Source organism: Ideonella livida, assembly GCF_010499455.1.
GTDB classification, from domain to species: domain Bacteria; phylum Pseudomonadota; class Gammaproteobacteria; order Burkholderiales; family Burkholderiaceae_C; genus Ideonella; species Ideonella livida.
The window spans coordinates 1-230,564 of record NZ_JAAGOH010000005.1 but is presented as its reverse complement, the minus strand read 5'-3'; the positions used below and the strand labels follow the sequence as shown (position 1 = coordinate 230,564).

The 230,564-nt window shown below is 67.8% G+C and carries 193 protein-coding genes and 8 tRNA genes; 116 read left to right on the top strand and 85 right to left on the bottom strand.

All coding sequences use genetic code 11. The annotated features are described in order from the left end of the window. The first annotated feature begins 26 nt into the window (after nt 1-26). From G3A44_RS06580 to G3A44_RS06545, 8 genes are read left to right on the top strand one after another with little or no spacing between them, the layout of a single operon-like run. Complete coding sequence (locus tag G3A44_RS06580; protein WP_310734336.1) at nt 27-17,147, top strand: Ig-like domain-containing protein; 17,121 nt, start codon at nt 27-29, stop codon at nt 17,145-17,147. A gap of 17 nt (nt 17,148-17,164) precedes the next feature. Continuing rightward, nucleotides 17,165-19,228, top strand: coding sequence for a peptidase domain-containing ABC transporter (locus G3A44_RS06575; protein WP_203561313.1), 2,064 nt, complete (start codon nt 17,165-17,167; stop codon nt 19,226-19,228). After that, nucleotides 19,225-20,634 (top strand): HlyD family type I secretion periplasmic adaptor subunit, encoded by a 1,410-nt coding sequence (locus G3A44_RS06570; RefSeq protein WP_163456698.1) that lies wholly within the window; start codon nt 19,225-19,227, stop codon nt 20,632-20,634. The genes G3A44_RS06575 and G3A44_RS06570 overlap by 4 nt, the downstream gene beginning before the upstream one ends. 50 nt (nt 20,635-20,684) lie before the next feature. Further along, complete coding sequence (locus G3A44_RS06565; RefSeq protein ID WP_163456697.1) at nt 20,685-22,103, top strand: TolC family protein; 1,419 nt, start codon at nt 20,685-20,687, stop codon at nt 22,101-22,103. Next, nucleotides 22,100-23,773, top strand: coding sequence for a glycosyltransferase family 4 protein (locus tag G3A44_RS06560; protein WP_163456696.1), 1,674 nt, complete (start codon nt 22,100-22,102; stop codon nt 23,771-23,773). The genes G3A44_RS06565 and G3A44_RS06560 overlap by 4 nt, the downstream gene beginning before the upstream one ends. A gap of 12 nt (nt 23,774-23,785) precedes the next feature. Continuing rightward, the gene (locus tag G3A44_RS06555; protein WP_163456695.1) at nt 23,786-25,048 is read left to right on the top strand and encodes a glycosyltransferase; all 1,263 of its coding nucleotides are present in this window, start codon (nt 23,786-23,788) and stop codon (nt 25,046-25,048) included. A gap of 40 nt (nt 25,049-25,088) precedes the next feature. Then, nucleotides 25,089-26,450: a hypothetical protein gene (locus G3A44_RS06550; RefSeq protein WP_163456694.1), complete on the top strand. Its 1,362-nt coding sequence runs from the start codon at nt 25,089-25,091 to the stop codon at nt 26,448-26,450. A 23-nt stretch (nt 26,451-26,473) separates the two neighbouring features. Beyond that, nucleotides 26,474-26,785, top strand: a complete 312-nt coding sequence (locus G3A44_RS06545; RefSeq protein WP_163456693.1) for a hypothetical protein — start codon at nt 26,474-26,476, stop codon at nt 26,783-26,785. A gap of 528 nt (nt 26,786-27,313) precedes the next feature. Here the strand turns inward: G3A44_RS06545 and G3A44_RS06540 are convergent. Next, entirely contained in the window at nt 27,314-27,466 is a 153-nt protein-coding gene (locus G3A44_RS06540) for a hypothetical protein (RefSeq protein WP_163456530.1), read from the bottom strand. A gap of 38 nt (nt 27,467-27,504) precedes the next feature. Continuing rightward, nucleotides 27,505-28,614 (bottom strand): oxidoreductase, encoded by a 1,110-nt coding sequence (locus G3A44_RS06535; RefSeq protein WP_163456692.1) that lies wholly within the window; start codon nt 28,612-28,614, stop codon nt 27,505-27,507. A 185-nt stretch (nt 28,615-28,799) separates the two neighbouring features. On the opposite strand from G3A44_RS06535, the gene G3A44_RS06530 reads away from it, so the two are divergent. Then, complete coding sequence (locus G3A44_RS06530; protein WP_239061732.1) at nt 28,800-30,890, top strand: M3 family metallopeptidase; 2,091 nt, start codon at nt 28,800-28,802, stop codon at nt 30,888-30,890. A gap of 117 nt (nt 30,891-31,007) precedes the next feature. Here the strand turns inward: G3A44_RS06530 and G3A44_RS06525 are convergent, their stop codons facing one another. Next, entirely contained in the window at nt 31,008-32,639 is a 1,632-nt protein-coding gene (locus G3A44_RS06525; RefSeq protein ID WP_163456691.1) for a DEAD/DEAH box helicase, read from the bottom strand. A 642-nt stretch (nt 32,640-33,281) separates the two neighbouring features. Here G3A44_RS06525 and G3A44_RS06520 point away from each other — a divergent pair. Continuing rightward, entirely contained in the window at nt 33,282-35,633 is a 2,352-nt protein-coding gene (locus G3A44_RS06520; protein WP_163456690.1) for a TonB-dependent receptor plug domain-containing protein, read from the top strand. 46 nt (nt 35,634-35,679) lie between these two features. Continuing rightward, nucleotides 35,680-38,172 carry a sensor histidine kinase gene (locus tag G3A44_RS06515; protein WP_163456689.1) on the top strand — a complete coding sequence of 831 codons (2,493 nt, stop codon included), beginning with the start codon at nt 35,680-35,682 and terminating at the stop codon, nt 38,170-38,172. Between the two features lie 66 nt (nt 38,173-38,238). On the opposite strand, the gene G3A44_RS06510 is transcribed toward G3A44_RS06515, so the two are convergent. Genes G3A44_RS06510 through G3A44_RS06500 form a run of 3 tightly spaced genes read right to left on the bottom strand, consistent with a single transcriptional unit; the run spans nt 38,239 to nt 40,174 of the window. Beyond that, nucleotides 38,239-38,889, bottom strand: a complete 651-nt coding sequence (locus G3A44_RS06510; protein WP_163456688.1) for a LuxR C-terminal-related transcriptional regulator — start codon at nt 38,887-38,889, stop codon at nt 38,239-38,241. Continuing rightward, on the bottom strand, nt 38,886-39,143 hold the full coding sequence (locus G3A44_RS06505; RefSeq protein WP_163456687.1) for an RNA-binding S4 domain-containing protein: 258 nt from the start codon (nt 39,141-39,143) through the stop codon (nt 38,886-38,888). The genes G3A44_RS06510 and G3A44_RS06505 overlap by 4 nt, the downstream gene beginning before the upstream one ends. Beyond that, nucleotides 39,140-40,174 carry an LLM class flavin-dependent oxidoreductase gene (locus G3A44_RS06500; protein WP_163456720.1) on the bottom strand — a complete coding sequence of 345 codons (1,035 nt, stop codon included), beginning with the start codon at nt 40,172-40,174 and terminating at the stop codon, nt 39,140-39,142. Before G3A44_RS06500 ends, G3A44_RS06505 begins: the two co-directional genes overlap by 4 nt. Nucleotides 40,175-40,312: 138 nt before the next feature. Here G3A44_RS06500 and rlmB point away from each other — a divergent pair, with 138 nt between their 5' ends. From rlmB to ligA, 5 genes are all read left to right on the top strand, one after another. Continuing rightward, entirely contained in the window at nt 40,313-41,164 is an 852-nt protein-coding gene (gene rlmB / locus G3A44_RS06495) for a 23S rRNA (guanosine(2251)-2'-O)-methyltransferase RlmB (RefSeq protein WP_163456686.1), read from the top strand. Between the two features lie 47 nt (nt 41,165-41,211). Then, nucleotides 41,212-42,018, top strand: coding sequence for an SIR2 family NAD-dependent protein deacylase (locus G3A44_RS06490; protein ID WP_203561312.1), 807 nt, complete (start codon nt 41,212-41,214; stop codon nt 42,016-42,018). Nucleotides 42,019-42,083: 65 nt separating this feature from the next. Beyond that, a complete protein-coding gene (gene upp / locus G3A44_RS06485) occupies nt 42,084-42,725 on the top strand; it encodes a uracil phosphoribosyltransferase (protein ID WP_163456684.1) in 642 nt (213 codons plus the stop codon). Further along, nucleotides 42,722-43,078 (top strand): hypothetical protein, encoded by a 357-nt coding sequence (locus G3A44_RS06480; RefSeq protein WP_163456683.1) that lies wholly within the window; start codon nt 42,722-42,724, stop codon nt 43,076-43,078. The genes upp and G3A44_RS06480 overlap by 4 nt, the downstream gene beginning before the upstream one ends. 42 nt (nt 43,079-43,120) lie before the next feature. Continuing rightward, complete coding sequence (ligA, locus tag G3A44_RS06475) at nt 43,121-45,223, top strand: NAD-dependent DNA ligase LigA (RefSeq protein WP_163456682.1); 2,103 nt, start codon at nt 43,121-43,123, stop codon at nt 45,221-45,223. A 40-nt stretch (nt 45,224-45,263) separates the two neighbouring features. On the opposite strand, the gene G3A44_RS06470 is transcribed toward ligA, so the two are convergent. Then, on the bottom strand, nt 45,264-46,661 hold the full coding sequence (locus tag G3A44_RS06470) for an N-acetylmuramoyl-L-alanine amidase (protein ID WP_163456681.1): 1,398 nt from the start codon (nt 46,659-46,661) through the stop codon (nt 45,264-45,266). Then, entirely contained in the window at nt 46,658-47,197 is a 540-nt protein-coding gene (gene tsaE / locus G3A44_RS06465; protein ID WP_163456680.1) for a tRNA (adenosine(37)-N6)-threonylcarbamoyltransferase complex ATPase subunit type 1 TsaE, read from the bottom strand. The genes G3A44_RS06470 and tsaE overlap by 4 nt, the downstream gene beginning before the upstream one ends. Here tsaE and queG point away from each other — a divergent pair. Next, nucleotides 47,171-48,331, top strand: coding sequence for a tRNA epoxyqueuosine(34) reductase QueG (gene queG, locus G3A44_RS06460; protein WP_163456679.1), 1,161 nt, complete (start codon nt 47,171-47,173; stop codon nt 48,329-48,331). The two genes, tsaE and queG, sit on opposite strands and share 27 nt — an antisense overlap. A gap of 22 nt (nt 48,332-48,353) precedes the next feature. Here the strand turns inward: queG and G3A44_RS06455 are convergent, their stop codons facing one another. After that, nucleotides 48,354-49,271, bottom strand: coding sequence for an AEC family transporter (locus tag G3A44_RS06455; RefSeq protein WP_163456678.1), 918 nt, complete (start codon nt 49,269-49,271; stop codon nt 48,354-48,356). 119 nt (nt 49,272-49,390) lie between these two features. Between G3A44_RS06455 and G3A44_RS06450 the strand changes: the two genes are divergently transcribed. The 3 genes from G3A44_RS06450 to xerD are packed head-to-tail and all read left to right on the top strand — an operon-like array spanning nt 49,391 to nt 52,089. Continuing rightward, entirely contained in the window at nt 49,391-50,089 is a 699-nt protein-coding gene (locus G3A44_RS06450) for a chalcone isomerase family protein (protein WP_163456677.1), read from the top strand. Nucleotides 50,090-50,132: 43 nt separating this feature from the next. Then, nucleotides 50,133-51,149 (top strand): tripartite tricarboxylate transporter substrate binding protein BugE, encoded by a 1,017-nt coding sequence (locus tag G3A44_RS06445; protein WP_375138635.1) that lies wholly within the window; start codon nt 50,133-50,135, stop codon nt 51,147-51,149. Beyond that, entirely contained in the window at nt 51,142-52,089 is a 948-nt protein-coding gene (xerD, locus tag G3A44_RS06440) for a site-specific tyrosine recombinase XerD (RefSeq protein ID WP_163456676.1), read from the top strand. The genes G3A44_RS06445 and xerD overlap by 8 nt, the downstream gene beginning before the upstream one ends. A 106-nt stretch (nt 52,090-52,195) precedes the next feature. Here xerD and G3A44_RS06435 read toward each other — a convergent pair whose 3' ends face one another. After that, entirely contained in the window at nt 52,196-53,188 is a 993-nt protein-coding gene (locus G3A44_RS06435) for a porin (protein ID WP_163456675.1), read from the bottom strand. 143 nt (nt 53,189-53,331) lie between these two features. Here G3A44_RS06435 and G3A44_RS06430 point away from each other — a divergent pair, with 143 nt between their 5' ends. Continuing rightward, nucleotides 53,332-53,928: a MarC family protein gene (locus G3A44_RS06430; RefSeq protein WP_163456674.1), complete on the top strand. Its 597-nt coding sequence runs from the start codon at nt 53,332-53,334 to the stop codon at nt 53,926-53,928. Nucleotides 53,929-54,101: 173 nt separating this feature from the next. Here the strand turns inward: G3A44_RS06430 and G3A44_RS06425 are convergent, their stop codons facing one another. From G3A44_RS06425 to G3A44_RS06415, 3 genes are all read right to left on the bottom strand, one after another. Further along, complete coding sequence (locus tag G3A44_RS06425; protein ID WP_163456673.1) at nt 54,102-54,854, bottom strand: amino acid ABC transporter permease; 753 nt, start codon at nt 54,852-54,854, stop codon at nt 54,102-54,104. A 42-nt stretch (nt 54,855-54,896) separates the two neighbouring features. After that, nucleotides 54,897-55,763 (bottom strand): basic amino acid ABC transporter substrate-binding protein, encoded by an 867-nt coding sequence (locus G3A44_RS06420; RefSeq protein WP_163456672.1) that lies wholly within the window; start codon nt 55,761-55,763, stop codon nt 54,897-54,899. A gap of 120 nt (nt 55,764-55,883) precedes the next feature. Further along, on the bottom strand, nt 55,884-56,756 hold the full coding sequence (locus G3A44_RS06415; protein WP_163456671.1) for a ferritin-like domain-containing protein: 873 nt from the start codon (nt 56,754-56,756) through the stop codon (nt 55,884-55,886). A gap of 196 nt (nt 56,757-56,952) precedes the next feature. Here G3A44_RS06415 and hslO point away from each other — a divergent pair, with 196 nt between their 5' ends. After that, nucleotides 56,953-57,906, top strand: a complete 954-nt coding sequence (gene hslO, locus G3A44_RS06410) for an Hsp33 family molecular chaperone HslO (protein WP_163456670.1) — start codon at nt 56,953-56,955, stop codon at nt 57,904-57,906. Between the two features lie 24 nt (nt 57,907-57,930). Here the strand turns inward: hslO and G3A44_RS06405 are convergent, their stop codons facing one another. The 10 genes from G3A44_RS06405 to G3A44_RS06360 form a co-directional block, all read right to left on the bottom strand. Next, entirely contained in the window at nt 57,931-58,440 is a 510-nt protein-coding gene (locus tag G3A44_RS06405; protein ID WP_163456669.1) for a hypothetical protein, read from the bottom strand. 92 nt (nt 58,441-58,532) lie between these two features. Then, nucleotides 58,533-58,805, bottom strand: coding sequence for an FtsB family cell division protein (locus G3A44_RS06400; protein WP_163456668.1), 273 nt, complete (start codon nt 58,803-58,805; stop codon nt 58,533-58,535). A 123-nt stretch (nt 58,806-58,928) separates the two neighbouring features. Further along, nucleotides 58,929-60,212 carry a phosphopyruvate hydratase gene (eno, locus tag G3A44_RS06395; RefSeq protein ID WP_163456667.1) on the bottom strand — a complete coding sequence of 428 codons (1,284 nt, stop codon included), beginning with the start codon at nt 60,210-60,212 and terminating at the stop codon, nt 58,929-58,931. Nucleotides 60,213-60,323: 111 nt separating this feature from the next. After that, nucleotides 60,324-60,617 (bottom strand): DUF1330 domain-containing protein, encoded by a 294-nt coding sequence (locus tag G3A44_RS06390; RefSeq protein WP_163456666.1) that lies wholly within the window; start codon nt 60,615-60,617, stop codon nt 60,324-60,326. A gap of 13 nt (nt 60,618-60,630) precedes the next feature. After that, nucleotides 60,631-61,488, bottom strand: a complete 858-nt coding sequence (kdsA, locus tag G3A44_RS06385) for a 3-deoxy-8-phosphooctulonate synthase (RefSeq protein WP_163456665.1) — start codon at nt 61,486-61,488, stop codon at nt 60,631-60,633. Between the two features lie 3 nt (nt 61,489-61,491). Beyond that, the gene (gene pyrG, locus G3A44_RS06380; RefSeq protein ID WP_163456664.1) at nt 61,492-63,150 is read right to left on the bottom strand and encodes a CTP synthase; all 1,659 of its coding nucleotides are present in this window, start codon (nt 63,148-63,150) and stop codon (nt 61,492-61,494) included. A gap of 157 nt (nt 63,151-63,307) precedes the next feature. Then, nucleotides 63,308-64,123 carry an alpha/beta fold hydrolase gene (locus G3A44_RS06375; RefSeq protein ID WP_163456663.1) on the bottom strand — a complete coding sequence of 272 codons (816 nt, stop codon included), beginning with the start codon at nt 64,121-64,123 and terminating at the stop codon, nt 63,308-63,310. Between the two features lie 15 nt (nt 64,124-64,138). After that, the gene (locus tag G3A44_RS06370; protein ID WP_163456662.1) at nt 64,139-64,963 is read right to left on the bottom strand and encodes a proteasome-type protease; all 825 of its coding nucleotides are present in this window, start codon (nt 64,961-64,963) and stop codon (nt 64,139-64,141) included. Between the two features lie 2 nt (nt 64,964-64,965). Beyond that, a complete protein-coding gene (gene mutS, locus G3A44_RS06365) occupies nt 64,966-67,527 on the bottom strand; it encodes a DNA mismatch repair protein MutS (RefSeq protein ID WP_163456718.1) in 2,562 nt (853 codons plus the stop codon). A 142-nt stretch (nt 67,528-67,669) separates the two neighbouring features. Next, nucleotides 67,670-68,704: an inositol monophosphatase family protein gene (locus tag G3A44_RS06360; RefSeq protein WP_163456661.1), complete on the bottom strand. Its 1,035-nt coding sequence runs from the start codon at nt 68,702-68,704 to the stop codon at nt 67,670-67,672. A gap of 298 nt (nt 68,705-69,002) precedes the next feature. Between G3A44_RS06360 and G3A44_RS06355 the strand changes: the two genes are divergently transcribed. Further along, entirely contained in the window at nt 69,003-69,803 is an 801-nt protein-coding gene (locus tag G3A44_RS06355) for an RNA methyltransferase (protein ID WP_163456660.1), read from the top strand. Between the two features lie 55 nt (nt 69,804-69,858). After that, nucleotides 69,859-70,638, top strand: a complete 780-nt coding sequence (cysE, locus tag G3A44_RS06350) for a serine O-acetyltransferase (protein WP_163456659.1) — start codon at nt 69,859-69,861, stop codon at nt 70,636-70,638. A gap of 18 nt (nt 70,639-70,656) precedes the next feature. Here the strand turns inward: cysE and mog are convergent, their stop codons facing one another. Further along, the gene (mog, locus tag G3A44_RS06345; RefSeq protein ID WP_163456658.1) at nt 70,657-71,259 is read right to left on the bottom strand and encodes a molybdopterin adenylyltransferase; all 603 of its coding nucleotides are present in this window, start codon (nt 71,257-71,259) and stop codon (nt 70,657-70,659) included. Continuing rightward, nucleotides 71,249-71,857 carry a ribosome biogenesis factor YjgA gene (yjgA, locus tag G3A44_RS06340; RefSeq protein WP_163456657.1) on the bottom strand — a complete coding sequence of 203 codons (609 nt, stop codon included), beginning with the start codon at nt 71,855-71,857 and terminating at the stop codon, nt 71,249-71,251. The genes mog and yjgA overlap by 11 nt, the downstream gene beginning before the upstream one ends. Before the next feature lie 124 nt (nt 71,858-71,981). Here yjgA and pmbA point away from each other — a divergent pair, with 124 nt between their 5' ends. From pmbA to G3A44_RS06325, 3 genes are all read left to right on the top strand, one after another. Further along, nucleotides 71,982-73,352, top strand: coding sequence for a metalloprotease PmbA (gene pmbA, locus G3A44_RS06335; RefSeq protein WP_163456656.1), 1,371 nt, complete (start codon nt 71,982-71,984; stop codon nt 73,350-73,352). Nucleotides 73,353-73,571: 219 nt separating this feature from the next. Then, a complete protein-coding gene (locus G3A44_RS06330; protein WP_163456655.1) occupies nt 73,572-74,654 on the top strand; it encodes a TRAP transporter substrate-binding protein in 1,083 nt (360 codons plus the stop codon). Nucleotides 74,655-74,796: 142 nt separating this feature from the next. Beyond that, nucleotides 74,797-75,879: a TRAP transporter substrate-binding protein gene (locus tag G3A44_RS06325; RefSeq protein WP_163456654.1), complete on the top strand. Its 1,083-nt coding sequence runs from the start codon at nt 74,797-74,799 to the stop codon at nt 75,877-75,879. A 247-nt stretch (nt 75,880-76,126) separates the two neighbouring features. Here the strand turns inward: G3A44_RS06325 and G3A44_RS06320 are convergent, their stop codons facing one another. From G3A44_RS06320 to lysA, 5 genes are all read right to left on the bottom strand, one after another. Continuing rightward, nucleotides 76,127-77,866, bottom strand: coding sequence for a TRAP transporter large permease (locus G3A44_RS06320; protein WP_310734335.1), 1,740 nt, complete (start codon nt 77,864-77,866; stop codon nt 76,127-76,129). Then, on the bottom strand, nt 77,866-78,459 hold the full coding sequence (locus G3A44_RS06315) for a TRAP transporter small permease subunit (RefSeq protein WP_163456652.1): 594 nt from the start codon (nt 78,457-78,459) through the stop codon (nt 77,866-77,868). The genes G3A44_RS06320 and G3A44_RS06315 overlap by 1 nt, the downstream gene beginning before the upstream one ends. 191 nt (nt 78,460-78,650) lie before the next feature. Continuing rightward, the gene (locus G3A44_RS06310) at nt 78,651-79,001 is read right to left on the bottom strand and encodes a protein tyrosine phosphatase family protein (protein ID WP_163456651.1); all 351 of its coding nucleotides are present in this window, start codon (nt 78,999-79,001) and stop codon (nt 78,651-78,653) included. 59 nt (nt 79,002-79,060) lie between these two features. Next, nucleotides 79,061-79,507, bottom strand: coding sequence for a GatB/YqeY domain-containing protein (locus tag G3A44_RS06305; protein WP_163456650.1), 447 nt, complete (start codon nt 79,505-79,507; stop codon nt 79,061-79,063). A gap of 91 nt (nt 79,508-79,598) precedes the next feature. Continuing rightward, the gene (gene lysA, locus G3A44_RS06300; protein WP_163456717.1) at nt 79,599-80,864 is read right to left on the bottom strand and encodes a diaminopimelate decarboxylase; all 1,266 of its coding nucleotides are present in this window, start codon (nt 80,862-80,864) and stop codon (nt 79,599-79,601) included. Between the two features lie 85 nt (nt 80,865-80,949). On the opposite strand from lysA, the gene G3A44_RS06295 reads away from it, so the two are divergent. Continuing rightward, nucleotides 80,950-81,879 (top strand): LysR family transcriptional regulator, encoded by a 930-nt coding sequence (locus G3A44_RS06295; protein ID WP_163456649.1) that lies wholly within the window; start codon nt 80,950-80,952, stop codon nt 81,877-81,879. 54 nt (nt 81,880-81,933) lie between these two features. On the opposite strand, the gene rpsU is transcribed toward G3A44_RS06295, so the two are convergent. Further along, on the bottom strand, nt 81,934-82,146 hold the full coding sequence (rpsU, locus tag G3A44_RS06290) for a 30S ribosomal protein S21 (RefSeq protein WP_007833691.1): 213 nt from the start codon (nt 82,144-82,146) through the stop codon (nt 81,934-81,936). 264 nt (nt 82,147-82,410) lie between these two features. Here rpsU and G3A44_RS06285 point away from each other — a divergent pair, with 264 nt between their 5' ends. After that, complete coding sequence (locus G3A44_RS06285; RefSeq protein WP_163456648.1) at nt 82,411-83,259, top strand: 3-hydroxybutyryl-CoA dehydrogenase; 849 nt, start codon at nt 82,411-82,413, stop codon at nt 83,257-83,259. A gap of 40 nt (nt 83,260-83,299) precedes the next feature. On the opposite strand, the gene G3A44_RS06280 is transcribed toward G3A44_RS06285, so the two are convergent. Beyond that, a complete protein-coding gene (locus G3A44_RS06280) occupies nt 83,300-85,645 on the bottom strand; it encodes a TonB-dependent receptor (RefSeq protein ID WP_163456647.1) in 2,346 nt (781 codons plus the stop codon). A gap of 106 nt (nt 85,646-85,751) precedes the next feature. Here G3A44_RS06280 and G3A44_RS06275 point away from each other — a divergent pair, with 106 nt between their 5' ends. Both G3A44_RS06275 and G3A44_RS06270 read left to right on the top strand, forming a co-directional pair. Then, the gene (locus tag G3A44_RS06275; protein WP_163456646.1) at nt 85,752-87,380 is read left to right on the top strand and encodes a sensor histidine kinase; all 1,629 of its coding nucleotides are present in this window, start codon (nt 85,752-85,754) and stop codon (nt 87,378-87,380) included. Further along, nucleotides 87,349-88,002, top strand: coding sequence for a response regulator transcription factor (locus tag G3A44_RS06270; protein WP_163456645.1), 654 nt, complete (start codon nt 87,349-87,351; stop codon nt 88,000-88,002). Before G3A44_RS06275 ends, G3A44_RS06270 begins: the two co-directional genes overlap by 32 nt. Nucleotides 88,003-88,087: 85 nt before the next feature. On the opposite strand, the gene G3A44_RS06265 is transcribed toward G3A44_RS06270, so the two are convergent. The 11 genes from G3A44_RS06265 to G3A44_RS06215 form a co-directional block, all read right to left on the bottom strand. Next, nucleotides 88,088-89,101, bottom strand: coding sequence for a hypothetical protein (locus tag G3A44_RS06265; RefSeq protein WP_163456644.1), 1,014 nt, complete (start codon nt 89,099-89,101; stop codon nt 88,088-88,090). 115 nt (nt 89,102-89,216) lie between these two features. Beyond that, on the bottom strand, nt 89,217-90,239 hold the full coding sequence (locus G3A44_RS06260; RefSeq protein WP_310734333.1) for a tripartite tricarboxylate transporter substrate binding protein: 1,023 nt from the start codon (nt 90,237-90,239) through the stop codon (nt 89,217-89,219). A gap of 48 nt (nt 90,240-90,287) precedes the next feature. Continuing rightward, nucleotides 90,288-90,977 (bottom strand): hypothetical protein, encoded by a 690-nt coding sequence (locus tag G3A44_RS06255; RefSeq protein ID WP_163456643.1) that lies wholly within the window; start codon nt 90,975-90,977, stop codon nt 90,288-90,290. An 89-nt stretch (nt 90,978-91,066) separates the two neighbouring features. Then, nucleotides 91,067-91,561, bottom strand: coding sequence for a hypothetical protein (locus tag G3A44_RS06250; protein ID WP_163456642.1), 495 nt, complete (start codon nt 91,559-91,561; stop codon nt 91,067-91,069). A 52-nt stretch (nt 91,562-91,613) separates the two neighbouring features. After that, a complete protein-coding gene (locus G3A44_RS06245; protein WP_163456641.1) occupies nt 91,614-92,219 on the bottom strand; it encodes a hypothetical protein in 606 nt (201 codons plus the stop codon). A gap of 15 nt (nt 92,220-92,234) precedes the next feature. Further along, on the bottom strand, nt 92,235-93,008 hold the full coding sequence (locus tag G3A44_RS06240) for a hypothetical protein (protein WP_239061730.1): 774 nt from the start codon (nt 93,006-93,008) through the stop codon (nt 92,235-92,237). Next, nucleotides 93,005-93,826, bottom strand: a complete 822-nt coding sequence (gene pedC / locus G3A44_RS06235; RefSeq protein WP_163456640.1) for a lanthanide ABC transporter permease protein PedC — start codon at nt 93,824-93,826, stop codon at nt 93,005-93,007. The genes G3A44_RS06240 and pedC overlap by 4 nt, the downstream gene beginning before the upstream one ends. Before the next feature lie 58 nt (nt 93,827-93,884). Beyond that, on the bottom strand, nt 93,885-95,048 hold the full coding sequence (locus G3A44_RS06230; protein ID WP_310734332.1) for a type 1 periplasmic-binding domain-containing protein: 1,164 nt from the start codon (nt 95,046-95,048) through the stop codon (nt 93,885-93,887). Further along, the gene (locus G3A44_RS06225; RefSeq protein ID WP_163456713.1) at nt 95,045-95,989 is read right to left on the bottom strand and encodes a PQQ-dependent catabolism-associated beta-propeller protein; all 945 of its coding nucleotides are present in this window, start codon (nt 95,987-95,989) and stop codon (nt 95,045-95,047) included. The genes G3A44_RS06230 and G3A44_RS06225 overlap by 4 nt, the downstream gene beginning before the upstream one ends. Before the next feature lie 214 nt (nt 95,990-96,203). After that, nucleotides 96,204-96,941 carry a lanthanide ABC transporter ATP-binding protein PedB/LutE gene (pedB, locus tag G3A44_RS06220; RefSeq protein ID WP_310734331.1) on the bottom strand — a complete coding sequence of 246 codons (738 nt, stop codon included), beginning with the start codon at nt 96,939-96,941 and terminating at the stop codon, nt 96,204-96,206. Beyond that, nucleotides 96,938-97,753, bottom strand: a complete 816-nt coding sequence (locus tag G3A44_RS06215) for an MBL fold metallo-hydrolase (protein ID WP_163456639.1) — start codon at nt 97,751-97,753, stop codon at nt 96,938-96,940. The genes pedB and G3A44_RS06215 overlap by 4 nt, the downstream gene beginning before the upstream one ends. Nucleotides 97,754-98,124: 371 nt before the next feature. Between G3A44_RS06215 and G3A44_RS06210 the strand changes: the two genes are divergently transcribed. Continuing rightward, a complete protein-coding gene (locus G3A44_RS06210) occupies nt 98,125-99,102 on the top strand; it encodes a hypothetical protein (protein ID WP_163456638.1) in 978 nt (325 codons plus the stop codon). A 21-nt stretch (nt 99,103-99,123) separates the two neighbouring features. On the opposite strand, the gene G3A44_RS06205 is transcribed toward G3A44_RS06210, so the two are convergent. Next, entirely contained in the window at nt 99,124-101,445 is a 2,322-nt protein-coding gene (locus tag G3A44_RS06205; RefSeq protein ID WP_163456637.1) for a sigma-54-dependent Fis family transcriptional regulator, read from the bottom strand. A gap of 355 nt (nt 101,446-101,800) precedes the next feature. Between G3A44_RS06205 and pedF the strand changes: the two genes are divergently transcribed. Together pedF and G3A44_RS06195 are read left to right on the top strand one after the other, a co-directional pair. Continuing rightward, nucleotides 101,801-102,286, top strand: a complete 486-nt coding sequence (pedF, locus tag G3A44_RS06200) for a cytochrome c-550 PedF (RefSeq protein ID WP_163456636.1) — start codon at nt 101,801-101,803, stop codon at nt 102,284-102,286. After that, nucleotides 102,283-103,137 carry a substrate-binding periplasmic protein gene (locus G3A44_RS06195; RefSeq protein WP_163456635.1) on the top strand — a complete coding sequence of 285 codons (855 nt, stop codon included), beginning with the start codon at nt 102,283-102,285 and terminating at the stop codon, nt 103,135-103,137. Before pedF ends, G3A44_RS06195 begins: the two co-directional genes overlap by 4 nt. Before the next feature lie 71 nt (nt 103,138-103,208). Here the strand turns inward: G3A44_RS06195 and tolA are convergent, their stop codons facing one another. The 10 genes from tolA to ribBA form a co-directional block, all read right to left on the bottom strand. Next, nucleotides 103,209-104,213 carry a cell envelope integrity protein TolA gene (gene tolA, locus G3A44_RS06190; protein ID WP_203561311.1) on the bottom strand — a complete coding sequence of 335 codons (1,005 nt, stop codon included), beginning with the start codon at nt 104,211-104,213 and terminating at the stop codon, nt 103,209-103,211. Between the two features lie 32 nt (nt 104,214-104,245). Next, nucleotides 104,246-104,674 (bottom strand): biopolymer transporter ExbD, encoded by a 429-nt coding sequence (locus G3A44_RS06185; RefSeq protein ID WP_163456633.1) that lies wholly within the window; start codon nt 104,672-104,674, stop codon nt 104,246-104,248. Between the two features lie 12 nt (nt 104,675-104,686). After that, nucleotides 104,687-105,376, bottom strand: a complete 690-nt coding sequence (tolQ, locus tag G3A44_RS06180; protein ID WP_163456632.1) for a protein TolQ — start codon at nt 105,374-105,376, stop codon at nt 104,687-104,689. After that, on the bottom strand, nt 105,373-105,831 hold the full coding sequence (gene ybgC, locus G3A44_RS06175) for a tol-pal system-associated acyl-CoA thioesterase (protein WP_163456631.1): 459 nt from the start codon (nt 105,829-105,831) through the stop codon (nt 105,373-105,375). The genes tolQ and ybgC overlap by 4 nt, the downstream gene beginning before the upstream one ends. An 80-nt stretch (nt 105,832-105,911) precedes the next feature. Further along, nucleotides 105,912-106,352, bottom strand: a complete 441-nt coding sequence (locus tag G3A44_RS06170) for a TssQ family T6SS-associated lipoprotein (RefSeq protein WP_203561310.1) — start codon at nt 106,350-106,352, stop codon at nt 105,912-105,914. 62 nt (nt 106,353-106,414) lie between these two features. Beyond that, nucleotides 106,415-108,043, bottom strand: a complete 1,629-nt coding sequence (locus G3A44_RS06165; protein ID WP_163456630.1) for a serine/threonine-protein kinase — start codon at nt 108,041-108,043, stop codon at nt 106,415-106,417. A 75-nt stretch (nt 108,044-108,118) separates the two neighbouring features. Then, nucleotides 108,119-109,303, bottom strand: coding sequence for a pyridoxal phosphate-dependent aminotransferase (locus G3A44_RS06160; RefSeq protein ID WP_163456629.1), 1,185 nt, complete (start codon nt 109,301-109,303; stop codon nt 108,119-108,121). A gap of 73 nt (nt 109,304-109,376) precedes the next feature. Continuing rightward, entirely contained in the window at nt 109,377-109,865 is a 489-nt protein-coding gene (gene nusB / locus G3A44_RS06155; RefSeq protein ID WP_163456628.1) for a transcription antitermination factor NusB, read from the bottom strand. Beyond that, on the bottom strand, nt 109,862-110,326 hold the full coding sequence (ribH, locus tag G3A44_RS06150; protein ID WP_163456627.1) for a 6,7-dimethyl-8-ribityllumazine synthase: 465 nt from the start codon (nt 110,324-110,326) through the stop codon (nt 109,862-109,864). The genes nusB and ribH overlap by 4 nt, the downstream gene beginning before the upstream one ends. Nucleotides 110,327-110,348: 22 nt before the next feature. Further along, on the bottom strand, nt 110,349-111,446 hold the full coding sequence (ribBA, locus tag G3A44_RS06145) for a bifunctional 3,4-dihydroxy-2-butanone-4-phosphate synthase/GTP cyclohydrolase II (RefSeq protein WP_163456626.1): 1,098 nt from the start codon (nt 111,444-111,446) through the stop codon (nt 110,349-110,351). Nucleotides 111,447-111,541: 95 nt separating this feature from the next. Between ribBA and lgt the strand changes: the two genes are divergently transcribed. The 6 genes from lgt to G3A44_RS06115 all read left to right on the top strand — a co-directional run bounded on the left by lgt (nt 111,542) and on the right by G3A44_RS06115 (nt 115,682). Beyond that, the gene (gene lgt / locus G3A44_RS06140) at nt 111,542-112,360 is read left to right on the top strand and encodes a prolipoprotein diacylglyceryl transferase (protein WP_163456625.1); all 819 of its coding nucleotides are present in this window, start codon (nt 111,542-111,544) and stop codon (nt 112,358-112,360) included. A 3-nt stretch (nt 112,361-112,363) separates the two neighbouring features. Continuing rightward, nucleotides 112,364-113,080, top strand: a complete 717-nt coding sequence (dnaQ, locus tag G3A44_RS06135; RefSeq protein WP_163456624.1) for a DNA polymerase III subunit epsilon — start codon at nt 112,364-112,366, stop codon at nt 113,078-113,080. 57 nt (nt 113,081-113,137) lie between these two features. Further along, nucleotides 113,138-113,212: transfer RNA gene (locus G3A44_RS06130), tRNA-Val, on the top strand. A 67-nt stretch (nt 113,213-113,279) separates the two neighbouring features. Further along, nucleotides 113,280-113,354, top strand: a tRNA-Val gene (locus tag G3A44_RS06125). 167 nt (nt 113,355-113,521) lie between these two features. Continuing rightward, complete coding sequence (locus tag G3A44_RS06120; protein ID WP_163456623.1) at nt 113,522-114,082, top strand: peptide deformylase; 561 nt, start codon at nt 113,522-113,524, stop codon at nt 114,080-114,082. 145 nt (nt 114,083-114,227) lie between these two features. Continuing rightward, on the top strand, nt 114,228-115,682 hold the full coding sequence (locus G3A44_RS06115; RefSeq protein ID WP_163456622.1) for a DUF6600 domain-containing protein: 1,455 nt from the start codon (nt 114,228-114,230) through the stop codon (nt 115,680-115,682). A gap of 39 nt (nt 115,683-115,721) precedes the next feature. Here G3A44_RS06115 and G3A44_RS06110 read toward each other — a convergent pair whose 3' ends face one another. Further along, nucleotides 115,722-116,396 (bottom strand): arylesterase, encoded by a 675-nt coding sequence (locus G3A44_RS06110; protein ID WP_163456621.1) that lies wholly within the window; start codon nt 116,394-116,396, stop codon nt 115,722-115,724. On the opposite strand from G3A44_RS06110, the gene G3A44_RS06105 reads away from it, so the two are divergent. After that, nucleotides 116,395-117,084 carry an ABC transporter ATP-binding protein gene (locus tag G3A44_RS06105; protein WP_163456620.1) on the top strand — a complete coding sequence of 230 codons (690 nt, stop codon included), beginning with the start codon at nt 116,395-116,397 and terminating at the stop codon, nt 117,082-117,084. The two genes, G3A44_RS06110 and G3A44_RS06105, sit on opposite strands and share 2 nt — an antisense overlap. A gap of 110 nt (nt 117,085-117,194) precedes the next feature. Here the strand turns inward: G3A44_RS06105 and G3A44_RS06100 are convergent, their stop codons facing one another. The 5 genes from G3A44_RS06100 to G3A44_RS06080 form a co-directional block, all read right to left on the bottom strand. Next, nucleotides 117,195-117,998, bottom strand: coding sequence for a peptidylprolyl isomerase (locus G3A44_RS06100; protein ID WP_375138633.1), 804 nt, complete (start codon nt 117,996-117,998; stop codon nt 117,195-117,197). A gap of 180 nt (nt 117,999-118,178) precedes the next feature. Further along, complete coding sequence (locus G3A44_RS06095; RefSeq protein WP_163456619.1) at nt 118,179-118,454, bottom strand: BolA family protein; 276 nt, start codon at nt 118,452-118,454, stop codon at nt 118,179-118,181. Then, the gene (locus G3A44_RS06090) at nt 118,451-119,107 is read right to left on the bottom strand and encodes a septation protein A (RefSeq protein ID WP_163456618.1); all 657 of its coding nucleotides are present in this window, start codon (nt 119,105-119,107) and stop codon (nt 118,451-118,453) included. The genes G3A44_RS06095 and G3A44_RS06090 overlap by 4 nt, the downstream gene beginning before the upstream one ends. Next, complete coding sequence (gene msrB / locus G3A44_RS06085) at nt 119,104-119,532, bottom strand: peptide-methionine (R)-S-oxide reductase MsrB (RefSeq protein WP_163456617.1); 429 nt, start codon at nt 119,530-119,532, stop codon at nt 119,104-119,106. The genes G3A44_RS06090 and msrB overlap by 4 nt, the downstream gene beginning before the upstream one ends. A 44-nt stretch (nt 119,533-119,576) precedes the next feature. Then, a complete protein-coding gene (locus tag G3A44_RS06080; protein ID WP_163456616.1) occupies nt 119,577-121,109 on the bottom strand; it encodes a protein adenylyltransferase SelO in 1,533 nt (510 codons plus the stop codon). A 221-nt stretch (nt 121,110-121,330) separates the two neighbouring features. Between G3A44_RS06080 and G3A44_RS06075 the strand changes: the two genes are divergently transcribed. The 6 genes from G3A44_RS06075 (at nt 121,331) to G3A44_RS06050 (ending at nt 128,601) form a co-directional block, all read left to right on the top strand. Then, entirely contained in the window at nt 121,331-122,971 is a 1,641-nt protein-coding gene (locus tag G3A44_RS06075) for a 3-(methylthio)propionyl-CoA ligase (RefSeq protein WP_163456709.1), read from the top strand. A 205-nt stretch (nt 122,972-123,176) separates the two neighbouring features. Continuing rightward, nucleotides 123,177-124,427 carry a branched-chain amino acid ABC transporter substrate-binding protein gene (locus G3A44_RS06070; protein WP_163456615.1) on the top strand — a complete coding sequence of 417 codons (1,251 nt, stop codon included), beginning with the start codon at nt 123,177-123,179 and terminating at the stop codon, nt 124,425-124,427. Between the two features lie 261 nt (nt 124,428-124,688). After that, nucleotides 124,689-125,663, top strand: a complete 975-nt coding sequence (locus G3A44_RS06065) for a branched-chain amino acid ABC transporter permease (RefSeq protein WP_203561315.1) — start codon at nt 124,689-124,691, stop codon at nt 125,661-125,663. Between the two features lie 30 nt (nt 125,664-125,693). Beyond that, nucleotides 125,694-127,001: a branched-chain amino acid ABC transporter permease gene (locus G3A44_RS06060; RefSeq protein ID WP_163456613.1), complete on the top strand. Its 1,308-nt coding sequence runs from the start codon at nt 125,694-125,696 to the stop codon at nt 126,999-127,001. Further along, on the top strand, nt 126,998-127,804 hold the full coding sequence (locus tag G3A44_RS06055) for an ABC transporter ATP-binding protein (RefSeq protein WP_163456612.1): 807 nt from the start codon (nt 126,998-127,000) through the stop codon (nt 127,802-127,804). The genes G3A44_RS06060 and G3A44_RS06055 overlap by 4 nt, the downstream gene beginning before the upstream one ends. 89 nt (nt 127,805-127,893) lie before the next feature. Continuing rightward, nucleotides 127,894-128,601: an ABC transporter ATP-binding protein gene (locus tag G3A44_RS06050; RefSeq protein WP_163456708.1), complete on the top strand. Its 708-nt coding sequence runs from the start codon at nt 127,894-127,896 to the stop codon at nt 128,599-128,601. Nucleotides 128,602-128,680: 79 nt separating this feature from the next. Here G3A44_RS06050 and G3A44_RS06045 read toward each other — a convergent pair whose 3' ends face one another. The 4 genes from G3A44_RS06045 to G3A44_RS06030 all read right to left on the bottom strand — a co-directional run bounded on the left by G3A44_RS06045 (nt 128,681) and on the right by G3A44_RS06030 (nt 132,746). Then, a complete protein-coding gene (locus G3A44_RS06045) occupies nt 128,681-128,920 on the bottom strand; it encodes a hypothetical protein (RefSeq protein WP_163456611.1) in 240 nt (79 codons plus the stop codon). Nucleotides 128,921-129,030: 110 nt separating this feature from the next. Beyond that, the gene (locus G3A44_RS06040) at nt 129,031-129,801 is read right to left on the bottom strand and encodes an arginyltransferase (RefSeq protein WP_163456610.1); all 771 of its coding nucleotides are present in this window, start codon (nt 129,799-129,801) and stop codon (nt 129,031-129,033) included. After that, nucleotides 129,798-130,562, bottom strand: coding sequence for a leucyl/phenylalanyl-tRNA--protein transferase (gene aat, locus G3A44_RS06035; protein ID WP_163456609.1), 765 nt, complete (start codon nt 130,560-130,562; stop codon nt 129,798-129,800). The genes G3A44_RS06040 and aat overlap by 4 nt, the downstream gene beginning before the upstream one ends. A 132-nt stretch (nt 130,563-130,694) precedes the next feature. Further along, entirely contained in the window at nt 130,695-132,746 is a 2,052-nt protein-coding gene (locus G3A44_RS06030; RefSeq protein WP_163456608.1) for a sodium-translocating pyrophosphatase, read from the bottom strand. A gap of 229 nt (nt 132,747-132,975) precedes the next feature. Here G3A44_RS06030 and ppa point away from each other — a divergent pair, with 229 nt between their 5' ends. From ppa to G3A44_RS06015, 3 genes are all read left to right on the top strand, one after another. After that, the gene (gene ppa / locus G3A44_RS06025; protein WP_163456607.1) at nt 132,976-133,518 is read left to right on the top strand and encodes an inorganic diphosphatase; all 543 of its coding nucleotides are present in this window, start codon (nt 132,976-132,978) and stop codon (nt 133,516-133,518) included. Nucleotides 133,519-133,684: 166 nt separating this feature from the next. After that, the gene (locus tag G3A44_RS06020) at nt 133,685-135,388 is read left to right on the top strand and encodes an NAD+ synthase (RefSeq protein WP_163456606.1); all 1,704 of its coding nucleotides are present in this window, start codon (nt 133,685-133,687) and stop codon (nt 135,386-135,388) included. A gap of 44 nt (nt 135,389-135,432) precedes the next feature. Beyond that, on the top strand, nt 135,433-135,771 hold the full coding sequence (locus tag G3A44_RS06015) for a P-II family nitrogen regulator (RefSeq protein WP_163456605.1): 339 nt from the start codon (nt 135,433-135,435) through the stop codon (nt 135,769-135,771). Between the two features lie 146 nt (nt 135,772-135,917). Here G3A44_RS06015 and G3A44_RS06010 read toward each other — a convergent pair whose 3' ends face one another. From G3A44_RS06010 to G3A44_RS05985, 6 genes are all read right to left on the bottom strand, one after another. Next, complete coding sequence (locus G3A44_RS06010) at nt 135,918-136,505, bottom strand: LOG family protein (RefSeq protein ID WP_163456604.1); 588 nt, start codon at nt 136,503-136,505, stop codon at nt 135,918-135,920. Nucleotides 136,506-136,516: 11 nt separating this feature from the next. Beyond that, nucleotides 136,517-136,897 carry a diacylglycerol kinase gene (locus G3A44_RS06005; protein ID WP_163456603.1) on the bottom strand — a complete coding sequence of 127 codons (381 nt, stop codon included), beginning with the start codon at nt 136,895-136,897 and terminating at the stop codon, nt 136,517-136,519. Nucleotides 136,898-137,024: 127 nt separating this feature from the next. Beyond that, nucleotides 137,025-137,537 (bottom strand): RDD family protein, encoded by a 513-nt coding sequence (locus G3A44_RS06000; protein ID WP_163456602.1) that lies wholly within the window; start codon nt 137,535-137,537, stop codon nt 137,025-137,027. Between the two features lie 48 nt (nt 137,538-137,585). Then, nucleotides 137,586-138,365 (bottom strand): DUF3106 domain-containing protein, encoded by a 780-nt coding sequence (locus tag G3A44_RS05995; protein ID WP_163456601.1) that lies wholly within the window; start codon nt 138,363-138,365, stop codon nt 137,586-137,588. 55 nt (nt 138,366-138,420) lie between these two features. Next, the gene (locus G3A44_RS05990) at nt 138,421-138,876 is read right to left on the bottom strand and encodes a DUF3619 family protein (RefSeq protein ID WP_163456600.1); all 456 of its coding nucleotides are present in this window, start codon (nt 138,874-138,876) and stop codon (nt 138,421-138,423) included. Beyond that, nucleotides 138,873-139,436, bottom strand: a complete 564-nt coding sequence (locus G3A44_RS05985) for an RNA polymerase sigma factor (protein ID WP_163456707.1) — start codon at nt 139,434-139,436, stop codon at nt 138,873-138,875. The genes G3A44_RS05990 and G3A44_RS05985 overlap by 4 nt, the downstream gene beginning before the upstream one ends. Nucleotides 139,437-139,694: 258 nt before the next feature. Between G3A44_RS05985 and G3A44_RS05980 the strand changes: the two genes are divergently transcribed. The 6 genes from G3A44_RS05980 (at nt 139,695) to pbpG (ending at nt 147,307) form a co-directional block, all read left to right on the top strand. Continuing rightward, on the top strand, nt 139,695-141,488 hold the full coding sequence (locus G3A44_RS05980; protein WP_163456599.1) for an acetolactate synthase 3 catalytic subunit: 1,794 nt from the start codon (nt 139,695-139,697) through the stop codon (nt 141,486-141,488). Nucleotides 141,489-141,672: 184 nt separating this feature from the next. Continuing rightward, nucleotides 141,673-142,164 (top strand): acetolactate synthase small subunit, encoded by a 492-nt coding sequence (gene ilvN / locus G3A44_RS05975; RefSeq protein ID WP_163456598.1) that lies wholly within the window; start codon nt 141,673-141,675, stop codon nt 142,162-142,164. Nucleotides 142,165-142,229: 65 nt separating this feature from the next. Continuing rightward, on the top strand, nt 142,230-143,246 hold the full coding sequence (ilvC, locus tag G3A44_RS05970) for a ketol-acid reductoisomerase (protein WP_163456597.1): 1,017 nt from the start codon (nt 142,230-142,232) through the stop codon (nt 143,244-143,246). A gap of 126 nt (nt 143,247-143,372) precedes the next feature. Continuing rightward, nucleotides 143,373-144,206, top strand: coding sequence for a CDP-diacylglycerol--serine O-phosphatidyltransferase (gene pssA, locus G3A44_RS05965; protein WP_163456596.1), 834 nt, complete (start codon nt 143,373-143,375; stop codon nt 144,204-144,206). A gap of 368 nt (nt 144,207-144,574) precedes the next feature. Further along, nucleotides 144,575-146,116, top strand: a complete 1,542-nt coding sequence (locus tag G3A44_RS05960; RefSeq protein WP_163456595.1) for a 2-isopropylmalate synthase — start codon at nt 144,575-144,577, stop codon at nt 146,114-146,116. Between the two features lie 132 nt (nt 146,117-146,248). After that, a complete protein-coding gene (gene pbpG, locus G3A44_RS05955; protein WP_163456594.1) occupies nt 146,249-147,307 on the top strand; it encodes a D-alanyl-D-alanine endopeptidase in 1,059 nt (352 codons plus the stop codon). A gap of 105 nt (nt 147,308-147,412) precedes the next feature. Here pbpG and G3A44_RS05950 read toward each other — a convergent pair whose 3' ends face one another. The 4 genes from G3A44_RS05950 to hpnC all read right to left on the bottom strand — a co-directional run bounded on the left by G3A44_RS05950 (nt 147,413) and on the right by hpnC (nt 151,436). Beyond that, nucleotides 147,413-148,186, bottom strand: a complete 774-nt coding sequence (locus G3A44_RS05950) for an IclR family transcriptional regulator (RefSeq protein WP_163456706.1) — start codon at nt 148,184-148,186, stop codon at nt 147,413-147,415. A 172-nt stretch (nt 148,187-148,358) separates the two neighbouring features. Further along, nucleotides 148,359-149,726 (bottom strand): hydroxysqualene dehydroxylase HpnE, encoded by a 1,368-nt coding sequence (gene hpnE / locus G3A44_RS05945; RefSeq protein ID WP_163456593.1) that lies wholly within the window; start codon nt 149,724-149,726, stop codon nt 148,359-148,361. Then, nucleotides 149,710-150,558, bottom strand: coding sequence for a presqualene diphosphate synthase HpnD (gene hpnD, locus G3A44_RS05940; protein WP_163456592.1), 849 nt, complete (start codon nt 150,556-150,558; stop codon nt 149,710-149,712). The genes hpnE and hpnD overlap by 17 nt, the downstream gene beginning before the upstream one ends. Next, nucleotides 150,555-151,436: a squalene synthase HpnC gene (hpnC, locus tag G3A44_RS05935; protein ID WP_163456591.1), complete on the bottom strand. Its 882-nt coding sequence runs from the start codon at nt 151,434-151,436 to the stop codon at nt 150,555-150,557. The genes hpnD and hpnC overlap by 4 nt, the downstream gene beginning before the upstream one ends. 148 nt (nt 151,437-151,584) lie before the next feature. Between hpnC and G3A44_RS05930 the strand changes: the two genes are divergently transcribed. The 12 genes from G3A44_RS05930 (at nt 151,585) to G3A44_RS05875 (ending at nt 162,983) form a co-directional block, all read left to right on the top strand. After that, nucleotides 151,585-152,715 (top strand): efflux RND transporter periplasmic adaptor subunit, encoded by a 1,131-nt coding sequence (locus G3A44_RS05930; protein WP_163456590.1) that lies wholly within the window; start codon nt 151,585-151,587, stop codon nt 152,713-152,715. A gap of 13 nt (nt 152,716-152,728) precedes the next feature. Next, nucleotides 152,729-155,845, top strand: coding sequence for an efflux RND transporter permease subunit (locus tag G3A44_RS05925; RefSeq protein ID WP_163456589.1), 3,117 nt, complete (start codon nt 152,729-152,731; stop codon nt 155,843-155,845). Nucleotides 155,846-156,040: 195 nt separating this feature from the next. Further along, nucleotides 156,041-156,127: transfer RNA gene (locus G3A44_RS05920), tRNA-Leu, on the top strand. Between the two features lie 28 nt (nt 156,128-156,155). Further along, a complete protein-coding gene (gene tig / locus G3A44_RS05915) occupies nt 156,156-157,463 on the top strand; it encodes a trigger factor (protein ID WP_163456588.1) in 1,308 nt (435 codons plus the stop codon). Between the two features lie 162 nt (nt 157,464-157,625). Continuing rightward, entirely contained in the window at nt 157,626-158,234 is a 609-nt protein-coding gene (clpP, locus tag G3A44_RS05910; protein WP_163456587.1) for an ATP-dependent Clp endopeptidase proteolytic subunit ClpP, read from the top strand. 138 nt (nt 158,235-158,372) lie between these two features. Continuing rightward, nucleotides 158,373-159,647, top strand: coding sequence for an ATP-dependent Clp protease ATP-binding subunit ClpX (gene clpX, locus G3A44_RS05905; RefSeq protein WP_163456586.1), 1,275 nt, complete (start codon nt 158,373-158,375; stop codon nt 159,645-159,647). Nucleotides 159,648-159,738: 91 nt separating this feature from the next. After that, nucleotides 159,739-162,162 carry an endopeptidase La gene (lon, locus tag G3A44_RS05900; RefSeq protein WP_163456585.1) on the top strand — a complete coding sequence of 808 codons (2,424 nt, stop codon included), beginning with the start codon at nt 159,739-159,741 and terminating at the stop codon, nt 162,160-162,162. 218 nt (nt 162,163-162,380) lie between these two features. Next, nucleotides 162,381-162,456, top strand: a tRNA-Gly gene (locus G3A44_RS05895). Nucleotides 162,457-162,472: 16 nt separating this feature from the next. Further along, nucleotides 162,473-162,546, top strand: a tRNA-Cys gene (locus tag G3A44_RS05890). Between the two features lie 6 nt (nt 162,547-162,552). After that, nucleotides 162,553-162,628: transfer RNA gene (locus G3A44_RS05885), tRNA-Gly, on the top strand. A gap of 37 nt (nt 162,629-162,665) precedes the next feature. After that, nucleotides 162,666-162,741: transfer RNA gene (locus G3A44_RS05880), tRNA-Gly, on the top strand. Between the two features lie 152 nt (nt 162,742-162,893). After that, nucleotides 162,894-162,983: transfer RNA gene (locus G3A44_RS05875), tRNA-Leu, on the top strand. Between the two features lie 67 nt (nt 162,984-163,050). Here G3A44_RS05875 and murI read toward each other — a convergent pair. Further along, nucleotides 163,051-163,923, bottom strand: coding sequence for a glutamate racemase (gene murI, locus G3A44_RS05870; protein ID WP_163456584.1), 873 nt, complete (start codon nt 163,921-163,923; stop codon nt 163,051-163,053). Nucleotides 163,924-164,112: 189 nt separating this feature from the next. On the opposite strand from murI, the gene G3A44_RS05865 reads away from it, so the two are divergent. The 8 genes from G3A44_RS05865 (at nt 164,113) to zapE (ending at nt 176,360) form a co-directional block, all read left to right on the top strand. Then, nucleotides 164,113-164,862 carry an electron transfer flavoprotein subunit beta/FixA family protein gene (locus G3A44_RS05865; RefSeq protein WP_163456583.1) on the top strand — a complete coding sequence of 250 codons (750 nt, stop codon included), beginning with the start codon at nt 164,113-164,115 and terminating at the stop codon, nt 164,860-164,862. A 1-nt stretch (nt 164,863) separates the two neighbouring features. Further along, nucleotides 164,864-165,796, top strand: a complete 933-nt coding sequence (locus tag G3A44_RS05860) for an electron transfer flavoprotein subunit alpha/FixB family protein (RefSeq protein ID WP_163456582.1) — start codon at nt 164,864-164,866, stop codon at nt 165,794-165,796. A 138-nt stretch (nt 165,797-165,934) separates the two neighbouring features. Continuing rightward, on the top strand, nt 165,935-167,725 hold the full coding sequence (locus G3A44_RS05855; RefSeq protein WP_163456581.1) for an acyl-CoA dehydrogenase: 1,791 nt from the start codon (nt 165,935-165,937) through the stop codon (nt 167,723-167,725). Beyond that, nucleotides 167,725-168,687: an NAD(P)H-dependent flavin oxidoreductase gene (locus tag G3A44_RS05850; protein ID WP_163456580.1), complete on the top strand. Its 963-nt coding sequence runs from the start codon at nt 167,725-167,727 to the stop codon at nt 168,685-168,687. Before G3A44_RS05855 ends, G3A44_RS05850 begins: the two co-directional genes overlap by 1 nt. 703 nt (nt 168,688-169,390) lie before the next feature. After that, on the top strand, nt 169,391-172,246 hold the full coding sequence (locus tag G3A44_RS05845; protein ID WP_163456579.1) for a 2-oxoglutarate dehydrogenase E1 component: 2,856 nt from the start codon (nt 169,391-169,393) through the stop codon (nt 172,244-172,246). 126 nt (nt 172,247-172,372) lie between these two features. Next, nucleotides 172,373-173,620, top strand: coding sequence for a 2-oxoglutarate dehydrogenase complex dihydrolipoyllysine-residue succinyltransferase (gene odhB / locus G3A44_RS05840; RefSeq protein ID WP_163456578.1), 1,248 nt, complete (start codon nt 172,373-172,375; stop codon nt 173,618-173,620). A gap of 81 nt (nt 173,621-173,701) precedes the next feature. Then, on the top strand, nt 173,702-175,129 hold the full coding sequence (lpdA, locus tag G3A44_RS05835) for a dihydrolipoyl dehydrogenase (protein ID WP_163456577.1): 1,428 nt from the start codon (nt 173,702-173,704) through the stop codon (nt 175,127-175,129). A 133-nt stretch (nt 175,130-175,262) separates the two neighbouring features. Next, entirely contained in the window at nt 175,263-176,360 is a 1,098-nt protein-coding gene (zapE, locus tag G3A44_RS05830) for a cell division protein ZapE (protein WP_163456576.1), read from the top strand. Between the two features lie 79 nt (nt 176,361-176,439). Here zapE and G3A44_RS05825 read toward each other — a convergent pair whose 3' ends face one another. Next, the gene (locus G3A44_RS05825) at nt 176,440-177,213 is read right to left on the bottom strand and encodes a PP2C family protein-serine/threonine phosphatase (RefSeq protein ID WP_163456575.1); all 774 of its coding nucleotides are present in this window, start codon (nt 177,211-177,213) and stop codon (nt 176,440-176,442) included. 245 nt (nt 177,214-177,458) lie between these two features. On the opposite strand from G3A44_RS05825, the gene yoaA reads away from it, so the two are divergent. Next, nucleotides 177,459-179,444, top strand: a complete 1,986-nt coding sequence (yoaA, locus tag G3A44_RS05820; RefSeq protein WP_310734329.1) for a DNA repair helicase YoaA — start codon at nt 177,459-177,461, stop codon at nt 179,442-179,444. Nucleotides 179,445-179,484: 40 nt separating this feature from the next. On the opposite strand, the gene G3A44_RS05815 is transcribed toward yoaA, so the two are convergent. Beyond that, entirely contained in the window at nt 179,485-180,294 is an 810-nt protein-coding gene (locus tag G3A44_RS05815; protein WP_163456574.1) for an outer membrane protein assembly factor BamD, read from the bottom strand. 59 nt (nt 180,295-180,353) lie between these two features. Here G3A44_RS05815 and G3A44_RS05810 point away from each other — a divergent pair, with 59 nt between their 5' ends. The 21 genes from G3A44_RS05810 (at nt 180,354) to rnr (ending at nt 204,038) form a co-directional block, all read left to right on the top strand. After that, the gene (locus G3A44_RS05810; protein WP_163456704.1) at nt 180,354-181,376 is read left to right on the top strand and encodes an RluA family pseudouridine synthase; all 1,023 of its coding nucleotides are present in this window, start codon (nt 180,354-180,356) and stop codon (nt 181,374-181,376) included. Between the two features lie 419 nt (nt 181,377-181,795). Further along, nucleotides 181,796-182,440 (top strand): SMC-Scp complex subunit ScpB, encoded by a 645-nt coding sequence (gene scpB / locus G3A44_RS05805; protein WP_163456573.1) that lies wholly within the window; start codon nt 181,796-181,798, stop codon nt 182,438-182,440. Between the two features lie 44 nt (nt 182,441-182,484). Further along, nucleotides 182,485-184,593 (top strand): 23S rRNA pseudouridine(2605) synthase RluB, encoded by a 2,109-nt coding sequence (gene rluB, locus G3A44_RS05800; RefSeq protein ID WP_163456572.1) that lies wholly within the window; start codon nt 182,485-182,487, stop codon nt 184,591-184,593. Between the two features lie 122 nt (nt 184,594-184,715). Next, the gene (ndk, locus tag G3A44_RS05795) at nt 184,716-185,141 is read left to right on the top strand and encodes a nucleoside-diphosphate kinase (protein WP_163456571.1); all 426 of its coding nucleotides are present in this window, start codon (nt 184,716-184,718) and stop codon (nt 185,139-185,141) included. Nucleotides 185,142-185,192: 51 nt separating this feature from the next. After that, entirely contained in the window at nt 185,193-186,344 is a 1,152-nt protein-coding gene (rlmN, locus tag G3A44_RS05790; RefSeq protein ID WP_163456570.1) for a dual-specificity RNA methyltransferase RlmN, read from the top strand. Nucleotides 186,345-186,444: 100 nt separating this feature from the next. Next, nucleotides 186,445-187,224 (top strand): type IV pilus biogenesis/stability protein PilW, encoded by a 780-nt coding sequence (gene pilW, locus G3A44_RS05785; RefSeq protein ID WP_203561307.1) that lies wholly within the window; start codon nt 186,445-186,447, stop codon nt 187,222-187,224. Beyond that, nucleotides 187,217-188,173, top strand: a complete 957-nt coding sequence (locus G3A44_RS05780) for a helix-turn-helix domain-containing protein (RefSeq protein WP_163456568.1) — start codon at nt 187,217-187,219, stop codon at nt 188,171-188,173. The genes pilW and G3A44_RS05780 overlap by 8 nt, the downstream gene beginning before the upstream one ends. A 32-nt stretch (nt 188,174-188,205) precedes the next feature. Further along, nucleotides 188,206-189,465 carry a flavodoxin-dependent (E)-4-hydroxy-3-methylbut-2-enyl-diphosphate synthase gene (gene ispG / locus G3A44_RS05775; RefSeq protein ID WP_163456567.1) on the top strand — a complete coding sequence of 420 codons (1,260 nt, stop codon included), beginning with the start codon at nt 188,206-188,208 and terminating at the stop codon, nt 189,463-189,465. 170 nt (nt 189,466-189,635) lie between these two features. Then, a complete protein-coding gene (gene hisS, locus G3A44_RS05770) occupies nt 189,636-190,922 on the top strand; it encodes a histidine--tRNA ligase (protein ID WP_163456566.1) in 1,287 nt (428 codons plus the stop codon). 67 nt (nt 190,923-190,989) lie between these two features. Continuing rightward, nucleotides 190,990-191,670, top strand: a complete 681-nt coding sequence (locus tag G3A44_RS05765; RefSeq protein WP_163456565.1) for a YfgM family protein — start codon at nt 190,990-190,992, stop codon at nt 191,668-191,670. A gap of 47 nt (nt 191,671-191,717) precedes the next feature. Beyond that, a complete protein-coding gene (locus G3A44_RS05760) occupies nt 191,718-192,794 on the top strand; it encodes an outer membrane protein assembly factor BamB (RefSeq protein WP_310734334.1) in 1,077 nt (358 codons plus the stop codon). A 46-nt stretch (nt 192,795-192,840) separates the two neighbouring features. Beyond that, on the top strand, nt 192,841-194,187 hold the full coding sequence (gene der / locus G3A44_RS05755; RefSeq protein WP_163456563.1) for a ribosome biogenesis GTPase Der: 1,347 nt from the start codon (nt 192,841-192,843) through the stop codon (nt 194,185-194,187). 107 nt (nt 194,188-194,294) lie between these two features. Next, nucleotides 194,295-194,537 (top strand): RNA chaperone Hfq, encoded by a 243-nt coding sequence (gene hfq / locus G3A44_RS05750; protein WP_163456562.1) that lies wholly within the window; start codon nt 194,295-194,297, stop codon nt 194,535-194,537. A gap of 28 nt (nt 194,538-194,565) precedes the next feature. Then, entirely contained in the window at nt 194,566-195,801 is a 1,236-nt protein-coding gene (gene hflX / locus G3A44_RS05745) for a GTPase HflX (RefSeq protein WP_203561305.1), read from the top strand. 43 nt (nt 195,802-195,844) lie between these two features. Beyond that, nucleotides 195,845-197,164 carry an FtsH protease activity modulator HflK gene (hflK, locus tag G3A44_RS05740; protein ID WP_163456561.1) on the top strand — a complete coding sequence of 440 codons (1,320 nt, stop codon included), beginning with the start codon at nt 195,845-195,847 and terminating at the stop codon, nt 197,162-197,164. Nucleotides 197,165-197,177: 13 nt separating this feature from the next. Beyond that, nucleotides 197,178-198,071, top strand: coding sequence for a protease modulator HflC (gene hflC, locus G3A44_RS05735; RefSeq protein ID WP_163456560.1), 894 nt, complete (start codon nt 197,178-197,180; stop codon nt 198,069-198,071). A gap of 27 nt (nt 198,072-198,098) precedes the next feature. Beyond that, entirely contained in the window at nt 198,099-198,281 is a 183-nt protein-coding gene (locus G3A44_RS05730) for a DUF2065 family protein (RefSeq protein WP_163456559.1), read from the top strand. 120 nt (nt 198,282-198,401) lie between these two features. Beyond that, a complete protein-coding gene (locus tag G3A44_RS05725; RefSeq protein WP_163456558.1) occupies nt 198,402-199,562 on the top strand; it encodes an ATP phosphoribosyltransferase regulatory subunit in 1,161 nt (386 codons plus the stop codon). Between the two features lie 41 nt (nt 199,563-199,603). Continuing rightward, nucleotides 199,604-200,998: an adenylosuccinate synthase gene (locus G3A44_RS05720; protein WP_163456557.1), complete on the top strand. Its 1,395-nt coding sequence runs from the start codon at nt 199,604-199,606 to the stop codon at nt 200,996-200,998. 46 nt (nt 200,999-201,044) lie between these two features. Next, nucleotides 201,045-201,566 carry a phosphoribosyltransferase gene (locus G3A44_RS05715; protein WP_163456556.1) on the top strand — a complete coding sequence of 174 codons (522 nt, stop codon included), beginning with the start codon at nt 201,045-201,047 and terminating at the stop codon, nt 201,564-201,566. A 168-nt stretch (nt 201,567-201,734) separates the two neighbouring features. After that, nucleotides 201,735-204,038 (top strand): ribonuclease R, encoded by a 2,304-nt coding sequence (gene rnr, locus G3A44_RS05710; RefSeq protein WP_375138636.1) that lies wholly within the window; start codon nt 201,735-201,737, stop codon nt 204,036-204,038. Between the two features lie 41 nt (nt 204,039-204,079). On the opposite strand, the gene G3A44_RS05705 is transcribed toward rnr, so the two are convergent. Further along, nucleotides 204,080-205,816: an NAD(P)H-hydrate epimerase gene (locus tag G3A44_RS05705; RefSeq protein ID WP_163456555.1), complete on the bottom strand. Its 1,737-nt coding sequence runs from the start codon at nt 205,814-205,816 to the stop codon at nt 204,080-204,082. A gap of 345 nt (nt 205,817-206,161) precedes the next feature. On the opposite strand from G3A44_RS05705, the gene rpsB reads away from it, so the two are divergent. The 16 genes from rpsB to G3A44_RS05625 all read left to right on the top strand — a co-directional run bounded on the left by rpsB (nt 206,162) and on the right by G3A44_RS05625 (nt 221,371). Further along, on the top strand, nt 206,162-206,908 hold the full coding sequence (gene rpsB / locus G3A44_RS05700; protein ID WP_163456554.1) for a 30S ribosomal protein S2: 747 nt from the start codon (nt 206,162-206,164) through the stop codon (nt 206,906-206,908). Nucleotides 206,909-207,028: 120 nt separating this feature from the next. After that, nucleotides 207,029-207,925, top strand: a complete 897-nt coding sequence (gene tsf, locus G3A44_RS05695; protein WP_163456553.1) for a translation elongation factor Ts — start codon at nt 207,029-207,031, stop codon at nt 207,923-207,925. Between the two features lie 83 nt (nt 207,926-208,008). Then, entirely contained in the window at nt 208,009-208,719 is a 711-nt protein-coding gene (gene pyrH / locus G3A44_RS05690) for a UMP kinase (RefSeq protein WP_163456552.1), read from the top strand. A gap of 26 nt (nt 208,720-208,745) precedes the next feature. Next, entirely contained in the window at nt 208,746-209,306 is a 561-nt protein-coding gene (gene frr / locus G3A44_RS05685) for a ribosome recycling factor (protein ID WP_163456551.1), read from the top strand. Nucleotides 209,307-209,475: 169 nt separating this feature from the next. Further along, a complete protein-coding gene (gene uppS / locus G3A44_RS05680; protein ID WP_163456550.1) occupies nt 209,476-210,189 on the top strand; it encodes a polyprenyl diphosphate synthase in 714 nt (237 codons plus the stop codon). Nucleotides 210,190-210,204: 15 nt separating this feature from the next. Further along, nucleotides 210,205-211,044 (top strand): phosphatidate cytidylyltransferase, encoded by an 840-nt coding sequence (locus G3A44_RS05675; RefSeq protein ID WP_163456549.1) that lies wholly within the window; start codon nt 210,205-210,207, stop codon nt 211,042-211,044. Then, nucleotides 211,044-212,240: a 1-deoxy-D-xylulose-5-phosphate reductoisomerase gene (locus G3A44_RS05670; RefSeq protein WP_163456548.1), complete on the top strand. Its 1,197-nt coding sequence runs from the start codon at nt 211,044-211,046 to the stop codon at nt 212,238-212,240. Before G3A44_RS05675 ends, G3A44_RS05670 begins: the two co-directional genes overlap by 1 nt. 5 nt (nt 212,241-212,245) lie before the next feature. Continuing rightward, nucleotides 212,246-213,601, top strand: coding sequence for an RIP metalloprotease RseP (gene rseP / locus G3A44_RS05665; protein ID WP_163456547.1), 1,356 nt, complete (start codon nt 212,246-212,248; stop codon nt 213,599-213,601). 8 nt (nt 213,602-213,609) lie between these two features. Further along, nucleotides 213,610-215,913: an outer membrane protein assembly factor BamA gene (bamA, locus tag G3A44_RS05660; protein ID WP_203561304.1), complete on the top strand. Its 2,304-nt coding sequence runs from the start codon at nt 213,610-213,612 to the stop codon at nt 215,911-215,913. Next, the gene (locus G3A44_RS05655; RefSeq protein ID WP_163456546.1) at nt 215,913-216,419 is read left to right on the top strand and encodes an OmpH/Skp family outer membrane protein; all 507 of its coding nucleotides are present in this window, start codon (nt 215,913-215,915) and stop codon (nt 216,417-216,419) included. The genes bamA and G3A44_RS05655 overlap by 1 nt, the downstream gene beginning before the upstream one ends. Nucleotides 216,420-216,423: 4 nt before the next feature. Then, on the top strand, nt 216,424-217,476 hold the full coding sequence (gene lpxD, locus G3A44_RS05650) for a UDP-3-O-(3-hydroxymyristoyl)glucosamine N-acyltransferase (protein ID WP_310734327.1): 1,053 nt from the start codon (nt 216,424-216,426) through the stop codon (nt 217,474-217,476). Nucleotides 217,477-217,478: 2 nt separating this feature from the next. Then, nucleotides 217,479-217,916: a 3-hydroxyacyl-ACP dehydratase FabZ gene (fabZ, locus tag G3A44_RS05645; RefSeq protein ID WP_375138631.1), complete on the top strand. Its 438-nt coding sequence runs from the start codon at nt 217,479-217,481 to the stop codon at nt 217,914-217,916. A gap of 33 nt (nt 217,917-217,949) precedes the next feature. Beyond that, complete coding sequence (gene lpxA / locus G3A44_RS05640) at nt 217,950-218,804, top strand: acyl-ACP--UDP-N-acetylglucosamine O-acyltransferase (RefSeq protein ID WP_163456543.1); 855 nt, start codon at nt 217,950-217,952, stop codon at nt 218,802-218,804. Next, nucleotides 218,804-219,964 carry a lipid-A-disaccharide synthase gene (gene lpxB, locus G3A44_RS05635; protein ID WP_163456542.1) on the top strand — a complete coding sequence of 387 codons (1,161 nt, stop codon included), beginning with the start codon at nt 218,804-218,806 and terminating at the stop codon, nt 219,962-219,964. Before lpxA ends, lpxB begins: the two co-directional genes overlap by 1 nt. After that, entirely contained in the window at nt 219,936-220,586 is a 651-nt protein-coding gene (gene rnhB, locus G3A44_RS05630; protein ID WP_163456541.1) for a ribonuclease HII, read from the top strand. The genes lpxB and rnhB overlap by 29 nt, the downstream gene beginning before the upstream one ends. Next, a complete protein-coding gene (locus tag G3A44_RS05625) occupies nt 220,583-221,371 on the top strand; it encodes a TrmH family RNA methyltransferase (RefSeq protein WP_163456540.1) in 789 nt (262 codons plus the stop codon). Before rnhB ends, G3A44_RS05625 begins: the two co-directional genes overlap by 4 nt. Before the next feature lie 90 nt (nt 221,372-221,461). Here G3A44_RS05625 and G3A44_RS05620 read toward each other — a convergent pair whose 3' ends face one another. The 4 genes from G3A44_RS05620 to G3A44_RS05605 form a co-directional block, all read right to left on the bottom strand. Continuing rightward, nucleotides 221,462-223,237 (bottom strand): methyl-accepting chemotaxis protein, encoded by a 1,776-nt coding sequence (locus G3A44_RS05620; protein WP_163456539.1) that lies wholly within the window; start codon nt 223,235-223,237, stop codon nt 221,462-221,464. Between the two features lie 200 nt (nt 223,238-223,437). After that, nucleotides 223,438-224,826, bottom strand: coding sequence for a DEAD/DEAH box helicase (locus tag G3A44_RS05615; protein ID WP_163456538.1), 1,389 nt, complete (start codon nt 224,824-224,826; stop codon nt 223,438-223,440). 219 nt (nt 224,827-225,045) lie between these two features. After that, on the bottom strand, nt 225,046-225,540 hold the full coding sequence (locus G3A44_RS05610) for an NUDIX domain-containing protein (protein WP_163456537.1): 495 nt from the start codon (nt 225,538-225,540) through the stop codon (nt 225,046-225,048). Beyond that, complete coding sequence (locus G3A44_RS05605; protein ID WP_163456536.1) at nt 225,533-226,465, bottom strand: ATP-binding protein; 933 nt, start codon at nt 226,463-226,465, stop codon at nt 225,533-225,535. Before G3A44_RS05605 ends, G3A44_RS05610 begins: the two co-directional genes overlap by 8 nt. 123 nt (nt 226,466-226,588) lie before the next feature. On the opposite strand from G3A44_RS05605, the gene G3A44_RS05600 reads away from it, so the two are divergent. Next, entirely contained in the window at nt 226,589-227,374 is a 786-nt protein-coding gene (locus tag G3A44_RS05600; RefSeq protein WP_163456535.1) for an enoyl-CoA hydratase, read from the top strand. A 36-nt stretch (nt 227,375-227,410) separates the two neighbouring features. Here the strand turns inward: G3A44_RS05600 and G3A44_RS05595 are convergent, their stop codons facing one another. Genes G3A44_RS05595 through G3A44_RS05585 form a run of 3 tightly spaced genes read right to left on the bottom strand, consistent with a single transcriptional unit; the run spans nt 227,411 to nt 228,987 of the window. Continuing rightward, a complete protein-coding gene (locus G3A44_RS05595; protein ID WP_163456534.1) occupies nt 227,411-228,091 on the bottom strand; it encodes a hypothetical protein in 681 nt (226 codons plus the stop codon). Next, nucleotides 228,088-228,375 carry a helix-turn-helix domain-containing protein gene (locus G3A44_RS05590; RefSeq protein WP_163456533.1) on the bottom strand — a complete coding sequence of 96 codons (288 nt, stop codon included), beginning with the start codon at nt 228,373-228,375 and terminating at the stop codon, nt 228,088-228,090. The genes G3A44_RS05595 and G3A44_RS05590 overlap by 4 nt, the downstream gene beginning before the upstream one ends. Nucleotides 228,376-228,384: 9 nt before the next feature. Continuing rightward, nucleotides 228,385-228,987 carry a DUF2975 domain-containing protein gene (locus tag G3A44_RS05585; RefSeq protein WP_163456532.1) on the bottom strand — a complete coding sequence of 201 codons (603 nt, stop codon included), beginning with the start codon at nt 228,985-228,987 and terminating at the stop codon, nt 228,385-228,387. A 154-nt stretch (nt 228,988-229,141) separates the two neighbouring features. On the opposite strand from G3A44_RS05585, the gene G3A44_RS05580 reads away from it, so the two are divergent. Beyond that, nucleotides 229,142-230,227: an aldo/keto reductase gene (locus tag G3A44_RS05580; RefSeq protein ID WP_163456700.1), complete on the top strand. Its 1,086-nt coding sequence runs from the start codon at nt 229,142-229,144 to the stop codon at nt 230,225-230,227. Nucleotides 230,228-230,564: the final 337 nt, after the last annotated feature.

The window sequence follows — 230,564 nt, the reverse complement described above, 5'->3', positions numbered from 1 at the left end:
CCACCGGCGGTGCCGGCGACGACACCCTGACGGGTGGTGACGCCAACGACACCGGCGACGACAGCCTGGACGGCGGCGACGGCAACGACAGTGTCTCCGGCGGCCTGGGCGACGACACCCTGGTGGGCGGCGACGCCAACGACCTGGGCAACGACACCCTGGACGGCGGCGACGGCGATGACTCGGTCAGCGGCGGTGGCGGCAACGACACCATCACGGCCGGCACGGGCGACGACACCGTGGACGCCGGTTCCGGTGACGACACCGTAGACGGCGGCACCGGCAATGACGCGGTGACGGCCGGGGAAGGCAACGACTCGGTCGATGCCGGCGCGGGCGACGACACGGTGGAGGCCGGCAGCGGCGACGACACCGTGGCCACCGGCAGCGGTGATGACTCGGTGGACGCGGGCGAGGGCGATGACAGCGTGGACGGCGGAGAAGGCCACGACACCGCCACCGGCGGTGCCGGCGACGACACCCTGACGGGTGGTGACGCCAACGACACCGGCGACGACAGCCTGGACGGCGGCGACGGCAACGACAGTGTCTCCGGCGGCCTGGGCGACGACACCCTGGTGGGCGGCGACGCCAACGACCTGGGCAACGACACCCTGGACGGCGGCGACGGCAACGACATGGTCAGCGGCGGTGGCGGCAACGACACCATCACGGCCGGCACGGGCGACGACACCGTGGACGCCGGTGCGGGCGACGACACCGTGGACGGCGGCACCGGCAATGACGCGGTGACGGCCGGTGAAGGCAACGACTCGGTCGATGCCGGCGCGGGCGACGACACGGTGGAGGCCGGCAGCGGCGACGACACCGTGACCACCGGCAGCGGTGATGACTCGGTGGACGCGGGCGAGGGCGATGACAGCGTGGACGGCGGCGAAGGCCACGACACCGCCACCGGCGGCGGCGGCGACGACACCCTGACGGGTGGCGACGCCAACGACACCGGCGACGACAGCCTGGACGGCGGCGACGGCAACGACAGTGTCTCCGGCGGCCTGGGCGACGACACCCTGGTGGGCGGCGACGCCAACGACCTGGGCGACGACACCCTGGACGGCGGCGACGGCAACGACAGGGTCAGCGGCGGTGGCGGCAACGACACCATCACCGCCGGCACGGGCGACGACACCGTGGACGCCGGCTCCGGTGATGACACGGTGAGCGCCGGTGACGGCAACGACAGCATCACCGCAGGCGCTGGCAACGACAGCGTGAACGGTGGGCAGGGCCATGACACCGCCACCGGCGGCGCGGGCGACGACACCCTGATCGGCGGCGATGCCAACGACACGGGTGACGACAGCCTGGACGGCGGCGTGGGCAATGATTCGCTCAACGGTGGCCAAGGCAACGACACCCTGATCGGCGGCGACGCCAACGACACCGGTGCCGACACCCTGATCGCGGGCGATGGCAATGACTCGGCCAGCGGCGGTGGTGGCAACGACAGCATCGACGCTGGCACGGGCGACGACACGGTGGAGGCCGGTACCGGCGACGACACCGTGAGCGCCGGCGCGGGCCACGACAGCGTGGACGCCGGTGCGGGCGACGACAGCGTGAGCGCGGGCGACGGCGATGACAGCGTGACGGCTGGCGACGGCAACGACACCGTCACCGGCGGCAATGGCCACGACAGCGTGGACGCTGGCACGGGCGATGACTCGGTGGATGCGGGCACCGGTGACGACACCGTGTCCGGTGGTGCCGGCAACGACGTGCTGCAAGGCCGCAGCGGCAACGACAGCCTCTCGGGCGGTACCGGCAACGACAGCCTGGACGGCGGCGAGGGCGCTGACACCCTGGACGGCGGCGCGGGCAGCGACACCCTGGTGGCCGGTGGCGACAACGACGTGCTCGTCTTCGATGCTGCTGACGCCCTGGTGGACGGCGGCGCAGGCAATGACCGACTGATCGTCAACGACAGCGTGGCGGACTTCACCGCGCTGGCGGCGGGCACTGTGGTGGGCATCGAGCAGATCGACATGTCCGGCAACGGCACGTCGAACACCGTGAAGCTGGCTGAAACCGACGTGATCGATTTGGTGGGGGCCACCGGCACCCTGATCGTGCATGGCGACAGCGGCGACAACCTGCGCCTGACCGACTTCTGGACGCTGGACCCCAACGCCAACCAAACGGTGGGTGGCGTGATTTACCTGGGCTACACCTTCAACGGCAAGACCCTGCTGGTCAGCCCGAACGTGCTGGTGGCGGTGGAGCTGACCGGCAGCGCCGGTGACGACACCCTGAGCGGCGGTGCCGGCACCGACAGCATTGACGGTGCGGCGGGCAACGACAGCTTGACCGGCGGCGCCGGCGGCGCCGACACCCTGCGTGGTGGCGACGGCAACGACACGGCCGACGGCGGCAGCGGCGACGACCTGGTGGACGGCGGCGCAGGCGATGACAGCCTGCAAGGCGGCACCGGCGACGACACCCTGAGCGGCGGCACCGGCAGCGACACCCTGGACGGTGGCGCCGGGGCCGACAGCGTGAGCGCCGGCGACGGCGACGATGTGCTGGTCTACGACGCGGCCGACGTGCTGGTGGACGGCGGTGCAGGCAATGACCGCCTGATCGTCACCGACGCCACGCTCGACCTGACCCAGATCGCCGACACCCGCGTGGTGAACCTGGAGCAGATCGACCTGCGTGCCGCCAGCGGTGCCACCGGCGCCAACCTGGTCAAGCTGGCCGAGGCCGACGTGCGTGCCCTGGCGGGCCCCAACGGCACTCTGTGGGTGCACGGTGACGCCGGCGACAGCCTGGCCCTGGCCGACCTGTGGACCCAGGGCAGCACCGTGGTCAACGGCGGTGTGACTTACCAGACCTACACCCGCAATGGCCTGACCCTGAACGTGGCCCAGGCCGTGACCACCTACCTGGATGTCGTGGGCTCGGCCAACAACGACACCCTCAGCGGTGGTGCCGGCAACGACAACGTGGACGGCGCCGCCGGCAACGACTACCTGCAGGGCAATGCCGGTGACGACACCGTCAGCGGCGGCCAGGGCAGCGACACGCTGTACGGCGGCACCGGCCACGACACCCTGGTGGGTGGCGACGGCAACGACACCGGCAACGACTATGCCGATGGCGGCGACGGCAACGACAGCCTGAGCGGCGGTGCCGGCCACGACACCCTGCTGGGTGCCAATGGCAACGACACCGTGCTGGGCGAGGCCGGCCACGACAGCCTGGACGGCGGCAGCGGTGACGACAGCCTGGACGGCGGTGCCGACAACGACACCCTGCAAGGGGCGGCGGGCGCCGACACCCTGCGCGGTGGCGCCGGCAACGACTCCCTGGTGGGCGGCGACCACAGCGATAACAGCGCCGACAGCTTGGACGGCGGTGACGGCAGCGACACCCTCTACGGCGGTGCCGGCAACGACACCGTGCAAGGCGGTGCCGGCAACGACAACGTGCAGGGCGACGACGTGAACGGCTGGTCTAGCACCAGCGACGACACCCTGGACGGCGGCGACGGCGACGACACCGTCAACGGCGGCATGGGCAACGACAGCGTGGCCGGCGGCGCCGGCCACGACAGCGTGCTGGGCGGCAACGGCAACGACACCCTGGACGGCGGTGCCGGCAACGACACCGTCTACGGCGAAGCCGGTGACGACACCCTGGGGGGTGGCGAAGGTGCTGACACCGTGGACGGCGGCGCGGGCAACGACACCCTGAGCGGCGGCGCGGGCAACGACAGCGTGAGCGGCGGCACCGACAACGACGTGGTGGACGGCGGCGCGGGCGACGACACCGTGCTGGGCGGCACCGGCCACGACACCCTGACCGGTGGCGATGCCAACGACACCGGCCACGACAGCTTGGACGGCGGCGACGGCAACGACAGCGTCAGCGGCGGCCTGGGCAACGACACCCTGCTGGGCAACACCGGCGACGACACCCTGGCCGGCGGCGACGGTGCCGACAGCCTGGACGGCGGCACTGGCAATGACAGCCTGGACGGTGGTGCCGGCAACGACACCGCCCTGGGCGGCGCCGGCAACGACACCCTCAGCGGTGGCGACGCCAACGACACCGGCCACGACAGCCTGGACGGCGGCGACGGCAACGACAGCGTCAGCGGCGGCCTGGGCAACGACACCCTGCTGGGCGGCAACCACGACGACACCCTGCAAGGTGGTGACGGCAACGACAGCCTGGACGGTGGCACCGGCAACGACAGCCTGGACGGCGGCGCTGGCAACGACACCGTGCAAGGCGGTGCGGGCAACGACACGGCCGTGGGCGGCACCGGCGACGACTCGGTGGTGGGCGGTGACGGCAACGACACCGGCAACGACAGCGTGGACGGCGGCGACGGCCACGACACCGTGGACGGCGGTGCTGGCCACGACACCGTGCTGGGCGGCGCGGGCCACGACACCCTGCTGGGTGGCGCGGGCAACGACAGCCTGGACGGCGGCACCGGCAACGACAGCCTGAATGGCGGCGACGGCAACGACACCCTGGTGTTTGACGCCGCCGACAGCATCGCCGCCGGCGGTGCGGGCACCGACACCCTGCAGATCCGCAGCGGCACGGTGGACTTCAGCACCTTGGTCAACCCGGTGGTCAGCGATGTGGAAATCATCGACCTCACCGGCAACAGCGCCGCTGCCCTGACGCTCGACTACACCAGCGTGCGCAACCTCTCCAGCACCACCGACACCCTCTACGTGCTGGGCGACTACAACGACACCGTCACCCTGGTGGGCGGCTGGACCCGCGGCAGCGACGTCTTTGAGACGCCCAACACCTACCAGGTCTTCACCATGACCAGCGGCGGTGTCACCGTCACCGTCAAGCTGCAGAACACCATGGGCATCCAGCTGCTGGTGACCGGCACCAGCAGTGACGACGCGCTCAACGGCACCGCCCAGGGCGACCTGATCCGCGGCCTGGCGGGCCACGACACCCTCAGCGGTGGCGACGGCAACGACCAGCTGCGCGGCGGCGCCGGCAACGACGTGCTGGACGGCGGCAACCAAATCGACACGGTGGACTACAGCGAGGACACCGGTGGGGTCACCGCCAGCCTGGCCACCGGCACCGCCACCGACGGCGGCGGCAGCACCGACACCCTGAGCAACGTCGAGAACCTGACCGGCAGCGGCTACGACGACAGCCTGACCGGCGACGGCAGCTTCAACCTGCTGGACGGCGGTGCCGGCCACGACACCCTGGACGGTGGCGACGGCGCCGACACCTTGCTGGGCGGGGCGGGCCACGATTCACTGCTGGCCGGTGCGGGCAATGACGTGCTGACCGGCGGGGGCGGCAACGACACCCTGCAAGGTGGCGCGGGCAACGACACCGCGGACTACAGCGCCGAGACCAGCGCCGTGACCGTGAACCTGGCCACCGGCACCGCCACCGACGGCAGTGGCGGCACCGACACCCTCTCCGGCCTGGAGAGCGTCAAGGGCGGGGCAGGGGACGACCTGATCACCGGCGACAGCGCTGCCAACCGTCTGGAGGGCAGTGCCGGTGCGGACACCCTGGCCGGCGGTGCCGGCAGCGACACCCTGGACGGCGGCGCCGGCAACGACGTGGCCGACTACAGCGCCAACAGCAGCAGCCAGGGCGTGAACGTCAACCTGGGCACCGGCACGGCCAGCGATGGCCAAGGCGGCACCGACACCCTGAGCAACTTTGAGGGCGTGACCGGCGGCGCGGGCAACGACAGCGTGACCGGCAGCAGCGGCAACGACACCCTGGTGGGCAACGCCGGCACCGACAGCCTGGACGGCGGCGCCGGCCACGACAGCCTGAGCGGCGGCAGCGGTGCCGACACCCTGCGCGGCGGCGCCGGCAACGACACCCTGGCCGGTGGCGACGGCACCGACCTGGCCGACTTTGCCGACCAGAGCAGCGGCATGGCCATCAGCCTGGTGACGGGCACGATGAGCATCGGCGGCACGGTCAACGACACCTTGACCGGCATCGAGAACGTGCGCGGCGGCACCGGGGCGGACACCCTCACCGGTGACACCGGCGCCAACGAGCTGTGGGGCGGCGCGTCCACCGACAGCGTGAGCGGCGGCGCTGGCAACGACAGCCTGCGCGGCGGCACGGGCAACGACACCCTGGACGGGGGCGACGGCACCGACACCCTGCTGCTCGACGACATCACCGGTCCGGTGGTGGTCAACCTGGGCAGCACCGCGGTGACGGTGAGCGGCACGGCGGTGGCCGCCGGCACCAGCCGCGGCATGGGCAGCTCGGATGCCGGCACCGACACGCTGAGCAACTTCGAGAACATCGTGGGCTCCGGCGGCGCCGACACCCTGATCGGCAGCGCGGGCGACAACGTCATCGAAGGCGCCATGGGGGCGGACAGCATCCTGGCCGGTGCCGGCAACGACACCGTCTACTTTGACGACTCCGACGCCGCCGCCGACGGCGGCGACGGCACCGACACCCTGGTGGTGGGCTCCTCGGTCAGCACCCTGGACCTGACCCTGACCCGCGACGAGGTCTACACCAACTTCGAAATCCTGGACGTCACGGCCAGCGGCAGCCAGCTCGTCAAGCTGTCTGATGCCGACGTGCGCGCCCTGACCGGCGGCGGCACCAGCGGCACGCTCGTCATCCAGGGCGGCGCGGACGACATCGTCCGCCTGGTGGGCGCCAACTGGCCCACCACCCCCACCAGCACCGAGACCCTCGGCGGCGTCACCTACGACGTCTACGCCTACAGCGTGGCCGGTGGCACCACCACGGTGAAGGTGCAGCAGGGCGTCTCGGTGGGCTACCTGTTCCGCTCCGGCGAGGACGGCGAGCTGACCAACGGCAGCACCGGCGGCGATCAATACGAAGGCAACGGCGGCAACGACACCTTCAACGCCGGTGGCGGCGACGACTACGGCGACAGCGGGGAGGGCGATGACATCGCCAGCGGCGACGCCGGCCACGACACCCTGCTGGGCGGTGCGGGCCAAGACACCCTGGACGGTGGCACCGGCAACGACAGCCTGGAAGGCGGCACGGGCGACGACAGCCTGACCGGCGGCACCGGACACGACACCCTGGACGGCGGCGCCGGCCACGACAGCCTGAACGCCGGCGACGGCTACGACAGCGTGCTGGCCGGTGACGGCCAGGACACCGTCAGCCTGGGGGCCGGCGACGACACCGCCAACGGCGGTGCCGGCAATGACCTGATCGACGCCGGCAGCGGCGACGACGAGGTGGCCGCCGGCATCGGTGACGACACCGTCATCGGCGGCGCCGGCAACGACGTGCTCGACGGCAACTCCGGTGTGGACACCCTGGACTACAGCGCCGACACCAGCGACCTCACGGTCAACCTGATCACCGGCACGGCCAGCTCCACCGACAGCGGCACCGACCAGCTGAGCAACTTCGAGAACATCACCGCCGGCTCGGGCAACGACAGCCTCACCGGCAGTGACGCCGCCAACCGCCTGATCGGTGGCGCCGGCAACGACACCCTGCTGGGCGGCAATGGCGACGACTGGCTGCTGTTCGACGGGGCCGACGCCTCGGTCGACGGCGGCGCCGGCGCCGACGTGCTGGCCATCCAGACCACGGCGCTGGTGGACTTCACCGGCATCGCCGACAACCGCTTCACCGGCATCGAGGCCCTGGACCTGACCGGCAGCGGCAACCAGAACCTCAAGCTGGACCTGGCCGACGTGATGGCCCTGTCCGACACCAGCGACGTGCTCAAGGTCCACGGTGACGCCGGCGACCAGATCACCCTGGTGGGCAACTGGACCACCGCCGGCACCCAGCCGGTGAGCTACGAGGGCGGCGCGACCCAGCAGTACGTCAAGCTGACCCTGGCCGACCCGGCCACGGGCAACACCGTGACCGTGCTGGTGGACCCGGCCATGTCCCTGTCCATCCTGGTCTCGGGCACCTCGGGTGACGACACCCTGAACGGTGGTGGCGGCAACGACACCGTGCAAGGTGGTGGCGGCAACGACACCCTGACCGGCGGGGCCGGCAACGACACCGTGCAGGGCGAGGCGGGTGATGACTACATCACCTACGACGCGGGCGACGCCTCCATCGACGGCGGCACCGGCAACGACACCCTGGGCTTTGCCAGCGACGCCTCCGGCCTGATCCTGGACCTGACCACCACCACCCAGGCGATCTCGGGCATTGAGGTCATCGACATCACCGGCAAGACCACCGCGCCGGCCGGCCACAACACGCTGGTGGTGGACCTGGCCACGGTGCTGGCGCTCTCCACCGAGAGCGACACCCTGACCGTGGCCGGCACCAGCGGCGACACCGTCTACCTGGTGGGCACCTGGAGCGGCCCGACCAGCAGCGGTGGCTACAACGTTTACACCGCCACCGACGGCACCGACACCGCCACCATCCGCATCCCGACGGCGGTGAGCGTGGGCACGGTGATCGACGGCACCAACAACGTGGACACACTGGCGGGCACCGGTGCGGCCGACCTGATCCGTGGCCTGGACGATGCCGACTCCATCGACGGCGGCGCCGGCAACGACATCCTGCGCGGCGGCGCGGGCAACGACACCTTGGTATTTGACGCCAACGACCCCGTCATCGACGGCGGTACCGGCACCGACACCTTGGAAGTCAGCAGTGGCAACCTGGACCTGACCGCGCTGACCAACGGCGTGATCACCAGCATCGAGGTCATCGACCTCAAGCAGGGCGCACCGGCGTCCACGCTGACCCTGAACGCGGCCGACGTGGCCGCGCTCAACGGCGACGCCAGCGTCACCGTGGAGGGCGACGCCAGCGACGCCGTGGCCCTGCAGGGCAACTGGACCCAGGGCGCCACCGCCGGTGGCTACACCACCTACACGCTGGAGGGCAGCACGGTGGTGGTGGATGCGGACATCCCGGTCAGCATCACCTTCACCGGCAGCAGCGTGCGTGACGTCATGCTCTCCGGCGCCGGCCGGCAGCTGCAAGACGGCAGCACCGGCAGCGACAGCCTGGACGGCGGTGAAGGCGCCGACACCCTGCGCGCCGGCACCGGCGACGACACCCTGGTCTACGACGCCGACGACCTGGAAATCAGCGGCGGCACCGGCACCGACACCCTGAAGATCAACGGATCGGGCGTGACGGTGGACCTGACCCAGGTGGCCAACAGCCTCATCACCGGCATCGAGAAGATCGACCTGACCGGCACCGGCGACAACGTGGTGGTGGTCAATGCCGACGACGTGCAGGCCATCTCCAGTGAGACCGACACCCTCATCGTCACCGGCGACGCGGGCGACTCGGTGCGCCTGGCCGGTAGCGGCTGGGAGGCCCGTGGCTCCGAGCTGGTGGCGGGCATCACCTACAACAAGTACGTGGGCACCGCCAGCGACGGCACGCAGGTCACTCTGCTGGCCGGCCTGAAGATCGTCAAGGGCGACCAGCTCATCGGCACCGCCGGTGACGACACCTTGACCGGCTCGGCCGGCAGCGACCAGCTGCTGGGCGGTGACGGCAACGACGTGGTCAACGGCGCAGGCGGCAGCGACCTGATCGACGCGGGCAACGGCGACGACACCGTGCGCTTTGACCTGGCCGACAGCGGCGTGGACGGCGGCGCCGGCAACGACCTGTTGGAGGTGGTGGCCGATGGCCAGTTGATCGACCTGCAGGAGCCGGCCCGCCCGGCCACCGGCGCCCTGCGTCCGGACCTGAGCGGCTTCGAGGTGGTGGACCTGAACACCACCGGCCAGAACCTTGTGGTGCTGGACGAGGCCAGCCTGCGCGAGCTGGCCGGCGCCAACGCCGACACGACACTGGAGATCCGTGGCGACGCCAACGACATCGTCTTCGTCGACGGCACGCTCACCAGCACCCTGACCCTGACCGGCGGCGTGGTGCAAAAGGCCGTGACGGCGGGCACCGCGGGCGATGACACGCTCACCGGCACCAGCGGCCAAGATGCGATCAAGGCCGGTGCGGGCCACGACAGCATCCACGGCGGCGCCGGGGCCGACCTGATCTACGGCGGTGCCGGCAACGACACCATCACCTACGACGCGGCCGACCTGCGCGTGTTCGGGGGCACCGGCACCGACGAGCTGCAGATCACCACCGTGGACGCGGACGGCGGCGCCAGCAACACCAGTGCAGGCACCAACACCGCCACCGGCGACGTGGACCTGACCACCGTGGCCGGCACCGTGGTCGACGGCATCGAGGTGCTCAACCTGCGGGGCAACGGCAACCAGACCGTGCTGCTGGACGAGCCGGCGGTGCTGGCCCTGTCCGACACCGGCCGCATGGTGGTCAAGGGCGACGCGGGCGACGTGCTCAAGCTCTACGGCGGCTGGACGGCCGATGGCCTGGAGAGCGATGCCGACGGCAAGATCTACAACATCTTCAAGAAGGGCGACGCCACCGTCAGCGTGCAGGAGACGGTGACCCTGCAGATCACCAACGAGCTGGGCGCCCAGGTCAAGATGGGCACCACCGGCAACGACGACACCACCGTGCCCACCAACGGCGGCGCCATCACCAACGACGGTGACGACATCCTGCGTGTGGGCAACATGGCCTTCACCGGGGTGGACGGCGGCCGCGGCTACGACAAGGTGTACTTCCAGCTCTCGGGCTACAACAACCAGATCACGCGCATCAACACGCTGCTGCTGTCGCCCACCGCGCTGACCAACATCGAGGAAATCGACCTTACCCGCGACAACACCAGCCTGAGCAGCAGCAACGACACGGCGCTGAGCTATGTGTCCAACAAGCTGATCCTGACCCCGGACAAGCTGCTGGAGATGACCGACGGCGACGGCATCCTGGTCGTCAAGGGAGACATCACCCGCGGCGCCTGGTACGACCCGCTGACCGGCAGCTACCCGACCGAGCTGGTCAACGGCAGCTCCCAGTACATCACCCGCGACTCCATCGACCTGCTGGGCGACTGGGGCGACCTGAGCGGCAACGTCAGCACGGTGGTCTACAACGGCGTGACCTACACGCAGATCGAGGCCCCCAACGGCGCCAAGCTGCTCTACACCCCGGGCATGACGGTGGCCCCGGTCAACCCGACCCCGCAGCTCTCGGCCTTCAGCATTGCCTACGACGACGGTGCCTACCTGGTGGGCTCCGGCATTGACCAGTACGCCGGCTGGCGGGTGGCCAACGCGGGCGACGTGAACAAGGACGGCATCGACGACATCATCGTCAACGCCGCCGGCAAGGCCTATGTGGTGTTCGGCACCGAGTCCATGGCCGGCCAGTTCGACCTGGCCAACCTGGGCAGCCGCGGCTTCACCGTCAGCGGCCTGGGCCAGCCCAACCTGACCACCAGCACGGGCAACTGGAACTATGGGGTGGGCCTGGTCAACATCGGCGACGTCAACGGCGACGGCATCGACGACCTGCTGGGCGTGACCGACACCAACAACGCCCGGGTCGTCTATGGCCGCACCGACTGGACCAACGTCGACCTGACCAACACCAGCACCTTCGTGACCGGTGCCGCCAACGGCTACAGCATCAACTCGCTGGGCCTGAACGACATCTTCACGATGACCACCACCGCGCTGGGTGACGTCAACGGCGACGGCTTTGCCGACTTTGCCCTGGCCGGCGGCAACGCGGGCAGCTACGGCAAGGTGTACGTGATGTTCGGCGGCACCCACAGCGGTGACGTCAACGCCGGCACCATGGGCACCAACAAGGGCTTCTGGATCGGGGGCGACAGCGCCAACATCCAGTACCTGGGCACCGACATCTCGGCGGCCGGCGACGTCAACGGCGACGGCTTTGACGACATCCTGATCGGCGCGCCGGGCTTCAACAACGTGGGCGCCAACGGCCAGGCCGACTACGCCGGCAATGGCTACATCGTGTTCGGCAAGGCCGAGGGCTGGGGCAACACCGTGGCCGTCATCCGTGACGCCACCGCGCCCTGGATCACCGGCTCCGCACCGAGCGACAACGCCACCAACCAGTCCACGGTCGGCGCGATCTACGCCAACTTCAACGAGTCCCTCAAGGCCGGCATCGGTCTGGTCAACCTGTACAACAGCGCCACCGGCCAGCTGGTGGAGTCGTTCAACATGGCCACCGGCCTGGGCACCATGGGCGGCAAGATCGCCATCACCGGCTCGGGCACCGGCACCCAGCTGGTGGTCAACCCGTACAACCCGCTGGCGGCCAACGCCAGCTTCTACCTCACGGTGGACGCGGGGGCGGTGACCGACCTGGCGGGCAATGCCTTCGCCGGCATCAGCAACAGCACGACCTGGAACTTCTCCACCGGCGCGGCCACCGGTGACGTGACGGCGCCCACGCTGTCGAGCACCTTCTCGCTGACCTACAGCAGCTACTACTACGACAACTACTCCGACGGCCGCACCGTCAGCTACACCACCAACGGCACCGCCACCGGCGTGGCGCCCACGCCGGGCATGGTGGGCAGCACCATCTGGGGCGGCTACGCCGACTGGTACTACTACACCTTCAGCTTCAGCGAGGCGCTCAAGCCCTACGGCACGCTCACGGTCAAGAAGGGCTCGGTCACGGTCGAGACCATCAACCTGGCCACGGGCGTGGGCAGCCTGGGCAGCAGCATCGGCTTCACCGGCAGTCCCGCCGGCGCCGACAGCAGCTCCATCCGCCTGAACCTGGGCTACACCCTGCAGGGCTCCACGGGCTACACCTTCGAGTTCAGCGGGCTGCAGGACGGTGCGGGCAACGCGCTGTCGGGCTCCAGCAGCATCGGCTTCACCACCGCCGCCGACACCCGTGGCCCGTTGCTGGTGCAGACCAGCGGCAACAGCACCGCCACCCGGGGCACGCCGTTTGTGGGCCAGACCGGCGTCTCGGTGCAGGACAACCTGGTGTTCACCGCGACCGAGGCCCTCAAGCTTGGCGCCAGCGGTCTCATCGAGATCCGCAACGGCACCAACGCCACCACCTACGCCGGCACCGCGGTGGCCAGCTTCAACGTGGCCAACGCCACCCTGAGCGACGGGGTCTACACCGTCACCAGCAGCAATGGCTGGACCCTGACCCTCAACGGCAAGGTCGTCACCATCGACCCGGCCGGCACCATGGCCTACAACACCACCTACGCGCTCTACACCGCGGCCGGCGCGCTGACCGACCAGTCGGGCAACGACGCCGTGGTGGGCAACTACGACTACTGGTACGGCAACGTCAACGGCACCCGTCCGGACACCTACAACGAGTATTACTTCACCACCGCCAACGGCCTGATCACCTACGCCGGCGGCAATGCGGTGGACCACTCGCTCAAGGTCGGCGTGGCCGAGAACATCACCATCAGCTTTGGCGAGAACGTGGGCGTGGCCAGCGGCATCGCGGCGGGGGCCAAGTTCATCAAGCTCTACAACAGCAGTGGCACGCTGATCGAGAGCTTTGATGCGGTGACCGGCGTGGGCAGCAAGGGCGGCAGCCTGGTCTACAGCGGCAAGAACGTGGTGATCAACCCGGCAGGCGACCTGGCCCAGGCCAGCGGCTACTACCTGACGGTGGACGCCAACGTCATCGCCTCCACCGCCACCCCGGCCACCAAGTACGCCGGTGCCACCAACAGCACCACGCTGTACTTCAGCACCGAGGCCGGCGCCCAGATCGACCCGGGCCAGCGCACCACGGCCGAATGGGCCGGCCAGCAGGTCGAGGCCATCGGCGACTTTGACGGCGACGGCACCACCGACTACGTGATCGGCACCTACCAGCACGTGGCCGATGCCGCGGTCTCTGGCGGCACCGCCTACGGCAAGTTCTATGTGGTGTTCGGCAAGGCGGGCACGCTCAACCCCATCACCACCATCGACCAGCTCAAGGCCGAGGGTCGGGTGGTGGAGCTGTACGGCACCTCGGCCAACCAGCTCACCCGCATCGTGGAGTTCGGCGACGTCAACCACGACGGCTTCGACGACCTGCTGCTGACCGCCGGCGGCCGCAACCCGAACCAGAACAACAACGGCGAGGCCAGCGACGATGGCGACACCGATGCCGGCGCGGCCTTCATCGTGTTCGGCCAGGAGCGCGGCAACTGGGCCAGCAAGGTCAGCGTGACCAACCTGGGCGACCAGGGCCTGGAGATCACCGGCGGCCTGCCGGAGGAGTCCTTCGGCTTCTCCGTGGCGGCGGGTGACTTCAACAACGACGGCACGGTGGACATGGTGTTCGGCATGCCCAACAACCACCGCGACGGCTACGCCTCGGGCGAGGCCTTCGTGATCAACGGCGGTGACTACACCGACTCGTTGATGCAGGTGGGCACCAGCCAGGCCGATGTGGTGGTGGGCGACTACAACGCCAACCGCCTGGCCGGCCAGCAGGGCAACGACACCCTGTACGGCTTGGGCGGCGAGGACATCCTGCGCGGCGGCTCGGGTGACGACGTGCTCTCGGTCTCCGACCTGGACTTCCTCCTGGTGGACGGCGGCACGGGCACCGACACCCTGCAGTTCAAGGGCCACAACATCCACCTGGACATGACGGGCTATGCCGGCGCCAGCCTGCGCAGCTTCGAGAAGATCGACATCACCGGTGACGGGGCCAACAGCCTCATCTTCAACTACCGCGAGGCGATCTACCTGGTGGAGCGCCAGCTGGCGCAGGCCTATGGCCAGTACTACCAGATCACGGTGGACGGCAACGCCGACGACAAGCTCACGCTGGAGGGCCCGTGGGCCCGGGTGGTCAGCGACGCCACCTACACCACCTATGCCCTGGACGGCATCTACGTGAAGGTGGACTCCGACATCCAGACCACGGTGGCCGGCTGGACGGTGCCCTACCTGGGCGCCACGGTGGACCTGATGGGCACCAACTTCCCCAGCACCCTGCGCAAGGACTCCATCACCGGCTTCAGCGGGGTGGAAGGCAACTGGGGCAGCTACCTGGTCAACCTGGGCGACGTGAACCAGGACGGCTTTGCCGACTTTGGCCTGCGCAACCAAGACGTGACCACGACGCAGCTGCACTACACCAGCCGCTGGATCGACTACCCGGACTACTGGGATCCGAACTACTACTGGCTGTCCAGTGCCTCCAGCACCGGGGTGGTCAACGGCGCGGTGACCGTGCTGTACGGCAAGGCCGGCGGCGTGGGTGCGGTGGACGTGTCCAACCTGGGCTCGGGCCTGACCGCCAAGGGCATCACGCTCACCGGCTCGGCCAGCGCCAACGAGCAGTTCGGCTCGGGCTTCGGCAGCGTGGGGGACATCAACGGCGACGGCTTTGCCGACATGCTGGTGGCCGCCCCGACGTCCAGCCGCACCTTCACCTTCGACGAAGGCGGTGCGGTGCCGGGCTCCAGCTCCTCCACCGCCGGCTCCGACTGGAGCAGCGACGGCTGGAGCACGTCCAACGAGGGCCGCACCTACATCTTCCTGGGGGGCAACAGCAACCTGGTCAACCGCAGCGGCGGCAACGCCACCACCACCGCGCTGACCGACAACTTCCTGTCCGACGGTGCCAGCACCGGCCTGCCGGGCTCGGCGTCGGCCGTGCCCAACAACGGCTCGGCCAGCAACGTGGCCAACACCACGTACACCTACACCACCACGGCCACCAAGGCCGACGGCACCTTCATTGGCAGCAGCGGCGCGCAGTTCGGCGCCAACTGGCGGCCGGTGATGGTGGGTGACGTCAACGGCGACGGCTTCGACGACTTCCTGAGCGGCAACACCAACGCCGCCCTGGTCTTCGGCAAGGCCACCGGCTGGACCGGCCTGGACCAGACCCAGGGCTGGACCATGTCCACCGTGGGCAGCTGGAGCGGGGTGGCCTCGGCCGGCGACGTCAACGGTGACGGCTATGCCGACTTCCTGGTGAACAACGGCAACGTCTCCATCGTCTTCGGCAAGGCCGGCACCTGGAACGCCAGCCTCTCGCTGGGCAGCACCACCGCCGGCACCACCGGCGCCCCGGCCGTCACCCGGATCACCGCCGAGAACGGCCAGCCCATCAACACCAACAGCGACGTCAACAGCCTGAACGCCGCCACGATGCGCTCGCTGGGCGACATCAACGGCGACGGCTACGGCGACATCCTGATCGCCGCCAACCACGGCAATGACTACAACGCCAAGGACAACGGTGGGGCCTATGTGGTGTTCGGTGCTGCCAGCGGCTGGGGGGCGGACCTGAGCCTGGCCAACCTGGCGGCCAACGGGCGCGGCTTCCGCATCACCGGCTCGGTGGACTACAACTACGCCGGCTACAACATCACCGCCGCGGGCGACATGAACGGTGACGGACTCAAGGACTTCCTGATCACCGAGTACAACGACGCCGAGGCCGGCAACGGCACCAACACCAGCAGCAACGGCTCCGCCTACCTGATCCTGGGCCGCCAGACGGGCTGGAAGGACATCAGCCTGCTGGAGGTGCAGGACTACGGCATCCAGCTGCTGGACGGCGGGTGGAGCAGCTACGGCTGGAACAGCCTGGGCGACATCGACGGTGACGGTTTTGACGACCTGAGCTACGGCAACACCACCACCGCCACCATCCTCTATGGCAGCGAGGCCTGGTCCACCACCAGCAACGTCGGCGTGCAGCATGTCTCGACCACCACGGGGGCCACGCTGACCGCGCTGCTGGGCGCATCCGTCAGCCCCAACCCCAACGCGGGCATGGACCGGCTGATCGGCAACGCCGGCAACGACACCTTGGTGGGCGATGGTGGCCGCGATGTGCTCATTGGTGGGGCGGGCAGCGACCGGATGGTGGTGGCCGACGCCAACTTCTTCCGTCTGGACGGCGGCACCGGTGTCGATACCGTGGAATTGACGGGGAACATGACCCTCAATTTCACCGGTATCGCCAACAACGCCGTGGCGAACATCGAGGTGTTGAAGCTGGGCACGGGCGACCAGGCCCTGACCCTGTCCGGCGTGGACGTCCTGTCCATGACGGGCGAGGCCAACACCGGCATCGGCAACGCCAACTACCAGAAGGGCAACGTGCTCGTCATCGACAGTACCGCCGGCACCGACAGCGTCACGTTGACCGGCGGCTGGAACACCACCGCGGTCGCCACCGGCGTCACGGTCGACGGCACGGGCTCCTTCTCGGTCTACCAGTACGGGAGCAGCAATGTGTTCGTCCTCATCGACAGCGCCGTCGTGCCCACGGTCGGCTGACCTGAAAGGGTTCCCGCATGGCTGACACCACCTCGGCCGCCAGCGGCGCCGGCGGTGCCGCCGGCCTCCCGGGCCTGCCGCCCGGCGGGCCCGGGACCGCGCCGCCGGGGTCGCCTGCCGGCGCCCCGGCCGCAGGGCTGCGCGCCCTGTGGGCCTGGGTGCGCTTTGTGCTGGCGGTGCGGCCCGAGCCGCAGGAGGGCGGCCCGCGGGCCGCCCCGCTCACCGGCCTGGCGGCCCTGGACGGCACGCCGTCCTCCGGCCAGGACGCGCCCTCGGCCTGGCTGGGGGCGGCGCTGGCGCCGCTGCGGCCGGCCTATCTGCAGGCGCTGCTGCTCTCCCTGGGCATCAGCGTGCTGGGGGTCTTTGCCGCGGTGTTCTCGCTGCAGGTTTATGACCGGGTGATCGCCAAGGGCGGGCTGTCCACCCTGGTGGCCCTGGTGACCGGCATGGTGCTGGCCATCGGGCTGGAGTTCGGCCTGCGCCAGGCCCGCGCGCTGCTCATGCAGCGCCTGGGGGCGCAGGTGGAGGTGGCGCTGGCCCGGGCGGTCTACGAGCGCCTGACCTGCCTGCCCCTGGCGCGGCTAGAGAGCCTGCCCCCCGGCTACTGGCAGACCGTTTTCCGCGACATCGAGCTGGTGCGCACCACCACCACCGGCGCGCCCGCGCTGCTGCTGGTGGACCTGCCGTTCCTGTTGCTCACCCTGGCCCTGGTGGGCCTGATCGCCTGGCCCATGCTGCCGGTGACGCTGCTGACCCTGGCCGGCTTCGGCCTGCTGGCCTGGCGCTCGGAGCGGGTGCTCAAGCCCGGTCACGCCCAGGAGCGCGAGCGCCTGCTCAGCCGCGACCTGCTGCAGGCCGACCTGGCCGCCTCGCGCCTGCACCTCAAGGGCCTGGGCCCGTCGCCTGCGCTGGGCCAGCGCTGGGAGCAGGCCTATGCCCGCTGGATGCAGGACTCGCTGGCCCGCAGCCGCGAGATGGACCATTACCGCGACCTGGCCCAGGGCATGAGCGTGGCCTCCACCGTCATCGGCACCTCCGCCGGCGCGCTGTTCATCCTGCAGCAGCTCATGACCATGGGCGGCCTGATTGCCTGCAACATCCTGGCCGGCAAGCTGGTGCAGCCCATGGTGCAGCTGGTGGGCCAGTGGCGGGTTTACGGCCAGTTCCAGGCCGCCAGCCGTCGACTGGATGAGCTGCTGGGCCATGCGCTGGACCGCGGGCAGGCCGGCGTGGCCCTGCCGCGGCCGCGCGGCACCTTGCTGATGGAGGGCCTGCACTTCCGCTACCCCGGACAGGAGCAGGACCAGATCAGCCGCCTGTCGGGCCAGATCGGCCCGCTGGGGTTGCATGCGGTGGTGGGCGCCAACGGCAGCGGCAAGAGCACCCTGCTCAAGCTGCTGCGCGGCCTGTACCCGCCCTCGGCCGGCCGGGTGCTGATCGACGGCGCCGACCTGCGCCAGTTCGGTCAGCTCGACCTGGCGGGCATGGTGGGCTACCTCTCGCAGCAGCCGCGCCTGGTGGCCGGCAGCATCCGCGACAACATTGCCTTGGGCCTGCCCGGGGCCAGCGATGCCCAGATCGTGGCCGCCGCCCGCCAGGCGGGTGCCTATGAGTTCATCGTGCAGCTGCCCCAGGGCTTTGACACCGATGTGGGGGAGGGGGGGGGCCGCTTCTCCGGCGGCCAGCGCAAGCGCATCGCCATCGCCCAGACCCTCATCGGCGACCCGCCGGTGCTGCTGCTGGACGAGCCCACCTCCGACCTGGACAGCGTGGCCGAGCAGGCCTTTGCCGCCACGCTGCGCCAGCTGGCCCAGGACCACACCGTGATCGTCGTCACCCACAGCCCGGCGCTGCTGACCCAGTGCCAGGGCATTCTGGTGCTGGACCGCGGCAGCCTGGCCGCCGCCGGCCCGGCCCGTGAGCTGCTGCCCCGCCTGGGCCTGGCCACGCCGCGGCCGGCCCCGGCGGGTCCGACCGCTGGCGCGCCATCCGGCACCCCATCGGGCATGCCGGCAGGCCCTGCGTCCGGGGGCACCGTCCGCGCCGCCGGCCCCCAACCCGTTCAGGAGGTGGCCGCATGAGCCCCTTCGCCCACACCGCCCAGGCCGGCGGCCCGGCCCTGCCGGGCGCCCCCGGCCTGCTCTCCGGCGGGGTGCCGGAGCCTGCCTCGGCCCCGGCCCCCACCGTCGGCGAGCGGCCACTCGACGGCCTGCTCGGCCAGGTGGGCACCGCCCGCTGGCGCTGGCGCGACCGCCGCCTGCTGGCTGTGCTGATCGTGCTGCTGGGCTGGTCCACGCTGGCCCAGGTCGACCGCGTGGTGTCCTCCCAGGGCAAGGTGGTGCCGTACGACAAGGTCAAGGTCATCCAGCACCTGGAGGGCGGCCTGGTCAAGCAGCTGGTGGTGCGTGAAGGCCAGACCGTCAAGGCCGGCGACCCACTGATCGAGCTGGACCTGGCCACCACCGGCTTCAACGGGGCGGAGATGAGCACCCGCATGGGCTCTTTCCGCTTTGCCCGCGCCCGGCTGGAGGCCGAAGCCCGGGGCACCGACCAGTTCACGCTCGCCCTCACCGAGCGGGACCCGCAGCTGCAGGCCTCCGCCGGGGCCGAGCAGGCCACCTTCCGGGCCCGGCGCGAGGAGCTGCGCAGCACCCTGGCGGCCATCGACGGCCAGATCGCCCAGGGCCGCCAGCGCGTGGCCGAGCTCAACGCCCGGCTGCAGTCGGCCGAGGCCAGCCTGCGCATCGCCCAGCACGAGCTGGCGCTGTCGGACAACCTGTTCCGCGACAAGCTCGTTTCCGAAATCGAGCACCTGCAGCGCCGCAGCAATGTTGAGCGCCTGAGCGGTGACATCGCCGCCACCCGACAGGCCATTCCCGGCGCCCAGGCCAATGTGGACGAGGCCATGGCCCGCCGCCGTGAGGAGGAGGCCAAGTTCCGCCGTCGCGCCTCCGACGAGCTGGCCGAGCTGGAGCGCAAGATCGCCAGCCTGGGCGAGGAGCTCAACCGCGCCCGCGACCAGGAGCGCCGGGCGGTCATCCGCGCCCCCATCGACGGGGTGGTCAAGAACGTCAAGTTCCAAGCTGCGGGCAACGTCGTCAAGGCCGGCGAGCCCATCATGGAGCTGGTGCCCGACAAGGAGCAGCTGGTCATCGAGCTGCGCCTGAATCCCGCCGACCGCGGCCACCTGCAGGTCGGCCAGAAGGCCCTGGTCAAGATCAGCGCCTACGACTACTACCGCTACGGCGGCCTGGACGGCCAGGTGCAGTCCATCGCCGCCGACACCGACGTCGGCCGCAACGAAGAGCAGTTCTACCGCGTCATCGTCGCCACCGACCGCGCCCACCTGGGCGCCACCGCCGCCGAGATGCCCATCAGCCCGGGCATGACCGGCGAGGTCGACGTGCGCGTGGACAGCAGCTCCGTCCTCTGGGCGCTGCTGCGTCCCATCCTCAAGTTCAAGCAGGAAGCCCTGCGCGAAGTCTGAGCCGACTCCTCCCACCCGAACAGCCCTACGCCCGATCCACAGGAGAAGACATGATCCATTCCCTCAAGAAGCGTCCGGTGGTCCTGGCCGCCCTGCTGGCCACCCTGGCCGCCCCCAGCCTGCAGGCCATGCCGCTGGAGGAGGAGCTGCGCGCCGTGCTCGGCCACCATCCGCTGCTCAAGGCCAACCGCCACGCCATCGAGGCCGCCGGCCTGCGGGTGGAGGCTGCGCAGGCCGCCGCCATGCCGCGCCTGGTCGTCTCGGCCGACGCCGGTCGCGAGGGCATCGTCACCGAGAGCTACAAGCCCGACGCCCAGATGCGCCTGGGCGACAACGGCACCGTGCGTCCGGCCACCGAGAGCGACCTGACCCGCCGACGCGTGGGCCTGAGCCTGGAGCAAAGCCTCTACAACGGTGGCCGCACCACCGCCACCCAGGACCTGGCCGGCACCGACCGCGCGCTGCAGAACGCCAACCTCCAAGCCCTCACCCAGGACGTGCTGCTGGAGGCCCTGACCGCCTACCTGCAGGTCGCGCGCTTTCAAACCCTCATCGGCCTGACCCGCCTCAATGAAGACACCACCCGCCAGCAGCTGGAGCTGGAGACCCGGCGCGCCGCCGGCGGCGGCGGCATCGTGGTGGACGTCATGCAGGCCCGCAGCCGCCTGCAGATCGTCAAGGAGCGCCGCGTGTTCTACGAGCAACAGCTGCGCGACGCCCTGGCCAACTACGAGCAGGCCTTTGGCCACGCCCCCGACCTGGCCCGTTTCCAGGACGTCCAGATCTATGAGGGCGGCCTGCCCGCCAGCCTGCCCGCCGCCCTGGACGCCGGCCTGCAGCAAAGCGCCCGCCTGGCCGCCGCCAAGCTGCAGGTGCAGCGCAGCCAGGGCCAGATCAGCCTGGAGCGCGCCGGCTTCAAGCCCTCGGTGGACCTGGTGCTGGCCCGCAACAACGAGCACAACGTCTCGGCCTCCGCCGCCCGTAACGACTGGTCGGCCGTGGTCCGGCTGAACTGGGCCTTCAACCTGGGCGGCGAGACCTTCCACCGCGAGGCCGCCGCCCTGCGCGACCAGGAGGAGCTGATGGAGCGTGAGGTCTCCACCCGCAACAAGGTGCGCGAGGCCATCCGCATCGCCTGGAACCAGGTGGTCAACGGCAAGGAACGCCTGGAGCTGCTGGAGAGTGCCGCGGGCATTGCCCGCGACGTGATGAACGACCGCAAGCGCCTGCGCGACGCCGGCAAGGAAACCGCGCTGAGTGCCCTGGACGCCGAGGTGGAATACTTCGGCGTGCTGGCCAACAAGGTCAATGCGCAGTACGACGTGCGCATTGGCGCCTACCGCCTCATGGCGGCCGTGGGCAGCCTGACCCCCGCCAACCTGGGGCTCGACGCCGGCGGCCTGCGCCTGCCGGTGCAGCCCCTGGTGGTGGACATGAAGACCCTGACCGGAGAGAGCCCCCGCCCATGAGCCCCAGCCCCCACGCCACCGCCGCCCTCACCTTCAGCAGCGACAGCTACACCACCCGCCGCGCCAAGCTGATGGGCCGGCAGGCGGCTGGCGAGGGGTTTTTGCGCGCCTTTCTGGCCAGCGAAACGGCCGACCGCGTGCAGATGCTGCTGCTGAACGCGCAGGACGCCCCGGCCGCCCGCCAAAGCCTGAAGGACGCCGGCTGGGCCGGCGCGGTGCACACCGTGGCGCCCGAGGCCGTGGGCGAGCTGGCCGCCAGTGGCGTGCTCTACCTGCCCAGCCCCGGCATTGGCGAGCTGGCCTGGCGCCGCGCCCGCGTGGGCGAGCGCGCCTACAGCCTGTGCGGCGTGACTCACACCACCGCCTCACATGCGGTCATGTCGGGCCTGACCGACCTGCTCACCCAGCCCGTGCGGCCCTGGGACGCGCTCATCTGCACCTCCAACGCCGTGCGCGAGACCGCCCGCCGCCTGCTGGAGCAGCAGGCCGACTACCTGCGCTGGCGCCTGGGCGCCACCCGCTTCGAGCTGCCGCAGCTGCCCGTCATCCCCCTGGGCGTGCATGTGGGCGACTACCAGTTCAGCCCCGCGCAGCGTGCCGCCGCCCGTGAATCCCTCGGTGTGGCCGAGGGCGACACCGTGCTGCTCTTCCTGGGCCGCCTGTCCTTCCACGCCAAGGCCCACCCGGCGGCCATGCTGCAGATGATGGAGCGCGCCGCCCGCGCCCGGCCGGGCCGGCGCCTGCACCTCATCCAGTGCGGCTGGTGCGCCAATGAACACATTGAACAGGCCTTTGACGAGGCCCAGCGCGTGCTGGCGCCCCACGTCACCCACCACCGCCTGGACGGGCGCCTGCCCGACGCCCGTCATCAGGCCTGGGCCGCGGCCGATGTGTTCTGCTCACTCTCCGACAACATCCAGGAAACCTTCGGCCTGACGCCCATCGAGGCCATGGCCGCCGGACTGCCGGTGCTGGTGAGCGACTGGGACGGCTACAAGGACACCGTGCGCGACGGCGTGGACGGCTACCGCATCCGCACCCTCACGCCGCCCCCGGGCGACGGCGAGGAGCTGGCGCTGCGCTACGACACCGGCGCCGACAGTTACGACCTCTACTGCGGCAAGAGCTGCGAGCTGGTGGCCGTGGACGTGGACCAGGCCACCCAGCGCCTGCTGGCCCTGCTGGACGACCCCGCCCTGGCCCGCCGCCTGGGCGAGGCCGGTCGGGCCCGCGCCCGCCACGTGTACGACTGGGCCGTGGTCATGGCCCGCTACCGCGAGCTGTGGGCCCGCCTGAACGAAGAACGCCAGCACGCCAGCGACTGGGCCGGCCCGCTGCCCCTGCACACCCCCGTGGACCGGCAGGACCCCTTCACCCTGTTCAGCATGTACCCCACCCAGCACCTGGACGAGACCCTGGCCGTGCGCCTGGCCCGCCCGCTGCCGCTGGCCGAGTACGAGGCCATGCGCGCTCTGGCCTGCCACCGCTTTGCCGGCACCGCCATCCCGCCAGCTGCCAGCGTGGCCCCGCTGCTGGAGCGCCTGGGCAACGGCCAGCCCCAGCGGGTGGGCGCGCTGATCGCGGCGCTGGCCCCGGGCCAGCCCGCCCAGGCCATGACGCTGCGCCGCGCCCTGGTCTGGCTGGCCAAGGCCGGCTGGCTCCTGTGGTGAGGACGGGTGTCCATGGCCTGCATCCTCTTCGTCCACCAGAACTTTCCCGGCCAGTACAAGCACCTGGCCCCGGCGCTGGCCGCCCAGGGCCACACCGTGCATGCCCTGGCGCTGCACGGCCAGGGCCATGCGCCGGCCGGCGTCACCTTGCACCGCTACCGGCTGGGGCGGGGCAGCACCAAGGGCCTGCACCCCTGGGTGGGCGACTACGAGACCAAGGTCATCCGCGCCGAGGCAGCGGCCCGCGCCGCCCTGGCCCTGCGAGAACAAGGCCTGCAGCCGGACCTCATCTGCGTGCACCCCGGCTGGGGGGAGTCGCTGCTGCTGCGCGAGGTTTGGCCCCAGGCCCGGCAACTGCACTACGTGGAGTTCTTCTACGGCGCTGAAGGACAGGATGTGGGTTTTGACCCCGAGTTCGCCGGGGTGGACTTTGACACCCGCTGCCGCCTGGCCATCAAGAACACCAACAACCGCATGAACCTGGCGCTGATGGACTGGGGCCTGAGCCCCACCCACTGGCAGCGCAGCACCGTGCCCGCGCCCGAGCGCGGCCGCATCAGCGTCATCCACGACGGCGTGGACACCGCACGCCTCACCCCCGACCCCGCTGCCCGGCTGCAGATGGCCGACCTGGACGGCCAGCCCGTGGACCTGCGCCGTGGCGACGAAGTGCTCACCTTCGTCAACCGCAACCTGGAACCCTGCCGTGGCTACCACGTCTTCATGCGCGCGCTGCCCGACATCCTGGCCCAGCGCCCCCAGGCCCGTGTGCTCATCATCGGCGGCGACGGCGTCTCCTACGGCGCCGCCCCGGCCGAAGGCAGCCACAAGTCCCGCTACCTGAACGAGGTGGCCGGGCGCCTGGACCACAACCAAGCCCGCCGCCGCGTGCACTTTCTGGGCCGTGTGCCCTACGACACCTACCTCCAGGTCATGCAGCTCAGCCGCGTGCATGTGTACCTGACCTATCCCTTCGTGCTGTCCTGGTCCCTGCTCGAATCCATGTGCCTGGACACCACCGTCATCGCCAGCGACACCGCCCCCCTGCACGAGGTCATCCAGCACGGCGACACCGGCTGGCTGGTCAACTTCTTCGACCCCGCCGCCCTGGCCGACCGCGTGGCCCGCAGCCTGGCCGACCCCACCGCCGACGCCCCCCTGCGCCAACGCGCCCGCGCCCTGGTGCAAGCCCGCTACGACCTGCACCGCGTCTGCCTGCCCCAACAGTTGGCGCTGGTGGACCAGATGCTGGCGGGGGACATCCCGCCGGGGTGAGGGTTGGCGGGGTACGACATGGCCGGCATCATGCTGGGCCATGGATGCCCAGGCTGCTGCCCGCCAACACCCGTCAAGACAGGCGCGAGAGGCGCTGTGGATACGACGGGGGCGGGTGACAACTGCATTTGGCAATGCGTTGGGGGAGAGCATCGCAAGCCAGAGCCAGCCCGAGCTGAACGTGCCGCCGCCGGTCTCGGCCGACGAGAAGGCGGCCATCCTCGGCCTGTTCGCGGATGGGCCAAGAGCAGCGTCGACTGGGCAGGTGTTGAGCCCTGTGTTCGGTCGCACGTTTGCCGAGGACGCGGCGGTTCGCAAGGCGCTGAGCGACCCCGACGGTTTCATGCAGCGCGGTCGTGATGGCGCGCCCTTGTTCGCGGGACCGGCCGTGTTCAGCCCTGACGATGTGATGCGGCGTTGGGAGGTGACGGGCACGAAGCCTGTCTATGACTTCGGCGACCCTCTGGAGTTCGGCGGGGGTGATGGCGACCTCTTGGCCGGCGCTGGTGGTGTACGCCTGATGCGTACCGGGGGCGGCAGCACTCGCACTCCATTCGCGATGAGCGCCAATCGCCGCTCGGCCGAGGTGCTGGACACGCTGAGCAACGCCGACGCCCTGGGCCTGATACCCGAGGCGTACCGCGACATCAAGCAAATCGCGCCGATGCTGGCTGAAGCTGAGCGCATGAATGCGCTGGAGAAGCTTCAAGGTGCGTTGCGTGCACGGCTCGGTCCGCGGGTCATGCCAACACCTCAAGACTTGGGTGCGGTGCGTGGCATCTATGGTGATGGCTCGCAGCGCTTCGACACGGGTGACTTGATTGACCGCTACTCGGATGCGCTGCGCAAGGTCGGCCTTGCGCAGCAAGGCGTCGTCGAGCTGGACTACCGCAACTTCGAAATCAAGGCCATCGGCAATCAGCGGATGACGCCCGAGCAGTACATGGACCAGATTGAAAAGCGGTACCAGAAGGCATTCGCGAGCGCTGTCGCAAATGGCGAGAGGCTGTTCGATGCCGGAAAATTGCCCTATCCAGTCGACAGGCCCAAGCAGCTTCAAGTCGGACTGTTTGCTGATGATGTCGCCAGGAGAGCACGGGTGAGTTACAACCAAGTGCTGGGCGTGCTAGAGGGGCCGGGCCAGGTCATCAGCTTGAACCGCTGGGCATACGACATGACAGGCAGCGGCCAGTATGTGAGGCCAGACGTGTTCATCGACCTTGGCCCTGGCCGCCGGTCTTGGATTGATGGAAAGACCTCGTTGATGGACGCGCAGACCATGACGCACCAGTTCGAGAACTTCTACCGCTACACGGGCTCAACGGCGGGCAAGGTAGCGACGCCTTATGGCGTGGTGCCGATTCATCTGCCAGTTGCGCCCAAAGTGAAGCTCGGAAGGTGAGGCACATGAGAAGCGCAAAGGCTGTGAAGCAGTTCTTCCACACCCTGACTGGATTGCAGGGTGGCATCGGGCTGTACAAGGAGGGTATTGATGAGTTCCTCCTATCTCACGGGTACCCCCGCTACAAAGAGGAGGTCGAGGCCATCCGAGACGGCCTGGAAGACCTCGGGCTGTACGAGGTGGTGCGTGGTGCGATAGACCGCTCCGAGGTGCTCGTGCGCGAGGGCCAGTTCGAAGAGGCTGAGATGCTGGTGCTGGAAGCCAACCGCAAGCTGTCGAAGGCCTCCGGTGTTGATGACGACTTGCGTCGCTTGTACAAGTCCGCCAACGACTGAACAAAAAATTGGGGTCAGGTCTTGCATCCCAACATTCCCCGTAGTTGTCTATCGAACAACAAAGGGCCCCAGCCACCCCACGTCAGCCGCTAAAAGCTGGGGGTGACGCTGGAGCGTCGGGAGACGCTCAGACTTGCGGGCTGTGCGTGCGTGCGAGGGTGCGTGGCGCGGCTTCAGGGCTTGGTGGTTTTGTCCTTGGGCGTCACAAACCCGATGGGCCGCTTCGGTGGATAGGGCGGATTGGGCGGGGTCATCAGCTCGCGCAGGGCATCAAAGACCTGCTTGAGCTGGGTGCGGGTGTTGCGGCTGAAGGTGTCGTGGTGGATGGCCAGCGCCTCGGTCTTTTCTTCGAGTTTGGCCGAGCGCTGGGCCAGATCCTCGCGCAGGCCCGCGGAATGAACCGCCCTGACAATCGCATGGCGTGGTGGGCCGCCCAGCGGCGCCTACCCAATGGGCTTGGTCCAAAGACGGCGGGGCCCAGTCTTCCATCCGTACGCCCCTTTTAAAAATGGTGCCGAGGCCCGGCTTTCACCCCAAAGTGCTTCTTCCCGCCACCCGGCTGGCACGGGCGGCCTTGGCCTGCCGCACCACGGCATGGGTGGCGTCGGCCACGGCGGGCAGGTCTGGGGCGGCGATGGGGTCCATGGCCCCGTCGTCAAACGAGATGAGGTAGCGCGCCATGGCATGGCTCCCGGGGGGGAGGCAGGCGATGCGGGGGTTCAGGTGGGGCGCAGGTCCACCGGCAGCTCGCGGCGTGCTTGGTCGGCCTGCCGTGCCAGGTCCAGCAGCTGCATGACCTGCAGGGCCTCTTGGGCTGGCACGGGGTTGGGGCCTTGGCCGCGCAGTGCGGCGGCGATGCCGGCGTAGTACGCGGGGTAGCGGCCGGCCTGGGTGGGCCAAGGCTGGTGGGTCAGGCGGTCAGGCTGGTCGGGGTGTTGGGCCAGCAGCAGTTCGCCTTGCTCCAGCGTTTGGCCCCAGGCTGCCGGCTGTGCGGGGTCAGGGCGGTGGCCGGCTTTCAGGGCGTCTTCCTGTGGGTCTAACGGCCAGCTGCGCCACGCCCCGTGGGTGCCTTGCAGCTCAAAGCGGGGGCCGGGCAGGGCGCTGAGCATGCTGGCGCCCAGGGCTACCCGCAGGCCGTTGGCGTAACGCAGCTGCACGCTGGCGTGGTCGTCGGCCAGGCCACCCTCGCGCAGGCGGGCGATGTCGGCGCTCAGCGCCTGCGGTGTGCCAAAAAGCTGCAGCGCCTGGTCCAGCAGGTGCGGCATCAGGTCGATGAACAGGCCGCCGCCCGGCACGTCGGCCTCGCGCCAGCGGGCGCGCACGGTGGGGCGGTAGCGGTCAAAGTGCAGGCGGGCGTGGCGCAGCGTGCCCAGCCGGCCGCTGGCCAGCAGCGCCTGTGCGGTGAGGAAATCACCGTCCCAGCGCCGGTTGTGGAACACGCTCAGCAGCTTGCCCTGTTGGCGGGCCAGGGCCAGCAGGGGTTCGGCCTGCCTGGCGTCCAGTGCAAAGGGCTTGTCCACCACCACCGCGCAGCCGGCGCGCAGCGCGGCTTCAGCCAGGGGCACATGGGTGTCGTTGGGCGTGGCCACCACCACCAGGTCCAGGTCGCCGCGGGCCAGCAGGGCAGCGGGCTCGGCATGCACCGTCACCTGCGGGCCCAGGTCGGTCAGCACCTGCGCGGGCTGGCGGCTGGCCACCGCCACCAGCGCCAGGCCAGGGGTGGTGCGCAGCAGTGGCGCATGGAAGGTGCGGCCGGCGTAGCCATAGCCCAGGAGGCCCACGCGCAGGGCGGTGCCGGCGTCCGGCAGGGGGAGGGGGGAGGAAACCATGCCCCTCATTCTCAAGCAGGTCTTGTCCCGGTGGTGACAGGGGGCCGGTGGCATGATGGACCGCCCCCACGGGCGACGCGGCAGCCCATGCAGCCACCGCGTCGGCCGCCGGGCCGGCCGGTGGGCGGGCGCCCGCCGGCGTCATGCCACAAGCTCTTGCCTCATCCCCCAGGAGACACCTGACCATGGGTCATCCCGATGCCGCGCTGACCGCGGCCCTGTCCAGCGCCAACCCGTTGCTGCAACCCACCGCTGCGCCCTACCACCTGCCGGACTTCTCCCGTCTGGAGCCGGCCCACTTTGTGCCGGCGCTCGAACAGGCCATGGCCGACCACCTGCTGGCCCTGGACGCCCTGGCCACACAGGCGGCCGCCCCGGACTTCGACAACACCGTGGCGGCCTTCGACCGGGCCGGTCACGCGCTGGACCGGCTGGACCACTTGCTGGGCCAGCTGGCCGCCGCCACCGCCAGCCCGGCGCTGGATGCGGTGCATGCGCAGATGAGCGGTGCGCTCGCCGCCCACCGTGCCCGGGTGGGGGCGCACGCCGGCGTCTTCCAGCGGCTGGATGCCCTGCATGCCCGGCGCGCAGACCTGGCCCTGGCGCCAGACCAGCGCCGCCTGCTGGAGCGTCTGCACGGCGACTTCCTGCGTGCCGGGGCCCGGCTGCCGCCGGCGGCCCAGGCGCGCTGCGCCGCCCTGTTGCAGGAGGAGGCCGAGCTGGGCGCGCAGTTCGTGCAGAACGTGATGGCCGATGAGGCGTCCTTTGGCCTGGCGCTGCAGGGCGAGGCCGACCTGGCCGGCCTGCCGGCGGCCATCCGTGACGCCACCCGCGCCGCGGCCCAGGAGCGTGGCCTGCCCGAGGGCAGCCACCTGCTGACCCTGGGCCGCTCCCATGTGGAGCCTTTCCTGGCCTTCTCCGACCGGCGCGACCTGCGCGAGCAGGTTTGGCGCGCCTTTGTCGGCCGGGGCGGCGGCCGCGGCACCACCGACAACCGGCCGGTGGCCGCACGCATGCTGGCCTTGCGCCAGGAACTGGCCACGCTGCACGGCCATGCCTGCTATGCGGATTTCGAGCTCACCGGCAACAGCATGGCCGGTTCGGCCCAGTCGGCACAGGACCTGCTGACGGCCATGTGGCAGCGGGCGCTGCCGGCCCTGGCCCGCGAGCAGGCGCTGCTGGAGGCCGCCCGCGCCCAGGCCGGCGACACCGGCCCTTTGCAGCCCTGGGACTGGGCCTACTGGTCCGAGAAGGTCCGCCAACAGCGCTTTGCGGTGGACGAGTCGGCCCTCAAGCCCTACTTCACCTTGCCAGGCATGGTGGCGGCCATGTTCGAGGTGGCGCAGCGGCTGTTCGGCCTGACCCTGGCGCCGCGTCACGACCTGCCGCTGTTGCATCCGGACGTGCAGGCCTGGACGGTGAGTGACCGCCAGGGCCAGGCCATCGGCCTGTTCCTGCTGGACCCCTATGCCCGCGCCGGCAAGCAGTCAGGGGCCTGGATGACCGACTTCCAGCTGCGCTGCGCCAACCGCGGCGTGGACGAGGCGGTGGTGCTCAACACCAGCAACTTCGCCCGGGGGGTTGACGGTCAGCCCTGCCTGCTGTCCTTTGACGACGTGCGCACGCTGTTTCACGAGTTTGGCCATGGCCTGCACGGTCTGCTGTCCCAGGCCCGCTATGCGTCCCAGGCCGGCACCAATGTGCTGCGCGACTGGGTGGAGCTGCCGTCGCAACTGCTGGAGCACTGGGCCAGCGATCCCGAGCTGCTGCGCCGCCATGCCCGCCACTGGCAGACCGGTGAGCCCCTGCCGCTGGCCTTGCTGGAAGGCCTGCAGCGGGCCCGCCATTGGGGTGAGGGCTTCACCCTGACCGCCTACCTGGCCAGCGCCCTGGTGGACATGGCCCTGCACCGCCTGCCCCAGCCCCCGGCAGCCGAGGCCCTGGAGGATTTCGAGCGCGAGCTGCTGCAGGGCCTGGGCATGCCCCCGGTGCTGGCCCCGCGCCACGGTGTGCTGCACTTCCAGCACCTGTTCTCCGGCCCGGGCTATGCCGCCGGCTACTACGTGTACCTGTGGGCCGAGGTGCTGGATGCCGACGCCTTTGAGGCCTTCAAGGAGGCCGGCGACCTCTACCACCCCGAGGTGGCCGAGCGCCTGCACCGGCTGGTCTACGCCAGCGGCGACACCCTGGACCCGCAGCAGGCCTACCGCGAGTTCCGCGGCCGTCTGCCGGCGCTGGAGCCCCTGTTGGCCAAGCGCGGGCTGCTGCCGGCCTGAGCACCACCGCCCGGCCGGGGCTGGGGGGCAGTCGCGCTCCATGACAAAGGCCCCGCCGGCAAGCCGGACGGGGCCTTGTGCTTTCAGGTCCTGCAGGCCCGATGGGCCTGCGCAGACTCAGGCGAACTTGGGACGGCCGGGGCCCTTGCGGAAGGGGGCGCCTTCGCCTTCGCGGCGGGGGGCGCGCTCACCACCACGCTCGCCGCGGTCGGCGAAGTGGGCACGGTCGCGCGGATGGCGGTCGCCAAAGCCGCCGCGGTCGGAGAAGGCCGGACGCTCGCCATGGCCGCGGTCGCGGTGGCCGCCAGCAAAGTCGCCGCCACGGTCGGCAAAGCGCACGTCGCCCCGGAAGGCCGGGCGCTGCTCGCCACCGCCGTGCGGGGCCTGGCCGCGCGGGGCCTCGTCACGGCCGCGGGCCGGGCCGCGGTCAAAGCGCTGGTGGCCGAAGCCGGTGCGCTCGCCGTAGCCTTCGCCACCACGCTCGTTGTGGCGGAAGCCGCCGCGCGGGGCGCCACGGTCACCAAAGCGGGGGGCGCCGCGAGCGGGGCCGCGCGAGGTGCGGGTGGCCAGGTCCGGCACCGGACGGCTGGGCTCCAGGCCTTCCACGGTGCTCACCGGGATCTGCTGGGTGGTGTAGTGCTGGATGCGGCGGATCATCGGCACGTCGCGGCGCTCGGCCAGGGTGACGGCACGGCCCGAGCGGCCGGCGCGGCCGGTGCGGCCGATGCGGTGCACGTAATCCTCGGCCTTGAGCGGCAGGCCGTAGTTGATCACGTGGGTGATGGTCGGCACGTCAATGCCGCGGGCGGCCACGTCGGTGGCCACCAGGATGCGCAGCTGGCGGTTGCGCAGGCCCGAGAGCACGCGGTTGCGGCGGCCTTGCGGCATGCCACCGTGCAGCGAGGCCACGGCGTGGCCCATCTCGGCCAGGCGGTCGGCCAGGGCATCGGCGTCGATCTGGGTGCTGGTGAACACCACGGCCTGATCCACCTCGCGGTCGGTCAGCAGGTGGTCCAGCAGGGCGTGTTTGTGGTCCAGGTCGTCGGCCCACATCAGCTGCTGGGTGATGTTCTCGTGCTTCTCGGTGTGCGCGGCGATTTCGATGCGCTCGACGTCTTCCTTCTGCAGGCGCTGGGCCAGGCGGCCCACTTCACCCGCGAAGGTGGCGCTGGCCATCAGGGTCTGGCGGCCGGCGGGCAGCTTGTCGGCGATGTGCTCGATGTCCTCGATGAAGCCCATGTCCAGCATGCGGTCGGCTTCGTCCAGCACCAGCATCTCGACGTTGTCGAGCACGGCCTTGCCGCTCTCGATGTGGTCGATCAGACGGCCGGGGGTGGCGATCAGGATGTCCAGCGGGCTGCGCAGGGCCTTGATCTGGGCGGGGTAGGGCACGCCGCCGACCACGCTGGTGACCGACAGGAACTGCACGTGGCGGCCATAGTTGGAGGCGGCCTTGGCGACCTGCATCGACAGCTCGCGGGTGGGCACCAGCACCAGGATGCGGGGGCCCTTGACCTCGCCGCGCTTGGGCTTGTTGGCCGGGTCCTTGCGGGCTTCCAGCACGCGCATCAGGGCGGGCAGCACAAAGGCGGCGGTCTTGCCGCTGCCGGTGCTGGAGCACACGCGCAGGTCCTTGCCGGCCAGCGCGGCGGGAATGGCCTGGGCCTGCACGTCGGTGGGGTTCTCGTAGCCGGCGGTGGTGAGCGCGCGGACCAGGGCCTCGTCGAGGCCAATCGTTTCAAAAGTCATGGAATGCAGTCAATGCATGGCACCGCCTGCTGCAGGGCCGGCGGATGCACGGTGGGACAGTCACACATCGCCACCGACAGAAGACACCGCGCACTTGCCGCAGACAAGGGCGCGCGATGCACCGGAAGAAGTTGCAGCCAGAAGCGCCGCGTGACTGCCCGCCCAGATGGAGGGGGGAGGATGCACGCCGCGGCCAGGCCCGGGCCACCGGAACGGTCAGAGGGGATGAACGGATATGCCTGGCTGTGCCAGGCCGCCGGAGCGTCCAGGTGGGAAACCACTTGGCGCCGTGGGGCGGACGTCTGAACTCTGCTGGGTGCGGCCGGGCGGGGTGAGCCGTCAAGGTCGCCAGGTGGGGCGGGCTTGGGACATCAATCCTTGGGGCGCCTTGATGAAGGTCAGACGGGTGACTCAGATAGGCAGCCCGCAATGATAGAAGAAACCCTGAATTTTGTCCAGTTGCCGGTCCATCGGCCATCGTGGGCGCCGCCAGCGGCGGCTCGCCGGTGGCGTGGGAGCCTGGAGGGTGACGCCGCCGAGGCCGACCTGCGCGCCCGCAGGTCTTTGCGGGGGCAGGGAACTTGTGGGCCTCGCCAGGCACGGACAATGTGTCTCCACTTTTCGTCGTGAAACACGGTGTCCATGTCTGGTGAAGCCTTCTTGACGCGCGCGGCCGTTTGCGCCGGTCCCGCCCCCCGGCCCGCCACCCGGCCCGCTACCCGCGCCGGTGCCCGGGTTGCCTGCCTGGCCGGTGCCCTGGCAGTCCTGACGACAGGCGCCGCCAGTGCGGCCCAGCCCGCTGCGGCCGCCCCAGGCGCCGCACCGGCGCCGGCGCCGGCACCGGCACCGGCACCGGCCGCCAGCGCCGCAACGCCAGCGGCTGCGCCCGCCCCGGCGGTCTCGCCCGCCGAGCCGCCTGCGCAGCGTGTGGAGGTGAGCGCCAGGCGGGTGGACGAGGACCGCGAGCGTCGGCAGAGCACAGCGGCCAAGATCATCATCGGGCGCGAGGAGATCGAGCGCTTTGGCGATGCCTCGGTGGGCGAGTTGCTCAAACGCCTGCCGGGGGTGTCGGTCCAGGGCGCGCCGGGCCGCGGCGGTCAGATCCGCATGCGGGGCTTGGGGAGCGGCTACACGCAGATCCTGCTGGATGGCGAGCGGGTGCAGGGGGGGCTGTCCCTCGATGCCATGGATCCCGACCAGATCGAGCGCATCGAGGTGCTGCGTGCCCCCACCGCCGAGACCGGCGCCCGTGCTGTGGCCGGCACCATCAACATCATCACCCGTGGCGGATTCGTCAAGCGGCTCAACGACCTCAAGCTGGCGGTGGGGGGCGACCGCGGCGACCTGCAGCCGCATGTGGCCTGGTCGCGTGACGACCGCCTGGACGAGACGCTGGACTATCACCTGTCCCTGAGCACCGGCTACAACCCGGTGCACGACAGCCGCCACACCCTCACCGAGCAGGTGGACGCGGCGGGTGTGCCGGTGCGCCGCTGGGGCGAGGACCGGGAGAGCTACACCCGCCGCAGCAATGTCCACCTGGGCGGGCGCCTGCGCTGGCAGGCCGGTGAGGGCCGCAGCCTGACCCTCAACCCCATGTGGATCCACACCCAGGGCACGGCCCGCCACGTCACCGAGGTCCCGGCCGAGGACGTGCTGGGCGAGGCGCCCTACCTCTCCAACCTGGAGCGCGGCGACTGGCGCTGGGAGCTGGCCCGCCTGAACGCCCACTGGCGCCAGCCGGTGGGCCCCGGTCGCCTGGAGGTGCGCGCCGGGGCCGGCCGGGCCTCGTTGCACGCCGGGGCCCAGCGCACCGACCTAGCGGCCGACGGTGGCGTGGCGCTGTTTGACGACGCGGCCCGCGCGGTGGAGCACACCCGCAGCCTGAACCTCAAGCATGAGGTGCTGGGGGAGAACGGCCACACCCTGACCTCGGGCGGCGAGTGGGAGGGGGCCCGCCGCATGGAGCGCCGCGCCTCTTCGCTGGAAAGCAGTGCCAGCGTGGGCGGGGTGAGCCTGGACACCGATCTGGACGCCCGCAGCGACCGCTGGGCGCTGTTTGTGCAGGATGAGTTCAAGGCCAGTGCCCAGTGGACCACCCAGCTGGGCCTGCGCTGGGAGGCCATCGAGACCCTGGGCCAGGGGGATGAAGCCGTTCGCCACCGTGCCGACGTCTGGACCCCACTGGCCCACGCCCTGTGGAAGCCCGACCCCCGCAGCCGTGACCAGTGGCGGGTGAGCCTGACGCGCAGCTACCGCTCGCCCAGCCTGCAGCAGCTGGTGGGAAGCACCCAGCTGTCGCGGGGGGAGAACAGCGCCACCAACCCCGACCGCGCCGGCAACCCCCGGCTGAAGCCGGAGCTGGCCCGCGGCCTGGACGTGGCGATGGAGCGTTACCTGGCTGGCGGTGGCATGCTCAGCGCCTCCTTCTTTGTGCGGGAGATCGACGGCTACCTGCGCAACGTGGTGCAGGCCGAGGCGCAGCAGGACGGGACGCAGCGCTGGGTGAGCCGGCCGCGCAACCTGGGTCAGGCGCGCACCCTGGGGGTGGAGCTGGAGGTCAAGGGAAAACTCAGCGAATGGTGGCCTGAGGCCAGCCGGACCGACCTGCGCGCCAACCTCAGCGTCTACCGCTCGCGGGTGGCGCAGGTGCCCGGCCCGCACAACCGGCTGGACCAGCAGCCGGACGGCCAGCTCAACCTGGGGCTGGACCATCGGCTGGAAGCACTGCCGGTGACCGTGGGCGGCAACCTCAACCACACCCCGGGCTACACCACCCGCCTGGCCGAAGACCAGTGGTTGGTGCGCAACCGCAAGACCGTGCTGGACCTGTACGGGCTGTGGACGGTGCGCCCCGACCTGCGTTGGCGCCTGAGCGTGGGCAATGTGGCCGGCATCCCCACCGAGACCACCAGCGTCGCCGGCACCGAGACCACCCTGGGCCGCAGCCCCACCGACCTGAACTGGCGGCTGCAGCTGGAACTCAAACTGTGAACGTCCACCGACACGCCGGTGTCCGGCCTGCCGGGTGGGGGACAGGGTGCTGACGGGGCCGCGGCCTGGTCTGGCCACCGGGCTGGCCCGATGGGCCCTGGCGGCCTGGTGGGCCGTGGTGGGCTGGCTGGGGGCGGCCGCGCTGGCCTGGGCGCAGGCGGTCGGCCCTGCGCCCGTGCCTGACATCGGGCCCCAGGGCTGGCCTTGGCAGGCCAGCCTGCAGGCGGTGGAGGCGGGTGGGGGCGGGTTCGACTCCGGTGCCAACTCCGCCTCCGCCCCGCAGCCGGTGGCGCTGCCGCTGGCCTGGCGGTCCGGCCAGGACGGTCTGCCGTCGCATTGGCGCCTGATCCTGCACTTCGAGCTGCCTGCCGTGCCCACTGTGCTGTGGGCCCTGCGGCTGGACCGCCTGCCGCCTGACCACGACATGCGGCTCAATGGGCAGCCCCTGTCCGGTCGGGGCCTGGGTGAGCAGGATGTGCGCCGCTTCACTGTGCGGCCGCACTGGATCGAGCTGCCTCCCGCGCTGCTGCGTCCCGGGGTCAATGTGCTGACCGTGGAGATTGACCGCCGTCGCAGCGCCGGCGGCATTGACGTGCCGGTGCTGGGGCCGGCCCACCTGCTGCGACCGGCCCTGCTGCGCCACCAGCTCTGGGTGGTTGATGTGCCCCGGGAGCTCAACGTGGTGGCCGCCGGCCTGGCCCTGTTCATGGTGCTGCTGTGGGCGCTGCGGCCCCAGGAGCAGGTGCTGGGCGCCTTTGGCAGCCTGTGGGCCCTGCTGTCGCTGCGCAATCTGGCCTATTACGCCGAGGGCCAGGCCCTGCCCATGCCGGCTTGGCTGAGCGAGTGGCTGTTCTTCCTGGCGCAGTGGGCGGCCGTGGGCCTGCTGCTGACGCTGGCGGCGGTGCTGGCCCACCAGGTGCCGCCCTGGCGGCATCCGCGCTGGCGGGTGGTGCTGCCGTGCCTGCTGGGCGCGGCCGGCCTGCTGGGCGCCTGGCAGGGCATGCCCACGGTGCGGGCCTTGGCCTATCCGGTGTTCATGGCGCTGTCGGCCTGGGCCTTGTGGCGGCTGTGGCGGGCCATGGGACGGGCCAGCCGCCATCGGCGCGCCGGCCTGCTGCTGGCCTATGCCATCGTGGGTCTGACCCTGGTGCACGACTACCTGTTCGCCACCGGCCGCCTGGCGGTGGACGCGGTCTACTGGACCCCTTACGGCACACCAGCGGTGATGCTGGCCACGGCCCTGCTGCTGCTGCGTCGCTTTGTGGGTGCCCTGCGCCAGGCCGAGAGCCTGGGGGCGGTGCTGGAGGCGCGCGTGCGTCAGCGCACCCTGGACCTGGAGGAGGCGGTGGCCGCCCGCAGCCGTTTCGTGGCCGCGGCCAGCCATGACCTGCGCCAGCCGGTGGCCGCCATCACCTTGCTCAGCGGCCTGCTGGCCGAGCAGTGGCGCGCCGGCAAGCCGGCCAACGCGCGGCTGCTGGAGCGGCTGCAGGCGGCGGTCTCGGCACTGGAATCCCTGTTGCAGGGGCTGTTGGACCTCTCGCGTTTCGAGGCCGGCGCGGTGCAGGCCCGGCCCCAGGCCGTGGACTTGCGCGCGCTGGTCGAGCGGGTCGCCCGTACGCTGGAGGCCGATGCCCAGGCCCGTGGACTGCAGTGGCGCCTGCGGGTGCCGCCGGCCTGGGTGTGGGCCGATCCGCTGCTGCTGGAGCAGGTGCTGCGCAACCTGCTGGGCAATGCGGTGCAGTACACCGTCCACGGGGGCGTGCTGCTGGGGGCACGCCCGCTGGCCGGGGGCTGGTGTCTGCAGGTCTGGGACACCGGCTGCGGCATTCCGCTGGCCCAGCAGGCGGCGGTGTTCGAAGCCTTTGTGCAGCTGGACAATCCGGCCCGCCAGCGGGGCCGCGGCATCGGCCTGGGCTTGTCGCTGGTGCAGCGGGCGGCGCGGCTCATGGGGGCCACCGTGCGCCTGCGCTCGGTGCCCGGGCGGGGCAGCTGCTTTTCGCTGTGGTTGCCCCCGGCGCGGCCGGTGCCTGCACCGGGGCCGCGGGCAGGGGCGCAGGAGGCGCCCGGTGCCGACGACGGCGGTGGTGAGGGTTTGGCGCCTGTCGCCAGCCATGCGCCGCTGCCCCCGGTGGCGTCCGGCCCGGCCTTTGCCGTCTGGGTGTTGGAAGACGATGGCCTGCTGCGCGACGCCCTGTGCTGGCAGTTGCGGGCTTGGGGCCTGGCGCCGGTCGGGCTGGACAGCCTAGCGGCCCTGCGTCAGCGCTTGCAGGCCTGCGCGGCCGATCTGTCGGGACCTGACCTGGCGTCTCCCGTCCTGCTGACCGACCACCGGCTGCCCGATGGGGATGCCGCCCGGGCGCGGGCCGCCTTTCTGGCGCGCTGGCCGCAAGGCACGGGCCTGGTGGTGACCGGGGACACCGGCGCCGCGGACCTGCAGGCCCTGTCGGCGCTGGGCTGGCCGGTGCTGCACAAGCCCTTCGGGCCGGACACCCTGCGCCGGGCCCTGGCGCGTGCTGGCGGGTGGAACCCGCCGGCTTGAGGCCGCCGGCCGGCGCCAGGGGGCAGCTGGGGCGGCGGGCGTTGAACCGGCTTGTGGGGGGACGCCTCAGGGCGTCCGGCGCCAGCCTTCGCGGGCGGCCAGCACCACGGCCTGGGTGCGGGTGCGGATGCCCAGGCGGTCAAAGATGGCCTGCACATGGGTCTTGACCGTGGACTCCGAGAGCGCCAGCCGTTGGGCGATGCGCTTGTTGGACCAGCCGGCCACGATGCCTTCCAGCACCTCGGACTGCCGCGGCGTCAGGTCCCAGCTGATGGCGCCCCCCAGGGTGGCGGCGGGCGCATCGGTCAGCATGCCGGCCAGCCCTTCGGGCACGTGGATACCGCCGGCCATCACCTTACGCAGCGCCACCTCCATCTGGTCGAAGTCGGCCCGTTTGGAGATGAAGCCGGCCGCACCATCCTCCAGCGCGGCGGCCATGGTCTCAGGCTGGTCGTGGCCCGAGAGCACGATCACCCGGGCCGGCGAGCCGTGCTCGCCCACGCTGTCGAGCGTGCGGTGCAGGGTGGACAGGCCCCGGCTGTCGGCCAGGCTCAGGTCCAGCAGCACCAGGTCCAGGTCAGGCGTCTGGGCGATCAGGCGCAGGGCGTCGGCCAGGTGGTCGGCATGCAGCAGCGTCACGGCGGGGTGGTGGGCCTCGATCATCATCGTCAGCGCCTCGCGGAACAGCGCATGGTCGTCCACCAGCAGGCATTTCATGCCTGTTCTCCCGCGTCCTCCTGTGCCACCAGGCGCACTTCCTGGCCTTCCAGCAGCACCCGCTGGCCGGGCCGCAGCTTGCAGGTCTTGCGCGTCTCGGTCTGGCCGTCCACCTGCACCAGGCCTTGGGCGATGAGCTGCTTGGCATGGCCGCCACTCTGGGCCAGGGCCAGCACCTTGAGGAGGGCGTCCAGGGTGATGTGGTCGCCCCTGATCCCAAAAGTTAGGGGTTGCGTTGACTTGTCTGCGCTCATTGCCCCATTGTCGCCGCAAGTCCCAGGCCGTCGCGGGCCAGTGCCTGCGCCAGCAGCGTGTAGGAGCGGCGGCGGGCTTCCCGGTCCCAGCACCAGGTGTTGACCACCAGCTCCGACAGGCCGTAGCGCTGGGCCAGCGCCCGCAGCTGGCCGGCCACCTGGGCCGGATCGCCAACGAAGGCCCGGGCCCTCACCGGGGCCAACCGGTCCAGCTCCTCGGCGCTGAAGCCTTCGGCCGCCACCGCCTCGGGTGGCCGCAGCGGGCCCAGCCGGCCGCGGTCGCGGTCCAGGCGCCAGCGCTCACGGCTCAGGGCCAGGTGTCGCGCCTCGTCGGCTGTGGGGGCCACCAGGGCCCACACGCACAGCGTGGCCTGCGGCCGGGCATGCCGGGCGCTGGGCCGCCAGGTCTGGTGGTACAGGGCCATGGCTTCGTCCGCCCCCTGGCCATCCATGAAGAACCAGGCGAAGGCATAGGGCAGGCCCATGGCCGCGGCCAGGCGGGCCCCGTAGTCGGAGCTGCCCAGCACCCACAGCTCGGGTGTGCGTTCGGCCTCCTGGCCCTCGGGCGGACGCGGATGGGCCAGCAGGCCCGCGTGGCGCTGCCCGCCGGTCCAGGCCAACAGGGCCTGGATCTGGGCCGGGAAGTCCTCGGCCCCCGGCGTGGCGTGGGGGTTGAGTGCCCGGGCGGTGCGGCCGTCGCCGCCCGGCGCCCGGCCCACGCCCAGGTCGATCCGTCCCGGGGCCAGCGCGTCCAGCACCCGGAACTGCTCGGCCACCTTGAAGGCCGAGTAGTGCGGCAGCATCACCCCGGCGCTGCCGATGCGCAGGCGCTGGGTGCGGGCGGCGATGGCCGCCATCAGCACCTCGGGGGCCGAGCCCACGATGGTGGGCAGGCCGTGGTGTTCGCTGACCCAGAAACGGTGGTAGCCCAGGGCTTCGGCATGGGTGGCCAGCGCCAGGCTGTCACGCAGGGCCTCATCTTCGCCATGGCCGGTGCGTGCCACCGACTGGTCCAGAACCGACAATCGCAGCTTTTCTTGCATGCGACCAGCATGCCATGCCCGGGTCCGGCGCCTTTTGTGCGGGGACTTGGGCCCATGGCGTACGGGGCCTCGGGGGCCCCTGCGCCTGATTTCACTGCAGCTTTCGGCCCGCCGGGGCCCCACACCATGAGCACTCGTGTCCTGTACGGCTTCCACGCCGTCTTCACCCGCCTGAAGATGGCGCCTGAGACCCTGCTGGAGGTCCACATCGACGCCACCCGTCGCGATGCCCGCATGCGGACCTTTGTCGAGCGGGTCAAGGAGGCCGGCCGGCCCCTGGTCGAGAGCGACGACGCTCGCCTGACCCGCTTCTCCGGCGGGCCGCGCCACCAGGGCGTGGCCGCCAAGGTGGCCCCGCTGCCGGCCCGCTATTCGCTCGACGAAATCATGGAAGAGGTGGAGGCCGCCAAGGCCGACGCCCCCCTGGTGCTGGCGCTGGACGGCGTGACCGATCCGCACAACCTGGGCGCCTGCCTGCGGGTGGCCGATGGCGCCGGAGCACAGGCGGTGATCGCACCCAAGGACCATGCCGCCGGCGTGAACGCCACCGTGGCCAAGGTGGCCTCCGGCGCCGCCGAGTCGGTGCCTTACCTGATGGTGACCAACCTCGCCCGCTCGCTGGGTGAGCTCAAGGAGCGCGGCATCACCGTCATCGGCACCAGCGACGACGCCGAGAAGACCCTCTACGACGTGGACCTGACCGGCCCGGTGGCCCTGGTGCTGGGGGCCGAGGGCGCGGGCATGCGTCCGGTCACCCGCAAAGCCTGCGACCATCTGGTGCGGATCCCCATGTCCGGCGTGGTGGAGAGCCTGAACGTCTCGGTGGCCGCGGCGGTCTGCCTGTACGAGGCCCGCCGCCAGCGCCTGGCGGCCTTGCCCGCGGCAGGGCAGGACCCGGTGGAGGAGGGGGCTGAGGCCCCGGACGCGGCAGGCACCGCCACCGGGGCCACGGCCGACGCCGCCACCGGCGACGCCTGAGGCCCCCGCACGCCGGTGTGCTGCCGTTCCCTCTGTCTGCCATGTCCATGACCCAGCCCCCCCGCGCGTCGGACCCGTCGGCGGCCACCGCCACCCCGGAGGCCGACCTGGCCGAGCTGCGCCACCGCATGGCGCGGGCCTCGCGCTGGGTGGTGCTCAGCGGGGCGGGCATGTCGGCCGAGAGCGGCATTCCCACCTTCCGGGACGCGCAGACCGGGCTCTGGGCGCATCTGGACCCCGAGCAGTTGGCCAGCGAGGCCGGCTACCGGGCCGATCCGGCGCTGGTCTGGGACTGGTACGAGACGCGGCGCGAGGGCGTGCGCCAAGCCCGGCCCAACGCCGGCCACGTCGCCCTGGCCAACTATGCCCACCGTTTTGCCGGTCGGCTGACCGTCATCACGCAGAACGTGGACGATTTGCACCAGCGCGCCGGCAGCCCCGGTGTGCTGCGCCTGCACGGCGACCTGTTGGCCGACCGCTGGCTGGGCCGCTGCGCCCAGCCCAGCTTCAGCGGCCACGGCTGTGAACCGCGCCAGGCCCGGCCGGGGCGGCCACCGCATTGCAGCCGCTGCGGCAACCTGGTGCGACCGGGGGTGGTCTGGTTTGGCGAGCCGCTGCCGGCGACGACCTGGGCACAGGCCGAGGCCGCGGTGGACCAGGCCGAGCTGCTGCTGGTGGTGGGCACCTCGGGGGCGGTGTGGCCGGCTGCCGGCCTGGCCGCCCGGGCGCGTCGCCACGAGGCCTTTGTGGCGGTGCTCAATCCCGCCACCAGCGCCATCGACGACGAGGCCCACCTGCACCTGCGCGGCACGGCCGCCACCCTGCTGCCAGCGCTGCTGGACCCGTTGCGCTGAGCCCCCGCCGTACACTGCCGCCACCAACCATCCCCTGACCGACGATTGCAGGAAGCGAGCGCACGATGCCCGTTGTTGCCGTGTCGCATCCCCTGGTCCGCCACAAGGTGGGCCTGCTGCGGGAAGCCGACATCTCCACCAAGAAATTCCGCGAACTCACCGGCGAGCTGGGCCGCCTGCTGGCCTACGAGGCCACGGCAGACTTCCCCCTGGCCACCACCACCATCCATTGCTGGAGCGGTCCCACCGAGATCGAGCAGATCGCCGGCCGCAAGGTGACGGTGGTGCCCATCCTGCGCGCCGGGCTGGGCATGCTCGACGGCGTGCTGGACATGCTGCCCAACGCCAAGGTGAGCGTGGTGGGCCTGGCCCGCAACCACGAGACGTTGCAGCCCGAGCCCTATTTCGACCGGTTCGTGGGCCAGCTGGGCGAGCGCACGGCGCTGATCATCGACCCGATGCTGGCCACCGGCGGCTCCATGATCTCCACCATCGACATGCTCAAGGCCCGCGGCTGCCGGGACATCCGCGCCCTGGTGCTGGTGGCAGCGCCCGAGGGCATCCGCGCGCTGGAGGCCGCGCACCCGGATGTGCGCTGCTGGACCGCTGCCGTGGACAGCCACCTGGACGAGCAGGGCTACATCATCCCCGGCCTCGGGGATGCTGGCGACAAGATCTTCGGCACCAAGGACGAGCAGACCCGATGAGCCCGAACCCCTTCCGCCGCGTCGGCCGCACCGGCGCCCTCCTGCTGGGCGCGGCCCTGCTGGCCGGCTGCACCCAGGAGCAGCAGAACCAGATCCGGCGCGACATCCAGAACTGGACCGGCACCAACGGGGTGCTGGAGGTCTACGCCGGCGGGCAGGTGGTCAAGCGCTTCCTGAAGATCGACAAGCTCTCCACCGCCCTGGGCACCTCCGACAGCACGCCGCGCAGCTACCGCTACGGTTATGGCGTGCTCGACGAGAACCTCAACGGGCAGGTCGACCCGGGCGAGAAGCGGGTGTATTTCGAGGTTGGCGACTTCAACGCCTACGTGTTCTTCGAAAACCCACGCTGAAGCGCCGACGGTCCGGCGGCACGCTTGCCTACACTGGGCGCCATGTCGTCCCAGCCCGATCTCTTTGCCGCGCCGGCCCTGCCGCCCGCGCTGGCCGAGCAGGCCGCCGCCCTGCGTGCGGCCCTGCATCACCACGCCCACCGCTACTACGTGCTGGACGATCCGGCCATTCCGGATGCCGAGTACGACCGCCTGTTCCAGCAGCTGCAGGCTCTGGAGGCCGAGCACCCCGCGTTGCGCACGACGGATTCGCCCACCCAACGGGTCATCGGCCAGGTGCTCGACGGTTTCACGCCGGTGCGCCATGCCGTGCCCATGCTGAGCATCCGCACGGAGACCGATACCACCGCCGCGGGCGCCCAGGCGTTTGACGAGCGCGTGCGTCGCGAGCTGAAGCTGGAGCCCGAGGCGCCGGCCATCGACTACGCCGCCGAGCTGAAGTTCGACGGCCTGGCCCTCAACCTGCGCTACGAGCATGGCGTGCTGGTGCAGGCCGCCACCCGGGGTGACGGCGAAAGCGGCGAGGACGTGACCCAGAACATCCGCACCATCGGCCAGATCCCGCTGCGCCTGCGGCAGTGCAGTGCCCCGGTGCTGGAGGTGCGGGGTGAGGTCTACATGCGCCGCGACCACTTCGAGCAGCTCAATGAGCGCCAGCGCGCGTTGATCGCCGCCGGGGCCAAGGGGGAGAAGACCTTTGTGAACCCGCGCAACGCCGCTGCTGGTGCGGTGCGGCAGCTGGACCCGGCCATTGCCGCCCAGCGCCCCTTGAGCTTCTTCGCCTACGGTCTGGGCGAGGTGCGGGGCTGGGACGTGCCGGCCACCCACGCCGGCCTGCTGGACGCCTTGGCGGCGCTGGGCCTGCCGGTCTGCGCCCACCGAACGGTGGCTGCCGGGGCAGACGGTCTGAGCGCCTTCCATGCGCAGATGGGGGCGCTGCGCGACACGCTGCCCTTTGACATCGATGGCGTGGTCTACAAGGTCAATGACCGCGCGTTGCAGGAACGCCTGGGCTTCGTCACCCGCGAGCCGCGCTGGGCGGTGGCCCACAAGTACCCGGCCCAGGAGCAGATCACGCGGCTGCTGGACATCGACATCCAGGTCGGCCGCACCGGCAAGCTCACCCCGGTGGCCAAGCTGGAGCCGGTGTTCGTGGGCGGCACCACGGTCAGCAACGCCACCCTGCACAACGAGGACGAGGCCCGCCGCAAGGACGTGCGCGTGGGTGACATGGTGATCGTGCGCCGCGCCGGCGACGTGATCCCCGAGGTGGTAGGCGTGGTGGCCGAGCGACGGCCGCCTGACGCCGGCGAGCCCTTTGACCTCTACAAGCGCCTGGGCGGCCAGTGTCCGGTGTGCGCCAGCCCCATCGAGCGTGAGGAAGGTGAGGTGGACTGGCGCTGCACCGGTGGCCTGACCTGCCCGGCCCAGCGCAAGCAGGCGCTGCTGCACTTTGCCAGCCGCCGCATGATGGACATCGAGGGCCTGGGCGACAAGCTGGTGGAGCAATTGGTGGACGCGGGCATCGTGCGCAGCCTGCCCGATCTCTACAAGCTGGGCTTCACCAGCCTGGCCGCCCTGGAGCGCATGGGCGAGAAGAGCGCACAGAACCTGCTGGCCGGTATCGAGAAGAGCAAGGCCACCACCCTGGGCCGTTTCCTGTTCAGCCTGGGCATCCGCCACGTGGGCGAGGCCACCGCCAAGGACCTGGCGCGCCACTTCGGCACCCTGGACCGCCTGATGGACGCCCGTGAGGAGGAGCTGCTGGAGGTCCATGACGTGGGCCCCATCGTGGCCCGCAGCGTGCGCCATTTCTTCGACCAGCCGCACCACCGTGAGGTGGTGGAGCAACTGCGCGCGGCCGGCGTGCACTGGCCTGACGAAGAGGGCCTGGCCAGCGATGCGCCGCGCCCGTTGCTGGGCAAGGTGCTGGTGCTCACCGGCACCTTGCCCACCCTGGGGCGCGAGGAGGCCAAGGCCCTGATCGAGGCCGCCGGTGGCAAGGTCACCGGCTCGGTGTCCAAGAAGACGAACTGGCTGGTGGCGGGCGAGGAGGCGGGCAGCAAGCTCGACAAGGCCCGCGAGCTGGGCATCACGGTGCTGGACGAGGCGGGGCTGCAGGCCTTGCTGGCCGGCGCGGCGTGAGCCCCTGCCGCGCGATGTCCACCGCGCCCAGGTCGTGGGCTCAGACGGTGCGCTGCCGCGCCAGCGGCGGGTTCTTGGCGAAGTAGCGCTCGATGCCGGTGAACAGCGCGTCAGCCAGCTTGCGCTGGTAGGCGTCGCTGCGCAGCTTGCGCTCCTCCTCCGGGTTGGAGATGAAGGCCGTCTCCACCAGGATCGACGGGATGTCCGGGGCCTTGAGCACCGCGAAACCGGCCTGTTCCACCTCGTTCTTGTGGAGCTTGCCCAGCCGGCCGATCAGGCCCAGCACCTCGTGGCCCACCTTCAGGCTGTCCTTGATCTGGGCGGTGGTGCTCATGTCGAGCAAGGCGCTGAGCACATGCTGGTCGCGGGCGGCCACGTTCACGCCGCCCACCACGTCGGCGGCGTTCTCCTTGTTGGCCAGCCAGCGCGCCGCGGTGCTGGTGGCGCCGCGCTCGCTCAGCGCGAACACGCTGGCGCCCCGTGCCTCGGGGTTCATGAAGGCGTCGGCGTGGATGGAGATGAACAGGTCGGCCTGCACCCGCCGGGCCTTGCGCACCCGCTCGGTCAGTGGCACGAAGAAATCCTCGTCCCGGGTCAGCATGGCCCGCATGCCCGGCTTGGCGTTGATCCGCTCGCGCAGCATCAGCGCGATGGACAGCACCACGTCCTTCTCCTTCAGCCCCGTGGGGCCGATGGCGCCGGGGTCTTCGCCCCCATGGCCGGGGTCCAGGGCAACGATGATCAGGCGATCCAGCCGTGCGCGCGCCCCGGGCCCGGGGGGGGTGGCCGCTGGCGGTGCCGGGGTCTGGCCGGGGCGCGCGGCCTCCGCGGTGACCGGGCCCGGGCCGCTGCCCGGCGCGCTGGCCAGGGGGGGCGCCGGGGCCGCACCCCCCGCGGGCAGGCCCGGGCGCTCTAGCTGCCCGATGAACTCCCCCAGGGCGTCCTGCACGCTGCGTCGGGCCTCCTCCTCGGCCCGCGCCTTGTCGGCCAGGAAGGCCATCAGCGGGTCCACCTCCTGCACCGGGTACAGGTCCAGCACCAGCCGGTGCCGGTAGGCCGCCACCGGCGCCAGGGTGAACTGCTGGGGCTTGACCGGCTGCTTCAGGTCCACCACCAAGCGCACCACGGTGGGCTGGTACTGGCCGATGCGCACCCCGGCGATGTAGGGGTCCGAAGGCTGGATCTTGCCCACCAGCTCCTTGAGCGCCGGTGCCAGCTCCTGCTGCTGCAGGTCCACCACCAGCCGATCCGGGCCGGTGGTCAGAAAGTGCTGGGCCAGCACCGCCTGGTCGGATTCAATTGTCAGGCGCGTGTAGTCCTGCGCCGGCCAGACCCGCACCGAGAACACACCGCCCGCCCGCGCCAGGGCCATCGGCCCCAGGCTGAGCACCAGCCAGCCAGGCGGCGTGGCCGCCAGCATCCACTGGCGTCGCTTCATGCCGGGTTCCCGTCCGCGACGGCCAGCCACTGCAGGCCCTGGGCCGTGAGCACCTCCAGTGCCACCTCCCTCGATTCGTCGTCCTGGGGCGTCAGCACCAGGCGCAGGTCGGGCCCGGGCAGCCAGGGATGGGCTTTGCTGGCCCATTCACTCAGGCACAGGCCCGGCCGGTCGAAGAGCTCGCGCAGGCCCGCGTCTTCCCACTCCCGCGGGTCGCTGAAACGGTAGAAGTCGAAATGCGCCACCTCCAGCGTCCGGCCCTGCGGGCCGCTGAGCTGGTAAGGCTCCACGACGGCGTAGGTCGGGCTCTTGACCCGGCCCTGCACGCCCAGGGCGCGCAGCAGGTGGCGGGTGAAGGTGGTCTTGCCAGCCCCCAGGGGGCCGTCGAGCTCCAGGCGCAGGGCGGCAAGGGCCGGCAGGGCCCATACCCCCCGGGCCAGCGCCTGGGCGCTGGCCTCGCAGGCGGTCTCGTCGGGCCAGCGCCAGAGGCGGGTTTCTAGAATCGGCGGATGGTTCAAGGGCAACAGTCGCTGCATGTGGTCTGGGAGCGCCTGCAGCGGCAGGCTCACAGCTTGGGATTCTCCCAGATCGGGGTCGCCGGGGTCGACCTGTCCTCGGCAGAGCCCGGGCTGCTGGCCTGGCTGGACGCTGGTTTCCACGGCAGCATGGGCTATATGGCGGCCCATGGCCTGCGCCGTGCGCGCCCGGCCGAACTGCTGCCGGGCACGGTGCGCGTGATCACCGCGCGCATGGACTACCTGCCGGCCGGGCTGGACCGCGAGGGTTGGCGCCAGCGCGAGCGTCAGGACCTGGCGCGCCCGGACTGGGCCACCGTTTCGCTCTATGCCCGGGGGCGGGACTACCACAAGGTGCTGCGCCAGCGCCTGCAGAAGCTGGCCGATGCCCTGGCCGCCGAGGTGGGGCCCCTGGGGGCGCGGGTGTTCACCGACTCGGCGCCGGTGCTGGAGGTGGAGCTGGCCCTTCGCAGCCAGCAGGGCTGGCGTGGCAAGCACACCCTGCTGCTCAACCGCCAGGGCGGCTCCATGTTCTTCCTGGGTGAAATCTATGTGGACCTGCCCCTGCCGCTGACCGAGGGCCCCGAACCGGACGATGGGCACTGCGGCCAGTGCAGTGCCTGCCTGCCGGCCTGTCCCACCGGGGCCATCGTGGCGCCTTACCGGCTGGATGCGCGGCGCTGCATCTCCTACCTCACCATCGAGCACGCGGGGCCTATCCCGCTGGCGCTGCGACCCCTGCTGGGCAACCGGGTCTATGGCTGCGATGACTGCCAGCTGGCCTGCCCCTGGAACAAGTTCGCCCAGCCGGCCCTGGTGGCGGACTTCACGCCCCGGCCGGTGTGGGCCGACCGGCGTCTGCCGGTGCTGTGGGCCTGGCGCGAGGCCGACTTCCTGCGCCATACCGAGGGATCGCCGATTCGCCGTATCGGCTTTGCGCGCTGGCGGCGCAACCTGGCGGTGGTCAGCGGCAACGCGCTGGCCGGCTTGGGCGGGCCAGCGGGCGTTCCGGGGGCCGATGGCGCCTTGGCGGATCTGCGCCAGGCGCTGCGACAGGCCTTGGGCCAGGCCCTGGCCGACCTGCATGCTGACGACCCCGACCACGCCCTGGTGGCCGAGCACCTGCAGTGGGCCCTGTCGCAGGGCCTGGACTGAGTCCTGCTCCGCCGTGCGGGGCTCAGCCCATACCGCTGGCCTGCGCCAGCGCCAGGCCGCCGAGTGCCAGGGGCACGCTGAGCATGCCCAGCAGGGTGGACAGGCTCACCAGTCCGGCCACGAAGGCGCCGTGCCCACCCATGCGTGCGGCCAACACATAGGCGCTGGAGGCCGTGGGCAGCGCCGAGAAGGCCACGATGACCATTTGCTGCAGCGGTGGCAGGCCCGCTGCCGTCACCAGTGCGATGGCCAGGGCGGGCAGCAGCAGGTGCCGGATGGCCAGAAAGCCGCTGGCCAGCCCTGGCGCATCCCGCAGTGCGCCCATCTGCAGGCCGGCGCCCACGGCCATCAGGCCCAGCGGCAGGGCAGCGCCGCCCACCCGCGCCAGGGTGGTGGTGAGCAGGTCGGGCATCGGAACCCCCAGCAGGTTGACCGCCAGGCCACTGAGTGTGCCCAGGATGAGCGGATTGCGCGCCAGCTCCCGGCCCAGGTGCTGACCGCCCTGGCGGGCCAGCGGCCACACCGCGGCCACGTTGCACACCGGGACGCAGACCGCAATGAGCACCGCGATGGCCGCCACCCCCTGCACACCGCCCAGCCGCTCGGCCAGGGCCAGACCGACGTAGGAGTTGAAACGGAAGGCGGTCTGCGCCCCGGACGCGTGGGTCAGGGCATCGACTCCGGGCCAACGGCGCAGCAGGTAGGCCATGGCGATGCCGGCGCCAATCACCGCCAGCCCGCAGCCCAGAAAGTTCAGGGCCGTGCCCAGCTGCAGGGGCTGGCGCACAATCGCCACGAACAGCAGGCAGGGGAACAACAGGTAATACACCAGTCGCTCCACGCCCTCCCAGATGGGACGATTCAGCGCGGTGCGACGGCATATCCAGGCGCCCGCCACAATCAACAGGAAATCAGGCAACAACAACAGCACTTGGCTCATGGTCGGCAGTGTGCCAGCCTGGCGGCCTGGGCCCGTGTGCAAGCTCGCCGCCCGCGGTTGCGCCAAGGCCATGCCACGCGTGCCGTTCCACAGGGCCAGCACCGCTCACCCTTCCGTACATGACCGAATCTGCCCGCATGCCCCCCCCACGCCACCGGCCCGCTGCGAACGCCCTCCCGGCGCAGCAGGTGGCCATGTCGCGCCGCCGGGCCAGCTTGGCACTGGCCGGCAGCGGGCTGGCGCTGTGGGTGGGGCTGCCGCATGTGGCCCAGGCCGCTGATCCAGGCCCGGCGCGGCCGATCCGGGCAGAGGGGCATGTGTTTGCGGCCGAACAGCAGGTGGGGAACGAGAGCCTGCAGCTCAACGGGGTGGGTCTGCGTGCCGTGGCCTGGGTCAAAGGCTACGCGGCAGCGCTCTACCTGACGCGCCGCAGCGCTTCGCCCAGCGAGGTGATCGCCCTGCCAGGCGCCAAGCGGCTGCAACTGAGGCTGCTCATGGAGGCGCCGGCCGAAGAGTTCGTCAAGGCGTTTGATAAGGGGGTCTTCCGCAATGCGCCCGCCGAGCGGCATGACAGCCTGCGACCGCGGGTGGCCGCGGTAGACGCCCAGATCCGCGGCCTGGGTACGCTGCGCAAGGGCGATCTGGTGGACCTGGACTTCCAGCCGACCCAGGGCCTGACGCTGCGGCACAACGGCCGGGTACTGGGCGCGCCGGTGCCTGGCGCCGACCTCTACGGGGCGTTGCTGGCCATCTTCATCGGTCCCAAGGCCATCGATCCCGAGATGCGTACCGGCCTGCTGGGTGGCCCGGTGGGCTGAGGGCCCTGCTTCCCAACCTGCCATGCCGCCTCCCTGCTTCCCTATGTCCCCCTTGCACGGCGCCAGCATCCACGCGCCGCAAGCGCAGCGGCTGAGCCGTCGCGCCGTGTCCACCTGGCTGGCGCTGGGGATGGCGGCCCCGCCCGGGCGGGCGCAGGCCTATCCGTCACGGTCGGTGCGGTTGATCGTGCCCTTTGCCACGGGGGGCACCACGGACCTCATCGCCCGGGTGCTGGCCGAACGCATGGCCCCTTTCCTGGGGCAGGCAATCGTGGTCGAGAACCGCTCCGGTGGCGGCGGGGTCGTGGGGGCTACCGAGACCGCACGCGCCCCGGCCGACGGGTACACCCTGGGCATGGCCACCGTCTCCACCACGGCAGCCAATCCGGCGATCAACCCTCGCATTGGCTACCACCCCCTCCACGATTTCACGCCCGTCCTCAACATCGCCGCCACACCCAATGTGCTGGCGGTCCACCCCAGTTTGGGCGTGCAGGACTTCAAGGGCCTGCTGGCGCTGCTGCGCAAGGGCCCCGACCGCTACAGCTACGCCAGTTCGGGTACGGGGGGCATCGGCCACCTGCAGATGGAGCTGCTCAAGAGCCTGGCGGGCGTGAGCATCGCCCATGTGCCTTACCGGGGCGCCGGGCCTGCCCTGCATGACACGGTGGCCGGGCAGGTGCCGATGATTTTTGACAACCTGCCCTCGGCGCTGCCCTTCATCCGCGAAGGGCGCCTGACGCCCCTGGTGTTGGCGTCGGGCGGCCGGCTGCCGCAGCTGCCCGAGGTGCCCACCTTCAAGGAGGTGGGATTGGAGCCGGTCAACCGCATGGCCTTCTACGGGCTTTACGGCCCCAGGGGCCTGGCGCGGGAGGTGGTGGACAAGGTGCATGCGGCGGTGCGCCGGACGGTGGAGCTGCCCGAGGTGCGCCGGCGCATCGAGGACACCGGCTCGGTGTTGGCCCTGAACACACCGGAGCAGTTCGCGGTGCAGATCAAGGCCGAGTACGAGGTCTACCGGCGAGTGGTGCAGGAACAGAAGCTGAGCCTGGATGTCTGAGCCGGTGCAGGCGGCGGTGGCGGGCGTGCTGTCGACCCAAGACCAAGCCCTGCTCGACAGCTGGCTGGACGCTTTGTGGCTGGAGGACGGTTTGGCCGCACCATCCCTGGCGGCCTACCGGGCAGACCTGACGGCCTTGGCGCGCTGGCAAGCGGCCCGCGCCGAGGGCGGGGCCCGGGGCGGCCTGCTGGCCCTGACCGCGCAGGCGCTGCGCGACTTTCTCGACCACCGCTGGCAGTTGGGTGACAAACCCAGCAGCGCCAACCGGCGCGTGGCGGCGCTGCGGCGATTCTTCCGTTGGGCGGTGCGCGAGGGCCTGGTGACCGAGGATCCCAGTCTGCCGTTACAGCGCGCACGCCAGGCACCCCGCGTGCCGGGAACGCTCAGCGAAGCCCAGGTGCTGGCCCTGCTGCAAGCGCCTGACACGGCCACCCCGCTGGGTCTGCGCGACCGGGCCATGCTCGAGCTGATGTACGCCAGCGGACTGCGTGTGACCGAGCTGGTCACCCTCACCCTGTTGCAGGTGGCGCTGGCCGATGGGGTGCTCAAGGTGGCAGGCAAGGGCAGCAAGGAGCGGCTGGTGCCCTTTGGCCAGGAGGCTGCTGAATGGCTGTCGCGCTACCTGACTCAGGCCCGTGCCGAGATCTTGGGGGGGCAGCGCAGTGATGACCTGTTCGTCACCGCCCGTGGGGGGGCCATGACACGGCAGATGGCCTGGGTAATGGTCCGTCGCCATGCGCAGACGAGCGGCATCACGGTGGCCCTCTCACCTCATACGCTGCGGCACGCCTTTGCCACGCACCTGCTCAACCATGGTGCCGACCTGAGGGCGGTGCAATTGCTGCTGGGGCATGCAGATATTTCCACCACCACCATTTATACCCATGTGGCGCGAGAGCGGCTGCGCCAACTGCACCATTTGCACCACCCCAGGGCATAAGGTCCGGTGCCGAATAAAAAAACCCGCGCCGGGTTAACAGCGCGGGTTTTGGTCTGCATCTGCCAATCCAGCGGTCGGAAATCCGACCGCAGATTCAGGCCGAAAATCAGAACGTGAAGATCATGCCAGCGGCGTAGGCGCTCTTGGTCTTGCCCGCGGTGGAGGTGGAGCCCGGGGCGTTCTTGGCCTGGCCGAAATCGACGTAGGCGTAGGTGCCCTTCAGGACTTCGCGGTTGATGAACACTTCGGTGGCCTTGGCGTCGGTGTCGCTGTTCTCGCCGTACAGCAGGCCGACGGTGAAGCCGCCCACCGGAGCGGAGATGCTCAGGCCGTAGCCAGCGCCGCTGCCACCCTTGGCGACGTCGCCGCCGTCGGTGTAGGTCAGGGCAACCTTGGCGGCGCCGAAGTCGTAGGAGCCCGCCACCGACATGAAGTCCTCACCGGCCTTCACGGTCTTGCCTTGGTAGGCGACGGCAGCGGCCACCGGGCCGGCGGCGTAGGTCACGCCCAGGCCAGCGTTGGCCTTGCCGGTGGTGCCGCCGGCTTGGGCCATGGCGTCACCTTCGACTTGCAGGCTGGCCATCACGGTCACGCCGCCCATGTTCGGGGAGATGTACTGGCCCACGCCGATCTGGCGGCCGGGAGCCCACGGGCCCACGCCGGCGTTGCCCCAAGCGGAGGCAGCGTTGGCGGCGCCGTTGGCGTCAAAGCCGATCATGGTCTGGAAAGCCACGCTGTCCTGACGGCCAGCACGGATTTCACCGAAGGAGCCAGAAAGACCGGCCCAGGCTTGGCGGGCGAAGAAGGGGGTGCCGACGTTGCCGGTGCTGTCGATGCCGGCCGATTCCAGCTTGAAGTTGGCCTTGTAGCCAGAGCCCACGTCCATCGAGCCCTTGATGCCGAAGCGGCTGGTGGAGTTGCCGTGGTTGCCGTCACCGCCCGAGTAGAACGAAGCCTTGCCGTCGTTCACCGCCTCGATGCCGGGGTAAATGTCGTTCTTGCCGTAGGACAGGTCGATCAGGCCGTAAACAGCCACTTGAGCCTGGGCGGCACCGGCCAGGGTCAACATCACGGCGGCGGGGATCAAAGCCTTTTTCATGGATTACCTTCGGGTTTCCAGGGTTAACGAGGATTGTCAGTCTAGGCTCGGACAAGAAGAAAGCGAATCAAACTCCTGTCCGAAGTTGCGCAAACGCAACATCGCGTACAGTTGCAACAAACGGGCCAATATCACGCACCACCATGGATCACACCTTTCTTTCCGCCTTTGTCCTGCTCTTGCTGGTGCTGGATCCCCTGGGCAGCCTGCCGATCTTCATCTCGGTGCTGGAAGGCGTGAAACCGGAGCGTCGCAAGGTGGTGGTGATTCGGGAGGCCTGCATCGCCTTTGGCGTGCTGCTGGCGTTCATGCTGGGCGGGCAGGGATTCCTGGCGCTCATGCACCTCTCCGAGCGGTCGCTGGAGGTGGCCGGTGGTGTCATCCTGGCCATCATCGCCATCAAGATGATCTTCTCCGGTGGGTCGGAGGTCTACGGCAGCGAGGGCGGGCGTGAGCCGCTGGTGTTTCCGCTGGCCGTGCCGCTGCTGGCGGGTCCGTCGGCCATGGCCACGGTCCTGCTGCTGGCCTCGCGCCAGCCCGAGCGCCTGACGCACTGGATTGGCGCGCTGGCCCTGGTCATCGTGGTGTGCGCCGTGGCCATGTTGGGGGCGGGACGCATCCGCAAGCTGCTGGGTCAGGCGGTGGTGACCGCGCTGGAAAAACTCATGGGCCTGGTGCTGACCGCCATCGCCGTGGAGATGATCTTGGCAGGCCTCAAGCGCTACTTCCTGGGCCTTTGAGGTCCGGGGCCGGCCGGCTTGACCGGCCGCGTTTTGGCAAGGCCGTGAGGCCGGCCTGCCGCGGTGGTGGGCGGGATTCCGGGCGCCGGTGCGGCCCGCACCGCTGAGGATCCGTGCACACGCCCCTGCAGTCCGTTGCACGGACGAGGCGCTGGCCGGTCCAGGGCGTCGGCTCAGCGGCCGCGCAGGTGGGCGGGCGCCTCCAGGCGCTGCGCCAGGGCCGACAGCAGCAGTGTGAGCGCCAGGTAGAGCACGGAGATGGCCAAGTACGGCTCCCAGTAGCGGGAGTAGGCCCCGGCCACGGTGCGCGCGGCCAGGGCCAATTCGGCCAGGCCGATGGCGGAGACCAGGGACGAGTCCTTGATCAGGGTGACGCCTTCATTGACCAGGGCTGGCACCATGCGCCGGAAGGCCTGGGGCAGGATCACGAAGCGCATCGCCTGTCCGTGGCTCAGCCCCAGGCTCCAGGCGGCCTGGGTCTGACCCAGGTGAATGCTCTGGATGCCGGCGCGAAAGATCTCGGAGATGTAGGCGCCGGCATTGAGCGAGAGCGCCACGGCCCCTGAGAAGAAGGCGCCATGCTCCTGGCGGAAGGTGCGTGCCGCTTCACCCGCCAGCAGCAGGCCATGGTCCGGATGGACCAGGGCCGGCATGACCGCGAAGTGCACCAGCAGGATCTGCACGAACAGCGGCGTGCCGCGGAAGAAGGTCACGTAGACCAGCGTGATCCAGCGGGCCACCTTGAGCAGCACGGCCACTGCCGGCGACTTGGGCCGTGGCGCGTCCCGTGAACTGCTGATGAGGCCCAGCAGGGCGCCCAGCAGCAGGCCGACCGCGATGGCCACCCCGGTGAGTTTCACCGTGGTCCACAGGCCCTCCATGAACAAGGGCCCGTAGCCGGCCAGAATGTCCCAGCGTAGATCCACCGCAGCTTCTCCCCGTCTTCTCTCAGGTCAGCGCCGTGGGGCTCAGTTCGAGGCGGCCGAGGCGGCGGCGGCGGGCGCGGCTGCCGGCGGCTCGACGCCGAAGGTCTTCTTGTAGATCGCGGCGTAGGTGCCGTCGGCCTTGATGGCGGCCAGGCCCTTGTTCACCAGGGCCAGCGCCTCGGCGTTGCCCTTCTTGACGGCCAGGCCGTACTGCTCGGGGGCGAAGGTGCTGTCGGCCACCGTCTTGAACTTGGCGCCCGGGTTGTTGGCCACATAGTGGATGACCACGCCGTTGTCGGCCACCACGGCGTCCACGCCGCCGCTTTCCAGCTCCTTGAGGGCCAGCGGGGTGGATTCGAAGCGCTTGGTGGTGGTGGCGGTCTTGCCCTGGAGCTTGGTCACGACCTCATCGCCCGTGGTGCCGGTCTGCACGCCCACCTTGAGCTTCTTCAGGTCGGCGAACTTGGTGACCTTGGCGCCATCCTTCACCGCGATGAGCTGCACCGCGTCGAAGTAGGGGTCGGAGAAATCCATAGTCTGCTTGCGCTCGTCGGTGATGGTGATCGACGAGATCAGGATGTCGCGGTCGCCCTGGGCCAGCGCGTTGAAGATGCCCTCCCACGGGGTGTTGACGAACTTGACCTTGAAGCCCGCTTTTTCGGCCACGGCGGTCAGCAGGTCGACCGAGAAACCGACGATTTCACCCTTCTCGTTCTGGTACTCGAACGGCGCATAGGCGGCGTCGGTGCCCACGGTGAAGGTCTTGACTTCAGGCACCGGCGCCGCCGAGGCCGGGGCGGAGGCCGCCGGTGCGGGCGGCGGCTCCTGCTTGCCGCAAGCGGCCAGGAGCAGGCCGGCCACCAGGGCGGTGGAGGCCTTGAGGAAGCGTCGGGTGTCGTGTTGAGCCATGGAAGGGTGTCCTCGTGGGGTTGGGGTCAATGGCACCTGGAGGCGTGTCCGGGCCATCGGGTCGCTTGGCAAGATTCGCGCCAACGGCGCCCGCCGGCGTCGCGGCGCCGGCAGCGCGCATCATGCACCGCTTTGGGGGGCTTGGGTTTGACCGGCGGGGGTGGAGGTGCCCTGGCGATCGCCGTGCTGCAAGGCCTCCAGCTCTTCCGCGGTGAAGCCCGCTTGGCGGCGCGCGGGCAGGTTGAAGGGGCCGTGCAGGCGGGGCGCCCGGTGCTGACGGGCCAGCTCCCGGTAGTGCGCCACGGGTTCGAGACCTTGCCGGTCGCACAGCCAGCGGTACCAGCGGTTGCCCACCGCCACATGGCCAATCTCATCGCGCAGGATGACGTCGAGGATGGCCACCGCTGCGGTGTCGCCCGCCTCCCGCAACCGGGCCTGGATGGGGGGCGTGGCGTCCAGGCCGCGCGCTTCCAGGGTGCGCGGCACCAAGGCCATGCGCGCCAGGGCGTCAGCCTGCGTGCGCTCGGCCATCATCCACAGGCCGTCGTGGGCGTCGAAGTCGCCATAGGCGTGCCCCAGCTGCGACAGGTGCTGCTGCAGCAATTGGAAATGGGTGGCCTCTTCGGCGGCCACCCGCAGCCAATCGGCGTAGAAGTCAGGTGGCATGCCGCCAAAGCGCCAGACTGCGTCCAAGGCCAGGTTGATGGCGTTGAATTCGATGTGGCAGATGGCGTGGATGAGGGCGGCGCGCCCGGCCGGCGTGAAGGGGCTGCGCTGTGGCACCTGGGCCGGATGCACCAGGCGCGGCAAGGCCGGCCGGCCGGGCAGACCCGTGGGTGCCTTGCTGACCTGCCAATCCGGATCGGCAGGCTCACCGCCGAGCAGACGCCCGTGCAGTGCTGCCGCCTGGGCGCATTTGCGGTGGGGATCGGCCTCCTGCAAGGCCATCAGGGCGCCTGCCCGCAGCGGCAGGGAGGGGTCGGTAAAATCCATGGTCTGTCTGCTGGCCCTCGGGGCCTGCCAGGTGGTGGCGTGGGTGGCTCCTGCGCCGCGCCTCATGGGGCTGCCGATCTGGGCTGCTCCCGGCGGCGTCGCCGGCCCTGGCGTGTGCCCGGGGTGACGGGCACGTGGCGCCATTGTCCCCTCAAACTTCAAGGCGCCCGACGCGGCGCCGATTTCCCCGCCTGTCATGAGCGAACTCCACAAGTTTCTATTCGATGGTCTGCCGGTCCGCGGCGTGCTGGTTCGACTCACCTCGGACTGGCAGGAACTGCTGGCCCGCCGCCAGGGTGAGCAGGCATTCGATCCCGCGGTCAACCAGCTGCTGGGCCAGATGGCCGCAGCGGTGACCATGATGCAGGCGAGCATCAAGTTCAAGGGTGCTGTGGTGCTGCAGATGATGGGCGATGGGCCGGTGCGCCTGGCGGTGGCCGAGGCCCGTTCCGACCTGAGTTTCCGTGCCACCGCCAAGGTGAGCGCGCCGGTCACCGGGCCCGCCCTGGACCAGCTGCTGAATGTGCGGGGCCAGGGCCGCTGCGCCTTGACGCTGGACCCGGAAGACCGTCAGCCGGGTCAGCAGCCCTACCAAGGGGTGGTGCCGCTGGCCGGTGAGGACGGGCTCGCCCTGACCTCGGTGGCTCAGGCGCTGGAGGCCTACATGCGTCGCTCCGAACAGCTCGACACGCGGCTGGTGCTGGCCGCCAATGCCGAGGTGGCCGCAGGGCTGCTGATCCAGCGCGTGCCGGGCGAAGGGGTGGGCAATCTCGGTCCGCAGGCCCAAGCCGATGGCATGGGGCAGTCGGAGGACTTCAACCGCATCGCGATGCTGGCGGGCTCGCTGACCGAGCAGGAACTGCTCACGCTCGACACCCAGACGCTGCTGCGCCGCCTGTTCTGGGAGGAGACGGTGAGCGTGTTCGAGCCCCAGACGCCGCGCTTTGCCTGCAGCTGCTCGCGTGAGCGCGTGGCCAGCATGCTGCGCTCCCTGGGGCGCGAGGAGGTGGAGTCCGTGCTGGCGGAGCAGGGACAGATCGACGTGGGTTGCGAGCACTGCGGCCAGCACCACCTTTTTGATGCGGTGGACGCTGCGGCGCTGTTTGCGGCACCCGGCTGGGATGGCAGCACCGGCCCGGGCCGGCACTGAGCCCTGTCCCGGCCGCTGGCGGACTCAGACGGCGCGGTCGTCGCGGTACTGTCGCCAGCGTGCCCAGGTGGCCTGCTCCAGGCCGGGCACATCGCAATCACAGTTCCCCCAGGGCGTGAGGCAGCCCGGGTGCTCGCCTGACGCCTGGGCGGCGGCCTGCTGCGGCCCGGTCGCGCCGCTGGCCTGTATCTCCGGGCCTGGGGACGCCGCCTCGGCCCCGGGGGCGCCCGGCCATCCCGGTGACCAGGCGGCCACCACGCTGAAATCCAGTCCTGACGCCAGCAAGGCGGTGCGCCAGCGGTCTTCCAGGTCTCTGGCGCCAGGGGCGGCGGGTTGGGGCAGGGGGCACAGCCACACGCGGGTACGGCTGGCGCGCAGCGACTCGAGCTCGCCAGCGGCCGGCGGACGGTCGATGGTAATCAGCCGCAGTGGACCGTGTTCAGCCGGTCTGCCGGGCGGTTGACGCGACAGGCGCGCCGCGAGGAGCTCCACGGCGCTACCGGGGCACCCCAGAAGCAGCAGGGGTCGGGCCATGGGACGGGGTGGGGGTAAGCAACAGGGTCGCAGGGCACACCGTGGGGCAAGACTCCACGGGGGCGGGGCGGCCGATGGCCCGTGTCGGGCGGTCAGCGCTGGATGAACTGCACCAGCGTTTCGCCGGGTTTGACCATGGCTTGCTGGCCACGGGCCCAATCTTCGACCACCTCAGTGCCTTCCACCAGGTCGGCCAACTCCGCCTGCAGACGCGCGATCTCGGCCCGTTTGGCGGCGTTGGCGGCCTGCGCCTGCTGCTTCTCACGCTCCAGGCTGGCGGCGTTGGCCACGCCGTTGTCGCCCACCCACAGGGCAAAGTGCACACCGGCAAGCAGCAGCAACTGGAGGATGAGGAGCAGGCGCATATGGGGATTGTGCCTGGGTGTCGCGCCGTCGCCCCAAACGGGTGGGTCGGCGGCGCGTCTTCGGAAGGGTCAGGGTCTCCGGCAGGGGACCGGACAGGCGCCGCGGCCGGGCGCCCGTCACGCTCAGCGCAGGTTGTAGAACGCCGCGCGGCCCGGGTACACGGCGACGTCGCCCAGGTCTTCCTCGATGCGCAGCAGCTGGTTGTACTTGGCCATGCGGTCCGAGCGCGACAGCGAGCCGGTCTTGATCTGGCCGGCGTTCAGGCCCACCGCGATGTCGGCGATGGTGCTGTCCTCGGTCTCACCCGAGCGGTGCGACACGACGGCGGTGTAGCCGGCGCGCTTGGCCATCTCGATGGCGGCGAAGGTCTCGCTCAGGGTGCCGATCTGGTTGATCTTGATGAGGATCGAGTTGGCGATGCCCTTTTCGATGCCTTCCTTCAGGATCTTGGTGTTGGTGACGAACAGGTCGTCGCCCACCAGCTGCACCTTCTTGCCCAGGCGCTCGGTCAGGATCTTCCAGCCTTCCCAGTCGCCTTCGTGCATGCCGTCCTCGATCGAGATGATCGGGTACTTGTCGCACCAGGTGGCCAGGATGTCGGTCCACTCGGTGGCGGTCAGGGTCAGGCCCTCGCCCTCCAGGTGGTACTTGCCGTCCTTGTAGAACTCGCTGGCGGCGCAGTCCAGGCCGATGGCGATCTGCTCACCGGCGGTGAAGCCGGCCTTGTCGATCGCCTCGAGGATCAGCTGGATGGCGGCCTCGTGGCTGGGCAGGTTGGGGGCGAAGCCGCCCTCGTCGCCGACGGTGGTGCTCATGCCCTTGGCGTCGACCAGCTTCTTCAGCGCGTGGAAGACCTCGGCGCCGTAGCGCAAGGCTTCGCGGAAGGTCGGGGCGCCCACCGGGATGATCATGAACTCCTGGAGGTCCAGGCTGTTGTTGGCGTGGGCGCCGCCGTTGATGACGTTCATCATCGGCACGGGCAGCTGCACCGCGCCCATGCCGCCGAAGTAGCGGTACAGGGGCAGACCGGATTCCTCGGCGGCGGCACGGGCCACGGCCATCGACACGGCCAGCATGGCGTTGGCGCCCAGGCGGCCCTTGTTGTCGGTGCCGTCCAGGTCGATCAGGGTCTTGTCCAGGAAGGACTGCTCCGAGGCGTCCAGGCCCAGCACGGCCTCGGAGATCTCGGTGTTGATGAAGTTGACGGCCTTGAGCACGCCCTTGCCCAGGTAGCGGCTCTTGTCGCCGTCGCGCAGCTCGATGGCTTCGCGCGAGCCGGTGGACGCGCCCGACGGGACGGCGGCACGGCCCAGGGTGCCGGATTCCAGCAGCACGTCGCATTCGACGGTGGGGTTGCCGCGGCTGTCGAGGATCTCGCGCCCGACGATGTCAACGATCGCACTCATATCTCACTCCGTTGTGTGTGAAAGGTCAGGATCTGGAAAAAGGGGGAAGGTTTGCGCCGCGCAGCATGCCTGAAGCCGGGAACATGGCAGCGTCAGCCTGCTGGGCCCGGGTCAAGTCACGCCCTCGACCAGCACCATGCGCATCACGCCGGCGTGCTCGCGCAGCTGCCGGGCGTGCTGGTAGGTCTGGCTGTTGTAGAAGGCGTGGGCAGCTTCGCTGCTGGCAAAGCGCAGGATGACCAGCCGGCTGGGTTGCCAGGGGCCTTCCAGCACCTCGATGGCGCCGCCACGCACCAGCACCTCGGCCTGGTGCTCCGCGATGGCCCGGCTGCTCCATTCCCGGTAGCGCGCCATCGCTTCGGCATCGGTCACGGTGACGTCGGCGACGATGTAGGCGCTGGGCATCGGAGCGGACGGTTCAGGCGGTGAAGTCGTCTTCCAGCAGGGGCTGGGACTTGACCACCCGATCCAGGGCGACCAGGGTTTCGAGCAGGGCACGCATGCGCTTGAGCGGCACGGCATTGGGGCCGTCGCTCCAGGCCTTGGCCGGATCGGGGTGGGTTTCCATGAACAGGCCCGCCACGCCGGCACCCACGCCGGCACGGGCCAGCACCGGCACCATCTCGCGGGCGCCACCGCTGGCGCCGCCCAGACCCCCCGGCTTTTGCACCGAGTGAGTGACGTCAAAGACCACCGGCGCGCCGGACTTGCGCATCTCGGCCAAGCTGGTCATGTCGGCCACGAGGTTGTTGTAGCCGAAGCTCACGCCCCGCTCGCAGGCCAGGAAGCGGTCAGACGACAAACCGGCCTCCAGCGCGGCGGCGCGGGCCTTGTCGATGACGTTCTTCATGTCCCAAGGTGCCAGGAACTGGCCCTTCTTGATGTTCACCGGCTTGCCCGACTTGGCGACGGCGCGGATGAAATCGGTCTGGCGGCACAGAAAGGCTGGGGTCTGCAGCACGTCGACCACGCTGGCGACTTCGGGCACCTGGGCCTCGTCGTGCACGTCGGTCAGCACCGGCAGGCCGGTCTGGCGGCGCACCTCGTCCAGGACCTGCAGCCCCTTGTCCAGGCCCAGGCCGCGGGCGGTGGTGCCCGAAGAGCGGTTGGCCTTGTCAAAGGAGCCCTTGTAGATCAGGGGGATGCCCAGGGCGTCGCAGGCTTCCTTCAGCTGACCCGCCGTGTCCAGCGAGAGCTGCAGGCCCTCGATGGAGCAGGTGCCGGCGATCAGGAAGAAGGGCTTGTCCAGGCCGACGTCGAAACCGCAGAGCTTCATGGCTCAGCCCTTCTTGCGCAGCGCCTGGTGGTCCAGGGCTGCCTTGATGAAGCTCTTGAACAGCGGGTGGCTGTCCCAGGGCGTGGACTTGAACTCGGGGTGGAATTGCACGCCGACGTACCAGGGGTGGACGTCCTGCGGCAGCTCCACCATCTCGGTCAGCTTCTCGCGCTGGGTGATGGCCGAGATCACCAGACCGGCCTGCTGAAGGCGGTCAAGGTAGTGCTCGTTGGCCTCATAGCGGTGGCGGTGACGCTCGGTCACGACCGGGCCGTAGATGTCATGGGCCAGCGTGCCGGGCTTGACGTCGGAGCTTTGGGCACCCAGGCGCATGGTGCCGCCCAGGTCTGAGCTGGCATCGCGCTTCTGGATGGAGCCGTCGGCGTCCTGCCATTCGTCGATCAGGGCGATGACCTTGTGCGGTGCGTCCGGCTCGAACTCGGTGGAGTTGGCTCCTGCCAAGCCGGCCATGTGGCGGGCGTATTCGATTGTGGCCACCTGCATGCCCAGGCAGATGCCCAGGTAGGGCAGGCGCTGCTCACGGGCGAAGCGGGCCGCCTCGATCTTGCCTTCCACGCCACGCTTGCCGAAGCCGCCGGGCACCAGCACAGCGTCATAGGCGCCCAGCTTCTCGACGGCGCCCGGTTCAGTGAGCGTCTCGGAGTCCACGTACTCGATCTTGACGCGCACATGGTTGTGCAGGCCGGCGTGACGCAGTGCTTCGTTGAGCGACTTGTAGGAGTCCGACAGGTCGGTGTACTTGCCGCACATGGCGATGGTGACCTCGCCCTGCGGGTGGCCCACCTCATGCACCAGGTTGTCCCAGGTCTTGAGGTCGGCGGGGCGGGTGAGCAGCTGCAGCTTCATGCAGATCAGCTCGTCCAGGCCCTGCTCGTGCAACATGCGGGGCACCTTGTAGATGGTGTCCACGTCCCACATGGAGATCACGCCGTGCGGATGCACGTTGGTGAACAGTGAGATCTTCTCGCGCTCGTCGGCCGGCACCGCACGGTCGGCGCGGCACAGCAGCGCGTCGGGCTGGATGCCGATCTCGCGCAGCTTCTGCACCGTGTGCTGGGTGGGCTTGGTCTTGAGCTCGCCGGCCGCCGCGATCCAGGGCACGTAGGTCAGGTGCACGAAGGCGGCGTTGTTCGGGCCGGCCTTCAGGCTGAGCTGACGCACGGCCTCGAGGAAGGGCAGGGACTCGATGTCGCCCACCGTGCCGCCGATCTCGACGATGGCCACGTCCACGGCGTCAGGCGTGCCGATGCCGGCGCCGCGCTTGACGTATTCCTGGATCTCGTTGGTCACGTGCGGGATGACCTGGACGGTCTTGCCCAGGTAGTCGCCGCGGCGCTCCTTCTCCAGCACGGTCTTGTAGATCTGGCCGCTGGTGAAGTTGTTGGCCTTCTTCATCCGCGTGGTGATGAAGCGCTCGTAATGGCCCAGGTCCAGGTCGGTCTCGGCACCGTCATCGGTGACGAAGACTTCGCCGTGCTGGAAGGGGCTCATCGTGCCCGGGTCCACGTTGAGGTACGGGTCCAGCTTGATGAGGGTGACCTTGAGGCCACGCGACTCGAGAATGGCCGCGAGGGAAGCCGACGCGATGCCCTTGCCCAGCGAGGACACCACTCCGCCCGTGACGAAGACAAACTTGGTCATGTCGTTCAGCGCATCTGGCCTCGCCTGCAGGGTGCCGGGGTAGGTGGCCCAAGGCAGAGAGGGGCGTGCGCTGTGGTGGTAAAACGGCATTATATCGACCCGTCCGCGAGAGGCCGGGGGAAGTTGAAGAACGGGGCGCCGGTGCGTGAAGAGGGCCTCAGGCCGCCGGCAGTGGCAGGCCACCCATGCTGGCCAGTTGACTGAGCACCAGGCGGGCCGTGTCGTCTGGGCGCTCCATCGGGTAGAGGTGGGTGCCCTCCAGCCACACGAAGCGCTCGGCCGCCAGTTGTCGCGAGGCGCCCAGTCCCGCCTGGCGGATCTCGCTGGACTGGGTGCCGGCGATGAAGGCCACCGGGCTGCGGGGCGGGTGCCGGCGCAGCAGCGGGCCCAGGTGGTGGGGCAGGGTGTTGTAGATGCGGGTCTCGACCTCGCGCCGGAACCCCAGTCGGATCTGTCCGTCGGCCTCATCGAAGCCGGTGTCCACGTAGTCTTGCAGCACCCGGGGATCCCAGCGGGCGAACATCGGCTTGCTGGCGAAGTGCGCCAGCACGGCCTGGCGGTCGGGCCATTCATGGCGCCGGCGCTGGGAGATCTTGCCCGGGGAAACCCGGCGGATCAGCCCGCTGCGCTTGAACATGTGGACGGTGTGGGCGCGCCAGCCGGTGATCACCGGCGAATCCAGCAGCACCACACCGTGGACCCATTCCGGCCGGCGGCAGGCGGCCAGCAGGCTGAGCAGGCCGCCCAGGGAGTGCCCGACCAGCCAGACCGGCTGCGGGCCGCCTGCCGCCACAAAGTCCAGGAGCTGGTCGCGCAGGCCGCGCCAGTTGCTGGTCACCGGATAGGCCGGATCATGACCGAAGCGCTCGACGGCCTCCACGCGGTAACCGGCCGCGCGCCAGTGCTCGAACAGCACCCGGTAGGTGCCGGCGCCAAAGCCGTTGGCGTGGGAGAAGACGAGGCGGGCTGACATGGGGCCGGTGGAGGGTCAGACGATGCGGTCTTCCGGGCGGACGATCTTGCGCATGGGCTCGTATCGCTCGCTCTGTGCCATGAGCGGATGATCCACCTCGCGGCTGTCCCAGCATGGGTCGTCGATGCCCTCGAAGACCTCGCGCAGCCGTTGGCCCCAGGTGCTGTGGATCATCTGGAAATACGGGTTCTGGTCGTCGATGACGATGACCTTGTCGCTCTGCAGTCGGCCCGATTCGTAGACCAGCAGGTCCAGCGGCAGGCCCACGGAGAGGTTGGACTTGATGGTGGAGTCCATCGACACCAGGGCGCACTTGGCGGCTTCGGCCAGGGGGGTGGTGGGCGTCAGCACCCGGTCGAGGATGGGTTTGCCGTACTTGCTTTCGCCGATCTGGAAGAAGCAGGTTTCGCGGGTGGCCTCGATGAAGTTACCGGCGGAATACACCAGGAACAGCCGGGTGGCCTCGTCGCCGATCTGTCCACCAAAAATCATCGAGCAGTTGAAGTCCACGCCGGCGGCCCGCAGGGCGGGGCCATCCTGCTCGTACACGCGACGCACCGCACTGCCCAGCACGCGGGCAGCGTCGAACATGCTGGTGGCATTCCAGATGGTGATGGGTTCGCCGTCGCCGTTGGGCAGCTTCTCGACCTGCAGGATCTCGCGCACCGACTGGCTGATGCTCAGGTTGCCCGCCGACAGCAGGGTCAGGAAGCGGTCCCCCGGCTTCTCGTAGACCATCATCTTGCGGAAGGTGCTGATGGCGTCCACGCCGGCGTTGGTGCGGCTGTCGGAGAGGAAGACGAGGCCGGCGTTGAGCCGGATGCCGACGCAGTAGGTCATGATCAGGAGGCTTTCTGCAGGGACTTCAGGCGGTAGAGCGCATCGAGCGCCTCCCGCGGGGTGAGCGTATCGGGGTCGATGGCCGCCAGGGCTTCCTCCACCTCGGAAACTGGCGCCGGCGGCGGAGCGGGTGGGGCCGCGAACAGGTCCACCTGGGCCTCGCCGGCCCGGGACTGCGACTCGAGCGCTTCGAGCGTGGCGCGGGCGTGGCGCACCAGCGAGGGCGGCATGCCCGCCAGTCGGGCCACCTGCACCCCGTAGCTGCGGCTGGCCGGGCCCGGCGCGATGGCATGGAGGAAGACGATGTCCTCGCCGCTCTCCACCGCGCCCACATGCACGTTGAGGGCCCGCGCATGGTCGCGCGGGAATTCGGTCAGCTCGAAGTAGTGGGTGGCGAACAGGGTGAAGGCCTTGTTGCGGTCATGCAGGTGACCGGCGATGGCCGCGGCCAGGGCCAGACCGTCGAAGGTGGAGGTGCCGCGGCCGATCTCGTCCATCAGCACCAGGGAATGCTCGGTGGCGCTGTGCAGGATCGCGGCGGCCTCGGTCATCTCCACCATGAAGGTGGACTGCGCGTTGGCCAGGTCGTCGGCGGCGCCGATGCGGGTGTGGATGGCGTCGATCGGGCCCAGGCGGCACTGGCGCGCTGGCACGAAGCTGCCCATGGCTGCCAGCAGCACGATGAGGGCGGTCTGCCGCATCCAGGTGCTCTTGCCGCCCATGTTGGGTCCGGTGACGATGAGCAGCCGGGTGCGCGCGTCCAGGCGGCAGTCGTTGGGCATGAAGTCGCCGGCCCCGGTCTCGGCCAGCCGCGACTGCACCACGGGGTGGCGGCCGGCTTCGATGTCGATGCAGGGGTGGTTGACGAACTCGGGCGCGCACCACTCCAGGCTGTGGGCCCGCTCGGCCAGTGCGGCCAGCGCGTCCAGCGTGGCCAGGGCACGCGCCAGGTGCGCCAGCGGTTGCAGCCAGCCTTGCAGGTGGTCCAGCAGTTGCTCGAAGAGCCACTTTTCCCGGGCGAGCGCGCGTTCTTGTGCCGACAGGGCCTTGTCCTCGAAGGCCTTGAGCTCCGGGGTGATGAAGCGCTCGGCGTTCTTGAGGGTCTGGCGGCGCTGGTAGTCGACAGGCACGCGGTCCAGGCCTGAGCTGGTGACCTCGATGTAGAAGCCGTGGACCTTGTTGAACTGCACCCGCAGGTTACCGATGCCCGTGCGCTCGCGTTCGCGCACCTCCAGGGCCAGCAGGAAGTCGTCGCAGTTCTGTCCGATGGCGCGCAGCTCGTCCAGGTCGGCGTCGTAACCGGTGGCGATCACGCCGCCGTCGCGCAGCAGGACCGCGGGCTCCTCGGCAATGGCCGTGGCCAGCAGCCGGGCCACTGCGGGGTCGGGCTGCAGGGCCTTGGCCAGCTCATCCAGCAGGGGACAGCCGCCGGGTGTGGCCGCAGCCAGGGAGGGCAGGTCCAGCAGCGTCTGACGCAGACCGGAGAGTTCCCGCGGGCGCACCTGGCGCAGTGCGATGCGCGCCGTGATGCGTTCCACGTCGCTGATGCCCCGCATGGCTTCGCGCAGCGGCTCGAAACCTGCAGCCAACAGCCGTGCGATGGCCGTCTGGCGAGCCAGTGCAGGGCTCCGGTCTCGCAAGGGGGCGGTGAGCCATTGCCGCAGCGCACGGCTGCCCATGCCGGTGCGGCAGGTGTCCAGCAGAGACAGCAGGGTGGGGGCACGCTCACCGCGCAAGGTTTCGGTGAGTTCCAGGTTGCGGTGGGTGGAAGGCGGCAGGTCCAGCAACTCGCTGGCGCGTTCCACCTTCAGGGTTTGCACATGGGCCAGGGCGCGGCCCTGGGTATGCTCGGCGTAGCTCAGCAGGGCGGCTGCGGCGGCGTGGGCCACGCCCAGGTCCTGGGCGCCAAAGCCCACGAGCGTGCCCACCTTGAGCTGCTCCTGCAGCTTGCGCACGCCCAGCGCGGCGTCGAACTGCCAGGCCGGCCTCGGCGTGCGGGGGGCTTTGTGCTGGCGCAGGGCTTCAGGCAGCGCCTCGGGCGCCTCGTGGCCGGTGACCAGCACTTCCGCCGGGGTCAGCCGGGCCAGCCAGCCTGCCAGCTCCCGTTCGCCGCACTCGGTCAGTCCCAGCTGACCCCCGGCCACACTGAGCCAAGCCAGGCCGTAGGTGGCCCGCTGGCGTGGGGAACGGGCCAGGGCCAGCAGCACTGTGTCGCTGCGTTCATCCAGAAGTTCGCTGTCGGTGACCGTCCCCGGTGTCACCACGCGCACCACCTTGCGCTCCACCGGGCCTTTGGCGGTGGCCACGTCGCCCACCTGTTCGGCCACGGCGACGGACTCGCCCAGCCGGATCAGTCGGGCCAGGTAGTTCTCGACCGCATGGACCGGCACCCCGGCCATGACCACCGGCTCCCCGGCGCTCTGTCCGCGGGTGGTGATGGTGATATCGAGCAGGCGGTGCGCCTTGCGCGCATCTTCGTAGAACAGCTCGTAGAAGTCCCCCATCCGGTAGAACAGCAGCGTCTGCGGGTACCCCGCCTTCAGCCGGTAGTACTGGGCCATCATCGGCGTGTGGAGGTCCAGCGGCCGTCCACTGGGATCGGTCTCGACGTGGGGGGCGGTCACGGGTGACAGGGCGGTGAGGCAGGAGGGTGGGCGTCGGGGGCGGAGCCCGGCGCGGCCCGGGCGCGCCAGGGCATTTCGGGGCTCAGAAGGGTGCGTCTTCGCCGGCAGCCGGGGCGGCCCGGTCCTCCTCAGCCGGCTTCTTGCGCAGGCGGATGGCCTTGCGCGCGGGCTTGGGCGCGTCCACCGCCGGCGGTGTCGAGGCGGCGGCCAGGGCCGCCACCACGGTGTCACCGGCCTCGGCCGACGAATCCGCCGCCGGCGTGCTGCCAGCCTTGCGGTTGGCCGGCAGGTCCTCGTCGTCGGCGCTGATGACGCGGCTGTAGGGGCTCAACAGCTTGACCAGCTGGGCATAGATGCGCGGCGAGCCGGCCAGCACCTCACGCTGGTGCAGGTAGTCGGCTTCGCCGGTGAAGTTGCCGATCAGGCCGCCGGCCTCGGTGACGATCAGCGAGCCCGCGGCAATGTCCCAGGGCTGCAGGCCCGTCTCGAAGAAGCCGTCATACATGCCGGCGGCGACGTAGCACAGGTCCAGCGCGGCGGCCCCTGGGCGGCGCAGGCCGGCTACGTGCGGCATCACCGTCTCGAACATCTTGAGGTAGCGCTGGAAGTTGTCGCCCTTACGGAAGGGGAAGCCCGTGCCCACCAGCGAGTCTGCCAGGCGGGTGCGTCGGGAGACGCGCAGCCGCTTGTCGTTGAGGTAGGCGCCTCGCCCCTTGGAGGCCATGAACAGGTCGTTGCGGGTGGGGTCGTACACCACGGCCTGCTCGACCTTGCCGCGGAAGGCCAGGGCGATGGACACGCAGTACACCGGGAAGCCGTGGATGAAGTTCGTGGTGCCATCCAGCGGGTCGATGATCCAGACGAAGTCGCTGTGCTTGGCGCCGCGCTCACGGCCCGACTCCTCGGCCAGGATGCCGTGGCCGGGATAGGCCGCCAGGATGGTGTCGATGATGGCGGCCTCGGCAGCCTGGTCCACCTCCGTCACGAAGTCGTTGGGGCTCTTGGTGTTGACCTTGAGCGATTCCAGATCCATCGAAGCCCGGTTGATGATGTTCCCGGCTGCACGGGCCGCCTTGATGGCGATGTTGAGCATCGGATGCAGGGTGGTCTGGGACATGGTGTGGCAGTCTGTGCGGAGGTTGGGGCGGCAGGTTCACCGCCCGTGCTGGCGTCGCGGGACCGGGCCGTGTGGGGCGGGCCGCAGACGCGCCGGCGGGAGGCGATCTGGATCGGAATCGACGGTGACGAAAGAACGGGGCCGGCGCGGACCGCCTAAGGCGCAGGGTGGACAATGCCGCCCCGCCCCCGAGGGGCCGGCGGCTGTCTCGGTGCCCCCACGCCTTTTGCGTGAGATTTAGGACCCTGGTCAGCGCTCGGCAAAACCCTCGATTGTACTTGCCGAACTGCAGCGCGCAATGACTGATTCCACTGCCCAACCCCTTTCCCCCTGGTTCCAGGGCCGCGACCCCAGCCGATTTGTGCTGGTGGGCACCAGCCACCCCGGCAACGTGGGGGCCACGGCGCGGGCGATGAAGGTGATGGGCTTTGCCGACCTGGTCTTGGTCGCCCCCCGTTTCGAGGACGTTTTGTCCCGCGAGGAGACCGTGGCCATGGCCAGCGGTGCGGCGGACATCCTGGCCCATGCCCGGGTGGTACCCACCCTGGCGCAGGCGCTGGAGGGCATGACCCATGTCTGCGCCACGGCCATGACACCGCGCGACTTCGGGCCGCCCACACGGGCGCCGCGGGAGCATCTGCCTGCCCTGGCCGGGCAGGGGCAGCGGGTGGCCTTCGTCTTCGGATGCGAGCGTTACGGGCTGTCCAACGATGACGTCTACCGCTGCCACACCTGCCTGAGCATTCCGACCGATCCCGACTATGGCTCGCTCAACCTCAGCCAGGCGGTGCAGGTGCTGGCCTACGAGTGGCGCCAGGCTTTGGGCGGGTTTGCGGTGCAGGCCCGCACGGCGCCTGTGCAGCAGGCTGACGCGGCCGCCGTCGCCGGGGCGCTTGAGCACTGGCAGCAGGCGCTGCAGCAGGTGGGCTACTTGGATCCTGCTGCACCGCGCAAGCTCATGCCGCGGCTGCACCAGCTGCTCAACCGAGCGGCGCTCACAGTGGAGGAGATCCACATCCTGCGTGGGATTGCCCGTGCCGTGCAGCGTGCCTCCGGGGCCGCTGCGGGCCAAAGTCCGGATGCGCGGTCGGGTTCCTGAGGCCGGGGCTACACTCGACCGCACCTCTTCAATACGCAACCCACGACGTTTCCCCATGTTCTCCCAACTGCGCGAAGACATCGCCTGCATCCTGGAGCGCGACCCCGCGGCCCGCAGCAGATGGGAGGTGCTGACCTGTTACCCGGGTCTGCACGCCATCCTGATGCACCGTGTGGCGCACGCCTGCTGGCGGCGCGGGCTGCGCTGGCTGGGGCGATTCATCTCGCACCTCGGTCGCTTCTTCACCGGCATCGAGATCCACCCGGGCGCCACGCTGGGCCGGCGGGTCTTCATCGACCACGGCATGGGGGTGGTGATCGGCGAGATGGCCGAGGTGGGTGACGATTGCACGATCTACCAGGGGGTGACCCTGGGAGGCACCTCGTTGGTCAAGGGGGCCAAGCGTCATCCCACCCTGGAGCCGGGTGTCATCGTCGGCGCCAACGCCGCGGTGCTGGGTGGCTTCACCGTCGGGGCCGGGGCGCGGGTGGGGTCGGGCGCGGTGGTGACCAAGCCTGTTCCGGCAGGGGCGACCGCCGTGGGCAACCCCGCCCGCATCATCCAGGCACAGGCCGATGCCCAGCGTGAGGTGGCGGCGGCCCGCATGGGCTTCTCGGCCTACGGGGTTACCAGCGGCGACGATCCGATGGCCCAAGCCATGAAGGGATTGATCGACAACGCCTCCACCCATGAGCACCAGATTGCCCTGCTGTGGCAGGCCATCGAGAAGCTTTCCTCGCAGACCCGCGAGCTCCCGGCCGCACCTTGCGTGCCCGGCGATGCCCACCGGACCGAACAGTTCGACGCCGAGCGGCTGAACCGCTTGGTGAAGTAGGCGGGGCGTGGTCCGACTTCAGCCCTGGCGTGCCGGGCGCTGGGCGTTCTTGGGACGGAAAGCCTTGCACAGCGTGGCATCCGTCTCCAGGTAGGGGCCGCCGATCAGGTCGATGCAGTACGGCACGGCCGCAAAGATGCCGTGCACCGGCGGCAAGGCCTGGGGCAGACCCTGCAGGGTCTCGGCGATCGATTTGGGTTGACCCGGCAGGTTGATGATCAGCGCGCGTCCACGGATGACGGCCACCTGTCGCGAGAGGATGGCGGTGGGCACGAAATTCAAGCTGATGGCCCGCATCTGCTCGCCAAACCCGGGCATCACCTTGTCGGCCACGGCCAGCGTGGCTTCGGGCGTTACGTCCCGCGGGGCAGGGCCGGTGCCACCGGTGGTCAGCACCAGGTCACAGGCCTGCTCGTCCACCAGGGTCCGCAGCGTGGCGCTGATCGTCTCCTGATCGTCGGGGATGAGGCGCGTTTCCCAGGTGATGGGGTTGTGCAGCGCCCGGCCCAGCCAGTCCTGCAGCGCCGGTATGCCCTTGTCCTCATAGACGCCGCTGGAGGCGCGGTCGCTGATGGACACCACGCCGATGCGCACGGGATCCAATGACAGATCAGTACCCATGGTCGTCTGCTTCCTCTTGTGCTGCGTTGCCCTGCTCGGCCTGGCGGGCTGCGGCCTGGGCCGCCTTGATGAGCTGGAAGATCTCGCGGTAGGCGCGACCGTGGCGGCGCTCGCCGTCCGGGCCCGGCGCGGCGTCCTTGCGGGCCGCGCGCACGAGCGAGCGCAGGGCTTGCGCATCGGTGTCAGGATGGTCCTGCATCCAGCGGGTCAAGGCGTCGTCACTGGCCAGCAGTTCCTCGCGCCAGCGTTCGGCCTCGTGCAGCTGCAGGGCTTCCCGGGCTCCACCCAGGCGGAACTCGGCGACAGCTTCGCGCAGTGGCGCCACGTCGACCTGCCGCATGAGCTTGCCGATGTACTGCAACTGGCGGCGGCGGCCTTCAAAGTTGCGGATGCGCAGCCATTCTTCCAACGCGTCACGCAGGCCTTCGGGCAGGTCGAGCTGGGCGCGGCGGTGGGCGGGAAGTTCGGCCAGCTCCTGGCCGAGTTGCTGCAGGTCGTGGCTCTGCTGCTTGAGGGCGGTCTTGCTGGGGCGCGCCTCGGGGTCCCCCGGATCGCGTACATCAAGGGCGGAAGGGGCAAGGGCACGGTTTCGACGCATGGGCAAGCTGGACAGCCGGAGACAGGGGATCGCTATCATTCTCCCGCATCTTGTCCCGGCCTCCGTTTTCGGGGGGGCGCCCGCCCGGGCCCCGGACGCCAGATCTCTCCAGACGGATCCCCACATGAGCCTCCATGCCCAAGCCGGCTTTGCTTACAGCCGCGAACAGTTCCAGCAGATCGTCGAGGATGTGTTGACGATGGCGCGTCAGCTCGGCGCCAGCGATTCGGGGGTCGAGGTCTCCGAGGGTTGCGGCCTGGGGGTGTCTGTGCGCCTGGGCGAGGTCGAGCAGGTGGAGCGAAACCGTGACAAGTCGGTGGGGGTGACCGTCTACCTCGGCCAGCGCCGTGGCAATGCCAGCACGTCTGATTTCTCACGCCAAGCATTGCTGCAGACGGTGCAGGCGGCGTATGACATCGCCCGCTTCACGGCTGAGGATCCTGCGGCCGGTCTGCCCGATGCCGAGGACTTGGCGACGCCCGAGGAGGCGCAGCGTGACCTGGACCTGTTCCACCCCTGGAATCCCAGCACCGAGGAGGCCACCGCCCTGGCCCGCCGCGCCGAGGCCGCCGCGCTGGGGCTGGATTCGCGGGTCACCAATTCCGAGGGTGCGGGGGTGTCGGCGCAACAGTCGCACTTCTGGGCGGGCAATTCGCGTGGTTTCCGCGGAGGCTATGCCAGCTCCCGGCATTCCCTGTCGGTGTCGCCCATCGCAGGCAAGGGCGACGCCATGCAGCGCGACTACTGGTACAGCTCGGCGCGGCAGGCGGTGCAGCTGTCTGCCCCTGAGGAGGTCGGCCGCTACGCCGCGCAGCGGGCGCTCTCGCGTCTGTGCGCGCGCAAAATCGCCACCTGCGAAGCCCCGGTGCTGTTTGAGTCCACGCTGGCCGCAGGCCTGCTGGGCAGCTTCGTGCAGGCCGTCAGCGGCGGCGCGCTCTACCGCCGCGCCTCCTTCCTGCAGGACAGCCTGGGCCAGCAGGTCTGGGCAGACCACATCGACATCCGGGAGCAGCCCCACCTGGCCGGCGGCCGTGGCAGTGCGCCTTTCGACGACGAGGGGGTCCGCACCCGTACCCGTCATGTGGTCCGGTCCGGCGAGGTGCAGGGCTATTTCCTGTCGAGCTATTCGGCACGCAAGCTGGGCATGCAGACCACCGGCCACGCCGGTGGGGCGCAGAACCTGAGCCTGAGCAGCCGTCTGACCCGGCCGGGCGACCACCTGGAAGAGATGCTGCGCAAGCTGGGTCGCGGGCTGTTCGTGACCGAGCTCATGGGCCAGGGCGTCAATGGTGTGACCGGCGACTACTCCCGTGGGGCCTCCGGCTTCTGGGTGGAGGATGGCTGCATCGCCTACCCCGTCCAGGAGATCACCATTGCCGGCAACCTGCGTGACATGCTCAAGGGCGTGGTGGCAGTCGGGGCGGACACGTTCACCTCGGGCTCCAAGACCGTGGGGTCCCTGCTGCTGGGCAACCTGAAGATCGCGGGTCACTGAGTCCTCTTTGCCCGTGGCGGCGCCAAGGCCGGGCGCAGGTCTTGGCACCGCGAAAGCGCGCCTGTGGGGTGGTGTGGACGCGTTCAGGTCGTTTCAAGGTGAGGGGCGGCATCCTGCCAGGGTGCTGGAGACGGTTGCAGCCGCACCTGCGTGCGCGGCTGACGGGCCGGGATCCGCTCGATCCGCTCCCCCTTTCACTCGATGCAGGAGACACACCCCATGGAACGTCGTTCATTCGTTCGCGGCGCCGGTCTGGCAGGCGTACTGGCCGCTGGCACCGCACCGGCCATCGTGCAGGCCCAGGCCAACCTCCGCTGGCGCCTGGCGTCCAGCTTCCCCAAGTCGCTGGACACCATCTTTGGTGGCGCTGAAGTTTTCGCCAAGAAGGTCGGCGAGATGTCGGGCGGCAAGTTCCAGATCTCGGTGCATGCCGGTGGCGAGCTGATGCCCCCGTTCGGTGTGGTCGATGGCGTGCAGAACGGCACGATCGAATGCGCGCATACCGTGCCCTACTACTTCTTCGGCAAGGATGAGACCTTCGCGCTGGGCGCCGCCATTCCCTTCGGCATGAACAGCCGCCAGATGTCGGCCTGGATGTTCGAGGGCAACGGCCTGAAGCTGATGCGCGAGTTCTATCGCAACTTCAACATGATCAGCTTTCCTTGCGGCAACACCGGCGCCCAGATGGGTGGCTGGTACCGCAAGCCGGTGCAGTCCGTGGCTGACCTCAAGGGGCTGAAGTTCCGCGTAGGCGGTTTCGCCGGCAAGGTGGCCGAGCGCATGGGCTGCGTGCCGCAGAATATCCCGGGCGGCGAGATCTACCAGTCGCTGGAGAAGGGCACCATCGACGCGGCCGAGTGGATCGGTCCCTACGACGATCAGAAGCTGGGCTTCAACAAGGTGGCGCCGCACTACGCCTACCCGGCCTGGTGGGAAGGTGGCCCCCAGATCGACCTGTTCGTCAACGCCAAGGCCTATGAAGGTCTGAGCGCCGAGTACAAGGCCATCATCGAAGCCGCCACGGCCTATGCCCATGTGGACATGCAGGCCAAGTACGATGCGAAGAACCCCACCGCGCTCAAGCAGCTGGTGGCCGCTGGCACCAAGCTCTTCCCATTCCCCAAGGACGTCATGGATCTGGCCTTCAAGGAGGCCATGGCGCTCTACAGCGAGCTGTCGGACAAGAACCCGAACTGGAAGAAGGTCTACAGCGACTTCGCCAAGTTCCGCGCCGAGCAGAACCTGTGGTTCCGCTTCGCAGAGGCGGGCTTCGACGACTTCATGCAGCGTCAGAAGCTGTGATGCTTCGCGGATCCGCACCGCCTGTGGCGGGCGGGTCACGCAGGGGTTAGTCCCCGGCTTGACGTTTCAGGCCCCTTCCTAGAATCGGCGCGGCTGGTCCTACCCGGACCCCGCGCCTTTTTCTTACACGAAGGAGATATTGATGGAGCGTCGTGCCTTTGTCCGCCAAGCAGGCCTGGCAGGAGTCTTGGCTGCAGGAGCCGCACCGGCCGTGGTGCAGGCCCAGGCCAACATCCGCTGGCGTCTGGCCTCTAGCTTCCCCAAGTCGCTGGACACGATCTTCGGCGCGGCCGAAGTGTTCGCCAAGAAGGTGGGCGAGATGTCGGGCGGCAAGTTCCAGATCTCGGTGCATGCTGGGGGCGAGCTGATGCCTCCGTTCGGCGTGGTCGATGGGGTGCAGAACGGCACCGTGGAGATGGCCCATACGGCGCCGTACTACTTCTTCGGCAAGGATGAGACGTTCGCCCTGGGCTGCGCCATCCCCTTCGGCCTGAACAGCCGCCAGATGTCGGCCTGGATGTTCGAGGGCAACGGCCTGAAGCTGATGCGCGAGTTCTACCGCAACTACAACATCATCAGTTTCCCGGGCGGCAACACCGGTGCCCAGATGGGCGGCTGGTACCGCAAGCCGGTGCAGTCCCTGGCGGACATGAAGGGACTGAAGTTCCGGGTGGGTGGCTTTGCCGGCAAGGTGGTCGAGCGCCTGGGTGGCGTGCCGCAGAACATTCCGGGCGGCGAGATCTACCAGTCACTCGAGAAGGGCACGATTGATGCAGCCGAGTGGGTTGGCCCCTACGACGACCAGAAGCTGGGCTTCAACAAGGTGGCGCCGCACTATGCCTATCCGGGTTGGTGGGAGGGCGGGCCGCAGCTGGACTTCTTCCTCAACACCAAGGCCTACGAAGGCCTGAGCGCCGACTACAAGGCCATCGTCGAGGCCGCTGCGGCCTACGCCCATGTGGACATGCAGGCCAAGTACGACGCCCGTAACCCCAACGCCCTGCGCCAGTTGGTGGCCGGCGGCACCAAGCTTTTCCCCTTCCCGAAGGACGTGATGGAGGCGGCCTTCAAGGAAGCGCTGGCGCTCTATAGCGAGATCGGCGCGAAGAACCCGAACTGGAAGAAGGTGTACGACGACTACAGCCGCTTCCGCGCCGAGCAGAACCTGTGGTTCCGCTTCGCTGAGGCGGGTTTTGACGACTTCATGCAGAAGCAGAAGCTTTGAGCCTGAAGCGGCGCCTGCCGCGGCGGCCCACCTAGGGTCGCGTGGGGCAGGGCAAGAGCGCCCCGGGGGTCTGGTGACAGGTCCCCGGGGCGTTTGTTTTCTGCCTTGGGTCCACCACTAAGGGCCCGACGGCAGGCGGAAGCGACGCTTCGGCCTGCGCTTGGCTCCGCCCAAAAGACAAGGGCCGCTTTAGGCGGCCCTTGTCTGGGGGAGGCGGGGTCGCAGGCCCCGCGTGAGAGGCTGCCGATCAGCGGCTGGCGGCGGTGTCCGCCTGCTTGAAGACCGCCATCGGATCCTCGGCCTTCTCCTCAGGCTGGCTGGCGCCGCCCGCCGGCCCGAAAAGCTGGTCTTGGTTCATCTGCGGCTGGCCGTCGTCGGCAGAGGTGGGCATGTCGATGACAACGTTGTCCAGGTTCACCTCCTCCTTTTTGTCCATGCCACCCGACACCATGCCCGGGAAGGCGATGACCAGGGCCACCATGATGATCTGGATCACGACGAAGGGCACGGCGCCCCAGTAGATCTGGCCGGTGGTGACCTTGGCCACACGCTTCTTGGTGACCTTGTCGTCATAGTCCGACGTCGGGGCCACGCTGCGCAGGTAGAACAGCGCAAAGCCGAACGGCGGGTGCATGAACGAGGTCTGCATGTTGATGGCCAGCAGCACGCCGAACCACACCAGGTCGATGCCCAGCTTCTCAGCCACCGGGCCCAGCAGCGGGACCACGATGAAGGACAGCTCGAAGAAGTCCAGGAAGAAGGCGAGCACGAAGATCAGGATGTTCACCACGATCAGGAAGCCCAGCTGGCCGCCCGGCAGGCTGGTCAGCAGGTGCTCCACCCAGATGTGGCCATCCACGCCCTGGAAGGCCAGGCTGAACACCGTCGAGCCCAGGAGGATGAACACGACGAAGCAGGAGAGCTTCATGGTCGAGTCCATGGCCTGGCGCATGAGCTTGAGGCTCAGGCGGTTGCGGCTCACGGCCATGACCAGTGCCCCCACAGCCCCCATGGCGCCACCCTCGGTCGGGGTGGCGATACCCAGGAAGATGGTGCCCAGGACCAGGAAGATCAGGCCCAGGGGCGGGATCAGCACAAAGGTCACGCGCTCGGCCATGCGGGACAGCAGTCCCAGCTTGAGCACCTTGTTGACCACCGCCAGCACGAAGGCCACGCCCACCCCCACGCACATCGACAGCACGATCATCTCGTCGGTGGGCGTGGTGTCGGGACGGGTCTTGGCGAAGGCGATGGCCGTGCCGACGGACAGCACAGTGAGCACGCCCAGGGATTTCAGGCCGGCGCTGCCGTCATCCTCGCGGATGGTGCGGGCTTCCGGCGGCAGGGCCGGGGCCCAGGTCGGTTTCCACAGGGTGATCAGCAGGACATAGCCCACATAAAGGCCGGTCAGCACGAAGCCTGGGATGAAGGCGCCCTTGTAGAGCTCGCCCACGCTGCGGCCCAGCTGGTCGGCCATGATGATCAGCACCAGCGAGGGCGGGATGATCTGGGCCAGCGTGCCAGAGGCCGCGATCACGCCCGAGGCCAGGCGACGGTCGTAGCCGTAGCGCAGCATGATGGGCAGCGAGATCAGGCCCATGGAGATCACCGAGGCGGCCACCACACCGGTGGTGGCAGCGAGCATGGCGCCCACGAAGATCACCGCGTAAGCCAAGCCGCCGCGGATGGGACCGAAGAGCTGGCCGATGGTGTCCAGCAGGTCCTCGGCCATCCCGGAGCGCTCCAGGATCAGGCCCATGAAGGTGAAGAACGGGATCGCCAGCAGCGTCTCGTTCTGCATGATGCCGAAAATACGCAGCGGCAGCGCCTGCATCAGCGAGGCGGGCAGCAGGCCCAGCTCCACACCGATGAAACCGAAGGTCAGGCCGGCCGCAGCCAGCGAGAAAGCCACCGAGAACCCCATCAGGAGGAACACGATGAGGCCCGCGAACATGATCGGGGCCATGTTGGCACTGATGAACTCGATCACTTCTGGGCTCCTTCAGCCTGGGCGCGGATGGCTTCGGCCAGTTCTTCTTCAGCCGACTTCTCCTGCTTCTTTTGGGTCGGGTCTTCGATCAGACCCTGCAGGAAGGCCACGCGCTTGACGAGCTCGGAGACGCCTTGCAGCCACAGCAGCGTGAAGCCAATGGGCACCAGCGCGTACACCGGCCAGCGGATCAAGCCGCCAGCGTTGGACGACATCTCGCCCGTCTGGTAGGCCTTGATCACCAGCGGAAAGACCAGGCTGATGACCTCGTAACAAAAGGGGAAGAGGAAGGCGACGATGCCGAAGATCTCCACCTTGATCTGGGTGCGCTTGCTGAAGCGGCCCAGGATCACGTCGATCTTCACGTGTTCCTGACGCAGCATGGTGTAGCCCGCACCCAGCAGGAACACGGCGGCGAAGAGGTACCACTGGACTTCCAGAAAGGCGTTGGAGCCGATGCTGAAGGCCTTGCGGACCGAGGCGTTGACGGCGCTGATGACCACGGCGGCCAGCACGAGCCACGAGGTCCAGCGCCCGACCTGCTCATTGAGCCGGTCGATCAGGCGGGATAGTTGAAGGAAGGCTGACACAGTGTCTCCAGTGTTCAGAGGCGGGCTTGGAGTCTTGCCGGGCGGGGGATCTCCCCAAGATCCGGCGACGCTGCGCACTGTACGGAGTCGGCACTGAAATCAGGCTGAAAGTGATCCCCGTCACGGGAAAACACCAAGGGCGGCCGGCGGCCGCCCTGGATGCGCTGACGCTGGGTAGCGTCTGGCGTGGCTTATTGCGCGCCGCTGGCCATGATCAGCCGCGTGGAGCGTGCGCCCGAGCGGCAGAAGCACAGCGTGGGGCGGGGCAGCCCCGCCAGGAGTTGGCCGAAGGCCTCGATTTCCTCGGGGGACTGGTAGCCACCGGCCACCGGCAGGTGGTGGTAGGTCAGGCCGGCGGCTTGGGCCGCGGCGGCGATTTCGGCGCTGGTAGGTTGATCGGGACCGTGCTCGAAGTCGGGCCGGTTGTTGACCACGCTGCGAAAGCCCAGTCGGGCCAGTTCGGCCATGGCGTCCGGGGTGAGCTGGGGGGCGACGCACAGGGTTTCGGTGACGCGGCCGATGGGAAGGGAAGTGCTGCTCAAGGTCGGCTCCAGGGAGGTGGGAACGCAGGCGGGTAGAGGTGAGGAGACGGCAGGCGGAATCAGCGGGCCAGGGCGGCCTTGACGGCCGCCGAGACCAGGCCCATGTCGGCCTTGGCGGCCAGGCGCTGCTTGGCTGCCCCCATGACCTTGCCCATGTCGCCGGGGCCGGTGGCGCCAAGCTCGGTCGCGATGGCGGCCACCTCCGTGGCGATCTCCTCGGCCGTCAGGCGCACCGGCAGGTAGGCCTGCAGCACGGTGATTTCTGCAGCTTCCTTGTCGGCCAGGTCCTGGCGGGAGGCCTGCTGGTAGGCCGCCACGGCGTCCTTGCGCTGCTTGATCAGCTTGTCCACCAAGCCCACCACTGCGGCGTCGTCCAGCACGATGCGCTCGTCCACTTCCTTTTGCTTGCAGGCGGCCAGCAGCATGCGGATCGTGCCCAGGCGTTCGCTGTCCTTGGCGCGCATGGCGGTCTTCATGTCTTCGGTGATCTGGTCCTTGAGGCTCATGGGTCAGTCCTGTCTGTGGTGTAGGGGGCGGGGCGTTGCGCCACGCCGCATGCCCCCATTGTCCGGAAAACCTGGTGCCCCCGCCGGTGGATCAGTCCAGGTGGGTCTCCAGGGCCAGCAGCTCCTCGATGGTTTGGCGCCGGCGGATCAGACGGGCCTGGCCATGCTCGATCAGGACTTCGGCCGCCAGCGGGCGGCTGTTGTAGTTGGAGGACATCGAGGCGCCGTAGGCGCCGGCATCGTGCAGCACCATCAGGTCCCCCACGCGGGCTTGCGGCAGCTCGCGGGTGAGCACCACGCCGCCATCGCCTTGGGTGAACACGTCGCCTGATTCGCACAGCGGGCCGGCCACCACGCAAGCCTGCACCGGGCGCGCCTGGTCGTCCGCCGGCAGCAGGCTGATGGCGTGGTAGGCGCCGTACATCGAGGGACGCATCAGGTCGGAGAAGCCGGCATCGACCAGCACGAAAGGGTTGCGACCCATGTGCTTGGTGGCGCGCACCTCGGTCAGCAGGGCGCCCGACTCGGCCACCAGGTAGCGCCCGGGTTCCAGCTCCAGGTGCACGTCGCGGCCCAGGTGGCTGGCGATGGCGCGGCGGGCGGCGTCCCAGAGGCTGAAGTAGTGGGCCGTGTCCAGGCGGGCTTCGCCTTCGCGGTAAGGAATGGACAGGCCGCCGCCGGCCGAGATCGCCTCCAACGTCACGCCCGCGCGTTTGACCAGCTCCACCATGGCGGTGCAGACCTGTTGCAGGTGGCCGTAGTCGACCCCGGAGCCGATGTGCATGTGCAGGCCCACCAGGTGCAGGCCGTGGGCCTGCACCGCGGCCAAGGCCTGCGGCAGGTCCTCGTGCCAGATGCCGTGCTTGCTGTGTTCGCCGCCGGTATTGGTCTTGTTGCTGTGGCCATGCCCGAAGCCCGGGTTGATGCGCAACCAGACGCGGTGGCCGGGCGACCGGCTGCCCAGCTGGTGCAGCATGTCGATGGAGCCGGCGTTGACCGGGATGCTGTGGCGCACCACGGTCTGCAGTGTCAGCTCGTCCAGCAGGTCGGCCGTGAAGACGATCCCGCTGGCGCCCTGTCCCGGCTGGGCCGTGAAGCCGGCGGCCAGCGCCCGCTCGATTTCGCCGCGGGAGACGGCGTCCACCACCACACCCTCCTCACGCATCAGCCGCAGGATGTGGAGATTGGAGTTGGCCTTCTGGGCGAAGCGGATGGTGTCGAAGGCCTTGAGCTCGCGGATGCGCGCCCGCAGTGTCTCGGCGTGGTAGAGCCACAGTGGGGTGCCGTACTGGCGTGCCAGGGCGCGCAGCTGCTGGGGGTCGATCTGGGTGTGGAAGGGGGAGGTGGAGAGGGCCATGGCCGCATCATCGCGCAGCCATGTCATGCTGAATAATGAGATGTTTTCGCCGATCCATTCAATTTGGATATGAACCTGACTGAATATGAACCTGACCCATAGACAACTCAGTGTGTTCCGGGCGGTCATGCTGGCCGGCCATGTCACCCGCGCCGCCGAGATGTTGCACAGCTCGCAACCCACCGTCAGCCGTGAGTTGGCCCGCCTGGAGCAGGTGCTGGGGCTGCGGTTGTTTGACCGGGTGCGGGGGCGCTTGCAGCCCACGCCTGCCGCCCGCAGCCTGCTGGAGGAGGTGGAGCAGTCCTTTTTGGGGTTGGAGCGCATCGCCGCCACGGCGCTGGCGCTGCGGGAGCAGCCGCAGGGGCAGCTGCGCCTGGCCTGCCTGCCGGCGCTGTCGCACGCGCTGGTGCCGCAGGCGCTCTCGGCGCTGCCTCCGGTGCAGCGCCAGTCGGTGGCGGTGGCGATCTCCACCCTGGAGTCTCCGGCGCTGGAGGCGGCGCTCTCGGAGCAGCGTTTTGACCTGGGCCTGACCGAGCGCCTGGAACCCCCGGGGGCCACCACCGGCCAGCTGCTGCTGCGGGCGCACGAGGTGGCGGTGTTGCCGGCGGGTCATGCCCTGTCGGGCCGTGCTGCGCTTGACCTGCGGGATTTCGAGGGCGAGCGTTTTGTGAGCCTGGCGGTGGGTGATCCCTACCGCCAGCTGCTCGACGGGTTGTTTGCGCAGGCGGGCGTGCGCCGCCAGATGGTGCTCGAGACGCCCAGTGCCGTGTCGGTCTGTGCCCTGGTGGCTCAGGGGCTGGGGGTGGGCATCGTCAACCCCTTGACCGCGCGGGCCTTGGCCGGCCCGGCGCTGCGCGTCGTGCCCCTGACGGTGGAGGTGCCGTTTCAGGTGGCGCTGGTGCTGCCGCAGTGGCGTCCGCCCCATCCGGCCAGGGCGGCCATGGTGGCCGCCCTGCGGCAGGCCGCGGCCGAGCTGGCGGCCAGGTTGCCGGGGTGCGAAGGTGAGCAGCCATGAAAAAAGCCCGCCACGGCGTCCCGTGCGGGCTTTTTCAAGAGCAGACCGAGGCGATCAGTACAGCTTCTTGGGCAGCTGCATGCTGCGCACGCGCTTGTAGTGACGCTTGACGGCAGCGGCCTTCTTGCGCTTGCGCTCAGCGGTCGGCTTTTCGTAGAACTCGCGAGCACGCAGGTCGGTCAGCAGACCCAGCTTTTCGATGGTGCGCTTGAAGCGACGCAGGGCGACATCAAACGGCTCGTTTTCCTTGACGCGGATAGTGGTCATGTAGCGAAGAATCCTTCGGGGGTAGATGCGCTCGGAGCCCAGTGCCAGAACATGCTTCCGGAAGTCTCTGGTGCTGGATCGACACGCGCGGCTTGCCAGCAAAGTCCAATATTCTAGACTGAATTTCGCAAGTGTGAAACTGTTGAGCAGGCGACAGGCTGCTGAAACGCCGGGCCACTAGACTGCTGCGAGGTTTGCTGCGGTGCAGCAGCCCCGGAACTCTCCCCCAAGACCAGGCCAGTGGATGGCCGGAAAGGAAGCCAAGTGAGCATTCAGCGTGTGGGCGTCGTCGGCGCCGGGACCATGGGCAATGGCATTGCGCAGGCCTGCGCCGTCAGCGGCATCGAGGTGGTGATGGTGGACGTGAGCGAGGCCGCGGTGCAGCGTGGTCTGGTCACCATCGGGGCCAGCCTGGACCGGCTGATCAAAAAGGACAAGCTGTCCGAGGCGCAGAAGGCGCAGGCACTGGCCCTGGTGCGGGCGGGTACCGACTACGCTCCGCTGGCCGACTGCCAGCTGGTGATTGAAGCCGCGACCGAGAACGAGGCGCTGAAGGTCAAGATCCTGCAGCAGCTCGATGCCTTGCTGCCGCCGCAGACCCTGGTGGCCACCAACACCAGTTCCATCAGCATCACCAAACTGGCGGCGGCCACCCAGCGGCCCGACCGGTTCATCGGCATGCATTTCTTCAACCCGGTGCCCATGATGGCCCTGGTGGAGATCATCCGCGGCCTGCAGACCAGCGACGCGACCCATGCGGCGGTGGAGGCGCTGTCCAAGGCCCTGGGCAAGACGCCGATCACGGTGAAGAACGCTCCCGGTTTTGTCGTCAACCGCATCTTGGTGCCGATGATCAACGAGGCGTTCTTCGTGCTCGCCGAGGGCACTGCCACGCCCGAAGACATCGATGCGGGCATGAAGCTGGGCTGCAACCAACCCATCGGTCCGCTGGCCCTGGCCGACATGATCGGCCTGGATGTGTGCTTGGCGGTGATGAACGTCTACATGGCCGAGTTCAACGACTCGAAGTACCGCCCCTGCCCGCTGCTCAAGGAAATGGTGGCGGCCGGCTGGCTGGGTCGCAAGACCGGCCGCGGGGTCTACACCTACTGAGCGGTGGGCGTGCCGGGCCCTGGTGGGGCCCGGTCCTGCCTCAGAAACGGGCACGCAGGCCCAGGCTGAGCGCCCGTGGGGCCCCCGGGGCCAGGAACAACGCTTCCCGGCCCTCTGGCATCAGCTGGCCGTCACGGTCAAAGCGGGTTTCGGCCAGGGCACCAAAGCTCGCGGTGTGGCGGTTGGTGGCGTTGTTCAGCCGTACCAGCCACTGCACCCCCGGCCAGTTCGCCGGCTGCCAGCTGGCGCGCAGGTGCAGCAGGGCGTGCCCAGGCACCTTCAGCCAGACGGTTTCCTCGGCGTCGTCCTCCAGCCGGCCGTCCTCATTGCCTGCCACCTGGCGCGAGGAGACCGCCTGCACATCGGCCCCCAGCAGCCAGCCGCCCCCCAGCGTCCAGTCGGCCCCCACCTTGGCCATGCGTTCGGGCAGGCCGGCCATGCGGGTGCCGGGCGCCACCTGCACATTGCGCTCGCCCATGCGCAGCACGCCCTGGGCTTCGTAGGTCGCCCGCAGCCAGCTCAGGCTGGCGGACCACTGCGCACCTGCCCAGGGCAGGCTCTGGCTCAGTTCCAGTCCGCGATGGCGGGTGCGGTCGAAGTTCTGGAAGTAGCCCAGCTGACCGTTCAGGCTCACGCTGCCAAACACGATGTCATCGCGGTTGTCGGTCTGGAACAGGGTCAGGCTGCCGCCCTGGCGGGTGGGGTGGCCCCAGCGCAGGCCGCCTTCCAGCGTGGTGGCGCGCACTTGCCTGAGGTAGGGGTCGGACTGCAGGCCGGCGGGCAGGCGGCAGGGCTCCTGGGGGTCGGCGCAGCCCAGCTCGATGACGGTGGGCACGCGGGTGTTGCGCGCCACGCTGCCAAAAAGAGTGGGGGCGCTGGCGCCCAGCCGGTGGGTCAGGCCCAGGGCCGGGTTGAGGCTGCGGTAGGTGAAGCGCTCATGGGGATGGGCCTCAAATTCGCCGGTGTCATCATCTTCGCTGGCCAAGGTGTTGCCGACGGTGGCGTGGTTGGCGCGCAGGCCCACGGTGAGGTGGCTGGCCGGTGACAGCCGCCAGGTGTCGGTGGCGTGCAGGCCCCACAGCCGGCTGCTGCCGGCGACCGTGGCGCTCAGCGCCTGCTCGGCGCCCGGCAACGCGACCACGCCGCGGCTGTCGTTGAATGCGGCTTCGGTTTCGCCCTGGCGGAAGTCCACGCGGGCGTGGTCGAAGCTGGCGCCCCAGGACCACTGGTGCTCACCGCTGCGGCCCGACCAGTTGAAGGCCAGACCCTGGCCCCGCTGCCGGCTGGTGGTCTGGTTGAGCGCGGCGTCCGCCCCGCCGCCTTCCTCCTCCTCGGCCACATCACCATTGACCGTGTCGCGCCGGCTGTGGCGCACATAGGCCAGGGCCTGCAGCTGCTGGCCATCCTCCAGTGTGCGGGACCACTGCAGGCCCAGCTGCTGAAGGCGGTGGCGGGTCTCATCCGGGTGGGTGTAGACCGCGGTGCGGCGGTCCTGGCCCAGGGCGGGCGTGGTCTGGCCATCCTCTGCCAGGGTGGCCCAGGGCACCAGGCCATTGCCCACCAGCCGGGTGCGTGCCAACAGCAGGCTGGCGCTGAAGTCTCCCCGTGCCGTCTCGCGCCCCACCCGGGCATGCAGCTGGTGGACGCGGCTGCCGGAATGGTCGCGCCAGCCGTCCTCCTCCAGGCCGCGCACGCTCAGCCGGTGGTGCCAGCCTTCTGCGTGCCGGCCGCCCTGGCCGACGGTCAGTTGCTTGCGCCCGAAGGCTCCCCACTCCAACTCTGCCTCCGTGCCGGGCCGGGTCAGGCCCGAGGCGGTCTGCAGCGAGATGGCGCCGGCCAGTGTGTTCAGGCCGAAGGCGGGGTTGGCGGCCGACACCAGGCTGATGCTGTCGAGGGCGCCCTCGGGGACCAGGTCCCAGTTCACCACGTCGCCAAAGGCTTCGTTGATGCGCACCCCGTCGAGGTACACGCTCAGGCCTTGGGAGGCCCCCAAAAGGCCGGAGGCCCGGTGGCCGCGGAAAGTCAGGTCACCCTGGAAGGTGCTGCCCTGGATGTCGTTGACCTGCAGGCCCGGCACGCGACGTGCCAGCAGCTCGGTGGTGGTGTCGGCCTGGGCCTGCTGGATGTCGCCACGCCGCAGCACATGCGTGGTGTAGGGCAGCTGGTCACGCGGGACCCCCTGGCCGGGCAGCGGGCTGACGCCCACCACCTCCACCTGCGCGGTGGTGGCCTGGGCGTGGCTGAAGGAGGCGGTCAAGGCCAGGCCCAGTGCAGGAGGGAGCAGCCGCCAGGCCTGGTGGAAGAGGTGCCAGGTGGGAGGGGGGCTGTGCGGGGCGGACCTGCCGGTGAGGTGGCGGGGACTCTGCAGGGATCGGACGGGGCGCATGGAAAAGGGGTCTCCGGACTTCATGTTTTAGGGTGGCGAAGGCTGCAAGCCCTGTGCCCCGGCCAGGGGGAATCTCTCCCGATCGCACCAGTGGCAGACTGCAGGCATGTCATCACAGGACGCTCCCCTGGCTTCTGCCCTGTCCCGCCAAGGCCTGAGACTCTGGTGGTCCGTGCGAAGCTGGTTCGCCCCCGGCCTGGACTTGCGCAGGTCCTTGCTGCGCCGGGCCTGGTTTCTCCTACTGGCCGGACTGGTGGTGGCGCTGCTTGGCGGCTTGCTGCGCGCGGGTGACCGGGTGGATGAGGAGGTGTCCTCGGCCGAGAGCCTGGCCCGGTTTGCGGCACTCGTCTCCGCCATGCACCTCATGGATGACCAGCAGGCCCTGTCACGACTTGGCGCATGGGTGTCACAGGAAGAGCTGAGGCATTTGACGCTGCTGGTGCATGACGACTCCGGACGTCCCCTTATTGACACCCCGCCTGCAGGCACCAGGCACGACCATGCCGACTTGGTCTCCTTGTGGATGCTGCCGGCGCTCAGTCCCGTGCTGGACTGGATGGAGCGTTCGCCTGTGCAGGCGGTGAGCTGGTCGCTGCCGCGGGAGAACGGCCGGGTCTGGTCCGTGACCCTGAGGCCCAATCCGGCCGCGGAGCGCCACGAGGCCTTGCACGACCTGCTGTTCCAGTTGGGCGTGGGCCTGGTGTTCGGCATGGGGCTGCTCGCCCTGCTGCACCTCAACAGCCAGCTGGCGCTGGAACCCCTGCAGCGGCTGATGAAGGTGGTGAGACTCATCGCCCGCGGCGCGCCGGTGCCGGAGCGGGCCTGGCCTCGACTGGCCGGCTCCGAGCTGGCCATGCTGGCTTCGGTGCTGCAGCACCTGGAGCAGGCCTTGCGCAGTCATGATCTGGAGCGTCAGCGCACGGCACGCCAAGTGGCCAGCCTGCAGGAGGACGAACGCCAGCGTGTGGCAGCAGAGCTGCATGACGAGCTGGGCCAGCAGCTCACCGGTCTGCGGGTGGACCTGGCCTGGGTGCGCTCCCGGGTGAAGGGGCGCGAGGGGCTGCAGGATTTGGCGGAGGTGGTCGAGTCCCTGGGGCAGCGGCTGTCAGGCCTGCAGGCCACGGTGCGAGACCTGCTGCAGCGCCTGCGTCCCCTGCCGCTGGACGAGGGCCATGTGCCCGCCCTGGAATTGGTGCCGGCGCTCGCCGGTCTGGTCAAGGGGTGGCAGGCCAGCGCGGGCCTGCCCACGCAGTTCGAGTTTTGCGTGGAGGTGCGCGATGCGCTGGGGCGCCAGGCGGATTGGCCCGACTGCCACCCCCGCGGCCTGTCGCCGGAGCTGGCCTTGAGCCTCTACCGCATGAGCCAGGAGGCGTTGACCAATGTGGCCCGCCATGCACAGGCCCGCCATGCCCGTCTGTTTCTGGGCTGGACGGCGGATGCCCACGGCGAGGGCGGGCGCCTGGACTGGCAGGTCTGTGACGATGGTGTGGGTCTGGCGGATCCGGACGGAGCCCGCAGACGGGGCAGCGGCCTGGCGGGCATCCAGTCGCGCATCTGGTCGCATGGGGCTGAGCTGGCCTGCGGCCCGCGACCCACCGAGCCGCCCTGCGGCTTGTGCCTGCGGGCCAGCTTCGACCTGCCTGCCAGTGGCATCATGGTCGCCCCCGGGCCCGACCCGACTGCTCTCGAGGACACCGCAGACCATGCAGACAACCCGCGTTCTTCTGGTGGATGACCATGCCGTCGTGCGCACCGGCTACCGTCGCCTGCTGGAGCTGGAGCCTGACCTCAAGGTGGTGGGCGAGCATGCGGATGCCGATGACGCGTACCGCGGCCTGCAGGCTGCTGCCCAGGGCCAGGAGGGCCCGGGCGTGGATGTGATGGTGCTGGACCTGTCGATGCCGGGCCGCAGTGGCCTGGACTTGCTGCGCCGGGTCCAGGCGCGGTGGGAAGGCTTGAAGGTGCTGGTCTTCAGCATGCACGACAGCCCGGCCATGGTGGACCAGGCCCTCAAGGCGGGGGCCGATGGCTTTGTGGGCAAGAGCAGCGAGCCCGAGGAGCTGATCCACGCGGTGCGCGAGGTGGCCCAGGGCCGGCGCTACCTGGCGTCGGGCTTGAGCGAACAGCTGGCGGCGGACCAGTCGGCTCAGGCGCCCCATCGGCAGCTGTCCTCTCGTGAGTTTGATGTGCTGCGCTACCTGTTGCAGGGCCTCACGGTGGAAGAGGTGTCGCAGCGCATGAGCCTGTCGCTCAAGACCGTGGCTAACTACCAGACGGCCATCCGCCAGAAGCTCGGGGTGAGCACGGCCGTGGAGCTGTTGCGCTACGCCCGCGAGCACGGGCTGGAGGTGGCCTGAGGTCCCCCTTCTGCCCCCGGGCCGGGCTCACCACCCCGCCAGGAGGCCGACCCGGCACGAAGGTCGTGCCAGATCGGCGCCGGTCTCAGCGGTGGGTGGCGCTCCAGGCGCCCACCGCGCCCACCGTGCCCAACCAATTGCCGGTGGCCGTGCTGGGGCTGGAGAAGGTGCCGCTGAAGTTGCGGCCATGGCTGGTGGTGGCGGAGAACGCACCGTTGCTGCTCACCGTGCCCGCCAGGGTGAAGTCGCCGGAGAGGTCGCTGGCGCAGGTGGCTGAGACCAGGCCGTCGGCGTCAACGCGCAGCGAAGCGCATTCGCCGGTGTCGCTGCCGGTGTAGTCCAGGCTCCATACGCCGGCAAAGCGCGCCACCGTGCTGACCGAGGCGGGATGGTCCGCCACCTTAAAGCCGATCAGGTCGGTTTGCAGGGTGGTCACGACGGCTGGTCCGCCCACTTCGGTGGTGACCGCTTCACGGGTGGTGCAGCTCAGGACGATGCCCATGACCGTGTCGCGCAGGCAGGTGGCGCTGCGCTGGGTGTAGGTGCTGGCGGCGCTGTTGAACTCCATCTCGTTGAGGGCGTAGCGCACCGCCTGGAAGCTGCCTGCGGTGCCCGAGACGGTTTCCAGGGCGATGATGCGGCCACTGCCGGTCACCGACAGTGCGGTGACGGCCGCGCCGGTGGTGCAGGTGTCCACATAGCCATAGGTCCAGGTCTGCTCCGTGGCCAGGGGCGGCGCGGCGAAGGTGCGGGTGGAAGCGCCGGCATTGGCCGTGCGCACGCAGTTGGTGCTGCCATAGGTCGCGCCGCTGAGCACGTCGGTGCTGGCGTACTGCAAGGTGCGGCCGGCCGCGCCATTGCTGAAGGTGTGGATGCGGGTCGACTTGCCGTTGACCAGGTTGATGCTGGCCAGGGCCTCGGTGAAATGGCTGGTGGTGCCGCTGCCACCCTCCGGCGTGACCACCCGCTGGTAGGTGAAGGTGTCGCCCGCGGCCAGGGTCACGGTGTCGGGCTCGCTGCTGTCGCTGCCACCGCCACCGCAGGCGCTCAGCAGGCCCAGGCTCAACAGGCTCAGGAATTGGGGGGCGGACAGACGCATCGGGTCACTCTTGGCGCGGTGTGAAGGAGGGTGAAGTGTAGGGGCGCGGCCCGGCCCGGTCTGCGCCGCGTCCATGTGGAGCTCCCTTCAATTGGGGGGCCGTGAAGGCGCCCGCTCAGGCGGGCGGACGCGCCAGCCCCAGGCGCTCGACGGCGCGCTTCTCGGCGGCATAGGTTTCGCGCATGGCGCGGCCGTAGTCCTCCGGCCCCAGGTAGGCCACTTCCTGGTCATAACGCGCGAGCTCGGCCACATGCGCCGGGTCGTGCAAGGCCTGGCGAAAGGCGTCATGCAGCACCCGGACCACCGCAGGCGGCAGGCCGGCGGGGCCGGCCAGGCCATAGGGCGAGGCGGCCACGATGCCGTGCCCCAGTTCCTTGAGGGTGGGCGCCTGCGGCCAGCGCCGCGTGCGGTGCTCGCCCATGGTGGCCAGCAGACGCAGACGTCCGCCGTCCACATGCGGGGCGAAGCCATTGGAATTGATGCCCACCATGACCTGGCCGGAAGCCACCGCCAGCATCTGTTCGGAGGTGCCCTTGTACGGCACATGCACATAGCTCAGGCCCCGGCGCCCCATCAGCTCCTCCATCACCAGGTGGGGTGTGGTGCCCACGCCGTTGGTGGACACGGTGAGCTCTCCCGGCCGCTGCCGCGCCCACTGGAAAAGGTCTTCCAGGCTGCGCCAGGGACTGGCCGTGGGCACCAGGATGCCGAAAGTCACGCCGGAGAGCTGCAGCAGCGGGGTGGTGTCACGCACCGGGTCCCACATCACTTTCTGGATCCAGGGGGCACGAAACACCGGCTGCGGCATCTGGGCGATGTGGTAGCCATCGGGCGCCGCCTGTTGGAGGATGGGCATGCACAGCGTGCCGCCTGCGCCGGCGCGGTTGTCCACCAGCACCTTCTGGCCCAGGTGTCGGCTGGCCAGGTCGGCCAGCAGGCGCAGGGTCTGGTCGGTGGCGCCGCCGGCGGGCCAGGGCACCCACAAGGTGATCGGGCGGTGGGGGAAGGCGTCGCCGGGTTGTGCGCGGGCCGCGCTGGGCAGGCCGGCAAGGGCTGCCCAGGGCATGGCGGGGGCGCAGGCCAGGCCGGTGGTCTGGCGGGCCAGCCGATGCAGGGCGTGGCGGCGGTTCAAGGTCATGGTCTGGGCAGGGGCGCGGAATGTGGCGGCAGGTGTGCTGCTGGGGACTCACCGGTAATCGGTAAGCTCCAGGGTCACGGTGCCGCCTTCAAGGAAGGTGGAGTTGGCGGGCTCCGTCCGTTGCAGCTTGGCCAGGCCCACGCCAGGGCAGTACCACTCCAGGGTGGTCAGCGGCATGTCCTTCCAGCCCACCACGGGGTCGGCAAAGAGTTTGAGCTGGGCGCTTCCCTTGACCCGCACGCAAGCGCTGAAGCGGCCGGCCGGGGTGTCCACCGTCTCGCCCAGCGCCTCGATGATGTAGTTCATGGGGATGCGGGGATGGCTGTGGCGGATCTCCCGGGGGAATTCCTGGCGCCGCCGCAGCAGATAGGCCGTGGTGGTGGCCTGCCAACTCGTGCCTGCGGCGATGGGGGCCTTGAGCACAAAGCGCACCGGCTTGTCGGGCTGGGGCTCGGCCTCCACGTCGGATTTGGACGCCACCCGGTACACGCCGGTCTCGTCGCTGCGCAGCCAGTAGGTCATGCCGCTGGCGCTGCGGCGGCGGAAGGCGCGTTGTCCGTCCTCCAGCAGCTCGCTGCCATGGCCGGAGATCTCCACCGTGTCGGTCTCCACGGTGTCGTTCTCCCAAGTGGTGACCTGCCGGTAGGTCCAGTGGCGCCCCTGCCCCAGGGGAAAGAGCTCATCGCCCGGCGGAGGCGAGCAGGCGCTCAGGCCGACGACCAACGTGGCCCCGGCCATGCCCACCCTCCGCCCCACCCGCAGGGCCCCCTGCAGGCGCGCCCCGGCCGGGCGTCCGGGGGCTGCCATCGCTGCTGTTGCCGCCATGTTCACTTCTCCGGCAATTGCGGCGCGGGCAGGTCACGGATCTTGACCTCCTGCTCATCGCTGCCCGGGCGCAGCCAGCCCAGGCCCTTCTTGCCCCGCTTGGGTTCGGCCGTGCCCATCTGGGTGACGCCTTGGCGGCTCTTCTTGATGCCCTCGTTGAGCAGGGCGTGCAGGTCCTTGGCATAGGGCAGGCGGTAGGCCCGCGGCTGGGCGGCAGGCTTGCCGTCTTCCAGCGCGTTGACCCAGACGTACAGGGCCCCTGGCGTTTTCTGGCTGGGCTCCTCGATGACCGCAGCCAGCAGGACGAAGCGCTCGGGCAGCGGGTCGGCCGCCGGCCACCCCCACATCTGGTGCACCGTGTCGTCGGCCACGAAGTAGAAGCCTGCCACAGCGACCACCAGCATGGTTTTGAGCCAGGCGGGCCACCTCGACCACAGCAGGGCCAGGGTGAGCAGCAGCAGCAGGGCGCAGAAGGAGAGGACGATGGCGGTGGTCATGTCAGGGGTCCGGTGGGGCGCGCCCGCTGTGCTTGGCGGGTGGGCTGAAGGCTCATTGGCGTTGCACCAGGGTCTTGGGCAGGGTGCTCACCTGGCCCACGCTGCCGTCTGGCAGCACGGTGAAGCGGGCGGCGGTGGCCTCATCCCCCTTGCGGGCCAAGGTGACCTGGCCGTAATAGACCACTTCCGCCCGGGGATTGACCTTGACGATGGACACCGACACCTCGACGGGCTGGCCGTCCTTGGCGTCGTAGTAGTGGGCGTTGACGGTGTACTCCCCGGCGGCGATGCCCCGCAGGGTGACCACCTCCTGGTTCAACGGGTTCACCACGTGGTGGCCGTTGACCACGATGCTGTCGTTGGACAGGCCGCGGTCGTCGCGGTCCAGGTGCATCAGGCCGGCCTCGCGGGCGCGAAACCACACCAGGTTGCCACCGGGATCCTGCACCCAGGTGTCGATGTCGTTGGGGTTCATGTCGGGCCAGGTCACGGTGATGATGAACTCGGCCTTGGCGGGGATGTCTCCGGTCTTCAGGGCCTTGGGGTTCATCGCCAGCAGGGCCACGATGAAACAGAAGACGAAGGCAATCAACATGTTGAACAACATGTCGTAGAACGGGTCGACCTCCGGTTCGCGGGCGTGGCGGCGGCTGGGCATGGCGGGGGCCCGGCGTCAGGCCTGCGGGGCCGTACCGCCAGGGGGCGCCGCGGCGTGTTGGGCCTGTCGCCGCAGGCCTTCCCGCTGGCAGTCGGCCACCAGACGGTCGGCAAAGCGGTCCAGGCGGGTCAGTTGCAGACCCAGCAGGATGTTGCCCACCAGCCCGACCATGGTGGTCAGCAGGGCGATGCCCAGGCCAGCGGTCAGGCTCTTGAGCAGTTCCTGTGACTGGGCCGGATCGAAGCTCTGCAGTTGGCCGATGTGCAGGGCCAGTACCGAAAAGCCGATGACCTTGCCCAGCAGACCCAGCTTGAGCTGGATGCCATTGACCCACCAGGCGGTCTGGTGGGGGCCGTGGCTGTCCTCCAGCAGCAGGTCCAGCGGGGCATTGGCGTCCTGGGGCTGTGCCGACAGGGCGTGCAGGTACTGCGCCGCCCAGCCGCCGCCCTCGGCGGGCAAGGGGGCGTGGGCCTCCTGCCGGGTGAGGGCCTGCAGTGCCAAGTGCTGGCGCTGCAGTTCACGGCTGCGGCTGCCCGCCCAGAAGGTGGCGCCCAGAAAGACCAGGATGATCACGCCGGTCAGACCGGTGGGGTCGGAGGTGAGCAGCAGGTGCCACACGCCCTTGACGCCCAGCAGCCAGGCGCCGAAGGTCAGCAGGCCGCCCAGGGCCAGCCACTCCAGCCACAGGGGCTCGACCTGGGAAGGCCGGTCCGACTGGGCACCGCCACGCCGGCTGCCCAGCCCGGGCAGCCACCGCGCGGCGTCAGGGGGGAAGGGCCGACCGCTCATGGTGCGCCCCCCGGGCCGCGGCGGGTGAGGGCGCCGAAGCCGCGTTGCGGGTCGTAGCCCCAGGCGGCCAGCCCAAAGCACAGCAGGCCGGTGCCCACCACCACCCAGGGGGCCAGGCCGGGGTCCTTGTCGTAGAGCGCGTAACGCAGCCACTCCACGGCATGGGTAAAGGGGTTGAAGCGCGCGATCCACCACACCCAGGCCGCGCCGGACTCCTCGAGCTTCCACAGTGGATACAGCGCCGTGGACATGAAGTACATCGGGAAGATGACGAAGTTCATCGTGCCGGCGAAGTTCTCCAGCTGCTGCACGTACACGCTCAGCAAAAGACCCAGCGCCCCCAGCATCAGGGCCATGCAGACGGCCGCCAGCAGCACATGCGGCGTGTGCGGGCCCCACAGCGGCAACACCGTGCCCAGCGCGGCGGCCACGGCCAGGAACGCGGCGGCCTGCAGCAAGGAGAGCACAGCGGTGGCGCTGAGCTTGGCCGCCAGGATCCACCAGCGCGGCAGCGGGGCGGTCAGCAGCAGCCGCATCAGGCCCATCTCGCGGTCGTAGACCATGGCCAGGCTGGACTGCATGCCGTTGAACAGCAGCACCATGCCTACCAGGCCGGGCGCGATGTAGAGGTCGTAGGGGATGTAGGTGTCGTAGGGCTCGGCAATGGCCATGCCGAAGACGTTGCGAAAGCCGGCGGCAAATACCGCCAGCCATAGCAGAGGGCGCACCAGGGCCGAGACCAGGCGTCCGGTCTGGCGGGAGAACTTGAGCAGCTCGCGCTGCACGATGGCCCACCAAGCCTGCAAAGCGTGCTTCATGCCAGCCTCCGGAAGGCGGGTCGGCTCGGGGCGGGGGAGCCAGCCGCAGCCGCTCCGGTCATGCGGGTCGGGCCTTGCACAGCTTCTCCGGCGCGTCTGCGCCCAGGGTGTCGAGGTGGTTGCGGGGGTGCAGCACGCCGTCCACCGGCGCAGTGCCGATGACGCCCTGGCCGTCGGTCAGCAGCAAGGGCTGGCGCAGCTGGCCGTCCCAGGGGCGGAAGGTCATGGGCACGCCCTTGGAGCCGTCCAGTTCGCCGGCCATCAGGGCTTGCTGAACGGCGGTGGCCGGTCCTTTGGGGGCGGCCACCACCGCGGCCGCCAGTGCCTTGGCGCCCAGCCAGGCCTGCCAGTCCTGGGCCGTGGCCGGGCGGCTGGCCTGGCGCCACAGCCGGCGGGAGACCTGCGGCGCGCCAAAGCGCTCGTATTGCGCATGCCAGGCCAGGGCCACCAAGCCCGCGTCACCCACCACCGGCCGCGGGGTGGCGGTGCGGTAGGGCAAGGTGCGGGCAAATTCGCCGTCGCTGTCCACCACCCAGACCACATCGTGGCTGCCCTGGGTCAGGAGCAGGGGGTTGGCCAGCTCGCGCTCACGCGGGTCGGCCGAGAGCTTGTAGGGCTTGGCGCCCGCCAGCTTCAGTCCGTAGCGTTTGAGGGCCGCCTGGGCCGCCGCGCTGCGGGTCGTGTCCTGCGGCCCGGGCCCGGTGAGCAGCAGCACCTGGGACCACTTGCGCGCCACCAGGGTCTGGGCCAGCGCGTCGGCGCGCATGCGCTCAGACGGCGCCACATGCAGCAGGTGCGCCCGGCAGTCGGGCCCACGCAGCCGGTCGTCGGCTGCACTCAGGTTGAGCACCGGCAGGCGCACGGCATCGACGGCGGCCAGCAGCGTGTCGGCCGGCAGGTCGGCCAGCAGGGCCACCGCCCCAGCCTTCTCGGCCTTCTGGGCGGCAGCGCGTGCGGCCGCGGCGTCGCCCACGGGCACCGTGTCCACGGTCAGGCTGGCGCCGACGGCTTCCAGTTCCAGCCGGGCCTCCTTCAGCGCCACCGCCACGGCCTCGGTGGCCGGGCCCGTGGGGTGGCCCAGGTAGGCCCGTTCCACCCGGGCGCGTTCCAGGCGGGGGTCGTCCTGAGGCACCAGCAGCACGGCTTTGAAGGCGGCCGCCTGGGCACCCACGCCCAGCAGGGCCAGCAGGGTCAGCGCCGGGGCGCGCACCAGGGGGCTCACTCCACCACCACCACGCTGTGCGGCACCCGACCCACCGGCACTGTCTTGAGCGCCTTGGCCGCCTGGGTGTCCACCACGGTCAGATCATCGGACAGGCCGTTGACCACCAGCAACCGGTTCTGGGCCTTGTTCAGCCCCACGCCCCAGGCCCGCTTGCCGGTGAGCACCAGGTCGGTCACCTGCCGGGTGGCCACGTCCACAAAGGCAACGTGGTTGGCGCGGCCCAGGCCCACGTAGGCACGCTTGCCGTCGGCGCTGATGGTCAGGCCCACCGGGGTGATGTCGGCGTCGCGCGCACCCTTGACCTTGAACTTCAGGGTGTCGATCACCGCATGGTCCTTGGTGTTCAGGATGCTCACGCTGGCCCCCAGCTCGTTGCTCACCCAGAGCTGGCTGCCGTCGGGGGTCAGGGCCAAGCGCCGTGGCCGCTTGCCCACCTTGACGTTCTTGACCACCTTGCCGGTGGCCGCGTCGATGACATGGATCAGGCTGGCGACCTCGGAGGTGACATAGACCGTCTTGCCGTCGGGCGAGACCAGCACACCCTCGGGCTCCTCGCCGACCTTGAACGCGCCCTTGCGCTTGCCGGTGGCCACGTCCACCACGCCCACCTCGGCGTCCTCCTCGTTGCTCACATAGAGGGTTTTGCCATCGGGGCTCAGGTCGAAGATCTCGGGATCATCGCCCAGCGGTACCCGACCCACCGACTTGCGGCTGGCCAGGTCGATGACGTCGGCCTGCTGTGAGTCGCCGCAAGCGACCATCAGTTGCCGACCGTCTGGCGTGAGGCGCATGTGGCGCGGACGTTTGCAGGTGGCCACCGTGCCGGTCACGGCCAGGGTGTCCAGGTCCACCAGGGTCAGGGCGGCGTCCTTCTCGCTGCTGACCCAGGCGACGGGGCCGGCTTGTGCGGCCGCGGCGGTCAGCGTGCCCAGCAGCAGCGCGCCGACCTGGCCTACCCACCGGCCGGTCCACTTGGACTGTGACGGGCACGGGGCAGGCGCGGTGCGGCAGGCGGTGGCGGCTGTGGCGTGCGGTACCGGGGCGTGGACAGAGTTCTGGATCACGGGGTTTGTCTCCTGGGACGGGGCTGGGGGGGGGGCTGGGGGGCGGGACTCTGGCGGTCCTTCGCCGCTTCTCAGGTGGGCCTGTGGGTCATGTGGTCGCGGCGATGAAGCCGCTTTCCAGGTCGGGGCCACCCAGTTGAGCGCTGACCGCCGCCGGGCTGCCGTCGGCCAGCAGGCGGCCACGGTGCAACACCAGCACCCGGTCGGCGGCTTCGGCCTCTTCCACGAGGTGGGTGGCCCACAGCACAGTGCTGCCGCGCGTCTGCACATCGGCGCGCACAGCGGCGAGCAGGTCGCGCCGGCTGCGCGGGTCCAGGCCCACCGTGGGCTCGTCCATCAGCAGCACGGCGGGGTGGTGGAGCAGGGCACGCACCAGCTCCACCTTGCGGCGGTTGCCGCCGGAGAGCTCGCGCACCGTGCGGTCCAGGTCGGGCGCGGTGCCCAGCGCGGCGCAGCCCTGGGCCATGCGCTCTGCAGCCAAGGCACGTGGCAGGCCGTGCAGATCGGCATGGAACTGCAGGTTGCGCCTCACGGTCAGGTCCAGGTCCAGCGACATCTGCTGGAAGACCACGCCGATGTGGGCCAGTGCACGCACCGCGTGCCGCCGCAGGCAGTGGCCTGCCACCTCCACCTCGCCTGCGTCGGCCACAAACAGACCGGTCAACACCTGGAACAAGGTGGACTTGCCCGCGCCGTTGGGGCCCAGCAGGGCCACACACTGGCCGGCCGGCAGGCCGAGTGTCAGACCATCAAGCGCGGTGCGGGCGCCGTAGCGCTTGACCAGGCCTTGCAACTGCAACGCGGGCGTGGCTGGGGAAGCGTTCACAGGGTGATCACCATGCCGTCATAGGCCGGCTCAAAACCGGCGGGACGGGCCGGGGTCTCCGGCCCGATGCCACCTTGCAGCAGCACCTTGCGGTGTGCCCGCCAGGGCACACCCTCCGGATCATCGGGCCAGGTGGTGCGGTCGTCCACCATCACGCAGTCGGCGCCGCGTAGCCAGTCCAGCTCGGTCGGTCCCAGGCTCTGTCCGCCCTGTGCCAGAAACAGCCGCTGCCCTGTGCGCAGGTCACGCACGGCCAGGGCGATGGACAGGCCGGTGGAGGTGGGCGTGCCGGGCTCCAGCGGGTAGGGCAGGGGCAGGGCGTCGGTGGCGAAGGCGGTGAACTCCAGCGCCGGCAGGGTCTCCACCCGGAAGCTGGCCGACCACGCTTCGCCTGCCACCGGGATCACATGCCAGTGCACGCCGCAGTAGCGCTGCAGCACCTGCAGCACGGGCATGCGTTGGCTCAGCACCTCAAACACCGCGGGCGTGCAGTACAGGCTGATGGGTGCGCCGTCGCGCAGGCTCAGCAGGCCGGTTACATGGTCGATCTGCGCGTCGGTCAGGATGATGCTGCGGACCTCGGCATCCCCCAGGCCGGCGTGTTCTGAGAGCCCGGGGTCTTCCAGCAGCTGCTGCGCCACGGCCGGTGAGACGTTGAGCAGAGACCACTGCTCCCCGGCATCCGACAGGGCGATGGCGCCCAGCTGTCCGGTGGGTGCGGGGTCTCGGGTGGGGGGGCGACGGTGGCGGACAGGGGCCTGGGCCGTCTGGGCATCATGCGGCTGGCTGCCACGCAGCACCACCAGTTTCATGGGGTCCTCCAGACCAGGACGCCAAGGTGGCGGGCATGGCCGATGCGGGCGCGACAGAATACGCCGGCAAGGGGCCGGTGGAGGGGACGATGCGAACGGATCAAAGGCATGTAGAGGGTGGAGGCCCGACGGCACCGGGCGGAGCCGGCACGCCCGGCGTGTCAATCTGGGGTGCCGTTCTGCAAAAGACATGCCGTGCCGTGCAGGCGTTGCGAACGCTCGTCCACCCGCTTGGGGCTGGGGTGAACCCCGGGTCTGGTGCCCGGCGGCGAGCCGGGTGTGTCACCGTGCCGGCTTGGTGCTCCAAACTGTCACAGGGTTTGTCGGTAGCGGCTGGCAGGCCCGGGCGCTGGTGGCCGCTGGCCGCCGCCTTGGGCCTTTGGTGCGGACTGGCTGCGGCCGGTGCTCCCGCTTGTCCGGGGCCGTCGCTGGCGCTGCAGGTGGTGGCGCCCGGGGTGATGTGGCTGCCGGGGTTGCCGGGTGAGCCCGATGCAGGCAACCATGGACGTACCCGCAACCAGTGGCTGGTGCGCCAGGGGCGCCAGGTCTGGCTGGTGGGGGCCGGGCCCAGCCCGGCGCAGGCCCGGGCGCTGGACTGCCAGCTGCAGACCCGTTGGGGCTGGACGGTGACCGATGTCTGGGTACCCTGGCCACAGGCTGAACAGGCCCTGGGCCTGCAAGGCTGGCAGCGGCGCTGGCGTGGCACGCCCGCGGCCCGGCTCTGGGCCCACGCCGAGGTCCGGGAGCGCATGGCGCGCCAGTGTCCGCATTGCGAGGCCACCTTGCGCCAGCGCCTGGGGCCGGCACAGGCCGACCTGGGGGAAGCCCCCATCGTGCTGCCTGAGGTGGCGGTGGTGGGGGAGTCCGGCCGCTGGGGGCCTTGGCGTTGGCGCCGGTTCTACCGGGCCGAGGGCCTGCCGGTGGTGGCCCTGCACCTGTGGGGCACGGGGCTGGTGGCGGCGCCCGGCCTGCTCTGGCATGACGGCGGCCCGCCGGACCTCCGCGATGCTCAGCTGCAGACCTGGCAAGCCTCGGTGCAGGCCCTCCTGGCCTGGCGCCAGGAAGCGGACCGTGACGGAACGCGTGTGGCCCCGGTCGCCCGCTGGCTGCCGGAGCAGGGCCCCTGGGCGGATGATGCGCTGCTGGCGCTGCACCTGCACTACGGCCGGTGGCTGGGCGAGGCGGTGCGGGCCCAACAGGCCGCAGGCCGGCTGGAGACGGATGAGCCGCCAGCGCCGCCGCCTCCGCTGGTGGCATGGGGGGGCCACCGCCGCGCGGGCCTTAACTGGCAGCGGGTCTGGCAGGCGCTGGAGCCGGAGTCGTTCTCCTCCGGTGCCAGCCGGCCGTGACCTGCTCCCGCAGGGGCGGGTTCAGTCCGTGCCGCCCTGCTGCCAGCGCAGCTTGCGGTAGATGGTGTTGCGGCTGATGCCCAGGCGCTTGGACGCCTCGGAGATGTTGCCGCCCGCCGCCTCGACCGCCCGGCGGATGGCTTCGATCTCCATGTCCTGCAGGGAGCGTCCAGTGTCCATCGGTGCTTCGCGTGGGCCTTGGCTGCCGGCGGGTGTGCCGAAGCCACCGGGAAGGCCGTAGCCGGTGGGGGCCGACGGCGCGAAGGGGTGTACGAAGGGCGACCCCGACCCGGTGCCGAAGGCGCCCGGGTGGCCGCCTGGCTGTGCGGCGTGGGGCAGTCCGCCCACCGGCCCGACGCCCATGGGAGCGCCCATCCCCAGGGAGGCCTGGCCGCCCTGGGCCTGCTGCAGGTGGACTTCCATCGGTGCAGGGGCGGCCCCGGCGTGCGGCGCGGCCGCCGCCTCACCATGCGAGCGTGCGGCCTGCAGCGCGTCCTCGATGAAGTCGTCGGACAGGTGGTCCCGGGTGATGACCGACTCCCCGGCCGCCATCACCGCGGCCGTGCGCAGCACGTTGAAGAGCTGACGCACATTGCCCGGCCAGTGGTAATGCTGGAACAGCTTGACCACCTCGGAGGACAGGCTCAGGCGGCGGTCGGTGGTCTGGCGGTCCAGGATGCGTTGCACCAGCACCATCAGGTCGGTGCGCTCGCGCAGCGACGGGATACGCACGGCCAGCCCATTGAGGCGGTAGTAGAGGTCCTCCCGGAAGGACTTGGCCTCGATCATCTCGCGCAGGTTGCGGTGGGTGGCGCAGATGATGGCCACATCGACCGACACCGACTTGTTGCTGCCCAGGGGGGTGACCTGCCGCTCCTGCAGCACCCGAAGCAGATGGGCTTGGAGGGGAAGCGGCATGTCCCCGATCTCATCCAGGAACAGCGTGCCGCCATTGGCCTGGACGATCTTGCCCGGCGCGCCCTTGCGGCGGGCGCCGGTGAACGCACCCTCTTCATAGCCGAACAGCTCGGCTTCGATCAGCGTGTCGGGGATGGAGGCGCAGTTCACCGCCACGAAGGGCTGACGGGAACGGTCCGAATCCTGGTGGATGGCGCGGGCCAGCAGTTCTTTGCCGGTGCCGGTCTCACCCAGCACCAAGATGGGAATGTCGCGGTTGAGCACCCGCCGGATTTTCTGGATGACGGTGTCCACCTGGGCGTCGCCCGTCTGCAGCTGCTTGAGCCCGGCGCGCACCGCCGGCATGGCACCGTGGCGGGCGTCGGCGCCCCCTTCTGTCTCTGCCGAGGGGCCTGCACCGGAGGCCGTGCGCACGGTGGCCTCCTCCACCTGGCCCGAGCCCGACTCGGTGCCGCGCCCGGGGGCATCCGGGCTGGACCACACGGGGGAATTGAACCGGCCCTGGATGTGGAACTGGCGGCCGTCCGACAGCTGCACCGGCATTGGCACCGCCAGCGGCGAGCGGAAGCGGTCGACCACCGTGCCCATGGCCACGCCGAACAGCGAGGGCAGGGCGTGCATGCGCAAGGCGGCACCGCTCATGCCCAGCTGTTCCAGGGCGCCACGGTTGGCGCCGACGATCTTGCCGTCGGGGGCCACCGCCAGGATCCCTTCCATCAGCGTGCCGATGAACTCGACCCGGCTGTGGAAGTGCAGGCGCATGACGTTGCGGTAGTCGTCGCTCAACCAGTGGTTCTCGATCATCCGCGCCGACATCTTCACCAGCGCCATCGTGTGCTGGTGGTAGCTGCGCTGGTCGCCGGATACATCCAGCACACCCAGGATGTTGCCGCGCGGGTCGAGGATGGGGGCCGCCGAGCACGTCAGGAAGTGGTTGGCGTGCATGAAGTGCTCGTCGGCATGGACCAGCGTGGGCACTTCGTCCACGAGGGCCGTGCCCACCGCATTGGTGCCCTTGGCCGCCTCCGACCAGTTGGCCCCCGGCGAGAGGGCCACCTTGTTGGCACGCGAGAGGAAGTCGTCGTCGCCAATGGAGTGCAGGATGGTGCCGGTGGCGTCGGTCAGCACCACCATGCTCTCGCTGTTGACGATCTGCTCGTAGAGCATCTCCATCACCGGCGCAGCGTGCGAGTACAGCCGCTGGTTGCGGTCCCGGGCCACGGTGAGGTCGCTGCGGCCCAGCGGCGAGAAGTCGGGCCGTTCGATCCGGGAAAGTCCCAGAGCCTGGCAACGCTCATGCGACTGGTTGATGACCATGGCATGGGTCGAGTCGCCCTGATTGGGCCAGGCGGCCGGGCGCGGCGCCGTCTCGGCAAGGCGACGATTCCGGGACCCGCCGGGCGACGACGGAAAGAACGCGGACATGGGCGAGTCTCCTAACTGTTGTGTGCCACCGGTATCGGCCCCCGGCGGCTGTCATCAATCCACATTGCTCAGAAATCGAACAGCGCGCACAGTAAGCCTGTCACTTCGGCGGGTCAAGCTGGCCATGGTCGCGCCAATCGGCAGCACCTGACCTGGGATTCACCCCGATGCCGACCCCCGTGTCACCGGCCGATAGAGGCTGTTTCTGGTTGTGGCACACCCCTTGCAGTTTTGGTGCCTGATCGCGCCAGGGCCCCCGACCTCGCGGCACCCTCTCCCCGCACCGGCAGGCCATGTCAGCCTGTCGCTGCCGGGACCACCTTTCCTACCGACCGATCGATTTCCGGAGACAAGCATGACCCGACCGTCCACCCTGACCGCCCGCCGACTGACCGCCGGCCTGGGGGCCCTGCTACTGGCTTGGGGCAGCCACTGCCTGGCCCATGGTGATGTGACCCCGCAGGCCGTGGACACCCACGAGCTGCCCCAGCTGGGTGAACAGTGGCGCACCGAGAACCCCTACCGCGGCAACGAGATTGCCGTGCGCATTGGCACTTCGGCGTACAACCAGAACTGCGCGCGATGCCACGGCCTGGAAGCCATCTCCGGCGGCATCGCGCCCGACCTGCGCAAGCTCGACAACGAGTGCGCGACCCAGGCCAATCCCCGCAAGAAGGCCCAGTGCGTGGCGGAAGTGGATGAATACATGAGCACCACCGTCCGTCGCGGCCGCACCCGCAATGGCGCCGTGTACATGCCCCCGTTCGAGGGCATCCTCAACCAGGAAGCCATCTGGGCCATCAAGTCCTATCTGGAATCCCGCCGCGAGAAGCCGCTGTGAAACCCCAAGACGTCCGCACACGCCGCCACTGGCTGGGTCAGGCTGCCGCACTGACCTTGTCCGGCCTGTCCTTGCCCCTGTGGGCCCAAGGGCAGCCCTCCACCCTGGAGCGTCTGCGTGAGCGCGGACGCATCACCTTCGGGCTCTACAACGACCTGCCACCCTTCCATGTGGCCGGCAAAGGCATCGAGGTGGAACTTGCCGAGGCGCTGGCGGCCAGCCTGGGGCTTAAGGCGTCGTTCCTGCCGTTCAATGCGGACGAGAACATGAACGACGACCTGCGCAACATGGTCTGGCGCGGGCACTATCTGGGTTTCGGTCCAGCGGATGTGCTGCTGCATGTGCCGGTGGACAAGCCGCTGATGGACGCCAACCCCCGCGTCAAGATCTTCGCGCCGTACTACCGGGAGCGGGTGGCCATGGCACGGGACCTGTCACGCGTGCCACGCATGGACGATCTTTCGGCGCTCAAGGGCTTGCCCATCGCCGTGCCGGGCCAGTCGCTGGCCGGGTGGTTGTTGATCGGTGCGGACGGTGGCGCCTACCGCTCGCAGTTGCTGACCAAATGGAGCGACGGCACCCAGGCGGCTGGCGCCCTGATGCGTGGCGAGGTGGCGGCCGCGGCCGGACACCTCTCCGAGCTGGAAAGCACCCTGGGTGGCGATCCTCGGTTTGCCATCGAGCCCCTGCCTGTCACGCGCATGCGTGACGGCTGGGCTGTGGGCTGCGCCGTCAAGGCCGATGCCACGGACTTGGCCCAAGCGGTGCAGTCGGCCATGAACGGCCTGTCCCAGGACGGTCGGCTGGCGGCCCTCTTCCAGCGGGCCAAGGTGAGCTGGCGTCCGGTCTGAACCTGGACCCGTCCGGCCTATCGGGCTGGTGAGGTGCGAGCACGCGGCGCCCTGCGGGGCGCCGCGCCGCATCAGTCGTAGGGCTTGAAAGCGATCAGCAGGGTGGGCGGAATGCGGCCGTCGGTGTCCCGCGGCAGCATGCCGGTCCGGTCGATGGCACGCAGCACGGCATCATCCCAATCGCCGTTGCCACTGCTCTTGACGAGCCGGCGGCCAAGGATGGTGCCGTCCGGGGCGGCCCGCACCTCGACCTCGGCCACCGGATTGCCCGGCACCTGCTCCGTGAGCACGATGTTGGGCTTGATGCGCGCCTTGATTCGCCCGGCGTACGCGGCGGAGGGGGCGGCATCTCGCAGATCCCGACCGCTGCTCTGGGGCCCGCCAGTGGCGCCCGGCACGCCGCCCAGTTGGGCCTGCATGCGCTGGATTTGCTCCTGCCGGAGCTTCTCCGCGCGGGCGGATTCCTCTCGCGCGGCCTTTTCCTTGGCTGCCTTGTCCCGCGTGGCGTCTTCTCGGGCCTGGCGCTCCTTGTCCGACTTTTCCTTGGCCGCCTTCTCGCGGGCGGCCTGTTCCTTGGCGGCCTTCTCCTTGGCCGCCTTTTCCTTGAGGGCTTTTTGCTGGGCGAGCTCCTCGGCCCTTTCCCGCTCCGCCTGCAGCTTCTCCTGGCGTTCCTTCTCGCGACGGGCTTGTAGCCGCTCCTCTTCCTTGCGGGCCTGCCGTTCAGCCTCCCGCCGCTTCTCCAGGGCGATCTCGGCCTCGCGGTCGGCCACCGGGGGCGGTGGTGCGGGCGCGCGCACCGGCTCCGGGGTTGGGGCCGGCGGCGGCGGAAGGGGGGCAGGTTCCGGTTCCTGCGTTGGCTCAGGGGTTGGCGGCGGCTCGGGGGCCGGCGGGGCCGCCACCTGCGGTACCGCGGCCCAGAGCTCAGCCGCCACGGGCTGTGGCTCTTCGGAGCGCCATTGCACGCTCCAGGTCAGGGCACCCACCAGGCCCAGGTGGATCAGCAGGGCCAGGGACACCCCCAAGCCATGGCTGTCGGCGCTGGGCGGCCGCAGCAGGTCAGCCTGTCGGGCAGACATCATCGTGGTCGGGACGGGTTGGGGCCGCGGCGTCATCCGCCCTGCTTGAGGGCCAGGCCCACACGCTGGACCCCCTCGGCGTTGAGCTTCTTCATGACCTGCACCACGGCGTCGTACTTCACGTTCTTGTCGCCGAACAGGATGACCGGCACCTCGGCATTGCCGCCCTGCAGACGTTTGACGGTCGACACCAGCGTCTTGTCGGTCACGACCGTGGGCTCCTCCGCATCCTTGCGTACGCTCAGCGAGCCTTCGGCGCTGATTTCAATCTTCACCACGGCCGTGGGCATCTGCTTGGCCTTGCCGACCGTGGGCAGGTCCACCACCCCGGTGGTGATGAGCGGCGCACTCACCATGAAGATGATCAGCAGCACCAGCATCACGTCGATGAAGGGCACCATGTTGATCTCGCCCATCGAGCGGCGGCGCCGCCCGCCGCCACGGGACATCACGCTGGCCATGGTCGGCGCCTCTCAGTGGGAGGCGGCCGGGGAGGCCGACAGGTTGCGCTGCAGGATGTTGGAGAACTCCTCCATGAAGCTCTCCAGTTGGATGGCGATGCGGTCCACCTCCCGGGCGAAGCGGTTGTAGCCGATCACGGCGGGAATGGCAGAGAACAGGCCGATCGCCGTGGCCACCAGGGCTTCGGCGATGCCGGGGGCCACCGTGGCCAGGGTGACCTGCTGCAGGTTGGACAGGCCCACAAAGGCGTGCATGATCCCCCAGACCGTGCCGAACAAGCCGACATACGGGCTGACCGAACCCACCGAAGCCAGAAAGCCGATGTTGCCTTCCAGCGTGTCGAGTTCCCGCTGCAGCGAGGCACGCATGGCCCGCCGCGCACCGTCGAGTTGCGTGGGGCCGTCCAGTCGGCGCTCGCGCAGCTTCATGAACTCCCGCATGCCGCTGGCAAAGACCCGCTCCATGGGGCCCGCGTCGGCCTTGCTGCTGGCGGCCCGGTAGAGCTCACTGAGGTTCTTGCCTGACCAGAATTCCTGCTCGAAGCCCTCGTTATGGTTCTTCACCCGGCGCAGGCCGACCAGCTTGGCGAAGATGACGCTCCAACTGGCCAGGCTGATCAGCAACAGCCCGGCGATGACCAACTGCACGACCAGGCTGGCCTGCAGCACGAGATTGATGATGGACAGATCCTGGTGGTTCATACACAGGCAAAGGAGGAAAGCGGTTGAAGCACCGCGTCGGGCATGCGCCGCGGGCGGAAGGTGAGACGGTCCACACAGGCCACATGGACCTGACCCTCGCAGAGCAGCTCGGTTCCGCGCCAGGCCTGTTGATGGACCTCGAAGCCGGCACGTCCGCAGCGTTGCAGCTGGACGGTCAGGCGCAGCAGATCATCCAGCCTGGCGGGCCGCCGGTAGTCCACCGCGGTGCGGCTCACGACAAAGATCGCTCCGGTCTGCTCGGCCAGCGCCTGCTGGCCCAGTCCCAGGGCGCGCAGCCACTCGGTGCGCGCGCGCTCGAAAAAACGGAGGTAGTTGGCGTAGAAGACGATGCCGCCGGCGTCGGTGTCTTCCCAGTACACGCGGGCTGGCCACTCGAAGTGGGCAGGGGGCAGCGCCGCATCGGGGCAGGGCGTGGAACTCGGTTCGTCGTGCATCGGCAAGGGGCCGGGCTCAAGGCGCCGGCGCGCCATGTTAGCGGAGCGCTCCGCCCCGGGCGCCAGACACCGCCGCAGCCTCAGCGCAGCGACTCGGCATAGACCGGACCCCAGAGGGGGTGGCCTGCTTCAGCCTTGGTGAGGGCGAAGGCCGGATCGGCCAGGCGGGCCTGCCGGAAGGCCTTCTCGCAGTCGACTCGCCGCCCCGTCGAGCAGTAGATGAAGGCCAACGTCTTGTAGGCCGTGGACCGGTCCTTGGCACTCACCAACTGCAGACGCAAGGCATCACCCAGGTGGCGCTCGGCTTCGGTGTACTGCCCATCGTCATAGGCGCGGATGCCGTTGAGCAGGTTGCGTTCAGCCGGGCGGTTCATCACTTCGGTGAGGCCGCTGCTGCCGGGATCAGGACCGCCCAGCAGCGGCAAGCCGCCGCTGCAGGCCGACAAGGCCCAGGCGCTGGCCAGCAGGAGCGAGGCCAGCGTGGGGCGGAGGAGGGCAGAGGGCGGGTGAGGACGGGTCATGCGCAAGGAACGGAGAGCTTAAAAGGCGTTGGCCGGCCAGGCGCGGCCGCGGGCGCCGGGCGTCAGTTGCCAAACTTGTGCTTGACCACCACCGTCTTGTCGCCCTCCACCTCCACCAGTCGGGTTACGGGAGGGAAATCGGCGTTGCGGATGGTGATGGTGTGCTGCCCCACCGTCAAGTTGAGCTTGGAAAGCGGCGGGGCGGTGCCCACCGGACTGCCGTCGATCTCCACCTGCCCCCAGGGCGTGATGGCGAGTTGCACCGTGCCATGGCTCGGTGCAGGCGCCACCGCCACCGTGGGGGGGGGCACGGCCTGGATGGCCGGCGGCTCGCGGGATTCGCGGCCGGCCATGGGCGTGGCACCGGTCCGCGGAGCGGGCGCTGGGCGTACAGCGGTGGGGGTGGGTGTCGCCGCGGGGGGCGGCGTCGTGACGGCCGCTGGTGCGGGCGTCGCAACGGGGGCAGGGTCTGCGCTGGTGGCGGATGCTGCCGATGCTGGCAGTGAGGGCGCAGCCACCGGGGCCACGGGTGCCACGACTGGCGCTGCCGCCGGCGCTGCGGTGAGGACTGGGGCCGAGGGCTGGCTGCGCTGCCAGCTCTGCCAGCCAGCGGCCGCGGCGATGGCGGTCAGCACCACGGCCGTGAGGGTCAACACCTTGCGGCGCTGTTCTTCCGGCGTACGGCTGAGGGCGCGGGCCTCCGAGGACATCAGCCACTCGCGCAAGTCGTTGGCGAGGTGCCGGGCGGAGGGATAGCGGTCGTCCGGCGCACGAGACATGGCCTTGGCCGCAATGGTCGACAACCCGGAGGGCACCTGCGGATTGAGCTTGCGGGCCTGCGGCACCGGGGCATGCAGCACCGCATTCAGAATGTCGTCCAGTGAGTCCCCGGTGTAGGGCACCTTGGTGGTCAACAGTTCGAAGAGGACCACCCCCAGCGAATAGACATCGGCGCGGCGGTCAATGCTCTCACCTCGGATCTGCTCAGGCGCCAGGTAGTAGGGCGACCCGGCCGTGGGCCCGCCAGGGGCCGTGCCGTCCCGGTGGGCCAGGCGCGCAATGCCGAAGTCCAGCACCTTGGGTGACTTGCGGTCCACCATGAAGATGTTGGCCGGCTTGACGTCGCAGTGCACCACGCCCTTGCCGTGGGCATAGGCCAGCGCGTCCGCCACCCGCCGCACCAACTGGGCGATCTCGATGGCCGTCGGCCGCCAGCCCTGCTGCAGCAATTTGCGCAGGTCCACGCCCCGCAGCGGCTCCATGGCGATGTACACGCCTTGGTCGGACAGGCCGGCGTCAAAGACGGTGACGATGTGCTGGTGCGACAGCCGCGCCGAGGCACGTGCCTCGTTGAGCAGCAGTTCCTCGGCGCTGTGCTGGGCTTCGGCGTCACCCGCCACCCGAAGGGTCTTGACTGCCACGGAGCGCGACAGCAGAGGGTCCCAGGCGTTGTAGACGGTACCCAGCCCACCTTGTCCGAGCACGGAGCGCAGCACGAACCGCCCGATCTGTCCGATCGCGGGTGATTTGGAGGCAGTCTCCTGGGCGGTGTGCTCCGCGGCGATCGCGGCCAGCGTCACGCCCGGATCGAAGGCGCTCCGGGGCACATCCTCGATGACGGTGGCTTCAAAGCCTGCGTTCTGTTCTGGCGTGGCGATGCCCGCGTTCTTCCGAAACGGGTTCCAGCGCATGGCCGCAAGCATACGCAAACTGCGGGAATTTCTCACGCCTCGCATCCCCGGTGTCCCCAAGTTTTTTTCTTGTTTTCAAGGCGCCAGCAACTGGGCCATGCGTGAGAGGGCCTGCTGGAGATTGTCCAGGCTGCTGGCAAAGGACAGGCGGAAAAACCGGTCGGAGTATGCGCGGCTGAAATCTCGGCCTGGCGTGAGGGCGACTTGGGCTTCGTGGAGCATGCGTTCACAGAACGTCCAGCTGTCTTGCCCGTGGCCGCTGCAGTCGGCCCACGCGTAGAAGGCCCCATCCGGCGGTACCGGTACAGGCAGGCCCATAGAGGCCAAGGCCGGCAGGACGAGGTCGCGGCGTTGGCGGAAGGCCTGCCTGCGTGCCTCAAACTGGGCGATCGCGCTGTCTTGGAAGCAGGCCAGTGCAGCGTGCTGTGCGATGGTGGAGGCGCAGATGAACAGGTTCTGCTGCAGTTTCTCCACGGCTGGCACCAAGGACTCTGGCACCACCATCCAGCCCAGGCGCCAGCCGGTCATGCAGAAATATTTGGAGAAACTGTTGATGGAGATCACATCCTCCCCAAACTGCAGGGCGGACTGGCCATATTCGTCGTCGTAGGACAGGCCAAGATAAATTTCATCCACCAGCGTCACCCCGCCTCGGGCCCGGACGCATTCCACGATGTCCCGCAACGTGGCACTGGCAACCGAGGTGCCGGTGGGATTGGACGGGGAGGCCAGCAGCACGCCGGCGGTGGCCGCCTGCCAGTGGTCCCGGACCTGTTGCGCGCTCAGCTGGAACCGGTCTTGCGCCTGCGTGGGCACGGCCATGGCCTGAGCGCCTGCCGCGGCCACGAAGTGACGGTTGCACGGATAGGTCGGATCCGGCATCAGCACCTGGTCGCCACTCTCAAAGAGCGCCAGACAGGCCAGCTGCAGTGCTGCCGACGCACCGGCCGTGACCACGATGCGCCGGGCAGGCACCTGCAGACCAAATCGGCTTGCGTACCAGGCTGACAGGGCCTGGCGCAGGGCGGGCAGCCCCAAGGCGTCGGTGTATTGGGTCCGCCCCTCGGCAATGGCGGCCTGCGCGGCGGCTTGAACTTCGCCCACCGCCGTGAAATCGGGTTCACCGATGTTCAGGTGGATCATGCGCCGGCCACCCAGCGCCGGGTCGCAGGCCGGGCTGGCGGCCAGCAGGGCGGCTGACTTGGCGAACTCCATCACGTAGAAGGGTTCGATCTGGTTCAGGCGCCGAGCGAGTTTCATGGGTACTGCAGGGGTGACGCAGCTGCTTGGGCTGCGAGGGGGCGGTTGCCGGCAAAGGCACCGCCGTGGGTGATCAACCCCGGGCCGGGGGCCGGGCCGCTTGAACTTCGTGGGGTCGGAGCTCGGCCGCCGTGCGGTCCAGCACGCCGTTGACGTAGCGGTGGCCATCGGTGCCGCCAAAAGACTTGGCCAGTTCCACCGCCTCGTTGATGGCGACCTTGTAAGGCACGTCCAGGCAGTGGCGCAGCTCGTAGGCGCCGATCAGCAGGATGGCGTGCTCCACCGGCGAGAGTTCCTGGGTGGGACGGTCCACCTGCCGGGCCAGCACCGCGTCCAGGGCGGCTGCTTCCTCAATGCATCCGCAGAGCAGGGCATCGAGATGCGCCCGGTCACAGCGCTCGAAACCCTCTTGCTCGGCCATGTGGGCCAGGATGGTGCCGGAATCGCTGCCGGTCAGCAGCCATTCGTAGAGGCCCTGGAGGGCAACTTCACGCGCCAGGCGACGGGAAGACTTGGGCGCACCGCGACGCGACACGGGCTTGGGGGCCTGAGGCGCGTTCATGGCAGGGACTCCAGCAGGTTGGCCATCTCCACCGCCACCCGGGCGGCGTCCCGGCCCTTCTCTTCCGTGCGTGCCCAGGCCTGGGCTTCGTTTTCCACGGTGAGGATGGCGTTGGCGATGGGCAGTTGGTAGTCCAGGGACACCCGTGTGACGCCTGCACCGCTCTCGTTGGCCACCAGTTCGAAGTGGTAGGTCTCGCCGCGGATGATGCAACCCAACGCGATGAGCGCATCGTAGTCTTCGCTATCGGCCAGGGCACGCAGTGCCACCGGCACCTCCAGTGCCCCAGGCACGCTCAGCTGGGTGATGTGGTTGGCGTGTACGCCCAGGGCGGCGAGTTCCTTCAGGCAGGCCTGAGCCAGCGCCTCTGTGATGGCGTCATTGAACCGGGCCCGGACGATGCCGATGGCCAGGCCTTCGCCCTCCAGGCTGCCAGCCTGGCCCTTGTCTGCACCTTGCATGGTGTGTGGTCTCCGCTTGGTGTCAGGAGGCGGCGACGAAACCCGTCACCTCAAGGCCGTAGCCCGTCATACTGGGCATGCGGCGGGGGCTGCCGAGCAGCCGCATGCGGCGCACCCCCAGCCCGCGCAGGATCTGGGCGCCCACGCCGTAGGTGCGCAGGTCCACGCTGGGCCGCGGTGCGGCTTGTCCGGTCGGCGGCAGCAATTGGTTGAGCAGGTCGTCGCCTGTCTCGGTGCCACAGTTCAGCAGAACCGCCACGCCGCGGTCTGCGGCCTGGAGTGCGGCCAGGGCCTTGGGCAGCGGCCAGGAATGGCCGTTGGAGCCGCTGCCGTCGAGCAGGTCGAGCACGGAGAAGGGTTCGTGCACGCGGACCAGCACCTCGTCGTCGGGCTGCCACTGGCCGCGCGTCAGGGCCAGGTGCACACGTTGCGAGCGGTCTCGGAACACATGGCAGTCGAATGCGCCCTGGGGGGTCACCAAGGTGCGCTGACCGGTACGGGTAACCAGGCTCTCGTTGCGGCTGCGGTACGTGATCAGGTCGGCGATGGTGCCGATCTTGAGCCCGTGCTCCTGCGCGAAGACCTCCAGATCGGGCAGGCGGGCCATGCTGCCGTCGTCGTTCATGATTTCGCAGATCACCGAAGCTGGCGTCAGGCCTGCCATGGCGGCGAGGTCGCAGCCCGCCTCGGTGTGGCCTGCACGCATGAGAACCCCCCCGTCTTGCGCCTGCAGAGGAAAGATGTGGCCCGGTTGCACCAGGTCGGTGGGTTTGGCGTTCGGGGCCACGGCCGCCTGCACGGTGCGGGAGCGGTCTGCCGCCGAAATGCCGGTGGTCACGCCTTCAGCCGCTTCGATGCTGACCGTGAAGGCGGTGCCGTGGGGGGTGCCGTTGCGGGTCGCCATGGGCGGCAGCTGCAGGCGTTCGCAGCGTTCGCGGGTCATGGTCAGGCAAATCAGGCCACGGCCGAACTTGGCCATGAAGTTGATCGCTTCGGGCGTGACATGGTCGGCGGCGAGGACGAGATCGCCTTCGTTCTCGCGGTCCTCTTCGTCGACCAGGATCACCATGCGACCGGCGGCGAGCTCGGCCACCAGTTCAGTAACGGGGGAGATGGGCATCCCGCGATTGTAGGCGGCGCCCTGCGGCCTGCGCGGGCGGGGGGATGGCACGTCGCCAAGCCCAGGCGTTGACGGCCTCCGTATGATGCCAGCCCATGTTGATGCATCCCCAATTCAACCCCATCGCGTTGGACCTGACCGGATGGGGGCTGCCGATCCAGGTGCACTGGTATGGCTTGACCTACCTGGTGGCCTTCGTCCTTTTTCTTTGGCTGGCAGGGCGCCGGGTGGCCCTGCCCTGGTTTGCGCAGACGGGCTGGATCCGCCGCGACGTGGAAGACATGCTGTTTTTCGGCGTCTTGGGGGTAGTCCTGGGAGGGCGCCTGGGCTATGTGCTTTTCTACAAAGCCGACTATTACTTGGCACACCCCTTGGAGGTGCTGTCGGTGTGGAAGGGAGGCATGTCATTCCATGGCGGCATGTTGGGGGTGATCTTCGCCCTGGCCCTGTATGCGCGGCTGCGTCAGCGGCCGTTCTGGCAGGTGATGGACCTGGTGGCGCCGTGCGTGCCGACCGGGCTGGCCAGCGGGCGCATTGGCAACTTCATCAACGGTGAACTCTGGGGGCGTGTGGCCGATCCCGCCTTGCCGTGGGCCATGGTGTTTCCCCAGTCGGGCTCCGACCTGGTGCGCCACCCCTCCCAGCTCTACCAGTTTGCCTTGGAGGGATTGCTGCTGTTTGCCGTGCTGTGGCTCTTCGGACGCCGGCAGCGGCCATGGGGTCAGGTCTCGGCGCTGTTCCTGATGGGCTATGGGCTGTTGCGCTTTGTGGCGGAGTTTTTCCGCGAGCCCGATGCCTTCCTGGGCTTGCTCAGCCTGGGCATGAGCATGGGCCAGTGGTTGTGTCTGCCCATGCTTGTGGGTGGTGCCCTGCTGTGGCGCTGGTCTAGCCGCCATGGCGTGAAGGAGGCCTGAGCCATGCGTCAGATTTTTCTGGACACGGAAACCACCGGCCTATCACCTGAGCAGGGGGATCGGGTGGTGGAGATCGGCTGCGTGGAGATGGAGGCCCGGCAGTTGACCGGCCGCACCTTGCACCTCTACCTCAACCCGGAGCGCAAGAGCAGCGAGGAGGCGGTGCGCGTGCACGGCTTGACCGACGAGTTCCTGGCAGGGCAGCGGCGGTTTGCCGAGGTGGCCCAGGAGTTCCTGGAGTTCGTGCGAGGCGCCGAACTCATCATCCACAACGCCGCGTTCGACGTGGGATTCCTGAACGCGGAGCTGACACGGCTGCGGCAGCCGCCACTGTCGACGCAGGTGGGGGCCATCACCGACAGCCTGCTGATGGCGCGTGAGCTCTATCCGGGCAAGGCCAACTCGTTGGATGCGCTGTGCCGCCGGCTGGAGGTCGACAACTCCAACCGGACGTTCCACGGTGCGCTGCTGGATGCGGGCTTGCTGGCGGAGGTCTACATCCGCATGACCCGGGGACAGAAGTCCCTGGTGATGGAGGAGGAGGGGGAGAGCCAGGTGCCGGCTGCAGGCCTGCTGGACACGGCAGAGGTGGACCTGAGCGGTTTTGTGCTGCCGGTGCTTGAGCCCGACGATCTGGAGCGGGAGGCCCATGTGGCCGCCCTGAAAGATCTTGATAAAAATGGTGGGGTACTTGCCGGTTGGCCGATTATCTCGGCATAATCACAGGCTTTCCTGCTGATGCAGATGTTGCTGAAAAGCAGTCGCATCAGCTGAGGCGGGCGGTTAGCTCAGCGGTAGAGCACTGCCTTCACACGGCAGGGGTCGCAGGTTCGAACCCTGCACCGCCCACCACACTGGAAACTTCACACCGGCCGTCACCGGAACTTGCAGAACCCGCTTCAGCGGAAAAAGCAACAACGGGCGGTTAGCTCAGCGGTAGAGCACTGCCTTCACACGGCAGGGGTCGCAGGTTCGAACCCTGCACCGCCCACCACCGCCGGTGCCCCCGCAGTTTTTACTGCACGTTCAACGCCCTGTCCCTTCGGTCAGGGCGTTTTCGTTTTGGCCGCGTCCATTGCGCATGTTACCTTGCACCCACATGCATGGCCGTGGCGCCTTCGGCGATCAGGCGGCCCTGCGCCGTTTGCCATGGAGCCGGACATGACCGTACGCCAAGTGTTGAAGATGGGGCATCCGCTGCTGTTGCAGACGGCCGCGCCGGTGGTCCGGTGGGACGATCCTGATCTGGAGGCCTTGGTGGTGGATCTTTGGGACACGCTGGCGGTCACGGGCGGTGTGGGTCTGGCAGCGCCGCAGATTGGGGTGTCATTGCAGGTGGTGGTGTTTGGCTTTGATCGCAGCGCCCGCTATCCCGATGCGCCGCCGGTGCCTCGTACGGTGTTGGTCAACCCTGAGATCCTGCCCCTGGCCGATTCGTCTGGCCCTCCTCAGGAGGAGTCGGGCTGGGAAGGCTGCCTGTCGGTGCCGGGCCTTCGGGGCTGGGTACCGCGGTGGCGGCGCATTCTCTATCGCGGCCGTGACGCCAGCGGTCGGTGGCTGGAGCGAGAGGCCGAAGGCTTTCATGCCCGGCTGGTGCAGCATGAATGTGACCACCTGATCGGTCGCCTCTATCCCACACGGATGGCCGACCTGACCCGGTTAGGCTTTGTCTCGGAGTTGTTTCCTGACTTGGAGGACACGGCGGCAGTTGCAGCCCGCTGAGTCGGGTGGCTCGCACGGTGCGCTGCGGTGGGTTTGACCCTGTCCACCGGTAGCAGGCCTGCCGCGTTGCAGTCGGGTCTGCAAGGAGTCTGGGATGGTTGCTGCGCAATCGAGGGGACGTGCGGGAGGACCGCGTCCTGCCCGTGTGTCGAAGCTGGCGTTGGGGCTGCTGCGGTGGTGGAGGTTGGCGTTGCTGCTGGGTCTGCTGCTGCCGGCCGTAAGGGCCGGTGCCCAGGGTACCGACTGGCCAACGGTGGTGCTGCGCCTGTCGTGGGTTGCCGGTCAGGTGGTCTGGCAGGCGGGCAGTGAGCCAGAGCAACCGGCCCAGACCAACCAGCCGCTGGTCGAAGGCGACCGGCTTCGGTTGGGCGCCGGGGCACAGGCGGAGGTGCAATGGGGCGCCGGCACGTTGCGCGCCGTCGGTCCGGCCACCTTACATCTGGAGCGTGCGGATGAACGCCGGGTGGATCTGTCGCTGGGCCAGGGTCGTGTGGTGTGGCGGCCGGCGCCAGGCTCGAGTGTTTGGCATGTGCGCACGCCTGAAGGCGACTGGCAGGGGCTCACCCCGGGCGTGTTGGTGGTGGAGCGCGAGGGGCAGGGCAGCCGGGTGCAGGCCCGTGGAGGGTCCTGGCAGGTCCATCACGTGCTTGGGCAGGAAGTGCTGGTGGATGGACAGGTGTGGCAGGCGCGCTGGCTGGGCGTGGGCCTGCAGACTTCCCGCAGCACCCAGGTCGCCGGTACGAGTTTGACCCCCTGGCAGCAAGAATTGCTGCGCGCCGAGGACGAACCGGCGGTGCAGCCCGCCGTGGTGGGGCTCTCCGTAGGCCTGACCGGTGCTGGCGACCTGCACCGCCACGGCACCTGGGACCAGCATCCCGAGTGGGGGGCGGTGTGGCGGCCGCATGCTGTGCCTCCGGGGTGGCAGCCATTTCAGCAAGGGCGCTGGTGGTGGCGTGAGCCCTGGGGCTGGGTCTGGCTCGATGATGCGCCCTGGGGCTTTGCGCCGTTCCACCATGGAAGTTGGATGATGTGGCGGGGAGCTTGGTGGTGGGTGCCTGATCCGCACCCCCATCCGCAGTGGGCACCGGCCATCGTCGACTGGCAGGGCCTGCCCGGCGCGCGGCCGCCTGCCGGCCGTGGACCCGGGCATCCTGGTGTGGGCTGGGTGGTCCGTCAGCCGGATCGCCGGATCCCTCCGCGGCCGGAGCCGGGGCGGTTCATCCAGCGGGTGGACGCTGTCGTGGGCGTGCCTTCTTCGTCCTGGTCGTCAGGGGCCGTAACCGCCCCGGTGGCAGAGGGCCGTGGCAGTGTCTCGGCGCCGGGCGTGAACGAGCGGGCGCCCACCATGCGTGCGCTACCGGTCCGGGAGCGTCCGGCACCGAATACCGTTGAGGCTTCTGAGCGTGCCGGCACCGAGGCGCCGGCCTGGGCGCCCCCTCCCGCGTCCCGACCTACGCCGGCCCGACCGGTGATCGTCGATTCACCGGGGCGCCGTGCCGCCGACGTGGCGCGCCCGCCAGAGCCCGTGCCGAATGCCCGTGCCCCCATCCGGCCGGATCGCCGTCCTCAAGATCGGCAGCCTCGGCGCGAGGCTGAATGAGGCTGGCGCCCGGTGGGTACAGCCGCGCTGTGGCGGTCTTCAGCGCAGCAGTCGATCGAGCGCGGGCCACACGTTGTCCAGCATGCGGGTTTGGGCTTGTGCGGTCGGGTGAATGCCATCGGCCTGGAAAAGTTCGCGTGCCTGCGGTACGTCGGCCACGCCTGCCAGCAGGAACGGCACCAGGGGCACCTTTTCGGCCTTGGCCACCTCACCGAAGAGCTGGGTGAAGGATTCGCCATAGCGGGCGCCGTAGTTGGGCGGGACCGCGATGCCCACCAACAGCACCTCGGCACCGGCCTCGCGGCAAAGGGAGACCATGCGCCGCAGGTTCTGGCGGGTGGTGTCCAGGGGCAGGCCCCGCAGGGCGTCGTTGCCGCCCAGCTCGATGACCACATGGCTGGGCCGGTGCCGCCGCAGGAGGGTGGGCAACCGGCTGAGTCCGCCCGCCGTGGTGTCTCCGCTGATGCTGGCGTTGACCACCTCCACCGATGGGCCGGCGCGCTTGGCCAGGCGGTTCTGCAGCAGCGCCACCCAACCCGCACCTCGCGGCAGGCCATATTCAGCAGAGAGGCTGTCGCCGACCACCACCACCCGGGAGCTGCCGGGGGCGTTCCGGGCGTGGGTCAGCGGTGCGGCCAGCAGCAGGCTACAGTAAGTGATCCACCCGCGCCGGCTCCAGGCCGAATGGGCGACATCCTTCAGACGATCTTGCATGAGTGAACCCATCATTGCCGTGGACGGCGTGTCCAAGCAGGTGTCGGACGCCACGGGTGCGCTGACGATTCTCCATGACATTCATTTCGCCCTGCAGCGTGGGGAGACGGCGGCGATCGTCGGCGCCTCGGGTTCGGGCAAGAGTACCCTGTTGGGCATCGTGGCGGGTTTGGACGTGCCCTCGGCGGGTAAGGTCCGCCTGGGTGGGCGGGATCTTTTCTCGCTGGACGAGGATGCCAGGGCGGCGTGGCGAGCCCAGCAGCTGGGTTTCGTGTTTCAGAGTTTCCAATTGCTGGGCAACCGCACGGCACTGGAGAACGTGATGTTGCCGCTGGAGCTGGCGGGCCGGCGGGATGCGCGCGCCGCGGCGCGCGAGATGCTCGAACGCGTGGGCTTGGGTGCCCGTCTCGGGCACTATCCGCGACTGCTGTCGGGGGGAGAGCAGCAGCGGGTCGGGCTGGCTCGTGCCTTTGTCATGCGTCCGGCCGTGCTGCTGGCCGACGAGCCGACCGGCAGTCTGGACCACGCCACAGGCCTCAAGGTGATGGACCTGATGTTCGAGCTCAACCAGGAGGTGGGGACCACCCTGCTCATGGTCACGCATGACCTGGGAATTGCCGCGCGCTGTGGCCGGCAACTCCACATCGACGCTGGTCGCCTGCGTGAGTTGAGCGCGGCAACGACCTGATCCGGTGGCGGGCGGCGCCGCCTGCTTCCGGTCAGCATCCCAGAAATGCGAAACCCCGGCAGGGCCGGGGCGTCAATGGCAATCCTGGGCCGCTTGCGCGGCCCGGCGGCTCACTCCTCGTTGGAGAACTTGTAGCCGTTGAGCTTGGCGCCCTTACGCAGGCCGTCTTGGTAGTTTTGCAGCTTCTGCTGGGCCAGGCGTTGCATCAGTTGCGGCTTGACCTCATCGAAGGAGGGGAAGCTGGCCTCACGGGTTTCCTCGAGGCGGATGATGTGCCAGCCGAACTGGGTCTTGACGGGGGTCGCGGTCAGCTCACCCTTCTTCAGGGCGGCCATGGCTTGGCCGAACTCCGGCACGTAGGCGTCGGGCTTGGCGAAGTCCAGGTCGCCGCCGTTTTCGCCGGATCCCGGATCCTTGGAGTGCTTCTTGGCGAGCTCTTCGAAGTTGGCGCCGCCCTGGATCTGGGCGATCAGCTTCTTGGCCTCTTCCTCGCTCTCCACCAGGATGTGGCGGGCGCGGTACTCGGTGCCCGACACGGTGGCCTTGACCTTGTCGTATTCGGCGCGCGCCTCGGCCTCGGTGGCGGGGTTCTTCTTCTGGTACTGGGCAAAGAGCTCGCGGATCAGCACGGTCTGGCGCAGCAGCTCAAGCTGGGCCTTGTACTCGGCGGTGGCACCCACGCCACGGCGCTCGGCTTCCTGGGCGAAGATTTCGCGCAGCACCACCTCGTCACGGGCTCGTGCTTCCATTTCGGGGGTCACGGGCTGGCCTGAGCGGCTGGCTTGTTGCAGCAGCGTCTCCAGACGGGTCTTGGGCACCGCCTTGCCGTTGACGATGGCCACGTTCTGCGCCTGGACGGCCAGCGGCAGGATCAGGGCCGCAGCGGCGACCAGGGCGGTTCTCTTCAGGTTCATGCGTGTCGCCTTTCGGGTGACTCGGGGTCTGTCGTGGAAGGGGAGGATCGCAGGGTCGCCGGCTTGGGCGCCAACAAGGGGCGCGGGCGATTGCGGTGCAGAGAGGATGAGATCGGTGGACGCGCTCGCAGAGGTGTCGGAACCCGAGCCTGCAGGCTGCGCACCGGCCGGCTTGTCGGCTCAGGGTTCCCCAGGCGATCGAGCCTGGATGGCCAGCGCGTGGATGCCCTGGGGCATCAAACTGCGAAGGGCATCATACACAAGGCGATGACGGGCCACCCGGCTCAGGCCGGAGAAGCGCTGGCAGGTGATCTCCACCCGCAGGTGGCTGCCTTCGCGTGCACCGGCGTGTCCGGCGTGGTCGGCGCTGTCGTCATGCACCACCAGGGACAGCGGGGCCAGCGCGGCCTGCAGGGCTGCGTGCACAGCCTGGGCGCTCACGTGAGGGCGGCTCATTGCGGTCCTTCCTCGGTGCTGCGCGGCGCCTCTGGTGTTTCGGGTGGCAACACGCGGTGGATGTAGACCCCCAGGCCCACCATGAACACGGCCATCAGGCCGGTGATGCCGAAGACTTTGAAGTTGACCCAGGTGGCGGTGTCCACGCTGTAGGCCACGGCAATGTTCAGCACCGCGATGACCGCAAAGAACAGTACCCAGGCGGCGTTGATGCGCCGCCAGGCGGCCGCCGGCAGTGGCAGTTGATCGCCCAGCAGGGTGCGGATCAGGTTGCGGCGGAAGAAACGCTCACTCACCGCCAGCACCACTGAGAAGGCGAGGTACAGGCCCGTCGGCTTCCATTTGATGAAGGTCTCGTCGTGCAGCCAGATGGTCAGCCCCCCCAGCCCGACCACCATGACCAGGCTGATCCACAGCATGAGGTCCACTTTGCGGCCACGCAGCTTGAGGATCAGCACCTGGGCCAGGGTGGCCACGATCACCACAAGGGTAGAGAGCAGCACCGGCGCTTCGTCGGGGCCGACGACCCCCCCGGAGACCAGGGCGCCGAAGTGTTCGGAAGCGAAGCCTGCGGCCCAGTCCTTGTGGGATTCGGCGTATTTGAAGGTGCCGAAGAAGAGGATGAGCGGCAGGAAGTCGAGCAGCAGTTTCATGGTGCGTCCGGAGTGGGCGCGAAGTTTATCGCTGCGGAATTGATGCAGTAGCGCTCACCACTGGGCGCAGGTCCGTCATCGAAGACGTGGCCCAGGTGGGAGCCGCAGTGGGCGCAGCGCACCTCCACCCGCACCATGCCGTGTGAGCGGTCCACCAGGCGCTCGACATGGTTCCCGGCTGCCTCGGCCCAAAAGCTCGGCCAGCCGCAGCCGGCGTCGAATTTGGTGTCGGACTCGAACAGGGCTGTGCCGCAGCCGATGCAGTGGTAGCGGCCCTGGTCCCAATGGTCCCAGTAGCGGCCGGTGAAGGGCCGCTCGGTGGCGGCCTGGCGGGCTATCGCATACTGGACCGGATCCAGTTCGGCACGCCACTGGGCTTCGGGCTTGCGGATGGGATAGCGGGGATCGTCGTGGTCGTGGGCCATGGCTGCACCTGGCGAATGGAAGAGTCGGGAGGAATCAGGAGGAATCAGGAGGAGCAGGACACGCAGAGCTGGCCGGCCCAGTCCGGCGGGAAGCCCGCAAGCGCCTCGTGTTCCGGTTGTTCTTCAAAGGGGCGGCGCAACACCTGGTGCAGTCGCTGCAGGAAACCGAAGTCTCCGACCTCGGCATCCCGGATGGCCAGCTCCGCGAGGTGGTTGCGCAATACATATTTGGGGTTGCAGGCCCGCATGGCGGCCAGCCGTTGCGGCCCCGGCAGGCCTTCGCGCGCCACGCGGTCTGCCAGACGTTGTGCCCAGGCGTGAAGCCCCTGCGGCGCGACGAATAGGTCGCGCAGTGGCGTCAGGGTGGACGGCTCGGCAGGGTCGTAGGCGCTCAGGCGGCGGTGCGCAATGGTGAAGTCCACGCGCTCGGCGGCCAACAGCGCCAGCCAGTCGCTGACCAGCGTGGCGTCCTCCTCCTCGGCTTGGCGCAGGCCAAGCTTGGCGCGCCACAGGGCCTGGGTGCGGGCCTGGAAATGGGGCGCGAAGCGGCCGAGCACTTCCTGCAGCGCCAGGATGTCTGTCTCCTCCCCCTGGCCGCTGCCCACCAGGGGCAGCAGGGCTTGCGCCAGCGCGTGCAGGTTCCACCACACAATGTTGGGCTGGGCGGCATAGGCGTAGCGGCCGCGTTCGTCGCTGTGGTTGCAGATGTGCTGCGGGTCGTAGCCGTCCAGGAATCCGAAGGGGCCGTAGTCCAGCGTCAACCCCAGCAACGACATGTTGTCGGTGTTGAGCACCCCATGGCAGAAGCCGACGGCCTGCCATTGCGCCACCAAGTCGGCGCTCAGCCGGGTGACTTCCTCGAGCACCGCCAGGGCCGGGTCGGGCCGTGCCCTGCAGCCGGGCATCAGGTGCTGGAGCACGAAGTCCAGCAGCGTCCGCAGGTCGTCGTGCTGACCGTGGTGGCAGAAGTGTTCGAAGTGGCCAAAGCGCAAGAAGCTGGGCGCCACCCGGGTGAGCACCGCGGCGGTCTCCACCCGTTCCCGGCGAACCGGCAGCGCAGAGCCGGTGAGGCACAGGGCCCGGGTGGTCGGGATGCCCAGGTGGTGCATGGCCTCGGAGGCGAGGAACTCGCGCAGGGAAGAGCGTAGGACCGCGCGTCCATCGCCCATGCGGGAGTAGGGCGTTCGCCCGGCGCCCTTGAGCTGCAATTCCAGCGGCCCCTCGGGGCCCTGCAGCTCGCCCAGCCACAGGGCCCGGCCATCGCCCAGCTGTCCGGCCCAGTGGCCGAACTGGTGGCCGCTGTACACAGTGGCCAGGGGATCCATGCCTGGCCAGCGGGTCTGTCCGCTGAAGACGGCCAGGGCGCTGGCCTGTTCCGCCGGTGCAGCCGCCTGCCACCAGTCGGTGGGCCATCCCAGCAGTGCGGCGCAATCGTCGCTGGTGATCACCCAATGCGGGTCCGGCAGCCCCTGGGCCTGCAGGCGGGTGTGGAACCTGGCGGGCAGCTGGGCGAATCGGTTGATCCAGTGCGCGCCGGGCGATGTGGCGTGGCCGGCGGGAGTCGAGGGGGCGGACATGCGTCGCAGTGTAGGCAGCCGCTTGTCGCCGAGGTGACGCAGGGGCATTGGGGCTGTCCCCCGGGTGACCTGGCGGGGGCGCTGCCTAAGATGGAATCACCGCGTCCGCCGGTGGGCAGGTGGCGCTGCGGCCATGTGGCGCGCCAGCGACCGCACCGGTGCGAACTTGGGTGATGACGAGCCAACAGGAGACACCGATGAGCCGCGAAGACCGTGCCCCGATGATGGGCCGCATGATGCAGATGCCTCTGCTGATTTCCAGCCTGCTGACCCATGCGGAGCGGCATGCGGGCGACACCGAGGTGGTGTCCAAGCGGGTGGAGGGTGACTTGCACCGCACCACCTGGGCGGGTGTGGCCCAGCGGTCCCGGCAGCTGGCGCAGGCCCTGGCCCGCTTGGGCTGCGAACCCGGTCAACGGGTGGGGACCCTGGCCTGGAACGGCCACCGTCACCTGGAGATCTACTACGGCACGTCGGGCTCCGGGCTGGTGTGCCACACCATCAACCCGCGGCTGTTCCCGGAGCAGATCGCCTGGATCGTCCAGGATGCGGCCGATGCGGTGTTGTGCTTTGACCTCAGCTTCCTGCCGCTGGTGGAGAAGCTGGCCCCTTCGCTGACGACGGTGCGCCACCTGGTGCTGATGACGGACCGCGAGCACATGCCCGCGGCCAGCACCCTGCCCGGGCTCCTGTGCTACGAGGAGCTGCTGGCCGCCGAGGACGGTCGCTACCACTGGCCGGACCTGGACGAGAACACCGCCTCCAGCATCTGCTACACCTCGGGCACCACGGGCCATCCGAAGGGGGCGGTCTACAGCCACCGCTCCTCGGTGCTGCACGCCTATGCCGCTGCCTTGCCTGACGCGATGAATTGCGCCTCCCAGGATGTCATCCTGCCCGTGGTGCCCATGTTCCATGTCAACGCCTGGGGCATTCCATACGCCGCGGCCTTGGTGGGGGCCAAGTTGGTGCTGCCCGGCCCCCACCTGGATGGCAAGTCCCTCTACGAGCTTTTCGAGGGCGAGCGGGTGAGCTTCTCCGCCGGGGTGCCCACCGTCTGGCTGGGGCTGATCACCTACATGAAGGCCCAGGGCCTGAAGTTCAGCCACTTCCGGCGCACGGTCATCGGCGGGTCGGCGTGTCCGCCGGCCATGATGAAGACCCTGCAGGAAGACTTTGGCGTGGAGGTGATCCATGCCTGGGGCATGACCGAACTCTCACCGCTGGGCACCCTGTCCAAGCTCAAGAGCAAACACCTGACGCTGCCTGCCGAGGCCCGGCAGCGCCTGCTGGAAAAGCAGGGCCGGGTGATCTACGGCATCGACATGGCCATCATCGACGACGACGGCGTCAGCCTGCCATGGGATGGAAAGTCCTCGGGCAATCTGGTGGTGCGCGGGGGCTGGGTGATCGAGCGCTACCTGGGCAGCCAGGCGTCTCCGCTGGTTAGCGTGGACGGCCAGCCCGGCTGGTTTCCGACAGGCGACGTGGCCACCATTGATGCGGATGGATTCATGCAGATCACCGACCGCAGCAAGGACGTGATCAAGTCCGGGGGCGAATGGATCAGCTCCATTGACCTGGAGAACGTCGCGATGGCCCATCCTGCGGTGCACGAGGCCGCGGTCATCGCAGCACGCCATCCCAAGTGGGACGAGCGGCCGCTGTTGGTGGTGGTGCGCAAGCCCGGCGCCAGCCTCAGCCGCGAAGACATGCTGGCGTTCTATGAAGGCCGCATCGCCAAGTGGCAGATTCCGGACGATGTGGTGTTTGTCGAGGAGATTCCCCACACGGCCACCGGCAAGATCCAGAAGCTCAAGTTGCGGGAGCAGTTCCGCGGGCATGCCTTGCCCACGGGCTGAGCGAGCTGCGGCGGAGGCGGGGAGGCAGGGTGTGCCCGCAGGCCCTGACGCCCCGGAGACCGCGGCGGCGGTCGGCCTGTCACGGGCGGGACAAGCCTTACAGGAAGTCCCTGACGCCGCGCCCTGGGGTCTTGGATACCGTCACAGGCCAGGCTGACAGGGCGCTGCAGCCGCCACCGGCCACAGACCTGCAAAGGAGACAGACATGACGTTCCCCCGCCGCAAGTTCCACACCTTGGCCCTCACGGCCCTCTCGGCCGCCTTGGCCTGCTCGGCCGCCAGCGTCTGGGCACAGAAGGGCGAGACGGTGCGCATCGCCTGGATCGATCCCCTCACCGGGTTGATGGCACCGGTCGGTCAGAACCAGGTCAAGAGCTTCCAGTTCCTGGCCGAGCAGTTCAGCCGCAACAACCCGGCGGGCGTGAAGTTCGAGATCGTCCCCATTGACAACAAGCTCAGCCCGGCCGAAACGCTCAACGCCTTGAAGTCTGCGATTGACCAGGGCGTGCGCTACGTCACCCAAGGCAACGGCTCCGGCGCGGCGCTGGCCCTGATCGACGCGATTGCCAAGCACAACGAGCGCAATCCGGGGCAGGAGGTGCTGTATTTCAACCATTCGGCCGTGGATCCTGACCTGACCAATGGCAAATGTAACTACTGGCACTTCCGTCTGGATGCCGACACCAGCATGAAGATGGAGGCGCTCTCGGCCTTCATGAAGGACCAGAAGGACATCCGCAAGGTCTTCCTGATCAACCAGAACTATGCCCACGGCCACCAGGTGGCCAAGTACGCCAAGGAGGCCTTGGCGGCCAAGCGTCCGGACATCCAGTTTGTGGGAGAGGACCTGCACCCGCTGGCCCAGGTGCGTGACTTCGCCCCCTATGTGGCCAAGATCAAGGCCAGTGGCGCGGACACGGTCATCACCGGCAACTGGGGATCCGACCTGACGCTGCTCATCAAGGCCGCCAACGACGCCGGCCTGAACGTCAAGTTCTTCACCTACTACGCCGGCGTGACCGGCACACCCACCGCCATGGGCGCGGAAGCGGCGGGCCGGGTCTTCCAAGTGTCTTACCTGCATTCCAACATGGGGGGGGTGGCCAGCCAGGTGATGAACGACTTCAAGGCCAAGTTCGGCGCCGACTGGTACACCGGTTCGACCTACCACCTGTTTGCCTTGCTCTCGGCGGCTGTTGCCAAGGCCAAGTCCACCGACCCGGTCAAGGTGGCCGCAGCCCTGGAGGGGCTCAAGGTCAAGAGCTTCAACGGTGAGGTCGAGATGCGCAAGTCCGACCACCAGCTGCAGCAGCCGTTGTTCATCTCGGTCTGGCAGAAGACCGACAAGAAGAACAGCTACGACTTCGAAAACACCGGGCACACCTTTGCCGAGGTCCGGGCCTTCGACAGCTACGTGTCCAGCACGCCCACCACCTGCCAGATGAAGCGACCCTGAGGCGGGCCCGTGTTGGCCCAGGGTCGGTATGTGCCCTGGGCTTGTCGCTGCCGACGATTCTGGGCGACATTTCGGCCCGCGCCCGACCGAGTGGCCGAGCGGGTGGTGGCTGTTTGGCGCCGGCGCGGTTTCCTTTTGGGGGGCGTGCCGGTGCCGGGCGCTGCAGGCCTGCACCCTACAACCCTCCACTGACCGACGCCCAACGTGGACCAGATCCTCATCAACCTGCTCAATGGCCTGAGCTCCGGGCTGCTGTTGTTCATGCTCAGCTCCGGCCTCACGCTGATCTTCAGCATGATGGGCGTGCTCAATTTCGCCCACGCCAGCTTCTACATGCTGGGGGCCTATGTGGCCTACACGCTCACCGGTTGGCTGGGTTTTGGGCTGGCGCTGGTGCTGGCGCCCCTGGTGGTGGGGCTCATGGGCGCCGGCTTTGAGCGGCTGGTGCTGCGCAAGGTGCATGCCTACGGTCATGTGGCCGAGCTGCTCATCACCTTCGGGCTGAGTTATGTGGTGCTGGAGGTGGTGCAGCTCGTCTGGGGTCGCACGCCGCTCTCCTTCAATCCCCCGACCTGGTTGCAGGGGCCAGCCTTTACCTTCGTGCAGTCGGCGCGCGACGGGCTGTCGGTGGTGGGCGGTGCCGCTCCGGCGGAGCTGTGCCGGGCCGGGCAGGAGGTGGTGGTGCAGTGCTCGCGCTTTCCGCTGACCCGCGCTTTCATGATGGTCGTGGCGCTGGGCATGCTGCTGGCGCTGTGGTGGCTGCTCACCCGAACCCGCATCGGACTGGTGATCCAGGCCGCCCTGACCCATCCGGAGATGGCGCAGGCGTTGGGCCACAACGTGCCGCGGGTGTTCATGCTCGTCTTTGGCGCCGGCTGCGCGCTGGCCGGCCTGGCGGGCGTCATCGGCGGCATCACCTTCGTCACCGAGCCTGCCATGGCAGCCGTGGTCGGCTCCATCATTTTTGTGGTGGTGGTGGTGGGCGGCATGGGCTCGCTGGCTGGCGCCTTTGTGGCCTCGGTGCTCATCGGCTTGTTACAGACCTTGCCGCTGACCGTGGATGCCTCGTTGGCCTCGCTGGTGCGCGGCATGGGGGGCGACGTGGGGCCGCAGACGCCGGGCTGGCCGCTGCTGCGTATCACCTTGGCCCAGGCCGCTCCCATCCTGCCTTATCTGCTGCTGGTGCTCATGCTCATCTTCAGGCCCAAGGGCCTGCTGGGCACCCGCGATGAATGACCCTGGGCCCAGGACGACCCTGAACCGACCATGAGCCACATCCACGAAACCCGACCCCACCTGCACTTCCGGCCCTGGAATGTGGGCCGCTGGGTGATCTGGGGACTCTTCGCCCTGGCACTCCTGGTGGCGCCCATGCTCTGGAAGAGCAGCTTTGCCCAGACCATGCTGTGCCAGATCGGCATCGCCATCATCGCCTGCCTGGCCTACAACATGCTGCTGGGGCAGGGGGGGATGCTCAGCTTCGGCCATGCCGTCTACAGCGGCCTGGGCAGCTTCTTGGCGATCCATACCCTCAACTTGGTGGGGCGGGGTGAGCTGGCCCTGCCGGTGAGCCTGGTGCCGCTGGTCGGCGGGCTGGCGGGTCTGTTCTTTGCGGCCCTGCTGGGCTACGTCACCACCAAGAAGGCGGGTACCACCTTCGGGATGATCACCCTGGGCATTGGTGAACTGGTCTGGAGCATGTCGCTGATGCTGCCGGAGTTCTTTGGTGGGGAGGGGGGAATTTCGGCCAACCGGGTGGTGGGTGAGAAGGTCTGGGGGATCAGCTTCGGTCCGCAGTTGCAGGTGTACTACCTGATCGCCGTCTACTGCTTCATCTGCACCGCGGCGATGTACGCCCTCACCCGCACGCCGCTGGGGCGCATCCTCAACGCGGTTCGGGACAACCCGGAGCGGGTGGAATTCATTGGCTATTCCACCCAGCACGTGCGTTACCTGGCCTTCATGCTCTCAGGCTTCTTCGCCGGGATCGCGGGGGGGCTGGGGGCCATCAATTTCGAGATCGTCACCGCCGAGGTGGTGGGGGCGGCACGCTCGGGGGCCTACCTGCTGTTCGTGTTCCTCGGCGGGGCCACCTTCTTCTTCGGTCCCATCATCGGGGCGGTGCTGATGGTGGTGGCGCTGGTGTTGCTGTCTGAGTTCACCAAGGCCTGGCTACTGTACCTGGGTGGCGTGTTCCTGCTGATGGTGATGTATGCGCCGGGTGGCTTTGCGGCGCTGATCATGATGAACCTGCGTGTGGCTGCCTTCGGCAAGCTGCGCAAGCTCTGGACGGCTTACCTGGCGTTGGGGGGCACGGGTTTGACCCTGCTCCTGGGGGGGGCGGCCATGGTGGAAATGGTCTACCACCTGCAGCTCAACGCGGCCCTGGGGCCGATGACGCCCTTCCTGGGGGCGCAGATCAACGCCCTGGGGGTGGATGCCTGGGTCGGCGCGGGGTTCGCCTGTCTGACCGGCGCCTTTCTCTTCGAACTGGCCCGCCGGCACTTCTTGGCGCAGTGGGGCGAGGTGCAGGAAGAGATTGAGCGCGAGATCAAGCGCAGGGAGGGTCTGTGAGCAGCAACGGCTTTGCGTTGGAACTGATCGACGCGCGCAAGTGCTTCGGTAAGACCGAGATCATCCGAGGGGCGAACCTGCAGGTGCGTCCCGGTGAGCGGGTAGCCATCATCGGCCCGAACGGCGCGGGAAAGTCCACGCTCTTCAACCTCATCTCCGGCCGCTTTGGCTTGAGCAGTGGTCAGATCCGGCTGCACGGTCAGCGCATCGATGGTCTCAAACCCTATGAGATCAACCGTCGCGGCTTGGCCCGCAGCTTTCAGGTCAGCAATCTGTTCAACCGGCTTTCGGTCTACGAGAACCTGCGCTGTGCGGTGCTGTGGAGCATGGGCGCACGTTACGCCTTCTGGCGCTTTCTGGCCGACATGCGTGCGGTCAATGACCGCGCCGAGGAGGTGCTGGCCATGATCCGCCTGGACAAGCGTCGTGACCAGCTGGCCGTCAACCTGACCTATGCCGAGCAGCGCGCCTTAGAGATTGGCATCACCATCGCCGGCGGCTCCAGTGTCATCTTGCTGGACGAGCCCACCGCCGGCATGAGCAAGAGTGAGACGACCCGTTTCATCCAGCTCATCCGGGAAGTGACCGAAGGCAAGACCTTGCTGACCGTGGAGCATGACATGGGGGTGGTCTTCGGCCTGGCTGACCGCATTGCCGTCCTGGTCTATGGCGAGGTCATCGCCTTTGACACCCCCGAGGCGGTGCGTGCCAATGCCCGCGTGCAAGAAGCCTATCTAGGCAGCGTGCTGGCCGAGACGCAGGCCGCCGCTGCGCCGTCTTCCTTCGTCGGAGCCTCCGCATGAGTGGCGCCCCCCCCCTGAAGGCCTCTGCGGCCGCCGCGATGGCACCTCACCATGCCCATCCCGGCGTCCCGGCTACTTTCGTGCCGTCCTTGCTGGCGCTGGAGAACCTGCATGCCTACTACGGCAAAAGCCATGTGCTGCACGGTGTCAGCCTGCAGGTGCGGCCCGGGGAGATCGTCAGCCTGTTGGGACGCAATGGCTCCGGTCGATCCACCACCGTCAAGGCCATCATGGGCTTGGTCGACGCTACGGGTTCGGTGCGCTGGCGGGATCGGGAAGAGCTCGTGGGCCGCAAGGCCTACGAGATCGCCCACCTGGGTTTGGGTTACGTGCCGGAGAACCGGGACATCTTTCCCAAGCTCACCGTCCACCAGAACCTGATGCTGGGCGAGAAGGCGCCGCGACGGGGTGCACCGGCACGGCGTTGGCACTTCGAGGACATGTACGCCATGTTCCCCCGCCTGAAGGAGCGGCAGCACACCGAGGCGGGCGTGCTCTCGGGAGGGGAGCAGCAGATGCTGACCCTGTGCCGGACGCTCATGGGGGATCCTGACCTGATCATGATCGACGAACCCACCGAAGGCCTGGCGCCCAAGATCGTCGAGCTGGTGGCCGGCTACCTTCGCGAACTCAAAAACCGAGGCATCAGCGTCCTGCTGGTCGAGCAGAAACTCACCATTGCCCTGGAGGTGTCCGAGCGATGCCTGGTGATGGGGCATGGCCGCATCGTCTTCGAGGGCACGCCGGCGGAGCTCAAGGCCGACGCCTATGTCCGCAAGGAGTGGCTGGAAGTGTGACGGAGCCGCGTGGCGCGCTGGCCATCGCGTGGTGGTCTTGCCGGCGGCTGTGGTTCCCCCGGGCCGTGGATTCCCAGGTTCAGGAGGCTGGTAGCGGCGTGCCCATACGGGCGGTCGGGTTGGCGGACGTGCCGCTTCCCCACCACTGGGCCGGATCCTCGAAGGTCAGGCCGCAGCCTGCACAGCGGTAGCGGTTGCCGTAGCCCAGACGTCCATCGGCACTGCGCTCCACCAACCGGCGGTAGCAGGTCGCATTGCACAGCCGGCACCGGTAGGCCGGGGCGGTGCTGGCCGGGGAAGGTGTGCTGGCGTAGGGCATCGTGCGGGGTGATGGCGGGGGCAGGGCACCGGAATGGCGCCATCCCTTGCCCTGCATCCTGCCTGTCCCACGGGGGGGGCAAGGCGGGAAATGCGGTCCCTGCCGGGCCCTTATTGCGGCGGGTTGGGCGGGGAGGGGCCATCGCCCGGCCCGGCGGCATCCTGCCAATGGCCGTCCCTCAAGACTTGGTGCGGCTGGAAGCCTGTCTTGTAGTCCATCTTGCGGCTGCCCTGGATCCAGTAGCCCAGGTACAGGTGCGGCAGCTTGAGCTGGCGGGTCTGTTCAATCTGCCAGAGGATGCCGTAGGTGCCATAGCTGGCCCCTTCGACATCCGGGTCGTAGAAGGTGTAGACCGCCGACAGTCCGTCCGCCAGCACGTCCACGATGGACACCATGCGCAATGCTCCCTCAGTGCCGGGCTCCCGGAACTCGATGAGGCGGGAGTTGACACGACTCTGCAGCAGGAACTGGCTGTACTGGTCCACGCTGTCCTGGTCCATGCCACCACCGGCATGGCGGCAAGTCTGGTAGCGCAGGTACAGCGCGTAATGGGCTTCATGAAAGCCCAGCCGCATCACCCGGGCCTTGAGGTCGGCGTGGGCTGCCCAGGCTCGGCGATGCCGGCGCGCCGGTGAGAATCGCTGCACGGGGATGCGCAGGGGCACGCAGGCGGCACAGCCTTCGCACAAGGGGCGGTAGGTGAACAGGCCGCTGCGGCGGAAACCACAGGCCACCAAGGCCGAGTAGGCCTCGGTGTGGATCATGTGCCCGGGCGTGGCCACCTGTGAACGGGCCTGCCGCTCAGGCAGGTAGCTGCACGGGTAGGGCGCAGTGGCATAGAACTGCAGCGCCGACAGGGGTGGATCTTTCGAGTGGTTCACGCGTCGTTTTCGACCGGCGCTTGCGCGGTGTTGAGGCCCAGCTGGTGCCAGGGTACCGTCCGGTCGGACCATCGGGGTGTCGGCAGGTCCACGGTGCGGGCCAGGTGGGCCTCGAACTGGGCGCGACGTATCGGTCTGGCGCCCAGGCTGGCCAGGTGGGCGGTTTCCTGCTGGCAGTCGATCAGTTCAATCTGGTCTTCGCGGCACAGCGCCACCAGGGCGCACAGCGCCATCTTGGAGGCGTCCGTGGCATGGGCGAACATGGATTCGCCAAAGAACATGCGTCCGATCATCAGGCCGTACAGCCCACCCACAAGCTGACCGTCCTGCCAGGTTTCAACGCTGTGGGCCACGCCCAGACCGTGCAGCCTCTGATAGGCACGCACCATTTCGGGCAGGATCCAAGTGCCCGCCTGGCCGTGGCGCGGTGTTTGGGCACACGCCTGGATGACCCGATCGAAGTGAAGGTCCAGCCGCACTTCCAGGCGCCCGCTGGCCAGCCCCTGCCTCACGGCCCGCTTCAGGCTGCGTGAGAGCTTGAACTCCGCCACCGGCAGGACCATGCGCGGATGTGGCGTCCACCACAAGATGGGCTGGCCTTGGGCATACCAGGGGAAGATGCCGCGCCGATAGGCTTGCACCAATCGGTCAGCGGACAGATCGGCGCCGACGGCCAGGAGGCCGGGCGCATCGGTCGCCTCGTCCAGTGCCAAGGCGGTCGGAGGGAAGGGGTCTTGGGGCTGCAGCCAAGTCAGGGGCATGCTTCAAGCATACCGGCACCGGCCTGCGCCGGCCGCACTGTCCGCATCGGCCGTTATGGGCGCACCGGGCGGGCCGGCCCGGTGCGCCTGGGCGCGAGGTCGTGGCGATGCCTCTGGACTTCCCCGTCTAGGTCACGCCAGTGGCAGCAGCGGCACGATCAGCAGGGCCACGATGTTGATGATCTTGATCAGCGGGTTGACCGCCGGCCCTGCCGTGTCCTTGTAAGGGTCTCCCACGGTGTCGCCTGTCACCGCAGCCTTGTGCGCGTCACTGCCCTTGCCGCCGTGGTGTCCGTCTTCAATGTACTTCTTGGCGTTGTCCCAGGCCCCACCACCGGTGCACATGGAGATTGCCACGAACAGGCCCGTGACGATGGTGCCCATCAGCAGGCCACCCAACGCGGCAGGCCCCAGCAGCAGGCCCACCAGGATGGGCACAACCACCGGCAGCAGGGATGGAATGATCATCTCGCGGATGGCCGCGGAGGTGAGCATGTCCACAGCCTTGCCGTACTCGGGCTTGCCGGTGCCTTCCATGATGCCGGGGATGTCACGGAACTGGCGACGCACCTCCTCCACCACCGCGCCCGCGGCGCGGCCCACCGCCTCCATGGCCATGGCGCCGAAGAGGTAGGGGATGAGCCCACCGATGAACAGGCCCACGATGACCTTGTGGTCCGACAGGTCGAAGGCCAGGTGCGCCCCACGGGCTTCCAGGGCATGTGTGTAGTCCGCAAACAGCACCAGGGCGGCCAGGCCAGCGGAGCCGATGGCATAGCCCTTGGTCACCGCCTTGGTCGTGTTGCCCACGGCGTCCAGCGGGTCGGTGATGTCGCGCACGCTGTCCGGCAACTCGGCCATTTCCGCAATGCCGCCGGCGTTGTCGGTGATGGGGCCATAGGCATCCAGGGCGACGACGATACCCGCCATGCTGAGCATGGCCGTGGCTGCGATGGCGATGCCATAGAGCCCTGCCAGTGCATAGGCCGACCAGATGGCCACGCAGACGAAGAGCACCGGCCATGCAGTGGACTTCATCGACACGCCCAGGCCCGCGATGATGTTGGTGCCGTGCCCCGTGGTGGAGGCCTTGGCCACATGCTGCACGGGGGCGTAGTCGGTACCGGTGTAGTACTCGGTGATCCAGACCATCGCGGCGGTCAGAGCCAGGCCGACCACGCAGGCGCCGAAGAGCTTGAGGTGGGTACCTGCGCCCAGGGCGTCCGCCGGCATGACGAGGGTGGTGACGAAGTAGAAGGCCACCAGGGAGATCACCCCGGCCACGATCAGGCCCTTGTACAGCGCGGGCATCACATTGCGCATGCCCGGCGTCGCCTTGACGAAGCCACAGCCGACGATGGAGGCCAGGATCGACACGCCGCCCAGCAGCAGCGGATAGACCACCGCGGCCTGCGGCGCGGCGGTGACCATCAGGGCGCCCAAGGCCATGGTGGCAATCAACGTGACCGCGTAGGTCTCGAACAGGTCGGCCGCCATGCCGGCGCAGTCGCCCACGTTATCGCCCACGTTGTCGGCGATCACTGCCGGGTTGCGGGGGTCATCCTCGGGGATGCCGGCTTCCACCTTGCCCACCAGGTCCGCACCGACGTCGGCGCCCTTGGTGAAGATGCCGCCCCCCAGGCGGGCGAAGATCGAAATCAGGGAGGAGCCGAAGGCGAAGCCGAGCAGGGGCTTGAGCTGCGTGGCCAGCGTGGCCTGCGCCGCGCTGCTGTCCACCAGCACCAGATAGAACAGCCCGACGCCCAGCAGCCCCAGACCGACCACCAGCATGCCGGTGATGGCACCGCCCTTGAAGGCAACTTCCAGCGCCGGCCCGATACCACGGGTGGCCGCCTGGGCGGTCCGCACGTTGGCACGCACGGACACATTCATGCCGATGAAGCCGCAGGCGCCCGAGAGCACCGCGCCCAGCACGAACCCCACGGCCGTGCGCAAGTCCAGGAACCATCCAATCAGCACCGCCAGCAGCACGCCGACCAGGGCAATGGTCTTGTACTGCCTGGCCAGGTAGGCGGCGGCTCCCTGCTGCACGGCCCCGGCGATCTCCTGCATCCGGGCATTGCCGGCATCCTGGGCCAATATCCAGCTTCGCTGCACGAAGCCGTAGATCACGGCCACCAGGCCGCAGACGAGCGCGCTGTAGAGCGCCACGGAAGTGGACATCAAGACTCTCCTTCCTCTCACGCAGAATCCGCGTCGGGCGGATCTGAACCCGGTCAGCGCCTGTGGGCGCCGCCCTCCGGGGCCGGCCAAACCATGCTAGAGGAATCGGCCTCCCCCCAGCTTGGTGTTTTCCTGCGCTGCATCAAGCCGTCCGCATGTCAGGGCAAGGCAAGGCCGGAACGTAGAATGCGGGTTTCCCCTCCCAGCACTTCAGCCACGGATTCACACCATGAGCCTGCACAACGTGACGCCCGGAGACAAGGCGCCCGAAGAGTTCAACGTCATCATCGAAATTCCGATGAACGGCGATCCGATCAAGTACGAGGTGGACCATGAGTCCGGTGCGCTGTTCGTGGACCGTTTCATGTCCACGGCCATGCACTACCCGACCAACTACGGTTATGTGCCCAACACCCTGGCGGCTGATGGCGATCCGGTCGACGTGCTGGTCATCACCCCGGTGCCCCTGATCCCCGGTGTGGTGGTCAAGTGCCGTGCGATCGGCATGCTCAAGATGGAAGACGAGGCCGGTGGCGACAACAAGCTGATCGCCGTGCCCGTCAAGAAGATCCTGCCGCTTTACAGCAGCTGGAACAAGCCTGAGGACATGAACCCCATGCGCCTCAACAGCATCAAGCACTTCTTCGAGCACTACAAGGACTTGGAGCCCGGCAAGTGGGTCAAGGTCACGGGTTGGGAAGGCCCGGAAGCCGCCAAGAAGGAAATCACCGACGGCATGGCCGCCTACAAGGCTGCCGAGAACAAGGCCTGATCCCGGCCTGAACCTCGCGCGCGGGTGTGCCGCGCGCTGCCTAAAACGGCGGAACCCGTGCTCTTGCGGGTTCCGCCGTTTTGCTTGGTGCCGCCGCTGTGGACGGCGGGGCGCTGAGCCGGCATCGCGTCGCGTGAATAATCCGGGCTTTTCACGTTGTTGCGCCATGACGACCTCCTTGCCGCCCCTGTCCGCCGCCCTTGTGCAGATCAACGCCACCGTCGGGGACCTGGCGGGCAATGTGGCGCTGATCGAGCAGGCCTGCCGCCGAGCCCATGCGGCGGGTGCCCGGCTGGTGGTCACGCCTGAACTCAGCCTCACCGGCTATCCGCCCGAGGACCTGCTGCTGCGCCCCGCCTTCATGCAGGCTTGCGCCGAACAGGTGCTGGCCTTGGCGAGCCGCCTGGCCGACTGCGAGGGCTTGCACGTCGTGCTGGGGCATCCCAGTGCCTGGGAGGAGGCAGATGCATTGCGCTCGCGGTCGGTTTCGCTGCCGCGACGGTTCAATTCGGCTTCGGTCATCGCGGGTGGACAGGTCAGGGCGTGCTATCACAAGCGCGAATTGCCCAACTACCAAGTCTTTGACGAACGCCGCTACTTCGCCACGGGGCGGGACGTCGGGCAATCCGCGGTGGTGGTCGAGGTCGCGGGTTGGCGGGTGGGGCTGCTCATCTGTGAGGATGCATGGTTCGAGGAGCCGGCGGCGGCGGCCAAGGCGGCGGGGGCCCAGCTGCTGTGCGTGTTGAACGCCTCTCCGTTCCACATCGACAAGCACGGCGAGCGGGAAGCCCGCATGTCGAACCGCGCCGCCAAGGTGGGCCTGCCACTGCTCTATGCCCACTTGGTGGGTGGGCAGGATGAGGTAGTCTTCGATGGGGCATCCTTTGCGGTGGATGCGCAAGGGGCCGTGTGCGCGCGCGCGCCGAGTTTCGAGCCGGCCGAGCTCCTGCTGAGCGTGGCGCACGGCGGACGGGTGTCCGGGCCGCTGGCGCCTCTGCCAAGCGTGGAGGAGCAGGTCTGGAAGGCCCTGGTGATGGGGGTGCGGGACTATGTGGGCAAGAACGGCTTTCCTGGGGCGCTGATTGGTTTGTCAGGCGGCGTGGACTCCGCGCTGGTGCTGGCCGTGGCGGTGGATGCCTTGGGTGCCGACCGGGTGCGGGCCGTGATGATGCCGTCTCCTTACACCGCGGATATCTCCTGGATCGACGCCCGCGACATGGTGGCCCGCCTGGGTGTGCGCTACGACGAGATTGCCATCACCCCCATGTTCGACCGTTTCCGCGAGGCGCTCGCTCCGCAGTTCCAAGGCTTGGCGGAAGACACCACCGAAGAGAACATCCAAGCCCGCATTCGCGGCACGCTGCTCATGGCGCTGTCCAACAAGACCGGCAGCATCGTCCTGACGACCGGCAATAAGAGCGAGATGGCCACCGGTTATTGCACCCTGTACGGCGACATGGCCGGTGGGTTTGCGGTGATCAAGGATGTGGCCAAGACCTTGGTCTACCGCCTTTGCCGATGGAAGAACGGCCAGGCCACACCCCGCGCGGATGGCAGCGTGGGGCCTTGGATCCCGGAGCGCATCATCGAGCGTGCGCCATCGGCAGAGTTGCGCCCGGACCAGAAAGACCAGGACAGCCTTCCACCCTATGACGTGCTGGATGCCATCCTGGCCCGTTACATGGAAGAGGATCAGTCCATTGAGGACATCGTGGCGGCCGGTTTTGAACGCGCCGACGTCGAGAAGATCACCCGCCTCATCAAGATCAATGAGTACAAGCGGCGCCAGTCCCCAGTGGGCATTCGCATCACCCATCGCGCTTTCGGGCGCGATTGGCGGTACCCGATCACTTCGCGGTTCCGTGCTTAAATCCGTGTATCGATTCCCTTTTTCCCGCCGTCAGGAGATCCGACATGAAACAAGTCACTGCCATCATCAAGCCTTTCAAGCTGGAGGAGGTGCGTGAGGCGCTGGCCGAAGTGGGCGTGTCGGGCCTGACGGTGACCGAGGTGAAGGGCTTCGGCCGACAGAAGGGCCACACCGAGCTCTATCGCGGCGCGGAGTACGTGGTGGACTTCCTGCCCAAGGTGAAGGTGGAGGCTGTCATCAAGGATGCGGACGTGGACCGTGCCATTGAAGCCATCGTCAAGGCGGCCAAGACCGGCAAGATCGGTGACGGCAAGATCTTCGTCACCCCCATTGAGCAGGTGGTCCGCATCCGTACCGGTGAGACCGACGAGTCTGCCATTTGATTGGTGCTGACCGAAGGCGCCCAGTTCTACACCGAGGCGCCCGAGGTTCAACCGCTGTGGACCATCATTGCGCGGGCCACAGCGGTCTGGCCTCACCGGGCTGAAGGAGCGGGTTCTCGATCCGGCGGCAGGTGGCTGTTGCGCGCTCAGATTGCCCGCAAGTTGGCGACGGTCGTGTCTTGAGCGGTGCCCTCGGCCAGGGCATCCAGCGCGTCTTCTGGCGAGCAGGCCCACCGGACCATGTCCATCTGTCCTGCATCCATGAATCCGCTGCAAACGGCCTGCTCCAGAAACCGTTGCAATGGGTCGTAGAACCCTTCGACATTGAGCAGGGCGATGGGGCGGCCGTGATAGCCCAGGTGCCGCCATGTCCAAACCTCGAACAACTCTTCCAGGGTCCCAATGCCACCGGGCAGGGCGAGGAAGCCGTGGGACAGTTCGGCCATCTTCTGCTTGCGCTGGTGCATGGACTGGACCACATGCAGCTCGGTCAGTCCGTGGTGGCCGACCTCGCGGGCCATCAAGCGCTCCGGAATCACTCCCACCACCGCTCCCCCTGCCTGCAGGCAAGCGTCTGCAACGATGCCCATCAGGCCCACGTTGCCACCTCCGTAGACCAGGCGCCAGCCTCTTCGGCCCATGGAAGTGCCTACGGCGCGGGCTGCTTCGATGAAGGCGGGATGGGCTCCCGGGCGCGAGCCGCAATAAACGCAGAGGGTGAATGGGGTGGGCATGTCGGCAGGCCTCATGCCAGGAAGCGGGTCCAGACTGCCGCCAGCCACACTCCCGCGCACAGCAGCAGCGAGAGCAGCACGGCCGCGCTGGCGATGTCCTTGGCCCGACCGGACAGTTCGTGCATTTCGAAACCCACCCGGTCCACGGCCGCCTCCACTGCGGAATTGAGCAACTCGACGATCATGACCAGCAAGACAGTGCCGGCCAGCAAGGCAGTTTCCACCCAGTTCCGTCCTACCCAAATGGCGGCCGGCAGCATCAGCATGGCCAACCAGCATTCCTGCCGGAAGGCGCTCTCCCCGCGATAGGCCTGCTTGAGGCCCGACCAGGAGTAGCCGGCGGCGTGGATGACCCGGTCGATGCCGGTTCTGCCCTTGTGAGGGTTGGTCATGTGAGGAGAAGGAAGACTTGAACGCGGGTCTACGGCAACGCTGGTCAAGCGGGCGTCCCGCCGGTAGGGCGGTTGGCATCGTACCCCGCACCGCGGTTCTGCGAGGCGATGAGCGTGCGAGCCTCGATCAGGCTTTGGGGCGAGGCGGGGCTTGCACCACGCGGGTGCCGCACAGCACGTCATGTGGCAGCTGCCGATCTTTTCGCAGGTGTCCCAGCGCCGCGTAGCCCAAGACACCGGAGAGCAGTACGGTGGATATGCTGGCCGCATCCTTCAAACCTGCGAGCTGCAGCGTCAGCAGCGCCGGCGCAAACCACACCCAGCTCAACAGGTAGCGGCATGCCGCACGCAGAGGTTGTACCGGCCCACCGTCCTGGCGCTCCACACGCAAGTGCCAGGCCTTGGTGGCGACGGTCTGACCTCCATGGGTCCAGAACCACACGAAATAGACGCCCAGCACCAGAAACTCGAACACCTGCAGACCCAGACTTCCTCTAAGCCCATGGCGCATGTTGGTGGCCACGGAGTAAATCAGGCCGGACACCATGAGCAGGCCGAAAAGCAAGATGCCTTCGTAGGTGAAGGCTGCAAGGCGGCGGAAGTAGCCGGGGGCCTGCGGGGAGTTCAAGGGTTCGGACATCCATAGTCGGCAAGCCGTTGCCGGCCTGCTTGGGTGCTTGGACAGCGGTCAGGAACCTGCTGCCGTTGTCGTCTCTGATCGGCTGGCGGCAAGCTCCGGCAGCGGGGCGACCTGGGGTGCTGCCATCGGGGTGCCACGCACCGGCAAGGCCCCGGCGGCCTGCGGGCCCCGCTTAGGCAGCAGGGTGGCGGAATCCACCATGCCGGGGCTGGCGGCGATCTTGGGCAAGCCCCCCTGTTGATGGCTGGGCTTGCCGGTGGACTTGTCGTTGAGCAGGTTGGTGGTGGCACCTGTGCCCGCGCGGACTACCGCTCCGTTGCCTGGCAGCGCTGAAGGAGAGGCAGATTTTGCCGGACTGGCCACGACGTTGCTCTTGGGTGCCACGGTGGTCAAGGGGGCTGTTCGCAGCGCCGTGGAGGGGGAGGAGGCCGGGCTCGCGGACGGTGCGGCGCGCACCGGGCCGGGGCGGCGCTCCGCCAGTTGCTGACGTTGTTCCTGAGGCAGACTCTGGTAGGCCTCCCACTGGGCCTGTCGGTCGGTAGACGGCGCCAGTGTCCGGACCTCCTGGAAGTTCAGGCGGGCCACCCGGCGCTGCTCCGGAGACATGCGGGCCCACTCTTGCATCTTCTCCCGTGCCCGACGCTGCTGTTCCGGATTCAGGATCGCGTAGCGGCGAGCCACCTCCAGCCACTTGCTGCGGTGATCGGCCGTGAGTGTCTCCCAGTCCTTGGCCAGTGGCGCCAGCACGGACTGATGGGCAGGGGCGAGTTGCTTCCAGCGCGGGTCATCCGTACCGCGCAGGGGCTGCGCGGTTGCGTGAAGGGTCACACTCAATGTGACCACCAGGCTCCAGCGGATCAAGCCAAGACGCCGAGGCTGCATGTCACTCCTGCTGTGATTTCAGGTATTCCAGGAAACCAGGATCGGTGTAGGCCTCCACCGGCAGGTCATCGACCAGCAAATCGCCATCGATCTCCGCAACGGCGCGAACCTCTGCGCGGTGCTGCCACTCGTCGATGGCTACCATGCCCAAGAGCAGCAGTGCCACCGGCACGGCCGAGGCGACACGACGCAGCCAGGCGGGCAGCGGGGTGGCCGGCAGATTACGGTGGCGGCGGCGTGATGCGCTGCGGCCGAGGACGGCCGAGCGGCTCACCGCCTGCTCCCGGGCAAATCGCAGTCGCTCCGCAATGTCCGCGGGCAGCTCGTCTGCACGCTCGGACAGCGCGACCGTGATCCGGCCCGCCAGCTGAGCCTCCAGAGTGTCAGAGTCCGCTCCCTGTCGGTCTGGTGACCGTGGGATGCTGGGTGCGTGCAGCGTGGCGCTGAGACTGTTCATAGTGAAATCCCCCTGGATCGGAGCAGCTTGGCCAGCGTGTGCACGGCGCGTGAGCAATGCGTCTTCACACTGCCTTCGGTGCACCCCATCACATTGGCTGTCTCCGCAACGTCCAAATCTTCCCAGTAACGCAGCAGGAAAGCTTCGCGTTGACGCGTCGGCAATTTGGCGACCTCTTGCTCGATCACTTGCAACGTCTGTGCCCGGCTGAAGCTGTCTGCGGCGCTCTCCGTCCCATGGCCTTCTCCGGCTTCCAGGGACTCCAGCAGGTCGAAGTCGCCTTCGCCGTCCGGAGACTCGAAGTCCGACAGGTTGCTGATGACCGCCTGCCGGACTTTGCGTCGCCGGAACCAATCCATCGTGGCGTTCGACAGGATCCGCTGAAAGAGCATCGGCCACTCAGAGGGGGGGCGATCCCGGTAATGCTCCGCCAGCCGGATCATCGAGTCCTGCACGATGTCCAGGGCACCATCCTCGTCCTTGACGGCGAAAACTGTTCGCTTGAAGGCGCGTCTTTCGACGCTCTTGAGGAAGTCCGAGAGTTCTTTGTCAGTGGCCAATGGCAGGTCAACGGTGGCCGGATTGCGGATCCGGAACCCACGAGTATCGCACTTGGCGAAAGTTTGTTGGTCGTCCCCCGGGCAAGCACGGATCCGGTGCAATAATGCGCGCTTGCACTGATGGTGCATGAGATCGTTTATGCCGACCCGACCACGGTTGTCGGCGGTGACTGATCGCGCAGGCTCCACACCCGCCTCACGAGGGCGCGGAGAGGGGCACCGAAGGTTTTTCGTCAGAGAAATTCACAGAGGTTCGAAATGAACATGTCTGCCGCGGAAATCAAGCGCGCCCCCTCGGCGCAACCGCAAAACACCACCACCATGACCCCCCCAGCGGCCCCTGAACTCAATGGGTCCGAGATCCTCGTTCGTTGCCTCCAGGCCGAGAACGTGAAATACATCTGGGGCTACCCAGGTGGCTCGGTCCTTTATATCTACGACGCGCTCTACCAGCAGGACAGCATCCAGCACGTCCTCGTCCGCCATGAGCAGGCCGCGGTGCACGCCGCAGACGGCTACGCCCGCGCGACGGGTGATGTGGGCGTGGCGCTCGTGACGTCCGGCCCAGGCGTGACCAACGCGGTGACCGGCATCGCCACGGCCTACATGGATTCCATCCCGATGGTGATCATCACCGGGCAGGTTCCCACGGCTGCCATCGGGCTTGACGCCTTCCAGGAGTGCGACACGGTGGGTATCACCCGCCCGGTGGTCAAGCACAACTTCCTGGTCAAGGACGTTCGCGACCTGGCCGTGACGATCAAGAAAGCCTTCCACATCGCCCGCACAGGTCGCCCTGGGCCGGTCGTGGTCGATATTCCGAAGGACGTTTCGCAGCTGACAACGCCGTTCCACTATCCGGAACAGCTGGAGATGCGTTCGTACAACCCGGTGCGCAAGGGGCATGGTGGCCAGATCCGCAAGGCCGTTCAGCTGTTGCTGCAAGCCAAGCGTCCCTACATCTACACCGGCGGTGGTGTCGTTCTTGGCAATGCCTCGGCCGAGCTGCGTGAGCTGTGCGACCTGCTGGGTTACCCGGTCACCCACACCCTGATGGGTCTGGGTGCGGTGCCCTCCACGGATCCGAGGTTCCTGGGCATGCTGGGCATGCATGGCACCTACGAGGCCAACATGACCATGCAGCACTGTGACGTGCTGCTGGCCGTGGGGGCGCGATTCGATGACCGAGTGATCGGCAACCCCAAGCATTTCGCTTCGGTCGAGCGCAAGATCATCCATGTGGACATTGATCCCTCCTCCATCTCCAAGCGGGTGAAGGTGGACATTCCCATCGTGGGCGATGTCAAGGACGTGCTCCAGGAACTCATCGCCCAGGTACGGGAGGCCCAGGCGCGTCCGGATCCGGCCGCGATTGCACCCTGGTGGAGCCAGATCAACGAGTGGCGGCGTCGCGATTGCTTGAAGTACCGTACCCATCCGGAGCTGATCAAGCCGCAGCAGGTGGTGGAAGCGCTTTGGGAGATGACCAAGGGCACTGACACCTACGTCACCTCCGACGTTGGTCAGCACCAGATGTGGGCGGCCCAGTACTATCGCTTTGACGAGCCGCGCCGCTGGATCAATTCTGGTGGCCTGGGCACCATGGGCGTGGGCTTGCCCTATGCCATGGGCATCAAGCTGGCTAAGCCCGATGCGGATGTGTTCTGCATCACGGGTGAAGGCTCGATCCAGATGAACATCCAGGAGCTTTCCACCTGCCAGCAGTACAAGACGCCGGTGAAGGTGATTGCCCTGAACAACCGCTACCTGGGCATGGTGCGCCAGTGGCAAGAACTCATCTACGACAAGCGCTATGCGCACAGCTACATGGAAGCCCTGCCGGACTTCGTGAAGCTGGCGGAGTCGTACGGTCACGTTGGCATCAAGATTGAGCATCCTTCCGAGATTGAGCCTGCGCTCAAGGAAATGATGCGTCTGAAGGATCGCACGGTGTTCCTGGACGTCCGTACGGACCCCAGTGAGAACGTGTGGCCGATGGTGCAGGCCGGCAAGGGCATCACCGAGATGCTGCTCGGATCCGAGGACCTCTGAGGCTGAGTGCGGCTGCACCGGCCTGGCACCGTTACCGCGGTACAGGCAGCAGGGCAGTCGCCCAACCTGGAGGGGCCTGTCTTCAAGGGTCCCCAGCTTTCGGCTTTCAATTCCGTTCCCGTTCTTGCCAAGTACAGAAGCAGCGGTTACCGCCGCGACTTCCGGGGCTTGGTTGGAGACAGACATGAAACACATCATCGCGGTGCTGCTCGAGAACGAGCCTGGCGCCCTCTCTCGCGTGGTCGCGCTCTTCTCTGCGCGTGGCTACAACATCGAGAGCTTGACCGTCGCGCCGACGGAGGATCGTTCCTTGTCCCGCATGACCGTTGTGACCACCGGGTCCGACGAGGTCATCGAGCAGATCACCAAGCACCTCAACCGTCTGGTGGACGTGGTGAAGGTGGTGGATCTCACCGAGGGCCACTACACCGAGCGCGAACTCATGCTCATCAAGGTTCGCGCCGTGGGCAAGGAGCGCGAAGAGATGAAGCGCATGGCTGACATCTTCCGCGGCCGCATCATCGACGTGACGGAAAAGTCCTACACCATTGAATTGACGGGTGACGCAGGCAAGCTTGACGCCTTCATCGAGGCGATCGACCGTGCCGCCATCCTCGAAACCGTTCGCACCGGCTCCAGCGGGATCGGTCGCGGCGAGCGCATCCTGCGCGTCTGAGTCGGAGCCCCCCGACTTTCCTATCCACTGTTCCCGCCAGACAACAGCACTCAAGCGAGCACATCATGAAGGTTTACTACGACAAGGACGCTGATCTCTCCCTGATCAAGGGCAAGAACGTCACCATCATCGGCTATGGCTCCCAAGGTCACGCCCACGCCCAGAACCTGAACGACTCCGGCGTGAAGGTCACCGTGGGCCTGCGCAAGGGTGGTGCCTCCTGGGCCAAGGCCGAAGGCGCCGGCCTGAAGGTGGCTGAGATCGCTGAAGCCGTGAAGTCGGCTGACGTGGTCATGATCCTGCTGCCGGACGAGCAGATCGCCGACGTGTACAACAAGGAAGTGGCCCCGAACCTGAAGTCGGGCGCTTCCCTGGTGTTTGCCCACGGCTTCAACGTGCACTACGGCCAGGTCGTGCCGCGCGCCGACGTGGACGTGTGGATGGTGGCGCCCAAGGCCCCGGGCCACACCGTGCGTGGCACTTACCGCCAAGGTGGCGGCGTGCCCCACCTGGTTGCCGTCTACCAAGACGTGACCGGCAAGGCCCGTGACTTGGCCCTGTCCTACGCTTCGGCCAACGGTGGCGGCAAGGCCGGCATCATTGAGACCAACTTCCGCGAAGAGACCGAAACTGACCTGTTCGGCGAACAAGCCGTGCTGTGCGGCGGTGCCGTCGAGCTGATCAAGGCTGGTTTCGAGACCCTGGTGGAAGCCGGCTACGCGCCCGAAATGGCTTATTTCGAGTGCCTGCACGAGCTCAAGCTGATCGTGGACCTGATCTACGAAGGTGGCATCGCCAACATGAATTACTCGATCTCCAACAACGCCGAATACGGTGAGTACGTCACCGGACCGCGCGTCGTGACCGAGGAGACCAAGAAGGCCATGAAGCAGTGCCTGAAGGACATTCAAACTGGCGAATACGCCAAGTCCTTCATCCTCGAGAACAAGGCGGGTGCCCCGACCCTGATTTCTCGCCGTCGCCTGACCGAAGAGCACCAAATCGAAGTGGTGGGCGCCAAGCTCCGCGACATGATGCCCTGGATCAAGGCCAACAAGCTGGTCGACAAGAGCCGCAACTGATGGGTGAGGGTGGTTGAGTCACCCTTCCACGCACGTTGTTCAAGGGCCGCCCGACTGGGCGGCCCTTTTTCTTGTGCACTCCGGCTGCGCTATCCTCACGCCTTTGTCGTGCTTCCCGCCCACTCAATGACTTCTGCTGAATCCCAGGTCGACGACGAGCCCGATGCGGCCGATGTCGAAATGAACCGTCCTCGGCGTCGCGGTATCTACGTACTGCCCAATTTGTTCACCCTGGCCGCCCTCTTCGGCGGGTTCTATGCGGTGGTGATGGCCATGAATGGCCGTTTCGAGAATGCCTGTATCGGCATCTTCTGCGCCGCGGTGCTCGACAGCCTGGATGGACGTGTGGCGCGCATGACCAACACGCAGAGCGCATTCGGCGAGCAGATGGACAGCCTAGCTGACATGGTCAGCTTCGGGGCGGCGCCGGCGCTCATCATGTACGAATGGGGCCTCAAAGGGCTGGGCAAGGCGGGCTGGATCGCCGCCTTTGTCTACTGCGCCTGCGCGGCGTTGCGCCTGGCGAGGTTCAACACCAACATTGGTATCGTCGACAAGCGCTATTTCCAGGGCTTGCCCAGTCCGGCTGCGGCGGCGCTGGTCATTGGTTTCATCTGGGTGCTTGACGATGCAGGCTACAAGGGCGTCAGTGCCATGGCCGGTTTGCCCTGGTTGGCCTTTGCGGTGGCGCTGTTCGCCGGCCTGACCATGGTTACCAACGTGCCGTTCTACAGTTTCAAGGACATCAGCCTCAAGCGCAGTGTGCCCTTCATCGTGATCGTCCTGATCGCCCTAGGCATCGCGGTGATCAACATCCACCCGCCCATGGTGTTGTTCGGACTCTTCTGTGTGTACGGTTTCTCCGGCTACGGGGTTTATGCCTACCGCAAGCTCAAGGGCAAGCCGGTCAGTGTCATCGCCACCTCTACCGATGAACCCGATGAGCGGGGTTTGCACTGAGGTGCCGCTGCGGCGTGGCCCGAGCGCAATGGGATATCATTGGTATATGGAGAATGTTGTGGTTTTGGCCCTGCTACTGCTGCCCCTAGCTTTGCTGCGGGCACGCTGATCCATACGCCAACCACTCATTGTCCTTGTCTGGATCAACGGCCCGCGAGCGCATGCAGCGGGCCGTTTGCCTTTTGGCGCCTGACCCTCTGTCGTCTGCCTGCGGGTCCACTCAGGAGCCTAAGTTCATGTTCCGACTACGTCCACATCAAGCCACCGCCCAGCGGTAAGCCGCCACCTGGCGCTTGGGTTGCTCCCCATTTCTTCATCCATTCAAGCTGCAGGCGTTTTCCCTCCTAGCCTGTGGCGGAGAGATCGACATGACCGACAAGCTCATCATTTTTGACACGACCTTGCGTGACGGCGAGCAGTCTCCCGGGGCGTCCATGACCCGGGATGAGAAGCTCCGCATCGCCCGGCAACTCGAGCGCCTGAAGGTGGACGTGATCGAGGCGGGTTTCGCCGCGTCGTCCAACGGTGACTTCGAGGCGGTGCGTACGATTGCTCAGCACATCAAGGATTCGACCGTGTGCTCGCTGGCGCGTGCGAATGACCGCGATCTCTCCCGCGCCGCCGAGGCGCTGGCGCCAGCGGCCCGTGGCCGTATCCACACCTTCATTGCCACCAGTGCGCTGCACATGGAAAAGAAGTTGCGGATGACACCTGAGCAGGTGCTCGAGCAGGCTCGGTCAGCCGTGCGCTTTGCGCGCAACCTCTGCGGTGACATCGAGTTTTCGCCGGAGGATGGCTACCGCTCGGATCCCGATTTCCTGTGCCGAGTGCTCGAGGCCGTTATCGCTGAAGGTGCCACGACGATCAACATTCCGGATACCGTCGGTTACGCCATTCCGGAACTGTACGGCCAGTTCATCCGCAACCTGCGGGAGCGTGTGCCCAATGCCGACAAGGCCATTTGGTCGGTGCACTGCCACAACGACCTCGGCATGGCCGTGGCCAACTCGCTGGCGGGGGTCAAGCTGGGTGGGGCGCGGCAGGTGGAGTGCACCATCAACGGCTTGGGTGAGCGCGCAGGCAACTGTTCGCTGGAGGAGATCGTGATGGCGGTGAAGACTCGCCGCGACTACTTTGGGCTGGATGTCGGTGTCGACACCTCGCAGATCGTGCCTGCCAGCCGCATGGTCAGCCAGACGACCGGTTTTGTGGTGCAGCCCAACAAGGCGGTGGTGGGGGCCAATGCCTTTGCCCATGCCAGCGGCATCCATCAGGACGGCGTGCTCAAGGCTCGTGACACCTACGAGATCATGCGCGCCGAAGATGTGGGCTGGAGTGCCAACAAGATCGTGCTGGGCAAGCTCTCCGGGCGCAATGCGTTCAAGCAGCGCCTGCAGGAGTTGGGTGTGGAGTTGGAGTCAGAGGCTGAGATCAATGCCGCTTTTGCGCGCTTCAAGGATCTTGCCGACCGCAAGAGTGAGATCTTTGACGAAGACATCATCGCCTTGGTTGGCGACGAGAGCGTGACGGCAGAGCAGGAGCACTACCGGCTGGTGGCGCTGAACCAGCATTCCGAGACCGGTGAACGTCCGCAGGCCAGGGTGACCTTTGCCATGGGTGGTCGGGAAGTCACCAGTCAGTCCGAGGGCAATGGCCCGGTGGATGCCAGCCTCAAGGCGATCGAGGCCCAAGTCCAAAGTGGGGCGGAGATGTTGCTCTATTCGGTGAACGCCATCACCTCCGGCAGCACAGAATCCCAGGGCGAGGTGACGGTCCGCTTGCAATTGGGGGGGCGTGTCGTCAACGGCGTGGGGGCCGACCCGGACATCGTGGTGGCCTCTGCCAAGGCTTACCTGGCCGCCCTGAACAAGCTGCACGCCAGCGTGGAGCGGGTGGCGGCCCAGGGCTGAGCCAGGTCTTGCAGGTCGCACTTGAAGTTGCGTCCGCAAGTTCATGATGTTGCGGCTGTTTTGGCCCTGGCTTAGACTCTTGTAATTGCCGGTGGGAGGCCCCACCGGCCAAAGTGAGACAGAGGTGATCGCATGAAGGCTGCGGGGGGCATCAAGTGGCGTCTGGCTGTGCTGGGTTTGGCCGTGGCCATGGCCAGCGCCGGCCTGCATGCCAAGAGCAGTGAGCCGGCCAAGCGCAGTACCAAGGCCACTGTCAGCGCCGCAGCCAATGCGGGCGGCAAGGCAGCCAAGCGCGGGCCGCGGCCGGCCAAGGCTGTACCGGGTCGGGTGGTCCGCAAGTCCGGTCGCACGGTCGTTGCTGCTGCGGCCGTGGCCACGGCCGCCAAGCCTTCCATGGGTCAGCAGTTTGGTCTGCACCGGACAGACGACCCGTTGGATCTTCGCTCCAGCGTGGCGTATGTGCTGGATCAGGACACCAACGAGGTGCTCCTGGCGAAGAACTCCGAGGCGGTGCTGCCCATCGCATCCATCACCAAGCTGATGACGGCGATGGTGGTAACGGAGGCGAACCTGCCCTTGGACGAAACGCTCACCATCTCCCAGGCCGATGTCGACACGGAGAAGGGCACGTCTTCGCGTCTGGCGGTGGGCACGCGGCTCTCCCGCGGTGAACTGCTGCACTTGGCGCTTATGTCCTCGGAGAACCGGGCGGCCAGTGCGCTGGGGCGCCACTACCCGGGGGGGGAAGGGGCCTTCGTGCAAGCCATGAATGCCAAGGCCCGCAACCTGGGCATGCTGGACACCCGTTACGTCGAGCCAACAGGGCTGTCGAGCAAGAACCAATCCAGTGCACACGATCTCGCGCTGCTGGTCAAGAGTGCCTACGGCGTGCCGTTGATCCGGGAGCTCTCCACTTCCCCGTCCCATCAGGTGGAGGTGGGCAGCCGCCAACTGCAGTTCCGCACCACCAACCGCTTGGTGCTTAGTCCGGAGTGGGACATTGGTCTGCAGAAGACGGGGTACATCGTGGAAGCGGGTCAGTGCTTGGTCATGCAGGCCCAGATGGCAGGCCGCAAGCTGATCATGGTGTTGCTGGATTCGGCAGGTAAGTACTCACGCATCGGTGATGCAGAGCGCATCCGCAAGTGGTTGCAGAGTCAGAACGCCAAGTCTTCTGCCGCTTTGCGCTAGGCTGCAGACGGGCTCTCTCCGGGATCCGGGGTGGGCGGCAGCGGTAAGCCCTCGACCATGCGGTTCGAGGGCTTCTCTTTTGGCGGTGCCCGCCGAGCTTGTGGATCAAGCGGGCGGGCGATGGCCCAATGAGGCCGAGATTTGTGCCGCGGTGGCCTTGACGCGGTCCAACCAAGACTCCTCCAACCGGTCGGCAGGAGCTGAAACCGAGAGGCCTGCGACCAACTTGCCTTGGTCGTCGAAGATGGCGGCGGCCATGCAGCGGACCCCCAGCTCCAGTTCCTCGTCATCCCGTGCCATGGCCAGTCGGCGGACTTGCGCCAGTTCCCGCTCCAGTGAAGGCAGGTCGGTGATGCTGTTGCGGGTGTGGCCGGCCAGGCCGGTGCGGGTAGCGTACGCCCGCACCCGTTGCGGATCGTCGAAGGCCAGGAAAAGTTTGCCAACGGAGGTGAGGTGCAGCGGCGCGCGGCCGCCTACCGCACGCACCACCTGCATGCCGGATCGTTCGCTGTAGGTGCGTTCGATGTAGACGATTTCATCGCCTTGGCGCACAGACAGGTTGACCGGTTGGTGGGTCAGCTTGTGCAACTCGCGCATCGGGGCGATGGCGGCATCCCGGACGTCGAGCCGCGCCTTGACCAGATTGCCCAGTTCCAGCAGCCGCATGCCCAGCCGATAGCTGCCCGATTCAGGGCGGTCCACGTAGCGTCCGGCCGCCAGGTCGTTGAGGATCCGGTGCGCCGTGGAGGGGTGCAGTCCAGTGCGTTCGCTCAGGTCCTTGAGCGGGACCGGGTCTTGGTGGGCTGCCAGTTCATCCAACAGGGCAAAGGCTCGAGCGAGCACTTGGATGCTGGGGGTGTGGGCGTCTTTTTTGGTCATTGTCGTCCGCAGCAGGGTTTGCACCATTTTTGCATGGCGAAATGTCCATGCGCCCTGTAGGTCGCGGACGACCGACGGCCTCCAGGGTGTTTCCCGGTGGACGGCAGGTCTTGTCTGTCGGACGGACGGTGTGCTTTCACCTTTGGTGCTACCGACTGGGAGCTCTGCCGGTTCACGAGCGCGACGTCGCCGCGTTTGCGGCTTCGACAGCCTGCTGTCCGCTGAGAACCGCTCCTTCCAAGGTGGCGGGGTAGGGCCCGGCGATGTAGTCGCCGGCGGCCCATAGACCGGGGCGGATGCGCGCGGGGGGGCGATCGAGACCCGGCAGACAGGCGAAGGTGGCCTGCCTGTCCAGGTGAAGGTGAAGGAGTTGAGTGGCGACGCTCCCTGCGCTGGGGGGGGGGGTGGTCGGATTCACGGCACCCAGCATCCGCCGGAACTGTGCCTGCAGGGCGCCCGCCAAGGCCTCGCGGGGCTGCGTCGCCCAGTGTGCAACACCGCTGGCCACCAGGGTGTGCACGCCCTGCTGGCCGTGCCCGTGCAACTTGGCCAGCGAAAAAGCGAACTGAGCCGGTTCGCCGAGCGCACCCTTCAGGCAAGACATCGCAGGCAGGTCGGGCTCTGCAGCCGTGGTTGGCACCCGCAGCCACGCCGTGGCGATCGCCTGTTGGGGCAGGCGATGCGCCAGCGCAGCCCACTGCGGCGCGCAGTCCGCCGTGAGTCTTGCCGCCACTCGGGCCGGGGTAGCCAAGATGACCTGGTCGAATGTTTCCGTCTCCACGATCCAGCCGTCCCGTCCGTCGGTTATGGGGGCCAGGTGGCGTACAGGTGTGCCCATCCGCAGCTGTGCGCCATGTAGGCTCAGCCAGGCACAGGCTGGCCGTGGCAGCAGATCCGAGAGGGCTGCGGCGGGCAGCAGCAAGTCGGCGCTGCCACGCGGGCCCGCCAGGGCGCTGCGGAAGACGTTGAGCAAAATCTGCGCATCTGCCTCGGCCATCGGGGTGTTCAGGGCGGCGACGCACAGGGGTTCGATCAGTTGCTCCACCACGGCCTGAGGGCAACCCTGCACCAGGCGCGCCACAGTCCAGCCGGGTGGGCATTGGAAGCGGGCGGCTTGCCAACGGCCCAGCCATAGCAGGCCCCCCAAACGTGCTCTCCAGGGCAGGGTACTCCACCCCAGAAGCGAGGCCGCGTGGTGCAGCAGCCCGCCGCCCAGGTGCAGGGTCAGCCCTCGACCGGCGGGGTCCACCAGCGCCATGGGCAGCCGCCGCAGTACCTGTGCTGGATCCACGCCGACCTGCGACATGAGCCCCAGGGTGGCGCGATAGGCACCGATCAGGATGTGCTGGCCGGTGTCGCGCTCGGTCCCATCCGGCCCGGTGGTAGAGGCGGCTCGTCCGCCGGGCTGCCGCCCCGCCTCGTACACGGTGACGTCAGCCCCTGCAGCCGTGGCATGCACCGCGGCAGCCAGGCCGGACCAACCGGCCCCGATGATGGCGATCCGGCGGCGCCCGAGAGCGCCCTCAGCGACCGCGCACATGGGTCAGGATGGCGATGCCCAGTTTGCGCAGTGGCGTGAGCGAGATGCGTTGGTGCAGCACCTGGAAGTCACCGGCTTCAATCTCACGCAAGAGCCGCCGATAGATTTGGGCCATCATCAGTCCGGGGCGCTGGGCAGAGCGTTCTGCGGCTGGCAGCAGCGCCATCGCTTCATCGAAACATTGGTGCGCACGTTCGGCCTGGAAGCGCATGAGGGCCTGGAAGCGCTCGCTGTACCCCCAGGGATTATCCCGTTTGAGGATCTCGTGGGCCTTCACGTCAAAGCGTTGCAGCTCGGCCACAGGCAGGTAGATGCGGCCGCGGCGGGCATCGTCGCCGACATCCCGGATGATGTTGGTGAGCTGCATGGCCAACCCCAGGCGGTGGGCGTACTGCAGCGTAGCTTCGGATTCACGGCCGAAGATGTTGGCAGCGACCTCACCGACCACGCCGGCCACGAGGTGGCAGTACTGGCGCAGATTGGCGAAATCCAGGTAGCGCGTCTGCTGCAGATCCATTTGGCAGCCCTCCAGCACGGCCAAGAGGTGCCGTGCCTCGATGCCGAAGGCCTGGGTGTGCGGCATGAGGGCGCGCATCACCGGGTGGCTGGGCTGGCCTGCGAAAGACTGCAGCACCTCTTTGTGCCACCAGCCGAGCTTGGTGGCGGCCACCTGGGTGTCGCTGGTCTCATCGACCACGTCATCCACCTCACGGCAGAAGGCGTAGAAGGCGGTGATGGCGGCGCGGCGGGGGGCCGGGAGGAAGAGAAAGGCGTAATAGAAAGACGAGCCGCTGGCGGCGGTTTTCTGTTGGACGTACTGTTCAGGCGTCATGGTTGGCGGTCCTGGGGGCGCTGGCGGGCGGCCCGCCAAATCAGGAGTGGCAGGTCGGCGGGGCCGAGTCGGGGGCGGCTCAGGGCGGTGTTGTGGTCCATGGCCTGGATGTGGTCCAGGATGCGCAGCCCCCCTTGCACCACCAGACGCAGTTCCCAGCCGATGCGTCCGGGAAGCCGCAGCGGCAAGTCGGCGCCGCTCAACATGAGGGTGCGTGCCTCCTGGCAACGTGCGGCCACCACAGCGCGCAAGGTCTGTCTCCCCTCAGGGTGGGCTGCCAGGCATTGAAGGTGGCGGCACAGGGCGTCAGCCGTCAGGTCGTGGTCGCGTGCCAGGTGCTGTTGGAGGAGCAAGTCGCGCGGCAGGTAGAGCCGCCCGCGCGTGAGGTCCTGCCCCAGGTCCTGCCAAAAGTTGATCAGCTGCAGGGCCGTGCAGATGGCGTCCGATTGGGCCTGCGAGGCGGGGTCATGGACACCGTAGAGGTGGAGCATGAGGCGTCCCACCGGGTTGGCCGAACGCGCGCAGTAGTCCAACACGCTGGCCATGTCGGGATGCACCGGATTGGCGCAATCCTGCCGGAAGGCGCTCAACAGGTCCAGGAAGGGCTGCAAGGGCAGCGCGTGGCGCTGACGCACCCTGAGAAGAGGCGCCAGGATGTCTGCCCAACGCTCGGCGACGGTGTTGTCCGCCCACAAGGCCGTGACCCCGTCACGCAGGCTGTCCAGCGCCTCTAGGCGGTCGAACAAGGCGACTTCTCCCTCGTCGGCCAGGTCATCCGCCGTACGCGCGAAGCGGTAGATGGCGACGACCGCCGGACGGAGTACCGGCGGGCAGAGCAGGGAAGCGACGGGAAAGTTTTCGTAGTGATTGACCGACACCCCGGCATTGTCCACGCGCCGCAAGGCCGTTGCCGTGACCGCGATTCATTGACGTCGGACAAAGCTGCTTCTACATTACTGACCAGTCAGTCATTAACCGGGCCTGTGGCGGGATGCCGTCACGGGCCGTCAGCATGCGGAAGGTTCCATGGCGCATTCCCTCTCCCCGACTCACCGGACGGCCGGCCTGTTGGCCTTGACCGCCTTGGCCTTGGTGGCCTGCGCGCCCAAGGCGGTGCCGCCTGAGCCCGTGCGGGCCGTGCGTCTGCTGACCGTGGGTCAGGCCGACGCGGTGCGGGTCTCCGAGTTTCCTGGCGAGGTGAAGGCCCGGATCGAGACGCGGCTGTCCTTCAGGGTCCCTGGCAAGCTGCTCCAGCGGCCGGCTCAGCTGGGCGAGACCGTGCGCGCGGGTCAAGTGCTCGCGCAGCTGGATCCTGCGGACCTGCGGTTGGGGCGGGATGCCGCGCAGGCTGGAGTGCGGGCGGCGGATGTGGCTTTGCAGCAGGCCTTGGCAGATCTGCAGCGCGCACGTGAGCTCAAAGGGCAGGGCTTTGTGAGCGCGGCAGAAGTGGAACGCCGCGAGACCGCTTGGCGTTCGGCGCAGGCCCAGTGGGAGCAGGCGCGCGCCCAGGCGCAGGTGCAGGACAACCAGTCGGCTTATGCCCAACTGACTGCACCGGAGGCTGGGGTGATTGCGGGCATTGAGGCGGAGCCGGGTCAGGTGCTGGCTGCCGGCACGGCGGTGTTGCGCCTGGCGCATGACGGGCCCCGCGATGCGGTCTTCCAGGTACCCGAGACGCGCTATCAAGAGTTCCGGCGAGCGCTGGGTCAGCCCGGACTGCTGCGCTGGCAGGCCTGGGGAGAGGCGGACTCCAGGCCGGTGACGCTGCGAGAGCTTGCCGCAGCGGCGGACCCGGTCACGCGAACCTTCCTGGCCAAGGCCGACATTGGGCGCGAGGCGGTTCTAGGTCAGTCGGGCACCTTGCGCCTGCCGCAGGTGACGGCGGCCGCGGCGATCCGTGTGCCCTTGACCGCCGTGTTGGCAGACAAGGGCCGCTCGGCCGTCTGGGTGCTGGATGGCGCCTCCATGACGGTGGCGTTGCGGCCGGTGGAGTTGGGCGGCAGTGATGGCAACCAGGCCATCGTCAGCCAGGGACTCAAGCCGGGCGAAGAGATCGTGACGGCGGGCACCCACGTCCTGACGGCGGGTCAGAAGGTCCGCCGCATGGGGGATTCGGCCGTCGGCCCGTCGACGGCGTCGGCGTCGGCGCAGCGCTGAGCAAGGGGCGGACATGCAGGAACACGAAAGTTTCAAGGGCGCCCGGTTCAACATTTCGCGCTGGGCGCTGGAGCACGCGCCACTGACCCGCTACCTGATGGTGGTGCTGATGGTGCTGGGGCTGGCCGCCTACTTCCAGCTGGGGCAGGATGAGGATCCGCCGTTCACGTTCCGCGCGATGGTGGTGCAGGCTTACTGGCCGGGCGCCACGGCCCAGCAGATGGCGGACCAGGTCACCGACAAGATCGAACGCACGCTGCAAGAGGTGCCGCATGCGGACATCATCCGCAGCTTCACCAAGCCCGGTGAAAGCCTCACCATCTTCCAGCTCAAGGATTCCACCCCGCCCAAGGAGGTGCCTGACGCCTGGTATCAGGTGCGCAAGAAGGTGGGGGACATGCGGTCCAGCCTGCCTGCCGGGGTGCTGGGCCCGTTCTACAACGATGAGTTCGGAGACGTCTACGGCTCCCTGTTCGCCCTGAGCGCCGATGGCTTCAGCCAGGAGGAACTGCGCCAGCATGCCGAGCGGGTGCGGGGTCAGTTTCTGCGTGTGCCCAACGTGGCCAAGGTCGAGCTCTTCGGTGTGCAGGCCGAGAAGTTGTTCGTCGAGGTGTCCCAGAAGCGCCTGGCGCAACTGGGCTTGGACATGGGGCAGGTGATCAGCCAGCTTAATGCGCAGAACGCGGTGGAGAGTGCCGGGGTCTTCAATGCGGGGGCCCAGAACGTGCAAATGCGGGTAGGTGGCGCCTTCCAGACGGTGGAGTCCCTGGCGCAGCTGCCCATCCGCGGCACCCATCCGGTGACCGGGCAGTCGGCCACGTATCGGTTGGGCGACATCGCTCACCTTCGCCGGGGCTATGCCGATCCGCCCACGACCATGGTGCGTCATCAAGGCCGTCAGGTGGTGGCCCTGGGCGTCTCCATGGCCAAAGGTGGGGACATCATCGCCTTGGGGAAGGACCTCAAGGCCAACGTGGAGCGTGTGCGCGCCGACCTGCCCGTGGGCATTGAGATCGAGCAGATCCAGGATCAGCCGAAAGCTGTGGCGCGTTCCGTCAACGAATTCATCGGCGTGCTGATCGAGGCGGTGGTGATCGTGCTGGCCGTCAGCTTCGTCAGTCTGGGCCTGCACACCCGCCCGCTGCGGGTGGACATCTGGCCGGGTCTGGTCGTGGGCATCACCATTCCACTGGTGCTGGCCATCACGTTCGTGACCATGTTCTATTGGGGCGTGGGCCTGCACAAGATCTCCCTGGGCTCCCTGATCATCGCCCTGGGCTTGCTGGTGGACGATGCGATCATTGCTGTGGAGATGATGGTTCGAAAGCTTGAGGAGGGGCATGACCGCATGCATGCCGCCACCTACGCCTACGAGGCCACCTCCATGCCCATGCTCACGGGCACCCTGATCACCGCCGCCGGCTTCCTGCCCATCGGACTGGCCAAGTCGGTCACGGGGGAATACACCTTCGCGATATTCGCGGTGACCTCCGCCTCGCTCATCATCTCCTGGCTGGTGTCGGTGTACTTCGTGCCTTACCTGGGGGCTTGGCTGTTGCGCACGAGGCAGCACGGGCAGAACGACGGGCCGCACGAACTCTTCGACACGCCCTTCTACCTGGGCTTCCGCCGCCTGGTTAACTGGTGCGTCGACCACCGCTGGATCACCATCGGCCTGACTGTCCTGACCTTTGCAGCGGGAGTCGTGGGCATGGGCAAGGTGGAACAACAGTTCTTCCCCGATTCCAGCCGGCCCGAGATCACCGTGGACCTGTGGCTGCCGGAAGGCTCCACCATCCAGGAAAGCGAGCGCGTGGCGCGGCGCTTTGAGGCCCTGATGCTGCAGCAGCCCGAGGTCGAGACGGTCACGGCTTGGGTCGGAAGCGGTGTGCCCCGCTTCTACCTGCCCCTCGACCAAGTGTTTCCGCAGGCCAATGTGAGCCAGTTCATCCTGCTGCCCAAGACCCTGGAGCAGCGCGAGGGCCTGCGGCGGCGCTTGCCTGAACTGCTGGCCACCGAGATGCCTGAGGTGCGCGGCCGCATCAAGCTGCTGCCCAATGGACCTCCGGTGCCCTATCCGGTCCAGTTTCGCGTGACGGGAGAAGATCCCGTGGCGCTGCGGCAGTGGGCCGAAGAAGCCAAGGCGCTGCTGCGCCAGCATCCGCAGATGCGCGGGGTCAACGACAACTGGAACGAAGAGGTCAAGTCGCTGCGCTTTGAGGTGGATCAGGACAAGGCCCGGGCCCTCGGTGTGTCCAGCCAAAGCATTGCCCAAGCTATCAGGACCCTGGTCACCGGCCTGCCGGTGGCGCAGTTCCGCGAGGGCGATCGCCTGATTGAGATCTCGTTGCGCTCGCCAGCATCAGACAGGCAGGTGCTGGCTGACCTGGGCCATGTGCAGCTGGCCAGCAGCCTGGGGCGGCCCGTGCCGTTGTCCCAGGTGGCCAGCATTCGGCAGGTGTGGGAGCCCGGCATCATGTGGCGCGAGGGCCGCAAGTACGCTGTCACGGTGCAAGGCGACGTGGTCGATGGCGTGCAAGGGGCCACGGTCACGGCCGAGCTTTGGCCGGCCATGCAGACCTTGCGCCAGAAGATGCCCACGGGACTGGACATCGAGGTGGCGGGGGCTGTGGCGGAAAGTTCCAAGGGCCAGGCTTCCATCGCTGCCGGGGTGCCGCTCATGGTCTTCATCATGCTGACCCTGCTGATGATGCAACTCCAGAGCTTCTCCCGGGTGATGCTGGTCGTGCTCACAGCCCCGCTGGGCATCGCCGGGGTGGCGGGTGCACTGCTGCTGCTCAACCGGCCGTTCGGTTTCGTGGCCCTGCTGGGGTTCATTGCACTCATGGGCATGATCATGCGCAACTCGGTCATCCTCATCGACCAGATCGAGCAGGACCGGCAGCGTGGCGTGCCGGCTTGGGAGGCCGTGGTCGAGTCGGCCGTGCGGCGGTTCCGCCCCATCGTCCTGACCGCAGCAGCGGCGGTGCTGGCGATGATCCCGCTCTCCCGCAGCCTGTTCTGGGGGCCTATGGCCGTGGCCATCATGGGTGGGCTGGTGGTCGCCACGGTGCTCACCCTGCTGGCGCTGCCGGCGATGTATGCGGCCTGGTTCCGCGTACGCCGCTGACGACCTTCCGGCATCCGTCCGCCGCACCCGGAAAAGCGTGAACGGATATGCGCGCCGGTGCCCGTTAGAATGTTGGATTCCCTGTGGAATGGCAGGGTGCCCGTTTCTGTGAATGTCGGGTGCCTGGCCCCGCATGGAGTGGATCCAGGAGTCCTGGTGCGGCGTCGTCATCGCCCGCCACCAGGCCTCCGTGTCGCGCGGGTGGCGAAATTGGTAGACGCACCAGGTTTAGGTCCTGACGCCTTCACGGGCGTGCCGGTTCGAGTCCGGCCCCGCGCACCATCATGAAGACCAATACAGAGCAAGCAACATGGCAGTCAATGTAGAAACCCTCGAGAAACTCGAACGCCGCATCACGCTGACGCTGCCGGCTGCAGAGATCACTTCCGAGGTCGAGGCCCGCCTCAAGAAGCTGTCGCGCACGGTCAAGGTCGACGGTTTCCGTCCGGGCAAGGTGCCGATGTCGGTCGTCGCCCAACGTTATGGCTACTCGGTGCAGTACGAGGTCATGAACGACAAGATCGGTGAGGCTTTCAACCAAGCGGCCAGCGAGGCCAAGCTGCGCGTGGCTGGCATGCCCAGCATCACCCAGCAGGACGAAGCGCCTGAAGGTCAGCTGGCTTTTGCCGCGACCTTTGAGGTCTACCCCGACGTGAAGGTGCCGGACCTGTCCACTGCCGAAGTGGAGCGCGTTGAGGCGGTGGTGGACGACGCCGCCATCGACAAGACCGTCGAAATCCTGCGCAAGCAGCGCCGCACCTTCGTCGAGCGCGCGGCTGACGCTGGCGCCGAGGCCGGTGACCGTGTCACCATCGATTTCGAAGGCAAGATTGACGGCGAGCCCTTTGCCGGCGGCAAGGCCGAAGCCTTCCAGTTCCTGGTGGGCGAAGGCCAGATGCTCGAGCAGTTTGATGCTGCCGTGCGTGGCATGAAGATCGGCGAATCCAAGACCTTCCCGCTGCAGTTCCCCGAGGACTATCACGGCAAGGACGTGGCCGGCAAGGAAGCCGACTTCCTGGTCACCATGAAGAAGGTTGAGGCGCAGGTCCTGCCGGAGGTGAACGCCGAGTTCGTCGCCTCCCTCGGTCTGACCGAGGCCACCGTGGAGGGCCTGCGCGCCGACGTCCGCAAGAACCTTGAGCGCGAGGTGAAGTTCCGCGTGCTGGCCCGTAACAAGTCGGCCGTGATGGACGCCCTTGTCAAGGCTGCCGAGCTGGATGTGCCCAAGGCTCTGGTGAAGTCTGAAGTTGAGCGTCTGGTCGACGGCGCCCGCGCCGACCTCAAGCAGCGCGGCATCAAGGACGCAGACAAGACCCCGATTCCCGAGGAGATCTTCAGCGCCCAAGCCGAGAAGCGCGTGCGCCTGGGCCTGCTGGTGTCGGAGCTGGTGCGTGCCAACAACTTGCAAGCCAAGCCGGAGCAGCTGCAGGCCCACATCGAGGAAATGGCCCAGAGCTACGAGCAGCCGGCTGAAGTGGTGCGCTGGTACTTGTCCGACCGTCAGCGGATGGCCGAGGTCGAGGCCGTGGTCATCGAGAACAACGTGGCTGAGTTCGTCCTCGCCCAGGCCAAGGTCACCGACAAGAGCCTGCCCTTTGATGAGCTGATGACCGCCTGATTGTGCGTCACCCCGGGGCATGGCGGTCCGCTGTAGCCGCAGCCCGGGTCAAGCCTGAATCGCCCGACCTCAAAGGCCGGGCTTTTTTTTGCCGATAAGGTGGTTAAGCGCTGGCGACATAATGATCCGCCACTTTCCCATCTCCATTCGAAAAGGACATCCATGAGCGCACTGGAAACCCAAGCCCTGGGCATGGTTCCGATGGTCATCGAGCAGTCGGGCCGTGGCGAGCGGGCCTACGACATCTATTCCCGGCTGCTGCGCGAGCGCATCGTGTTCCTCGTCGGGCCGGTCAACGACCAGAGTGCCAATCTGGTGGTCGCCCAGCTGTTGTTCCTGGAGAGCGAGAACCCCGACAAGGACATCTCGTTCTACATCAACTCTCCGGGTGGCAGCGTGAGCGCTGGCATGTCGATCTTCGACACGATGCAGTTCATCAAGCCTGACGTCTCGACGCTTTGCATTGGCATGGCGGCCAGCATGGGCGCTTTCCTGCTGTCCGCGGGTGCCAAGGGCAAGCGCTTTTCCCTGCCCAACAGCAAGATCATGATCCACCAGCCCCTGGGCGGGGCCCAGGGCCAGGCCACCGACATCGAGATCCATGCCCGCGAGATCCTCAAGACTCGCGAACAGCTCAATCGCATCCTGGCGGATCGCACCGGCCAGCCCCTGGAGAAGATCCAGGCGGACACCGAGCGCGACTACTACATGACTGCCGCAGAGGCGCAGACCTACGGGCTGATCGACCAGGTGCTGGAGAAGCGCGGCTGAAGTCGTCATTTCTTCGACGCCAGCAGACCGGAGTGCTCATCACCCTGGTGATCTGGGGGCATTTCCGGTGCCAGGGTCCCTGGGGCCCTGGACTATCATCAATTCAGATTCATCCGGCCCTGCCACTGACCGATACCCATGCCAGACAAGAAAGGCGCCTCCGGCGAAAAGGCCCTGTTCTGCTCCTTCTGCGGCAAAAGCCAGCACGAGGTGAAGAAGCTCATCGCCGGCCCCTCGGTGTTCATCTGCGACGAGTGCATCGAACTCTGCAATGACATCATCCGTGACGAGGTGCCCACCGAGCCGGTGACTGCCACCAGCAAACCGGGCAAGGCTGAGCTGCCGGTGCCCACCGAGATCAAGTCCATACTCGACCAGTACGTGATCGGACAGGATGCCGCCAAGCGGATCCTCTCCGTCGCTGTCTACAACCACTACAAGCGGCTCAAGCACGCCGGGGGTGGTAAGGACGAGGTGGAGCTGTCCAAGAGCAACATCCTGCTGATCGGCCCCACAGGCTCTGGCAAGACGCTTCTTGCGCAGACGCTCGCGCGCCTGCTCAATGTGCCCTTCGTCATCGCCGATGCGACCACGCTGACTGAAGCAGGCTATGTGGGCGAGGATGTCGAGAACATCATCCAAAAGCTGCTGCAGAACTGCAATTACGATGTGGAGCGGGCGCAGCGCGGCATTGTCTACATCGACGAAATTGACAAGATCAGCCGCAAGTCCGACAACCCCAGCATCACCCGGGATGTGTCCGGCGAAGGGGTGCAGCAGGCGCTGCTGAAGCTGGTGGAGGGCACCATGGCCAGCGTGCCACCGCAAGGTGGGCGCAAGCATCCCAACCAGGATTTCTTGCAGATAGACACCACGAACATTCTGTTCATCTGTGGTGGCGCCTTCGACGGCCTGGAGAAGGTGATCCAGCGTCGCACCGAGAAGTCCGGCATCGGATTCGGTGCCACGGTGCACAGCAAGAGTGAGAAGCGTAGCGCGGAGATCTTCAAGGAAGCCGAACCGGAGGATCTGGTGCGCTTCGGCCTCATTCCGGAGTTGGTCGGTCGACTGCCGGTGGTGGCCACCTTGGGTGAGCTGACCGAAGAGGCGCTGGTGGACATCTTGGTCGAGCCCAAGAACGCCCTGGTCAAGCAATACCAGAAGCTTTTTGCCATGGATGGTGTGGAGCTGGAGATCCGGTCGTCGGCCTTGGCGGCCATTGCCCGAAAGGCGCTGGCCCGCAAGACGGGAGCCCGCGGCTTGCGCTCCATCATGGAGCAGTCCCTGATGGACACCATGTTTGAGTTGCCCACCCTGGAGGGGGTGAGCAAGGTTGTGCTCGACGAACACATCGTGGAAGAAGGCGGAAAGCCCCTGCTGGTGTACCGCGAACAGGCCAAGGCCAGCGCCTGAGCGCGCCGGGCTCTGGGCTGGAAAGCTTGGAGCCTGGCACTTGCAATTGCCCGCTCGGCCCCCAAGTCGGTCCGAGAAAGAGAGGTTTCCCATGTCAGGACAGAACATCCTTCCGCCTGAACCGATTTCGTTGCCCCTGTTGCCCCTGCGCGATGTGGTGGTGTTTCCCCACATGGTGATTCCGCTGTTTGTCGGCCGGCCCAAGTCCATCAAGGCACTGGAGGCCGCCATGGAGGCGGGCCGCCAGATCATGCTGGTGGCACAAAAGGCCGCAGGCAAGGACGAGCCCCGCGCCGAAGATCTCTTCGAGGTCGGATGCGTTTCGACCATCCTGCAGATGCTCAAGCTGCCGGACGGCACGGTCAAGGTACTGGTGGAAGGCGTACAGCGCGGCCGCACCGACTCGGTTTCCGAGGCCGGTGAGCACTTCACGGCGGTGGTGACGCCTGTGCCGCTGGACGGGGAGCCGTCTGCCGAGGTGGAGGCGTTGCGTCGGGCCGTGACCCAACAGTTTGACCAGTACGTCAAGCTCAACAAGAAGATTCCGCCGGAGATCCTCACCTCCATCGCCGGCATTGACGACCCGGGTCGACTTGCCGACACCATCGCAGCCCACCTGCCCTTGAAGCTGGAGGCCAAGCAGTCCGTGCTTGATCTGGTCGAGGTGGCCCGCAGGCTTGAGAAGTTGTTGGAGCTTCTTGAGCACGAGGTCGACATCCTGCAGGTGGAAAAGCGCATCCGCGGCCGTGTGAAGCGGCAGATGGAGAAGAGCCAGCGCGAGTACTACCTCAACGAGCAGGTCAAGGCCATCCAGAAGGAGCTTGGCGACGGCGAGGAGGGGGCTGACCTGGAGGAGCTGGAGAAGAAGATCCTGGCCGCGCGCATGCCCAAGGAGGCTCGCAAGAAGGCCGAGAGCGAACTCAAGAAGCTCAAGCTGATGTCGCCCATGTCGGCAGAAGCGACGGTGGTCCGCAATTACCTGGACGCACTGATCAACCTGCCCTGGAGCAAGAAGACCAAGATCAAGCACGACCTCTCGAATGCCGAGGATGTCCTCAATGAGGACCACTTCGGTCTGGAGAAGGTCAAGGAGCGCATCTTGGAGTACCTCGCGGTGCAGAAGCGCGTCGACAAGGTCAAGGCGCCCATCCTGTGTTTGGTGGGCCCGCCCGGCGTGGGTAAGACCTCGCTGGGTCAGTCCGTGGCGCGCGCCACGGGCCGTAAGTTTGTGCGCATGGCGCTGGGTGGAGTGCGAGACGAGGCCGAGATTCGCGGTCATCGTCGCACCTACATTGGATCCATGCCGGGCAAGGTGCTGCAGAGTTTGGGCAAGGTTGGCACCCGCAACCCGCTGTTCCTGCTCGATGAGATCGACAAGCTGGGCATGGACTTCCGCGGTGATCCTTCTTCGGCGCTGCTGGAGGTGTTGGACCCAGAGCAGAACCACACCTTTGCGGACCACTACGTGGAAGTGGACTTCGACTTGTCGGACGTGATGTTCGTGGCGACCTCCAATTCGCTAAACATTCCGCCGGCGCTGTTGGATCGCATGGAGGTCATCCGGCTGTCGGGTTACACCGAGGACGAAAAGCTCAACATCGCTCAGCGTTACCTGCTGCCCAAGCAGTGCAAAAACAACGGGGTGCGCGACGAGGAGATGGAGGTCACCGAGTCCGCGATCCGTGGAATCATCCGCTATTACACCCGTGAGGCCGGTGTGCGCTCTCTGGAGCGGGAGATCTCCAAGCTCTGCCGCAAGGTGGTCAAGGGCCATCAGCTCAAGAGCTACGAAGGGCGCGTCACCATCACCGAGGAGAACCTCCACGATTTCCTCGGCGTGCGTAAGTTCGATTTTGGGCGTGCGGAGAAGGCCAATCAGGTCGGTCAGGTGGTAGGTTTGGCGTGGACCGAAGTGGGCGGGGACCTGCTCACCATCGAAGCCACGGCCATGCCGGGCAAGGGAAGCATCATCCGGACGGGCTCTCTCGGCGACGTCATGAAGGAGTCGGTTGAGGCGGCGCGCACAGTGGTTCGCAGCCGGGCACGGTTGCTTGGCATCAAGGATGAGCTCTTCGAGAAGCGTGACATCCACATTCACGTACCGGATGGCGCCACGCCGAAGGACGGCCCCAGTGCCGGCGCCGCCATGACCACGGCCTTTGTGTCGGCCCTGACGGGCATTCCCGTCCGGGCGGATGTGGCCATGACTGGCGAGATCACCCTGCGTGGTGAGGTCACGGCGATCGGCGGTCTCAAGGAAAAGCTGCTCGCCGCGCACCGGGGTGGGATCAAGTTGGTGATGATCCCGGAGGAGAACGTCAAGGATCTTCAGGACATTCCGGACAATGTGAAGAGCCAATTGGAGATCATTCCGGTGCGCTGGATTGATCGGGTGCTCGAAGTGGCCTTGGAGCGTGCGCCTCAGCCTCTGCCTGACGAGGTCGCCGTCGCACCGACGGCGTCCGAGGCGGCCCCGGTCAAGGCACTGGCCGGTGCTGACACCCTTCCGCACTGATCGTGGCGGATCGGCGTTTGCGAAGGTGATTCACCTTGGCAAACGTCGAGGCTGTGCCTTTCGGCCTCATGTTTGAGTGTTCTTTCGAAAGTGCTTGCAAGAAAGAAAAACCGTGCTTAGAATGCTAGCTTTCGTTGATTGATGTTGACGACGAGTTGATGTCAGCTTCTTTTTGCACCAACAAAAAGAAATACAGCGAAAAGCGCGTGCAGCGCAATGCGGGAATAGCTCAGTTGGTAGAGCGCAACCTTGCCAAGGTTGAGGTCGCGAGTTCGAGCCTCGTTTCCCGCTCCAGTGCTGCAGGTGGCAGGGCGCGATAGCAAAGCGGTTATGCAACGGATTGCAAATCCGTCTAGTCCAGTTCGACTCTGGATCGCGCCTCCAGGTACTGCGGGAATAGCTCAGTTGGTAGAGCGCAACCTTGCCAAGGTTGAGGTCGCGAGTTCGAGCCTCGTTTCCCGCTCCAGTACATTGCCGAATGGCCCGAAATGGCCAGACGCGTTGCGGGAATAGCTCAGTTGGTAGAGCGCAACCTTGCCAAGGTTGAGGTCGCGAGTTCGAGCCTCGTTTCCCGCTCCAAAATAAGAAGGAAGCTTGTCTTCCTTTTTTTTCGCCTGTGCGATCGGCTGGCATCTAGGCAGTGCCGCGTGTCCCGGGCGGTGTGACCTTGTCCGTGTAGGTCGCGTGGCGCCCTTGGTGGCCGCCCCTGGTTGGGCATGGCAAGGTGAATCGCCCGGATGGCGGAACAGGCAGACGCAGCGGACTTAAAATCCGCCGCCCCTTATCAGGGCGTACCGGTTCGAACCCGGTTCCGGGCACCAGACGCTGTACTCCCAACCCTCTTGCGGTCCGCTCCGACACGAAGCACATTTGTGGGCGAAGCTTCGTTCACCGCGCGTGAATCGACTGGGCAGGCGGCCTCAGGGTGTTGGGTGCGGAGCTGGCTTCCAGGGCGCCGAGTCCGAGATGTTGCGTCGCCATTTGTGCCAGCAAGCTGGGGTCACCTGTGCTCAGCAGTTGCAGTTGGGCTGCCACCGGTGTCGCGACACGTGCGGCGTCAAGCGGCATGTGGCTCGATGCGAGGTGTCGAATGCGCCGACTGACGGCTTCCGCCGTGTCGATCAGGACCGTTTGGGACGGCAGGCGCTGCCTGATTTGGTCTGCGACCAAAGGATAGTGGGTGCACCCCAGTACCACCGTGTCCACCTTGTGCGCGCTCATTTGGGCGCAGTAGAGGTCCAAAAGGCTTTCCACTAGGTGAGCCGTCGCAGGTCCTCCCTCAATGGCCCCGGCCAGTCCTTCGCAGGCGACGCCTACGCAGGTGATGTGGGGGGCGTGTTGCCGCAGCAGCTCCGCGTACCTGGCGCTGCTGAGGGTACCTGGCGTGGCCATCACACCGACGCGTCCGTTTCGGGTGGATTTGACGGCGGGCTTGATTCCTGGCTCCACCCCCACCCAGTGGGCGTGCGGCCAGCGTTTACGAAGGCTGGCAATGGCTTGGGTCGTGGCCGTGTTGCATGCCACAACCACCATGTCGGCACCCAGTTGCAGCAGGTACTCGCCGATGCGCTCGCTGCGGTCGACGATGACTGCAGCTGGTCGATGGCCGTAGGGGGCAAATCCGCTGTCGGCCAGGTAGGTGAAACTGGCTCCGGGCATATCTCGCAGCGCAGCCTTGAGCACGGAAAGGCCACCGAGGCCGGAGTCGAACATGCCGACATGCAGCGGCGTGTCGGGCTGGGGAGACAAAGAATCGGACATGCGGCGCGCAGTCTATCGGGCGAAGGCTGCGGCCGGGCGCTGTGGGTGCGCTGCCCGAGCGCACGCGCTGCTCCAGTGCGGCTGTGATGTTGGCGACAGGCGGTCATCGTTTGGCCTGCCTACAATCGGCCAAGAATGTTAGACCTGCCGGCGCCTCTCGCTCGCCGGCTTCCCACGGAGCAACACGTCATGAAGGTACTGGTACCCGTCAAGCGTGTCGTCGACTACAACGTGAAGGTTCGCGTGAAGTCTGATGGCACGGGGGTGGACATCGCCAACGTCAAGATGAGCATGAACCCCTTTGACGAGATCGCCGTCGAAGAGGCTGTGCGTCTCAAGGAAAAGGGTGTTGTCACCGAGGTGGTGGCCGTTTCCTGTGGTGTGGCCCAGTGCCAGGAGACCCTGCGCACGGCCATGGCCATCGGTGCGGATCGGGGCATCTTGGTGGAGTGTGCCGACGAGCTGCAGCCCTTGGCCGTGGCCAAGCTGCTGAAGGCGTTGGTCGATCAGGAGCAGCCTGGGCTGGTCATCCTTGGCAAGCAGGCCATTGATGACGACTGCAATCAGACCGGCCAGATGCTGGCTGCCCTGGCGGATCTCCCGCAGGCCACTTTCGCTTCGAAGGTAGAGGTCTCTGCAGATGCTGCCGTCGTCACTCGAGAAGTGGACGGGGGTCTGGAGACGGTGCGTGTCTCCCTGCCAGCGGTGGTGACCACAGACCTTCGTCTGAATGAGCCGCGCTACGTCACGCTGCCCAACATCATGAAGGCCAAGAAAAAGCCGCTGACCACGGTCAAGCCGGCTGATCTGGGTGTGGATGTGGCGCCGCGCATCAAAACGCTGAAGGTGTCTGAGCCGCCCAAGCGTGGCGCTGGCGTCAAGGTGGCGGATGTGGCCGCCCTGGTTGAGAAGCTCAAGAACGAAGCCAAGGTGATCTGAGATGGCCATCCTCGTCATTGCCGAACATGACCATGTCTCGCTCAAGGGCGCGACGTTGAACACTGTGACCGCAGGCCTGGCCTGCGGTGGGGACGTCCACGTGCTCGTGGCAGGTGCGGGTGCCCAAGGCGCTGCACAGGCTGCTGCACGGGTGGCGGGTGTGGCCAAAGTGCTGTTGGCCGATGGGCCGGCGCTTTCCGACCAGCTCGCCGAGAGCCTGGCCGCCCAAGTGCTGTCCTTGGCCGCCGGCTACAGCCATATCCTGTTTCCTGCGACCGCCAGCGGCAAGAACGTCGCACCGCGCGTGGCGGCCAAACTGGACGTGGCGCAGATCAGCGACATCACCAAGGTGGTGTCGGCCGACACCTTTGAGCGTCCGATTTATGCGGGCAATGCCGTGGCGACCGTGCAAAGCGCGGATGCCGTCAAGGTCATCACCGTGCGAGGCACAGGCTTTGATGCCGCTGCGGTCTCTGGCGGTTCCGCGGTGGTGGAGTCTGTTGGGGTGGTCGCGGCCAGCGCCAAGTCCAGCTTCGTGGGCCGCGAGCTCAGCAAGAGCGATCGTCCTGAACTGACCGCTGCCAAGATCATTGTGTCGGGTGGTCGTGCCATGGGTAGCAGCGAGCGTTTCTCCGAGGTGCTGACGCCGCTGGCCGACAAGCTGGGGGCGGCCATCGGCGCCAGTCGTGCGGCCGTGGATGCAGGGTATGCGCCCAACGACCTGCAGGTCGGGCAGACCGGCAAGATCGTCGCGCCGCAGCTGTATGTGGCCTGCGGCATCAGCGGTGCCATTCAGCACTTGGCCGGGATGAAAGATTCCAAGGTCATCGTCGCTATCAACAAGGATCCGGAAGCGCCGATTTTCAGTGTTGCCGACTATGGTTTGGAGGCGGACCTCTTTGCCGCTGTGCCTGAGCTCGTCGGCAAACTCTGAACGTCCGCGTCAGGTGCAGCGCGCCTGACCGTTGACAGCCTTGAAAAAGGCGTCACCTGGGCCTTGGGCCTGGGGGGCGCTTTTTTTTCGCCCAAAAATTCTTCAACGCTCCTATTTCCAGATCCCAAGGAGAACCCTATGACCTACCGCGCGCCTGTGCAAGATGCCCTGTTTGTGATGCAGGAACTGGCCGGATTGGGCCAGATGTACCAGTGGGAGGGCTGCGAGGATGCCACTCCGGAGACCGCTCAGGCGGTGTTGGAGGAGTGTGCGCGCCTGAACGAGGAAGTCATCGCGCCATTGAATTGGACCGGGGATGTCCAGCCGTCTTCATTCGAAGCGGGGCAGGTGCGCGCCACCCCCGGCTTTCAGGATGCCTTTCGGCAGTACACGGCTGGCGGCTGGCAAGGTTTGCATCACCCGTCCGCTTATGGCGGGCAGGGGCTGCCCAAGCTGATCCATGCGGCTTGCACGGAGTTCGTCAACGCCGCCAACACCAGTTTCGCCCTGTGTCCGCTGCTGACCGACGGGGCCATCGAGGCGCTGCTGACTGCAGGCTCCGAAGCGCAGAAAGCCTGCTACATCCCGCCGATGATCGAAGGGCGTTGGACGGGAACCATGAACCTGACCGAGCCCCAGGCCGGTTCCGACCTGTCCTTGGTGCGCACCCGCGCGGAGCCACAGCCCGATGGCAGTTATAAGCTGTTCGGCACCAAGATCTTCATCACCTGGGGCGAGCACGACATGGCCGAGAACATCGTCCATCTGGTGCTGGCGCGGGTGGCTGGGGCGCCGGAAGGGGTCAAGGGCATCTCCTTATTCATCTGCCCCAAGTTTCTGGTGCAGGCTGACGGCAGTCTGGGAGCCCGCAACGATGTGCAGTGCGTGAGCATCGAGCACAAGATGGGCATCAAGGCCAGCCCGACGGCGGTGCTGCAGTTTGGCGATGGTGGCGGGGCGGTGGGGTACCTGGTGGGTGAGGAAAACCGTGGCCTTGAGTACATGTTCGTGATGATGAACGCGGCCCGCTTCGGCGTGGGTGTCCAGGGCATTGCCGTGGCCGACCGGGCCTACCAGCGTGCGGTTCGATATGCGCATGACCGCGTGCAATCGCGTCCGGTGGATGGTTCGATGTCCAAGGCTGCCCCCATCATCCACCACCCGGATGTGCGACGCATGCTGATGACGATGCGCGCACTGTCGGAGGGATGTCGCGCCATGGCGCTGGTGGCTGCTGGCGCCCACGACGCGGCGCATGCCCACCCGGATGCCGAGGTCCGACGCGACAGTCAGGCCTTCTACGAATTCATGGTGCCCCTGATTAAGGGGTACTCCACCGAAATGAGCCTGGAGGTGACTTCGTTGGGGGTCCAGGTGCATGGCGGCATGGGCTTCATTGAAGAGACCGGTGCCGCCCAGCACTACCGAGATGCCAAGATCTTGACCATCTACGAGGGCACGACGGCCATCCAGGCCAACGACCTTGTCGGGCGCAAGACGGTCCGCGACGGTGGTGCGCAGGCCAAGGCATTGGCTGCGCAGGTGGCAGCCACCGAGGCGGAGCTCCTCGCACGAGAGGATGCGCAGGCCCGCGCGGTGGCGCATCGGCTCGCGGCGGCCCGTGAGGACTTTCTGGCCGTGGTGGACTTCATGGTCGCGCAGAGCCGCAGCCAGCCCAACGCCGTGTATGCCGGCAGCGTGCCGTACCTGATGTTGGCAGGCAATCTGGTGGCCGGTTGGCAGATGGCCAGAGCCCTGTTGGCGGCGCAGGCTGCGGCCTCACGAGGTGAGGGAACCAATTTCCTGACGGCCAAGGTGCTGACCGCGTGCTTCTATGCCGATCACGTGCTGCCGCGCACCCGCGGATGGCGTGAGGCCATCGTGGGCGGCGCTGAGGCGCTGCTGGCCATGCCTTTGGAGGCTTTCTGATGTCTGACTCTATCCTGCCTGCTCCACTGAACCGTCTGCCGTTCCCGGTCATCGGTTCCCCGCTGTTCATCATTTCCAACCCCAAGCTGGTCATTGCCCAGTGCAAGGCGGGAGTGGTGGGTTCGATGCCAGCTCTCAACGCACGGCCCGCGGCCCAGCTGGAGGACTGGCTGGCCGAGATCACCGAGGCGCTGGCTGCGCATGATCGCCAACACCCTGATCGGCCCGCGGCACCCTTCGCCATCAATCAGATCGTGCACCGCAGCAATGACCGGCTGGAGCAAGATCTTGCCGTGTGTGCCCGCTACAAGGTGCCTATCGTCATCACCTCGCTGGGCGCCCGCGAGGATGTGAATCAAGCCGTGCATGCCTGGGGTGGGGTGGTGATGCATGACGTCATCAACAATGCCTTTGCACGCAAGGCCATCGAGAAGGGGGCAGACGGACTGATTGCGGTGGCCGCGGGTGCGGGCGGCCATGCGGGCACCAAGAGTCCCTTTGCGCTGATCCAGGAGATTCGAGCCTGGTTCAAGGGTCCCCTGGCGCTTTCTGGGGCCATCGCCACGGGTGATGCGATCTTGGCGGCCCAGGCCATGGGGGCGGACTTCGCCTACATCGGCTCGGCATTCATTGCCACCGAGGAGGCGCGTGCGGCCGAGGCCTACAAGCAATGCGTGGTGGACTGCAACAGTGACGACATCGTCTACAGCAACCTGTTTACCGGGGTGCATGGCAACTACCTGAAGCCGTCCATCGTGGCCGCCGGCCTGGATCCGGAGCAACTGCCGCAAAGCGATCCTTCCCGCATGAATTTCGGCGGCGATGCCAAGAAGGCGTGGAAGGACATCTGGGGTTGCGGTCAGGGCATTGGCGCGGTGCAGGCGGTGGTGCCGGCGCAGGCCCTGGTGGAGCGCCTGCGGCGTGAATACGCGCAGGCACGCCAGCGGCTGGCCCTGGCATGACGCACAAGGTTCAGTCCGGACCATCCGGCTTTGGGTTGACCTCTAGATGGGCATCACAGCCCTGGCCCGCTGCGATCCATCGACGGGCCAGGCGCCCCGCCACCTTGTGCCACCAGCGGGGCCAGTGCGGCAGCAACTGCTGCGGTGCACTCACCCATTGACACAGGTAACGGCCCGACTCGGCACTCCAGACCAGGGCAGCACAGGTGCGGCCGTCTTTGGGCGGCCGCAGCAGGTGGCCCAGCGGGCAGCGCTCCCACTGGCAGCAGACGCCGCAGCCGTTGCAAGTGCCGCCGGCAGGCGGCTTGGCAGGCGCTTCAGGGTGCAACCACAGGACACGCGCTGGGGTGCCGCCTGCTGCGTCTCCGGACGCGTCATTGGCCAGGCTGTGGTCGCTGCGGGCAGATGGGGGTGGTCGTGATTTCGGCACTTAAGTGACTGTCAATCCGGGTCGATTCTGAGCGGCCCACGGTCGTCCTGTCAGCCTGTTGAAGGGGCGGACAGGCGTAATACTGCGTACAAGCAGGAGCTGCAACGGTGTTACAGTGCCGGCCGTGGCCAATTAGTCCCTTCTGTGTCCCCTTGCTGGTTAAGAGACAAACTCAGCAAGGCGGGTCGCAATCCGCCAACCGGTCGAGCCGGGCCGCGGAAGGTTATTCAACCCATCGGAGCTCTGGAAACCAGGGCGAAAGGTGAGCGAAAGATGATGCAGCAGTCCGCGTCGAACTCCTATCTGTTCGGCGGAAATGCCCCGTACGTGGAAGAAATGTACGAGGCCTACCTCGACAATCCGGGCTCGGTGCCTGACAACTGGCGAGCCTACTTCGACGCCTTGCAGAACGTGCCGGCCGCCGATGGCACGGACAGCCGAGACGTCGCCCATGCGCCGGTGGTTGAGTCCTTCGCCCAGCGCGCCAAGTCCAACGTGCTGGCATCCCGCGCCAGCTCCGCCGACCTGGAAGTTGCCCGCAAGCAGGTGCACGTGCAGTCTCTGGTGGCTGCGTACCGCAACGTCGGCGCTCGCTGGGCCGATCTGGATCCGCTCAAGCGCCAGGAGCGCCCCAAGATCCCCGAGCTCGAGCCCAGCTTCTACGGCCTGAGCGAAGCCGATCTGGACATCTCCTTCAGCGCCGCCAACACCTATTTCGGCAAAGCCGAGAACATGACGCTGCGCCAGCTCCTTCAGGCGCTGCGCGAGACCTATTGCGGCACCTTGGGTGTGGAGTTCATGCACTCCACCGACCAGGCGCAGCGCCGCTGGTGGCAGCAGAAGCTGGAGACCATCCGTTCTAAGCCGAGTCTGAACGCCGAGCAGAAGAAGCACCTCCTGGATCGCCTGACCGCGGCTGAAGGCCTCGAGCGCTTCCTGCACACCAAGTACGTCGGCCAGAAGCGTTTCTCGCTCGAAGGGGGTGAAAGCTTCATCGCGGCCATGGACGAATTGATCCAGCGCGCCGGCGAGAAGGGCGTGCAGGAAATCGTGATCGGCATGGCTCACCGTGGCCGCCTGAACGTGTTGGTCAACACCCTTGGCAAGATGCCCAAGGACCTGTTCGCCGAGTTTGACCACACCGCGCCCGAGGATCTGCCGGCGGGTGACGTGAAGTACCACCAGGGCTTCAGCTCCGACATCACGACTCCGGGCGGCCCCGTCCACCTGAGCCTGGCCTTCAACCCGTCCCACCTGGAAATCGTCAACCCGGTGGTGGAGGGCTCGGTGCGAGCCCGTCAGGACCGACGTGGCGACAAGATCGGCGCGCAGGTGCTGCCGGTGCTGGTGCACGGTGACTCCGCCTTCGGCGGTCAGGGCGTCAACCAGGAAACCTTGGCCCTGTCGGAAACCCGTGGCTACTCCACGGGCGGTACCGTCCACCTGATCATCAACAACCAGATCGGCTTCACCACCAGCGATCCTCGCGACTTGCGCTCCACGCTGTACTGCACCGACATCGTCAAGATGATCGATTCGCCGGTGCTGCATGTGAACGGCGACGATCCGGAAGCTGTGGTGCTGGCCACCCAGTTGGCGCTTGAGTTCCGCATGACCTTCCGCCGCGACGTCGTGGTGGACATCATCTGCTTCCGCAAGTTGGGCCACAACGAACAGGACACGCCGGCCCTGACCCAACCGCTGATGTACAAGAAGATCAGCCAGCACCCGGGCACCCGCCGCCTGTACGCCGACAAGCTGGCGGCACAGGGCTTGGGCGCCACCCTGGGTGATGACATGGTCAAGGCGTACCGTGCCGCCATGGACCAGGGTCGCCACACGGTCGATCCGGTGCTGACCAACTTCAAGAGCAAGTACGCGGTGGACTGGACGCCCTTCCTGGGCAAAAAGTGGACCGACGCGGCCGATACCGCCATTCCCCTGACCGAGTGGAAGCGTATCGCGGAGCGCATCACCACCCTGCCGGCCAGCGTCAGCCCGCACCAGCTGGTCAAGAAGGTCTACGAAGATCGCGCAGCCATGGGCCGCGGCGACGTGAACGTGGATTGGGGCATGGGTGAGCACATGGCCTTCGCCTCCCTGGTGGCCGCCGGCTATGCCGTGCGTCTGTCGGGTGAAGACTGCGGTCGTGGCACCTTCACCCACCGCCACGCGGTCATCCATGACCAGAAGCGCGAAAAGTGGGATGAAGGCACCTACATCCCGCTGCAGCACGTGGCGGAGAACCAGGCTGATTTCACGGTCATCGACTCCATCCTTTCCGAGGAGGCGGTGCTGGGCTTCGAGTACGGCTATGCCAGCGCTGAACCCAACACGCTGACCATCTGGGAAGCGCAGTTCGGTGACTTCGCCAACGGCGCCCAGGTGGTGATCGACCAGTTCATCGCCTCGGGCGAGGTGAAGTGGGGCCGCGCCAATGGTCTGACCCTGATGCTGCCGCACGGCTACGAGGGTCAGGGCCCGGAGCACTCATCGGCCCGTGTCGAGCGCTTCATGCAGCTCGCCGCCGACACCAACATGCAGATCGTGCAGCCGACCACGGCCAGCCAGATCTTCCATGTGCTGCGTCGTCAGATGGTGCGCCAGTTCCGCAAGCCGCTGGTCATCTTCACGCCCAAGTCCCTGCTGCGCAACAAGGACGCCACCTCGCCGCTGACCGAGTTCACCAAGGGTGAATTCCGCACCGTCATCGGTGAGCAGAAGGCCGACATCGACGCGGCCAAGGTCAAGCGTGTCATCGCCTGCTCGGGCAAGGTGTATTTCGACCTGGTCAAGAAGCGCGAGGAGAAGAAGGCCAACGACGTGGCGATCGTCCGTGTCGAGCAGCTGTATCCCTTCCCGCACAAGGCGTTTGCCGCCGAGGTCAAGAAGTACCCCAACGCGACCGACATCGTGTGGTGCCAGGACGAGCCGCAGAATCAGGGGACCTGGTTCTTCATTCAGCACCAGATCCACGAGAACATGCTCGACGGCCAGCGTCTGGGCTATGCCGGCCGTCCGGCCTCCGCATCGCCGGCCGTGGGCTACGCCCACCTGCACCAGGAGCAGCAGAAGTCGCTGCTGGAGCAGGCCTTCGCCAAGCTCAAGGGCTTCACCCTGACCAAGTAACCGTCAAAGCGGATGTCCATGGGCACCGCTTTGACGCGACATTCCCGCTCCGGCCGTGGGCCGGCGCGGGCTTGAACGCCGACAGTGCCTGGCTCCTCCAACCCCCACTACTCGTACAAGCACATCATGGCAATCGTAGAAGTCAAGGTTCCGCAGCTTTCCGAATCCGTGGCCGAAGCCACCCTGCTGCAATGGAAGAAGAAGCCCGGCGAGGCCGTCGCTGCCGATGAAATCCTGATCGAGATCGAGACCGACAAGGTGGTGCTCGAAGTGCCGGCTCCTGCCGCCGGCGTCCTTGCCGAGCTCGTCGTTGGTGACGGCGGCACCGTGGTCAGCGACCAACTGATTGCCAAGCTGGACACTGAGGGCAAGGCTGGCGCCGCTGCGCCGATGGCTGCAGCGGCGGCCCCTGTGGCTGCTCCGGCCGCTGCGTCGGCCGTGGCCTCCAAGGCGGATGTGGCCATGCCCGCCGCCGCCAAGCTGCTGGCCGACAACGGCCTGGCCACCGCGGATGTGGCCGGTTCCGGCAAGGACGGCCGCGTCACCAAGGGTGACGTGCTGGCCGCTGTGGCTGCCGGCGCCAAGCCGGCAGCCGCTCCGGTGGCTGCCCCGGCCCCGGCGGCCAAGCCGCTGCCCGCCGTGGCCGCGCCGGCCGCGCCCGTGGCCCTGGGCGACCGTACCGAACAGCGCGTGCCGATGAGCCGCCTGCGCGCCCGCATCGCCGAGCGTCTGCTGCAGTCCCAGGCCCAAAACGCCATCCTGACCACGTTCAACGAAGTGAACATGGCGCCGGTGATGGCCATGCGCAAGAAGTTCCAGGAGTCCTTCGAGAAGGAACACGGCTGCAAGCTGGGCTTCATGAGCTTCTTCGTCAAGGCTGCTGTGCACGCCCTGAAGAAGTTCCCGATCCTGAACGCTTCGGTCGATGGCAACGATATCGTCTACCACGGCTACTTCGACATCGGCATCGCTGTCGGCTCTCCGCGCGGCCTGGTGGTGCCCATCCTGCGCAATGCCGACCAGATGAGCTTCGCCGACATCGAGAAAAAGATTGCCGAATTCGGTGCTAAGGCCCGTGACGGCAAGCTGGGCATTGAAGAGATGACCGGCGGCACCTTCTCCATTTCCAACGGCGGCACCTTCGGCTCGATGCTCTCGACTCCGATCATCAACCCGCCGCAATCGGCCATCCTGGGCGTGCACGCCACCAAGGACCGCGCCGTGGTCGAGAACGGCCAAGTGGTCGTTCGCCCGATCAACTACCTGGCCATGTCTTACGACCACCGGATCATCGACGGTCGCGAGGCCGTGCTGGGCCTGGTGGCCATGAAGGATGCGCTGGAAGATCCGTCCCGCCTGCTGTTCAACATCTGAGGCCTTGCCAGCGATCGCTGACATGTGCTGAGAAAGACGCCCCTTCGGGGGCGTTTTGCCAAGATTTTCAGGATTTCAAAGATGTCCAAACAATTTGACGTGGTCGTCATCGGCGGCGGCCCCGGTGGCTACATCGCCGCCATCCGCGCGGCCCAGCTGGGGTTCAACGTCGCGTGTATCGACGAGTGGAAGAACGACAAGGGCGGTCCCGCACCTGGCGGCACCTGCACCAACGTCGGCTGCATCCCGTCCAAGGCGCTGCTGCAGTCCTCCGAGCACTTCGAGCAGGCCGCCCACCACTTCGGTGAGCACGGCATCAGCCTCGACAACCTGCAAATCGATGTGGCCAAGATGGTGGGCCGCAAGAACACCGTCGTGAAGCAGAACAACGACGGCATCCTCTACCTGTTCAAGAAGAACAAGGTCAGCTTCTTCCATGGCCGTGGCAGCTTCGCCAAGGCGGTGGAAGGCGGCTACGAGATCAATGTCGCCGGCGCGGCTGCTGAGACCCTGGTGGCCAAGCAGGTGATCCTTGCCACCGGCTCCAACGCCCGCGCGCTGCCAGGCGCGCCGTTTGACGAAGAGAAGATCCTCTCGAACGATGGCGCCCTGCGCATCGGCGCTGTGCCCGCCAAGCTCGGCGTGATCGGCTCGGGCGTGATCGGTCTGGAAATGGGTTCGGTGTGGCGTCGCCTGGGTGCCGAGGTCACCATCCTCGAAGCCATGCCCACTTTCCTGGCCGCCGCCGATGAGGGCGTGGCCAAGGAAGCGCTGAAGGCCTTCACCAAGCAGGGTCTGAAGTTCGAGTTCGGTGCCAAGATCTCCAAGGTCGACGCCTCGGGCGAGGGCGTGGCCGTTGCCTACACCAATGCCAAGGGCGAAGAGGTGACGCTGGCGGTCGACAAGCTGATCGTCTCGATCGGCCGCACCGCCAACACCATCGGCCTGAACCCGGAGGCTGTCGGCCTGAAGCTGGACGAGCGCGGTGCCATCGTGGTGGACGACGAGTGCAAGACCAACTTGCCGGGCGTCTGGGCCGTGGGTGACGTCGTGCGCGGCCCGATGCTGGCGCACAAGGCGGAAGAAGAAGGCGTGGCGGTGGCCGAGCGCATCGCCGGCCAGCATGGCCACGTCAACTTCGCCACCATCCCCTGGGTGATCTACACCTCGCCGGAAATCGCCTGGGTGGGTCGCACCGAGCAGCAGCTCAAGGCGGATGGCGTGGCTTACAAGGCTGGCCAGTTCCCGTTCATGGCCAACGGCCGTGCGCGCGCACTGGGTGACACCACCGGCTTCGTCAAGTTCCTGGCTGACGCCAAGACCGACGAAATCTTGGGCGTGCACATCGTCGGCCCGTTCGCTTCGGAGCTGATCGCCGAAGCCGTGCTGGCCATGGAGTTCAAGGCCTCGGCCGAAGACATCGCCCGCGTGTGCCACGCGCACCCGTCGTTGTCTGAAGCCACCAAGGAAGCCGCCTTGGCGGTGGACAAGCGCACGCTCAACTTCTGATGAGCGGCGCCGGGTGCGGCCCTGCGTGGGCTGCGCCTGTCCGTGTCCGTTGGCCCAGCCCGCGCGTTTCTGTGCCCTGTCGTGCAGAAGCGGCGGGCTGTTCTGTTTTCCGATCCCTCACCCGGTTTCCACCATGACCGTCCGCCAGCTCTACGAAGCCACCCTGCAGGAGCGCGGCTACAAGGCCGACGAGGCGCAGCTGCGCGCCATCGACGCGCTGGAGCGCTGCGAGAACGAATGGACCGCCTATCTGGCGCGCCGCTCCAATGCCCTGACCAAGATGCTGGTCAAGCCGCCGATCCCGCGCGGCGTCTACATGTACGGTGGCGTGGGGCGCGGCAAGAGCTTCCTGATGGACTGCTTCTTCCAGTCCGTGCCGCTCAAGCGCAAGACGCGCCTGCACTTCCATGAATTCATGCGCGAGGTGCACCGCGAGCTGCAGGAGCTCAAGGGTGTGCGCGACCCGCTGGACGAACTGGGGCGGCGCATCGCCCGCCGCTACCGCCTGATCTGCTTCGACGAGTTCCATGTGGCCGACGTCACCGACGCGATGATCCTGCACCGCCTGCTGGATTCGCTGTTCGCGAACCGGGTGTCCATCGTCACCACCTCCAACTTCCATCCCGACGGCCTGTACCCCAACGGGCTGCACCGCGACCGCATCTTGCCCGCAATCGAGCTGCTCAAGGACAAGATGCAGGTGCTCAACGTTGATGCCGGCAACGACTACCGGCGTCGCACCCTCATGCATGTGCAGCTCTACCACACCCCCTTGGGCGAGGTGGCTGACCGTGCCATGAAGGCAGCTTTCGAGGAGATCGCGGAGAGCCGCGACGAGGCGCCCCTGCTGCACATCGAACACCGCGAGATCCGCGCCTTGCGTCGCGCTGGCGGTGTGGTGTGGTTCGATTTTCAGACCTTGTGCGGCGGGCCCCGTTCACAGAACGACTACCTGGAAATCGCCTCACGGTTCCATACGGTGATGCTCTCCAACGTGCCCGAGATGCCGGTGCGCCTGGCCTCCGAGGCGCGGCGCTTCACCTGGTTGGTGGATGTGCTGTACGACCGGCGTTGCAAGTTCATCGTCTCGGCGGCCGTGCCGCCCGAACAGCTCTACACCGAAGGGCCGATGGCCCATGAGTTTCCGCGCACCGTCTCACGCCTCAATGAGATGCAGTCGCAGGAGTTCCTGGACCTGGAGCACCGCAAGGTCGATACCTCGCTGACCTGAGGTGCAATGGCGGCCCTTGCCGGGTTGCGGCTTGAACCGGTGTGCCGCTCCCCAGAGGGAGCGCGCGGTTCTGCCCGCTTCAACCCTTGAAGGGGTCCACGCGCACGAGTGCCAGGGACAGGTTGTCCCCGCCACCCCGTGCCCGCTGGCGAGCCTTGTTGATCAGCATCTCGCTGGCTTCCCGGGGGGACAGGGCGTTGATGATGGCCCCGAGCTCCTTGGCGCTGAGGTAGTGCCACAGCCCGTCGGAGCAGCTCATCAGCGCATCGCCCACCTCCACGCGCTCGATGCGTTGGATCGCGATGGGCGGGTCGGCCTGGGTGCCCAGGCAGCCGGTCAGCAGGTTGCTCTGCGGGTGGTCGTTGGCCTGCTGCTCGGTGAGTCGACCCTCCGACACCAGGCGCTGCACGTAGGAGTGGTCCAGTGTGCGGCTCACCAGGTCCGGTCCGCGGAAGTGGTAGACCCGTGAATCGCCTGCATGGACGGTGAAGGCGCGCCGGTCTGGCAGCAGCAGGAAGGCCGCCAGTGTGCTGTGCGGCTCTTCCTCCGCCGAGATGGCGGTCAGCTTGATCATCAGGTGGGACTCAACCACCAATTGCCGCAGCATGTCTTCCGCTTCATCGTGCGCCGGGCTGTAGCGCTCGAAGATTTGTTTGGCGGTGAGCATGACCTGATCCGAGGCAGTGCGTCCACCGCTCTTGCCCCCCATGCCGTCGGCCACCAGCCCCAAGGCGCACCCCGGGGCGCGCGGGTGGGTCAGGATGGTGACCTGATCTTGTTGATAGGCGCGGTCACCCTTGTGCAGTCCGGTGGAGGCCAGCAGGCGGTAGGGTACGGGGGAGGGGGCATTCATGACGTCCAATATAAACTGCCCGTGACTCCCCCAAGCCTGTGCCTGCGCACATCTCACTGGATCCGGACTTGACCCTGTCCTCTCCGGCGCCGGCGGCGCCATGGCCCGCCGAGGGCGCCCCTTCCGCCCACACCGCTCCGACCGACACTGTCATGACCGATGCTGCAAGAGCGCCGGCGGCGCCAGTCTCCGCGGCCCGGTCCGACGAAGCACGGCCACCCACCCCATCCCGCCTACCGGGGGCCTTGTCCGCCGAGGTGGAGCTGGCCTTCGGCCCGCATGGGGCGCTGGCGCGCAGCGACCCCGCGTATGAGCCGCGCCAGGAGCAGGTGGACCTGGCGCAGGCCATTGCCCAGGCCATCGACCGGCAGGAGACGCTGGTGGCGGAGGCGGGGACCGGTGTGGGCAAGACCTTCGCCTATCTGGTGCCGGTGCTGCTCTCCGGCCGACGTGCGTTGGTGAGCACCGCCACCAAGAACCTGCAGGACCAGTTGTTTCTGCGGGACCTGCCGCGCCTGCGTGAGCGGCTGGGGCGACCGGTCAGCTGTGCCTTGCTCAAGGGGCGGGGCAGCTACCTGTGCCGGCACCGTCTACAGCAGGCCCATGAGACGGCCGTGCTGCTGGACCGCCGCGGCCAGCAGATGCTCACCCGCATCATCGGCTGGGCCCAGCAGACCCGCGACGGGGACATGAGCGACATCGATGGGCTGGAGCAGCGTCCGGATGTAGCCGGCCTGGTCACCTCCAACCGTGACAACTGTCTCGGCTCCGAGTGTCCGTCCTATACCCAATGCCATGTGCTAGCCGCCCGGCGAGAGGCGATGGCGGCCGATGTGGTGGTGGTCAACCATCACCTTTTCTTTGCCGATGTGGCACTCAAGGAGACCGGTGCGGCCGAACTGCTGCCCAGCGTGGACGTGGCCGTCTTCGATGAGGCGCACCAGATGGTGGAGACGGGGGTGCAGTTCCTGGGCGTGCAGCTCAGCTCCTCCCAAGTGCTCGATCTGGGGCAGGACGTGCTGGCTGCCGGCCTGGGTCAGGCCCGCGGCCTGGCGCCGTGGCAGGAGTTGTGTGCAGGGCTGGAGTTGGCGGTCAAGCGCTGGCGGCTGGCGGGTCAACCCGCGCGTGCCGACGCGGCGGCAGTTGGACGCCTACCCTGGGAGGAGGTCCAATCCTTGCCGGACTGGTCGGCCGCTACCGCCGCCCTTCAGCAGGCCCTGGACGCGGTAGGCGGCGCGCTGCAGCAGCATGAGGAGCAGTCAGCTGACCTCAAACGGCTGGCCGAGCGCTGCGTGGAGCTGCGCCAGCGCGCCGCGATGCTGGAGACGGCGGTGGCACCAAGCCGTGTGCGGTGGCTGGATGTGGGGGCCCAGCACGTGCGGGCTGTAGATTCGCCTTTGGATATACGCGCCTTGATGGCGGAACAGCAGGCAATAGGCGGCAAGGCCTGGGTGTTCACCTCGGCAACGCTGGGTGACGACGAGGCCTTGAGCTGGTTCTGTGAGTCCGCGGGCTTGGGCCATGCGCGGCGGCTTCGTCTTGGAAGCCCGTTTGACTATGCCCGCAATGCCCGAGTCTATGTGCCGGCCCGCTTTCCCCTGCCGCATGAGGCAGCCCATCCGCGCATGGTCGGCCGGGCGGCGGCCCATTGCGCGAAGGCCCTGTCGGGGCGTTGCTTTGTCTTGACGACGTCGTTGCGGGTCTTGCAGCCTGTGGCCGAGGCCATGCGTGACGAACTGGTCAAGCTCGGCGCGGATCTGGAGATCTTGGTGCAGGGCAGTGCGAGCAAGCGGACCCTGCTGGACAGGTTCCTCGCCGGCCGCGCCGTGCTGGTGGGGTCCCACAGCTTCTGGGAAGGGGTGGACGTCCCGGGTGACAAGCTGCAGTGCGTGTTCATAGACAAGCTGCCCTTTCCTTCGCCCAAGGATCCGCTGGTGGAGGCGCGGGTCAGGCACCTGCGCGAGCAGGGGCGTGACCCATTCATGAGCTACTTCGTTCCCGAGGCGGCGGTGGCCCTGAAGCAGGGGGCGGGGCGTCTGATCCGCACGGTGCAGGACCAAGGCTTGCTGGTGCTGTGTGACACCCGTCTGCTCAGTGCGCGCTATGGGCGCCGCCTGCTGGAATGCCTGCCGCCCATGACCGCGCTGGAGAGCGGAGAGGACGCGCTGTCTTGGTTGCGCACCCTCGATCAGGGTCGCATGCTGAAAGCGTCAGACGCGGAAGGCTCCTGACTGCGTCAGGGTGAGGCACCCGGGCCCTCGGGCCCGCGTCTTACCAGAGCTGCCACCAAGGCTTCTCGGCGGCGCGGAAACCGTTGCGCACCAGTTCGCTCTGCGGGAAATTGCGCTCCAGCACACGACGCGCGTCATCCCTGAGCATGGCCTGCCCAAGCCGGTCGTAGGCCTGCATCATCACGAATAACGCATCTTCGGCCGCCGGCGTCTGCGGGTAGGTCGTCAACGCCAGCTGGGCCCGGTTGACCGAGGCCAGGTAAGCTCCCTTACGCAGGTAGTGGCGGGCCACATGCACCTCGTACTCGGCCAGCACGTTCACGATGTGGTCCAGGCGCAGGCGGGCGTCGGCGGCGTAGCGCGAATCCGGGAACTGCTCGACGAGCTGCTTGAAGGACTGATGGGCGTCGCGCGTGGCCTGCTGGTCGCGTTCGGCCATGTTCTGCCCACCCAGCGTGCTCAAAAATCCTGTCTCCGCCTGGAAGTTGATCAGCCCCCGAAGGTAAAGCGCGTAGTCGAGCCCCGGGCTGGAAGGGTTGAGGCGGATGAACCGGTCGAGTGTGGCCAGGGCCTGGGCCTTCTCCTGGGTCTTCCAATAGGCATAAGCCAGATCGAGCTGCGCCTGCTGGGCCAGGAGGCTGCCCCCGGCGCGGCTTTCCACACGCTCCAGCGGCTTGATCGCGCTGCCCCAGTTGCCGTTGTCCATGAGTTCACGGGCATCTGCGTACAATTTTTCCGCAGATCCACGCAGCTCCTCGTCCTTCGGGCCTGTGCTGCAGGCGCTCAGCACCGCCAGCGACAGCGCGCCCAGTGCCAGCTTGAGGGGGTGCGAATGCGTCTGTACTTTCATCATCCTGCCCGCAGGGGCCCGTTACTTCAGCCGTGCAGGCCTTGCCGGCGCCGCAGCCAATGACTGACGATTGTAGTCGGCCCCTTTCCGGGGGCCAGGAGCCGGAGGCCGCAGAGGCAGGCGAGGGCGAAGAGGCGTTGCTCGAGTTTGACGCCCGGGTGCCGGCGGCAGATCACGGCGAGCGCCTGGACCGCTATCTTGCTGCCCAGATCAGCAGCTACTCGCGGTCCCACCTCCAGGGATTGATAGAGGCTGGACATGTGCTGCTGGACGGGCTTCCGGTACTGCAGAGCTCCCGCAAGCTGAAATCCGGGCAGCGACTGCAGGCCCGGGTGGTGGCGCCAGAGGCCCAACGCGCATTTCAGGCGGAAGATTTGCCGCTGGACATTGTGTTCGAGGATGAACACCTGCTGGTGGTGAACAAGCCTGCCGGTTTGGTGGTGCATCCTGCGGCCGGACACTGGCAGGGGACCTTGCTTAACGGCCTGCTGGGGCACCATGCGTCAGCGGCCCAGCTTCCACGCGCTGGCATCGTGCACCGTCTGGACAAGGACACCTCAGGGCTGATGGTGGTCGGCAAGACGCTGGCCGCGGTGACTTCGCTGGTGCGTGATCTGGCGGCGCGCCAGGTCAGTCGGCATTACCTGGCCTTGGCCTGGGGCGCTGCGCAGGCCGGCGAGCAGCGGCGATTTGATGGCCCCATCGGGCGGGACCCTGCTTCCCGGATCCGTATGGCGGTGGTGGCGGCTGGAAAGCCTGCCATGACCGATGCCCTATGCCTGGGCGGCGGCCAGGGCATGGCCGCGTGGGTGTGCAAGCTGCATTCCGGGCGTACCCACCAGATTCGCGTCCACCTGTCGCAGGCCGGACATCCCTTGGTGGCCGACACGGTCTACGGCGGCCGGCCGGCTTTGGGGCTGGGACGCCAGGCCCTACATGCGCGTCGTCTGGGCTTTTGTCATCCCGCCACGGGAGCGCCATTGAGCTTTGAGGCGCCCCTGCCGGCAGACATGGCGCAGGCCTGGGCGCTGCTGGCCGTGAAACCCTGGCAAGGTGAACTCCCGAACCTGTCCCCGCCCTGAGCATCCCCGTCCCGGCGTGTGAAAGGTCCCGTCTTTGCGCGCATGAAGGTCAGTGGCGCCATGGGTTCATACTACAATGCGAGGCAATCGCGGAAGTCGCGGTGTCTGAGTGATCAGCGAATGCGACGACTGCCGGCACCGTCGGATGCCGCGTCAGGCTGCACAGCAGGCCCATGAAGACGTTGCACCCTAGGGGCTTCAGTGCCGCCCGGGCGGCCCGTCCAAGCGAAACGTACCGCTGTCGCCGCAGTTCGGGGCGTAGACCCGCGAACCGGACCGATTGGATCCTTACCCAAAGAACCGTGGCCGGCCTCGTGCGCCGGGCCTTCCCAGACCTGAGCGTCGCGCGGCGACGCAAGCAAGTCGCCAGGCTCGCGCAACGCGCAGCGCCACACGCCCTATCCGCCACATTCCATCGCATGGACATCAGCGAGGCCAAGAAGATCCTGGAAGCAGCACTGCTGTGCGCCGGCGAGCCTTTGTCCGTGCGCAGCTTGCGCCAACTCTTCGAGGATGAGCTAGGGGCCGATTCCATCCGGCGGCTGTTGGAGGAATTGGCCCGGGACTGGCAGGGCAGGGGGGTGGAGCTGATCACCGTGGCTTCGGGTTGGCGTTTTCAGAGCCGGGCGGAACTGCGGCCCTACCTGGATCGCCTCCACCCCGAGAAGCCGCCCCGGTATTCCCGCGCCGTGCTGGAGACGCTGGCGATCATCGCTTACCGTCAGCCGGTGACGCGGGGGGACATTGAAGACATCCGCGGTGTGGCCGTCTCCACGCAGATCATGAAGCAGCTCGAAGAGCGTAGCTGGATCGAGGCCATTGGCTATCGCGATGCCCCTGGCCGTCCTGCGCTGTACGCGACCACCCGGCAGTTTCTGGATGATTTGGGCTTGGCCAGTCTGGATGGCTTGCCCGTGCTCAACGCCCAAGGGCAGTTGGTCGAGGCGGTGTCCCAGCTCCCGCTGCTGGCCGAGCAGGATGAACTGTCGCTGGAGACTGCTCCTCTGCCGGTCCTCGTCGAAGCCACGTCGCAAGCCGTCGCGTCCCCCGACCTTCCTCATTGATTTTTCCTGCCGCCCCACAGGGTGGCCCCGTTGCCTCACACATCATGACTACCGAGACTCCTGACTCCCTGCCGCCCCAAGGCGCCGACGACCTGGGTGCCCCTGCCGCGCCCGCCAAAAAGCCGCGTGTGCGGCGCACCAAGGCGGCGGAGCAGGTGGGCGAGGCCCCGGTGGCTTCTGCTGAGGCCGAGGCCCCGGTGGCCCCAGCCGAGGTGGAGGCTCCAGCGCGCAAGCCGCGCGCTCCGCGGGCCCGCAAGCCGGCGGTGGCCAGCCAGTCGCTGGCACAGGAGGCGGCTGCGGCGGCTCAGGCCTTGGCGGAGCCGGTGGTCGAGGTGCCGCCCCAGTTGGAGGTCCAGGCAGACGTCGGGGCCATGGCGGCCACGCCGGTGGAGCCGGCTGCTGCGCCCAAGATCCCTGCCAAGCGCAAGCCCCGGGTCAGCAAGGCGGCGGCCGACGCTGTGGCGGCGCCTGCCGCTGCTGAGCAGACGACGCCGGTGGCCGAGTCTGCCGACGTGCAGGCAGTGGTGTCGGCTCCGGCCGTGCAGGACGTGGTCGCCCTGCAAGAGGAGTCGCCTTCCGAGGAGGTGGGCGAGGTCGGCGACGTGGCATTGCCTGATGTGTCGGGTGTGAGCAGCGAGGTGTTCCTGAGCGTGCTCGAAGGTGAGTACGACGTGCTCGGAGAGGCCACGGAAGCCGATCTGGCTTCGGCCCTTACTGAGGCCTCGACCACCAAGCGCGTGCTGCAGCCTGACCGCGACACGCCCAAGCTGCACAAGGTGCTGGCCCAGTCGGGTGTGGGTTCGCGTCGGGACATGGAGGCCGCCATCCAGGAAGGCCGTGTGGCGGTCAATGGTGAGGCGGCCCATGTGGGTATGCGCGTCTCCTTTGGCGACAAGGTGACGCTGGATGGCAAGGCTGTGCGCATCCGGATCGCGCCCCCGCCCACCCGCGTGTTGGCTTACCACAAGCCTGCTGGCGAAGTGGTGAGTTTCAATGACCCGCAGGGACGGCCGACGGTGTTCCGCAACCTGCCGCGTTTGCCACACGGCAAGTGGCAGTCCGTCGGGCGTCTGGACCTCAATACCGAAGGCTTGCTGCTTTTCACCACGTCCGGGGACCTGGCCAACAAGCTCATGCACCCGCGGTTTGGCGTGGAGCGTGAGTACGCGGTACGTGTGCTGGGTACCCTGGAGGACATGCAGCGCGAGCAGTTGCTCAAGGGCGTGGACATCGAAGGGCAGGCCGCGGCCTTCAAGTCCGTACAGGATGGGGGTGGCGAGGGCGTGAATCGCTGGTACCGCGTCGTGATCACCGAAGGCCGCAACCGCGAGGTGCGCAAGCTCTTCGACGCTGTGGGCCTCACCGTGAGCCGCTTGATCCGCATCCGCTACGGCAACATCGTCCTGCCCAAGGGCCTCAAGCGGGGTGTCTGGGTGGACCTGGGCGATCAGGAAGTGCGACTGCTCAAGCAACTGACTGCGGCCCAGGAAGCCGCTGCAGGCCGTGGCGCGGGTGGCGAGCGTCCACAGGGCACTCCGGCAGGCAAGCCCGGGCGCGGGGGGCAACGTGCCCGCGGCGAAGCCGCCGACAAGCCGGTGCGCGAGGCGCTGGCAGGTGAAGAGGGCCGTGGCAAGCGCAATGAGCGCGGCGACCGTGGTGAGCGCGGTGAGCGTGCCGAACGTGGTCCGCGGCAGGAGTCGTCCCGGGCTGGAGCGGGCAAGCGCGAGCGGGTCGAGGGCCGTCCGGAAGGCCGTGCTGAGCGCAAGCCCCGTGAGGAGCGCCGTGATGACCGTCGCGAGGACCGTATGCAGCGCGAGCCGGGTGATCCGTCCCGCATCCCCAACCCGTTGCTGCAGACCTTCGACCGGCGCGCCGCGCAAAAACCCCGCGGCAGCCGACGCACTGACGAGGACCTGGAGAACGGTCCCATTCCCAACCCGTTGGAGCAGACCTACGACAAGCGCTTTGTCCAGGGGGGGCGGGGTTCTGGCCTGATGGGCAAGGGCGGTCGTGGTGGCAACAGCCAACGCCAGCCCGATCCGATGCAGACTTCTGTGGGCTACATCGGCGCTGATGCCTTCGTGCGCAAGCTGCAAGGCCGCTCTGGCGGCGGCGGTGGTGGTGGTGGCGGCGGCCGCAAGGGCCGTCGTTGAGCCGGGGCCGCCGGCAGGCGGCCCGCTAGAATCCGCGATTCACCAGCCGGGACGGAACTTCCGTCCCGGCTTCATTTCCCAGTACCGATCGGCCTTTGCGCCGTTCACATCAGGAGCCCTCCATGGCCATCGAACGTACCCTGTCCATCATCAAGCCCGACGCCGTTGCCAAGAACGTGATCGGCCAGATCTACGCCCGCTTCGAAGGCGCCGGCCTGAAGGTGGTCGCCGCCCGCATGATGCAGCTGTCGCAAGCCGAAGCCGAAGCCTTCTACGCCGTCCACAAGGCCCGTCCCTTCTTCGGTGACCTGGTCAAGTTCATGATCTCCGGCCCGGTCATGGTTCAAGTGCTGGAAGGCGAAGGCGCCATCGCCAAGAACCGTGAGCTGATGGGCGCCACCGACCCGAAGAAGGCCGACAAGGGCACCATCCGCGCCGACTTCGCTGACAGCATCGACGCCAACGCCGTGCACGGCTCTGACGCCGCCGAGACCGCCGCCGTTGAAGTGGCGTTCTTCTTCCCCGGCATGCAGATCTGCTCGCGCTGATCGCACGTCTGCCCCTGTCCGCCTGAACCGAGCCTGAGCGCCCTCGCACCCATGTCCGGAGCCCGCCACGTGACCAATCTGCTTGATCTGGATCTGGAGGGCATGACGGCCTGGTGCGAGTCGCTTGGCGAGAAGCGATTCCGTGCCACGCAGCTGTTCCGCTGGATCCACCAGCGCGGCTGCGCCGATTTCTCCGCCATGTCGGACCTGGCCAAGCCCTTCAGGGCCAAGCTGGCGGCCACGGCGGAAATCCGGGGGCTGTCGGTCCTCACCGAGCAAACCTCAGCCGATGGCACCGTGAAGTGGCTTTTCGACGTTGGGGCGGGCAATGCTGTGGAGGCGGTGTTCATCCCTGAAGCCGACCGTGGCACGCTGTGCGTGTCCTCGCAGGCCGGGTGTGCGGTCGGATGCCGCTTCTGTTCCACCGGTCACCAGGGGTTCAGCCGCAACCTCTCCACCGGTGAGATCCTGGCCCAGCTCTGGCACGCTGAGCGCGAGTTGACCGCCCGCGGTGTGCGGTCCTCGGGGGATCGTGCCGTGACCAATGTGGTCATGATGGGCATGGGCGAGCCCCTGCAGAACTACTCTGCGCTGGTGCCGGCACTGCGGGTTATGCTGGACGACCACGGCTACGGCCTGTCGCGGCGCCGGGTGACCGTGTCGACCTCGGGTGTGGTGCCCATGATGGAGCGTCTGCAGGAAGATTGTCCTGTGGCGCTGGCGGTGTCGCTGCATGCGCCCCAGGACGGCCTGCGTGACTGGCTGGTTCCGCTCAATCGCAAGTACCCGCTGCAGGAGCTGATGGCGGCCTGCCGGGCCTACCTGAGCCGCGCGCCGCGCGACTTCATCACGTTCGAATATTGCATGCTGGATGGCGTCAACGACAGCCTGCAGCATGCGCAAGCCCTTCTCGATCTGGTGCAGGGCCCGCATGGCGTTCCCTGCAAGATCAACCTCATTCCGTTCAACCCCTTCCCGGCCTCGGGGCTCAAGCGTTCTGCACCTGAGCAGGTTCAGGCCTTCGCCCGCCATCTGCAGGGCGCCGGCTTGGTCTGCACCGTCCGCCGTACCCGGGGGGATGACATCGATGCCGCCTGCGGCCAGCTGGCCGGTGAGGTCATGGACCGCACTCGAGCTGCCGAGAGAATGGCCCATCGATTCACCATTCCGATCAACGTGATCCAGGGGGACGACGATGTCTGAAGGTCGGGGCCGACATGGCCAGTGGCTTGTGGTGGGGCCGCAAGCCGGCTCGCGGAGACAGCCTTGGCGGCGTCAGGATGCCGCCTGGAGCAAGGCATTGATGAGCCTGACCCTGGTGGTGGTGGCAGTAGCCGGGGCGGGCCTGGGCGGCTGCTCCACCGGCCCGACCGGCAGGGATGTGCGCACCGCCTCGGACGAGACCGACCTGGATCGCCGAGCCCGCGTGCGTTTGGAGCTGGCGGCTGCCTATTTCCAACGTGGCCAGCACACCACGGCGCTCGATGAGGTCAAGCAGGCCCTGGTGGCCAAGCCCACTTACCTTGACGCCCTGAACTTGCGTGCCTTGATCTATGGCGCCATGAAGGAGCCGGTGCTGGCCGAGGAAAGTTTCCGTCGGGCCTTGTCGGTGGACGCCGACCACGCCGACACCTTGCACAACTATGGCTGGTTCCTGTGCCAGCAGCGCCGTTACGGGGAAGCGGAGCGGCAGTTCCTGCGCGCCAATGCCCAGCCGTCCTATCGCGAGCAGGGCAAGACGTTCCTGGCGTTGGGGGTGTGTCAGGCGCGCGATCGGCGTCTGCCTGAGGCTGAGCAGTCGCTGATGCGGGCCTTTGAATTGGATCCCGGCAGTCCGACCGTGGCGGTAAACCTCTCCGAGGTGCTCTATCGCCGAGGTGAGTTCGAGCGTGCGCGCTTCTATGTGCGTCGCGTCAACGTCAGCGAGGACATGGTCAGCGCCCAGTCGCTGTGGCTGGCCATCCGCATCGAGCGCAAGCTGGACCAGCCAGCGGTGATGCGTGTCCTGGGTCGCCAACTGTCCGAGCGGTTCCAGGGTTCGCCTGAAGTGCAGCTGTACGAAAAAGGGCTGTTTGATGAGTGAGCAAGAGGCCACCCCGGCCGCTGAGGAGACCGTGTCGGCCGTGGGCCGCAGCGCGGGCGCCATGCTTCGCCAGGCTCGCGAGACCGCTGGCCTGGATCTGGAGGCCTTGGCGTTACAGCTGAAGGTGCCCGCAGCCAAGCTGCAGGCATTGGAGCGTGATGACCATGCTGCCTTTGTCAGCCCAACCTTTCTGCGTGCCTTGGCACAGAGTGCCTGTCGCGCGCTGCGCATTGAGACCGCTCCGGTGCTGGCCCTCCTGCCCGTGCAGGGCAGCAACGACCTGACCCGTGTGGGTCCCGGGCTGAACGCATCGTTTGCCGATCCCGATCTCAGTCCGCATGGCGTGGGTGCCGTGGTGGGGCGCCACAGTCGGTTGCTGGCCGGCATGGGCGTGCTGGTGGTGGCCAGCGCGGCGCTGTGGGCGGCGCCGGAGGACTGGGTCCTGGGCTGGCGCGAGGCCGCCAGCCAGATGGCGCCGGCCGAAGCGGCCTCCGCGGCGGAGGCCGCTTCGGCCGCCTTGGAGTCAGCCGTGGGTCAGGCCTCGGCGCCGGCCGCAGTCGCGTCGGTAGCCGTGGCGGTGAGCGGGGCCAGTGCGGTGCTGCCGGCGGCCTCGATGGCGGTGGTGCCGGTCGGGGCGGGCAGTGCCGTGCCGGTGGCCTCTGCGACTGCGACTTCGACTGCGACATCAGGGCCGGCCGCAGGCGTTGCTGCTCCGGTGCCGATCCGTGTCGTTGCGCGTCAAGTCACCTGGGTGGAGTTCACCGGCGCCGACGGTCGCGTCCTGGGCGGGAGGGCCCTGGGTGTGGGTGAGGTGCTTGAAGGCGTGGCCGTGGCCCCGGTGCGTGTGCGCATCGGCAATGTGGCCGGAACCGAGTTGTCCCTCAGGGGGCAGTCTGTGGACTTGGCCGCCTGGTCGCGTGACAACGTGGCCAAATTCGACTGGAAGTGACGGAGGCGCCGCACGTGACGCAGGACAAGTCCTTGTTCTCCTGGGATCAGCCCATTGAGGCGGCACTGCCGCGTCCCCGGCGCAGCCTGCAGGCCCGTGTGGCCTGGGGGCAGCGGGTGGTCACCATTGGCGGTGACGCCCCGGTTCGGGTGCAGTCCATGACCAACACCGACACGGTGGACGTCATCGGCACCGCGATCCAGGTCAAGGAGTTGGCGCAGGCTGGCTCCGAACTGGTACGCATCACCGTCAACACGCCGGAAGCGGCAGAGGCCGTGCCCGCCATCCGCGAGCAGCTGGACCGTATGGGGGTGGACGTGCCGCTGGTGGGCGACTTCCACTACAACGGCCACCGTCTGCTGACGGAGCATCCGGCTTGCGCGCAGGCCTTGTCCAAATACCGCATCAACCCCGGCAACGTGGGCAAGGGCGACAAACGCGACCGCCAGTTCGCCCAGATGATTGAGGCCGCCTGCCGGTGGGACAAGCCGGTGCGCATCGGCGTCAACTGGGGCAGCCTGGACCAGGAACTCTTGGCGTCGATGATGGACGAGAACTCCCGGCGCGCGACGCCCTGGGATGCCAAACAGGTCATGTATCAGGCGCTGGTGCAGTCGGCACTGCAGTCGGCGCATGAGGCGCGCACCATTGGGCTGCCGGCAGAGCAGATCCTCATCAGCTGCAAGGTCAGTGGCGTGCAGGACCTGGTGTCCGTGTACCAAGCGCTGGCGCAGCGCTGCGACCATGCCTTGCACCTGGGCCTGACCGAGGCGGGTATGGGTGTGAAGGGGACCGTCGCGTCGTCCACCGCGCTGGCTTTGTTGCTGCAGCAGGGCATTGGCGACACCATCCGCGTGTCGTTGACCCCGCAGCCGGGTGAAAGCCGTACGCAGGAGGTGGTGGTCGCCCTGGAGATCCTTCAGTCGCTCGGACTTCGCAGCTTCAATCCCAGCGTCACGGCCTGCCCAGGTTGTGGTCGCACCACCAGCACCACATTCCAGGAGTTGGCCAAGCAAATCGACGACTTCCTGCGGGCCCAGATGCCGGTCTGGCGTCAGCGCTACCCTGGGGTGGAATCGCTCAAGGTGGCCATCATGGGCTGCATCGTCAACGGCCCGGGCGAAAGCAAGCATGCCGACATCGGCATCAGCCTGCCGGGCACGGGCGAGGCACCGGCCGCCCCCGTGTTCATCGACGGCCAGAAGGCCTTGACGCTGCGGGGCGAGGGCATCGCCCGCGAGTTCCAGGCGCTGGTCGAGAGCTACATCCAGCGTCGCTTCGGCGGGTCCTGAGGCCACACCGGATCCGCTGCCCCCGCCTACGGCGCGCACCATGGCGGGGTGTCCCACCCGGTGCGCCTTTTTCTTCGATCGGCGGCAGCCATGGGTGTCCCTCGAGACACCGGCGCTGACCGCCTCTCCCCATGGCGGGCCCAACCTCATGGCCTGCGTCCAGGAATCCCATGGCAGACACCTTCAAGGCCGTCAAAGGCATGAACGACATCCTCCCGCCGGAGTCTTCCCGGTGGGAGCATCTGGAAGCGGCGGTGCGTCGTGTGATGCAGCGCTATGCCTACCAAAACATTCGCACCCCCATCGTGGAGCACACGCCCTTGTTCGTGCGTGGGTTGGGTGAGGTGACCGACATCGTCGAGAAGGAGATGTACTCTTTCGAGGACCGTCTCAACGGGGATCCGCTGACTTTGCGCCCGGAAGGTACCGCCGGCGTGGTGCGGGCGGTGGCCGAGTCCAATCTCCTCTATGACGGTCCGCGTCGTCTGTTCTACACCGGGCCGATGTTTCGCCATGAGCGACCGCAGCGGGGCCGCTACCGCCAGTTCCACCAGGTGGGCGTCGAAGCGCTTGGCTTTGCCGGCGCCGATGTCGATGTGGAAGTGATTCTCATGGCCCGCGCGCTCTGGCAGGAGTTGGGGTTGGAGGGCCTCAGTCTGGAGCTCAACACCCTGGGTCAGCCTCAGGAGCGCAAGGCGCACCGCGAGGCCTTGATCGCCTACTTTGAGGCCCATGCCGAAGCGCTCGACGAGGACGCCCGTCGCCGCCTGCACAGCAACCCGCTGCGCATTCTTGACACGAAGAATCCGGCCATGCAGACCCTTGTGGACGCCGCCCCCCGGCTGGTCGACTTCCTTGGCGAGGGTTCCCGCCGGCACCTGGAACAGGTCTGCGCCATGTTGGACGCCGTGGGTCAACCCTACCGTCTGAACCCTCGCCTGGTGCGCGGCATGGACTACTACAACCTCACCGTGTTCGAGTGGGTGACGGACCGGTTGGGGTCTCAGGCCACTGTTTGCGGAGGGGGCCGTTATGACGGCTTGTTTGAACAGATCGGCGGCAAGGCCACCCCGGCGGTGGGTTGGGGCTTGGGCATCGAGCGCATCCTGGCCTTGATGGAGGAGATGGGGGTCCAAGTGGACGCTGGCGCTCCGGACGTCTATGCGGTGGTTCCTGACGCCCAGGCCTGGCCGCAGGTGATGCCGGCATTGGAGGCTCTGCGTGCGGCTGGCCTGAAAGTGCAGATGCACGCAGGGGGCTCGGCTGGGCAGGGCAGCTTCAAGTCCCAGTTCAAAAAAGCTGATGCCAGTGGCGCGCGCTACGCGCTGGTCTTTGGCAGTGATGAGCTGGCGCGCGCAGAGGTGGCGCTCAAGCCATTGCGTGATGGGGCCGGTGAGCAGCGGCTCCTGCCCCTGGCCGGTCTGGCCGCCTGGGCGTCCGAGCTGAGCGCCGCATAATCGACCGCTTTGTCCGGGGCCCTGTGCCCCGCGTGTTCAATGTTTCAGCCCCTGGCGGGCAGCCCTCATGGCCCAACAACTTGATCTTGAAGAGCAGGAACAGATCGACCAGCTCAAGGCGTTCTGGAAGCAATATGGCAACTTGATCACCGCCGTGGCCACGCTTGTGCTGCTGGCCTTTGCCGGGTGGAACGGCTGGAACTGGTGGCAGCGTGAACAGGCCGCCAAGGCGGCTGTGGTGTTCGAGCAGGTGGACCAGGCGCTGCAAGGTGGCAGCCTGGACAAGGCCCAGACCCTGTTTGGAGAAATGAAGGACCGTTTCGGGCGTGCCACCTTGACGGGTCATGCCGGCCTGCTGCTGGCCCGCAGCCAGGCCGAGAAGGGCCAAATTGAATCCGCCGCGGGTGTGCTGGACTGGGTGGCGGGCCATGCCGCGGACAAGGGGCACCGCGCATTGGCCCAGCTGCGACTGGCGGGGTTGGCCATGGACCGGGCCGACTGGGTACAGGCCGGCAAGTATCTGGATGCGGTGGATGACCCCGCCTTCAAGGCCCTGGTGAATGACCGGCGTGGCGACCTGGCCATGGGGCAGGGACAGCGCGAAGCCGCCGTGAGCGCCTGGCAAAAGGCCCATGCCGACCTGGCTGAAACGCTGGAATACCGTCGAGTCGTCGAGGCCAAGCTGGCGGCGGCCGGTGCGGCACCCGCCGCCGCCTCGGCCCCGGCGGACGGCAAGGAGCAGAAGTGATGTGGCAGCCTCCCAGCGCTTGGCGGGGATTCGCGGCTGGCTTGTTGGTGCTGCTGCTGGGGGCATGCGCATCGTCCGATCGACCCAAGCCTGCTGAACTGCAGCCTCTGGTGGCCAAGGTTTCGGCGAAGACTGCGTGGCAGCAACGCGTCGGTGGCCTGCTTCGCGGCGGCGTTGCCCTCAAGGCGGACCAGTTGCTGGTGGCCAGCGATGAGGGTGAGGTCCAGGCACTGGACTTGAATGGCACCCAACAGTGGCGTGTAGCGCTGGCGCGACCATTGGCGACGGGGCCGGGCTATGACGGCCAGCATGTGGCCGTGGTGACCCAGGACCAGGAACTGCAGGTGTTGACCCGAGACGGGGTCAAGTGGCGCGATCGATTGGGTGTCCACGTGGCCACTCCGCCGCTGGTGGCGGGTGAGCGCGTTTTCGTTCAGGCGGTGGACCGCAGTGTCCATGCCTTTGATGTGCGCGATGGCCACCGGCTGTGGACGTTGCGCCGCCCGGCAGATCCGCTCACGCTGTCCCAGTTCGGGGTACTCACTGCGGTGGGCGATACCCTGGTGGTGGGCCATGCCTCGCGCCTGTTGGGGGTCGACCCCCTGAATGGCCAGGTGCGCTGGGAGGTTCTGGTGGCCTCCCCGCGCGGCACCAATGAGGTGGAGCGGCTGGCCGATCTGGTGGGGCCGGTGGCCCGGGACGGACGGGTACTGTGCATGCGGGCCTTCCAGAACGCCGTGGGTTGCGTCGACACCGAGCGTGCAGCCGTCCAGTGGTCGGCCCCCATGGGGGGTGTGGGGGCTGTGGCCGCGGACCGTGAAGTCCTGGCGTCCGTGGACGGCGCCGACCGGATCGTGGTCAGACGTCGGAATCGGGGTGAGCAGGCCTGGTTGCAAGAAGCGCTGCTATACCGCGGGCTCGGGGCGCCGGCTCTGTTGCCCCAGGGGCTTCTGGTGGGCGACACCCAGGGGTGGCTCCACCTCTTCTCCCGCGAGGCGGGAGACGCGCTGATGCGCATGGAGACCGACGGCAGTGCCATCCGGCAGGCGCCGATGTCGCTGCCTGACGGTCGGGTGCTGGTGGTGACGTCCAAGGGCAGCCTGTTGGCCCTGCAGTGGCGATGAATTGAGGGCGGTCGGCCGCGGGCCGACGCTCCTTGGAGAAGAAGACTTGAAACCAGTGATTGCCCTCGTGGGCCGGCCAAACGTAGGCAAATCCACCCTGTTCAACCGGCTGACCAAGAGCCGTGACGCCATCGTGGCCGACTTCGCGGGCTTGACCCGTGACCGGCACTACGGGGACGGCCGCCTGGGTTCGCGCGAGTTCATCGTGATCGACACCGGTGGCTTCGAGCCCGACAGCAGCACCGGCATCGTGCGCGAAATGGCCAAGCAGACCCGCCAGGCTGTCGCGGAAGCAGATGTGGTGGTGTTTGTCACCGATGTGCGCCTGGGCTTGTCGGCCCAAGACATGGAAATTTCCCGCTACCTCCGGCAGGCCAACAAGCGGGTGCTGTTGGTCGTCAACAAAGCCGAGGGCATGCAGGAATCGCCGTTGCTGGCTGAGTTCCATGAGCTGGGCCTGGGTGAGCCCATGCCCGTCTCCGCGGCCCACGGCCAAGGCATCCGCAGTCTGGTGGAGGCGGCGCTGGACATGGTGTCTGAGCCCGAGCCGGAGGCGGGGGACGAAGAGGCCGCTACCCAGGATCGTCCGGTCCGGCTGGCCGTGGCCGGACGTCCCAATGTGGGCAAAAGCACGCTGATCAACGCTTGGCTGGGCGAGGAGCGCCTCATTGCCTTTGACATGCCCGGCACCACGCGCGACGCCATCAAAGTGCCGCTGGAGCGCGATGGCCAGCGTTTCGAGTTGATCGACACCGCGGGGTTGCGGCGCAAGGGCAAGGTGTTTGAGGCCATCGAGAAGTTCTCGGTGGTCAAGACGCTGCAGGCCATTGCTGACGCCAATGTGGTCGTCCTGATGGTGGACGCGACGCAGGGGGTCAGCGAACAGGATGCCCATATCGCCGGTTACGTGCTCGACTCTGGGCGCGCGGTGGTGGTGGCGATCAACAAGTGGGACGCAATTGATGGCTACCAGCGTGAGCTGCTGGAGCGGTCCATCGAGACGCGACTGGCCTTCCTCCGGTTCGCGCCGGTCGTACACATTTCTGCGCTGCGGCGCCAGGGCCTCGGACCGCTGTGGAAGGCTATCGGTGACGCCTACCGGTCTTCCGTGTGCAAGATGCCGACCCCAGTGCTCACCCGACTGGTGCATGAAGCGGCAGCCCACCAAGCGCCCAAGCGGGCGGGCCTGTCCCGGCCCAAGATGCGCTATGCCCACCAGGGCGGCATGAACCCGCCGATCATCGTGATCCACGGCAACGCCCTGGATGGGGTGAGTGATGCGTACCGGCGCTTTCTGGAAGGTCGCTTCCGCGAACATTTCAAACTGGTGGGCACGCCCCTGCGCATCGAGTTCAAGACCTCGCACAACCCCTTCACCGACGGCGCCGACTGAATCGCGGCTGCTGCCCGGTAGATGCTTGACACACTGGTGCGGGGTCTTTGCCTGCCTGTGTTAACGTCCACCGCATCACTCCACCGACTTCCAACACGGAGCATATCGTGAGCAACAAAGGACAACTCCTGCAAGATCCCTTTCTGAACCTGCTGCGCAAGGAGCATGTCCCGGTTTCGATCTATCTGGTCAACGGCATCAAGCTGCAAGGCCACATCGAATCCTTCGACCAGTACGTGGTCCTGCTGCGCAACACCGTCACCCAGATGGTCTACAAGCATGCGATTTCCACCGTCGTGCCGGGCCGCGCGGTGAACTTCCATCCGGCCGACAGCGCCGACAACCACTGAAACCGACCTGCGGCAGACCGTCTCCATCTTGAACGGAAACTCTCCCAAGGACCCTGTGCAAACCAGCGCTGACGCCCACGCGGGCGTTGTGCTGGTGGGGGTGGATCTGGGGCCGGGACATGCCTTTGACGCTTCCCTGGACGAACTCGCGCTGCTGGCCGAGTCCGCCGGGGATGTCGTATTGGCCCGTCTGGCGGCCAAACGCAAGGCACCCGATCCCGCCCTCTTCGTAGGCAGCGGGAAAGCCGAAGAGATCTTGCTTCTTGTGCAGGCGCACAAGGCGCAGGGTGTGATCTTCGACCAGGCCCTGTCGCCGGCTCAGCAGCGCAATCTGGAACGGCTGTTGGGCGTCCCGGTTTCCGACCGGACGGCCCTCATCCTCGAGATCTTTGCCGCGCGCGCCCAGAGCCACGAAGGCAAGCTCCAGGTGGAGCTGGCCCAGTTGCAATACCTCTCCACTCGCCTGGTGCGCCGTTGGACCCACCTTGAGCGTCAGCGCGGTGGTGTAGGCCACCGTGGCGGTCCTGGTGAGGCGCAGATCGAGCTGGATCGGCGCATGATTGGTGACCGCATCAAGGCCATCAAGGAGCGGCTGCACAAGGTGCAGCGGCAGCGCGGGACCCAGCGCAAGGCGCGCGAGCGCAGCGGCACTTTCCGTGTGTCGCTGGTGGGCTACACCAACGCTGGTAAGTCCACGTTGTTCAATGCCCTCGTCAAGGCCCGCACCTACGCCGCCGACCAGCTCTTTGCCACGCTGGACACGACCACCCGGTCGATGTTCCTCGGCGATGTGGGCTGTTCCGTGTCCCTCTCGGACACCGTCGGCTTCATCCGAGATTTGCCCCACAAGCTGGTCGAGGCGTTCCAGGCCACCTTGCAGGAGGCCGCCGATGCCGACCTTCTGCTGCATGTCATGGACGTGTCCAGCCCGAACTGGCGCGAACAGCAGGTCGAAGTCGAACGTGTGCTCGCGGAGATCGGGGCGCAGGACATCGAGCAGGTCCACGTGTGGAACAAGCTCGACCTGTTGGAAGACAGCCGCCGCCCGCATGAACTGGTCGGTCAGGTGCCGGGCGCCCATGACACTCCGGTCACACGGGTGGCGGTGAGTGCTCTGACGGGCGAAGGACTGGATGCGCTTCGGCGCCTTATCGCCTCGCGGGTCGCGGCCCGCGATGGCTTGAAAACCGTCCCTAGCGGCTTCATCTTGCCCGATGGCAGCACGGTGGCCGTGAGTTCCGGGGAACCTAGCCCGGCCGGCTGACTCGGACTCCTGAGACGACTTCACCATGACGACGGAATAAGCCATGGACAAACTCCACACACCGGATCCCTTGCTGGCCGACACGGCCTCGCCGTCGCCTCCGGCGCAGGCCCTGCGCCCGGTTCCCCACGCGCTGCGCCGCCTGTGGCAGCGAGGCTGGTCGGTGCTTCACAACGGGCGCAACGATGGCCCGCCCGACTTAGACGAGCTTTGGCGCGATTTCAACCGCAAGCTCAATGGCCTGTTTGGCCGTCAGGGCGCTGGTGGTCCCGGCCGCTCCGATGAGCCGCCGCCCGAGGCTGGTGGTGGCTTGCCGCCGGATTTCAAGGGAGCGCGCTTTGGCCTGGGCATGATCGGCGGCTTGGTTGTGCTCATCTGGGCTGGCAGCGGCGTCTTCATCGTGCAGGAAGGCCAACAAGCCGTCATCACCACCTTTGGCAAGTATTCCAGCACCGTGGGTGCCGGCCTGCAGTGGCGCCTGCCCTATCCGGTGCAGCAGCACCGTACGGTGGCGGTCACCCAGTTGCGCACCATTGAGATTGGTCGAAGCAACATCGTCGCCGCCACAGGGTTGCGTGACTCGTCCATGCTGACGCAGGACGAGAACATCGTGGACATCCGCTTTTCTGTGCAATACCGCCTGAAGGACGCCCGGGCCTTCCTGTTCGAGAATCGAGATCCGGACGAGGCGGTGATGCAGGCAGCGGAGTCCGCGGTGCGCGAGATCGTTGGGCGAAGCAAGGTCGACTCGGTGCTGTACGAGCGACGCGACGCCATCGCTGCGGATTTGGTGAAATCCATCCAAAACCAGATGGACCGGCTGAACGCCGGTATCGCGGTGGCCAACGTCAACCTGCAGCATGTCCAAGTGCCGGAGCAGGTGCAGGCGGCCTTCGACGACGCGGTCCGCGCTGGCGCAGACCGTGACCGTTTCAAGAATGAAGGGCAGGCCTACGCGAGTGACGTGATCCCCAAGGCCCAAGGTACAGCCGCCCGGTTGCTGGAGGAGGCTGAGGGCTACCGGTCCCGTGTGGTCGCCCAGGCCGAGGGCGATGCCCAGCGCTTCAGTAGTGTGTTGGCGGAGTACCAGAAGGCGCCGGGGGTGACCCGCGACCGCCTGTACCTGGACACCATGCAGCAGGTGTATGCCAACGTCACCAAGGTGATGGTGGACAGCCGCTCCGGTTCCAATCTTCTGTATTTGCCGCTGGACAAGCTGATGCAGGCCGGGGCTCCGGCCACGCCGGCGCCTGCGGTGTCCAACAGTCCGGCGACGCCGGCCTCCGGTGAGCCGTCCACGGCGGCCTCCGCGGACGCGCGGGCCCGTGATACCGCCCGCAGCCGCGATCGCGACACCCGCTGAGGAGACTTCTGCAATGAGCAACCGAGTGGCCCTTGGCCTGGGCGCAGGTCTGGTGGCAGTCATCGCCGCTTCCAGCAGCCTGTTCGTGGTGGATCAGACCCAGGTTGGCGTGATCTATGCGCTGGGTGAGATCCGTGAAGTCATCGCAGAGCCGGGGCTGCATGCCAAGCTGCCCCCGCCCTTCCAGAATGTCGTTTTCCTGGATCGCCGCATCCAGACGCTGGACAGTCCGGAATCCCGTCCGATCTTCACCGCCGAGAAGAAGAGCGTGGTGGTGGATTGGCTGGTGAAATGGCGAATCGCAGAGCCGCGTCAGTTCATCCGCAACAACGGCGTGGACCTGCGGAACGTGGACTTGCGCCTGAGTCCTGTGGTGCAGGCGGCCTTCAATGAGGAAATCACCAAGCGCACAGTGGGCGGGATGCTGGCCAGCGAGCGTGATCGGGTGATGACCGATGTGCGCAACCGGTTGTCCGAGGAAGCCAAGGCCTTCGGCATCGAAATCGTGGATGTGCGCGTCAAGCGCGTTGATTTTGTGGCCAATATCACGGATTCCGTCTACCGTCGAATGGAGTCGGAGCGTAAGCAGGTGGCCAACCAGCTGCGCTCCCAAGGTTCCGCCGAAGGAGAGAAGATCCGCGCTGATGCCGACCGCCAGCGTGAGGTCATCATCGCCGAGGCGTACCGCGATGCGCAGAAGATCAAGGGCGAGGGCGACGCCCGTGCCTCGTCGCTCTATGCCGGGGCCTTTGGCAAGGATCCCCAATTCGCCCAGTTCTACCGCAGCCTCGAGGCCTACCGCGCCAGCTTCCGTAACAAGCAGGACGTGATGGTGGTGGATCCGAGCAGCGATTTCTTCCGGGCCATGCGCGGTGGCAGCGCTGCGCCGGGTCCTGCCAAGAAGTGATGTTGGGCATGAAGGCCGTGCCTGCGCATGGCTGACGCCCTCTGGTTGGCGGCCGGTCTGGCCCTGCTGCTGGAGGGCTTGCTGCCTTTTTTGGCGCCTGGGCTGTGGCGTGAGGTCTTTGCCCAGCTGGTCCGCTTGGAAGATCGGCAAATTCGCTTGGTGGGCGCGGTCTGTTTGGGGCTTGGCTTGATCTTGCTCTGGTGGCGTTGAGCCTGCAGAGGGCAGGTGTTGGACCTGCGGATGTGGCGGCGCGGGGTGGTTGGCAGGGGTGGATTCAATCTCCGGCCATGCACGGCAGGTACAATCCTGTTTTTAACCACGTGCTCATTCATGTCCTCTGCTTGGCTGCTGCCGGAGCATCTGGCCGACGTGCTGCCCTCAGAGGCCCGTCGCATCGAGGAGCTGAGGCGTTTGTGGCTGGATCTGGCCCGCGCACACGGCTTCGAATTGGTGATGCCTCCCTTGCTGGAGCATCTGGAGTCCTTGCTGTCCGGTACGGGACGCGAGCTGGACCTCAAGACCTTCAAGTTGGTGGACCAGCTCAGTGGTCGTACCTTGGGGCTTCGGGCTGACACCACCCCCCAGGTGGCGCGCATCGATGCCCACTTGCTCAATCGTCGTGGCGTGACCCGTCTGTGCTACTGCGGACCGGTGCTGCATGCGCTGCCTGCGGGGCTGCATGTTGGGCGAGAGCCGCTTCAGCTGGGGGTCGAGATCTTCGGTCACGCCGGTCTTGAGGCCGAGCTGGAAGTGATGGAACTGGTGCTCGATGGCTTGGCTGCTTCCGGCGTCAAGCGCCTGACGGTGGATCTGGGCGACGCGCGGATTGTGCGGGCCTTGCTGGCCCGCGCGCCCGCCGGGATCGATGCCGCGGAGTTGGTCGCCGCCCTGACCGCCAAGGATCAGGAGTTGCTGGCCCGCCTGTCCGCCGAATGGCCTGAGACGTTGCGCCGGGCGGTGCTGCAGTTGCCGGACCTGTACGGTGGCGAGCAGGTGCTTGAGCGGGCTCGCGGTCTGCTGCCGCAGGATCCCGTGATCACCCAGGCCCTGGATGATCTGGCCTGGCTCTGTGGCCATCTCCGTGCCAGTTGCCCGGACGTGCGGGTCGGCTTTGATCTGGCCGACATGAGTGGCTACGCCTACTACAGTGGTGTGCGCTTTGCGGCCTACGGCGAAGGGGCGGTGAACTCCCTGGCGCGTGGTGGTCGCTATGACGAGGTTGGGGCCGTCTTTGGCCGTCGCCGCCCCGCGGTGGGTGCCAGCCTCGACCTCAAGCTGCTGTCGCCCCGCGTGGGAGACACGCCTCCGCGCGCTGCAATCCGCGCGCCTTGGGGCGAGGATCCGGGCCTGCGTGCGGCGGTGCGCCGCCTGAGGCAGGACGGAGAGACGGTGGTGTGCGTGCTTCCGGGGCACGAGCACGAAACGGACGAGTTTCTCTGCGATCGGGAACTGTTCGAGATCGACGGGCGCTGGGCCCTGCGGGCGCTTTGAATCAGCGCCACGCCTTCCAACTTTTTGAGAACTGATTCGCCATGGAACAAGGCAACAAGGCAAGCGTGTCGGCCCGCGGTCGCAACGTCGTGGTGGTGGGTACCCAGTGGGGTGACGAAGGCAAGGGCAAGCTGGTGGACTGGCTGACCGAGTCCGCCCAAGGGGTCGTGCGCTTCCAAGGGGGTCACAACGCGGGTCACACGTTGGTGATCAATGGCGTCAAGACCGCCTTGCATCTGATTCCGTCGGGCATCATGCGGCCAGGCGTCAAGTGCTACATCGGCAACGGTGTGGTGCTGTCGGCCAGCAAGCTCTTCGAGGAGATCGAGGGCCTGGAGCGTGCGGGCGTGGAAGTCCGCAGCCGCCTGCGGGTGAGCGAAGGCTGCCCATTGATCCTGCCGTTCCACGCGGCCTTGGATGTGGCCCGAGAGGCGGCGCGGGAACAGGGGGGGGCTGAGAAGATCGGCACCACCGGGCGCGGCATCGGTCCGGCTTACGAGGACAAGATCGCCCGCCGTGCCCTGCGCGTCCAGGACCTGCGATTCCCTGAGCGTTTCGCGGCCAAGCTGCGCGAACTGCTGGCCTTGCACAACCATGTGCTCACGACCTACCTGGGCTCTGCCAGCTTCACCTTTGGTGACGCGCTCAAGCCCTACATCGTGGGGGGTGAGGTGCAGTTCGAGCCGGTCTACGCTGAAGCCATGCGCCTGGCGGAGCTGCTCAAGCCGATGATGGCCGACGTGTCGCGGGAGCTGAATGAGGCCCATGCTGCGGGCCAGAACCTGCTCTTTGAGGGCGCGCAGGGCACGTTGTTGGATGTCGACCACGGCACCTATCCTTACGTGACCTCCAGCAATTGCGTGGCGGGCAACGCCGCGGCGGGCTCTGGCGTGGGCCCTGGCATGCTGCATTACGTGCTGGGCATCACCAAGGCCTACTGCACCCGGGTGGGTGGCGGTCCGTTCCCGACCGAGCTGGAGTGGGAGAAGCCGGGTACCCCTGGTTACCACATGAGCACGGTGGGGGCCGAGAAGGGGGTGACGACTGGGCGCTCCCGCCGTTGTGGCTGGTTTGATGCGGCGCTGCTCAAGCGCTCGGCGCAGGTCAATGGCCTGTCGGGCCTGTGCATCACCAAGCTTGATGTGCTGGATGGTCTGACCGAGCTCAAGCTGTGCGTCGGCTACGAGCTCGATGGGGAGCGCATCGACCTGCTGCCCATGGGCGCCGACGAGATCGCCCGATGCGTGCCGATCTACGAGGTGCTGCCGGGTTGGACCGATTCCACCGTCGGGGTGACCGACCGGGCCCTGCTGCCCTTGGCGGCGCGTCAGTACCTGGACCGTATTGAGGCGGTGACCGGTGTGCCGATCCACGTGATCTCCACCAGTCCGGATCGCGACCACACCATCCTGCTGCGCCACCCGTTCGCAGCCTGACCGTGCCGAACCGGCACCTCATTTCTACCGCTGGAAGGCTCAATCCATGCTGACTGATGACGGCAAGCACCTGTACGTCTCTTGGGACGAGTACCACATGCTCATCGAGCGTTTGGCGCTGAAGGTCCACAACTCCGGCTGGGAGTTTGACCAAATCCTGTGTCTGGCCCGTGGCGGCATGCGCCCTGGCGATGTCCTGTCCCGTGTCTTCGACAAGCCGCTGGCCATCATGTCCACGAGTTCCTACCGTGCCGAGGCTGGCACGATCCAGGGCCGGCTGGACATGGCCAAGTACATCACCATGCCCAAGGGCGAACTTGCCGGTCGCGTGTTGCTGGTGGATGACCTGGCGGACTCGGGCGTGACCTTGAAGGCTGTGGTGGACCGGCTGCGCGGCATGCCGGCGATCCAGGAGCTCCGCTCCGCCGTGATCTGGACGAAGGCCGTGTCGTCCTACACCCCCGACTACTATGTCGAGATGCTGGCGACCAGTCCTTGGATTCACCAGCCTTTCGAGGAGTACGACAACCTGCGACCGGATGGTCTGGCCCGCAAGTTCTCGGTCTGATTCGCACAGGGCAGGCCGCCAGGCCTGTCTGCAGACCCGCGTCCAGGCAGCGCGCGGTGCCATGGCTGCCGGCTAGGCTCTCCATGATGGGCGCCCTTGCTGGGGCTGCGGAGGCAGCCTTCGAGTTGGGGCCGGTCCGTCTGGTGGGTTTCACCATAGGGTACCGAGATCAAGACCCGACTGAAGAAGGCCGTGACGGCGGCCAAGTCCGTGCAGTCCATCGAATGTGTGGGCACCGTGCAGGGGCACCGTGAAGGCCATGGTGTGGTCCAGCCCGCCGAAGGGGGGCCGGGCCTGTTCATCCCCGCCACCGAGATGCGGGGGGTGATGCATCAGGACCGCGTGAGGGCGCAAGTCACCGGCCACGACCGCAAGGGCAGGCCTGAAGGTCGGGTGGTTGAAATCCTGGAGCGTCGCAAAGGTCCCATCATGGGGCGATTGCTCCAGGAGGGCGGCGCGTGGCTGCTGGCGCCTGAAGATCGGCGTTACGGCCAGGATATCCTCATTCCCAAGACCGGCACCGCCGGTGCCAGTCCCGGCCAGGTGGTGGCGGTGGAGCTGATCGAGGCCCCTGCCTTGCAGGCTCGGCCGGTGGGGCGCGTGGTCGAGATCCTGGGCGAGGTGGATGACCCTGGCCTGGAGATCGAGATTGCGGTGCGTAAGTACGACGTGCCGCATGTCTTCAGTGCGGCGGCGGTGGCGCAGGCCGAGGCCTTGTCTCCCGTTGTGCGTGCCGTGGACCGGCGCGGGCGCCTCGACCTGCGCGATGTGGCCCTGGTCACCATTGATGGCGATGACGCACGGGATTTCGATGACGCCGTGTATGCCGAGCCGCTTCGTGACAGCGATCCGACGGCAGACCCCGATGCATGGCGCTTGGTGGTGGCCATTGCCGATGTGAGCCACTACGTGCGCCCCGGTGACGCGCTGGATGAGCAGGCGCTTGAACGGGCCACCTCCGTGTATTTCCCGCGGCGCGTGATCCCCATGCTGCCGGAGGCGTTGTCCAATGGGTTGTGTTCGCTCAACCCTGAAGTGGACCGCCTGTCCATGGTCTGCGACATGGTCGTCAATGGCGACGGTGAGGTGGAGGCCTATCAGTTTTTTGCCGCCACCATCCGGTCCCATGCGCGTTTGACCTATACCGAGGTCGCGTCCGCCTTGGGTCAGGCCCCAACGCCCGAAGGCCAGCGTGCCCGGGCCTGGTTGCCGCAGTTGCAGAATCTGCATGAGGTGTTCCTGCTGCTGCAGCGCGCCCGGCGCCGGCGTGGGGCGGCGGACTTTGAGACGACCGAAACCCAGATCATCAGCGACGAGCAGGGGCGCATCCAGCAGATCGTGCCGCGGGTGCGCAACGATGCCCACCGCTTGATCGAGGAAGCCATGCTGGCGGCCAACGTCTGTGCGGCGGACTTCATCCTGCAGTCTGGTTTGCCCGCACTCTTTCGAGTGCATGAGGGCCCCACGCCAGAGAAGCGCCGGGCGTTGGCGGACTATTTGCGTGTCATGGGCGTGCCGGCCTCGCTGCCGGAGGAGCCTCGGCCAGCGGACTATCAGGCGTTGCTGCAGGCCACCCGTGACAGGCCTGATGCCGCCCAGATCCAGACGCATTTGCTTCGTTCCATGCAGCAGGCGATCTACAGCCCTGACAACGCAGGCCACTTCGGGCTGGCCTATGAGGCCTACACCCATTTCACCAGTCCCATCCGTCGCTACCCGGATTTGCTGGTGCATCGCGTCCTCAAGGAGCTGTTGGCCAGCGCAACGGAGAAGTCCGGCAGTCGCCGCCGCCGCTACCGGCCTGACTTGGAGCAGTGGCGCGAATGGGGGCAGCATTGCAGTGCCAACGAGCGGCGCGCCGATGAGGCCTCCAAGGACGTGGAAGCCTGGCTCAAGTGCCGCTACATGCGCGAGCACTTGGGCGAGGAATTCACCGGGACCGTTTCGGGCGTTGCCCCATTCGGCCTTTTCGTCACGCTCGACAGCCTTTACGTGGAGGGGTTGGTGCACATCACGGAGTTGGGTGGGGAGTATTTCCGCCATGACGAAGTGAGGCAGGAACTGCGCGGAGAGCGCACCGGTCTTCGGTACGTGCTGGGTGGCAAGGTCCGTGTGCAGGTCAGCCGTGTGGACCTGGATGGTCGGCGCATCGATTTCAGGGTGGTGCGTGAAGGTGAGACCGACCGCCTGCTGGAGCGAGGAAGGTCCGTTGCCTCGGGTCGTGGTGGGTCGCGAAGCGCGACCCCTGAGGCCGAGGTCGGCGCTGAAGAGGCCCTGTCGGTGGTGCTGCAGGCGGACCGCGCTCACAAGCGCGCGGCCCGTTCGGCACGGCAAAGCCGCCAGTCAACCGCAGAGGGGCGGGGGCGCGGTGGAGGGGCGGCAACGCCGCGTGCCCCTGCACGGGGCGGCAAGGGGGAGCGCGGTGCAGCCAAGGTGTCTGGCGGCGCCCCGGTCCGTGGCAAACGCCGCTGATGCGAAGGTGGGGCGGCAGGGGACACTGCCCCCGCATGGCGTCAGGGCGATACGCGTGTCATGGCGGAGATCAGGTCCTGGGCGGGTAAGGGGAGGAAGTCTTCCACGCGTCTAGCTCCGTGTCCTGCTGTCTGGGTGGGGCTGTCCTGCCTGGGTTCTGCCGCACGACCGTGCCACCACACGGCCAGCAGACAGGCCGCCAATGCCGCTTCCCATGCGGGTTCGCACCGGGGTAGAGGGGCTGCCGACGGCAGTCTGCTGTCGGTGACGTCGGCCAGTGGATGTGTAGTGGCCGGGAGGCTGGACCACAGGCCGCCCAGCCAGCCGGCCAGCACATCGCCCGAGCCGGCGGTGGCCAGGCGTGCATGGCCGGTGGGATTGATCCAAGTGGGTGGAGGGGGCGGGGCGGCTTGCTCGGCAGTGCTTGGATCCCAGGCGGCAGAAGGTGTGGCCACCACCGAGCCAGAGCCCTTCAGCACCACGGCGCAAGCCAAGGTTTGGGCCAGGTCGCGTGCGGCTTGCACCCGGTTTTGGGCGACAAGCGCCGTGGAGGTCTGCAACAGGCGCGCCGCTTCCAGGGGGTGGGGTGTCGCCACCGTCACCTGACCCCGGCCAGCGCGCGACCGGGTCAGGCCTGGCAGTTCAGGATGGGCAGCGATCAGATTCAAGGCATCTGCGTCCAACACCAGGCGCTGCGCCCTGAGCAGGATCTCGGCCAGGTCGGTCTGAAGATCTGTCCCGGCGCCACACCCGCAGACGGTCACCCCATGCTCCAGCACCCCTGAGGATTGCCAGGCGCCTGGAGGGCGTGTCATCAGCGCGGGCCATGGGGACGGGGCGGCCGGGGCAAGGCCTCCCGCGCCCGGTGGGCACCAGTAGACGCGGCCCGCGCCGGCATGCAGGGCGGCACCGGCGGCCAGCATGGCGGCCCCCTGCATGCCCGGGGCGCCACCCAGCACCCACACGTCTCCAAAGCTGCCTTTGTGCTGATGGTGCTGGCGTGGTGCCAATGCCCGTTGCCGCGCCGTGCGCCCTGACAGCCGGAGCGAGCCTTCCGCTTTTTGCCAGGCGGGGTGTTCCGGCGGCAGCAGGGGGGCCCACCACAGGGCTCCCGCCCAATCGCGGCCTTGTCCGGTGAACAGGCCTGGTTTGAGGGTGAGCAGGCAAAGCGTGGCGTCCGCGCCACCCGGGAGGCCTCCTGTCGGTTGTCCGGTTTCGTCGTGCAGGCCGGTGGGCAGGTCCACCGCAAGCACGGATACCCCATGCTGCCGACCTTTTGCGGCCCATCTCAGGGCGCAGGCCATGGCCCCTTCCGGGGCACGGCGTTGGCCCAGGCCCAGCAGGGCATCCACGGTCAGCATGGGGCGATGCCGGGGCGTCGGGTCTTGGTGGATCTGCACGCCAGCTTGTCTGGCTACAGCCAAGGCCTGGCCTGCCTCAGGCGGCAGTTGTTCGGCGGCGGCCAGCAGGCTGACCTCCACCTGTGCGCCCCAACGCTGCAACCAGCTTGCGGCCACCAGCCCGTCTCCGCCATTGTGTCCCGGGCCGCATATCACCCAGATCCGCGATGCATGCGGATGCAGTGCACGTATCCACCGGGCCACCATCAGGCCGGCATGCGGGAGCAGCGTGAAGGCCGGCAGGGTGTCTCGCGCAGCTTGCTCCACGCGGCGGGCCTGTGCGGTCGAGGTCAAAGGGAGATCGTGATCGGGGGGCAGCAGGCGGTGCAGGGCGGTGGACAGCGCCGCATCGGAGGCCTCAAGGCGGTGTGGGGGCATGACGTGAGGCTACACCTTGGGGCGTGGTCGATCGTGGGGTTCCAGTACCGCTGCCCGAGGGCGGCTTGCGGTGGGTGCAGCTTGGTGGGGTCTTGTCGTGAGTCCTGCTACACTTACGGGTTGTGCTCGACGCGGCTTTTCTTGGGGAGCTCTCTTTAGAAGCTGTCGCGTTCACTGCCGCTCTTCAAAGTGGCGGCGCACAACCGTCGTGAGGTTCCCGTTTCCGGCATGTGGCCGGTGGCGGTCCTCTTAATCGCGAGCCCGGCATTCGAGGTGTCCGCGCGGTCTTTCCCAGGCTGCACCGGATCAGGCCGGCGCTCCAGTCCCAACCTTCGGAGCATGACCATGTCCGTTTCTATGCGCGAAATGCTGGAAGCCGGTGTCCACTTTGGACACCAGACCCGCTTCTGGAACCCCAAGATGGCCCCGTTCATCTACGGCCATCGCAACAAGATCCACATCATCAACCTTGAGAAGACCCTCCCGAAGTTCGAGGAAGCTCTCAAGTTCGTGCGCCAGCTGTCGGCCAAGCGCGGCACCATCCTGCTGGTGGGCACCAAGCGCCAGGCTCGTGACGTGGTGGCCATGGAAGCCCAGCGTTGCGGCATGCCCTATGTCGACACCCGCTGGCTGGGTGGCATGCTGACCAACTACAAGACGGTCAAGGGCTCCCTGAAGAAGCTCAAGGACATGCAGGCTCAGAAGGAGTCCGGCTCCGAGATGCGCATCAAGAAGGAAGCCCTGTTGTTCGATCGCGAGCTGGCCAAGCTCGAGAAGGACATCGGCGGCATCCAGGACATGAACTCCCTGCCGGACGCCATCTTCGTGATCGACGTGGGTTTCCACAAGATTGCCGTGGCCGAAGCCAACAAGCTGGGCATCCCGGTCGTCGGCGTGGTTGACACCAACCACTCCCCGGATGGCGTGGACTACGTGATTCCGGGCAACGACGACTCCGCCAAGGCTGTGGCGCTGTACGCCAAGGCCATTGCCGATGCCGTGCTGGAAGGCAAGGCGGCTGCCACCAACGAAGTGGTGCAGGCTGTGGCCGCCGACGGCGACGAGTTCGTGGAAGTCAGCGAAGAAGCCTGACCCGCGTTTCCCGCGCTGGTGAAAAAGGGGGCTGTCACAGCCCCTTTTTCACACCTCGATACCCTCGATACCGCGCCGCCTTGCCAAGAGCAGGGTGGCTTGAACATACGGAGAACTGAGATGGCTGCGATTACCGCAAAGATGGTTGCCGACCTGCGTGCCAAGACCGATGCCCCGATGATGGAGTGCAAGAAGGCGCTGACGGAGGCCGATGGCGACATGGACCGCGCTGAGGAGATCCTGCGCGTCAAGCTGGGCAACAAGGCTGGCAAGGCCGCCGCCCGCATCACCGCCGAAGGCGTGGTGTCCGCCGCCGTCAACGGCAAGGTGGGTGCACTGGTGGAAGTGAACTGCGAAACCGACTTCGTCAGCAAGAACGACGCCTTCTTGGCATTCGTGAAGTCTTGCGCCGAGTTGGTGGCCGCCCAGAACCCGGCCGATGTGGCTGCCCTGTCGGCCCTGGCGCTGGAGCAAGATGGCTTCGGCCCCACCGTCGAAGACGTGCGTAAGGGTCTGATCGGCAAGATCGGCGAGAACATGACCATCCGCCGCTTCAAGCGCTGGGAAGGCGCCAACGACCTGGCCTGCTACCTGCATGGCACCCGCATCGGCGTGGTGGTCGAGTACACCGGCAGCGCTGAGGCTGGCAAGGATGTGGCCATGCACGTGGCTGCCATGAAGCCCGTGGCGCTGTCCTCCGCCGATGTCCCGGCCGAGCTGATCGCCAAGGAGCGTGCTGTGGCCGAGCAGAAGGCTGCCGAGTCCGGCAAGCCGGCCGAGATCATCGCCAAGATGGTCGACGGTTCCGTGCAGAAGTACCTGAAGGAAGTGTCGCTGCTCGACCAAGTCTTTGTGAAGGCTGCCGACGGTAAGCAGACCGTGGCCGCCTACCTGAAGGCTGCCGGCACCGCTGTGGCCGGTTTCACCCTGTTCGTCGTGGGTGAAGGCATCGAAAAGAAGGTGGACGACTTCGCTGCTGAGGTGGCGGCGCAGGTCGCGGCGGCCAAGGGCGCCTGATCGCACTTCTTTGCAAGGTGGGCGGGGGCATCAGCCGCCCGTCCCGCTAAACTTTCTTTCCCCCAACCCGACCCGGATCCTGCATGCCAGCCTACAAGCGCATCCTGCTCAAACTCTCTGGTGAAGCCCTGATGGGCGACGATGCCTATGGCATTAACCGGGCGACCATCGTCCGCATGGTGCGGGAAGTGCAGGAAGTCGTGCAGTTGGGGTGCGAGGTGGCCGTGGTCATCGGTGGCGGCAACATTTTCCGCGGTGTGGCCGGTGGTTCTGTGGGCATGGACCGCGCGACCGCCGACTACATGGGAATGCTGGCCACCGTCATGAATTCCCTGGCGCTGGCCGACACCATGCGACAGGAGGGCATGACCGCCCGTGTCATGTCGGCCATCGCCATCGATCAGGTGGTGGAGCCCTATGTCCGGCCCAAGGCGCTGCAGTACCTGGAGGAGGGCAAGGTGGTGGTGTTCGCTGCGGGCACTGGCAACCCTTTCTTCACCACCGACACCGCCGCGGCGCTCCGCGGTGCCGAGATCGGTGCGCAGGTGGTGCTGAAGGCCACCAAGGTCGATGGCGTCTACACCGCCGACCCCAAGAAGGACCCGTCGGCCACCCGCTATGCGCAGGTGAGTTTCGACGAAGCCATCGCCCGCAACCTGCAGGTGATGGACGCCACGGCCTTTGCCCTGTGCCGCGACCAGAAGTTGCCCATCAAGGTCTTCTCCATCTTCAAGGCCGGGGCACTTCGCCGCGTCGTGATGGGTGAGGACGAGGGCACGCTGGTGCACGTTTGAGTTCCGACTTCAAGCATTTGACGACCATGAGCATCGCCGACATCAAGAAGAACGCCGAGTCCAAGATGGGCAAGTCCATCGAGGCCTTCAAGGTGGAGCTGCAGAAGATCCGGACGGGTCGCGCCCATCCGGGCATCCTGGACCAGGTTCATGTGGAGTACTACGGCTCCATGGTTCCGCTCAGCCAGGTGGCCAACCTCAGTCTCCTCGATGCCCGCACCATCAGCGTGCAGCCCTGGGAAAAGAACATGGGCTCCAAGATCGAGAAGGCCATCCGTGAGAGCGACCTGGGCCTGAACCCCTCTGCCATGGGTGACCTCATCCGCGTGCCGATGCCGGCGCTGACCGAGGAGCGTCGCAAGGAACTCACCAAGGTGGTGCGCCATGCGGGCGAGGACAGCAAAGTGGCCGTGCGCAACCTGCGTCGCGATGCCAATGAGCAGCTGAAGAAGTTGCTCAAGGACAAGCTGGTCACCGAGGACGAGGAGCGCCGTGCCCAGGACGATATCCAGAAGCTGACCGATCGCACCATCGCGGAGGTTGACAAGCTGGTGCAGGCCAAGGAAGCCGACATCCTGGCCGTCTGACCGGATCGCGGATCCGGTCGGGTCTGTCCCGCCGTGATGCAGGCCGTCTCAGACTGGGTATGAGTCGACGGTCAGATGTCATGGTGGTCTTCACTCTGCAGGCCAGCCGCCAATGCCCGTCGCGCGCACAGCGTGGCGTTGGTGGGGCTGGCCTGAGTTCGGACGCCTGATGAATCTTCCGCGGCATGTGGCCATCGTCATGGATGGCAATGGACGGTGGGCCAAGAAGCGCTTCCTGCCGCGGCTGGTCGGCCACAAGTTCGGCATGGATGCCCTGGTGTCGCTCATCGACGCCTGCCAAGCCCGCGGCATCGAGGCGCTGACCGTCTACGCCTTTTCCTCCGAGAACTGGCGTCGGCCCGACGAAGAAGTCTCGGGCCTCATGAATTTGGTGCTGCTGGGTGTGGCCCGCTACTTGGAGCGTCTGGCCCAGTCGGGTGTGCGCATCCACATCGTGGGTGACCGCAGCGTGGTGGCGGAGCGTGTACGGCAGGCCTGGGCCCAGGCGGAAGCCCGGACGGCTGGCAACCAAGGCCTGCAGCTCAATGTGGCCTTCAACTATGGCGGTCGCTGGGACGTGGTGCAGGCCTGCCAGGCCCTTGTGCGGCAGGGTTGTCCTCCGGAGCAGGTGACCGAGGAGGCGCTGGCGCGCCACCTCTCGCTGTCCCATGTGCCCGATCCCGACCTCTTCATCCGCACCGGGGGGGAACTGCGTGTCAGTAACTTCCTGCTGTGGCAGATGGCGTACACCGAGTTCTATTTCACCGACTGCCTGTGGCCGGATTTCGATGCGGCAGAGCTCGACAAGGCCCTGACCGCCTACGCCCTGCGCGATCGGCGCTTCGGGGGCGTCAAGGACGCCGCCGCCTCCCCGCGTGCTTGAACGGATTCTCCGCTGATGCTTCTGCCTCGCATCCTGACTGCGATCGTCTTGTTGGCGATCCTCATCCCGGCTGTCCTGGCCCATTCCCCCTGGCCCTTCGTGGGTGTCACCCTGCTGATGTTGAGCGCGGGGGGCTGGGAGTGGGGGCGTTTGAATGGCCTCAAGGGTCTGTCGGCGCTGGTGGCGGGTGCCGTGGTGGTGGTGCTGGGCGGGGCGGGTGCAGGATGGCTGGTCCACGGTGGTGGGCTTACCCCGCTGTGGTGGGCCGTGGCGCTGCTGTGGCTGACCGGTGGCGCCAAGGCCCTGCAGGTCGGCCCCGGTCTATGGGCCGGGTTGCCCCGGGTGCCCCGGCTGGTGGCCGGCATCCTGGCCCTGGCGGTGGCGTGGTTGGCCTTGTTCAGTGCCTGGCGGATGGGGCTGGCTTTCCTGGCCTCGGTCTGCTGCCTGGTCTGGATGGCGGACATCGCGGCCTATTTCGGAGGTCGCACCCTGGGGCGACGCAAGTTGGCCGTCACCATCAGCCCGGGCAAGAGCTGGGAGGGGGCGCTGACCGGGGCGGCGGGCGTGTTGCTCATGGCGGCCGTCTGGTCCCACCTTGGCCAGGGCGCGCTGGCGCCTGACCTGTTCACGCTGCTGCGGCAGCGGTGGGGTTTGGTAGCCATGCTGGCCATGGTGGCACTGTTGGTGGTGCTCAGTGTGATGGGCGACCTCATCGAGTCCCTGGTCAAGCGGGCCGTGGGCGTCAAGGACTCCAGCGGCCTGTTGCCTGGCCATGGCGGTGTCCTGGACCGCATCGATGCCCTGCTGCCGGTGCTGCCCGCGGCACTGGCCCTGGCCAGTCTGGGAGGCGCGTGATGGGTGGCGACAAGAAGCTGAACGTGGTGGTGCTGGGCGCCACCGGCTCGATCGGCGGCAGCACACTCGATGTGCTGGCACGTCATCCGGACCGCTACCGGGCATGGGCATTGACCGGCCATACCCGGGTGGAGGAGCTGGCCCAGGCCTGCCTGCAGCACCGCCCTGCACTGGCTGCGATGTCGGATGAGACCAGCGCCCGTTTGCTGGCTGAACGGCTGCGTGCGCAGGGGCTGGAGATTCCGGTGCTGGCCGGCCCGCAGGCCTTGTGCGACTTGGCGAGTCATCCGCAGGCCGATGCCGTCATGGCCGCGGTGGTCGGGGCCGCCGGGCTGCCGGCCTGTATAGCGGCTGCCCGCGCCGGCAAGCGCCTGATGCTGGCCAACAAGGAAGCCTTGGTGGTGGGGGGCGCCACCTTCATGCAGGCCGTGGAGCAGGGGGGGGCGCTGCTGCTGCCCATCGACAGCGAACACTCCGCCATCTTCCAGTGCCTGCCGGAAGACCGGACCACCTGGCAGGACCGGATTGACCACATCGTGCTCACCGCTTCGGGTGGGCCATTCCGCCAGCGGGATCCCGAGACCCTGCATGCGGTCACCCCCGCCCAGGCCTGCGCCCATCCCAACTGGGTGATGGGACGCAAGATCTCCGTGGATTCGGCCACGATGATGAACAAGGCGCTGGAGGTCATCGAGGCCCGCTGGCTGTTCGGCCTGGCGCCTGAGCAGATCCGGGTGCTCATCCACCCGCAGAGCATCGTGCATTCGATGGTGGTTTGCCGCGACCAATCGGTGCTGGCCCAGATGGGCACGCCGGACATGCGCGTGCCGATTGCCTACGGGCTGTCCTTCCCGCAGCGGGTGACGTCAGGTGCCGCGCCGTTGGACTTGCTGGCACTCGGCGGGCTTACCTTTGAGGCACCTCTGGCTTCCCGCTTCCCGGGTCTGTTCCTGGCGTGGGAGGCGCTGAGGGGCCCCACCGGCACCACGGCGGTGCTCAATGCCGCCAACGAAGTCGCGGTGCAGGCCTTCCTCGAGGAGCGCCTTCGCTTCACGGACATCCACCGTGTGGTGGCCGACACCCTGGCAGGTTGCCAGCCGGGCCTGTCTGCGCTGCCGCCTGTCGAGGACCTGCTGGAGTTGGACCTGCGTGCGCGCCGGCATGCGCAGGCCCTGGTCGTCGCACAACGGACCTGACTGCCATGCAGACCTTGCTGGCCTTTCTGCTCACCCTGGGCCTGCTGATCGTGGTCCATGAATGGGGGCATTACGCGGCTGCCCGGCGTCTTGGGGTGGCCGTGCTTCGCTTTTCCGTGGGCTTCGGGCCGGTGCTGTGGCGGCGCTCGCTGGCCAGCGGCACCGAGTTTGTGGTGTGTGCCTTGCCCTTGGGGGGTTATGTCCGGATGGCCGACTCCCGGGAGGGGCCCTTGGCACCGGCGGTGGCCGGGCGGCCACACGACCGCCTGGGGCCGGGCCAGCGCGCGCAGATCGCGGCCGCGGGGCCGGCGGCCAACCTCATGCTGGCCGTGGTGCTCTACGCCGCTTCCGCCTGGTGGGGGGTGGAGGAGCTGGCACCGGTCGTCGGACACCCGCCTGCGGCCTCCGTGGCGGCTGAAGCCGGCCTGGCTTCGGGCGACCGGGTGTTGGCGCTGGCGGCACAGGGTCAGGACTGGGTCGAGGTGCCTTCCATGGGCGCGCTGCGCCGGGAGTTGCTGAGTGCGTGGCAGGACAGTCCGGAGATCGGTCTGCGGGTGCGTCCGGCAGGTGCCTCGGGCGAGCGGGTGCTGCGCCTGATGATGCCGGGCGCACAGCCGCCAGCGGCCGATACCGTCGACTGGGCGCGTCTGGGCCTGGCGTCCGTGCGTGCCGACGCGGTGATGGGGGCTGTCCGCGAGGACGGTCCAGCCCAGCGGGCCGGGCTGCGTCCCGCCGACCGTGTCCTGGCGGTGGACGAGGTGCCGGTGGTCGATGCTTCGGACCTGCGTACCCGCATCCAATCCGCGCCGGGTCGTCTGCAGCGCTGGACCGTGGAGCGCGGTGGTCAAACCCTGCTGGTCGAGGTGACGCCTCGCTCGCATCGGCAGGATGGCGGCGGCCACATCGGCAGGATCGATGCCGTGGTGGGCGCCATGCCGGAGCGGCTGCTGGTGCAGGCCGGTCCGCTGGAAGGGGTCTTGCAGGGCCTGAGCCGCACCTGGGACATGGCGGCGCTGAGTGTGTCTACCTTCGGCCGGATGCTGGTGGGTGAAGCCTCTTTGCGCCAGCTCAGCGGGCCGTTGACCATCGCGGAGCACGCTGGGCAATCGGCCGGCATGGGCGTGGGCTTTTTCCTCTCGTTCCTGGCGGTTGTGAGCGTCAGCTTGGGTGTGCTCAACCTGCTGCCGCTGCCAATGCTCGACGGAGGCCACCTGATATATTACGCCGTCGAGGGGTTGACCGGCCGGCCGATTCCCGAGCGGTGGCTGGCCAGGTTGCAGCGCGGTGGCGCCGTCGTTCTGCTGTTGATGATGTCCATCGCCCTGTCCAACGATCTGGTCCGGTTGCTGGGCCTTGAATGAATGTGCTGATGCGTCTCCCCTCGTTTCTCCAAGGGTTGCACCCGCTGCGGGTGCTCGTGGTCACGGCGTCAGTGCAGGCGGCGATGCCCGCCTGGGCGGTAGAGCCCTTCGAGATCCGGGACATCCGGGTCGAGGGCATGCAGCGCAGCGACCCGGGCACGGTCTTTGGCGCATTGCCGTTCCGCATTGGCGACACCTACAACGACGAGAAGGGCGCGGCGGCGCTGCGTGCCTTGTTCGCCACTGGGCTTTTCAAGGACGTGCGCATTGACTTGGAAGGGCCGGTGGTGGTGCTCGTCGTCGATGAGCGCAGTTTCATCGCCGCGGTGAACTTCTCCGGCTTGCGGGAGTTCGACAAGGACACGATCCTCAAGGCGCTCAAGGACAACGGCATTGGCGAGGGCATGCCTTTTGACAAGGCGGTCATCGACCGTGCCGAGCAGGAGATCAAGCGTCAGTACCTCACCCGCAGCTTCTATGGGGCGGAGGTGGTCACCACGGCCACGCCGGTGGAGCGCAACCGGGTGGATGTTACTTTCACCGTGGTCGAAGGCGAGATCGCCCGCATCCGGGACATCAGCATCAGCGGCAATCAGGCCTACAGCCAATCGGAGTTGCTTGACCTGCTGGACCTGACGACCGGTGGGTGGATGACTTGGTACACCAAGTCCGACCGCTATGCCCGCACCAAGCTCAACGCCGACCTGGAGAAGATCCGCTCGTTCTACCTGAACAACGGCTTCCTGGAGTTCGATATCAAGGGCACCCTGGTGACCATGTCCCCGGACAAGCAGTCCATCGACATCGGCATCACTTTGCATGAAGGACGCCCCTATTCGGTGGCGGCGGTCCGCATGGAAGGCGAGTACCTGGGGCGTGAGGAGGAATTCCGCACCAAGGTGCAGATTCGGCCGGGTGAGCCCTACCGGGGCGACGATGTGAGCGCCACGGTACGCCAGTTCTCCGAGGTCTTCGCGAACTACGGCTACGCCTTTGCACGGGTCGAGCAGCGCACCGAGTTGGACCGTGCCACCGGCACCGTCACTGTGGTGCTGACCGGCGTGCCTGGGCTGCGGGTCAACGTGCGGCGCATCAACATCTCAGGCAATTCCCTGACCCGCGACGATGTGATCCGCCGGGAGTTCCGCCAGTTTGAGTCGGCTTGGTACGACGGTCGCAAGATCAAGCTCTCCCGGGATCGCGTCGAACGCCTGGGCTACTTCACCGAGGTGGCGGTCGAGACCCAGGAGGTCCCGGGTGCTCCGGATCAGGTGGACCTGTTGCTGCGTGTGGTGGAGAAGCCCACCGGCAGCCTGATGCTGTCAGCGGGCTACTCGACGGCCGACCGTCTGGCCCTGACCGCCTCGATCCGCAAGGAAAACATCTTCGGCACCGGCAACTACCTGGGCATCGACCTGAACACCAGCCGCCTGAGCCGCTCGATGATGGTCTCGACGGTGGACCCGTACTACACCGAGGACGGCATCTCGCGCGCCATCGAGGTCTACTACCGCACCAGCCGGCCGGTCAACAGCCTGGGCAGCGCCTACACGCTGGCCACGCCGGGGGCCACCATCCGTTTCGGCATTCCCTACACCGAGACCGATACCGTCTTCGTCGGCCTGGGGGCCGAGCAGATGCGCGTGGGCACCGCCACCGGCATTCCGCTGAGCTACCGCAACCATGTGGCCATCTTCGGCAACAACAGCACCGGCTTCCCGGTGACCCTGGGCTGGGCGCGGGAGGAGCGAGACAACCCCATCGCGCCCACGCGTGGCCGCTACCAGCGGGTCAACCTGGAGACCAGCTTGGTGGGCGACATGCAGTACGCCCGGGCCAACTACCAGTTTCAGCAGTACCTGCCCTTCCTGCGCAAGTTCACGCTGGGCTTGAACGCGGAGCTGGGCTGGGGAGAGGGCCTCAACGGCCGCCCCTATCCGGTGTTCAAGAACTTTTATGGCGGTGGTCTGGGCTCGGTCCGGGTCTTCGAGCAGAGTTCGCTGGGGGCAGTGGATGTGACGGGCGCCTACAACGGCGGCAACCGCCGACTCAACCTCAACTCCGAGCTGTATGTGCCCCTGCCGGGCACCGGCAACGACAAGACCCTGCGGATCTTCGGTTTCGTGGACGCGGGCAACGTTTGGGCCAGCTACCAGCCGGTGGAGCTGTCGGACCTGCGCTCGTCCTATGGCGTGGGCCTGTCCTGGATCTCGCCGGTCGGGCCGCTCAAGCTGAGCTACGGCCTGCCCTTGAGGGCATTCAGTCGGGATAAGATTCAACGTTTGCAGTTTCAGATCGGAACGGCCTTTTGATGATGCATACCCCCCAACGCTGGCTGCTGGCACTGGTGCTGGCGATTGGTGCGAGCGCTGCCACCGCCCAGGAACTGAAGATCGGCTACGTCAACGGCGAGCGTGTCCTGCGCGAATCCTTGCCCGCCAAGGCGGCCCAGGCCAAGCTGGAGGCGGAATTCAAGAAGCGTGAGACCGAGCTCAACGACTTCGGCAACAAGCTGCGCAGCTTGGCTGAGAAGCTGGAGAAGGACAGCCCTATGCTGGCCGAGTCTGAGCGTACCCGCCGCCAGCGTGAGCTGGCCGAGCAGCAGCGCGAGTTTGAGCGCCGCCGCCGCGAGCTGCTGGAAGACCTGAACCAGCGCAAGAACGAAGAGCTCTCCCGGGTGACCGAGGCCGCCAGTAAGGTCATCAAGCAGATCTTCGAGCAGGAAAAGTACGACCTGATCCTGCAGGAGGTGGTGTTTGCCGGTCCTCGTGTGGACATCACCAAGAAGGTCATTGACGCCCTGAATGCGGGCAAGTGAGACCGTGCGCGCACTGCAAGATGAACAGGCGCCACTGATCGCGGACATCGCGGCCGAGTTGGCCGCCCAGGTGCTGGGGGATGCGGGGCTGCGCATCCGGCGCATGGCTCCCCTGGAGACGGCTCAGGCCGGCGAGCTGAGCTTTCTGGCCAATCCCAAGCTCAAGTCCAAGCTGGCCACCTGCTGCGCCAGTGCGGTGATCGTGCGCGCTGATGCCGCCGAGGACGTGGTGGCGGCGGGAGGCACAGCGCTGATCGTGGCCGATCCCTACCGCGCTTTCGCACAGCTCACCCGCTGGTGGGCAGCCCGCGTGCGGCCGGCGGCCGCCCCGGGCATCCACCCCAGTGCCGTGCTGGGGCAGGGGGTGAGGTTAGGAACGGGCGTGAGCGTTGGCCCGCTGAGTGTCATCGAAGAGGGTGCCTGCCTGGGAGATGGCGTGGTGATCGGTCCGCAATGCCAGGTGGGCCGCGATGCCGAGATCGGTGCGGGCTCCCGCCTGGCAGCCCGCGTGGCCTTCGGGGCGGAGTGCCGCATGGGGCAGCGCGGTGTGTTGCATTCCGGCGCAGTCATTGGTGCGGACGGCTTCGGCTTCGCACCCCACCAGGGTCGCTGGGAGAAGATCGAACAGCTGGGGGCCGTGTGGATGGGGGACGACGTCGAGGTCGGCGCCAATACCTGCATCGACCGCGGTGCGCTGGAGGACACGGTGCTCGAGGATGGCGTGAAGCTGGACAACCTCATCCAGATCGCTCACAACGTGCGCATCGGTGCCCACACCGCCATGGCCGGATGTGTGGGCGTGGCCGGCAGTGCCCGCATCGGTGCGCATTGCACCTTCGGCGGGGCCGCCATGATCCTGGGGCACCTCGAAATCGGCGATCACGTGCACATCTCCGCGGCCAGCGTGGTCATGAGTTCCATCCTCAAGCCCGGCCAATACAGCGGCGTGTTCCCGATCGACGAGAACGGCAACTGGGAAAAGAACGCAGCGACCCTGCGTCAGCTGCACCAACTGAGAAGCCGCCTGCGAGCGGTCGAGAAGAAGCTCACACCATGACCATGGACATCCATCAGATCCTCAAGCGTCTCCCCCACCGCTATCCCATCCTGCTGGTGGATCGGGTGCTGGAGATCGAGAAGAACGTGCGCATCAAGGCGCTCAAGAACGTGTCCATCAACGAGCCGGTTTTCTTGGGGCACTTCCCTCACCGACCGGTCATGCCGGGCGTGATGATCCTGGAGGCGCTGGCCCAGGCCGCCGCCCTGCTGTCGTTCGCCTCCCTGGACCAGGATCCGGGCGACGACACCGTGGTGTATTTCGCGGGTATCGACGGCGCACGCTTCAAGCGGCCGGTGGAGCCCGGTGACCAGCTCATCCTGGAAGCCAGCATCGAGCGCGCCAAGGCCGGCATCTACAAGTACAAGGGGCGTGCCCTGGTGGATGGCCAACTGGCCGCGGAAGCCGAGCTGATGTGCACCATGCGCAAGATCGCCTGATCGGGCGATCCGCAGCACCAGGAGCAGCAGCACATGGCGATCATTCACCCGACAGCCATTGTCGACCCGGCCGCCGAACTGGCCGAGGACGTGCAGGTCGGGGCCTACACCCTCATCGGGCCCCATGTCCGTATCGGCGCAGGTACCGTTGTCGGTCCGCACTGCGTGATCGAGGGGCGCACCACCATCGGCAGCCAGAACCGCTTCTTCCAGTTCTGCTCCATCGGTGCTGTGCCTCAGGACATCAGCCACGGCCAGGAGGAGACCGAGCTGCGCATCGGTGACCGAAACACCGTGCGCGAGTTCTGCACCTTCAACACCGGGACCTGGAAGGAAGAGGGCGTGACCCGGGTGGGGTCGGACAACTGGATCATGGCCTATGTGCATCTGGCCCATGACGTCCGCTTGGGCAGCCATACCATCCTCGCCAACAACGCGACCCTGGCCGGCCATGTGCACGTCGGCGACTGGGCGGTCATTGGCGGCCTGACCGGCGTGCACCAGTTCGTCCACATCGGTGCCCACGCCATGATCGGCTTCCAGGGGCATGTGGCCCAGGACGTCCCTCCCTTCATGACGGTGGAGGGCAATCCGCTGGCCGCGCGTGCCATCAACTTGACGGGGCTTCGGCGCCGCGGTTTCAGTGCCGCCCGCATCTCCGCCATCAAGCAGATGCACAAGCTGCTCTACCGCTCCGGCCTCACGCTGGAGCAGGCGGTCGCAGCCATCCAAGGCTTGGCCACTGCCGAGGAGCCGGCGCCGGCTGAGGCTGTCGAGGCCCCTTCAGCCGCCGCCCGCGTGGAGGCGCTGGTGCCTGGCGACGTCGCCAGCGACGTTGCCACGATGGTCGACTTTCTGGCCGCCGCCAAGCGCGGCATCGTGCGTTGATGGCAGCTGTGAACGGGGCCCGGCGCCCTCTGCGCCTGGGCATGGTGGCGGGTGAGGCCTCTGGCGACCTGTTGGCCAGCCTGATGTTGCAGGGCCTCAAGGCCCGCTGGCCTGAGGTGCAGGCCGAGGGTATCGGCGGACCTCGCCTGTTGGCCGAGGGCTTCCAGGCCTGGTGGCCTGCCGAGCGCTTGTCGGTGTTCGGTTATGTGGATGCACTCAAGCAGTTGCGCAGCCTGCTGCGCCTGCGCCGCGAGCTGGGAGACCGCCTGCTGGCAGAGCGGCCGGCGGTGTTCATCGGGGTGGACGCGCCTGACTTCAACTTTGGCCTCGAGCGCCGGTTGAAAGCGCAGGGCGTGCGCACGATCCACTTTGTGTGCCCCTCCATCTGGGCCTGGCGTGGCGAGCGGGTGAAGACCCTGGCCGAAGCCACCGACCATGTGCTGTGCCTGTTTCCGTTTGAGCCTGCGCTGCTGGCACGTCATGGCATCGCCGCCACCTTTGTCGGTCACCCGCTGGCGGACCTGATTCCGCGCGAGGTGCCTCGTGATGCCGCCCGGCAGCAGTTGGGTCTGGAGGGCGAGGGTGAGGTGGTGGCGCTGTTGCCGGGCAGCCGGCGCAGTGAGATCACTCACATCGCGCCGTCCTTGCTCAAGGCGGCCGAGCTGCTGGCCGCGAAGCGGCCGGGTCTGCGGTTTGTGCTGCCGGTGGTGCCCGGCCTCCGCGGGCTGCTAGAGCCCCTGGTGGCCCGTCACATCCGTCAGGCCGACGTCCGACTGCTTGAGGGGCAGGCGCATGCTGCGTTGGCCGCCTGTGACCTGACCTTGATCGCCAGTGGCACGGCCACCCTGGAGGCAGCGCTGTTCAAGCGCCCCATGGTGGTGGCTTATCGCCTGCACTGGCTCAACCACCTCTACATGCGACGCAAGGCGTATCTGCCCTGGATCAGCCTGCCCAACATCCTGTGCCAGGAGACCTGTGTGCCGGAGTTGGTGCAGGACGCCCTCACGCCTGAGGCCCTGTGTGAACAGGCCCTGGCCTGGTTGGACGACCCCGCCCGTTGTGAGCGTCTGGCGCAGCGCTTTGACGCCTTGCATGTCCAGTTGCGCCAGAACATGGCGCAGAAAGCTGCCGATGCCGTCGCGCAAGTGCTGGGCGCCTGATTCCCAGTTGAGTTTCTCCTTTCCCTCCTGTGGCTTGGTGGCCGGGGTGGATGAAGCCGGCCGTGGCCCCCTGGCGGGCCCGGTGGTGGCCGCCGCGGTCATCCTCGATGACCAGCAGCCCATCGAGGGCTTGCGTGACTCCAAGCGGCTGACGGCCCGGCGCCGTGAGGCCCTGTTCGACGAGATCCGTGCCAAGGCCCTGTGCAGCTGCATCGCCGAGGCCAGCGTCGAGGAGATCGACAGCCTCAACATCCTTCAGGCCTCGCTGCTGGCCATGCGGCGTGCCGTGGAAGGCCTGAGGCTGGTGCCGGGTAAGGTGCTGGTCGATGGCAACCGCATTCCGGTGCTGCGCATGCCGGCCGAGGCCATCGTCAAGGGGGACGACAAGGTGCCAGCCATCTCTGCGGCGTCCATCCTGGCCAAGGTGACGCGCGACCGGCTGTGCACCGACCTGGACCGCCGCTGGCCGGTGTACGGCTTTGCAGTGCACAAGGGCTATCCCACCAGCGCCCATCTGGAGGCCTTGCGGCGCCACGGTGCTTGCAATGCCCACCGCCGCTCGTTCGGGCCGGTGCGCACCGTGCTGCAGGCGCCCGCCGTGCGCGTCGGGGGGGCGGCATGAGCGCGGACCCCAAGCTCATCAGCTCGGCGGCCAACCCGCTGGTCAAGCTGCTGCGCCGGCTGGCCACCGAGCCCACGGCCTACCGCCGCCAAGGGCAGGTGTGGTTGGAGGGGGATCACCTGGCGCGGGCCTTGCTGGCCCGCGGGCGGCAGGCCCGGCTGGGGGTGATGACGGCGCAGGCCTGGGAGGGTCAGGCCGAGCTGCGGACGCTGTGGCCGGCGGCAGCGGAGTGGGTGCTGGTGGAGACGGCGCTGATGGCCGGACTGAGCGGCCTGGAGTCGCCGCCCCCGATGGGTTTGCTGGCGGACCTGGCCGATCTGGCGCCCAAGGACGCTGCCGCGGGCACCGCCGCCGTGGTGCTGGACCGGCTGCAGGATGCCGGCAACGTCGGCACCATCCTGCGCACTGCTGCGGCCATGGGCGTGTGCCGGGTGCTGGCACTCAAGGGGACGGCGGCGCTGTGGTCGCCCAAGGTGCTGCGTGCGGGCATGGGGGCCCATTTCGCCCTGCATCTGCAAGAAGGCCTGAGCCTGGAGGCGGTACTGGGTCTGGATGTGCCCCTGGTGGCGACCAGTTCTTATGCCGCCCAGCCGCTGCACCGCACCCGTTTGCCCCAACCTTGCGCTTGGGTTTTTGGCCACGAAGGGCAAGGTATAGGCGCGGAACTGCTGGCGGCTTGCCCGCAGCGGGTGATGATTCCGCAGCCCGGTGGTGAGGAATCCCTCAATGTCGGCGCCGCTGCCGCCATCTGCCTGTACGAAAGCGCTCGCCAGCGGCTGGGTTGAAGCCCTGGCACCCGGCGCACTGCGGGGGCCGGCCCGCCGTGCCCGAACGGGCGCTTTAAGGGCCGATTGCAGCGTCTGCGGCGGGCCGCCTCAAAAGGTCGTCCATTCCTCCTGACCCTGGTCCTGCGTCGTCGCGGGCGCTGCGGCCTTGGCCGGACGTGGCGGGGCAAGGGGGGCTGAGGGCGAGGGGGCTTGGGGCTTGACCGCTTTGCCCGCGGGCGCCGAGGGGGAGGTCTTGGCCTGACGTCTCAGGGCCACGGCGTCACCGGTGGCTTGCCCGGTTTCGCCATGCTCCAGCCGGAACACCGCGACCGCGTTGGCCACTTCCCGCGCCTTGGTCTCCAGTTCCGAAGCCGAGGCGGCGATCTCCTCGACCAGTGCCGCATTCTTCTGCGTCATGCCGTCCATGTCCGAGACGGCCTGGTTGATCTGCGACACACCCAGCAGCTGCTCGTTCATGCCGTGGCTGATCTGGGCCACCAGCGCCTGCAGCTCGGAGGTGGCTTCACGGACCTGTTGCATCGCCGACTGGACTTCCTGGGTCTGACCATCGCCTTGGGTGACCTCTTCCACGGAGGCCTGGATGAGGCCGCGGATCTCGCGCGCGGCCACCGTGGTGCGTTGCGCCAGGGCGCGTACCTCGCCGGCCACCACGGCAAAGCCGCGGCCCTGCTCGCCGGCTCTGGCGGCTTCCACCGCGGCGTTCAGGGCCAGGATGTTGGTCTGGAAGGCGATGCTGTCCACCACTTGGATGATCTCGCTGATACGCCGGGACGCCTCGCTGATGCGGGCCATGGTCTCGGTCAAGGCTGCTACCCGCTGATCGCTTTGGCCGGTGAGCTCCAGCGCGTGATCCGCCCGCGAGGCGGCTTGACCGGCCATCTGGGTGCTCTGGCGCAGCGTGGCGGTGATTTGCTCCATGGACGCGGCGGTCTGCTGCAGGCTGCTGGCCTGCGATTCGGTGCGCGAGGACAGGTCCAGGTTACCCTCGGCGATGGTGGCTGTGCCCTGGCGCACGTCCTCCATGCCGCGGCGGGCGTCACGCACGATGGAGCGCAAGTTGACGTTGAGTTGCGACAGCGCCTTGGCGAGCTCTCCCATCTCATCACGACGGGTGCTGGTCACCGCGCGGGTGAGGTTGCCTCCGGCCATCTGGTTGGCGGCCACGACCAGCTCCAGCACCGGCTGGGCCACCAGGCGCCTGAGGTACCAGCCGCCCAGCGCGCCACAGGTGGCCACAGCCATCAGGCCGACGAGGGCCTCGGCCCAGGTCATGTGAGACAGGCCGTCGGCCTGGTGCTCGCCCAACAGAAAGCCCAGGGCACCGATGCCGGTGGCTGCCAAGGTCATGCGGGCCCGCAGGCCTGGCCGCATCTGGTGCAGCCAGCGCCCCAGTCCCCGTGCGGCCAGCAGCTCGCCGCTCTGCAGCACCACGCTCAGCTGGCCGGCCTGCTCCTCTTGCCGCATCCGGGCGTAGAGCTGCTCGGCTGCGGCCACCTCGGCTTCTCCCGGTTCGGTGCGCACCGACATGTAGCCCGCCGGCTTGCCCTGGTCGTCGATCAGGGGGATGACGTTGGCCATCACCCAGTAGTGGTCACCGTTCTTGCAGCGGTTCTTGACCAAGCCTGACCAGGGTCGGCCGGACTGGATGGTGACCCACATGTCCCGGAAGGCCTCCTCGGGCATGTCCGGGTGGCGGATCATGTTGTGAGGCTGCCCCAGCAATTCCGCGCTGGTGTAGCCGCTCACCTCCACGAACGCACTGTTGCAGTAGAGGATCCGGCCCTTCAGATCGGTGGTGGAGACCAGCGTCTCGCCATGAGGAAAGGGATGGCGGCGGGGCGTGACCGGCAGATTGGTGCGCATGGGGGCCTCTTCGATAGAAGTGCCCTGGATTTCAAGCCGGATGTGCCATGGCCGGTCCCTGGAGTCGAAGGGTGAGCGCCGCACAGTTGCGGCTTAAGGTGGGCGCCAAATGGACGAAAGCCCCTGCCGCCAGAGGGGTGTGGCGCCAGGGGCTGTTCGAAGGCACTGGTGCGTCACCGCCGCGGTGCCGCACCGGGGGATCAGCGGGGCTTGCGCGGGGCGGGGGCGCGGGCAGGGCCTTGGCCACCTGCCGGACGAGGTGCTCCCTGGCGCTGTGCGCCGGCGCCGCCTCGGGCATCACCACGGCCCGGGCCACCACGGCCGCCAGCGCCTTGAGAAGGGGCGCCGCCGCCGGGCCGGCCACGGCCGCCTTGGCCTTGGCGCGGGGCCGGACCGCCCAGCGTCATGCGGCGACCCAGCACGATGGGCTCGGGCTTCTCGTCGGCGCGCGGTGCGTAGCCGGGCAGGGACTCGCGCGGGATTTCCCGCTTGATGAGCTTCTGGATGTCGCGCAGGAAAGCTTCTTCGTCCACGCACACCAGCGACACCGCCTCACCCTGGGCACCGGCGCGGCCCGTGCGGCCGATGCGGTGCACGTAGTCTTCCGGCACGTTGGGCAGCTCGTAGTTCACCACGTGCGGCAGTTGGTCGATGTCGATGCCGCGGGCGGCGATGTCGGTGGCCACCAGCACCTGCAGGGTGCCGGCCTTGAACTCCGACAGGGCCTTGGTGCGGGCCCCCTGGCTCTTGTTGCCATGGATGGCCATGGCGGTGATGCCGTGCTCGTTGAGGTACTCCGCCAGGCGGTTGGCGCCGTGCTTCATGCGGGTGAAGACCAGCACCTGGTGCCAGTCGCCCTCGCGGATGAGGTGGGCCAGCAGTTCCTTCTTACGGTCCCGGCTGACCGGGATCACCTTCTGGGCGATGGTGTCGGCGGTCGCGTTGCGGCGCGCCACCTCGATGAGCTGAGGCTGGTTGAGCAGCCGCTCGGCCAGGGCCTTGATGTCATCGCTGAAGGTCGCCGAGAACAGCAGGCTCTGCTTCTGCTTGGGCACGATGGCCAGGACCTTCTTGATGTCATGGATGAAGCCCATGTCCAGCATGCGGTCGGCTTCGTCCAGCACGAAGATCTCCACCTGGCTCAGGTCCAGGGTGCCTTGCTGGTGGTGGTCCAGCAGTCGGCCGGGGGTGGCCACCAGGATGTCCACGCCCTTGCGCAGCCGGTCGATCTGGGGGCCCATGCCCACGCCGCCGAACATCACCATGCTGGTCAGCGAGAGGTACTTGCCGTAGAGGCGCACACTTTCCTCCACTTGCGCCGCCAGTTCCCGGGTGGGGGTCAGGATGAGGGCCCGGATGGCCGGGCGGCCGCGTGCATCGCGGCGCGGCGCGCCACTCTGCAGGCGCTGCAGGGTGGGCAGCGTGAAGCCGGCGGTCTTGCCGGTGCCGGTCTGTGCGCCGGCCATCAGGTCCCGGCCGCTCAGCACCATGGGGATGGCCTGGGCCTGGATGGGCGTGGGCTCGGAATAGCCCTGGTCACGAACGGCGCGCACCAGGGACTCGGACAGGCCGAGGGATTCGAAACTCATGGGAAGGGGAAGCCGCCTGCGCGGCGTCAACCCTGGCGCCTCCAGCCGCAATGGGCCAGATCCAGCAAGCGCAGGGTGGGGGAGGGACGGCGGCACCGGGAGGCGCGACACCGGGTCAAGATGACCGCCCGCAGCGGGCCGGGGCCGCCGAGGCTGGCGCAGTGTAGCAGGGCCTGACCCCGCGACCCCTCGCGCCGTCCGGCACCAGGGGCTGTCGGTTCAGGCAGCCGGCGGATCGACGGGGATGAAGCGCGGTCCAGCGTGTCCACGTTCCTGGGCCAGCCACTCCAGCACGGGAATGGTGCCCGGCAGCACGGGGCCACTGTGCACGGGCAGCTGCTCCCAGGCCATCTGCTGGCCTTCCCGCATTTGCAGCTCGCCTTGCCAGTCATGCACCTTGCGGAAATGCAGGCGCACCCGGGCGTGGGCATAGTCCATCACCATCTCGCGCCAGGGCTGGCTGGCCAGCACGGTAATGCCGAGTTCCTCCTGCAGCTCACGCACCAGCGCCTGATGGACCGACTCGCCTGCCTCCAGCTTGCCCCCCGGAAACTCCCAGTAGCCTGCGTAGACCTTGCCGGGCGGGCGGGAGGTGAGCAAGAAGGCGTGTTCCTGCCCCAGGGCGTCCCGCTGCAGCAGCACGCCCACCGCCACGTCCACCGGGGGACGCTCGGCACGTGCCACGCCGTCGGCAGACAGCACAGCCTCAGACATGGTCCAGGCCCTCCGGTCCAGGGGCATCGATCGAGGCGTTCAGTTCGGACTGCGCTGCCTGGCCCCGGCCGGCCCAGTCGCGGGCGAACTGGAAGGCCACCCGTCCCGAGCGCGAGCCACGCTCCAGGGCGAAGACCAGGGCCTCTTGGCGGGCCGCGGCGATGGCCGCCTCCTCCAGCCCATGGTGGCGCAGCCATTGGGCCACGATCTCCAGATACTCCGACTGGCTGAAGGGGTAGAAGCTGATCCACAGGCCGAAGCGCTCGGACAGGGAGATCTTTTCCTCGACCACCTCGCCGGGATGCAGTTCTCCCTCCTCGTCGTGCCGCGCGCCCAGGTTGTCCTTCATGTATTCAGGCAGCAGGTGACGGCGGTTGCTGGTGGCATAGACCAGCACGTTGTCGCCGCTGGCGGCCACGGTGCCGTCCAGGATGGACTTGAGCGCCTTGTAGCCCGCCTCGCCCTCGTCAAAGCTCAGGTCGTCGCAGTAGATGATGAATCGCTCGGGGCGTCCCTGCACCAGGTCGACCAGGTCCGGCAGGTCCACCAGGTCGGCCTTGTCCACCTCGATCAGCCGCAGCCCCTGGGCATGGAAGGCCTGCAGGCAGGCCTTGATCAGCGAGCTCTTGCCCGTGCCCCGCGCCCCGGTCAGCAGCACGTTGTTGGCGGGAGCGCCCTGCACAAACTGCCGGGTGTTGCGCAGCAGGCGCTCCTTCTGGGTGTCCACCTCGCGCAGGTCTTCCAAGTGGATGCGGGCCACCTGCCGCACCGGCTCCAACCAGGTGGTGGTGCCGCGGCGGCGGTAGCGGAAAGCGACGGAGGCGGTCCAGTCCGGTGCCGTCAGGGATTGCGGCAGCAGGGCCTCCAGGCGGGCCAGCACGCGCTCGGCGCGCACCAGCAGGGTCTCCAGGGCGTTGTCTTGCATGGGGCGCGAGTGTAGCCAGCGCTTGCCGTGGGCGCGGCGCTGGCCCCGGGCAAGCCCGGCATCGGTCGCGTGCGCCCCGCCACTACAGTAAAGCGCCCACCAAGAGCCCTCAGGAGCCCTTCCATGCTCACCACCGACGATCCCCTGCTGCGGCGCCATGCGGACGGCCGCGGTGTGGTCACACTCACCCTGAACCGGCCACAGGCCTTCAATGCCTTGTCCGAGGCCCTGCTGGATGCCTTGCAAGCCGAGCTGGACTCACTGGTGGTCGACCCGACGCTGCGCGTGGTGGTGTTGGCCGCCGCCGGCAGAGCTTACTGCGCCGGGCACGACCTGCGCGAGATGCGCGCCGAGCCCTCGCTGGCCTACTACCAGCAGCTGTTTGCCCGGTGCACCAAGGTCATGATGGCCTTGCAGCGCCTGCCGGTGCCTGTCATTGCCCAGGTGCAGGGGGTGGCCACCGCGGCGGGCTGCCAGCTGGTGGCCCTGTGTGACCTGGCGGTGGCGGCCCGCACGGCCCGGTTTGCCGTCAGCGGCGTCAACCTGGGCCTGTTCTGTTCGACGCCGGCGGTGGCCCTGAGCCGCAACATTCCCCGCAAGGCAGCGTTTGAGATGCTGGTCACCGGCGACTTCATCGACGCCGAGGAAGCCCGTCGCCTGGGGCTGGTCAACCGGGTGGTGGAGCCGCAGGCCCTGGAGGAGGAGACCGAACGCCTGGTGGCCAGCATCGTGTCCAAGCCGCGTGAGGCGGTGGCCCTGGGCAAGGCCCTGTTCTACCGGCAGGTCCAGGCCGGCATGGAAGCCGCTTTTGCCGATGCCGGCCAGACCATGGCCTGCAACATGATGGACCCCGCCGCGCTGGAAGGGGTGCAGGCCTTCCTGGACAAGCGGGCGCCAAGCTGGCGATGAGCCGGAGCGCGGCAGACTGGCCTCTGGGGGGCAGTCCTACCGTGCGCAGTGTCCGGCGGCGGCGGCGTAGGCCAGGGCCGGCAGGCTCAACAGGCCCATGCCCGCGCCGGCGTATTCGCCCCGGCTGCAGTCGCCCCGGCCGGCTGACGAGGCCGCCTGCGCCATGCGCTGCGCTGCGCTGGGCGGCGTGATGCCGCCTGCCGCCTCCAGGGACCGAGTGGCCAGGGACGGCTGACGGGCGATGCCGATCCAGGCCTGGCGCGTGGACTCCGGCGTGAGCCGGGAGGGGGCGCTGGCGGGCGTGGGCGCGCTGCTGCCAGTGGCAGGCTCCGGCGCGCGGGCTGTCAGGGCGATGGGCGTGCTGTCGCTGTGCGGTGTGGCCGGGGCGGTAGTGCTGCTGTCGGCCACGGGGGCCGGGGCGGGCACGTGCGCCCTGGGCACGGACCGGGGGGCCGTCAGGGGAGAGGGCACTCCACGCGCGGATGACACCGGGCGGCGCGCGTCAGGGCGCATAGGCGTGGGGTGCCCGGCGCTCGGGCCGGTGGCGAGCCACAGCAGTTGCAACGGTGCCTGGGGCTGGGCCGCCTGCGGTGCCTGGCCCTGGGGGGCACGGCGCACGGCGGGCGGCGGAGCGCCAATGGGGAGCCCGAGCAGCACGCCGACATGCGCGGCCAGCACCGCCAAGCCGATCAGCCGCTGGCGCTGGATGTCGTTCATGCGGGGGCGTCGGGGGGGCAGAGAGGGTCTGCGCCGGTGTCCTCGGGACGGGTCGCGCCGGCCGGCGTCGCATCGGATGGGTCTGGTGTCCAGGAGAGCAGGTCACCCGGTTGGCAGGACAGGGCGGCGCAGATGGCGGCCAGGGTTTCGAAGCGTACGCCCCGGACCTTGCCGGACTTGAGCAGCGAGAGGTTGGCCTCGGTGATGCCGATGTGCTCGGCCAGCTCCCGCGAGCGCATCTTGCGCCGGGCCAGCATCACATCCAGGTGCACGATGATGGGCATGCCAGCGCCTCAGACAAAGCCCTGCTGGTCCTCGGCCACCACCAGGGCCACCCGCAGGATGCGCACCACCAGGACCGCCAGGCACGCAGCCAGCGCGCTGGCGTAATCGCCACCGGACAGGCTCAGCACCAGCAGCCGCTGGCCGGCCGGCAGGTCCCAGGTCAGGGCCAGCACCGTCCAGGTTTCCTGCAGCGGCATCAGCACCGCATAGCCTACCCCCAGCCAGCTCACCCGCTGCAGCCAGCGCAGCGGCTCCGGGGCCAGCACGTCACCCCGGCCCCAGCAGCGCGCCAGGATCAGCAGGCAGGCCAGCAGGGCCGCCACTGTCCAGCACAGCGGAGCCTGTGCCCACAACAGGCGCAGGCCCATGCCGGGCGGCAGGCCAGGGCCCGCGGGCAGCAGCTCCTGCAGCTGCGGCTGAAAGCCCAGTGCCAGCAGCTGGCGCCAGGCCTGCCCATCCACCAGGGGCAGCCAGGGCGCCAGCAGGGCCACCGGCAAGCCCAATCCGGCCAGAACCTGCAGCAACCGAAGGGGCCCACGCAGCGCGGCGGCGACCTCGGGACCCTGGGCCACGGGTGAGGCGATATGGACGGGGGAGTGGGTGTTGATCATGTCTTGCAGAAAAAAATTACTGTAAAACAATAAACATTCTGCGGTAGACGACGCGAAAACACCAGTCGGCAGCTCCCTTGTCTTTGGGGCACACTCGACTCGCATGAGCACACCCACCCACCCTGCAGCGCCTGCTGGCGCCCCCCATGCCCCGATGACGCTGTCCGCACTGCCCGGCTGGGGTAGCCGGCCACTGGGTGGCTCTGACCTGCAGGTGTCTCCGATCGGCCTGGGAACCATGACTTTTGGCGAGCAGGTGGACCCCGCCCAAGCCCATGCCATCCTGGACCATGCGGTGGACGCCGGCGTGACCCTGCTGGACACTGCCGAGATGTATGCGGTGCCGGCCCGCGCCGAGACCTGCGGGGCTACGGAGCGAATCCTGGGCGACTGGTTCACCCAGCGCCCGGGCGTGCGGCAGAAGGTGGTTTTGGCCACCAAGGTGGCGGGGCCCAGCCGCAACATGGCCTGGATCCGGCAGGGGGGCCGCGACCTGCGTCCGGCCGACATCGTGGCCGCCTGCGAGGCCAGTCTGCAGCGCCTGCGTACCGACGTTATCGACCTCTACCAGATCCACTGGCCCAACCGCAACGCGCCGGTGTTTGGCGCCCTTTACCTGGACCCGGCCAAAGATGCCGAGCAGACCTCCATCGAGGCGCAGTTGCGTGCCCTGGCGCAGCTGGTGCGCGATGGCAAGGTGCGCCACATCGGCCTGTCCAACGAGACACCTTGGGGTGTGATGGCCTTCTTGCGGGAAGCCGAGCGCCATGGCCTGCCGCGGGTGGTCTCGGTGCAGAACCCCTACGCGCTGGTCAACCGCAGCGTCGACAACGGCCTGGACGAGGTGCTTCACCGGGAGCAGCTCGGCCTGCTGGCCTACTCACCCCTGGGCTTTGGCACCTTGACGGGCAAGTACGATGCGCCGGGTTTTGACCCATCGCAGCCGTCGCTGGGGCGGCTCTCCCGCTTCGAGTCCATGCGCAAGCAGCGTTGGGCTCGACCTGAGACCCTGCTGGCCGCCCAACGCTACAACGCCCTGGCCCGGGCCCATGGCTTGACCCCCACCCAGCTGGCGCTGGCCTTCTGCTACCGCAGCTGGCGTGTGACTTCCACGCTGATCGGGGTCACGTCGCTGCCCCAGCTGCAGGACTGCCTGCAAGCTTGGCAGGTCGAGCTCAGCGAAGAACTGCTGGACGAACTGGACGCCATCCGCTGGGACATGCGCGATCCGGCCCAGTAAGGCACGCAGCATGAAAAAAAGGCCGGTGGTCCCGTCATGGGGCACACCGGCCAAGATCGCCGCAGGCCCGGCGCCGTGCCGAGTTCGGACACTGCCGCGATCCCTCGCTTGAGACCTGAAAAACCTGGAGGTGGCGCCGGCCGGGCCTGACCCCGGCCGGCGGCCTGGGCCTCTTAGAAGGTGTAGTTCACACGCAGGGCGAACTTGGAGTTGGTGACCTTGGCGGTGCCGTCGTCGGTGGACTGGGTGCCGAAGGAGGGGGTCATGCTGGCGCCCTTGATGTCGAACAGGCCGAAGGTGTAGCCGCCAAAGGCGCCCTGGTACTTGGTGTCGCCGG

Coding starts and splice junctions, on each gene's coding strand:
- G3A44_RS06525 (WP_163456691.1), bottom strand. CDS start 32,639: ATGACTTTTGAAACGATTGGCCTCGACGAGGCCCTGGTCCGCGCGCTC.
- G3A44_RS06215 (WP_163456639.1), bottom strand. CDS start 97,753: ATGAAACTGGTGGTGCTGCGTGGCAGCCAGCCGCATGATGCCCAGACG.
- G3A44_RS06535 (WP_163456692.1), bottom strand. CDS start 28,614: ATGGTTTCCTCCCCCCTCCCCCTGCCGGACGCCGGCACCGCCCTGCGC.
- G3A44_RS05930 (WP_163456590.1), top strand. CDS start 151,585: ATGGCGCATTCCCTCTCCCCGACTCACCGGACGGCCGGCCTGTTGGCC.
- G3A44_RS06360 (WP_163456661.1), bottom strand. CDS start 68,704: ATGTCCCAGACCACCCTGCATCCGATGCTCAACATCGCCATCAAGGCG.
- G3A44_RS06120 (WP_163456623.1), top strand. CDS start 113,522: ATGACCGTACGCCAAGTGTTGAAGATGGGGCATCCGCTGCTGTTGCAG.
- ndk (WP_163456571.1), top strand. CDS start 184,716: ATGGCCATCGAACGTACCCTGTCCATCATCAAGCCCGACGCCGTTGCC.
- G3A44_RS05605 (WP_163456536.1), bottom strand. CDS start 226,465: ATGCAAGACAACGCCCTGGAGACCCTGCTGGTGCGCGCCGAGCGCGTG.
- zapE (WP_163456576.1), top strand. CDS start 175,263: ATGACCGTCCGCCAGCTCTACGAAGCCACCCTGCAGGAGCGCGGCTAC.
- tsaE (WP_163456680.1), bottom strand. CDS start 47,197: ATGCAGCGACTGTTGCCCTTGAACCATCCGCCGATTCTAGAAACCCGC.
- hisS (WP_163456566.1), top strand. CDS start 189,636: ATGGCAGACACCTTCAAGGCCGTCAAAGGCATGAACGACATCCTCCCG.
- rseP (WP_163456547.1), top strand. CDS start 212,246: ATGCAGACCTTGCTGGCCTTTCTGCTCACCCTGGGCCTGCTGATCGTG.
- rluB (WP_163456572.1), top strand. CDS start 182,485: ATGACTACCGAGACTCCTGACTCCCTGCCGCCCCAAGGCGCCGACGAC.
- aat (WP_163456609.1), bottom strand. CDS start 130,562: ATGCCCCTGACTTGGCTGCAGCCCCAAGACCCCTTCCCTCCGACCGCC.
- G3A44_RS05960 (WP_163456595.1), top strand. CDS start 144,575: ATGACCGACAAGCTCATCATTTTTGACACGACCTTGCGTGACGGCGAG.
- mog (WP_163456658.1), bottom strand. CDS start 71,259: ATGGGTACTGATCTGTCATTGGATCCCGTGCGCATCGGCGTGGTGTCC.
- odhB (WP_163456578.1), top strand. CDS start 172,373: ATGGCAATCGTAGAAGTCAAGGTTCCGCAGCTTTCCGAATCCGTGGCC.
- hslO (WP_163456670.1), top strand. CDS start 56,953: ATGAGCGAACTCCACAAGTTTCTATTCGATGGTCTGCCGGTCCGCGGC.
- pmbA (WP_163456656.1), top strand. CDS start 71,982: ATGAGCCTCCATGCCCAAGCCGGCTTTGCTTACAGCCGCGAACAGTTC.
- rpsU (WP_007833691.1), bottom strand. CDS start 82,146: ATGACCACTATCCGCGTCAAGGAAAACGAGCCGTTTGATGTCGCCCTG.
- G3A44_RS06010 (WP_163456604.1), bottom strand. CDS start 136,505: ATGCCCACCCCATTCACCCTCTGCGTTTATTGCGGCTCGCGCCCGGGA.
- cysE (WP_163456659.1), top strand. CDS start 69,859: ATGTTCTCCCAACTGCGCGAAGACATCGCCTGCATCCTGGAGCGCGAC.
- G3A44_RS06330 (WP_163456655.1), top strand. CDS start 73,572: ATGGAACGTCGTTCATTCGTTCGCGGCGCCGGTCTGGCAGGCGTACTG.
- lpdA (WP_163456577.1), top strand. CDS start 173,702: ATGTCCAAACAATTTGACGTGGTCGTCATCGGCGGCGGCCCCGGTGGC.
- G3A44_RS06065 (WP_203561315.1), top strand. CDS start 124,689: ATGCTCAGCTCCGGCCTCACGCTGATCTTCAGCATGATGGGCGTGCTC.
- G3A44_RS06105 (WP_163456620.1), top strand. CDS start 116,395: ATGAGTGAACCCATCATTGCCGTGGACGGCGTGTCCAAGCAGGTGTCG.
- G3A44_RS06390 (WP_163456666.1), bottom strand. CDS start 60,617: ATGCCCAGCGCCTACATCGTCGCCGACGTCACCGTGACCGATGCCGAA.
- pyrH (WP_163456552.1), top strand. CDS start 208,009: ATGCCAGCCTACAAGCGCATCCTGCTCAAACTCTCTGGTGAAGCCCTG.
- G3A44_RS06480 (WP_163456683.1), top strand. CDS start 42,722: ATGAGCCCGAACCCCTTCCGCCGCGTCGGCCGCACCGGCGCCCTCCTG.
- G3A44_RS06435 (WP_163456675.1), bottom strand. CDS start 53,188: ATGAAAAAGGCTTTGATCCCCGCCGCCGTGATGTTGACCCTGGCCGGT.
- nusB (WP_163456628.1), bottom strand. CDS start 109,865: ATGAACGCGCCTCAGGCCCCCAAGCCCGTGTCGCGTCGCGGTGCGCCC.
- G3A44_RS06575 (WP_203561313.1), top strand. CDS start 17,165: ATGGCTGACACCACCTCGGCCGCCAGCGGCGCCGGCGGTGCCGCCGGC.
- G3A44_RS06000 (WP_163456602.1), bottom strand. CDS start 137,537: ATGTCCGAACCCTTGAACTCCCCGCAGGCCCCCGGCTACTTCCGCCGC.
- G3A44_RS06565 (WP_163456697.1), top strand. CDS start 20,685: ATGATCCATTCCCTCAAGAAGCGTCCGGTGGTCCTGGCCGCCCTGCTG.
- G3A44_RS05725 (WP_163456558.1), top strand. CDS start 198,402: ATGTCCTCTGCTTGGCTGCTGCCGGAGCATCTGGCCGACGTGCTGCCC.
- G3A44_RS05765 (WP_163456565.1), top strand. CDS start 190,990: ATGGCCCAACAACTTGATCTTGAAGAGCAGGAACAGATCGACCAGCTC.
- pyrG (WP_163456664.1), bottom strand. CDS start 63,150: ATGACCAAGTTTGTCTTCGTCACGGGCGGAGTGGTGTCCTCGCTGGGC.
- G3A44_RS06415 (WP_163456671.1), bottom strand. CDS start 56,756: ATGGATTTTACCGACCCCTCCCTGCCGCTGCGGGCAGGCGCCCTGATG.
- yjgA (WP_163456657.1), bottom strand. CDS start 71,857: ATGCGTCGAAACCGTGCCCTTGCCCCTTCCGCCCTTGATGTACGCGAT.
- G3A44_RS05580 (WP_163456700.1), top strand. CDS start 229,142: ATGACGCTGTCCGCACTGCCCGGCTGGGGTAGCCGGCCACTGGGTGGC.
- G3A44_RS06275 (WP_163456646.1), top strand. CDS start 85,752: ATGTCATCACAGGACGCTCCCCTGGCTTCTGCCCTGTCCCGCCAAGGC.
- rlmB (WP_163456686.1), top strand. CDS start 40,313: ATGAGCACTCGTGTCCTGTACGGCTTCCACGCCGTCTTCACCCGCCTG.
- G3A44_RS06555 (WP_163456695.1), top strand. CDS start 23,786: ATGGCCTGCATCCTCTTCGTCCACCAGAACTTTCCCGGCCAGTACAAG.
- G3A44_RS05595 (WP_163456534.1), bottom strand. CDS start 228,091: ATGAACGACATCCAGCGCCAGCGGCTGATCGGCTTGGCGGTGCTGGCC.
- mutS (WP_163456718.1), bottom strand. CDS start 67,527: ATGATGGCCCAGTACTACCGGCTGAAGGCGGGGTACCCGCAGACGCTG.
- G3A44_RS05730 (WP_163456559.1), top strand. CDS start 198,099: ATGGCTGACGCCCTCTGGTTGGCGGCCGGTCTGGCCCTGCTGCTGGAG.
- G3A44_RS06260 (WP_310734333.1), bottom strand. CDS start 90,239: ATGACCTTGAACCGCCGCCACGCCCTGCATCGGCTGGCCCGCCAGACC.
- G3A44_RS06245 (WP_163456641.1), bottom strand. CDS start 92,219: ATGCCCAGCCGCCGCCACGCCCGCGAACCGGAGGTCGACCCGTTCTAC.
- G3A44_RS06080 (WP_163456616.1), bottom strand. CDS start 121,109: ATGTCCGCCCCCTCGACTCCCGCCGGCCACGCCACATCGCCCGGCGCG.
- eno (WP_163456667.1), bottom strand. CDS start 60,212: ATGAGTGCGATCGTTGACATCGTCGGGCGCGAGATCCTCGACAGCCGC.
- ppa (WP_163456607.1), top strand. CDS start 132,976: ATGAGCCTGCACAACGTGACGCCCGGAGACAAGGCGCCCGAAGAGTTC.
- lpxA (WP_163456543.1), top strand. CDS start 217,950: ATGGCGATCATTCACCCGACAGCCATTGTCGACCCGGCCGCCGAACTG.
- G3A44_RS05670 (WP_163456548.1), top strand. CDS start 211,044: ATGGGTGGCGACAAGAAGCTGAACGTGGTGGTGCTGGGCGCCACCGGC.
- dnaQ (WP_163456624.1), top strand. CDS start 112,364: ATGCGTCAGATTTTTCTGGACACGGAAACCACCGGCCTATCACCTGAG.
- G3A44_RS05980 (WP_163456599.1), top strand. CDS start 139,695: ATGAACATGTCTGCCGCGGAAATCAAGCGCGCCCCCTCGGCGCAACCG.
- scpB (WP_163456573.1), top strand. CDS start 181,796: ATGGACATCAGCGAGGCCAAGAAGATCCTGGAAGCAGCACTGCTGTGC.
- G3A44_RS05810 (WP_163456704.1), top strand. CDS start 180,354: ATGACTGACGATTGTAGTCGGCCCCTTTCCGGGGGCCAGGAGCCGGAG.
- G3A44_RS06400 (WP_163456668.1), bottom strand. CDS start 58,805: ATGCGCCTGCTCCTCATCCTCCAGTTGCTGCTGCTTGCCGGTGTGCAC.
- G3A44_RS06205 (WP_163456637.1), bottom strand. CDS start 101,445: ATGTCCGCGTTCTTTCCGTCGTCGCCCGGCGGGTCCCGGAATCGTCGC.
- G3A44_RS06185 (WP_163456633.1), bottom strand. CDS start 104,674: ATGGCCAGCGTGATGTCCCGTGGCGGCGGGCGGCGCCGCCGCTCGATG.
- G3A44_RS05705 (WP_163456555.1), bottom strand. CDS start 205,816: ATGCCCCCACACCGCCTTGAGGCCTCCGATGCGGCGCTGTCCACCGCC.
- G3A44_RS05610 (WP_163456537.1), bottom strand. CDS start 225,540: ATGTCTGAGGCTGTGCTGTCTGCCGACGGCGTGGCACGTGCCGAGCGT.
- G3A44_RS06015 (WP_163456605.1), top strand. CDS start 135,433: ATGAAACAAGTCACTGCCATCATCAAGCCTTTCAAGCTGGAGGAGGTG.
- G3A44_RS06375 (WP_163456663.1), bottom strand. CDS start 64,123: ATGTCAGCCCGCCTCGTCTTCTCCCACGCCAACGGCTTTGGCGCCGGC.
- G3A44_RS05655 (WP_163456546.1), top strand. CDS start 215,913: ATGATGCATACCCCCCAACGCTGGCTGCTGGCACTGGTGCTGGCGATT.
- tolA (WP_203561311.1), bottom strand. CDS start 104,213: ATGTCTGCCCGACAGGCTGACCTGCTGCGGCCGCCCAGCGCCGACAGC.
- G3A44_RS06095 (WP_163456619.1), bottom strand. CDS start 118,454: ATGAGCCGCCCTCACGTGAGCGCCCAGGCTGTGCACGCAGCCCTGCAG.
- G3A44_RS06110 (WP_163456621.1), bottom strand. CDS start 116,396: ATGCAAGATCGTCTGAAGGATGTCGCCCATTCGGCCTGGAGCCGGCGC.
- xerD (WP_163456676.1), top strand. CDS start 51,142: ATGTCTGAGCCGGTGCAGGCGGCGGTGGCGGGCGTGCTGTCGACCCAA.
- bamA (WP_203561304.1), top strand. CDS start 213,610: ATGCGTCTCCCCTCGTTTCTCCAAGGGTTGCACCCGCTGCGGGTGCTC.
- G3A44_RS06240 (WP_239061730.1), bottom strand. CDS start 93,008: ATGAGCGGTCGGCCCTTCCCCCCTGACGCCGCGCGGTGGCTGCCCGGG.
- upp (WP_163456684.1), top strand. CDS start 42,084: ATGCCCGTTGTTGCCGTGTCGCATCCCCTGGTCCGCCACAAGGTGGGC.
- tig (WP_163456588.1), top strand. CDS start 156,156: ATGGCAGTCAATGTAGAAACCCTCGAGAAACTCGAACGCCGCATCACG.
- G3A44_RS05815 (WP_163456574.1), bottom strand. CDS start 180,294: ATGAAAGTACAGACGCATTCGCACCCCCTCAAGCTGGCACTGGGCGCG.
- G3A44_RS06520 (WP_163456690.1), top strand. CDS start 33,282: ATGTCTGGTGAAGCCTTCTTGACGCGCGCGGCCGTTTGCGCCGGTCCC.
- G3A44_RS06405 (WP_163456669.1), bottom strand. CDS start 58,440: ATGGCCCGACCCCTGCTGCTTCTGGGGTGCCCCGGTAGCGCCGTGGAG.
- rnhB (WP_163456541.1), top strand. CDS start 219,936: ATGCCGTCGCGCAAGTGCTGGGCGCCTGATTCCCAGTTGAGTTTCTCC.
- G3A44_RS05585 (WP_163456532.1), bottom strand. CDS start 228,987: ATGATCAACACCCACTCCCCCGTCCATATCGCCTCACCCGTGGCCCAG.
- G3A44_RS05715 (WP_163456556.1), top strand. CDS start 201,045: ATGCTGACTGATGACGGCAAGCACCTGTACGTCTCTTGGGACGAGTAC.
- uppS (WP_163456550.1), top strand. CDS start 209,476: ATGAATCTTCCGCGGCATGTGGCCATCGTCATGGATGGCAATGGACGG.
- G3A44_RS06280 (WP_163456647.1), bottom strand. CDS start 85,645: ATGCGCCCCGTCCGATCCCTGCAGAGTCCCCGCCACCTCACCGGCAGG.
- ribH (WP_163456627.1), bottom strand. CDS start 110,326: ATGCAAGGTGCAGACAAGGGCCAGGCTGGCAGCCTGGAGGGCGAAGGC.
- lon (WP_163456585.1), top strand. CDS start 159,739: ATGTCAGGACAGAACATCCTTCCGCCTGAACCGATTTCGTTGCCCCTG.
- G3A44_RS06450 (WP_163456677.1), top strand. CDS start 49,391: ATGACCGAATCTGCCCGCATGCCCCCCCCACGCCACCGGCCCGCTGCG.
- G3A44_RS06560 (WP_163456696.1), top strand. CDS start 22,100: ATGAGCCCCAGCCCCCACGCCACCGCCGCCCTCACCTTCAGCAGCGAC.
- G3A44_RS06550 (WP_163456694.1), top strand. CDS start 25,089: ATGGATGCCCAGGCTGCTGCCCGCCAACACCCGTCAAGACAGGCGCGA.
- G3A44_RS06295 (WP_163456649.1), top strand. CDS start 80,950: ATGAACCTGACCCATAGACAACTCAGTGTGTTCCGGGCGGTCATGCTG.
- G3A44_RS05600 (WP_163456535.1), top strand. CDS start 226,589: ATGCTCACCACCGACGATCCCCTGCTGCGGCGCCATGCGGACGGCCGC.
- G3A44_RS05865 (WP_163456583.1), top strand. CDS start 164,113: ATGAAGGTACTGGTACCCGTCAAGCGTGTCGTCGACTACAACGTGAAG.
- G3A44_RS05950 (WP_163456706.1), bottom strand. CDS start 148,186: ATGACCAAAAAAGACGCCCACACCCCCAGCATCCAAGTGCTCGCTCGA.
- pedF (WP_163456636.1), top strand. CDS start 101,801: ATGACCCGACCGTCCACCCTGACCGCCCGCCGACTGACCGCCGGCCTG.
- hflK (WP_163456561.1), top strand. CDS start 195,845: ATGGACAAACTCCACACACCGGATCCCTTGCTGGCCGACACGGCCTCG.
- G3A44_RS06045 (WP_163456611.1), bottom strand. CDS start 128,920: ATGCCCTACGCCAGCACACCTTCCCCGGCCAGCACCGCCCCGGCCTAC.
- G3A44_RS05825 (WP_163456575.1), bottom strand. CDS start 177,213: ATGAATGCCCCCTCCCCCGTACCCTACCGCCTGCTGGCCTCCACCGGA.
- G3A44_RS06510 (WP_163456688.1), bottom strand. CDS start 38,889: ATGAAATGCCTGCTGGTGGACGACCATGCGCTGTTCCGCGAGGCGCTG.
- G3A44_RS06540 (WP_163456530.1), bottom strand. CDS start 27,466: ATGGCGCGCTACCTCATCTCGTTTGACGACGGGGCCATGGACCCCATC.
- G3A44_RS05850 (WP_163456580.1), top strand. CDS start 167,725: ATGTCTGACTCTATCCTGCCTGCTCCACTGAACCGTCTGCCGTTCCCG.
- G3A44_RS06470 (WP_163456681.1), bottom strand. CDS start 46,661: ATGAAGCGACGCCAGTGGATGCTGGCGGCCACGCCGCCTGGCTGGCTG.
- G3A44_RS06490 (WP_203561312.1), top strand. CDS start 41,212: ATGACCCAGCCCCCCCGCGCGTCGGACCCGTCGGCGGCCACCGCCACC.
- G3A44_RS06075 (WP_163456709.1), top strand. CDS start 121,331: ATGATGGGCCGCATGATGCAGATGCCTCTGCTGATTTCCAGCCTGCTG.
- G3A44_RS06100 (WP_375138633.1), bottom strand. CDS start 117,998: ATGAACCTGAAGAGAACCGCCCTGGTCGCCGCTGCGGCCCTGATCCTG.
- G3A44_RS06270 (WP_163456645.1), top strand. CDS start 87,349: ATGCAGACAACCCGCGTTCTTCTGGTGGATGACCATGCCGTCGTGCGC.
- pbpG (WP_163456594.1), top strand. CDS start 146,249: ATGAAGGCTGCGGGGGGCATCAAGTGGCGTCTGGCTGTGCTGGGTTTG.
- G3A44_RS06445 (WP_375138635.1), top strand. CDS start 50,133: ATGTCCCCCTTGCACGGCGCCAGCATCCACGCGCCGCAAGCGCAGCGG.
- G3A44_RS06020 (WP_163456606.1), top strand. CDS start 133,685: ATGACGACCTCCTTGCCGCCCCTGTCCGCCGCCCTTGTGCAGATCAAC.
- G3A44_RS06165 (WP_163456630.1), bottom strand. CDS start 108,043: ATGCGCTGGAACCCGTTTCGGAAGAACGCGGGCATCGCCACGCCAGAA.
- rpsB (WP_163456554.1), top strand. CDS start 206,162: ATGTCCGTTTCTATGCGCGAAATGCTGGAAGCCGGTGTCCACTTTGGA.
- G3A44_RS06060 (WP_163456613.1), top strand. CDS start 125,694: ATGAGCCACATCCACGAAACCCGACCCCACCTGCACTTCCGGCCCTGG.
- ribBA (WP_163456626.1), bottom strand. CDS start 111,446: ATGCCCATCTCCCCCGTTACTGAACTGGTGGCCGAGCTCGCCGCCGGT.
- G3A44_RS06170 (WP_203561310.1), bottom strand. CDS start 106,352: ATGACCCGTCCTCACCCGCCCTCTGCCCTCCTCCGCCCCACGCTGGCC.
- G3A44_RS05990 (WP_163456600.1), bottom strand. CDS start 138,876: ATGAACAGTCTCAGCGCCACGCTGCACGCACCCAGCATCCCACGGTCA.
- G3A44_RS06325 (WP_163456654.1), top strand. CDS start 74,797: ATGGAGCGTCGTGCCTTTGTCCGCCAAGCAGGCCTGGCAGGAGTCTTG.
- G3A44_RS05615 (WP_163456538.1), bottom strand. CDS start 224,826: ATGAGTTTCGAATCCCTCGGCCTGTCCGAGTCCCTGGTGCGCGCCGTT.
- msrB (WP_163456617.1), bottom strand. CDS start 119,532: ATGGCCCACGACCACGACGATCCCCGCTATCCCATCCGCAAGCCCGAA.
- G3A44_RS05855 (WP_163456581.1), top strand. CDS start 165,935: ATGACCTACCGCGCGCCTGTGCAAGATGCCCTGTTTGTGATGCAGGAA.
- G3A44_RS06530 (WP_239061732.1), top strand. CDS start 28,800: ATGGGTCATCCCGATGCCGCGCTGACCGCGGCCCTGTCCAGCGCCAAC.
- G3A44_RS06305 (WP_163456650.1), bottom strand. CDS start 79,507: ATGAGCCTCAAGGACCAGATCACCGAAGACATGAAGACCGCCATGCGC.
- kdsA (WP_163456665.1), bottom strand. CDS start 61,488: ATGAAGCTCTGCGGTTTCGACGTCGGCCTGGACAAGCCCTTCTTCCTG.
- lpxB (WP_163456542.1), top strand. CDS start 218,804: ATGGCAGCTGTGAACGGGGCCCGGCGCCCTCTGCGCCTGGGCATGGTG.
- fabZ (WP_375138631.1), top strand. CDS start 217,479: ATGGACATCCATCAGATCCTCAAGCGTCTCCCCCACCGCTATCCCATC.
- G3A44_RS05590 (WP_163456533.1), bottom strand. CDS start 228,375: ATGCCCATCATCGTGCACCTGGATGTGATGCTGGCCCGGCGCAAGATG.
- G3A44_RS06250 (WP_163456642.1), bottom strand. CDS start 91,561: ATGACCACCGCCATCGTCCTCTCCTTCTGCGCCCTGCTGCTGCTGCTC.
- ligA (WP_163456682.1), top strand. CDS start 43,121: ATGTCGTCCCAGCCCGATCTCTTTGCCGCGCCGGCCCTGCCGCCCGCG.
- G3A44_RS06505 (WP_163456687.1), bottom strand. CDS start 39,143: ATGAGCGCAGACAAGTCAACGCAACCCCTAACTTTTGGGATCAGGGGC.
- ybgC (WP_163456631.1), bottom strand. CDS start 105,831: ATGCACGACGAACCGAGTTCCACGCCCTGCCCCGATGCGGCGCTGCCC.
- hpnE (WP_163456593.1), bottom strand. CDS start 149,726: ATGTGCGCGGTCGCTGAGGGCGCTCTCGGGCGCCGCCGGATCGCCATC.
- G3A44_RS05780 (WP_163456568.1), top strand. CDS start 187,217: ATGAGTGAGCAAGAGGCCACCCCGGCCGCTGAGGAGACCGTGTCGGCC.
- G3A44_RS06455 (WP_163456678.1), bottom strand. CDS start 49,271: ATGAGCCAAGTGCTGTTGTTGTTGCCTGATTTCCTGTTGATTGTGGCG.
- rlmN (WP_163456570.1), top strand. CDS start 185,193: ATGTCCGGAGCCCGCCACGTGACCAATCTGCTTGATCTGGATCTGGAG.
- G3A44_RS06265 (WP_163456644.1), bottom strand. CDS start 89,101: ATGCGTCTGTCCGCCCCCCAATTCCTGAGCCTGTTGAGCCTGGGCCTG.
- murI (WP_163456584.1), bottom strand. CDS start 163,923: ATGTCCGATTCTTTGTCTCCCCAGCCCGACACGCCGCTGCATGTCGGC.
- G3A44_RS06090 (WP_163456618.1), bottom strand. CDS start 119,107: ATGAAACTGCTGCTCGACTTCCTGCCGCTCATCCTCTTCTTCGGCACC.
- clpX (WP_163456586.1), top strand. CDS start 158,373: ATGCCAGACAAGAAAGGCGCCTCCGGCGAAAAGGCCCTGTTCTGCTCC.
- ilvN (WP_163456598.1), top strand. CDS start 141,673: ATGAAACACATCATCGCGGTGCTGCTCGAGAACGAGCCTGGCGCCCTC.
- G3A44_RS06570 (WP_163456698.1), top strand. CDS start 19,225: ATGAGCCCCTTCGCCCACACCGCCCAGGCCGGCGGCCCGGCCCTGCCG.
- pssA (WP_163456596.1), top strand. CDS start 143,373: ATGACTTCTGCTGAATCCCAGGTCGACGACGAGCCCGATGCGGCCGAT.
- G3A44_RS05675 (WP_163456549.1), top strand. CDS start 210,205: ATGCTTCTGCCTCGCATCCTGACTGCGATCGTCTTGTTGGCGATCCTC.
- lysA (WP_163456717.1), bottom strand. CDS start 80,864: ATGGCCCTCTCCACCTCCCCCTTCCACACCCAGATCGACCCCCAGCAG.
- pedC (WP_163456640.1), bottom strand. CDS start 93,826: ATGAAGCACGCTTTGCAGGCTTGGTGGGCCATCGTGCAGCGCGAGCTG.
- G3A44_RS06370 (WP_163456662.1), bottom strand. CDS start 64,963: ATGACCTACTGCGTCGGCATCCGGCTCAACGCCGGCCTCGTCTTCCTC.
- lgt (WP_163456625.1), top strand. CDS start 111,542: ATGTTGATGCATCCCCAATTCAACCCCATCGCGTTGGACCTGACCGGA.
- G3A44_RS06420 (WP_163456672.1), bottom strand. CDS start 55,763: ATGGCTCAACACGACACCCGACGCTTCCTCAAGGCCTCCACCGCCCTG.
- G3A44_RS05620 (WP_163456539.1), bottom strand. CDS start 223,237: ATGCGCACCAATCTGCCGGTCACGCCCCGCCGCCATCCCTTTCCTCAT.
- G3A44_RS05625 (WP_163456540.1), top strand. CDS start 220,583: ATGAGCGCGGACCCCAAGCTCATCAGCTCGGCGGCCAACCCGCTGGTC.
- tolQ (WP_163456632.1), bottom strand. CDS start 105,376: ATGAACCACCAGGATCTGTCCATCATCAATCTCGTGCTGCAGGCCAGC.
- G3A44_RS06005 (WP_163456603.1), bottom strand. CDS start 136,897: ATGACCAACCCTCACAAGGGCAGAACCGGCATCGACCGGGTCATCCAC.
- G3A44_RS05720 (WP_163456557.1), top strand. CDS start 199,604: ATGGAACAAGGCAACAAGGCAAGCGTGTCGGCCCGCGGTCGCAACGTC.
- G3A44_RS05925 (WP_163456589.1), top strand. CDS start 152,729: ATGCAGGAACACGAAAGTTTCAAGGGCGCCCGGTTCAACATTTCGCGC.
- G3A44_RS05860 (WP_163456582.1), top strand. CDS start 164,864: ATGGCCATCCTCGTCATTGCCGAACATGACCATGTCTCGCTCAAGGGC.
- clpP (WP_163456587.1), top strand. CDS start 157,626: ATGAGCGCACTGGAAACCCAAGCCCTGGGCATGGTTCCGATGGTCATC.
- G3A44_RS06030 (WP_163456608.1), bottom strand. CDS start 132,746: ATGTCCACTTCCGTGGCGCTCTACAGCGCGCTCGTCTGCGGCCTGGTG.
- queG (WP_163456679.1), top strand. CDS start 47,171: ATGGTTCAAGGGCAACAGTCGCTGCATGTGGTCTGGGAGCGCCTGCAG.
- frr (WP_163456551.1), top strand. CDS start 208,746: ATGAGCATCGCCGACATCAAGAAGAACGCCGAGTCCAAGATGGGCAAG.
- hflC (WP_163456560.1), top strand. CDS start 197,178: ATGAGCAACCGAGTGGCCCTTGGCCTGGGCGCAGGTCTGGTGGCAGTC.
- hpnD (WP_163456592.1), bottom strand. CDS start 150,558: ATGACGCCTGAACAGTACGTCCAACAGAAAACCGCCGCCAGCGGCTCG.
- G3A44_RS06070 (WP_163456615.1), top strand. CDS start 123,177: ATGACGTTCCCCCGCCGCAAGTTCCACACCTTGGCCCTCACGGCCCTC.
- pilW (WP_203561307.1), top strand. CDS start 186,445: ATGAGCCTGACCCTGGTGGTGGTGGCAGTAGCCGGGGCGGGCCTGGGC.
- G3A44_RS06160 (WP_163456629.1), bottom strand. CDS start 109,303: ATGAAACTCGCTCGGCGCCTGAACCAGATCGAACCCTTCTACGTGATG.
- ilvC (WP_163456597.1), top strand. CDS start 142,230: ATGAAGGTTTACTACGACAAGGACGCTGATCTCTCCCTGATCAAGGGC.
- G3A44_RS05845 (WP_163456579.1), top strand. CDS start 169,391: ATGATGCAGCAGTCCGCGTCGAACTCCTATCTGTTCGGCGGAAATGCC.
- G3A44_RS06255 (WP_163456643.1), bottom strand. CDS start 90,977: ATGGCCGGGGCCACGTTGGTCGTCGGCCTGAGCGCCTGCTCGCCTCCG.
- tsf (WP_163456553.1), top strand. CDS start 207,029: ATGGCTGCGATTACCGCAAAGATGGTTGCCGACCTGCGTGCCAAGACC.
- G3A44_RS06430 (WP_163456674.1), top strand. CDS start 53,332: ATGGATCACACCTTTCTTTCCGCCTTTGTCCTGCTCTTGCTGGTGCTG.
- G3A44_RS06355 (WP_163456660.1), top strand. CDS start 69,003: ATGACTGATTCCACTGCCCAACCCCTTTCCCCCTGGTTCCAGGGCCGC.